This is a genomic window from Sporomusa termitida, assembly GCF_007641255.1.
GTDB lineage: Bacteria > Bacillota > Negativicutes > Sporomusales > Sporomusaceae > Sporomusa > Sporomusa termitida.
In genome coordinates, this window is sequence record NZ_CP036259.1 from 1,845,489 (window position 1) to 2,076,174 (window position 230,686).

Consider the following 230,686-nt stretch of genomic DNA (forward strand, 5'->3'; position numbering starts at 1 on the left):
CCTGGCTGGTGCCGCCGGACTGTCTGGCGGAGATCTTTGCCAGTACGGCGGCCGGTAATGATATTGCCGTTATCGAAGGCGTTATGGGGCTGTATGACGGCGGGCGCGCCGGTGTCAGCAGCACGGCGGCCATTGCTAAAATGCTGAATGCACCGGTGGTATTGGTTATTGATGCTAAATCAATGGGGGAAAGTGCTGCTGCTATTGCCTTAGGTTTTAAAATGTATGACCCGGAGGTTAATCTGGCTGGTGTGATTATTAACCGGCTGGGCTCGGAAACCCACCGGCTCATGGTCTGTGAGGCCCTTGGCAAAGTGGGCATTCCCGTCATTGGGGCCGTTTTTCGTAATAATGAACTGACCATGCCTGAGCGTCACCTGGGTCTTACACCGGTGACTGAACATGAGGCGGCTGCTGCTGTGGCGGAGATGGGCCGCCAGGTCGCCCGGCAAGTGGCGCTGGATGATCTGCTGGCCCTGGCTAATGCCACCGGCCCACTCCCGGTCCGCTCACTGCCACCGGTTAAACAGCCGGTAATTAAAGCCCGGATCGGTGTGGCCCGGGACAAGGTGTTTACCTTTTACTATCCCTCCAGTCTTGAAATCCTGGCGGCGTTTGGGGCAGAAATAATTCCCTTCAGCCCCCTTACAGACAGCCGCTTGCCGGCTGTGGACGGAATTGTGCTGGGGGGGGGATTTCCCGAAATGTTTGTCAAAGAATTGTCGGCCAACAGCCTGATGCGCAATGATATATTACAGGCGGCAGGGCGCGGCCTGCCTGTCTATGCCGAGTGCGGCGGCCTGATGTATCTGGCCCGGCAGATTATAGATTTTGACGGCCGCGCTTATGATATGGCCGGCGTGATTCCGGCCGTCTGCCAGATGCAGCCTAAGCTGGAAACAGTAGGCTATGTGGAAGCAACCGCCCTCAATAACAGTGTATTGTGTGAAACCGGGGAGACTTTGCGCGGCCACGAGTTTCATTTTTCCCGCATGCTGCCAGATAACGCTGCCGGGGAGTTTCCCTGGGCGTTTGCGTTTAAAAAAATGAGGACAGGGGCTGTCTATCATGGCGGCTATGCCGCCGATAACGTAGTAGCCTCCTATTTGCACATGCATTTTGCCGGCAACCGGCAGGCGGCCGAACGGTTTGTTGAACAGTGCTCGCGGTACCGCTTACGCAGTCAGGGAGGTAAGAAATATGGCCGGTAAAATTATTTTAGTGACCGGTGGCGCCCGCAGCGGCAAAAGCACCTTTGCCGAACGCTATGCTGCTCAAGGCAACCGGCAGGTGGCTTATATTGCCACTGCCCAGATCTATGATGAGGAAATGAAAGAACGGGTGGCTGTTCATCAACGCCGCCGTCCGGCAGGCTGGACGACATTTGAAGCACCATACAGGGCTGAATTGGCTATGGCCCAGGCTGTCCGGCAGGCGGACGCCGTATTGTTCGATTGTCTGACCCTCTACACAAGTAATCTGCTGCTGGCGCCGGCGGCGCCGGCTAACCGGGAAGAACGCTGCCAGTCTGTGCTGGGGGCGATTGACACCTTGCTGGCCAGTGCTAAGCAGGAGCACGCAGATGTCATTTTTGTCAGTAATGAAGTCGGGTTCGGGATTGTGCCTGATAATGCGCTGGCCCGTGAATACCGGGATGTGACCGGACTTGTCAATCAAAAAATTGCCGGCCAGGCCGACGAGGCTTATTTGGTAGTCAGCGGTCTGGCTGTTGAGTTAAAGAAGATAGCTGTTGGTCTGGGGGAGGTTGGGTTTAATGGCTAAAGCGATCATGTTGCAGGGCACCAGTTCTCATGTTGGCAAAAGTATTTTAGCAACGGCATTATGCCGGATATTTAAACAGGATGGTCAGCGGGTAACGCCATTTAAGTCGCAGAATATGGCCCTTAACTCTTATGTGACAAAAACGGGCGGCGAGATGGGCCGGGCGCAGGTGGCCCAGGCCGAGGCCGCAGGTTTGGAACCTAATGTGGATATGAACCCGGTATTATTAAAACCTACCGGTAACTCCTGTTCGCAGGTCATTGTCATGGGCAAGCCTGTCGGCAATATGTCGGCCCAGGAATATCATTCCGGCTACAGCCTTACGGCCCTGGGGGTTGTAAGCGAATGTCTGCAGCGGCTGCACCGCGACTTTGACGTTATCGTAATTGAAGGGGCCGGCGGGCCGGCAGAGGTTAACCTTAAAGCCAACGATATTGTCAATATGCGTATTGCCAAACTGGCGCAGGCGCCGGTGCTCCTGATTGCTGATATCGACAGGGGCGGGGCCCTGGCGTCAGTTGTCGGGACGCTGGAGTTATTAGACCCTGATGAGCGTGATCTGGTCAAGGGAATTATTATTAATAAATTCCGGGGCGATATTAATTTGCTGCAACCGGCACTGGATTTCCTGGAAAGCAAGACCGGTAAGCCGGTACTGGGCGTTATTCCCCATCTTGACCGGCTGGGTATTGATGATGAGGACTCGGTATCACTGGAGGATAAACAGCAGTCAGCTACAAGCGGTGAAATTGATATTGCCGTATTGCGTCTGCCGAAAATATCAAATTTTACCGATTTTGATGCCCTCGGGAATGAAAGTGATGCGCACGTCAGATATGTGCGTCAGGGAGAAGCGATTGGCAAGCCTGATCTTATCATCCTGCCGGGCAGCAAGAATACGACCGAGGATTTATTATATCTCCGGCACAATGGCTATGAACAGGAACTGGTCAGGCTGGTTAAAAGCGGTACCCCTGTTGTCGGCATCTGCGGCGGCTACCAGATGCTGGGGCGGGAGGTGCAGGACCCCGACCATACTGAATCAGATTTCGATACAGTTATGGGCCTGGGTCTTATTGACAGTATTACTGTTTTTGCGGCTGATAAGGTTACCCATCAGGTCAAGGCCGCGGCAGCCAATCACCGTTTCCTGGGCATTGGCTATACCGGTGACAATCTGACCGGCTATGAAATACATATGGGGCGGACCCAGTTTATGACCCCTGTTGACGCTGCTTTTACCATTGTTACCAGGTCGGGTGAGCAGGTCGCGATGCCTGATGGCGCCGTTTCGGCCGATGGCCTGGTTATGGGTACCTATATGCATGGCGTTTTTGATAATGATGCCTATCGCCGGGCTGTGCTTGATGCGCTGAGAGTCCGCAAAGGGCTGGCGCCGCTTGGAATTACGCAGAATACCGAGGCCCGCAAAGCTGCTGCCTACGACCGGCTGGCTGCTGTTGTCCGCCAGCATTTGAATATGGACCTAGTTCACCAAATTATGAACCAGCCAACCGGTAAGTAGGTATGACAGAGTACGTGGCGTTAGGGGCTGTGGTTATCGACCGTTTTGTTGGCGATCCGCGCACATCCCTGCATCCGGTAGTTCTGATCGGCAGCTTTATAGCCTGGCTGGAGGGCCGGCTACTGAATACCCGCCATTCGCCCGGCTGCAAGCGGCTGGCCGGTGCTGTCCTTGTCCTGGGGGTGCTGACCGTGGTCTACGCAATCGCCTGGCTGGCAATGGCTGCTTTAGCTTACCTCCATCCCTGGGCTGTTTATGCCGGCGGCGCTGTGCTCCTGTCTTTTGCCATAACGCCCCGCAGCCTGGCGGAAGCCGGTCGGGAAATAGCCGGTTATTTACACCACGGCGACATGGAACAGGCCCGCTTTAAGGTGGGCTGGATTGTGGGGCGGGATACCGGTGGACTGAATACCGCCGAGGTCACCCGCGCTACTGTAGAAACTGTGGCTGAGAATATTGTCGACGGTATTATATCACCGCTGTTTTATGCATTGATCGGCGGCGTCCCCCTGGCCTGCCTATACCGGGCAGTCAACACCATGGACTCCATGGTGGGCTATAAAAATGAAAAATACCGGGATTTTGGCATGACAGCGGCGCGGATTGATGATGTCTTTAATTACATACCGGCCAGGCTTACCGGCCTATTAATTGTGATCGCTGCCGCGCTGCTTAGATACGATGCCGGCGGTGCCTGGCAGGCGATTAAGCGGGATGCCGGCAAGCATCCCAGCCCTAACAGCGGTTTCGCCGAGGCCGCTGTGGCCGGAGCGCTGGGCGTCCGGCTGGGAGGACTCAACTATTATGGCGGGGCAGCCTCCTTGCGGGCTTATATGGGGGAAGCTAAACAAGAACTCCAGGCTGTACATATTGAGCAGACGATTCGCATTATGTATCTGGTGACAATGCTGTTTATTGCCGGGGCTATTGCCGTAAAGTCGGTTGTGGCTTAGCTAAGGCGGCCATCACTGTGGAGGAATTGCGCTTGAACGATTTTTTTACCGGATTACAATTTCTTACCCGCATCCGGGTGATAGAGCAGACCGACTGGTCGCCGGACAGCTTCGGCCGCAGTGTAAAGTATTTCACGCTGATTGGTGCGATTATCGGCTTGATTCTGGCTGTAATCAATTATGCCCTGAGTCAGTTTCTGCCGGCGCATGTATTGGCCGCCGTTATTATTTTGGCTGAGATTGTGCTGACAGGCGGTTTGCATTGTGATGGTTTTATGGATACTGCTGACGGTGTATTTTCAGGGCGGCCGCGGGAGCGAATGCTGGAAATAATGAAAGACAGCCGGGTTGGTGCCAATGGTGTGGTGGCCTTCGGCTTGTTGCTGCTGCTAAAATACTCGCTTATTGTTGATATGACTCCGGCCATGCTTACCTCGGCGCTGTTGGTTATGCCGGTAGCAGGGCGTTTGGCCATGGTGATCAGTATCACATCTTTCCCTTATGCGCGGCCCGACGGTATGGGGAAAGCCTTTGCCCAGTACGCTGGCCGCAGCACCTTACTTATTGCCGTAATTGCCGCGCTTGTGATTGTGCTGCCGCTGGGACTTACGGCAGCAGTCAGTGCCGGTGCGGGCGTACTGGCCGGTGTTTTGTCGGCCCGTTATTTTGCCGGTGTTTTAGGTGGCTTAACCGGGGATACCTATGGTGCTGTCACCTATCTGACCGAGTTGATGGCTTTGCTCGTATTTGTCATCTAGAAGAAGTAAGATTCAATCACTGAAAGGCAGACCTTTGTATGACAATTAAAGTTAAAGCGCCTGGCTCATGCGGTGAGCTGGTACAGGGCACAATAAACGGGGTTAATTTTTTGATTACCTGTCCGGTCGACTGGTATTCGGAGGTTACCACCGTTAGCGGCGGCAGTATGGCCGAGGTCCGGCCCAAGACTGCGGCAGCTGTATGCAAGACTTTGGAATATCTGAGAGTACCGGCAGCCATTGGTTTGAAGGTTGAATCTGATTTGCCGGTAGGCAAAGGCATGGCTTCCAGCAGTGCCGATATCAGTGCTGCCTGTCAGGCGGCGGCGCTGGCTGCGGCCGCAACAACGCTCACCTGTGATGAGATTGCCGATATTGCCTTAACCATAGAACCCACCGACGGTGTATTTTATCCCGGGATTATTATGTTTGATCATGTACAGGGACAGATCCGCCGCTGCCTGGGCCAGCCGCCCCCTATCCACATTGCCGTTTTTGATGCCGGTGGCCAGATTGACACCCTGGTTTTTAACCACCGCGCGGATTTGGCTGCTTTAAACAGGGCTAAAGAGCCGCAAGTAATGAAAGCCGTTGCGTTAGTGGCCCAGGGGTTAAAAACCGGTGATGCCCGGCTTATCGGCCAGGGAGCCACTTTGAGTGCTGTGGCTAACCAACAGATTTTGTATAAGCCCTGTCTGGAACCAATGATAACGGCCAGTAATCATTTCGGTGCTATCGGTGTCTGTGCCGCTCACAGCGGGACCGTGCTGGGGGTCATGTTTAGCGCTGACGCAATGTCGGGGCATGAAGCCTGTATCAAAGAAATATGTCAGCTTTGTCCGGAGGTTGCTTATTTAAAGACGGTTCGCCTGATTGCCGGCGGACTTATTATAACAGGAGATGATGGCAATGAGCGCTGACAACCAAGCCGCCTGTTTTGGTCATGGCGGTAATGTATACGCCTGGGCGCGGGAACATGGCCGTGAGCCGGCGGTTGTGCTGGATTATAGCGCTAATATAAATCCGCTGGGTTTAGCTCCTGGTGTTCGGGCCGCAATCAGCAAAGCTGTCGGTGAGGTTATTCATTATCCTGATGCCGGGGCGGTAATGCTTAAGGCCGCAATCAGCAGCTATTATCAGGTTAACGCCGAATGTATTACTGCCGGCAACGGTGCTGTTGAATTACTTTATGTGCTGACACATACCCTGCGTCCCCAAAGAGTGCTGATCCCGGCGCCTGCTTTCAGCGAATATGAACGGGCCGCCCGGGCCGCCGGGGCTGGGATTGAATACGCATATTTGTCGCCGGCGAATAACTTTACGCTGGATGTAGCTGGGCTCTCCCGGCGCTTAACAAGCATAGATATGGTGTTTATTGGCAATCCCAATAACCCCACAGGCACGCTGTTGACAGTCGGCCAACTGGAACAGATTTTATTTGCTGCCGCTCAGTCCGGTACAATCGTAGTTGTCGATGAGTCTTTTATGGACTTCATCCCGGGCGACCGGGAATATACCTGCCGGCCGTTGCTTAAACAATATGATAATCTGGTAATACTGCATTCCCTTACAAAATTTTATGCCATCCCTGGCCTGCGGCTGGGGTTTGCCCTTACCCAGCCGGCTTTGACGGCCAGGCTGCATGCTGCCAAAGATCCGTGGAATGTCAATTCCCTGGCGCAAGCCGCCGGTGTGGCAGCGTTATCAGACCAGGAATATCAGGGGAGAAGCAGGGAGATTGTACATTATGAAAAGGATGTTTTATATACAGGCCTGAAAGCTATACCGGGAACCACGCCTTTGCCGCCTGCCGTTAACTACATACTTATCCGGATACAGCAGACTGCTGCCAGGGTGTGCCAGGCTATGGCTGAAAGGAATATTCTGATTCGTGATTGCTCCAATTATCCCGGTCTTTCTCCGTATTATATACGGGTGGCTGTTAAACTCAGCGAACAGAATGAAAAACTGCTTACCCAGTTAGAACAGGTGTTGAGGTGAACCTATGACCAGACTGATAGTAGTGCGGCACGGTCAAACTGTATGGAATTTAGAGCGGAAATATCAGGGACACAGCGATATTGCCCTGACTGATACCGGGCTTAATCAGGCCCGGGCTGTGGCCGAGCGTCTGGCAGAAGAACCTGTTCATGCTGTTTATGCCAGTGATTTGTCCCGGGCTTTTAAGACCGCTGAATGTATTGCCGCGGCCCACAGCCTGACGGTAAAGCTCGTACCGGAATTGCGGGAGATAAAGTTTGGCGAGTGGGAAGGTCTTACCTATGAGCAAATAACTGAGCGCTGGCCGGGTCTGTTAGGCAAGCTATGGACAACGCCGGACGAACTGGAGATCCCGGGGGGAGAGACCTTCCGGCAGCTAAAAGAACGGTCAACTGCCGCCATCCGGCAGATATTAGCCGCCCATCCCGGCCAAACTGTGGCTGTCGTTGCTCATGGCGGCACGATTGGCACCATTTTATGTGCCATACTTGATATTCACCTTAATCATGTCTGGCGTATCAGACAGGATAATACAGCTGTAAATGTCATTGATTTTTATGAGGGCCGGCCTACCATTACCCTGCTCAACTGCGTCCGCCACTTAAAAGCAGAGAAAGCCGGCAATTTGCCGGAAGTCAAATGAATGATGGCGGTGTGCGCTGAAGTTCGCACCGGCAAATCACGGTGGGTTTCCTGTAGCAGTCAAAAACCCCAGTTTTTTGACTGATTTTCAACCTTGAACTAACAGTGTGAACATGATAAGATCATAGTGTTAAAAGTCACTGATGCCTGAGGTGCTCGTTACCTCTTATATGTTCAACCGACTCATTTACATGGGGAGTTTGATGTTATGCCGCTGGCAGGCCGCTTAGAGTGGAAGTCAAAAGCATAAATACAAAACGCCCACCTGCGCGAAGCGGGTATGAACATACAGGAGAACGGTATCATGGGCGTATATAGCAGTTATTAAAAACACTTTCTGTTTAGAAGGTGTTTTTTTTTTACTCCATCAGAATTTATAAAAACCCGGGGCCATAATTTAAGGGATAAGAAAAATATTTACCTAAAGGACTTGGCATAAGCCGAATTTTCTAAAAATTAATAGGGCGGAGATTCCAATTTTGCCAAAGTATGGCCAACTGTGTTATAATTAAAATAATTCTATTTAAGAGAGGGATATACTTTGAAAAAAGCAATTATTGAGATGGATAAAGGCAATGTGGTCATTGAGCTGTTTGACAAAGACGCGCCGCAGACTGTTGCTAACTTTGAAAAGCTGATTAATGAAGGTTTTTATAATGGTTTACAGTTTCACCGGGTTATTCAAGGTTTTGTGGCGCAGGGCGGCTGTCCAAACGGCACCGGCACCGGCGGTCCTGGCTACACGATTCCGTGTGAAACCAAAGGCAATCCCCATAAACATGAACGGGGCTCACTGTCAATGGCTCATCGCGGTCCCAACACCGGTGGCAGCCAGTTCTTTATTGTCTATGAACCTCAGCCCCATCTGGATGGATTACATACTGTATTTGGCAAGGTCATTGAGGGTATGGAGATTGTGGATCAAATTAATCAAGGCAACATAATGAATAAAGTAACTGTTGTTGAGGAATGATTTAACAGGTAACGTCGTACAATGACGTAAGGGGGTTGTTCTATGAGCAATACTAACGATACCGAAGCTATGCTCAAAAATAAACAATGGGCTGTTGTGGGAGCTACCGATAATAAGGAAAAGTTTGGCTATAAGATATTCAAGGCTTTGAAGGAAGCCGGCTATGATGTGTATCCGGTAAATCCCGGCGTTGATGAGATCCTCGGGGATAAATGCTACCCGGCGCTGAAGGATTTACCCTGTGTGCCTGAAGTCGTAAATGTTGTCGTTCCGCCGAAAGTTGGCGAGCAGATTGTGAATAATTGCTGTGAGCTTGGCATTAAAAATGTGTGGCTGCAGCCTGGAGCTAATGCTGCCAGTGTGGTGGAACAGGCTAAAAACCTTGATCTTAATGTGGTTGACCGGTGTTGTGTATTGGTTGAACTTCGCAACCACAAGTAGGATAGTGTATTCTTATTTTATTTAAGTAAAAAAGGGGGACTGTCTGATGGCAAATGTAGTCAATGCTAACGAAAATAATTTCCAGGAAGAAGTGCTTGACGCTACAAAGCCGGTGCTTGTAGATTTTTGGGCTCCGTGGTGTGGCTACTGCACCCGCCTGGCGCCGGTTATGGATGAACTGGCAGAAGAAATGAGCGACCAAATTAAGATTGCCAAAGTCAATGTTGATGAGAGCCGTTCACTGGCGCAAAAATATGGTGTTATGAGTTTGCCGACGATGGTTGTCTTTAAGAATGGTGAACAGGTTGAGAAACTGACCGGGTATATGCCGAAAGCGAATATTGCTGCTAAAGTGGAAAAACTGATATAAGTTAAAAGTTAATTCCCGGCCTTCTGAGGCCGGGAATTTTTTGTCCTGACAGACAGTCATGCCGTTACAACGGCACCATCAAAGAAATAAAAATGCTATTTTTCAGGATAGAGAGTATAACTTTCGCCTGGATAAAGGCAATATCGGCTTACGCTTCGCCCAAGCCTCGGCGCAAGCCGTGTCTTCTTTATGTATACGCATATCCCCGTACCTTTTAGCATAGGAAATACCATAGTATTTCGAACTAACGGAGGACACTCTGGTGCGGGCTCCAGTAATAAAAGTAGTACTTGTAGGCTCACCGAATGTCGGTAAAAGTGCCATATTTAATCATTTAACAGGCCGCTATGCGGCAGTATCGAATTATCCCGGCACTAGTGTTGATATTGCGGTTGGCCAGTTCAGCTGTAACGGTCACCGGTTCGAGGTTATGGATACACCGGGCTTGTATTCGCTGATTCCTCTGACCGAGGAAGAGCGGGTTACCAGGTTACTGCTGGCTAAACGCAGGCCTGATGTTATCGTCCATGTAGTTGATGCGAAGAATCTAAAGCGTATGCTGAATCTGACTATGCAGCTGCTTGATACCGGGATTCCTGTCATCCTTAACCTGAATATTATGGATGAAGCTCGACAGATTGGCATGATGATTGATATTGTGCGACTTGAACAATTGCTGGGAATTCCGGTTGTTGCCACTGCTGCTGTTAGCGGTACCGGAATGGGTGCTTTAACAAAGGCAATTAGTCAATATCAAGTGATAAAACCGGTTTTTATACCATTGAATGAACAGATTGAGCGGTCTGTGGCCGGCATAAGTGCGCTGTTAAGCCGAAACTACGGCTTTGACCAGCGCAGTGCCTCCCTCTTAATCCTGCAAGGGGACGAAAGCGCAGTGGCAGTTGCTCAAACCGAAGCTGCCTGGCCGGATATAGCTGCTGCCATTAAGCAGCTGCCGTTCCGGCCGGATCACAACCTTGGTGCTCTGGTAGCGGCGGCGCGGCAGGATATTATTGATAAGCTTATTGCCCAAACGGTGGTGTACGCGCCGCCGGGCTGCCGTGAACGGAAAGGGCTGGCCCCATGGCTGGGAAAGGTAACCAGAAAACCCTTAACAGGCATCCCTATTTTATGCATTGTTCTGTATTGCGGTCTATACCAGTTTGTGGGGAAATTCGGTGCCGGTTATCTTGTTGATTATATTAATAACTGCGTGTTTATACCAATCCTTATTCCCGTGGCCCAAGGCGCGGTTAATGCCTGGATTCCGTGGGAATGGCTGCGCTCGCTGCTGGTGGGGGACTATGGTGTCTTTACGATGGGCTTCCGCTATGCGGCAGCAATTATTCTGCCTATTGTCGGGACATTTTTCTTAGCTTTTGCCGTACTGGAGGATACCGGCTACCTGCCGCGGCTGGCTATGCTGGCCGATTCGGTGTTCCGGTATTTCGGACTGAATGGCCGGGCCGTTATTCCCTTGACACTGGGGCTGGGCTGCGGTACTATGGCAGTCATGGTGACACGCACCCTGGAAACGAAGCGGGAGCGGCTGTTAGCTACATTTTTATTATCTTTGACTATCCCTTGTTCGGCTCAGCTTGGCGTTGTGCTGGCGCTGCTTTCGCATAACCCGGCCGCAGTTATTCTCTGGAGTGGGTATTTACTTCTCATTTTTGCTGTTGCGGGCAGGTTAAGCACCAGGCTTGTGCCCGGGCACCGGAGTGCTTTCTATATGGAGCTGCCGCCATTAAGATTACCGCTTATCCGTAATGTCATAAAAAAAGCGTCCACGCGGATGACGTGGTATTTTAGGGAAATATTGCCGGTATTTGTTGCTGCCAGTGCTGTATTATGGGCTGGTGACCGCAGTGGCATTTTAGCTGCCCTGATTCAATATCTGCAGCCTGTTATGGGGCTGATCGGACTGCCGCCGGCCGCAGCGCAAGCTTTTTTGCTCGGTTTTTTCCGCCGTGATTATGGTGCCGCCGGGCTGTATGACCTGGCGGCTGCCGGCCGGCTGACAGATATGCAGTTAGTGGTTGCCGCCGTTGCCCTGACCCTGTTTGTTCCGTGTGTTGCCCAGTTTGCCGTGATGGTCAAGGAACGGGGGCCGATCACCGCCTGCATTATGGTGGCATTGATTATCATGATTACATTTATTGCGGCAACTTTCATTCACCAGTTGCTGCAGCTGGGCCTGGTTTTAGGCCTGGCGGGAGGGATAGTGTGAAACCGGTTATCATGCTCCGGGCTGGCGAAACGGCTAAAATTATCGCTGTACGCAGTCATGATGACCAGCATATGCGGAAGCTGACTGTGTTTGGCTTATTGCCCGGAGCGGACATAGAAGTGCTGCAGACCGCTCCGGTCTATGTCCTGCGTATTGATAATACTGAGCTGGCCCTAGACTATGAAACGGCCGCCGGGATTCTTGTTGCCACCACGCGGGCAGGCCGGTGAAGAAAAAAACGGCTGCGGTGTTGCTTCGAGGCAGCATAAAACTTTTGACTTGTGACAGGCAAAAAAAACAGGGCCGGCTAGGCCCTGCTTATTAACCCTATCAGGAGTTTAGCAAGTTCAAAACCTGATCTAGGGGATAAGAAAAATCTTTACCCTAAAGGGCACAGGTGGCTTCTGCCGGCTCCTGAGGACTTGGAACAAGCCAAATTTTTCTAAGGACTATTCGTTTACGGCTTTGTTTAGATCGGCCACCAGAGCGGTTGTATCTATGCCGTGAGCGGCCGCGCCTTGCTCAATGTTCTCAAAGCGGGCAGCAGCACAGCCAAGGCAACCCATGCCGTAGCTGCGGAATACTTGCACAGTCTGGGGATATTTTTGGACAACATCAACGATGCTCATTTCTTTAGTGATACTCATTGTAGCAGCCTCCTTAAGTTAAATATGGAATATGTTTACAAGCTAATTCATTATATCATACTTGATTAAAGCTTGTCATGATTTTATTATTATAATGGTTACCTTGGTAATTATACTAATACCTGTCCGACAATGAAAAAGTATGACCAAGCTTTCCGTCAACAGGCGATAGCGGAACCAGGACTTTAGTCTCCAAATTTTGGTTTTTTTTAAATCCTGCAGATTTCAGGCAGGATTTTTTTTATTTGCCCAGAATAGACTAAAAAGTGGTGTAAAGTGGTGTAAAGTGGTTGATTATTTAAAGTGGTGGTGACAGCCGTGTTCATGGGTGAATATTTACATGCCATCGACAATAAAGGGCGGCTGATTCTTCCCGCCAAATTCCGTGAAGAATTAGAAGACACATTTATTGCCACCAAAGGTCTTGATAACTGTTTGTTTGTATATACCCGCAGTGAGTGGGCCATCCTAGAAGAAAAATTAAAGAAACTGCCACTGGCTAAACCGGAAGCCCGGGCCTTCGTCCGTTTCTTCTTTTCCGGAGCAGCCGAACTTGAGTGTGATAAACAGGGGCGGGTGCTTGTGCCGCCTAACTTACGGGAGCACGCTAAGTTAGATAAGGACGTGGTTGTTATCGGTGTGTCAACCCGGATTGAAATTTGGGATAAAGCGGCCTGGGATGAATATAACCGGCAAATAAGCCCTACAGTTGCGGCGATTGCCGAAACTATGGCTGATTTAGGAATTTAATTATAGCTGAAACGAGTGATAAAAGTGCAGGAACATGGATTTGAACATACGAGTGTATTGCTGGCAGAGAGTGTCGCAGGCATTTTTTCCGATCCGGCAGGGATCTATGTAGATTGCACGTTAGGCGGCGGGGGCCATTCTGCTGCGTTAGCCGCACGCCTGGCGCCGGCCGGCTGGCTGATCGGCATTGATCAGGATCAGGCCGCGATTCAGGCCGGTAAACAGCGTCTGGCTGCGGCTGATTGCCGGATTGACATTGTGCAAAGTAATTTTCAGTGTCTGGGTTCAGTGCTTGCCGAGCTGAAAACAGGATTGGTTGACGGTATACTGTTTGACTTGGGGGTATCATCGCATCAGCTTGATGTTGCTGACCGGGGATTTTCTTATATGCAGGATGCCCCGCTGGATATGCGTATGAATACCAATGCGGATTTTTCCGCATATGATGTTGTGAATACTTACAGCGAGCAGCAATTGTCAGCCATGATTACTGATTATGGTGAAGAGCGCTGGGCTAAGCGGATTGCCCGCTTTATTGTGGAAAATAGGGCTGTGTCTGATATAAAAACGACAGGCCGGCTTGTCGATATTATTAAGAAAGCCATCCCGGCCGCCGCCCGCCGGGAGGGACCGCATCCGGCCAAAAGAACATTTCAGGCGATTAGGATTGAAGTCAATAATGAGCTGGCGATTTTGCGGGATACTTTTATCACCGCCGTTGAATGTCTGAAAGCCGGCGGCCGGATTGGTATAATCACATTTCATTCGCTGGAGGACCGGATAGCGAAACAGACCTTGCAGCACCTGGCCAAAACCTGCATCTGTCCGCCACAACTGCCAATCTGTGTTTGCCAGCATAAACCCCAAATAAAAGTTTTGGGAAAACCTGTGCTGCCATCGCCTGATGAGCTTGAGAAAAACCCTCGCGCTCGTAGTGCTAAGCTTCGTATCGCTGTTAAGTTATAGCGACAATTGTTCTAAATTAAGGGGAGGAACAATAGAAATGTTAGTACATAAAAAACAAGAAATACATGTGTATGAACAGGAAGCCGCTTCACCTGCGCCTAAGAAAATACGAAAAGCTGATAAGCAACTGCGCACTAAATGCCTGATACTTGTCGTTATTGCTATTGTAATGGCTGCTGTTACAACAATGCAGAGTGCTGCCATTGTACAGTCCGGCTATGATTTGGTAAAAATTAAGGGTCAAGTAGCAAAACTGGAGAAAGAAAATGAGCTTTTGCGTCTTGATATTGCCAAACTTAAATCACCGCAGCGAATTGAAGAAATTGCCGTAAAAGAGTTAGGGATGATTGTGCCGAAAAATGCCTATTATGCTTCAGCTGCAGCTGCAGACAGTCCGGCTCAGGCAGTACCGGCCAGAGATACCGGTGTTGCTGAGCAGCTACTGGGTGCTATTAAACTTAACAAGGCGGAGGCGAGCAAAGGGCGGTAATTTTTTAACGATGGGGGAGATAAATAAGTGGCATCTGTTTCGCATGTTACCATCAGGAAGAGGGTCGCTTGCCTGTTCTTGATCATATCGGTAATTATGATGGGGTTGATTGGTCGCTTACTGTATCTCCAGTTTTATAAGAGCGCCTGGTTATCGGAGAATGCTGTAGATCAGCGAATCCGCGAGATTCCGGTTGAGGCAAAGCGGGGCATTATTTTTGACCGACATGGCCGGGAACTTGCGGTTAGTGTCAGTACGGAGTCTGTATATGCTATACCTGCCGAAATACGGAATCAAGATGAAACAGCAGCCAGACTGGCTGCTATTTTGGCATTAGATGAAAACAACCTTAGGAACAAACTGAAAAAGCGGCAGGCATTCACCTGGATCAAACGAAAGATTGACCCGGAAACGGCCCGGCAGGTTCAAATGCTTAATTTGCCCGGTATTGGCCTGACGCAAGAGGGTCAGCGTTATTATCCCCATGATAATCTGGCGGCACATGTGCTTGGCTTTAATGGAATTGACAGCCAGGGACTGGATGGCGTGGAAATGACCTTTGACAGTTATCTCAAAGGCCGCTCAGGCAGCATCGTGATTGAATACGATGCCAGAGGGCAGGAGATACCTCAGGCCTCCCACCGGTTTGTGCCCCCGACGGAAGGGAATAATGTCTATCTTACTATTGATTTGATTATTCAACAGATTATTGAACGGGAATTGGACCGGGTAATGAAAGAAACCCAGGCGAAAGCCGCTACCATTATTGCCATTGATCCGCGTGATGGCGGCATTCTGGCGCTGGCTAACAGGCCTGACTATAATCCTAATAAATTTAGTGAGGTTTCGCCGAAACTTTGGCGGAATATAGCTGTTTCTAATGTTTATGAGCCGGGGTCAACTTTCAAAATCATTACGACCTCAGCCGTCATGTCCGAACATATTGTTAAAGCTGATGAAAGATTCTATGATCCCGGTGAGGTTGAGGTCCAGGGACGGCACATTCATTGCTGGAAGCATGGCGGCCATGGCAGTCAGACTTTTGCCGAGGTGGTTCAGAACTCCTGTAATGTGGGGTTTGTTAATGTCGGACTGCGTCTGGGCCGTGATCCATTTTACCGGTATATTGATGCGTTTGGCTTCGGACACGTTACCAATATTGATTTGCCGGGTGAAGCAAAGGGCATTATGATTGACCGGGCCAAAGCAACGCCGATCAATATTGCCACAATGTCAATTGGTCAGAGTATTGCCGTTTCCCCTGTGCAATTAGTGACTGCCGCTGCTGCTGTGGCCAACGATGGTCAGCTTCTCCGGCCCCAGATTGTCCGCGAGGTTAAGGATAAATCAGGGCAAATTGTCAGAGGCTATCAACCTGATGTAATCAGGCAGGTACTTGATCCGACAACCACGAAACAAGTTAAAGAGATCCTGGAATCGGTCGTAACCCAGGGATCAGGCCGGAATGCGTATATTGAAGGCTATAAGATTGCCGGTAAAACAGGTACTGCCCAGAAAGTTGGCGCCGGCGGCTATTTGCCGGATAAATATGTCGCCTCGTTTGTCGGCTTTGCTCCGGCTGATAATCCCCAGGTCGCGATGCTGGTTATTATTGACGAACCTGTTGGTCTCTATTATGGCGGGCAGATTGCAGCACCCGTATTTGGGGCGGTTATGAAAGATGTCCTGCAGTATCTCAAAGTCACCCCCCAGACTACCGTCAATCTGACTAAGCCCGCTGCGCCGGATACGCATATACTGATTCCGAGCGTAATAAACCTCAGTGTGCCTGAGGCTGTCAAAGAACTGGAAAAGGCAGGGCTGAAACCGCGTATAGAGGAGTCTGGTGACCGGATCGCCGATCAGATTCCCAAACCGGGGAGCCGCATTCCGACTGGCAGCGGGGTATTGCTGTATACAATGACACCACGTTATCAGGCCGGTGAGGTGACGGTGCCGGATTTAACCGGCCGGACACCACGCGAGGCATCAGATATGCTGGCTGAGCTGGGGTTTGTGATAAATCCCGTGGGCACGGACGGAACCGTGATCAAACAAGATCCATTGCCTGGCAGCAAAGTGTTATCAGGAACAAGTATTACTACCTATTTTGAGTAAATGGCGTTAAAATAAAAGATATTGGTAAAAATAGATAATAAGGGTATAACGTAATTATTGTAATTGGGGCAGGAGGATAATTATGATCAAAGGTTTAAAACAGCTGACCGACTTATTGCCAGCTGCAGCAATACAGGGGCGGCTTGAACGGGAAATCAGGGCCGTGGCCCATGATTCGCGGCAGGTTGTTCCCGGCACACTGTTTGTTTGTCTGTCCGGGGTTCATGCTGACGGACACGATTTTATCACTGCCGCTGTGCAGCAGGGGGCCGCGGCTGTACTGGTGGAGAAGGACGTACCGGCAGCGGGCTGTGAAGATATTACGATTATCAAAGTTGCTGATACCCGTAAGGCGATGCAGGTTATTGTCCCGTATTTTTTTGATTATCCGGGCCATAAACTGCGTATGATCGGTGTTACCGGCACCAACGGGAAGACAACGACAACCTATCTGATTAGAAGCATTTTGCGGCAGGCCGGCCATAAAGCGGGCTTGATCGGTACGATTCAGACCATGATTGGCGATCAGATACTCCCGGTAAAAAATACAACACCTGACGTTATTGAACTGCAAAGTATTCTCGCAGAAATGGTCGCCAATGGCATGGAATATGCAATTATGGAGGTTTCTTCCCACGCTTTGGCGTTAGGGCGGATAGCCGGTTGTGAATTTGACGTCGCCGTATTTACCAATATGACCCAGGACCATCTGGATTTCCATCAAACATTTGCAAATTATATAGAAACCAAAGCCGAATTGTTCCGGAGTTTAAATAGACCTGACAGTAAGAAACAGGGTAAAACGGCAATTATTAATTTTGATGATCCGGTCGGAAAAGCGATGGCAGCCCATGCCGGTTGTCCGGTGATCAGCTATGGGATCAACAGCACAGCCGTACTCACTGCCGACAGTCTGGCCGTGGCCGCGGCAGGCTCCAGTTTTAGTATCAAGGGGCCGTTTGGTGCTATGCCGCTTACCCTCAATATTACCGGCATGTTTAATGTCTATAACGTATTGGCGGCAGCCGGGGCCGCCTTAGCGGAAAAAATCGATCCGGCCATAATCAGGCAGGCGCTCGAAGGCTTTAGCAGTGTACCGGGCCGGTTTGAGCTTGTGCAGGCCGGACAACCGTTTACTGTCATCGTTGACTATGCCCACACGCCGGATGGACTGGAGAATGTCCTAAAAACAGCAAAACAGTTTGCCACCGCCAAAATTATTGTCGTGTTTGGCTGCGGCGGCGACCGTGACCGTACTAAGCGTCCCCTTATGGGTAAACTGGCCGCAGTCTATGGCGACATTGTGCTGGCTACTTCGGATAACCCCCGCAGTGAAGAGCCGGGAAAAATACTGGAAGATATTGAAGTGGGGCTTAAAGACGCTTTGGCAGCCGGCCATAGCGCCAAAAGCTATCAAATAATTATTGACCGCCGGCAGGCGATTACGCAGGCCATTCAACTGGCCGGGCCGCAGGATGTGGTGCTGATCGCCGGTAAGGGCCATGAGACCTATCAGATATTAAAAGACAGGACCATTGATTTTGATGATCGCCAGGTAGCGCGTGAGGTTATCAGGGAGATGAAAATAAATGCCTGATTTTAGCTTAAGTGAAGTATTAAAAGCTACTGGTGGCCGCTGGACTGGCAGCGGCGGCAAATTTTTTCGCGGCATTTCCACCGATACCCGGACCGTGCAGCCGGGCAATTTATTTATCGCTTTAGCGGGGGAACGCTTTGACGGTCATGAATTTGCTGCCCAGGCGGCCGCCAAGGGCGCTGCCGGGGTCGTTGTCTGCCGGCCGGTGGCTGTGGCCAATCCTGTAGCTGTGATTGAGGTACAGGATACTTTGAGTGCCTTTCAGGCCTTAGCCAGGCTGCACCGCAGCCGCTATCAGATTCCTGTAATCGGTGTGACCGGCTCTAATGGCAAGACGACGACCAAGGATATGCTGGCGGCTGTTTTAGCCAGCCGGTTTCATGTACTTAAAACCGAAGCCAACTTTAATAATGAGATTGGCCTGCCCTTAACCCTGCTGAAACTGGACGCAGACCATGAAGCCGCCGTTGTTGAAATGGGAATGCGGGCTTGTGGACAGATTCGGGAACTTGCTGAGATTGCCTTGCCCACCGTAGGGGTAGTAACCAATGTGGGCGAAACGCATATGGAAATCCTGGGTTCAATTGAAAATATTGCGGCCGCCAAGGCCGAATTAGTGGAAGCAATCGGGCCGGATGATGTAGTTGTGCTGAATGCAGATGATCCGCATGTCCGGGCTATGCAGCACAAAGCGCAAGGGCGGGTTGTCCTGTATGGCTTGGGTCCGGCAGCTACGGTGCGGGCTGAGAACATAGTGACAGGGAAAAACGGCGATTTAATTACTACCTTTGACTGCGCAGGCCCCCGTGGTTCTTTTCCTGTCATTTTGCATACTGTAGGCAGCCATAATGTGTATAATGCCCTGGCGGCTATTGCCGCCGGGTGGGAATTGGGGCTGTTGCCCGGTGATCTGGCTGCCGGGATCAGTAGTTTTGTTCCCGGGGCCATGCGGCTTGAGATCAGAAATTATGGCGAATATACGGTTATTAATGATGTGTATAATGCCAGCCCCTTATCAATGGCAGCTGCCCTTGACACCCTGGCCGCTATTGGCAAAGGCCGCAGGATCGCCGTGTTAGGGGATATGCTGGAGCTTGGCGATACCGCTGCCGGATCTCATCGGCGGATTGGCCAATTGGCTGCTGAACAAGGTCTGGACATTGTTCTTACAATAGGGCCTTTAGCCGAATACATTGCTGCTGCTGCTGCTGAACATGGTGTTAAAATTGTCCATGCTTTTACCTGCCACCAACAGGCGATTGAGATGCTGCAGTGTCTGCTGCAACCGGGGGACTATATTTTGCTAAAAGGCTCCCGCGGTATGAAAATGGAAACGATGCTGAAAGCATTTGATCATTTATCGCTGCGTTAGCGAGTCGATTCAGGAGGTTACGATGCAGGAATTGTTGTATGCTGCCGCGATGGCGTTTGCCATCGCTATCCTGGCAGGACCGCTGGTTATTCCTATGCTAAAGCGGCTAAAATTCGGGCAAAGCATTAGAGAAGAAGGACCTGAGCGGCATTATGCCAAAGCCGGCACACCGACTATGGGCGGGGTTTTGCTGTTAGTGGCGCTTACCATTCCCAGCCTGCTGTTTGCCGGTAATAATCAGGAAGTCCTGTTAGCTCTATTTGTTACATTAGGACATGGTTTAATCGGCTTTCTGGATGACTTTATTAAAGTTGTGTTAAAACGTTCGCTGGGGCTTAAAGCCCGGCAAAAGCTGCTGGGGCAAATCGTTATGGCGTTGGCACTCTCTTATATTGCCAGTATTTATTTTGGCCGCGGCACCGACATCTGGATACCTGTTTGGGGAGTTACTATTGATTTTGGGGCTTTATATTATCTGTTAATCTTCGTTGTCCTTGTGGGGACCACGAATGCGGTTAATCTTACTGACGGTCTTGATGGTTTAGCCGCCGGCACAACCACCGTTGCGGCCCTGGCTTATGCTGTCGTGGCCCTGTCTTTTGGCAAGCCTGATTTGGCCATTTTTTGTGTAGCTTTAGCCGGGGCCTGTCTGGGGTTTTTGCGGTATAATGCTCATCCGGCCAAAGTTTTTATGGGTGACACCGGTTCACTGGCGTTGGGCGGTGCGCTGGCGGCAGTGGCAGTAATGACCAAAACTGAATTCTTACTGGTTATTGTGGGCGGCGTATTTGTTGTTGAAGCGCTTTCCGTCATTATTCAGGTAATTTCTTTTAAGTCAACAGGTAAGCGGGTTTTTAAAATGAGTCCTATTCATCATCATTTTGAATTATCCGGTTGGTCTGAGACCAAAGTGGTGACCGTATTCTGGCTGGCTGGCGCAGTATTTGCCGCCGTTGCGTTGAGCTTACTGGCAGTTAGCCGGTCTGGGGGTATGTAATGATTAAGCAGACAGAGTTTTTTACTAAGAAAATTTTAGTACTCGGTGCCGGTGTTAGCGGTATTTCAGTTGCTGATATTTTGCAGCAGCTGGGGGCGCAGGTTACCTTAAGTGATGCGAAACCGGCCGCTAAAATTGATAAAGATCTTTCCCGGCTAAAAACAAACGGTGTCAGGCTGGCGCTGGGTAATCAGACAGAAACATTATTGGACGGTATCGATTATATAGTGCTGTCGCCAGGCATATCTATCTATATACCGCTGGTTGCTGCCGCGCAAATACGCGGTATTCCGGTAATGAGTGAAGTCGAGGTTGCCTATCGCCTGAGCAGCGCACCGATTATAGCAATTACCGGCACTAACGGTAAAACAACAACAACAACCCTGCTTGGGGAGATTCTAAAGACTACAGGCCGCCAGGTAGCTGTAGGCGGCAATATCGGCGCTGCTTTGTCTGAGCAGGCGCTTACGGTCGGGCCCGACAGTTTTGTTGTTGCCGAGATATCAAGCTTCCAGCTGGAGGGAGCAATAAACTTTAAACCTCACATTGCGGCGGTTTTAAATCTGACACCTGATCATCTTGACAGGCATCACACTATGGCTGCCTATCAGGAGATGAAGGAACGGATTTTTATCCGGCAGGATAAAAATGACTACATAATTCTTAATTATGATGATGTGACTGTACGGGGGATGGCGGCCCGGGCGCCCGGGAATATTATTTATTTCAGCCGCCGCCAGTGCCTTGCGCAGGGTTTTTATGTAGATAGCGGCAACATCACTCTGAACTGGGCGGGAAAAACCGGTGTTATCTGTGCAGTCAGTGATATGCAAATAAAAGGCGGCCATAATGTAGAAAATGCTCTGGCTGCCTGCGCAGTTGGTTATTTTGCCGGCGCCAGCCTGGAAAACATGGCTGCCGTTCTTAAAGCATTTCCGGGTGTGGAGCACCGGATTGAGCCTGTAAGGGAAATTGCCGGTGTAAGTTATTACAATGATTCTAAAGCTACTAACCCTGAATCGACGATAAAAGCGCTTGAGGCTTTTGCCGGTCATATTATTCTTATTGCCGGCGGCCGGGATAAGAATACAGATCTGACTGAATTTATGCAGTTGGCCAAAGAGCGGGTTGATCATTTGATTGTAATGGGTGAAGCCGGGCCGCGTTTTGCTGAAGCGGCAGCGCAACAGGGCGTAAGGAATATTCATTCTGTGCCTTCTTTCCCCGCGGCAGTTACCCTTGCCCATAAACTGGCACAGCCGCCGCAGGTGGTACTTTTGTCTCCAGCCTGTGCCAGCTATGATATGTTTAATAACTATGAGGAACGGGGGAAAATATTTAAAGATTTGGTATGCCGGTTAGGTTAAGGAGGGAGCGAGATTGGCGGTCAGACCTAAGTCGCCCGACTATGTCATCTTTTTTGCCATTATTGGTTTGTTGGGTTTTGGGATAGTAATGGTTTATAGTTCCAGTGCCGTTTCCGCCTATGTCAACTATAATGACAGCTACTACTTTCTAAAACGCCAGATGATTTGGGCCACCCTGGGATTGCTGGCCATGCTGTTCACAATGAATGTTGATTATCATGCATGGCGTACGCTGGCGAAGCCCGCAATGCTCGTTACACTTGTTTTATTAGTACTTGTCCTTATACCTGGTTTAGGTAAGGTTGTTAATGGTGCCAGACGCTGGTTAGGCTTCGGGTCCCTTTATTTGCAGCCATCAGAAATCGCCAAATTGGCGATGGTCCTGTTTACTGCCAACAGCCTGGCAAAATCTCAGGACAAAATCAGTAGCTTTACTAAGGGGGTTGTCCCCCAGCTGACGATGCTTTTAGTTGTGTTCGGGCTGATCTTAAAAGAGCCTGATCTGGGAACCGCGCTTGTTATTGGCGGTACAGTGTTTATCCTGCTATTTGCTGCCGGCGCTAAATTATCCCATTTAGGATCGCTGGGGGCACTGGGGGTTGCCGGCATTATTGGTGCTATCCTGGTGGAGCCCTATCGCCTTAAACGCCTGCTGGCATTCAGTGATCCCTGGGCAGATCCCTTAAACAGCGGTTACCACATCATTCAGTCGCTGTATGCCATTGGTTCCGGTGGTCTGTTTGGTGTTGGCCTGGGGCGCAGCCGGGAAAAGTTTTTGTATTTACCTGAACCGCATACGGATTTTATATTTGCTATTTTGGGGGAGGAACTGGGTTTTATCGGTACCGTTACTGTAATTATTTTGTTTTTTCTCCTGGCCTGGCGAGGTTATAAAATAGCAATTTCAGCTCCTGATATTTTTGGGAGTTTATTGGCAGGGGGAATAACAAGCATCATCGTTTTGCAGGCCCTGATGAATATTGCGGTGGTTACCGCATCCATGCCGGTAACGGGAATACCATTGCCTTTCATTAGCTTTGGCGGGTCGGCATTAATTTTTACCCTGGCAGGAGTCGGCATTCTCCTCAACATATCACGATATATTAATTTGAAATGAATTTAGGGGGCAAGCAATATGCGCCTGATTATATCTGGCGGGGGAACAGGCGGCCACATCTACCCCGCCGTTACTATCGCAAGAGAAGTTGCCAGATTAAGCGGCAATTGTGAAATCCTGTTTGTAGGCACTAAACATGGTCTGGAGTCCGACATTGTACCTAAAGAAGGCTTTGCTTTTGCAACAATCGAAGTACGGGGCCTGGAGCGCCGCCTTTCCTGGCAGAATATCCGGACTTTGTGCAATACAGCCGGCAGTGTTTGGAATTCCATAAAAATTATTAAGCGTTTTAAGCCTGATGTTGTTATCGGTACCGGCGGCTATGTGTGCGGTCCGGTACTTTTGGCTGCCAGCCTGCTGAAAGTTCCAACCATGATTCAGGAACAAAATGTCATACCAGGTATCACCAATAAAATATTGGCCCGGTTTGTTGATAAAATTGCCGTAGGGTACAAAGAAGCTGAGCAATATTTTACAAGGTACAAGCCTGACCAGCTTATATTTACCGGTAACCCCATCAGGCCTGAGGTTATGTCGGCAGGACGGGACGAGGGCCAAAGGGCTTTAGGGTTAGATCCTAATAAGCTTACCTTGCTGGTAGTTGGCGGCAGCCGTGGGGCGCGCAGCATAAATAACGCTATGTTTGAGGTGTACAAACATTTTAGCGGCAGTCCCCATATTCAAATATTGCATGTAACAGGACAAAACGAGTATAATAGCATAGTTAGCAATATTAAACAAGCTGGTATAGACATTTCCAGTGGTGGAAATATTATCATTGAACCTTATTTGTATAATATGCCGCTGGCATTGGCTGCTGCTGATTTAGGAATTTTCCGGGCCGGGGCTGTTGGCTTGGCAGAATTGACAGCCCGCGGTATTCCCTCAATCCTGATACCATATCCTTATGCCGCCGAAAACCATCAGGAATTCAATGCCAGGGCTCTGGAGAGACATGGTGCGGCAACAGTGATTGCAGATAAGGAGTTAACAGGCAGTAAGCTGATAGCTACAATTGAGAGCTTAGTGGAGAATCCAGCCATATTATCAACCATGGCTGAAAAAAGCAGAGAGTCGGGCCGGCCTCAGGCAGCAGAAGTAATTGCCCGGTTGGCCCTTTGCCTAATAAAGCTGCAAAGTAATAATAAAAGGTAACACCGGGTGTGGGCAGCGCATACTATGTGGTATGCCAGAGCGGCAGCCGGGTAGTTTCAGAGCAGCTCTTTCTGCCGGATGCGGGCGCCGGAGACGGGGTGCGCAAGAAAGGGGAGAAATACTGTTGTTAGATGATGTACAAAGAATTCATTTTATTGGTATCGGTGGCTCTGGTATGAGTGCCATTGCCAAAGTATTGCTTGAAATGGGGTATGCTGTTTCCGGTTCTGATGCCCAGAAATCGGCTGTTACCTCCAGACTTGAGCAGGCGGGGGCAAAGGTGCATATTGGTCACAATTATGAGAATATTAGCGGCACACAGGCTGTAGTTGTTTCAACGGCTATCCCCGAAACCAACCCGGAGATTAAAGCTGCCCGTGATAAGGAAATTGCAGTATATCACCGGGCTGATGTACTGGCATTCCTGATGCGCAAACGGCAGGGAATTGCTGTAGCCGGCGCTCATGGCAAGACCACAACTACCTCGATGATTGCCCTGATGCTTGAGAAGTCCGGGACGGACCCTACCATCATTATTGGCGGTGAACTGGAATCAATAGGCGGTAGTGCAAAGTTTGGGCATGGTCCTTATTTAGTGGCAGAGGCTGATGAAAGTGACGGCTCTTTTTTAAAACTTGCCCCGCATATTGCAGTTGTGACCAATATTGAGAACGATCACATGGACTACTACAAAACCATGGATAATATATTACGCACTTTTGATGAATTTTTACATAAGCTTCAGCCTGGGAGTGGATTAGCCGTTTTATGTTTCGACAATATTCATGTCAGGAATATTGCGACCAAACTTGAAACGCGTTATGTATCATATGCACTTGAACAGGCTGCTGATTATACGGCGCGTAATATTAAATCCGATGGTCCGGTGACAATTTTTGATGTGTATTATCGGGAAGAACTTTTAGGCACGGCCAGAATTTGTGTTCCAGGCGTGCATAATGTGGCAAATGCGCTGGCTGCTGTGGCCGTGGGGGTTGAAGCCGGGCTGAGTTTTTCGCAAATTGTCGAAGGCCTGAGCCAGTTTCAGGGGGCTAAACGCCGTTTTCAGTCCAAAGGGAGGGTAAACGGCGTTTGGGTAGTGGATGACTACGCTCATCACCCTACAGAAATTACCACAACGTTGCTAGGTGCGCGCCAAACAGATCCTAAACGGCTAATCTGCATTTTTCAGCCGCATAGGTATACCCGTACTCAGTTTTTGAGTAAGGAGTTCGGCCGTGCTTTTACTGCGGCTGATATATTGATTCTTACTGATATTTATTCAGCCGGAGAACAGCCTATTCCGGGAATAACCGGCGAGACACTTAAAATTGAGGTTGAACGGCAAACTAATCAGCGAGTTACTTATATACCGGAAAGAGATAAAATTGCCCGGTATCTGGCTGAGATTGTAGAGCCCGGAGATTTGGTGATGACCATGGGTGCCGGCAATATCTACCAAACGGGGGAAGAACTGGTAGAAAAGCTTACGCATCAGCAGTAATAGCCAGAAATTTTAGAGATTAGATATAAGAAATTAAAGGGTGATTGTACTTGTCTGGGAGGGAAGACGATGGAGAAATTTATCGTCAGAGGCGAAGTACAACTATGTGGTAATGTCCGGGTGAGCGGGGCTAAAAATGCTACATTGCCGATTATGGCGGCAACGCTTCTGTGTTCCGGCGTTAGTATTATCCATGATGTTCCCTATTTGCGCGATATTCAGGCCATGCAGGATATTTTAACACTCATAGGGGCTAAAATAATCAGGCAGGGCCATACCATGCTGATTGACACGACTAATGTCAGTAAGGCTGAAATTCCCGAGCATTTAATGCGGGAAATGCGGGCTTCGGTGTTCCTGATGGGGCCGCTGTTAGGGAGATTCCGCAAAGTCAGAATCTCCTATCCCGGTGGTTGTGCTATCGGGCCAAGGCCAATTAATCTACATATCAAAGCACTCGAAAGAATTGGCGCAAAAGTTGATGAAAGTTTTGGATTTATTGAGGCTGAGGCTGAAGAATTAACAGGCGGCGAGGTTAATTTTGACTTTCCCAGCGTGGGGGCGACTGAGAATGCAATGATGGCTGCCGCACTGGCCAAGGGTACAACAATTATCCGCAATGCGGCGCGTGAACCTGAAATCACGGACTTGCAAACCATCTTGAATAAAATGGGAGCAAGGATTAGTGGGGCGGGAACAGATACCATCAGAATTGACGGTGTGGCCAAACTTACCCCGACCGAGCACACGGTAATGTGTGACCGGATTGAAGCAGGCACCTTTCTAATGGCAAGCGCTATGACGCGTGGTGATGTTGTTGTTGAAAACATTATTCCGGAGCATTTATTCTCGGTTACTGATAAATTGCAGGATATTGGCGCCCAGATCGTAACCGGCAAGGATTATGTCCGGATAAAAGCCGGGGAGCTCAGGGGGGTTGATATTAAAACCCTGCCTTACCCGGGATTTCCCACCGACCTGCAGGCACCGATGCTGTCATTGGTTTCGATTGCCAAAGGTACCAGCATTATCACGGAAACTATTTTTGAGAACCGCTTTAAACATGTAGACGAACTTACCCGGATGGGGGCTAAAATAAAAGTGGAAGGCCGGACTGCTATTATTCGCGGTGTTGCAAGTTTGACCGGAGCCAATGTGGCGGCACCTGATTTACGGGCTGGCAGTGCCTTGGTGCTGGCGGCCCTTGCCGCTAAGGGAACCTCAGAGGTTGAGCAGGTTTATCATATTGACCGGGGTTATGAAAATATTGAGAAAAAATTGCAGGCTTTAGGTGCACAGATTGTACGGGTCCAGGTAGCTGAAGGAGGACATTAGCTTGAAGAATAAGAAAATTGCCGTTGTCATGGGCGGCCCTTCTGCTGAGCGTGAGGTATCATTAAACACCGGGGGCGCTATTTTAGGAGCACTGCAGGAAAAAGGGTATCAGGCCATCGGGATTGACCTAAACCCCCGTAATTTTGTCGAACAATTAAAAAACAATAAAATTGATGTGGTGTTTAATGCTGTCCATGGCCTCTATGGTGAAGACGGACTCCTGCAAGGAACACTGGACATGTTAGGGATACCCTATACCGGTTCGGGGGTGCTGGCCAGCGCTGCTGCCATGGATAAAGCAGTAACAAAACGATTGTTTGTGGCCGCCGGGATCCCCACGCCCCGCTCACGGCTTTACAGCAAGCAGGAGACCGGGGGGGATTTGCTTAGTGAGATTCAAGGCGAATTTGGCGTGCCGGTAGTTATTAAGTCAGCTGCGCAAGGTTCGAGTATTGGGGTTACCATTGTGGAAGACCCTGCCGATATTGATGATGCGATAACAGAAGCTTTTAAGTTTAGCGACCATATTGTTGTTGAGGAATTCATCAACGGCAAAGAATTGACTGTCGCAATCTTAGGAACCGACCGGCCGGAGGCACTCCCGGTCATAGAAATTGTACCAGAATCAGGCCGTTATGATTACAGGGCAAAATATACCAAAGGCGCTACCCAGTATATTGTTCCCGCCCGTCTGGCAGTGGAGACTACCGGCCGCGTTCAGCAAGTAGCGCTTGCAGCCTATAAGCTGTTAAACTGCCGCGGGATTGGTCGTGTTGATGTTATGCTTGATCAGTCTAACCATCCTTACGTACTGGAAATTAATACGATACCGGGCATGACAGCTACCAGCCTGGTACCTAAGGCTGCTGCGGCCGTTGGTATTCATTTTGCTGATTTATGTGAGCGGATTCTCCTGACAACCGTTGATTAGCAGTCTTGCGGGCAGTGTCGACAGATACTGCCCGCTTTTTACTAGAGCCCGGTTAGACAAGTTCCTTCCCGGCAAGTTTCGCTTTAGCCGATAGCTAAGCGCCACTAATGCCCCTGCTCCGGCAGCGGCATAAGTGTTGCTAAGCTCCTGGATTGGCTCAACTAAGCCTGGAAGTTCATTCCAATCCTTCCCGGCAAGTTTCGCTTTATCCGATAGCTAAGCGCCACTAATGCCCCTGCTCTGGCAGCGGCATAAGTGTTGCTAAGCTCCTGGATTGGCTCAACTAAGCCTGGAAGTTCATTCCAATCCTTCCCGGCAAGTTTCGCTTTATCCGATAGCTAAGCGCCACTAATGCCCCTGCTCTGGCAGCGGCATAAGTGTTGCTAAGCTCCTGGATTGGCTCAACTAAGCCTGGAAGTTCATTCTAATCCTTCCCGGCAAGTTTCGCTTTATCTAACGGCCGATCCGGTGTATAATTACTGCAGAAGATGTCTACAGGGGTGATAGCATGCAGACGGCAGAACGCTTAAAGGCAGCCAGGCAGCGGCGTAATTCGACATTTGCAGCCTTGTTGGCGGCTTTGGCATCGCTGATAGCATTTTTTTTATTTGTTAATTCGCCTTATTTTATTGTAGGGACAGTACTTGTTGAAGGTAATAAGTATATTACGGTTGAAGATGTTTTACAGGTTGCCGGTGTCCCTGAACAAGTAAATATTTTTAGATTAAAAACGGCAGATATAAAAGACCGTTTGCTGAGTGACCTGCGGGTAGCTGAGGTTAAGGTGGACAGACGTTTTCCGGCTACTATATCCATCCAGGTCACAGAACGCCAGCCGCTGGCTTTTGTGGCCAGCCAGTATGGTTTTGTCGAAATTGACCGGCAAGGCATGGTACTGGCTGCTTTTAAAAACCTTAAAGAGGTAAAAGTCCCTGTTATTACCGGGGTTCGTTTAGGCAATGTATATGTGGGCGACCAGGTAAACAATCCCGGTCTTGCCAGTGTCCTGACCTATCTTGCGGCCTTGGATGAATTAACTCTCAATCAACTGTCAGAGGTAAATATTAAGTCGCCGGACGAGCTTGTTGCCTATACAACACATTCCATAGGCATACGGGTTGGTGACAACCAGCGCCTGGCGGAAAAAGCTATGCTTACCGGTGAGATTTTACAGGAGATTGCAACCAAGAAACTGGCTGTCGAATATATAGATCTTAACTATAAATCACCGATTATTAAGCTGCGTGACAGATGAGGGAATTCGAAAGGAGACGATATTTTGCTACCTATCAAACAAGGGCAGTTTGCAATTGCCCTGGTCTGTGTTGTGCTGGGTGTTATGCTGGCGGTACAATTCCGTACTACCCAGGATATTAGATCAAGCATCCCCTATCAGCGGGTAGAGGATTTATCCCAGCGTTTAAGCCAGACCGAAAAAGAACGGGACGCGTTAATCAATCAGGTCCAGGAGCTTAAGCGCACTTCCGGGGCTGAGGCCGCGTCCAAGGAATTGGAAAGGGTGAGGATGGGAGCTGGCGTAATAGCTGTTGAAGGACCTGGTATTATTGTAACTATTGATGACAGCAAGCGTCCTTCCAAACCCGGTGAAAATCCTAATTTATACCTGATTCATGATGACGATATATTAAAGGTAATTAATGAATTGTGGGCTGCAGGGGCGGAGGCCATCTCTATTAATGAGCAGCGGCTTATCGCCAGCTCAGAGGTCCGGTGTGCCGGTCCGACCCTGTCGGTTAACAATTCACGCTATTCACCGCCGTATGAGGTCAGGGTTATCGGCGAGCCGACGACACTGGAAAATGCGCTTAAAATGCGCGGTGGTGTCATTGAGACCCTGCAGTTTTGGGGTATTCAGGTAACGATAAAAAAACAGGATGATGTAAAAGTCCCGGCGTATAAGGGCGCTTTCCGGTTTGAGTTTGCTAAGCCGCTTAAGGAAGGTGGTAACTAATATGGTTTTACCTATTACCGGTTTGATTATAGGTATAGTTATAGGTGTCGTTTTTCCTATTACGGTGCCGCTGGAATATGCAAAATTTATGTCGGTGGCGCTATTGGCATCATTAGACTCGGTTTTTGGCGGCCTGAGGGCCGGCATTGAGGAAAAATTCGATAATACAGTGTTTATAACCGGTTTTTTCACAAATGCATTATTAGCTGCCGGCTTAGTTTATATAGGCGACCGGCTGGGCATTGACTTATATTATGTTTCACTTTTAGCATTTGGCTTGAGAATATTCCAGAATCTAGCAATTATTCGTCGGTATTTTTTGAAAAAATAGTCGAAAAGCTTCAAAGCCTGTCGGAATATGCTAGGGCTTTGGAGCTTTTTTTATGAAGGGGTTTCAAAAAAAAAGAACGAATTTTCTCGTCTGAAAAAAAAGGGAAAATGCTACTTTTGTTGAAACTATTGGGAAGAAACATAATACTGTGCTGCGAGGGAGTTATGGATAAAAAAAATATATTAGCTATTGATGTTGGCACAGGTATGGTCAAAGTTTTGGCCGGCAGGCAAGAAGCAAATGGCCGGATACAACTTTTCGGCAGCGGTGCTGCTCCCACGGCGGGGTTTGCCAAAGGTGTGATCACTGACATCGATGCTTTGGCCCATTCTATCAGACAAGCGGTAGAATGTGTTGTTTTGGCAACTGACAGCCGGGCTGCCGGTTCTGTTTATTTAGGTCTTAGCGGCTCGGTGCTTGTTACGCAAACTAGTATAGGTACTGTGGCGGCGGCCACAGCCGGGGTTGTTACCGGCGCTGATGTGGAGCGGGCTTGCCAAGCCGCTGTGTTTTCGGTGGCTGATCATGAATATGAGGTGCTGCATGTTTTTCCGGCCAGGGAGGATGTCACCCAGGCGGGGGCAGCGCTGGCCGTGGAAACTCATATTATATCGGCTCCCAAAGCTACCTTGGCGGAGCTTAGCCGCGTTCTGAGCAGGAGCGGCATTCAACTGAATGGAATTGTTGCCAGCGGCATTATAGCGGCCGAGGGTATGAATACTGAATTACCAGGACAGCCTACTAACTTTATATTTATCGATATTGGGGCAGGAGTTGCCGATATTTCGCTGTATGTGAAAGGACGCCTGCGTTCATCAGCCGCATTACCGCTGGGTGGTGACTATATAACCAGTGATTTAATGCAGGGGTTGAGCGTGAACCGGGCCCATGCCGAGGAAATTAAACGCTATTACTCGCGACTTTCTCCTGATTTACGAAATCAGGGGGTGGTTTTGGATTGCAACGACTACGGGACGGTTGATAAACATATTCCTTTTGATTTTTTATATGATATTATTGAAAGCAGGGTAGAAGAAATTGTTACTTTAGTGTATGGTTATCTTAAACCACTGCAGGCCGAATATTTAACAAAACCGGGACAAACTTTCGAAACTGTTTACTTAACTGGTGGTTGCGGAGCGATGCCTAGTATGGGGGCTTGTGTGGCCAAGTTTTTTCAATTACCTACCACTACGGTAACACCGGAAGGTTTGTCTGCTGAATACGTGCACCCTGCTAATACCGTATGTTATGGAATTCTAAAGCACGGTGCCAGAATTACGGAAAATGAGCCGGTTGGCGGGCATAGTGCCTGGAACACATTGGTTCATAAAGCTAAAAAATTATTGAAATTTGATCGATATTAAGGGAGGAAAACTTACTAATGCTGGAATTTGATATGGATTTAGATCAATTTGCTTCGATAAAAGTCATTGGCGTAGGCGGTGGCGGCAATAATGCGGTAAACCGTATGATTGGGGCCGGCCTGCAGGGCGTTGAATTTATTACTATTAATACCGATGCCCAGGCCTTACTTGGCTCCGAGGCTGCCTATCGTATTCAAATTGGTGAAAAGCTGACCAAAGGTCTCGGGGCTGGGGCTAATCCCGAGATTGGTGAGAAAGCGGCGCAGGAGAGCAGGGAAGATATCATAAAAGTGCTTAAGGGTGCCGACATGGTATTTATCACAGCCGGTATGGGCGGCGGTACCGGTACAGGTGCTGCGCCGGTGGTGGCTGAATGTGCCAGGGAAGTAGGCGCACTTACGGTTGGCGTTGTCACCAAGCCGTTTACTTTTGAAGGGCGTAAGCGTCAGTTGCAGGCAGAACGCGGGACTGCCAAGCTTAAGGAAAAGGTAGATACGCTGATTACTATTCCTAATGACCGCTTGTTGCAGGTAGTTGATAAACGGACTTCGATTTTGGATGCATTCAAAATCGTTGACGATGTATTGCGCCAGGGTGTGCAGGGTATATCTGATCTTATTGCTGTGCCGGCGCTGATAAATCTTGATTTTGCTGACGTAAAGACCATTATGAGCGACGCCGGTTCAGCCCTGATGGGCATCGGTTTTGGCACCGGTGATAATCGTTCGATTGCAGCCGTTGAAGCCGCTATCAGAAGCCCGCTGCTGGAAATGTCAATTGATGGTGCCAAGGGGGTATTACTGAACTTTACCGGCGGCCCCAATACTACGTTATTTGAGGTTAATGAAGCAGCCGATATTATTGCCAAGGCTGCTGATCCGGAAGCAACCATTATTTTTGGGGCAACTATTGATGAGCGTTTTGAGGATCAGGTGCGGGTAACCGTTATTGCTACTGGTTTTGATCCTAAACCGTTAATAAAAACAAACGAGGGCCGGCATGAAAGTCCGGTGATCGAGCCTTTTAAAGGTCGTGATTTAGATATCCCGGCTTGGATGCGCCGTTAATAATCTGTTTTTAATAATCAACCCCGGCTCCGCTGAGCCGGGGTTTCTGTCTGTTTTTAGTCATATTCTCTGGCAAAAAATTACATTATTTTAAAATAAACCTTGATATAATTGGCATAGTGATTTTAGCAGTGGCATATATTGCTATGTATCGGTTCTTATTATGGTATAAAATCCCACGCCAGGAAAGGAAGACCAGTGTACATCTATGCTGATATGGTATTATTAATAAATTTTACGATGAATAGTGTTATTTTAGTGTTAACAGCTTATGCGGCAGGTATTTCATTCAGTTGGAAACGAATATTACCGGCAGCTTTCCTGGGCGGAATATATTCCCTGGTCGGGATTTTTCCGCAGATGTTTATGTTGTATACAATCCCGGGAAAGTTGTTGGCTTCAGTGCTCATTATCCTACTGGCTTTTGGTCGCAGGTCCTTAAAGCTAACACTAACACTTATCGGCATTTTTTTTGTCATCTCTTTTATTTTAGGCGGCGCGGTATTGGGCTGGCTTTACTTTGCCCAAACCGGAGCGACGCCCGGGGCCGGTCAGCTGATTACATTGTCCTGGCGTCATTTGCTAATAGGCACTGTCATCGCTGTAACCCTGATTGGGCTTATCGTTAAGCAAATGCTTGGCAGAATGTATCGCCGGCAGACTTTTTATCAGGCAAAAATCGAGTATGACGGGCGTTCGGCTGAAATCACCGGGATGCTGGATACCGGTAATGGGCTTTTTTCGTTGCTGGGGCATAAACCTGTTGTTCTGTTAAACCGGCAGGCGTCACTTTCCCTGCTTAGCTTGCAGGCAGCGGCATATTTAAACAATAATACTCCGGAGACGTGGCTGACTAATCTTGATCAATGCTTGGATACCGCCTGGCTGTCCCGGGTGGAGGTTATTCCTTATCAGTCTGTCGGCAGCCGGAGTGTATTACTGGGATTCAGACCGGACCATATCACCGTAATGACCGAGTGTGGCCCGGCTCGGACCGCTAATGTGCTTATCGGCGTTTATGGCGGTGTTTTTGCCGGCGGCAGCGACTGTCAGGCGCTTTTACACCCTGCGCTAATAACCGGGGTAAATACGACAAAGGAGGCAGGGATATGCGCATTACCTGGCCAATAGTCAGATTATACCTTAAGCTTAAGGTAATTTCATTTCTTCAACGTATAGGCTGGCTTAAGCCAGACGAGGTATTTTATGTAGGCAGTGCAGAGATTTTACCGCCGCCGTTATCCGGTGACGAAGAAATATTTTTGCTTAGCCGCTTGCAAAAAGGCGATAAGTCTGTCAAAAGTGTCTTTATTGAGCGTAACCTCCGGCTGGTTGTTTATATAGCACGTAAGTTTGAGAATACGGGGGTAAGTGTCGAAGATTTGGTCAGTATTGGTACAATCGGACTCATAAAAGCGGTAAATACCTTTGATCCTATTAAAAAGATTAAACTCGCTACCTATGCATCGCGTTGTATTGAGAATGAAATTTTAATGTATCTGCGCCGCAATAGTAAGACCCGGGCTGAGGTATCCTTTGATGAGCCGCTCAATATTGATTGGGATGGTAATGAGTTATTACTGTCTGATGTATTAGGAACAGAGAATGATATTATTTATAAGTCAGTCGAGGAAGAGGTTGATAAAACCTTATTATACACCGCCATGAGTAAGCTGTCAGGACGGGAACGGCGTATTATGGAGCTTAGGTTTGGTCTTAATGATGACGGCAACGAACGTACACAAAAAGAGGTTGCAGATTTGCTGGGGATATCCCAGTCGTACATCTCTCGCCTGGAAAAGAGAATAATTAAGCGTTTGCGCAAAGAAATCAGCCGTATGGAATAAGTCCTGCGGTTGTTTTTTTTTGCCTGTTTTTGGATTGTACAGGTTTATCGTGCCGGCAGCCGGAGTATAAAACGTCCAAGCCATGGCAATAATGCTTGTGTAGGGATAAGTGGTTTTAGTAGCCTGGAAAAACTGGGGAGGAATAACATGATAATCAATAAGGTAGAGATATGTGGTGTAAATACAGCAAAGCTCCCGGTGCTTTCTGCCACTAAAATGCGTGAGCTGTTTGAGGTAATGCAAGCCGGTGAGAGAGCGGCACGGGAACAGTTGATTTATAGCAACCTGCGTTTAGTTCTTAGTGTCATTCAGCGGTTTAACAACCGGGGCGAATATGTAGACGACTTATTTCAGGTTGGTTGTATTGGCCTAATGAAAGCAATAGACAATTTTGATTTATCCCAGAATGTTAAGTTCTCTACTTATGCAGTCCCCATGATTATCGGCGAAATCCGGCGTTACCTGCGAGATAACAATCCTATCAGGGTAAGCCGGTCAATGCGGGATATTGCTTATAAGGCCTTGCAGGTCCGGGATTCATTAGTAAGCCGGTTTTCACGGGAGCCATCGATCAATGAGATTGCCGACGAGCTCAAAGTCCCGCGGGAGGAAATCATCTTTGCCCTGGATGCGATTCAGGAGCCCATCTCGCTGTTTGAGCCGATTTATCATGATGGCGGGGATCCGATCTTTGTTATGGATCAGATTAGCGATGATAAACATCTTGACTTAAGCTGGCTTGAAGGAGTGGCGATTAAAGAAGCCCTGCGCAAGCTAAGCGAGCGGGAGAAGCATATCCTTACCCTCAGATTTTTTGAAGGCAAAACACAGATGGAGGTTGCCGAAGAGATCGGTATATCTCAGGCGCAGGTGTCCCGGCTGGAGAAAGCTGCTTTAGGACATATGCGCAAATATATATAAGCATTTACCGGCAACCCTTGGGAGGTTATTTAAAATGAGGAAAAATTTACCAGTTAAGCTGACGCTGCTGTTATTGATATTCTGTTTTGTCGCCGGTGGCTGGAGTTTGCTGCAGCAGCAGGAGGAACGTGGTACGGCTGTAATGTCCAGCCGCGGGGATTATGTTAGATTGCATATCCTGGCCAACAGTGACAGTATTAAGGATCAACGGCTTAAATTAAAAGTCCGCGATGCGGTTATCACCTATTTAACGCCATATGTTAAAGACGTAAGCGATGTCCGCGAGGCCAACACGATTATAGCAAACCATCAGGCTAATATAATTATGGTAGCTAAAAAAGTAGTGGGAGAAAACGGTGCCAATTATCCGGTTGCCGTGCAAATGGGCACTTTTGCGTTCCCTGTCCGTTCCTACGGAAGTTTAGTCCTGCCGGCCGGGGAATATCAGGCTGTCCGTATCCTGTTAGGGCAGGCAGCCGGGCAAAACTGGTGGTGTGTATTATTCCCACCGTTATGTTTTATTGATGGTGCTAACACGGCTTTGGCGCCGGTGAGTGAGGCAAAGGCAGCTGAACAGAAAGGTAATCCGGTTCCGCAAATTCGATGGAAACTAGCCGAATTATTTCAGTAATGATTTTAGGCTGCCAGTAATAATGTACAATTATGAATAGGAAGTCCGGAGAGTTGTCTCAATCATTTAGGGGGGCAATTCTCTTTTTTATTTCTAAAAATGGTAATAGTAGAAAAAAATTACTAACAGCGAAAGGGGTTTGAATTTATTTGCAGAATATGGTATTTATTACCAGAGATATGCGGTTATTATATAGGCATTATCGTTCATATTTAATATCGTAAAGATTCATACCCCAAAGGTTTATAAAGTAATAATCTGGCGAATGGGGTCGGCACAGCAAATCAAGGGTGTGCCGACTTGTTTTTGGCATTCACCGGCTAACCCTGCCGGGGTAAATAAAAAGATGATCCCAGGGATCATCTTCGCGGGCTGAATTCGATCCTTGATTACAGGTGATCCCGCTTAATTTCGCTAAAACTGCCAGCTTCCACTAAAATTACATCCATGCCGATTTTATTAATTTTATCCCAGGGAATTACTACATCTTCGTTGCGGCCAAAGAGTCCTAAAAATTTACCTATGCCCGGAACGACGATTGCGGTAAGCCGGCCACTCTCGACGTCAATTTCGATATCTGTGATATTACCCATACGTTTGCCATCAACCACATTAATTACTTCTTTTAATTTCAAATCGCTGGTTTTTAACATTTATCCCCCTCCTCTGCCCAGACTGCTTCCGATAAATATGTAGTATTTTGATTCTACAATAATTATATGAAGGACAAGGGCTAAATGTGTGTAAAATCATTTATTTATTAATGATCAGTCAGAATCCTTTTTTAAGGGCAAGCAACAGCCTGGATCAATGCTTACAGCATATAAAGGATAAATATAATTCACAGGCGCCTGGCAGGCAGCCTCAGTAATGCAAGTCAGGAGCGTAATTTTTTTGAATAAATTTTCCTGCAAGCAGGAAAAACACAAGATATGGCGTATATTAGTTATTTGGATACAAGATATAGTATGGATTCCTGCTGAGCTATAAACATTATAACATACTTGGCAGAGTAATCAAGGGAGTGGATAATTTGCGCTGTCCATTTTGCGGAGTTGCCGACAGCAAAGTGGTTGATTCCAGATCAGCCGACGAAGGAAATTCCATTAGGCGTCGCCGGGAATGCTTGTCCTGCGCCCGCCGCTTTACTACCTACGAGGTAGTGGAAGCGATACCGTTAATGGTTATTAAAAAAGATGGACGCCGGGAAATGTTTGACAAAGGCAAGCTGCTTGGCGGGATAGTCCGGGCCTGCGAAAAGCGGCCAGTGCCTGCTGAGATTATTGAAATTGCCGTGAGCAAGATTGAAAAAGAGATTCGTGATAAAATTGAGCGGGAGGTCTCAACCCGGCAAATTGGTGAAGCTGTAATGCAGCATTTAAAAGAAATTGATCAGGTGGCATATGTCCGGTTTGCTTCCGTTTACCGACAATTTGCCGATATAAATAACTTTATGCAGGAACTTGAGAGCCTGATGAAGGCCCAGCATAAAGAGTAAGCTGAATAGATGGGGGAAATTTTGATGTTTGTTAGGATAAAAAAACGTGATGGCCGGGAACTGGCGTTTGATGAGAGTAAGATAACCGAGGCGATTTACAAAGCGGCCAAAGCAGTCGGCGGGGCTGACCGGCAGCTGGCACTGGAACTTACGCTGGAAGTATTAAAGTTTTTAAAACAAAAATATAATGGCGGCCTGTTTAGTGTCGAAGATGTCCAGGATGCTGTCGAAAAGATTCTCATCGAAACAGGGCATGCTAAAACAGCCAAGGCTTATATTTTACACCGGGACAAGCGTACCCGTCTGCGGGAGGCTAAATCCGATCTTATGGATGCGGTCGGCGAAATATTGGTTGAAACCAGCCGTGAAAATGCAAATGTTTCCAATTCTCCTTCCGCCAAAATGCTGCAAATTGCCAGTGCTGCCAGCAAGTCCTTTTATTTAAACCGCCTTATTCCCGAGAAGTTTGCCCAAGCTCATGTAAAAGGTGACTATCATATCCATGACCTGGATTTTTACGGCAAGACCCTGACTTGTGTGCAGATCCCGCTGGGCAAATTATTACAAAGCGGTTTTAATAACGGGCATGGCTACATTCGGTCACCCAAACGGCCGGCCTCGGCGACTGCTCTGGCTGCTATTATTTTACAAAGCTCGCAAAATGATATGCACGGCGGCCAGTCCTTTGCTTTTTTTGACCGCGACATGGCAAATTTTATGGAGAATGCCAGTAATGAAGAAGTATATCAGGCTATGGAAGCGTTGATTTATAATTTAAACAGTATGCACTCACGCGCTGGCGCGCAGGTGCCTTTTTCCAGCCTTAATATCGGGACAGACACGTCCCCGGCCGGCCGGACTGTAATCAAGAACGTGCTACTGGCTTACGAAAAAGGGTTAGGACGGGGCGAAAACCCGATATTCCCCAATATAATTTTTCGACTTCAGGAAGATGTTAATTTCAATCCCGGTGATCCGAACTATGATCTGTTTAAGCTGGCAATCCGGGTGGCGGCGCAACGCCTTAATCCTACCTTTAGCTTTATGGATTCGTCATTTAATAAGGAATACGGGGATCAGGTCGGTTACATGGGGTGCCGCACCAGGGTGATGGCTAACCGCTGCGGTCCGGAAGTCACTGACGGGCGGGGAAACCTGAGTTTTACCACGATAAATTTACCGCGGCTGGCAATTAAGGCGGAACGTAACTTTATGAAGTTTTACCAGAGTTTGGCAGAATTTATTGATTTAACGTGTGAACAGCTTTTTCATCGCTACCAGGTTCAGGCTAAACTTAGAGTTCGCGACATGCCTTTTTTAATGGGACAGGGACTTTACTTAGATTCAGATAACCTGAAACCTAATGATTATATTGAGGATGTTATTAGACACGGCACACTTTCCGTTGGCTTTATTGGTTTGGCGGAGACCTTGACGGCGTTAACTGGTTATCACCATGGTGAAAATGAAGAGGCGCAGATCATGGGGGAAGAGATTATAGCTTTTATGCGGGATAAGCTCGACCGGGCAGCCGAACATTATGATCTGAATTATACACTGCTCGCTACCCCGGCCGAAGGCCTGTCAGGGCGATTTGTGAAAATGGATCGCCGTGAATACGGTATTATTCCTGGCGTTACCGATAAAGATTACTATACCAATTCATTTCATATTCCGGTTAATTATCCTGTAAGCGTTTATGATAAAATCCGTATTGAAGGTGTGTATCATAAGTATGCCAATGCCGGACATATCAGCTATGTTGAGTTTTCCGCCCCGCCTGTTAATAATCTGGGGGCTTTAGAAGAGATTATCCGTTATATGCGAAAATGCGATCTGGGGTATGCCGGTTTTAACTATCCTGTTGATTTTTGTGAAGGCTGCGGTCATCTGGGGGTAATTGACACTGAGGAATGCCCGTCGTGCGGGACTACCAGTGTGCGCCGTGTGCGGCGTATTACCGGTTACCTGAGTACTGTTGACCGGTTTAATGATGCAAAGTTAAATGAGTTAAATCAACGCGTAAGACATATTTAGGCAGGGAATTACTATGGAGATCAGGTTAGCTGGAATAACGGAAGAAAGTATTGTTGACGGACCAGGTTTAAGGCTGGTTGTGTTTGCGCAGGGATGCCCTCATCATTGTCAGGGTTGTCATAATCCTGACACCCATGATGTGAATAGTGGCTATACTATTACGTTGACAGATCTTTTTGGCTATATAGAACAACGTTTTGCCGGTAATAAAATATTGCGGGGAGTCACCTTTTCCGGTGGTGAGCCATTTCTTCAGGCCGAACCCTTGGGCTGTCTGGCCGAGCGTTTAAAAGCTCTGGGTCTTGATATTGTTTGTTATAGCGGCTTTACCTTTGAACAACTGGGGGCTATGGCGATCACCAATACCGGCGTTGGTCAATTGCTCAGGCAGACTGATATTTTAATAGACGGCTTATATCGGGCCAATGAACGTGACTTGGGTTTGGCATTTCGGGGTTCGCGGAATCAGCGGCTGATTGATATTGCCGCCACCCTGGCCACCGGGCAGATTACACTATGGGAAGATGCTTCGCAGAAGCGGTGGGCTTAGTACCGTACCAACCCTAATCCTGTGGATACTGACGGGATATTTTCTCGCCACTAGCCTGCAGTTTTAAGGCTGTCACAGAGGATCAGCTGCATTTTAAGTCAGTATCTGTATATACTATTGTAATGTTGCCAGTAACTGCGATTAACGGCAGACATTACAGGTGGATGTGATAACATGTCGTGGCAGCTGAAACAACAGTTGAAAAAAATTGTAGCTGCAGAACAAGGAACAGTAGTCTTTGCACCAGGCTCCCGCCAGCCGATGGCTCTTATTTACCCAAATACCTATCATGTAGGGATGTCGAATCTGGGCTTTCACATCATATATGAGCAAATAAACAACCGGGGAGATACTGCCTGCGAGCGCCTGTTTTTGCCGGATAAAAAAACATTAGCAGAGTATATCCGGACAAATACCCCGCTAATGAGTCTGGAGAATCAAACGCCATTATATGAGTTTCCTTTGATTGCCTTTGCAGTTTCCTTTGAGATGGATTATTTTAACCTTCTGGCCATATTAAAGACAGGCAAAGTCCCGGTATTAGCAACCGACCGGGCAGCAGGCGATCCCCTGGTGATTATTGGCGGCCCGTGCGCGACCTTTAATCCGGAGCCATTGGCTGATTTTGTTGATGTCTGTATAGTGGGTGAAGGCGAGGAAGTAATCCAGGATTTTTTAAACAGTTATTATGACAGTCGGCGGCGTGGTTTGTCAAGAGAAGAGCTTCTGCTCGGCCTGGCCCGGATTGAAGGCTTGTATGTCCCGCGGTTCTATCAGCCTGTATATGACAGTGCCGGTATTATTGCCGGTTATAAACGGCATGTAAAAGTGCCGGCCCAGGTAAAACGGCGCTTTGTCAAAGATCTGGGGCAATTTCCCGGACAAACTGTTATCGTTACGTCAGACACTGAATTTAAAGACATGTATCTAATAGAAGTAGCCAGAGGCTGTGGCCGCCATTGCCGGTTTTGTATGGCTGGCTACTGTTTCCGCAATCCCCGGGTACGGTCATTAGCACAAATCGCCGAGGGTGTGAAAAAAGCTAAGCTGCTGCAGGCTAAAGTCGGCCTGATGGGAGCAGCAATATCTGATTATCCGGAGATTGATAAGCTGTGCCAAATGATTTTAGAGCAGGGCGTTACCATGTCAGTCGCTTCGCTCAGGGCTGACTCGCTAACTCCCGCCCTGGTGGAAGCTTTGGCTGCCAGTGGTCATAAGACCGTCACCTTAGCGCCAGAAGCCGGCAGTGAGCGGATGCGAAGGGTAATCAATAAGCAGATCAGTGATGAGCATTTGTACCAGGCAGTAGCGGCAGCGGCTAAAGCCGGAATTCCCCATGTTAGATTATATATTATGATCGGCCTGCCGGGAGAAACAGAGCAGGATATTGAAGCCATTGTGGAAATGGCTCATAATTTAAAAAAATACATGGGCGCTCTGGGCAGCCGGGGGCTGTTGACGCTTAGTATTAATCCCTTTATTCCTAAACCCTTTACACCTTTTCAATGGCTGCCGATGGCCCCGGTGGCAGCAGTGACCGGCAAGCTGAAATATATTCAGCGGGCACTGAAATCACTAAAAGGAGTCGAAGTGCTGATTGAACAGCCCAGGGAGGCATATATTCAAAGTGTATTGGCAAGGGGTGACCGGCGGCTTGGGCCGGTACTGGACTCAGCTGTGGCTGCCGGTGGTGTAAAAGGCTGGAAGCAGGCGCTCAGAATGCATGCCGTTGATGAAGATTTTTATTTGTACCGATATCGAGACCCCGGCGAAGTCTTACCCTGGCATAATTTAAATATGGGGTTCAATTCCGACTATCTTTTGGCTGAATATCAGCAATCGCAGGCAGAAAAAAATACCCCGCCCTGTACTGCGGGGTGTAAGCGTTGCGGTATATGCCGATCATAGCAATCACGGTTTAAATGACAGTTATGATTTATAAGCTATCTTTTACTAGTAAGCGCTTTTATAGGTTTTTCCAGGACAAATAAATCTTCGATTTTTTGGCTCATCAGGAAATGTGTGTCTTTTATGGCTTGATTATAGATATGAGGGCCGATCATTTCCCAAATAAAATCCAACAGCAGGGTTGCGGACAAATCGGTTATAAGCTCATCCTTTTCAGTAAGAAAGTAGTGTTTAATAGCCTCAATACAGGCGGTCTGCTGTTCTTTGGTGAGTTTATTGTCTTTCATTTTACCTCCAATTACAAAAGCCAGAGCTCTGTTCGCTACAGTCACTCTGGCGGGAGTTGCGCACTCCGTTATTAGTATACCCGGCTTTGGCGTTTTGTATACAAACAAGGCGGGAATGACGGTCTGGACTCCTGCCTCTACAGGCGGTGTTGATCCAGGCGGAGTAGCCTTGCCATCTGAATCAACGCTGTTTCAGTTATGCGGAATACAAGTTTACTCTGCGGTCGCCGGCTGCGTCCCGGTGCCTGCGTCTGAAGCAGGAAGGGCAGCATCGCCGGTCAAAGGCGGATTCAAGCAAAAACCAATAGGACACCGGGGCTCTGCTGAAGGCTGGCGTTTGATTTTAATCAGCATAAAGCTTATTTGGCTAATATGCTGAATTAGTTCCACCGCGGACTTGTCGGCTAAATTACCCTGAAACCAAATCAAGTTTGGGTCGAGATAGCCGATCCGGGATACGCTGAATTCTGTTGATTTACCGAAACTTACGAGACGCACCCCGACCTCGTGTTCTTGATCCAGTTCAGCCTCAAAGGCCTGTACACGCTTAATCAGTTGGTTAAAGATGTGCTGGGCTGTATAGGGTTGGTTGAATTCCGCCAATTGCTGGCCAAATGATTTGAGCATGGGAATATCAGGTAAAGACCAGTTTTTAGGGTTTAAAGTCATGCTTGTCACTCCTTAGCAAGTTATATTCATAACAGGATTCGCTAGAAGTGACAAATTTCCTGTAATTTGGTTAAAGATTAAGGGCTGACGCACAAAATCTGGCCGGGTTATCGGGGGCAGCGCTATGGTTAGCGTCTAATGGGCTAATTTATGTTGGTTAATAATATGTAAACTTCTTTTCAGGGGTGGGAGGTTATGTCCTCTAAGTTCACTCTCAAGGAAGGTGTACAGTTGTTCCAGTGTGGAAATAGCCATATCAAGGCGGGAATTGTAATTTAATAAATTACGTGTGTCCTGTAGTTCCGGCAACATTTCAGCATATAAATAATATAAGCTTTGGTATTCAGAAGCAGGCATATATTTAGCCAGTTCATACTGTAAGGTTGTCCAGTTGTCAGTTTTAAAATTTACCTGGTAATTAACAAGTGCAGATCTGGCAATATGTAATTCGAGATAGTTGCGGCTGAGCTCTAAAGCGATAACTATTGCCATATTCCGGTAATGGCGGGCATTTTTTTGCCAGTCCCGGCCAGTAATTACCGATAGCACGATGATTGCGGTACATAGGCTTTGGAAGATGGGGTCGGATATAATGCCTACAACTTGTAGCTGCTGGAGAATGAAAAGAAAAAAGATAACGATAATGAGCAGACGGAGTAGCCGGTAGTGGAAAATCGCTGACAAATCTGCTTTCCATACCTGGACGCGGCTTGTGATAAACGGATGATAATTCGACATAAAATCCCTCCGATATTTTATTATTCCACAAAATACCATAAAATCCTTTATTTTCTTTGTCGGTTTATTTAAACGATGGATGAAGTTTTTCTTTCATCCATAATTAATTAAATGAAGGAATATTCTCCGGTTTACCGAAATTAGAAAAAAAGGAGGCGGATAGTTATGGCTGGAGCTTCGACTATTTGGGTAAATGGCGATATGAGTGAACAAATATCTGATTTTAACGGTGAATATGTATTAATAACAACTAGTAATATGCAAAGAATACCGCTTGGGCAAACGCTGGAAAGCGCAATCGAGAAACTAAAAGAGCTTGGCAGGTATGATATTGCCGCCCAGTTAAGATGAATGCAGCTGGCCAGCCCCGCAGGTATCCTCTCTGTGGGGCTGGAGCCCGGTCATGATTTTTTACAAGAAGGGGAATTAATATGAGTGTCAGTTTGCAACTGATTCAGCTAGCAGGAGAAAATATTGTAGAGGTTTCGGGTTTTAGCGAAATAAACGGCATCTATCTTGAAAACACTGATCTGGATATTTCCGTAGCCCCTGCAAGGAATAGCGAAGCTAAGGCAATACAATTATCAATTAAACCCGGCTGCAGGGGCGATGTGATGCCTCTTGCTTTTGAGATTGAAATGCTGGCCCAAAGAATAACATTATCTCAGCTTGTCAATGGCAGCAGCCTGTTTATTGTACCGCAGGCTATTGATATGAATTTAAGGGACGGCAAGGCTATAAAGGCATTTTTACAAAAAAGCGGGGGAATATGGCTGGACAGGCTTCCTCAAGAATGTATCAGGGAAATAGTAAACCATTGTTCATTTTGAGAAGAGCCGGGGCGCTGAATATTGTCAGCTGCCGGCGGGGTGCGGGGAACGCAGTTTTGCATAAAATTATAATATCCAGGCACCCTAAAATCAGGGGGTGATGACATATGCTAGATTATGGCGGTGGCTTTTTCCCATGGGGAATGCTATTTATGATTTTATATGTTATTGTTGTTGTGTATTTCCTTATGCAGCTTGCAGGCATCAATAAGGCCCTGCAGCGGATTGCGGGCATTTTAGAAAAAAATAAGGAATAGGCTGGCTATATTAACCCTCGGGCAACCGGGGTTTTTACTTTTACAGAGCTGATAAGCCGGCAGCGTTTACCTGTGGTTTTTTGCCACCGGCATGTTAAGCAGGCAACGGCAAGTAATGGCTTGACAATGAGGGCAGGATCATTTATAATTAGTTTGAACTTCAAACAGTTAGTTAATATTACTATTTGAAATATGAAATATAAGAATTACATACTAAAATTGCGGATGAACTGCCGCGGTTACGGCACAGATGCCGGCAGGACTGCCGGCGGCGGCAAGTGTGCAGCCCAGTGGGATTGAAAATAATGCTGAGGCGTTTATATAAAATAGGAGATAAGGGAGAGTGGCGTTTTAATGAATGGTGAGGCTGTGACAGCAATACGGGTTGACAAGCCGGTTAATGAGCTGTGGGAACGGCATGGTGCGGCGATGACAACTGCTGTTAGTGCGGTACTGACTTTTTTGGCATGGTCCGCAGGTGTGAATGGCTGGAGCGCACTAGAAATTGCTCTGTATGTGTTTGCTTATATCATTGGCGGTTACCGGAAAGCTTGGGAAGGCCTGCAAACTCTCATTAAGGAGCGCGATTTGGATGTTGACCTGCTCATGATTGTGGCCGCTGTTGGCGCGGCCAGTATTGGTTATTGGCAGGATGGCGCAATTTTAATTTTAATTTTTTCGCTAAGCGGTGCATTGGAAGGTTATACAATGGAGAAAACCAATCAGGACATCCGCTCTATTATGAAGCTGCGCCCGGAAACGGCCCTGGTATTACGAGGCAGTACCGAGTCGCGGATCAGAGTCGAGGAACTGCAGCCGGGTGACCTGGTGCTGGTTAAACCGGGAGAACGAATTCCGGCAGACGGGCTGGTCAGGCAAGGCTATTCTGCCGTTGACCAGGCCTCAATTACGGGAGAATCTATTCCTGTGGATAAAATTTGTGGGGCCGAGGTGTATGCCGGCACCATCAATGGGCAGGGTGCTTTGACAATTGAAGTGACCAAGCCGGCGGCGGCTACGCTGCTGGCCCGAATTATCCGCCTGGTTCAGGAAGCTCAGAGTGAAATGCCGCCGAGTCAGCTGTTTGTGGAAAAATTTGAGCGGATTTATGCCAGAATTGTTGTTGGGGCCGCACTGCTGCTATTGGTTATACCTCCCTATGCATTTGGCTGGAGCTGGGATAAGACGGTGTACCGGGCAATGATCTTTCTGGTGGTGGCGTCGCCGTGTGCGTTGGTTTCGTCTATTATGCCGGCTATTTTATCCGGAATTTCCAATGGTGCCCGCAAGGGAATTTTATTTAAGGGTGGAGTCCATCTGGAAAACATAGGAAATATAAAGCTGGTTGCTTTTGATAAGACGGGGACGTTGACGGAAGGTAAACCAAGAGTGACCGATATTATTTCGCTGTCTGCGCAAAGCCCGGATGAACTATTGCGGCTTACAGCGGCTTTGGAAATGTTATCGGAACATCCGATTGCCAAAGCCGTCGTCCAGGCCGCTCAGGAGAAACAGCTGGCATTGCCCAAGGCAGCTGAGTTGCAGGCCATACCCGGAGTGGGGGTTCATGGCCTGGTGCATCAGGACGAGTTTCGCATTGGCAATCTGGACTGCCTGCAAGCTGGTATTTTGTCGGCTGAACACAAGCAAATAGCGCAGCAGCTTGAGCAGGAAGGCAAAACGGTTATTTATGTACAGTCCCGCAACCAACTGCTGGGGCTGCTGGCCATCCAGGATACGCTGCGGCCGCAAGCACGCAATGCTGTACGGGCGTTACGCCGCATGGGAATTCAGGTGGCTATGCTGACCGGTGATAATGCTGCGACGGCCCAGGCTATCGGCAGGCAAGCCGATGTTGACTGGATTTATGACGGGCTGCTGCCTGAACAGAAAGTAGAGATTGTTAAAAAACTTACCACTAAGTTTGGCCAGGTCGCGATGGTAGGTGATGGGGTTAATGATGCGCCGGCTTTAGCCACCGCTGCGGTGGGGATTGCCATGGGGGCGGCCGGTACGGATGTAGCCTTGGAAACTGCCAATGTGGTTCTTATGGCTGATGATATTGAAAAAGTGGCTTATGCCATTGCCTTGGGGCGACGCACCAAAAAGGTGGTAAAACAAAATATTGTTTTTGCCCTGGGTGTTGTTTTGGTGCTGGTGGCGGGCACCTTTTTCGATCAGGTTAACCTGCCGGTTGGGGTGATTGGGCATGAAGGCAGCACGTTGCTGGTCATTGCCAGTGGGCTGCGCTTGTTACGGTAAGAATCGGCCTGCTGCCGGGCAAGTTTTTCTTGCCTTGGTTTGGCTGCCAAGGAGATAGACAGGCTTTGGCCATAAATGCAACAGATTATGTAACATATAGCGATGGACAGAATATAATAAACTAGGGCGGTAGTTATGGGTGTGGTTATATAGAGAGGCGGCGCTTGCTCCCGCCTCTACATAAAGAAAACACGGCTGGCGCCGAGCCTTTGGCGAAAGCGTAAGCCGATGTTGCCCCTAGCCAGGGAAAGATATACTCTCTGAGCACGTAAAAAATGGCGCCGCAGGGTAGCGGCGTCAAGGGAAACAAAAAATATGTATAAAAAGCTTGCAATAAGGTCGACAATTCTTGCCTTGCATCGAGTTATTCCTGCACATATATATAGGAAAGAACATAAAATATAAAAAACAGGCAACCCTCTTATTTATCAAAAATAAGAGGGTTACTTTTAAATGATTTATCCTATATGCTGTTGGTTTGTTTGCAAGCAGCCCTTAGAAGCTTACACGTAATATCTGGATGTTGTTAAGGCTTCGGGATGCCCTGAATTACAGACATAAACTGGTCGGGGCGACAGGATTCGAACCTGCGGCCTCTTGGTCCCGAACCAAGCGCGCTACCAAACTGCGCTACGCCCCGGCTCACATTTATAAAGTATACACATCCATAAACGCATTGTCAACAATAAAAATAAAGAGTGCCAACAGACTGCAAAAAATGCCGATATAGGTCAATGGCTTTGCAGGGAATTTACTGGGAATGTCGAAATGTCGAAATGGAGAAGAGCGCAAAATGGGGGAATGTGTTTGAAAATAATCCGCATAATTTTATTTACATTTATTTACATGTTTTTTTTGTTAAGCGCAAACAGCCAGGTGGTTTTTGCTGCCGAGCAAGATATGCCTCTACTCAGGCAGGGCGCGAAAAGTGCAGCTGTCCATGTTTTACAGGAGGAGCTAAAGCGACTTGGGTTTTATCAATATGAGGTGGACGGGAGCTTTGGTATTGGTACGAAAGCGTCTGTTATCAGGTTTCAGCAGACTGTCGGCCTTGTGGCTGACGGTATTGTTGGCGACGGAACCTGGCGGGCGCTTCGCACTTATACCGGTAATAGCGAATTAAGCCGGGCCAAAACGGATAGAAGGACCGGGCAGCAAATTGCCAGTTTTGCTCAGCGATATCTGGGTGTGCCATATGCCTGGGGCGGTGCAGGTGAGGGCGGATTCGACTGCTCGGGTTTTATCTACTATGTCTATAGGCAGTACAATGTTGCTTTGCCACGGGTAGCTGATGAACAATATAATATTGGCCGCAATATACGACTGGCTGATATTGAACCGGGAGATTTGGTTTTTTATAGCACGTACGCTCCCGGACCTTCCCATGTCGGCATCTATGTAGGGAACGGATACTTTATTCATGCCAGCTCTGGTGCCGGTCAGGTAACTTTAACAGCAATGGCTAAGCCTTATTATCAAGCAAGATTTTTGGGAGCACACCGTGTTGTCCGGTAATAAAGAAATGCGGCTGGCGCCGGGCCCTAGGCGAAAGCGGAAGCCGCTGTACCCTTAGCCGGCAGAAAGGCAATCTTTCTGTCAGGATAAAAATAACCGGCAGGCCGGTTATTTTTTGTTTGGGCAAGGATAAGACGGGAATAATAGAGCGAGAGATAATTTTTTTAAACAAAAAGTGCTACTGTTGTTCAAATGTGCTAAAATATTTATGTTAAACAGAATTTCGCCATCATTTGAGGTAGAGTATGCGGATTATAACCGGAATTGCCAAGGGCATCAGGCTAAAAACGCCCAAGGGTCTTAATGTGCGTCCCACTGCTGACCGGGTAAAAGAATCTATGTTCAGTATTCTGGCAAATTTAACATTACCGGCCGGCAGACAGGCACTAAGCGGGGCAAAAGTATTAGACCTGTTTGCCGGTACCGGCAATTTGGGATTAGAGGCGCTCAGCCGGGGGGCGGCATTCGCGCTGTTTATTGACCATAGTCAGACAAGTCTTGCAGTCACAGAACAAAATATTAGCAATGCCAGGTTGGGAGATCTGGCGAGAGTCCAACGTGGAGATTCAGTTAATGCTCTTGACAAGTTGGCTCAGTCAGGGCAAACGTTTACGCTTATATTCGTGGATCCTCCTTATAATCAGGGGCTGGTACAAACTGTATTGTTAAAGCTTGATACCAGCAGTGTTGTTGCCGAGGGGGGACTTGTTGTTGTTGAACACTCTAAACATGAGCTGTTAAACACGCAATGGCAAAATTTGCAGCTAATTCGAACCGAACGTTATGGAGAAACATTTGTGACTTTTTTTATGCGCTCCATCGGCGAGACTAATACTATGGCAACAGGAGGCAGTTAAGATGCGGATAGGGGTTTGCCCTGGCAGTTTTGATCCAGTTACCAATGGTCACCTGGATATATTTTCACGGGCCAGTAAGATGTTTGATGTGCTTATTGTGGCGGTGTTTCATAATCCTAACAAAAAGCCGTTGTTTACTATGGAAGAACGGGTTGAAATGTTAAATCTGGCAACATATGATATACCCAATATTAAAGTTGACAGTTTTTCCGGTTTGCTAAATGACTATGTGCGCCGGCAGAACAGCAGTTTTATTGTGCGCGGTTTGCGAGCATTAAGTGATTTTGAATATGAGTTTCAGCGAGCATTGCTGATTAAAAAAATTGATCCGGCGATAGAAACGATTTTCATGATGACCAGCAGCGAATATTCCTTTATCAGTTCGAGCGGTATTAAAGAGCTGGCCAAGTTTGGCGGGCCGATAACCGGATTAGTGCCTGTATGTCTGGAGGATAAAATAATACAGAGAATTAGCGAAAGCTAAACTATGTTTATGGGAGGGAGAAGGTCATGACTATTGAAAAATTATTAGATGATATGGAAACGATGCTGGTTGAAGCAGCACGTGTCCCGTTTACCAACAAGCGGGTTATTGAGGAAGATGATCTGGCCAGATTTCTTGACGAATTTCGGGAACGTCTGCCGCAAGAACTTGACGAAGCTAAACGGATTCTTGCCGACCGTCAGCGAATATTGGAGGAAGCGCAAAGAGAAGCACAAAATATTGTTGACCAAGCGAAATTGTATGTAGTGAAACTGACAGATGAGAATATTATTAATAAGCAGGCGCAGGAACAGGCGAATGAACTTATGGGCCAAGCCCGCAAAACAGCCAAAGAATTACAAATAGATGCTGTGGTATATGCTGATGAAGTGTTTAAGCATGTTACGTCCCATTTAGAGAAAACTCTGGATGTTGTCCGGCAGGGGCACCGTGATTTGCAGCAAAACAAAAGCAATCAGGGAACATAAGCAACGAATTTGGCTTGGGCCAAGTCCTGTAGGACGCCGGCGGAAGCCGCCTGTGCCCTTAGGAAATAGCCGTTCTTGACATTATCAAAAACTTGACATTATCAAAAAGAGGATACTTTCTGCTAATGTAAAAAAGGAGCTTAGCTCCTTATCTTTTTACATAGCTATAGATGCTTCTGCCCAAATGGACAGTGATTGACAGAGCGAACATAATACAGAGCAATAGCCCGATCTGGTAACTGACCTGTTCAATCCTGATCAGCCATAGTCCCCAGTTGTTAGTATGGGCTACGCTCATAGCTACCGGAACTACAAACAGTTGAGTAATTGCCTGACCGGGCCCCAGCAGGTGCACGGTAATGATGGCGGCAAGCACGGCATGCAGCAGACGGCCGATCATATATGGTGCCATGCGAATACCTGACTCGATGACAATACTGGCTACCTGCCCATGGACGGAAAGGCCGCTCCAGGCAATAATTGCACTGGCGATGGCAACCTTTTGCACAAGCGGTGCCTCGGCCTGGCTGGCGGCCAGCGTGCCCAGGTCGAGTTCGAATAACCCGCTCACCAGCGACGGGGCCAGATTGGTGCTATAGCCGATGACGCTCAGCAGGGAGGCAAATAAGCCGGCTAGGATATCGGTAACACCAACAACGGTCATGATCCGGATAAAAACTGAAAACACTATGATAAAACCGCCTATCAGCATAATGGTATTCATGGAGGTTTTGACCGCATCGCCCAGCAACTGGCCCGGTGCGCGTTTATCCTCCTGCCTGGCATTATACAGGGCTCTAAAAGCCCGAATAATGATATTGCCGTTGGCTGGCGGGGCATCCTGTGTACAACTGTCCCGATTCCGGCCATGGAACCGGAAAATGATTCCCACCAGGAAACTGGATAAGTAATGGGCTAAGGCAATCGTTGCCCCCAATTCAGGCATGCCGAACATACCTACAGCTACGGCTCCGAACATAAATAGCGGATCGGCAGTATTCGTGAACGACAGGAGGCGTTCAGCCTCTACTGGGGTACACAGCTGGTTTTTGCGGAACCTGCAGGTGATTACCGCATCCATCGGATAGCCGGAGGCAAGGCCCATCGACATGGCAAAGGCACCTACGCCGGGAACATTAAATATCGGCCGCATGAGTGGCTCCAGTAAAACGCCGATGAAATGAACGACGCCGCTTCCCATAAGAATCTCCGATAAAATAAAAAAAGGCAGCAGGGAGGGAAAAACAACATTCCACCATAAATTTAAACCCATAATGGCTGAATCAAAAGCTTCTTTGGGATATGTTACCATAGCAATAGTTATAAATACTGTACAAAACGCCATACAATATGCCAATAGCCGAGAACGATAGCGTCTGCCACTGCTCCAAATCCGCATATATTATCTCCTCCTCCAAGCCGTGCGGTTTGATAATATATATATTGGCAGGGCAGAGGTAATATAACTAAAATACGGTTCGAATGTAACCAGTTTATATTGGGGGGATAGCAGTTTGCAGCCTAAAATAGGTTTAGCTCTGGGGTCGGGTGGTTTGCGGGGGATTGCTCACATAGGGGTTCTCAAAGTATTGGAAAAGCACAATATCCCGGTGGATTATATTGCCGGGTGCAGCATTGGCAGTCTGGTCGGTGCCCTTTATGCTGCCGGGCTTGATGCTGAAACTATATTGAAATTGGCTAAAAATTTAAAAAAACGGCACTGGCTGGACTTTGTCATCCCCCAGATGGGCATTGTTTCCGGCGAGCGGGCCCTGGCAACCATTCGCCTGTTAACCAAACAAAAAATCTTTGAAGACCTTGTGCTGCCGCTGGCAGTGGTTGCTACAGAATTAAACAGCGGTCAGGAAGTCGTTTTTACCCAGGGTGATGTGGCTAAAGCCGTTCGGGCCAGTATTTCCGTGCCGGGCGTGTTTATTCCTTTTGCCATTGATGACAGGCTGTTTGTGGATGGTGCTGTTTTAAATCCCACACCGATTGACGTTGCCCGCAATATGGGGGCAGATATTGTTATTGCTGTTGATTTGGCGCATGCGAGTAGCGTAGGCAATATTAATAATATGTTTGATGTCATTATTCAGTCAATTGACATTATGGAAAGAGAATTATGCAAGCATCGCCAGCAGCAGTGTGATATCCTGATTCAACCTGATGTCGGCAGCATGTCTCCCAGTTCATTTGAAACAATGGACGAATGCGCTTTAGCCGGTGAACTGGCTGCAGAGGCAGTCATACCGGCGATTAAAGCCCTGTTGGCTAATTGGCAAGGTAATGAGGCGAAGTCTGATAATCCTGACCGCCTGCTCTCCATTGGCAGTTAGGCTGGCCTAATACATATATGTCTGTTGCTTTAATGTCATAGGCTAACATGTCCTGCAGCCGGGTCAGCTCATTATTTTGCTGCTGTTTACTGGTGAGAAACCGGGCTGTTTTGGTAATTACCGGTACGGTGCTATACCTGTCAATCACCCGCAATAACCTGCGGCCGTTTTGGTTAAAGGCCAGGATGCGGGCATACAAGGGACCGGCCTGGTCGAAGCCTGCAAGCGTGGTTTTTGTTGTTCCCAAGAGAGCGTGAATCATCATTCGCTGTAAGCGGGTTAAGGGGTAACGCTTACTTTTAATAAAGGATAACAGCTCTTGCAAGGTCGATGCTTTACGGGCGGAATCGCTTATTTTGTTGTGTAAGCCTTCGGTTACATCAGGCAAGGCGGCTAATTCGTTCAACTGCATCGTCCTGAGTTTTGCCAGGACAATATTGCTAAAAGCATCGAAGGTGACCGGGGCACGGCCTGTGGCAATTAGCGCATTAATTTGGGCCGCGGTGGCTGCCGGGAGGGATTGCCAGGCGGAACTGTCCGGGAGCAGTAAGCTGTTCTGGGCAATTGCTGCCCTGATGGCAGTAGCACTGGCGATGGTTGAAGTAATAACAGTATCGTGATAATTTGCTGCACAGCGCTCTATGACCAGGGGAATCAACTGGGGGGCGCAGGTAAAAATTGCCCGCAGGTATTCAATGGCCAGGATATTGTTAGGGGAATGAATTACCCCCGGATCAATTCCTGTGGTTTCGGCTAGCGTCAGGGCTAAGCTGGCGGCATAGGTCCGGCCTGTCTTCATTTTCTGGCGGATGGTGCTACCGGTAGTGCTGGCCGATAATGCCCTGGCTGCCGCTGTAAGTGCGGCTAAATCGGCAGATTCGGCACCAAAGCAAATATGGCTGACCATTCCCAGACGGCTGAGAAGCTGAATACCGCCGGTTGCAAAGTATTGGGCACTACGCACGGCAAAGACTGTAGGCAGCTCAATGACTAAATCAACGCCGGCTGTTACCGCCATAGCTGCCCGTGACCATTTGTCAACTATTGCCGGTTCGCCGCGCTGGAGAAAATTTCCACTCATTATGGCAATGGCAAATTCTGCACCGGCTATTCGTTTGGCCTCGGTCAGGTGCCATAAGTGGCCGTTATGAAAAGGATTGTATTCAACGATCAAGCCTACTGCTGTATGCATTAACAATCACCCCCTGCTTATTTTACAATAATTTTTCTATTTGTGAAATTTTTTATTAAATAATTTTGGTAGATGAAGGGAAAATAAGTCAGGTGTCGAAAAGATAGAACTTGTTGGAGAATAAACGTTGACGCTATTGGAGCCAGTGGTCTGTCCACTCTGAAATCATAATTACTTTCTTTTACGCTTTCAAAGTAGACAGACAGACCGCTAGTACCTCATCTCCCTTAAACCCAAGGATAGTTTGCGCATCTTTTCCCGCCCTGCGTCGTTGTCGTCGCCTTACATATGTCCGATATGTGCGGCCCGTGCAAGTAATAAGAGACCTATTACCTACCGGTCTCATTACAGCAGATCTTACTGAATCAGTTAGCGTCCTCCGCCTTGCATTGCGAAAAAATCTACGCAAACTATTCCATCGGTTTTAAGAAAGATGAGGTACTAGTGACCTGCCACACCAATACATATTAAAGAAACAGGGAGGATTTTGTTGTGAAAGTTTTAGTTGTTAACTGCGGAAGTTCCTCAATCAAGTACCAACTGGTCAATATGCTGGATGAGTCTGTGTTGGCAAAAGGTCTGGTTGAACGTATCGGCCTGGAGGGAGCCGTATTAACCCATCAGCCGGAAGGGAAGAATAAAGTAATTATTAATGCCGATATTACTAACCATAGTATTGGCATTAAGCTTGTTATTGAAGCTCTTACCGCTGCTGAACATGGCGTAATTGACAGCATGAAGGAGATTGCTGCCGTTGGCCACCGGGTTGTGCATGGCGGTGAAAAATTCGCCGACTCGGTATTAATTACGCCGGCGGTTATGACGGTCCTGGAAGAGTGTATCGAGATGGCGCCGCTGCATAACCCGCCTAATATTATGGGTATAAATGCCTGTGCTGAAATTATGCCGGGAATTCCTCAGGTAGCTGTTTTTGATACGGCATTTCATCAAACAATGCCCAAATATGCCTTTTTGTATGCGCTGCCGTATGAAGCCTACGAAAAATATGGCATCAGAAGGTATGGCTTCCACGGCACTTCCCACAAGTATGTTTCGCAGCAGGCGGCAGAGCTTATGGGCGAGCATGTGACCAACCTCCGCATCATTACCTGTCACCTGGGCAATGGCGCCAGCATTGCCGCCATTAAGCACGGTAAATGCATTGATACCAGCATGGGCTTTACCCCGCTTGAAGGTCTTGTCATGGGTACCCGTTCCGGTGGCATTGACCCTGCAATTATTCCGTTTTTAATGAAGAAAGAAAATATGACGACAGATCAGGTTGATAATTATTTGAACAAAAAATCCGGTGTACTTGGTGTTTCCGGTGTATCAAGCGATTTCAGGGACATTGAGGATGCCGCCAATTCCGGTAATGAGCGTTCTGAACTGGCCCTGGAGATGTTTGCCTACCGGGTGCGCAAATTTATCGGCTCTTACGTCGCCGCTATGGGCGGGGTTGATGCCATTGTGTTTACTGCCGGTCTTGGCGAAAATTCTATCAGTATGCGGGATAAAATCTCCAACGGCCTTGAATATCTTGGTACCCGTATTGACCCTGATAAAAATAATGTCCGCGGCAAAGCACAGGAAATCAGCGTGGAAGGAGCTAAGGTTAAAATCTTTGTCATTCCCACCAATGAAGAACTGGTTATTGCCCGCGATACAAGAGCAATTTGCAGCAATCTTGCATAACCCTTTTACGGTTTTCGCATGATAAGCAGGGACACTAGTACCTTGCGTCACCTAACTATTTGGATTAGATCTCAAATTTTAGGTGACGCAAGGTACAGTTCCCTGCTTTTCTTATTGCCTTGACAAACCTCCGGCGGGTAGCTATAATAGATGAAGGTTGGTGGAAAATGATGAAAATTAATGTATCCCAGTTAAAAAAAAATCCAGGGACCACGCAAGCATTTTCCTGTAAAACATCAGCCGGAGAGCTAGGTCTTGATCAGCCGGAAGTATGGACTGAGAATATGATGGTTGATGGCTGTGTTGTAAATAAAGGAATGATTTATGCGGTGAGCGGAGAAATCCGGACCACATTAAATCAATGCTGCAGTTGTTGTCTGGAAGACATGGTTACGTCACTTACGATTGCATTCAGTGAGGAATATAAAGAAGCTGGGCCGGCGTCAGGCGATGCTTTGGCGCTGGATATTAACTATTTTAACGGTGATGAAATTGATATCACAGATTTAGTCCGTGAGAATCTTTTGCTGGCTGAGCCGATTAAACCTGTCTGCAGTGCAAGCTGCCGGGGGTTATGCCCGGAGTGCGGAGTCAACTTAAACACCAATACCTGCGGCTGCAACCCGGTGAAAGTTGATCCACGTCTTGCCGTTTTAGAAAAACTCTTGGTTAAGGACTGAGAATGACAAGTGGTCAATGTTGTTAAGGAGGTGGAAATAGATGGCAGTACCTAAGCGCAAAATGTCTAAAGCCCGTCGTGACAAGCGTCGTGCTAATTGGAAACTTACAATCCCGGGTTTGGTCGAATGCCCCCAGTGTCATGAAAAGAAAATGCCTCACCGTGTGTGTCCTGATTGTGGTCATTATAATGGTAAAGTTGTGGTTGCAGCAGAATAAAAAAATAATGAGTGAGCAAGATAAAAGGCAATTAAAATTTTATCTTGCTCACTTTTTTACTTGCAATCCCGATAGTAACTAGCTATAATTAATGCTATCAATTGGTAATATAACTTACTGATAAAACTAGGTGATGTAATGGCGCGAGTTCAAAAGAAAATAAGACAGGAACAGTTAAAAGAGAAGCTAGTGACCACCCCGTTTTTTACGGACGAGGAACTGGCAGCTTATTTGCGTGTTAGTGTGCAGACAATTCGCCTTGACCGGCTGGAGCTTGGTATACCTGAACTCAGGGAGCGGACTAAGCAGATGGCCGAAGAGGCGCAAAATAAGCTGAAAACAATTGCCAGTACAGATGTTGTCGGCGAATTAATAGATCTGGAATTAGGTAAAACCGGGATATCTCTAATGACTGTAACCCCTGACATGGTATTTGAGAAGAACAAAGTAGCACGTGGACACTATATTTTTGCCCAGGCCAATTCTTTGGCGCTGGCAATTATTGATGCCCCGGTGGCTGTAACCGGGGTAGCCAATATAAAGTATAAGATTGCCGTCCATGAGGGGGATAAACTGGTCTCCAGGGCTGAGGTTGTTAAAAAACGAGGCAATAAATATTTTATTTGGGTAAAAACTAGGAATGATAGTCAGGAGGTTTTCCGGGCTAAGTTTATTATGGTGTCACTGGAGCCGGATTTGCATAAATAAGAGAAGCTGTAATTTAGATATAATTTAGATATATTATTGTATTTATGGTTTTGTGAAAGGAGATATTGAATGAAGGTTGCCGTTGATGCTATGGGCGGAGATTATGCACCTGATGAAATTGTCCTGGGTGCGTTACAAGCTGCCAAAGAGTACACCGAAGAAAACATTGAGATTGTTTTAGTCGGCGACCAAGCTCAAATTACCCAATCACTTGACCGCCTTGGTGATTGGCAAAATTTCAATATTAGGATACATCACGCCAGTGAAGTTATAGATACGCATGAGTCCCCCGGGGCTGCTGTCCGCAAGAAAAAGGATGCCTCCGTAGTTGTTGCCACCGGTTTGGTGAAACAGGGGCAGTGCGATGTGGCGATATGCGCCGGCAGTACCGGGGCGGCAGTAGCTGCCGCACTGCTTGGCCTGGGACGCATAAAGGGGATTGAACGCCCGGCGATAGCCACGCCGATGCCAAATCTCACCGGCACGACGGTGCTCGTGGATTCCGGGGCCCAGGTTGACAGCAAGCCGAAACATCTGGTGCAAAATGCGATTATGGGTGCCATTTATGCTGAGTATGTGCTGAATATTCCCAGGCCCAGGGTCGGCCTTTTAAATATCGGTGAAGAAGAAAGTAAAGGCAATGAGCAGGTACTTGCCACTTATCCGCTGTTGCAGCAACTAAGTACTGTGAACTTTATTGGCAATGTTGAAGGCCGGGATATCCCTAGAGGATCAGTGGATGTTGTTGTTTGCGATGGCTTTGTGGGGAATATTGTTTTAAAACTGGGTGAAGGAATGGCCGGGGCTATTTTGCAGTTAGTAAAAGACTCCATTAAGAGCAGCGGTTTTTGGACAAAAATGGCTTCTATGTTTGTATTGCCGGCTTTGCGGGGGCTGAAGAAAAAACTTGACTATGCTGAATATGGCGGAGCGCCGCTGTTAGGTGTAAATGGCGGTTTTATTATCTGCCATGGCAGTTCGCGGGCTAAGGCGATTAAAAATGCCATCAGGGTAGCTAAGGAGTTTACCGAACAGGATGTTGTTGCCCATATCCGTGAAAACATTGCTAAGGAGGGGGTTGTAACCAATGAATAATAAAGCAGTAGGCATTATTGGCATCGGCACATATGTTCCGGAAAAGATAATGACGAATAAAGATCTAGAGAGCATAGTAGAAACCTCTGACGAATGGATTGCTGAGAGGACTGGCATTCGGGAACGGCGAATAGCGGGTCCGAGTGAGGCAACCTCTGATTTAGCCAGCAGGGCAGCACAACAAGCACTGGCTGATGCCGGGGTAGCCGCCGAAGAACTTGATCTTATCATTGTCGCCACGGCGACACCGGATATGCTGTTTCCTTCGGTTGCCTGCCTTGTACAGGCCAATATTAAAGCAGTCAATGCGGCCGCGTTTGATTTGGCGGCAGGTTGTTCGGGGTTTGTTTATGGGATGGTAGCCGGCAGTCAGTTTATCAAGGCCGGTTTGTATAAGAAAGTACTGGTGGTCGGCGCCGAGGCACTTTCAAAAATACTCGATTGGAGCGATCGTAACACCTGCGTTTTATTTGGTGATGGTGCCGGGGCTGTGGTGCTGGCGGAAACAACGCCGGGCTGTGGTATTTTGGCAGCTCACCTGGGCGCCGACGGCGCCGGCGGCGATCTCCTGAAACTACCTGCCGGCGGTTCACGCAATCCGGCAACACCTGATACGATTGCCCAAAAAATGCACTTTATCCATATGAATGGTAATGAGGTATTTAAGTTTGCTGTTAAAGTTATGGGCGAGGCTGCCGCCAAGGCCTTGGCAGATGCCGGCCTGACTGCCGGTGACGTGGACTGCCTCATTCCCCACCAGGCCAACATCCGGATTATTCAGTCAGCGGCTAAGCGCCTCAAATTACCTTTAGACAAGGTTATGGTTAATGTTGATAAATACGGCAATACTTCGGCCGCGTCTATTCCCATTGCGCTTGATGAAGCTGTACACAGCGGTAAAATAAAACAGGGTGATGTTGTTGTCCTGGTGGGTTTTGGTGCTGGGTTAACCTGGGCCTCGGCTGTTATAAAATGGTGCAAGGAGGCCGAAACTATTGTTAAATAGCAAACTCTGCCAGCTTTTAAATATTAAATATCCTATTTTGCAGGGAGGTATGGCGTGGGTAGCTACGGCAGAATTAGCAGCCGCCGTCTCCAATGCAGGTGGTCTGGGCCTTATCGGTGCCGGCCATATGCCGCCTGCTGCACTCAAAGCAGAAATTATCAAGGCTAAGAGTTTGACAGACAAACCTTTTGGTGTCAATATTATGCTGATGTCACCCTTTGTTAAAGAGGTTATGCAGGTCGTCATTGACGAACGGGTAGCGGTGGTTACTACCGGTGCCGGCAATCCGGGGGAATATATTCCGGCGTTAAAAGCGATTGGTACCAAAGTGATTCCGGTAGTGGCCTCGGTCGCTCTGGCCAGACGCTTAGAGCGTGTCGGCATTGATGCCATTATTGCCGAAGGCATGGAAAGCGGCGGCCATGTCGGAGAAGTGACAACGATGACTTTGGTGCCCCTGGTGGCTGATGCTGTCCGGGTGCCGGTCATTGCCGCCGGTGGTATTGGCGATGCCCGTGGTGTGGTGGCGGCGCTGGCTTTAGGGGCTCAAGGGGTGCAAATCGGAACCCTGTTTGCCGCCTCGGTGGAGTGTACGGCGCATCCTAATTATAAGGCGGCCATTGTCAAAGCCAAAGAACGTTCTACTATTGTTAACGGTATTTCCACAGGGCACCCGGTCCGGGTTATTGCCAATAAACTCACCCGTGATTTTGCTGAATTAGAAAAAAACGGCGCCACAATTGAAGAACTGGACCAGCTGGGAGTCGGTAAGCTAAAAGCAGCTGTCCGTGACGGTGATGTGAATTATGGTTCAGTTATGGTTGGACAGATAGCCGGCATGATAACCGCCATTCGCCCGGTTGATGAAATCATGCAGGATATCGTACAAAATATTCCCCGGGTCTTTGGTGAACTTTCGCAGAAAATTTAATATTCAACAAATACATAAGGAGGGAAAGAAATGGGAAAACTTGCTTTTGTTTTTCCTGGACAGGGCTCTCAGGCCGTAGGTATGGGAAAAGATCTGTATGAAAAATATGATGTAGTCCAGGCTATTTTCAAGTCGGCTGATGAAGCGCTTGGTTTTTCAATTACCGATTTGTGTTTTAATGGTCCGGAGGAAGAGCTTAAAAAGACCTATAACACCCAGCCGGCTATCCTGACGGTTAGTGTGGCCTGTTATGAAGTTCTCAAACTTAATGGTATTAAGCCCGATATAGTTGCCGGTCATAGCCTGGGTGAGTATTCCGCGTTAGTTGCCGCCGGCTCGCTTGCTTTTAGCGATGCGGTTCAACTGGTAAGACAACGTGGCCAGTTTATGCAGGAGGCTGTGCCTTTGGGCGAGGGCAGTATGGCTGCCATTATCGGTCTTGAACGGGCTAAGGTTGTTGAAATCTGCCAACAGGTAGAAGCTGAGGTTGGGGCTGTACAGGCCGTAAATTTCAACTGCCCTGGTCAGATTGTTATTGCCGGTACTACTCAGGCTGTGGAACGGGCGAATGAACTGTTAAAGGCGGCAGGGGCAAAACGGGCAATTTTATTACCTGTAAGCGCTCCGTTTCACAGCACGCTGATGCGGCCGGCCGCGCAAAAACTGAGCACTGAACTGGATAAGGTGGATATTAAAGAGGCTAGCATTCCGGTAGTAGCAAATGTTGATGGGAAACCAGCGACTCAAGGTGGAGCTATCAAAGAATTACTGGTAAAGCAGGCTGCCAGTCCGGTACTATGGGAAGATTGCGTGGCCCAGATTACAGGGCAGGGCGTAACTACGTTTATCGAGGTCGGCCCGGGCAAGGTTCTCACCGGCTTTACCAAGAAAATAGCCAAAGAGATAACAACATTAAATATTGAAGATGCGGCTTCTTTAGAAAAAATCCTTGATTATTTTAAGGAGGTTCGCTAAAATGCATTTAGATGGACATGTGGCAATTGTTACCGGCGCATCCAGAGGCATTGGCCGGGCAATCGCCATTGCGCTGGCCAATGTTGGGGCCAAAGTGGTCATTAATTATGCCGGCAATGCGGCCGCGGCGGAAGAGGTGCGTAAAACCATCACTGATAAGGGCGGTGCTGCAATTACTGTCCAGGCGGACGTAGCCAATGCGGCAGCCGTGGATAGCCTGGTAAAGAAAACCGTCGAGGCTTATGGCAAGATTGATATCCTGGTCAACAATGCCGGCATAACCCGTGACACACTGTTGCTGCGTATGAAAGACGAAGATTGGGATGCTGTGATAAATACCAATCTAAAAGGGGTATTCTATTGTACTAAGGCAGTGTCTAAAATTATGATGAAGCAAAGAAGCGGTAAAATCATCAATATGACTTCAGTTGTCGGGCTGATGGGCAATGCGGGGCAGGCAAATTATGCGGCTGCCAAGGCCGGGGTCATTGGCTTTACTAAGTCTATGGCCAAAGAATTGGCCTCACGCGGTATAACAGTCAATGCTATTGCGCCAGGTTTTATTGCCACTGATATGACGCATAGTCTGTCTGAGCAGGTAAAAAGCGAATTGGCCACCAAAATTCCCCTTAGCCGTCTGGGGACGGCTGAAGACGTGGCCGCTGCCGCCGTATTTCTGGCAACAGAATCTGCAAATTATATTACCGGGCAGACTTTAAATGTTGACGGTGGTATGGTAATGTAATAGATGGTTGAAACTGCCTTGGAAGGAGGTGAACACCCATCATGACAACTTTTGACAAGGTTAAAGAAATCGTTGTTGAACAGCTCGGCGTTGATGAAGCAGACGTAGCTATGAATTCTACTTTCATTGACGATCTCGGCGCTGATTCGCTGGATATTGTTGAATTGATTATGGCCTTTGAAGAGGAATTCAGCATCGAAATTCCGGACGAAATAGCTGAAAAAATTAAAACAGTAAAAGACGCTGTGGAGTACATAGACAAGGAAAAACAGGCGTAATTTAACGTTTTACCGTCATCGGAGTGAGACATTGCCTTTGGTAGATGAAAGAAAGTCCCGTGGAAGCTTTTTCGCGGGACTTTCTTAAAGGTAATGATTTGTAGTAAGCTTATGGTAGGGTTATTGATTGGAGGAGTTGTTACTTGAAACTTCCGGAGCTTAAAATTGGCCAACTTGTTGCTAAGATTCCTATTATCCAGGGGGGCATGGCGATAAGACTCTCCACTGCCCGTTTGGCAGCAGCAGTGGCTGAAGCTGGCGGTATCGGACTTATTGCAGCATCGGGCATGGGTTTTGAGGAATTGCGTTACGAAATTCGCCTGGCCCGTAGCTTAACAAAGGGGATAGTTGGTATAAACATTATGGTGGCGGCCAGAGAGTTTGCCCGTTATGTTGACACTGCCATTGATGAAGGCATTGATTTGGTAGTGGCAGGAGCCGGGTTTTCTCGTGATGTATTTCCGATGGGAAAAAAGTCTGGTACTCCAATCGTGCCTATTGTGTCATCGGTTAAAGCCGCCAAAATTTCGCAAAAGCTGGGGGCCGCAGCCATCGTTGTCGAAGGTAAGGAAGCCGGGGGGCATTTAGGAACCGACCAGCCTTTGCGGGCCGTCTTACCAGATATTAAAAATGCTGTAAGCATTCCGGTGATTGGCGCCGGCGGGATTATGTTCGGCCGGGATATTGTTGAAGTTATGAAGCTTGGGGCCGATGGCGTACAAATGGGGACAAGATTTGCCGCCAGTGAGGAGTCTAATGCGGCTCCGGCTCTGAAAGAATTTTATCTTAAGGCTAAACATGAAGATGTGGTCTTAATTAAAAGTCCCGTAGGCTTACCGGGACAGGCCATAAAAAATCCTTTTGCTAAGAAAATTCTTGAGTGTACCACGGAAGGTCCTAAAAGCTGTGTTGCCTGCTTAAAACATTGTCAACAGAACTTTTGTATTATCAATGCGCTTATTCGGGCTCAGCAGGGGGATGTTGATACAGGGCTGATATTTACCGGTGAGTATATTCATAAAATAGATGAAATTTTACCTGTCAAAGAAATTTTTGCACGGCTTCTAAAAGAAGTTGAAGAAATAAACTAGTGAGGTGACCTTTTTTGAAAAAACGCGTTGTAATTACAGGGCTAGGGGCGATTACACCTGTCGGTATCGGCACAGAAAATTTTTGGCAGGCGTTGATTGCCGGTAAATCAGGCATTGACCGCATAAGCCGGTTTGATCCCAGTGAATATACGACCCAGATTGCCGGGGAAGTAAAAAACTTTGAACCGGCCCAATATATCGATAAAAAAGAAGCCAAGCGTATGGACCGCTGCACGCAGTTTGCCATTGCCGCCGCTAAAATGGCGTTCGAAGATTCCGGTATTGTATTAGAGCAGGAAGACCGCAGCCGGATCGGAACTGTAGTCGGCACCGGCATTGGTGGTATAGATACGCTGCATGACCAGTATAAAACTTTGTTTGACAAAGGGCCGGGCCGCATCAGTCCATTTTTTGTACCGATGATGATTGCTAATATGCCTGCCGGTCAAACCTCAATTACTTTTGGCCTGCAGGGACCCTGCAGCTGTGTGGTTACCGCCTGTGCCACCGGGACCAATGCGATTGGTGATGCCTTTAAGATCATCCAGCGCGGCGATGCCGAGGTTATGGTTGCCGGGGGGACGGAAGCAGCAATTTCGCCGGCGGCTGTAGCCGGATTCTGCGCAATGAAGGCAATGTCTACCCGTAATGACGAACCGCAAAAAGCTTCACGTCCTTTCGATAAGGACCGCAGTGGCTTTATTATGGGTGAAGGTGCCGGGGTTATTATTATGGAATCGCTGGAGCATGCCTTAGCCCGGGGGGCCAAAATTTATGCGGAGATTGTCGGCTATGGTTTTAATGCTGATGCCTATCATATTACAGCCCCGGCGCCAGAAGGTGCCCAGGCTGCAAAATGCATGGCGATGGCTCTTAACGATGGCGGCATTGAGCCGGCAGAAGTAGATTATATTAATGCTCATGGCACTTCAACGCCGTTAAACGACAAAAATGAGACCCTGGCAATCAAATCTTTGTTTGGTGAGCACGCTAAAAAACTTAAAATCAGTTCGATAAAATCGATGACCGGACACCTGTTAGGTGCGGCTGGCGGGATTGAAACCATTGCCACCGTACTTACGATAACCAATGGTATCATTCCGCCGACAATTAATCTGGAAAGCCAAGATCCTGAACTCGACCTGGATTACGTACCTAATAAAGCACAGGAGCATGTTGTGAATGTGGCCCTTTCGAACTCATTTGGCTTCGGCGGTCACAATGCAACCATCCTGGTGAAAAAGTACCAGGCGTAAACTGTTCGCTATGAAAGAAACTAAAGGGCTTCCGGATAGCACTCGCCTACAGGCATTAGCCGAGTTATGCCGCAGGTTGGGAGTGACATTTCATGATTATAAGCTGTTGCACCAGGCTCTTACCCATACTTCCTATGCTAATGAAACCAAAGGCGCTAATGTCCGGCACAACGAGCGCCTGGAGTTTTTAGGCGATGCAGTTCTAGATTTAATTATCAGTTCCTATTTATTCAGTCAGTGTCCCCATTTACCGGAAGGTGAGCTTACCAAAGCCCGGGCGCAGGTCGTGTGCGAACAAACCCTGGCTAAACGGGCGCTGGCCTTGGGTATTGGCGAATATCTGCTGCTGGGTAAAGGGGAGGCGCTGTCTGGCGGGCGGGAGCGCATATCCATTCTCGCCGATGCGTTTGAGTCAATTATTGGTGCCGTATATCTTGACGGAGGCTTTAAAAGTGCTGCCCGCTATGTGTTAAACCAATTGAAATCAGAACTGATTCTGGTTGAAGGCGGTGACTACTTTAAAGACTATAAAACCTGGCTGCAGGAAATTGTGCAAAAAAATAACGAGAGTAAAATTGCTTATGAAGTGATTAACGAACGCGGCCCTGATCATGACAAGTCTTTTGAAGTTGCAGTTATTATTAACAGTGAACGCATGGGAACCGGTTGGGGTAAAAGCAAGAAAGAAGCTGAACAGCAGGCGGCCAGACAGGCGCTGGTGAAGTTTGGCACAATAACCGAATAAGCTGAACAGGGCGGCCAGAGGGGCCGTCCTTTCTATACAAGGAGCATGATGAAACATTACATTATACCGATATTTATTCCCCATCTGGGGTGCCGGCATCAATGTATCTTTTGCAATCAGCAAAGTATAACCGGACGGCCAACACCTGTTACTGCCAGGCAGGTGAGGACAATGATTGCTGACCGGCTGGCGGCCTTCAAACAAAAACGGCAGGTTGAGGTAGCTTTTTACGGCGGCAGCTTTACTGCTCTGCCTGAGGCTATGCAAAATGAACTGCTGGCCCCGGCTACCGAAGCCCGTTTACAGGGTCATATTCAGGGGATTCGTCTGTCCACCAGACCTGATTGTATCAATGAACCTATTGTCAATAATTTGCTTGAGCGAGGAGTAACTGTCGTTGAGTTAGGTGTTCAATCGCTGGATGACACTGTGCTGGCTGCTGCGGCCCGGGGACATGACTGCAAGTCTGTCGCTCAGGCTGTTACCCTGTTAAAAAAGACTTCTTTACGCTGTGGGCTGCAGTTTATGCCCGGCCTGCCGGGTGAGGACTGGCTGAGTTTGCTTAAGACCGTGCAGCGTGCCCTTGCTCTTTCTCCTGATTTTGTCCGCATTTATCCGGCGGTGGTTATTCAGGGCACCCCCCTGGCCGGACTTTATCAACGGGGCGCTTACCAGCCTCTTTCCCTGCCGCAGGCGACGGTGCGTTCTGCCTATATGAAACTTGCTTTTGAGCGCCGGGGCATTGCTGTTATCCGGGTTGGTTTGCAGGCTTCAGCAGAGCTTGACCGCGAGGGTACTGTACTGGCCGGGCCTTACCATCCTGCCTTTGGCGAGCTTGTGGATGCCCATATATTTTACCTAATGCTGGCCGGTTTTGTTGAACAGGGTATTGCCGGCTGTCAGGAGCATTTGCTTATACGCCATCATCCGCAGGACTGTTCTAAAGTTAGAGGACACTATAATAACAATATCGCTGGATTGCAGCAGGCCTATAATATTGCGAAAATTACCCTGCAGGCAGAGGCGCTCGTCCCCCGGGCCACCCTTTTGTTTACCTGTGGTGGACAAGACTATCTGCTTAACAAAAATATGATAAATTCGATTTAAAAATCATGTAAAAGAAGGAATTTTTAGGAAATAAGCAGAATACCTTTATAGCATAGGCCCTGAATTCAAAGGAGGAGAGCGAAAAATGGAAGTGCTGAAAGTATCTGCACAATCAAATCCTAAATCCGTAGCAGGCGCTCTGGCGGCAGTTTTGCGCGAACGAGGCAGCGCAGAGGTGCAGGCAGTAGGTGCAGGGGCGGTTAATCAGGCTATCAAGGCGATTGCGATTTCACGTGGTTTTGTCGCTCCCAATGGCATTGATTTGATTACCATACCGGCATTTGCGGAGATTACTATTGACGGGGAAGAACGTACCGCCATTAGATTCATTGTTGAACCCCGTTAATGATCTGACCTGATGTGAAGAAGCCTGTTGGCAGATGCGGCAGGCTTTTTTATATTTACTTGAATACTGTACCAGCCCGTGGTAAAATTTTGATTGACCTAATTATACAGGTAAGGGTGATGCTTGTGTTGCTGCGCAGACTAGAGGCCTATGGCTTCAAATCATTTGCCGAAAGAACAGAATTAGAGTTTGGCCGGGGAATAACAGCGATTGTCGGTCCAAACGGCAGCGGTAAAAGCAATATTTCCGATGCCATTCGCTGGGCGCTTGGCGAGCAGAGCCTGCGGACCCTGCGGGGCACCAGGCTGGAAGATGTCATTTTTGTAGGCAGTGCTAACCGCAGGCCGCTGGGGGTAGCAGAGGTGTCATTGATCTTTGACAACACCGACGGGCGGCTGCCGTTAGACTTCAGTGAGGTGACCATTACCAGACGTGTATTTAGATCAGGCGACAGCGAATATTATATTAACAAAACGCCCTGCCGCCTTAAGGATATCCATGATATTCTGGCCGACACCGGGCTGGGCCGTGAGTCAATGACGGTGATCGGGCAGAACAAAGTTGATGAAATTTTGAGCAGCAAGCCGGAGGAACGGCGGCTCTTATTTGAAGAGGCAGCCGGTATAACTAAGTATAAACAACGTAAGCGGGAAGCCTTGCGTAAGCTGGATGATACCGAACAAAATCTCATCCGGGTCAGTGATATTACCTCAGAGCTGGAAAGCCAGCTGGAGCCGTTAAAGGAAAGCGCAGCCAGGACCGGCACTTTTAATAAGCTGAATGCTGAACTGATCGCCTGTCAGGCTACAGTACTGCTGGAACGCTTGAGCAAGGCAGAACGGCTGGTAGCAAGCGCCAACCTGGAGCAGACCCACTTAACCGACAGCAGCATTGCCGCCCAAACCCGGTTAACATCAACGGAAACCGCAAAGGAATCGCTGGTGCTGCAGGCGGCTCAAACCGATGCGCAAATTGCCCATACTGATAAAGAGATCAGTGAGGTCGCAACGGAAATAGAACGGCTTGATAGCCGGAGTGGAATATTGAGTGAACGAATTGAGCAGGGCTGTAAGGCTAAATTGCGTCTTAACGAGGCTGCCATACGGCTTGGGGCTGAACAGGAAGCGGCAGGGGAAAAGCTGGCTGAACTGCAGAACAGCCTGGCGATTAAACAGCAGCAGCAGCTTGCTGTTCAACAAGAGATAGCCGCTCAAAACACCCGTAATGATCAGCTTATTGCCAGTATCAGACAGATCGAGCAGCAATTAGCCGCCGGTCAGGAAGTGACATTTGACCATTTGCAGCAGTCTGTTAATGAACGTAACAACCTGCATGTACAGGAGCGTGACTTGGCGGCCTTATCCGTCCGGGGCAATAAGCTCCAGGAAGAATACGCCGGGTACCGGCAGCAACAGTGTGAGGTTAATACCAGGAAAACGGAGCTTCAGCAAGAATTGCATTGTCTTGTTACCGCCCAGCAGGCATTAAAAAGACAGGCGGCGGCCTTAAGGCAGGAGATAATTCCTCTGGAGAATCGTTTTAAAGTAGAGGCCGCAAAAGAACAGCAGTTGCTCGGAACAGTGCAGGAAACCTCTTCCCGGCTCAGCGTCCTGACAAGCATGCAATATGAATTAGAAGGATTCGGCCGGGCAATAAAAGGGATACTAAAAAGCCGCCATTCCTGGCGGGATGGCATTTGTGGCGCGGTTGCCCAGCTAATAACCGTTCCCGATAAATATGTCAATGCCATTGAGGTGGCACTCGGCGGGGCTCAGCAGCACCTTGTCGCTGATACGGAGCAAACCGCCAAGCAGGCTATTGCTTTTTTAAAAATGCAGAATCTGGGCCGGGCAACGTTTTTACCTTTAAATACAATCAGATTAACCAGACCCAGAGAGGCTGAGCTGCTGGCAGCCGGTCAGTCAGGCGCCCTTGGTTTTGCTGCTGATGTGGTTGCGGTTGATGAGCGGTTCCGGCCTGTAATCAATTATCTTTTAGGGCGGATCATTATTGCCGGCACCATTGATGATGCGCTTGGCATTGCCCGGAACGGCGGTTTTTCGTTCCGGATTGTTACGCTTGATGGGGAAATAGTTAATCCCGGGGGATCGCTGACAGGCGGCAGTGTGGCCAGAAAAGAAGCCAGCTTTATGGCCAGAACTAATGAAATTGGTGTACTTAAGCAGAAACTGGCGGTTTTGCAGAATAAAAGGCTGAGTTGTGAACAGGAAAAAGCAGCTTTAGAGAGTGCGATTACGGGGATTAATTCCCAAATTACCGGGCTTGAGTCCCAAGCCGGTGAGGCCGAGCTTCGCCAGGCCGAGTTGACTATTTATATAGATAAGGCTGGTTCTGATGCCGGCAGATATGAGCTGGCCCTCAAAACACTAAGTGCTGAAATTGCTGAGTGCCAGCAGGAAAGCAGCCAGTGCCGGCAAAAAATTGAAGATAGTAAGGCGGCGATTGCCTTACTGGCAAACCGGGACAGCAGTCATAAAACCCAGGTTGCTGACTGGCAAAGCGAGCTAAGGGCAGTTAAAGCTGAGCAGCAGTCTGTAGCCGAAGAGCTAACAGATGCCAAGATTAGAGTGAGCGTTACTACCCAGGACATAGCCGTTACCGGTTCAGCCTGTGAACAATATAAGCAGACCCTTGCTGCCCTGGCGGCTGACCTTGCCCGCCTGCGGGCAGAAGAAAACCAGCTTCAGGCTGAGATCGGACAAGCCCAGGCCGAACTTGTTGCCTTGGCGGGCCGCAAAGAAAATATGCAGGCGGCCAAAGGCCGGTTGGCGGAAGTACGCCAGGTGCATTATGCCGCAAAACTGGAATTGCTGGTAAATAGCCAGCGATTAGATAAAGAGATAAAAGAGCTGCGCCGGCAAAGCAACGATTTACAGGCCCGCCTGCATGAAACAGAGCTGCTCATCACTAAATACAGCTATGAAGCAGCCACGTGTAATGAGCAGATCACCGGGCAAATGGCCTTAACGGTTGAAGCAGCCAGGGCCTTGAAAAAATCAGAGTCTATTGAACAATTATTGCAAATGATAACTCATCTTGAACGTCAAATTGCTGCCCTTGGACCGATTAATCCGGCAGCTATTGATGAACATAAACGGGTTCAGGAACGGTATAATTTCTTGCAGGAGCAGTCGAATGATTTGCTGCAGGCCAAGGAATATTTGACATCAGTCCTTAAAGATATTGACTCCACTATGTCGCGCCAGTTTAACACCGCGTTTACATTGATAAGCCAATATTTCGGTGAGGTGTTTGTTCGCTTGTTTGGTGGCGGCCGGGCCGAGCTTGTCTTGCTTGAGCCAGGCAATATCCTGGAGACCGGAATCGATATTATTGTGCAGCCGCCGGGCAAGAAATTGCAGAACCTGGCCCTGTTATCAGGCGGCGAGAGGGCACTTACCGTAATTGCCCTCTTATTTGCCATATTAACATACCGGCCGGCCCCGTTTTGTGTAGTGGATGAAATCGACGCAGCGCTTGATGAAGCCAATGTCCAGCGCTTTAGTGAATTTTTACGGGACTACGCGCAAAGTACCCAGTTTATTGTCGTGACTCACCGTAAGGGGACTATGGAAGCTGCCGGTGTCCTCCATGGTGTCACCATGGAGGAGTCGGGAATATCCCGGCTGATTTCAGTAAAGTTTATGGATAAAGTCGGGTAATAAGAATCGGAAATGGTTGGAGGACTGAAGGATGGGTTTCTTTAATAAATTAAAGGCAGGCCTGGAAAAAACCAGAAAGAGTTTTACTGAGAAAATCGAGCAGTTGGTGATTGGTTATGCCACCATCGATGATGAATTTCTTGATGATGTTGAGGCCGTATTGCTGTCGGCTGATGTGGGCGTACCTACTACTGCCACCTTGATGGCAGAAATCCGCAATGGTATTAAGAGTAAAGAGATTAATTCGCCTGATGACCTAAAACCCTTTTTACAAACAAAAATCAGTGCCATGCTGCTGGACAAAGCCGTAGCTGAACCGATTTCCCATAAACCGCCGGTGGTAATGCTGATTGTTGGTGTAAATGGTGTGGGCAAAACCACTACCATTGGTAAACTAGCCAGTTATTATCAGGAAGAGGGAAAAAAAGTTCTTATTGCCGCTGCCGATACCTTCCGGGCGGCGGCTATCGACCAGCTTGAGGTCTGGGGGCAGCGTACCGGTACAGAAGTGATTAAGCATGCCGAAGGCTCTGATCCTGCGGCTGTGGCTTTTGATGCCGTCCAGGCCGCAAAAGCCCGAAAAGTGGATATCATTATTATTGATACCGCCGGCCGCCTGCATACTAAATCAAACCTGATGGAAGAACTAAAAAAGATAAACAGGGTAATTGCCAAAGAAATTCCGGAGGCACCGCATGAAACCTTATTGGTACTTGACGCTACTACCGGGCAAAATGCGATAAACCAGGCCAAGCTGTTTGGCGATGCGGTGACATTATCAGGGGTAGTACTTACGAAATTAGACGGGACGGCCAAAGGCGGGGTTGTCATTGCTATTAATAATGAACTTAGTTTGCCTGTTAAATGGATAGGGGTGGGGGAAGGCGTAAATGATCTCCGGCCCTTTGCTGCTGCCGAGTTTGCCGGTGCCCTATTTGCCGACAAGTAATTTTACTTGACATGCCATTTTGTTTTCGCTATAATCAATGGTGTAAAGGAATTTACCTTGTCACTTAAGCAGGTGAATGTATGGATCGCATGTTGAATAAAGTGCTACGGGTGGGGCAGCTTTACGATTTTTATAACGCACTGTTAACTGATAAACAGCGGGAATGCCTAAATATGCATTATCTGCAGGACCTATCACTGGCTGAAATAGCGGATGAGTTCGGTGTATCCCGTCAGGCTGTTCATGACATCTTGCGACGGGCTGAACGCACCTTAGAGGAATACGAAAAAAAACTTGGTCTGGCTGCCCGTTACAGCGAGGAACGCAGGCTAATTGCTGCCGTTGTCAGCAGCTTGGGACAGCTACCGCCTACAATACGGAATCTGCCTGAATTGAGTCAGGCCCTGAGGCAGTTACATTCATTGCTGGAAGACACCCGGGAGGTGTGACATAATCATGGTTTTTGAGAGCTTGGCCGATAAACTTCAGCAAACTTTTAAAAAGCTGCGGGGCAGAGGTAAATTGTCGGAAACTGATGTTACCGATGCCCTCAAAGAGGTGCGGATGGCCCTCTTGGAGGCTGATGTCAACTTTAAAGTAGTAAAAGATTTAGTGGCTAAAATTAAAGAACGGGCCATTGGGCAAGAGGTGCTTGACAGCCTGACGCCTGCCCAACACGTCATAAAAATTGTCAACGAGGAACTTACCAACCTGATGGGGGGGACGCAAAGCCGTATTGCCATTGCCTCGCGGCCGCCAACGGTTATTATGCTGGTCGGTTTGCAGGGGGCAGGCAAGACCACAACAGCCGGTAAGCTGGCCCATCTGTTAAAGCGCCAGGGCAAACGGCCGCTCATGGTAGCAGCCGATATCTATCGCCCGGCGGCGATAAAGCAGCTGGAGGTTTTAGGCGAGAAGCTTGAAGTTCCAGTATTTACGCTCGGGCAGGAGAATCCGGTTAACATTGCTAAAAAAGCAGTTGACCAGGCGCTGATGATGGCCCGTGATATCGTGATTATTGATACTGCCGGCCGGCTGCATATTAATGAAGAGCTGATGAATGAGCTCAAGTCGATCAAGCAGACGGTTAAGCCCCATGAAATCCTGCTGGTGGTTGACGCTATGACCGGTCAGGATGCAGTGAATGTTGCCGAGTCTTTTAATAATGAGCTTGGGCTGGATGGTATTATTCTGACTAAGCTTGACGGTGATGCCCGTGGTGGTGCTGCCTTGTCAATCAAGGCCGTTACCGGTCAGCCGATCAAGTTTGCCGGTATGGGCGAAAAACTTGATGCTCTGGAACCATTTCATCCGGACCGTATGGCTTCGCGCATTTTGGGAATGGGTGATGTTCTCAGTTTTATTGAAAAGGCTGAGTCGGCCATAAATCTGGAAAAAGCCCAGGAAATGCAGAAGAAACTGAGGAAAGAAGCGTTTACTCTGGATGATTTCCTGGAACAGATTGAACAGGTCCGAAACTTGGGACCCCTTGATCAGATTCTCGGCATGATTCCCGGTATGGGTAAGCTGAAACAGCTGCAGGGGATGGATATGGATGATAAAGAAATAAAGCATATTATTGCGATTATCCGTTCAATGACGGCGAAGGAGCGGCGGGACCCGGCGATTATTAACGGCAGCCGGCGCAAGCGTATCGCGCTGGGCAGCGGTACCCGCGTTCAGGATGTTAACAGACTGCTTAAGCAGTTTGGTGAAGCCAAAAAGATGATGAAACGCATCCAGGAAATGCAGAAAAGCGGCAAAAAGCCAAGCTTTAAACTTCCGTTTATGCGTTAATACATTTTACACATAATTGGGGATATTTTGAGAAGGAGGTGACTATAATGGCAGTTAAAATCCGTTTAAAACGCATGGGCGCTAAGAAACGTCCTTTCTATCGCATAGTAGTGGCTGATTCCCGTTCGCCGCGGGACGGACGCTTTATTGAGAATCTGGGACATTACGACTCTACAACCGAACCGGGTGTAATCAAGATTGATGAAGACAAAGCCCTGGAATGGTTGCAAAAAGGTGCTCAACCTACTGATACTGTGAAAAACCTGCTCAGCAAAGCAGGTGTCCTGAAAAAATGGGATGAAGTAAAACGTACTAAGAAAGAAGCGTAGAGAAACGAGGCGTGATAACTACATGAAGGAACTAGTCGAAGTTATCGCCAAAGCATTAGTGAAAAACCCGGAACAAGTCAATGTGAATGAGACAACCGATAATTCGGGTACAGTCTATGAACTGCATGTGGCCCCGGAAGATATGGGGAAAATAATTGGCAAACAAGGCCGTATCGCCAAAGCCATTCGCACTGTAGTTAAAGCTGCCGCCACCCGGGAAAACAAACGAGTAATGGTGGAAATATTATAAATAAGCTATTAATCTGAACCAAAGGGGTGGAATAAATGGCTGGCATTGAGAGCTTGACAATTAAGTGTCCGGTGACCATTAAAGCTAAAGTAACAGAAGACCTCAAGGCGCATCTGGCGGCTGAAATTCAGGAAGCCATAAAAAAAGCCGACATAGAACTCCAGCAAATTGAGTTTCATGCCAAGCGGATGATGACTGAGCAGGCGAAACAAGACGCGCAGGGGCTTGTTGGCTTGCGGCAGCAGATTGATGCTGAACGTCAAAAACGCTTTGAATTTAAAAATCATATGTTGGAAAAACTAAAAGAGACAGCACAACTGGAAATTGGTGCGGAAATCGTTCAGGGTACTATGGATCGTGTCGTTGCCATAAGTCTTGGTGATGACCTGCATAAACTGATGGCGACCGAAATTTTGCTGGAAGACGGCAAAATCATTGCTTTCCGTAGTTAGTATGCCTGAAACTGATCTGATAACCATCGGTAAGATTGTTGCCCCGCACGGTGTGCGGGGTGATGTTCGTATATTCCCGCTTACTGATTTCCCTGACCGTTTCCATGCGCTGAAGACAGTATATGTCGAAAATGTGGGGCAAATGCAACTGGAGTCGGCCCGGCCGCATAAAAAGTTTATTTTACTTAAGTTTGCCGGTATCAACACGATGAATGAGGCCGGGAATTTAAGCGGTAAGCTGTTAAAAATCGGGCGGGAGGATCTGGTTCAACTGCCGGCAGGCCAGTATTATATTTTTGATATTATTGGTCTCAATGTGTTCAATGAAGAAGGCGAACTACTGGGGATCATAACCGATGTCCTGCAGCCTGGCAGCAATGACGTCTATGTCATTGAGACACAAGACAAGCAGGAGCTGCTGGTGCCTGCAATTAAAGAGGTAGTCAAACAGATTGATATTGCCGGTAAAAAAATGCTGGTAAAACTTCAGGAAGAAATGGATTAACGAGGCGTTATGCGTATTGATTTTATTTCGTTATTTCCCGAGATGTTTACCGGACCGCTCGGTCATAGTATTTTAAAGCGGGCTCAGGCCGGCGGGCTTATCTCTGTACAGGTGACCAACCCCCGGGATTTTACTTACGATAAACATCGTATTGTTGATGATTATCCCTTTGGGGGGGGATCAGGTATGGTTATGAAGCCTGAACCAATATTTCGTGCTGTGGAAAGTGTAGTTAATGCCAATAATACTCTAAATAAACGGGTAATATTAATGTGTCCGGGCGGTCAGGTTTTTGATCAGGCTAAAGCCCGGGAGCTGGCCGGCTATGAGCAGCTTGTCTTTGTTTGCGGCCATTATGAAGGCATTGATGCCCGGATTCGCCGGCATGTAGTTGATGAAGCCATTTCCATTGGTGATTATGTGCTGACAGGCGGTGAACTCCCGGCCATGGTGATTGCTGATGCTGTAGCCCGGATGATACCGGGTGTGCTTGGGGCCAATGATGGTGCTCAGCATGATTCGTTTTATAATGGTCTGCTGGAATATCCTCAATATACACGCCCGCGCGAGTTTAACGGCTGGGCGGTTCCCGATATTCTGCTTTCAGGCGACCATGCCAAAATTGAGACCTGGCGGCGTAAGGAATCGTTGCGGGCAACGCTGGAACGGCGGCCGGATTTGTTGGTTAACGCCGAGTTAAGTCCGCTTGACCGTAAGCTTTTGCAGGAAATAAGATCTGAATAGATCGGAGGCTGAATAGATCGGAGGCTGAATATGGCGGCGCCTGTATATTTAGGCTTAGTGCATTATCCCATTTATAATAAAAATAATGAGATAATTACAACTGCGATTACTAATTTTGATATTCATGATATCGCCCGTACTGCGCGGACGTATGATCTGCTGAAATATTTCATTATCCATCCGCTTGACAGTCAGAAAGCTTTAGCTGAGGAAATTATCAACTATTGGCAGGACGGTTATGGTGGACAGTATAATCCTGACCGTAAAGAGGCATTAAGCATAGTGGAAGTGATTCCGGACATTGCGGCGGCAGTCGAGTATATCACGGCCAGAGATGGTGCAAAGCCACTGATTGTGACTACCGATGCCCGTAAGTATGCCAATACGGTTTCCTACGGCCGGCTTCGCCGGGAAATAACTGATACCGGCAGGCCATGCCTGCTCTTATTTGGTACTGGCTGGGGCATGGAGAATTCAGTAATGGAGCAGTTTGATTATATACTGGAACCTATTTATGGACCGGGAAGCTACAATCATTTGCCTGTACGCGCAGCGGCAGCCATCATTCTTGACCGCTTGCTTGGTGAAACCTGGTGGGAAAATGATTAAATTACAAGCATTTTAGTTTGAGTTACCGGGTAATATGTGGTATACTATTTTTTGTGTAATACAGGCGGTCCTCTGCCCAGGGGTATGAACGTCTGATATAAGGAGGACATAAAGTGAATATTATTCAGATTTTGGAACAGGAACAACTCCGGCAGGATATTCCGTCTTTTAAGGCCGGCGACACCGTGCGCGTGCATGTAAAGGTTGTTGAGGGAACCCGTGAACGTATTCAGGTTTTCGAAGGTGTGGTAATCAAGCGCCAGGGTACCGGTGTACGCGAAACCTTTACGGTAAGACGTGTTTCCTACAACGTTGGCGTAGAGCGTACCTTTCCGGTACATTCGCCGCGTATTGACAAGATTGAAGTTATGCGTCGCGGCATTGTTCGCAGAGCCAAGCTTTATTATCTGCGCAACCTTACCGGTAAAGCCGCCCGTATCCGGGAAAAACGCTAAATGCAAGAGCGTTCAGGGACTGATTTCAGTCCCTTTTCTTCATATCTATTAGATAAATTAAAGGCATGCCAATACCGAAAGGAGGCGGGCTGTGAGCAGTACCAACTTGGGTGAAGAAATAAAAGACTGGATCATCTCTATTCTCATCGCCATAGTTCTGGCTTTTTTTATCCGGTATTTTATTGTGGAGCTGTATATGGTCGAAGGACCGTCCATGCGGCCGACACTGGTAAATGGCGAACGGCTTATTGTTAATAAATTTATTTACCGGTTTAAAACCCCCGAACGGGGCGAAGTGCTGGTATTCCGTTATCCCCGTGACCCCAGCCGCGATTTTATTAAACGTGTAATCGCCGTAGCCGGGGATACTGTCGAGATAAAAGATGGCAGGGTGTTTGTTAACGGACAGCTTTTAAATGAGTCTTATATCTTGGAACGCACCCGTGGTTCCTACCCGGCGGCCACAGTGCCCGAAGGGCACGTCTATGTAATGGGCGATAACCGTAATAACTCTGAGGACAGCCGCTTTAAAGATGTCGGCTTTGTGTCCCTCGAATTAATTAAAGGCAAAGCAGTTATGGTTTTTTGGCCGATTGACCACATAAAAACATTACCGTAGCTGTACACTATAGTATCCGGTTGCTTAGGTAAGGAGTTGACTTAATGCACATTCACTGGTTTCCCGGTCATATGGCCAAAGCGCAGCGGATGATCCGTGAACAGTTAAGTCTTATTGATGTTGTCATTGAGCTGTTAGACGCACGTATTCCAGTAAGCAGTGCGAATCCGGTTATAACCGAGCTTGTTGGCACAAAACCCAGGGTGGTGGCGCTCAATAAGTCAGACCTGGCGGAGCCGGCGCGTACGGCTGAGTGGCTGCAGCATTTCCGCGGCCGGGGATTTACCACCGCCCTGTTAGATGCTGCCAGTGGCAAGGGGTCTAAGGAATTGGTAAACAGGGTTGAGGCCGAAGCCGGTGAGAAGCTGGCCAGGCTGATGGCCAAAGGGATTAAGGGCCGGGCTGTCCGGGCTATGATTCTGGGTATCCCGAATGTGGGAAAATCTTCGCTCATTAACCGGCTGCTTGGTACCGCAACGGCGAAAACCGGTGACAAACCCGGCGTAACACGGGGACAGCAATGGCTTAAGGTGGGTAAGAATCTTGAGTTATTAGATACTCCCGGCGTTTTATGGCCCAGAATGGATGATCAGGAGGTCGCCTTTAAATTAGCCGTTACAGGTGCGATTAAAGATGATATCTATGATATGGAAAAGGTTATCCTGAAACTTTTATGCATTCTCAGAGAACAGTATGCTAACCGTCTATGTGAGCGGTATAAACTGAGTGAAGCCGGATTGCCGGCGGAAGCCGGTGAACTCCTGACTTTGATAGGGACTAAACGGGGTTGTCTGAAGGTCGGCGGGATTGTTGATCACGACAAAGTCAGAAGAATCATTCTGACTGACTTTCGTGCAGGCAAGCTTGGCCAGTTTACACTTGATCATCCTGATCAGCTGACTGCAGATTAATTTGATAAGACCGGTAACTGAACGGCATTTGTGCCCCGGTTATCCAATGAACGGCTAGTGATTTGCGGCCGTTCTATTATTTTTTCACTTGCACTGAGGCCCGGCGAACGCCGTGTTTGCTTGCCCTAAGCCAAGTTTTCTAAACTGGCAGGCAGGATTAGTTGAATCTATAGAGAATAAGTAAAGCAGCTTTAGCGGGGAGGGCGTAGCGTGGATACAAGACAGATGACCGTGGCCCAGATTACGACATTATTGTCGCAGCCTGATCTTTCACTACATATAACAAACAGCCTTAAAACCGATGTCCGCCTTTCGGTACAACGCCTTGTGGACAGGTGGGAAGCCCGTTGTCTGGCTGAACAACGGGAACGGAAGCGGGTTCAGGCCTTATATAAATACGAACATCAACTGCAGGCAACAGGGTATTCCCTGCTTGCCGGGATTGATGAAGCTGGCAGGGGGCCGCTGGCAGGTCCAGTACTTATTGCTGCAGTTATTTTACCGTTGGACTGCTATTTGCCAGGCTTAAATGATTCAAAAAAACTTACAGCTGCGCAGCGGGAGAAATTGTATCAGAATATTAAAGATGTGGCTCTCGCTGTCAATTCCTGTATAGTCGGTGTGCAAACAATTGATGCGATTAATATATATCAGGCCACGGTAAGAGGTATGTACAGTGCTGTTGCCGGGCTGTCGCCGGCACCACAGGCGGTACTTGTCGATGCCGTCCCGTTACCCCGTCTTACGGTTCCCTATAAAGCAATTATCGGTGGCGATCAGGTAAGTGCCTCAATTGCGGCGGCATCCATTATTGCCAAGGTAGAACGTGATCAGCTTATGAATGAGCTTGACTGCCAATATCCAATGTACGGCTTTGGCCGTCATAAAGGCTATGGCACTCAGGAACACATGGAAGCCCTTAAAGAATACGGACCATGCCCGCAGCACCGGCGGAGCTTTGCCCCGGTCAGGGAGGCTGAAGCCGCCGGCAGATAATAAGAGCTTGTGTCAATCTTCCACTTGCCGGAAAATATCCCGTCAGTATCCACAGGTTGGCAAGACACTAGTTAATATAATCTGGATAGTACTTAGTAGATAGAACATGAAAACGGTGGCATATAGCCACCGTTTTGATTTGGAAAGTGTATTATCAGGACGTTTACCTGGCACTGCCCCACCCACAATTTTTTCCATTAAGGAGTTGCTTTTTAAGGCTATACTCTATAGTGAATTCAAGGTTTTTCCTATCCCTTTCATTGTGGTGTAGGTTGAGCTTCAGATATTCGTTGCTCATAATATCACCTCCAATGATTAGATTACCCCAATAAAATAAATTGATAACTGCATTTAAATATTAGACGCGGTCTGCCTTTTCCCGCTCATCCTGCAATTGCTTTAAGGTATCCAGATAGGCCCCGTCGGCGGGCTCCGTTGGCGGTACAACCGGCTGAACCGGGTTTTCCCGGGCAGCTTTCCGGCTTTTTTTATCCACTCGTTATCACCTCCGCTATTAGCTTCCCCAGGTTAGCGGCGGACATGCTGTGGCAAAATCTGGAGAACAGGCAGTCAGTTATTCTTTAATCTGAAATTGTTGTCCCGGGGATGCCAGCCTTTTTTGCCAATAAATATATCTTTGCCTGGCATCTCACGGTCGTCTCTATATAGATCAAATTTCACTGTTTTCCCTTTTCTTATATTAAAGTTGATTTCGTCAAGCCCGCGGCCGGTAAAGCGAAACCGGATTGTGTTATGATCCCGGTCGACTTTAACAAAATCACCATTCTCCAGCTCTTTCTCCTGAATATTATAAAAACGACCATCGGTTTGAATCACACCGGTAAATACATGCCGGCCACGCAAATTAGTTGATTTTACATGAAACACATCATTACGGTCATGCCAGATCGATAAACTGGCAGTATTCATTAATTGTCCCAATGTTTGTTCCGGACGACCTTCAGAACGGTCACTCCAAGCAAAGGCAGTGCCGGATAATGTGACCATAAGACAGGTAATCACACAGAGAATTAGTTTTTTCAAGGCGAATCATCTCTCCTACGCATTCATTGCTACCATTATGTAACAAAAGTTTGACAAAACTATGACAATGAAAACAGGAAAACTTCAGTGTTCAGAGACTCTGATACTGTCTCTTAAATATTTTAGTACCTGCAGGCCGTCTGCGGTTAACACAGTTCCGGTACCATTACAGACAGGACAAGCCTTGTTAGCGATTTTTCCGCACCCGTTACAGGTTGAACATTCTTTTTCCAGCTGGAGATTGTTATCCATTTTGCAGCCCCTTTGCTTGTATTCTTATGTTTTATCGACATATTATAACAATTTCTAAATATAATTTCGGAAAATAGTTCAATTCCTCTATGAGAAAAATTACATACTATAGACTATCCTTTACCAGAAGGATTCTACAAATATTTGCTTAATATTACAGTAAGGAGGCGATATTATGGTATATAGCCGAAATTGGCTTTATAAAAGGTCAAAGGCGGTAAAACCGTGGCCTTTATGGTTTAGATTGGTATTTTGGACGCTCGTAGTCGGTGTAATAGTCGATTGGATATTGTAGACAGGTAAGTCCCCGGGACAATAGCCGGGGATTTTTTTTACCCCATTAGAATTTATAAAAATTCAGAAGCATGAGCTAAGGGCTAAGAAAAATCTTTACCCTAAAGGGCACAGGCGGCTTCTGCCGTCAGCCCCAGGGACCTGGCGTAAGCCAAGTTTGTCTATTATTTAGCAATAAACTGCGGCATAATTAGCGGACAGATACTGTTATACTCCGGATTACTTTCCCAATAGGGCCGGTGCAACCAAAGCCTTACAGGCCAGCCCTTTGTATTTAAAGAGTAATTATCAGTCTGTCCTGGCAGGATAATGGCTATATAACCAAGAATATAATTCACATAAATTGGGGCACTGTTTGTTACAGAGGAGATGATTGAGTGACTGAGCAGGAGCGTGACAAAGTACGGAAGGCAGTTGCTCTCACTTATGATGAAGATGAAAGACTGGCACCGAGGGTTGTGGCCAAAGGAACCGGTGCTGTTGCCGGGAGAATTCTAAATGCGGCTCAGGAACATGGGATTCCTGTTTATCAGAATAAAACACTGGCAAGTATGCTGATGGCTGTTGAGCTGGACCGGGAAATACCACCAGAACTGTATCAGGCAGTGGCAGAGGTATTGGCCTATATTTACCGTTTGGACCAGCGCCTGGGCAGCAAGCCGAGATAATGGCTGTGTGGAGGCGACTATGAACCATATTAGCATTGGTGATAAAGGGGAACAGTCGGCTGTAGTCTATTTAAGTAAATTGGGTTATAAAATTATTGCAACCAAATACCGCACTAAAACGGGTGAGATCGATATCATCGCCCAGGATCAGGACTATGTAGTTTTTGTCGAAGTAAAGACCCGGCGCTCAACCAGCTATGGACTGCCGGCCGAGGCTGTGAATCTTAGAAAGCAGCAAAAAATAATAAAGACGGCCCTCTGGTATTTGCATTACCGTGGTCTTAACAATATAGTCTGTCGGTTTGATATTCTGGAAGTATATTTGTTAAAGGGTACAATTCGTTATAATCATATTATAAATGCGTTTGGCAGCTAATATTTCATCTTTCTTAAAACCCGATAAGGGGACTCGCTTGCACGGACCGCGCATACCGGGACTATGTAAGGCGACGACAACGAAGCAGTGCGGGAAAAGATGCGCAAACTATCCTTGGTTTTGCGGGCGATGAAGTATTGGGCCGTTGTGGGGGTAAGCCGTGTTTGCACAAACTTATGGCTCAACTACATTAGGGTTAAACGGTGTTTTAATAACAGTCGAGGTTGATATTGCCAACGGCATTCCCGGCTTTGATATAGTGGGTTTGCCTGATGCTGCGGTGCGTGAGTCGCGGGAACGGGTCAGAGCAGCCATTAAAAACAGTGGCTTTGAGTTTCCCGGCCGGCGAATTACCGTAAATTTGGCACCGGCTGATATTAAAAAAGACAGTTCTGGCCTTGATCTACCGATTGCAATCGGCATTTTGGCGGCAAGCGGCCATATTAACCCCGGGAGTTGCCGCTGTCAGGTCTATGCCGGTGAGCTTTCTTTGGAAGGCCGGCTGCGGGGCATAGCAGGGCTTTTGTCAATAGCGGCTAATTGCCGGGGGTATAACATAGCCGAATTGGTCGTGGCCAGGGAAAATGCCCAGGAGGCACTGCTGGCCGGGGATTTGACAGTCTATGCGCCGCCAACTCTGACGGAGCTTGTTGCCCATCTTAGCGGTGAGAAATTGCTGGTTCCAGTCACTCCGGAACAGCCCGGATACCAGGCAAATGACGGTCTGGAAGATTTTGCCGATGTGCAAGGGCAGCTTGTTGCCAAGCGGGCCCTGGAGATTGCTGCCGCCGGCTTTCACAATGTGATGATGATTGGACCGCCGGGGGCGGGCAAAACCATGCTCGCTAGGCGCATTCCCTCGATTTTGCCGGCTATGACGCCGCAGGAGGCGCTGGAAGTAACAAAGATTTATAGTGTCGCCGGATTACTAAAAAATAATATGGGGTTAATCACCAACAGGCCATTCCGTAGTCCCCATCATACGGTGTCAACGGCCGGGCTGATCGGCGGTGGCAGTATGCCCAGGCCGGGGGAAGTTACACTAAGTCATAATGGCGTCCTGTTTTTGGATGAGTTGGCTGAGTTTCCGCGGGCCATACTGGAAGTTCTCCGGCAGCCGCTCGAAGATGGCGAGGTTACTATTGCCCGGGTTAATGCCACTTTGTCCTTTCCTGCCAAGCTGATGCTGATTACAGCATTAAACCCATGTCCGTGCGGCTTTAGCTCAGATCCAGCCCGGGATTGCTCGTGCACACCGGGAGATATACGCCGTTACCAGAAAAAAATATCGGGACCGCTTTTAGACCGGATTGATATATCCATTCATGTGCCACGCCTTGAGTATAATGATTTAGTAAAAGATATACCTCAGGAATCGTCGGCTGCGATTCGCCGGCGGGTAGCGGCGGCGAGGCTGATACAACATCAGCGTCTGCAACACTTTGGCTTCTATGCTAACGCGCAAATGCAGCATAAACATATAAAAAAAATATGTCACCTGACAGCAGAAGCGGCGAATTTGCTTAAACAGGCTTTTAGCCGGATGAATCTCAGTGCCCGTGGTTATGACCGGATTATTAAAGTGGCCCAGACAATCGCTGATTTGGATGAGGCTGGACAAATTGAAGCAAGACACATTGGGGAGGCCATTCAATTCCGCAATGAATTTAAAACTATTGCCAGTAAATAACCTGTAAACTCTTTTATGAGCGGCAAACTCGTTTGCCCAGCTTCTTTCCGGGCCTTAATAAAATAAGTGCCAGTTAAAGTATAATAATAGCCATAAGCAGGATGCAGGGTTGCATGTAGATTTGCAATTGGGGCAGATCATTCAATCATCTCCTTTCCGGATTGTCTGACCGGCCTACCAAATAATCCAGGCTGGCATTAAAGTAGTCAGCTAGGGCAACAGCCAGTTCAATACTAGGAGATTTCTTTCCACATTCTAAATTACTCAAACTGGCCTTGTGAATTTCAAAAGCATCGGCTACTTGCTGGGCTGGGATTTCCTGTAATTTCCTGAGTTCTCGAAGCCTAGAGCCAAATAGAGTTTTATCAAACATTTTTATAAAAACTCCTTTCAGTAAGCATTTTTATCTAGTGAATTTTCGCGAAAGGAAATGTAAATTCCTGTATTGCGCGGTGAATTTAGGTGGATTTTGGAAAAAGAATTCATTCGCTCTGACAGAAACTTGGTAAATCCCAAAAGCAAATTGAGCTCGAAACCGGTATTCCACAGAGGACTTTAACTAACTGGGAAAATGATAATCTGAGCCGGGAATATCTATGGCTATTAAACTCGCTACTTAAAAAGTTTGCCGTAGCTTTGTTTGGTGTGGCGGCATTGGAAGCTATCTAAATGGCGACAAATTGGCGACACTTTTTTGACTTTGGCTGTGATAAAATAGTAGCATGAGATATGAACGCAAGGAAGCCGCTCCGGCAAAGGGCGGCTTTGAGTATGCAAAGGAGCTGACAGCGGTTAAGGCTGTTTTTTTATAGGTTTTTTCTTAGCATGTAAACCGAGATGGTCTTTTAACGCAGACTGCAGTACTTTGGAGAAATTCACATTTTGTTTTTCTGCTATATCATTGAGATAGCGAGGAATAGTAAGGGTTTTCTTGACAGCACGATTGTCAAGCTCAGCCCGAATCGGCAGCATCCAGACTTCAATTAGGCCGATTACTTCGCCGCCTGCTAATTCGATGCTATCAATGGAGGACGGTGCGGGAATATCATCACCGTCGCGCTCCATTCCCCAGAGATGAAGTCCTAATGCTTCTTTAGCCATTTCATGAGCATGCTGGAGATTATCGCCTATTGATATACAACCGGGGAGATCGGGAAAAGAAACGCCGTATTTACCTTGTAGCGATTTCTCAAAGATTGCCGGATAAATATAAGAATCACGCACTACATAAACCTCCTTTGCAAGCAGTGCTATTAAATAAGCCCTGCTTGTTTTAGTATTGATTTTTCCGTTCTAGGCGTCAGGTCATCGTTTTTGCCATGAACAGGCACCGTAACCTTGCCTTTTTTAACAGGATGCTTAAACTGCCGATGTGAGCCTTCCTGTTCTACTTCATACCAGCCATCTTGTTTTAAGAGTTTAAGTATTTCTCTGACTTTCATCGGCATGACACGAATCCCCTCCTGCTAGTTTGAGTATATCATACGTGTTTAATACGTGTCAAAGCTGGATTGCACTAAAATAGGGATCTTGGAGTTGAACCATGCCGACAGTAAGATGTGAGGGCCATTGTCGGGGCCGAAAAAGCGCCAACTGCTTGATTGTGCCAGGAATGCCGATTTCATATATTGTCGGATGGCGGCCGGCCAGGATGGATTGCACCGGTCGGTGTGCGATTTGGGAGATTACGGGCTGGTGCCCGGCGGAGAATAAGATTGTTGGGCTGACTATAAGAATTTGCATAATAAGGAATTGTGGATTTTAGTTTTAGAGAGGGCTAAAACCCCCCGTTTTCCGTGGTAATCGAGCACGGTGTTAAATACGGGGTAAAATATTGAAAATATTTCCAGGAAATAGTATTAACTTTATTAATGTCCCGCTATTAAAAAAAAAGAGAAGTGGCTCAACCACTTCTCTTTAGCTATGCTTTATCGGTCCCGATTGGGAATGTCTTGTTGATTCTCGAATTGGGAATTCATTTGTTTCTTTTCATCGTGCTTTTTAGGTGATACAGGTTTTTTATTCTGGCTATCTTTAGGAGGAACCGGTTTTTTATCACCTGTATTGCATGGTTCATTGATTGGATGGTTTTTCTTACAATTTGGTTTGTGCTGATTGGGGTGGGGGTGATTATTTTGGTCCTGGGCTTGAACAAGCGGCGGTCTTTCCTGCAACTGCTCATTCGGGGAGGCAAAGGCGGACATGGTGCCAGCACTATACACCATCGCTAATCCTAATGCAAGAGACATAACAGTTTTATTTTTAGTAAACATATCTTCAACCTCTTTCTGAATGTTTTTTAGTACCTTGTTTGGTACGACTTTATCTTAGCAATTATTTCTTAAATTTTTCTTAAGTTTGAACCTTTATTTATTTTCCAATGATGTTACAAAATGGCAAGAGGCAGAATACCTTCTGCTGAATACTGGAATGATTGGCCGGCCCGGCTTCTGCAACGAATTGCGGCCCTGTGCGGTCCTTCGGGGTGGCGAGGCTTTTTTATGTTTTATGCCTCAAATGACAATTTATGACATAGAAATTACCTATAATTTATTTATAGTTTGTCCGAAGGGTAGTATTTTGCAGAACGAGGAGGTAAGAGTGTAGTGCGGAAAAGAGTACTGGTCTTATTAGCAGTAGCATTTTTGCTTGTTTCTATCATGGTAGGGGGTTGTGGCGAGGTAGAACAGGCAGCAATGCCTGTTTCACATGAAAAATATCCTGAGAGGCCTGTTAGCATGATTGTTCCCTTCAGTCCTGGTGGTGGTTTGGATCTGACGATACGTTCATTAGAAAAATTATGCTTTCAACCATTTAGGTCAGCCTTTAGTCATTCTTAATAGACCAGGGGCCTCTGGCGCTCTGGGCTGGAACGAACTGGCAGTAGCACCTGCCGATGGCTATACTGCAGGTGCTACTGCGGGTGAAACGCTATTATTGTCCCTTTACGGTTCAGGCCAATATAATTACATAACTGCGTTAAGCCCGATTGCGCAAATAGCATCAGTGCCTATGCTGCTGGCAGTCCAGGCAGACCAACCATATCAAACACTGAATGACTTAGTTGAGTATGCCAAGAAACACCCGGAACAATTAAAGTTCGGAAATGCAGGCACGGGTTCATTTTCGCATGTACTGTGTGAGATGCTAAATCATGATGCCGGCATTAAAATTGAGCAAGTTCCTTTTTCAGGCGGGGGTGAGACAATATCTGCATTATTAGGGGGGCATGTTCAGATTATATTTATTAACCCTGTATCCATTAAGGAGCATGTAAAAAAAGGTACAGTAAAAATCCTGGCCGTAACGAGTGCACACCGCCTGACTGATCCGGTATTTGCCCATGTACCAACCTTTAAAGAGCTCGGCATTGACATCACTATAGACAATTGGCATGGAATCGCAGTTCCCAAGGAAACGCCGGCTGCGGTTAAAAATAAGCTGGCAGAAAGGTTTAAGGCTATCATAAATGACCCTGCATTTAAGGAGAATATGGAGAGGGTCGGCAATCAGGTAGAATATTTGGGTCCCCAAGAATCAACAGACAAATGGATTGCTGATAGCCAAAAGCTACAGAAAACACTGCAAGAAAGCGGTATATTGGAGCAGATTAAAGCTCAGAAAAAATAATAACTTATCGATAATAATCGAATGCGCCGCTTCATCCTCCGGGGTGGGGCGGCTTTTTCGTTTTGTAAAAAAATGAAAATTATATTCCGGCATATTTGTTTGATTTTCTGTCGGGGCAAAAATAGAGCCTGATCATATTTCAGACTTTATTTCCAAAGCCTCAAATATTTTTTTAGTCACTAGACCAGTGGCCTCAAGTCCTTTATCGGCTTGAAATTGCTTTACCGCTTTATCTGTATTGGCTCCAAACAAACCATCAGCCCGGTCAGTTAAATAGCCTAGCTCTTTTAGCCTAAGTTGAAGGAGAACCACATCCTGGCCTGCCATATTCTGCTTAAGTGTCCGCGCAAATTTAATCTTGGAACCCTCAATTTTTACCGCTGTATTGATGGGAACCCATTCAAACAACTCCTCAACATCTTTATTGCGCATACGAATGCAGCCATGACTGGCAAAAGAGCCGATTGACCAGGGCTTATTGGTCCCATGAATACCATAAGTACCCCAAGGGACATTTAAGCCCAGCCAGCGTGAACCAAATCCTGTTCCCCAGTTATAATCTTTCCAGACAATAGTCCATTCACCGATGGGAGTCGGGGTCTCTTTTTTGCCCACAGCTATTCGGTACACCTTATACACAGAACCATCATTATATAATTCCAGCATACGGGATGCTACATTAATTTTCAAGCTGACATTGCCATTAGGAGGTATTGTTGGCTGATTAGGTAGTGCAGCCAGATCCACCTCATCCATATAGTCAACCACCCAAAAACTGACCAGCAAAGCTACAAAGATCAGTGAACTAACTCCCAGGTAAAAGTGTTTTTTTCGTAGAAATAAAAAAATATTCCACACACAACCACCCCCCTAGTAATTAATTGAGATATTTTAACTATATGGTAGCAAGTATCAAAACATGTCTATAATGTCGCTGCCGGGCTATAATTGACCCATAGCGTCCCTGGCGTGTGCCGGGATTTTTGCTGGATAACATTATCAGCGAAACCTCATTGGCAGGTCTAAAAAAAGCCCGCAAAAATAAATCTCAATCAAGGGGCGTAGCGTATAGGGAAATCTAAAAAAGCCGTGGCTAGCGATGATTGCCGGGGTCGCTAGCGGATACTTTGAGACAGAAGAAGAGGCTGCGGCGGCATATAACCGGGCAGCCCAGAAAGGTATGGAGATTGTTGAGTTAAAGGGCTAGTTAGCCGTAGGCTTGCGCAAAGCTTCGTAACTTATGGTTTATCTGTGGGCTCTTCATGTAGGGGTTTGCTGGCAGCAGGTTGCAAATCTGGTGCAATTTTGACGGCCGCATCGCTTTCCTGCCATATTTGATAAGCATAAAGAGCAAAAGCAATAATGGTGGACAAAAATAACATTTCTAGTCCGGAAATGTAAATATCAACAATACCTCGCTGAATAAACCATCGTAGTATAACAAAAGACAGAACCGTATCTATTATTAAATTAGTGGCAAGATATTTTAGAAAGTTTCTATAAGTAAACTTGAAAATCCAAATAATACCTATCAAATAAGTGCTATAAGAGAGCGGTGGTATATTTATTAGCGGAAATATATTTTCTTGCGGTACCCACCATCCTAAAGTTATTCCAACCTCCATGAAAATTATTGTAATAAGACTGCCCAATAATGCGACTGGCATATAACGTTGCAAATCCTCTTTTTTAAGAAATACAATAGATAGCCAAGGTAATATAATACTTGCCCATAACAATGTCTGGTTGTTCAAAGTTAATCATCTCCAATACTCATTTGCTATAAGTGTTTCTGTATTTTTAGTATTTAATGCATAGCGCCGGAAAATGACATGAAAGCCATAGTAGTTATTTTGCGCCTGGCCGCTAGTCAACATGTGCGCAAACTAGAGAACGGTGCCGCCGGATGCGAAAACAGTTTAATGGCTACTGACTGCTCTGGCGCTAAACTATTGCTGGCGGTAGACGCTGCGGGACAAGGACAGACGGAACCTGCGGAATACATAAGAAAAACTTGGTTGCTGCCGGCGTCCTAAAAGACTTGGCACAAGCCAAGTTTTTTTTGTTATCCATTTTTATGGGTTTATGTACGGATAAAGAAAGGGAGGGATTATTCGTATTTGTAAAGCATTAACTGATGCTTATAAATTCGCCATTGCCGAACAACATCTGCAAATACGCCAACCCAGAACATTACCTTTAATAAATGTATGATTCAGGACTGAAGGGCTGTTTTTTTATTGGCTTTTTGTGCTGATAGTGTTATAATAATATCCAAATTATGGAAATTAAAAGGACGGAGTTGTGATATTATGACTAGCGATAGGAAAGAATCATTAATAAGTAAATTAACGGCCCGCATACAAGAACAGCTGGTTATGAACGGGATTACCGATTTCCAGATTGCTGACGGTAACTTTCATTTTGCGAATGTTGATGATAAATCCAGAGCAAATGCAATTATCCGTGATTATTTAACTTATTTGCTTGATCATGAGGCAGAGTGTTTATTGTAGGATGCCGCCTGGCGGGGATGCTCAGGGGCCGCTTAATTCGTTTTATCATTACATAAAACGAATTAAATTGCCGAAGATTTACTTATAATGTTATTCATAATAGGTGCCGAAAAGCCATTTGAAATTCTGCTCAGGGCTCAATTGATTGCTTTGATGCATGCGTAAGCCCCGGCGTTATGCCGGGGCTTTGGTGTCCTGTAAGAAAGTACAACTTACCGCCTGGATAAAGGCAACATCGACGTCCGCCTGCGCTAAGGCACGGCGCAAGCCATGTTTTCTTTAGTCTACCAGAATTTATAAATAAATTCTGCGGACATAAGAACGACTATACCCTAAAGGGCACAGGCGGCTTCTGCCATCGTCCTAAAGGACTTGGCACAAGCCAAGTCTTTTCTTATCAGCAGTCTTTTTAATAATCATTTTTTTCCTTGGACAGGGGTTTTATTATTTGCGAAACTGTCTCAATCACCAGGAGCAGAACGCCAACGACTGAATAGGCCAGAAAAAATATTACTACTTTTAAGGGAAAGGAAGACATTACATTGAATTGGCCGTTGGCAGCTATGTAGGTGGAACAAATATACAAGGCAATAATAAGCATGAACGTTATGGCCAGCAGCGCGAGTGAAAACCTAAATCTAAGCGAATTTACGTTTTGAAGAATTTGCAGCAAAATTGAATTAGAGTTGACTGATACGGTAATAGATAAAGCAGCGAAAATAACCGCAAGCAGGCCGCCACTAACCTGGCCAAGAAAGTTTAGCGTCTCTTTAACATAACCGGCATAAACCGTTGCCGGTAGATACTGATTGAAGTAGAGCATAATTACGGCAAAGAGGAACTCGGCCGAAAGAAAAATACTGCGACAATACTCCCCCACAAGATATTTAAGTTGTTTAGCGCCTTTTTGGTTAATGATAATTTTCATGCATATGTACTCCCATAAGCTTTTACAGGAGTATTGACAAACAAGAACAGGATTATACGTCCAATTACAAATAGAAAATTAGCAATATGCACGGTGACAGAAAGGCCTGTTGTGCCGGCGGTCCTTACGGCAGGGAAGACTGCGGAGAATGGTAAGGTTATTTATTATATGTAATTTTGACTGTTGCCAACGCAGCGGGACGGTAGTAGTGGCTTGTAATAAAGACATTACCACCGTCCCGTGTCTTGTAGCCGGAAAACAGCAGTAACAAGAAGCCTGGATAAAAAATATATTAACAATAAGAGGAGGAAATAACTATGAATCAATATTTTTATGACCTGGCGAAGCAGGCTGCCGCAGTAGCCAATGAAGGCTTTGGTGACATTATCAAACCGGAATGGATTTATTGTCAATGGTGCCACGAGACAGGCGGCTTTACCTCCACATTGGCCAGTGAGTACTATAATCTCGGCGGTTTAACCCAGGTTACGCCCAATGACGCACCGCAACCGGATGGTCAGTACTACTATAAACAGTTTGCCAGCTATGAAGCCTATGCCGAGTATTTTGGCAAATATCTCCGGTACTACGAAGAAGATGGCCTGTACGCTGCTGCCAGCCTTGAGGACTATATTGCCGCCCTTAAGCATGGCGGTTATTTTGGGGATACGCTGGCAAACTATTTAGCCAGTGTTAAGGGGATTTATGCGGCAAATTTTGCTAGCTTCGACGTCCAGGCTGATTCGGCTGAACGGTGATAAGAAAGAAAAAAGACGCCGTCCAGCGATGGGCGGCGTTTTAATGGGAGAGGAGACAATACATGTTTAGTTTAACCAGGATAAAGGAGATGATTCTCAATGATAAAAAGACTATTATTAGCGGTGCTGTTTGCCTGCTTGCTGGTTTCGGTATCGGCTGGTACCTGTTCGGCCCAGTACAGCATGACCGAACAGGAATTGATCAGGTTAGAACAGATATTTCAGCAGCTGGACGAGAACAACAGGCAGCTGTTGAGCGAGTTGGACGAGTCGAAGACGGACTTGCAGACAGCGCGACTGAAGCTGGGAGAGTATCAGAAGGACTTGGCGGCGTTGCAGAATCAGTTGCAGGTATTGAGAGCCGAATTGACAGCAGCCAAACAAAACTTACTGACAGCGCAGGACTTATTAACGAAGGCCAACGAATCCTTGCAGACATACGAGCGCGAGGTACAATCAGAGATTAGGGGATTGAAGCTGCAGCGCGGGATACTGGTAGTGGGGCTAGGGTATGTAATGTTCCGGTAGTAAGGTAGAATTTTTCCTGGTAGTGATGATATAATAACATATATAATAATCTTGTCGTTAATGGGGTGCATTAATTATGATGGATTTTTTGTGGTGGGCCTGTAATACTGCAATTGGTATTGGTGCAGGATTTTATGTTCTTGATCTGCAGGGAGCTTTGTTTATGGCAATGGTAGGCGGGCTTGGCGGGATTTTTTTGTGGTTCGAGCGAGTGACTCACCGCTAGGCCGGCACATCTTTGCTGCCGCTTCATCTTCGGGATGGGGCGGCTTTTTTATTTTGTTCCGTCAGACTTCCTCAAGTGTAAAGCCAGGTCTAAGGGCTAAGTGAAGGCACAGGCGGTTTTTGCCGGCGCCCCCCAGGACTTGCCGGCAGTACTGGTTGGCGCGGATTTTTCTCGGGCGGGAAGCATTGCGCACAGCCGGTACTTTTTAGTTAGCGTTTTTGTACTGCTCTTAGTAAAAATGCAATATAACGATAAAGAGGTGGTGAAGATGCGGAGGGGCGTGATGCTGCGCGGTGCCTGGAGAATTGCCAGGACTTACTGGTTTTCGGAAGAGAAATGGTCGGCCTGGCTGCTACTGTCCAGCGTGATTGTGCTGAATCTGGTACTAGTGTACATTACAGTCCAGCTTAATCTCTGGCAAGGATCGTTTTATGATGCAATCCAGAATTTCAATTATGCCGGCTTTCTGAAAATAATGGAGCAATATGCTTTATTAGGGGTTTTATTCATTGTTGTCAAAGGGTATCAGATCTATGTACGGATGCTCCTGCACCTGCGTTGGCGGCGCTGGCTTACAGAACGGTACCTGTCAGCTTGGCTCAAAAAAAAATCGTACTACCGGCTGCAGTTAATGGCCAGGAATGCTACCGACAACCCTGACCAGCGGATTAGTGAAGACGTTGAATTGTTTGTCATGCTAACACTAAGATTATCGGTAGACTTTTTGCAGGATGTGGTGACAGTTTTTTCATTTGTTATCATATTGTGGAATTTATCAGGGGTTTTTTATCTACCGGTTGGCGGTCAGCAAATACCGATATACGGATATTTGGTATGGTTGGCGTTAGCATATGCCATTGTGGGTACCTACTGGACTCTCAAAGTAGGCCGCCCGCTCGTCCGGCTGGAATATGACCAGCAGCGGTATGAGGCTGATTTTCGGTTCAGCCTGGTCCGCGTGCGGGAGCATGCTGAAAGCATCGCTTTGTACGGTGGCGAAAATAATGAAAAGAAAAATTGTATGAACCGCTTTAATCAGATTGTAGTCAATTTTATGAAGATTATTGACGTCCGGAAAAAGCTGATGTGGCTAACAACCGGTTATTCAAAGATTTCAGTCATTTTTGCTGCCTTGATTGCATCACCACTCTATTTTCGCGGTCAGATCCATTTCGGTCAGATGTTTCAGATTATTGACGCCTATAACCATGTACAAGTCGGATTTTCCTTCATCATCGACAGCTTTACCCAGTTAGCTCAATGGCGGGCGGTTATTAACCGGCTAAATAATTTCCTTACCTTTCTGGAGGCCGTCCAAACCGAGGAAAGATCACACCCAGAAGTTGTTTCCCGGCAGCATCATACCGATTTTGGCTTAGAGGGGGTCAATGTTTTTCAGCCAAACGGCCAAAAACTGGTTCAGGATTTAACGCTAAAGCTTCCTGTCGGTCAGAGCCTGCTGATAACCGGCCCCTCCGGCTGCGGCAAGAGTACATTGCTCCGGACTTTGGCCGGGATATGGCCTTACGCCAGCGGCCGCATCCGGCTTCCTCGCAAGGCCAGGCTTATGTTTATACCACAGAAAGCCTATATGCCCATCAACACTTTGCGAGAGGTCCTGTTGTACCCTGGGCCGGCCCGGTCGTTAAATGACGCTGATCTGCAGGCCGTTCTAACCGCCTGCCGGCTCAGCCATTTAACCGGCAGGCTTGATGAGTGGATGGATTGGGGGCAGGCGCTGTCTTTGGGTGAGCAGCAGAGAATGGCTTTTGTGCGGGCGCTCCTGCAGAAGCCTGATTGGCTGTTTCTGGATGAGGCCACATCAGCGCTAGATGAAATTACCGAACAGACAGTGTACCGGCTGGCAGTTAAAGCACTGACAAAAACGACGATCATAAGCGTGGGCCATCGGCGTACACTCGTGAGTTATCACCAGAATCGCCTGCTTTTGGGCGGAGACGGCAGCTGGGAGCTTAGGACTGCTTCCCTGCGCAGCTAAGATTCCAGGCCGACTATTATTTAGACAAGACGCGGGCTGGTGGTACTGCTTATCGAAAGCCAGTACCACCAGCCCGCGTCTTTGTGAAGAGAAAGCAATAACGGCCAAGCACCGGCAGTTGGCTGGCATAGCGGCCACAGCCGGGTGCTTGTTATTTCAAGAGGAGTCCTGCATTTTGCTGGTTGGGGGTAAATATTAGGCAATCAGCTGGTGCCCGCTGGCGTATTATCTTTATATTAGTTAAGCATACTAGTGGCGGAGGTGTTTTTGCAAATGATAGGAAGTACAATTTGGTTTTTGATTATCGGGGCTGTGGCTGGCTGGGCCGCTGGAAAAATAATGCGTGGTCATGGTTTTGGAATATGGGTTGATGTTATTGTCGGCGTTGCCGGCGCGTTTATTGGTGGCTTTGCATTATCTTTATTAGGGTTTAACACTTATGGGATTATTGGGCAACTTATCACCAGCATAATCGGAGCGGTTATTCTTCTCTGGTTTATCCGTTTATTTAGCGGTAATCAGGCTAATACCTAAGCGGTAAAATTATCATAAAATATTGCTTACCGGCCGCTTCATCCTTCCTGATGAAGCGGATTTTTTACATGAGCAGATTTTATTACAGTAACAGATTTCCCTTGGGGAACATAGGCTATAATATACATCACGCCGCTATACATATACATAAGTTGTCTGCCCTTTGGTGGACTGTTTTTTATGTGTTTTTACTTTTTGCCGGATGTTAGAAAAAGTAATCAAGGGGGGATATTATTATGAAAGCCCGTTTATATGCTCGGGTTAGTAAAGAAAGGCAAGGTGCGTTCAGTATCGAAACCCAGCTCCAAAAATGTCGGAAGAAGGCTGATGAGCTGGGGATAGCCGATAGCGAAACATATATTGACAACGGATTTACTGTAGATGTTGACAGGCCCGGATTTAACAGAATGATTGCAGACTATCAGGATGGCGATATTATTATTGCCCTTAGTTCAGACCGCTTATGCGGCAGCTTCAGCCAAACCATGGATTTTAGAAGCCAATACAAACTTCAGCTCGTCCTTACCGAGGACGACGAATTAAGGCCGACAAATAATATTGTTCATGCCTATGCGGCAACCGAACCCACTACCGCCTCTGCAGCCAGCAAACAAAGTAATGAGGTTCGGCAAAAGTTTTTGGCTCACATTGCCGGATTAATCGATTTCTGGGATCAGGAGCCTAAATCAAGCCGGGCAAAGCTACAAGGCTTAGCGGTTTCAATATTGAGCGTTTTTGATGGCTGGGCCGGGGATTTACCGGGGTTTATCTTTGACCCGGAACCTGATAAGGAAAACTGCTCTGAGAATACGCCTGACAGTGCGGGCAGTCTGCATGATAAATAATTACTGCTAACCCTTGCTATGACGGAATGCCTAGTACCTTGGCACAGTTAGATGTTAGTTTTAGACAACGTAGATTTTTTCGCACTGCAAGGCGGAGGAACCGCGCAGATCGGCAATCTGTAAGGTGACGACAACGAAGCAGTGCGGGAAAAGATGCGTTGTATAACCTAATATTTGACTTTGTCAAGGTACTAGGTTGTCCACTGCGCTAGTACCGTGCAGCACAGCCCCTTTATATTATAAGAAAAGCGTCCTTGACCGGGCGCTTTTCTTATGCCCGGAAACATGAGAGTTGATCGGGCGTTGGCTAAACAAGTTACTCCTGAACGTATTGTAGTGGCCGCCGGTCTTTGCTGACGCTGCTATAGAAATGCCTTTTAAAGCAGCTTTCTTTTAACAAGATTCCCGAAAATAGTTAAGTGCATATAATAAAGTAACATAATATCTGGAGGTGTGGAAATGGCGAAAATAATTAAGTTAATCCGGGCTGATAAATCCGGGGTATATGCGCTGCCGGAGGGATGCGGATGGACCTTTGCTGTTGTGCAGTCTATTTCAGTTGACGGCAAACCGGTTAAAGAAGGCCGCTATGCTGTTGACGCTGATAATACGGCCGTTGATATTTATGATGCTAAGGATAATTCGGTTGTTACCGTGATTTTAAAATAAAAAAAACGCCGGCCAGTGATGGGCGGCGTCTTTAAATGGGAGGGGAATACTTGTGTTTAATATATACAAATGCCAGGCCCTTTATGCATTTGGCATAGTGTTACCGGCGGCTGTGGCCGGCTATTCAGCCTGGCAGCATTTCCACCAGCCGGAGCCGGTTACCCCTCAGCAGCGTGTCAATCCTAATCCTGTGGATACTGACGGGAGATTTTCCGTAACCCTGCGTTGTCGTCAAGCGGCATACGTCCGGTATTCCTCATGCCTCCGCCTGGTTTTACGAACAATCTCCGCGCCATTAGCCTACAGTTTTAAGGCTGATACGCTACTAAAAAAATAAGCCACCGGCACGCTTGTAAAAAACTGTGCCGGTGGCAATTACTCCTGTAAGGGAAGCATTAAGAGCCTCGTATAAATATAGTCTCGAGAGCCAGGCCGGGGCCTGCCGGAATCCTCATAAAGCAGACCACCTTTCTTTGGGATTGCATAATCTTATTATATATTTTCCCAATTAGAGAACAATACCCATAGATTGACACGCACTGCCGAATAAGTAACTCCCCCAAAAGCCCCAGCGGGAGTTTGACCTGAGCTAGAAAACCAGGCCGATTTTTTGCCTCTGACTTTTTAATGAAACATATAACACTGCCGGTACACCAATTGCATTAGCCGGCAAATCCGGCAGGGTACTATACCCTGCTGGAAGGTGCTCTGCATTGCGGCTGTCACGGGTTCTGAAATTCAGTGGAAAAAAACCCAGCAGTAGCTGCGGCGGGTCGCCGCTTGTAAGAGGTCTGCCTTGCTTTGGGCCGGCTTTATCCAGCGGGGTGGGGCAGATTTTTATTACGGTTCCCGGTAAAATTGATATTATGTATTAACAAATAATCAAAATTAAAGTATAATTAAAGTATAGAGAGGGGGTGCAAAGTGGACGTATAACTGGTTAACGTTCACGATCAATCATGACAAAATGGGGTAAACTGGTATTGCTATCTACGGCCATCTTGGCAGCAGGAATGGTGCTGCGCATGGCGTGGAATCTTGATAACATTCTTATCCTTCTGACAGGCATTTCCATTGGCGTCTGCTTTGCCGGGGCAGTGGTGTGGTGGAGGGATCGGAATTGGTAACGAAAAAACAAGGTGGTGCGCGTCCTGGCGCTGGCCGGCCTGTTAAGCAGCCAGGTGAAATAGTTCAGCGTAAACAACGGCAGCTTCGAGCCTTTGATGATGAATGGGCGATTATAAACCGGTTTGCGGACTTAGTAAAGCACTGGGATAAGGAAAAATGCAAATTGGCATTGGCTAAGCTGGTGAGTGACAGTACCAAGGGTAAGCCGTCCGGATAGGGTCGGCTTATCCTTTTATTACCACTTTACTGATAGTGTGCAACGGTGTGCCATGCTGCTTGACCGGCAGTTAACCGGGTTCAATCCTAAAGATGAGCATGTTATCTTTCCCGTCTCTTTTTTTTAAGTAGCAGGGGATGCAGATAATAATTTACTAGTAAAATTTGTCGAAACAGTGTATAATAATTATCATTAGCTGCGAGGTTGCACACCTGTGATCTCGCATTTATCTATTTTAGATTAGCGAGGTGCATATAGCATGGATAATGCCAAAAGACCAGACACAGGTTTAACAGAAGAAGAATTGCAGCAATTGCTGGCTGATCTGCCCAATATTATTAAAAAACTGGAAATCTGGCAATATGAGGCTAAGCACCTAAAACACTCCACCTGATTGATGACCCCATTATTTTTTTAGTTTGATGACGGCCGAAATGGCCAATGGCGGCGTCAGCCCCTCCTAGCAGACCCCTGTCAGTAGGCGTCGTCGGTGTTTCCTTGCCCTTTGCCATTTTGTCTCGCCCTAAAACTAAATTTAACATGGCCAAGGCACTCAATTATGATGATTTTTAAATAAGTTAAGCCCCCGGCGCCGGCCGGGGGCAGCTCTATTTCCTGCGATAAAAGGATATAATATTAATTCACAAATTACGGCGAACCTGTGTTTCTGGCAAACAGTTAAGTTTCCTTCCATTAAATTACTCCATTAAATTACTCCATATTTTTCTTAGTAATTACAAAGCATTATTACGTAAGGCAGGGAAACTTTAACAGGATGGAGAATGATTTAAAATAGCAGGATAGGATAATAAAGCTGAGTATTCAAGGAGGTGCCTAGTGTCTTGACCCCATTATCTTTTTAGTTTGATGACGGCCAAAATGGCCAATGGCGGCGTCAGCCCCTCCTAGCAGACCCCTGTCAGTAGGCGTCGTCGGTGCTTCCTTGCCCTTTACCACTTTGTCTCGCCCTAAAACTAAAATATAACAGGGCCAAGACACTAAGTGTGGTAAGCATGTTTTTAAGTAGGTTGTGTAGTGTTCGCTCACACCGATGTCTCGTTTGGCTTTTGCTCCAGCCGGCGTGATACGGGGTGATTACGTTGCTGCTAGAAAATTTAACAATATTTCCAGCAAATCACCGGCTATTATTTGTTGTTATATTCAAGCCGGTTAGAGATAATAAACAGTAGTATTTTTATTAAACAGGGAGGGTTTTTATATGAATAAAACAATATGGGTCATTATCGTGATCGTTGGCGCATTATTGGTAAGTGCTGTTTTCAATTATAATACATTGGTTAGTATTAACGAGAATGTTAATGGTAAATGGAGTCAAATTGAAAATCAGCTGCAGCGGCGGGCTGATTTAATACCGAACTTAGTTACTACAGTAAAGGGCTATGCTGCCCATGAACAGCAGGCAATCCAGGCCGTTGCTGATGCGCGGGCCAAGCTGGCCGGGGCCGAGGGACCGGCAGGCAAGGCCCAGGCAGACAATGAGTTGAACTCGGCCCTTAGCAGACTGCTGGTGGTGGTGGAAAACTATCCTAATCTTAAGGCCGATCAAAATTTCCGGGCGCTTATGGACGAACTTAGCGGCACAGAGAACCGGATTGCCGTAGCCCGTAAAGATTACAATGATGCCGTGCAGGGCTATAATGTTAAAATACGCTCGCTGCCGACCAGTTTGTTTGCCGGCATGATGGGCTTTGGGCCCAAGGAATATTTTCAAGCCGCCGCAGGCGCGGAACAAGTTCCCCAAGTAAATTTCTAATGGCCGAACAGGGGGTAATTTATGAATAAAAGGTTGGCCTGGCTTGTTTTAGTAGTATACCTATTACTAATTTCCCTGGCTGCGGCCCAACCCCTGATCCCGCCGGCGCCGACGCACAGTATTTATGTCCAGGACCATGCCGGCGTATTGAATTCAGATACTAAAAATAAAATTAACACTTTGGGCGGCCAACTGGCAGATAGAACTAAGGCGCAAATTGTCGTGCTGACAGTTAAAAGCCTGGAGGGAGCAGCAGTAGAGGAATATGCGCTGGAGGTTCTGCGCCGGTGGGGTATTGGGGATAAACAATTAAATAACGGGGTACTGGTGCTTGTGGCTGTCGATGACCGGCAAGCGCGAATTGAAGTGGGGTACGGCCTGGAAGGAGTGTTAAACGACGCCAAAACCGGGGCGGTGCAGGATGACTATATGCTTCCTTATTTCGCCGCCAATGATTATAATCAGGGGATTTGGAATGGTTATCAGGCCTTGGTCAGCATCGCAGCCCAAGAGTATCAACTTGATATCAATACTGACGCTGAAGCCGCTAAAGTACGTTCGGCAGCAGCCAATCCGTCCTGGTGGGATACCCTGCCCTGGTGGGGGCAGCTGGCGGTAGGAGCAGGGGTAATGGCCCTGTTTGTTTTTGACTGGCTGTTTCTCGGCGGCAGTATTACTTACCTCATTCTTTCACTGTTAAGGTTCCGCGGCGGTGGCGGCGGTGGCGGCTACGGCGGCGGCTCGGGCGGCGGCGGCGGTTCCAGCCGTAAATGGTAAGGGTAAGGCAATTGCGGGCGTAAAGGAAGGGATTTAGATGGCAGAGGTTTCCCTATTGAACTGTTTTACGATGGTTGCAAAGTATATTCCCCAGTTAGTTAACGGCAAAGTTGGCATGGTGGTGAGTGACCGGGAAAAATGGTTGGTATCTTACTCGATTCCTGAACTCGAAGGCCAGGTGGTTGTTGGCGAAGCACTCAAACCGGGCTCGGCTGCCTACCAGGCAATGCAGCAGCGGCAACGGGTAGTTGTGGCCGTGAGCAGTGAGGTTTACGGTATTCCTTATATTGCCGTCAGCCTGCCGGTAATTAACGAGCAAGGGGAAGTCATTGGCGCTGTTGCTGTTCACGAATCAATGGAACGTCAAGACCTGCTGGCAACGGCGGCCAGGCAGTTGTCCAGTTCAGCTACCCAGATGGCCTCTTCCATCCAGTCTATCCTGGCGCAGGCTGAAGAACTGGCAGCCAGCGGTCGCATTCTTAAAGATATGTCAGTGGCTGCCAATAAAGAGGTGGCCGCTACGGATTCTGTTGTGGGTTTTATTAAAAATGTTGCCAGCCAAACTAATCTTTTAGGCCTGAATGCTGCCATTGAGGCCGCCAGGGTGGGGGAAATGGGCCGGGGGTTTGGCGTCGTAGCGGAAGAAGTCCGTAAGCTGGCCACCAATAGTGCCGGTTCGGCAACCCAGATTACCACAATCCTGAATAATATTAAAAACTCAATTGCGAAAATTGGCATTGAAATAAATCAGATTGATGCAGTTACCGAGCATCAGGCCAATACTATTCAAGACCTTACGGCTCACAGCCAGACGCTTATGGCCATGTCGGAGCAGCTGGCCAGTCTGGCCGCCAACATAAATAATGAACAAAAAGGGGCGTCGCGCTAAGCGGGCCCCAAAGAAACCAGGCGACGGCCGCCGGCCGTCGCCGGGGGCGTCGCTCTGGTAAAAAGCAGGCAATACCTGTCTGCGGGAAACCTTCAGCCCTGCTGCTGCAGGCAGGCAATAAACTGCCGGCGGATATGGCGGCTGTCCCGCAACCCCTGTTTATAGGCAATTTCCGCCGCCTGTCCGGACTCCAGCGCCGTGAGCGCCTCGAAATCCATGACCAAACCGGTCATCGCCGGCTGCTCGGCTTTCAGGGCCCGGGCCAGTACCAGCAGCCGGTCCAGGGCGGCGCTGACCTCCGCGGCCGTTTTACTGTAGCCGGCGTCGGTAGTGCCGGCCAGGTTGAGGATATGGTCCACCCTGGTAAACACGTACTGGTCAAAGGCCTGGGTTAACATCCTGTTCAGCATAACCCCCGCCTCCTGGCCGGCCCCGGGCCGGCGTCTGGCGCCTGCGGCCCGGCCGGTCCAGCGGCGGCAGCCGGCAGCGGTGTCACGGCAGTTGGCAATATGGCCTGTTGGCAGGAGCCGGGTCTCTTTTTTGTCAATCAATTTTATCCCCCCATACTTAGGCCGGGGCAGAGGCTGCAGGCCCTGCCGCCAGCTGTTTGCAGGGGGAAATTAAAAAGCATGCGCAGGTTGTTACCCTACACATGCGTTGTGCTTCGATGCTTGCTAATCCTCAATCCCAATAAGCCGGACATACCCGGCCTGGACAGCAGGCGGTCAAACCGGCAAGTCACTGGTTGCCCGGCTGCTGACGATTGGTTAGTTGAGGGAGGCTGAATGGTTTGCTGCGTCCAGTCGCACTCACAGCCCGGCGCCGGCGGCAACATCCCTTATACCCGCGTTCCCTTTCCCACCGCTTGTCGGCGGCGGAAGCCCGGTGTATAATAGAAATGTCGTCGTGGACAGCTTGCTGTTACGTGTAGGTGTTCGTGCACCTTGCGCGGGCCTGGAAGTGCTGGTTACACTTTCAGGTCACGGCGACTTTTTAATTCCCACCTATTTCTAATTATAGCTTGTTTCCGGAGAATTGCAAGTAAAGTTGTGCTTTTCTCCCGGTTCTTTGCGGTAAAAGGCGGGTCGCTGGGTGTGTTTTCAAAAAACGGCATTGGCGCAACCGGATTAGGAAAAATCCGGCGCTAAGCGTTGTTTGCTATAAAAGCCGCCCTGGATATTGCCGAGATAAATGCTGAATTTCTAAAATTTGCATAATAATCTTTATTCTACATAATTTTATGATACAATAAAATTATATTTTGTCGCAATAGGGGAGGGCGCTAATGCAATACAATATGCGGGTAATTGAGATAAAAAATCAAGACCAGGCGAAGGCCGAGCTGTACAAGATTCAATGTGATCCTGGCGGTGCGGCTATTATGTCTAATAAGGCCGTATATAAGACGATTAAAGTGGAAAAAGTGTTAAGTAAAGCTGCGCTTATTCTAAAACAGACATTTCTTTCTAAAGGCGGCGAGGCCTCAGTCTCCAGGGGCGCGGCCGATTTTAGCGATCAATACACAGATGTACTCTTAAGCGGGAGTTTAAAACACTATAAACAATGTATCCCCCAGCTTAAGGTTCAGCCCTGGGGGCTGAAAAAACTGGCCCAGGAGCTGGAGGCTGTCATTGCCGCCAGCGAAGCCTTCCCGCGGCGCGACTATCAGCTTGGCCAGCACAGGCTGGCGATTACGCCGGAGAAAACACTGGTTATGGGAATTTTAAATTTTACACCAGATTCTTTTTCGGACGGAGGGCAGTTTAATACTATTGATGCCGCCCTGAAGCATGCCGAACAAATGGTTAAAGACGGGGCCGATATTATCGACATCGGTGCTGAATCTACCAGACCCTACGGATCAGAGAAAATATCGGCGCAGGCAGAGCTGGACCGGTTAATGCCTGTCCTGGAAAAGGTACTGGCTGTTGCCGGTGTGCCTGTGTCTATTGATACTTATAAAGCCAGTGTGGCCCGGGAGGCCCTTAGAGCCGGCGCCCATATGATCAATGATATCTGGGGTCTGCAGTCTGACCCCGAAATGGCTAAGGTGATTGCGGCAGCCGGGGTGCCGGTGGTAGTTATGCATAATCAGGAAGGGACAGTGTATCAGCGGGATATTATGGCCCATATTCTTGAATTTTTGCGGCACAGTGTTGAAATCGGCCAGGCTGCAGGTATCAGCGCTGAACAATTTATTATCGATCCGGGCATTGGGTTTGGCAAAACGCCGGCGGCTAATTTAGTGGTAATGGCGCGCCTGGAGGAGCTAAAATCGATGGGATGCCCTATATTGTTAGGCACTTCCCGCAAACGATTCATTGGCGATATTTTAAAGGCGCTGCCTGATGACCGGGTAGAAGGAACAGGCGCTACTGTCGCTTGGGGAATTACCAAAGGGGCCAATATTGTCCGGGTACATGATGTAAAGGCGATAGCCCGCATTGCCCGGATGACAGATGTGATAACAAATGCTAAATATCAGTAGGGGGTAGCTAGCGGTGAGCCATAGAGTTACTTTAAAAAATATGGTGTTTTACGGTTTTCACGGGGTGTATGAATTTGAACGGGAATTAGGGCAGCGCTTTTATGTTGATCTGGACATGAAAGCCGATTTAAGCCAGGCCGGTAAAAGCGACCGGCTGGAAGAGACTGTAGATTATGTTACAATTTATAATCAAACCAGAGAAATCGTAGAGAATCAGAGGTTTCAACTGCTGGAAGCCCTGTCTTACCGGATTGCCGGGGAGGTTTTACGGCTGCATCCATTAGTAGAGGAAGTAATTGTACGGATTCGCAAACCCTCGGTACCCATTGCTGCCGCCCTGGAGTATGTTGAAGTTGAAGCTGTGCGGAGACAGGGTGAATGATTATTTTAGGATTGGGCTCTAATATCAGCGTTGGCAATATTACCAGAGAAGAAAACATTGCTACTGCCATCAGGCTCCTGCAGGCTCATCCGGGCATTGGGCTTGAACGGGTATCTTCATTGTATGAGACGGAACCGGTCGGGCTTAAGGAGCAGCCCAATTTTCTCAATGCGGTTATTGCCATTACCACTGATTTGCCGCCGGTGGAACTGCTGGCGGTCTGCCTTGACACTGAACGGCAGATGGGCCGGGTGCGGGCGGTGCGGTGGGGGCCGCGAAATATTGACATTGATCTTCTGCTGTATCATAATGTAGAAATGGCTACTGACACTCTGGCGTTACCTCATCCCCGGCTGCCTGACAGGAAATTTGTGTTAATTCCTTTGGCCGAGATTGCCGGGGACTGTGCAGTATATAAAGGAAAAACAGTACAGGCCTTGCTGGCGGCAACCGGCGATGACAGCCAGGTTAACCGTTATGGTACAATAAAAACTTCTTGGCAGGCGAATGCGATTGGTTAAACCGCGGGTTTTATTTATGAGTGCCCCGATTGGGGCCGGGCATTTTAAAGCAGCCCAGTCTGTGAGTCAGCTGCTTAGGTTACACCATTCGTGCCATACGGAACTGTGCAGTATATTTGATTTCTGTCATCCGTTTATCGGCCGGACAGTACTTAAGGGTTATTTACAAATACTTGCTACTTTTCCTCAAGCCTATGGCGCAATGTATGGCTGGGGCAATCAGAGCCGGCTGGCATTGCTGGGCCGGGAGCTGGTCAGCCAGCTGTTTGCCCGGCGTATGGTGGCTTATATTAAACAGTTTCAACCCTCAGTCATCGTCTGTACCCATGCCACTCCGGCCGGCCTTGTCGCCTGGCTCAAAAAGAAAGGCCTGATTACGGTACCGGCGGCGGCAATTATTACTGACTTTGTGGCCCACCGGCTCTGGGTCTATCCGGAATTTGAGCATTATTTTGTGGCTCACCCGGCTATGGCCGACTATTTAAGTCAGCAGGGAATCCTCCCCCAGTCGATCGTTGTAACAGGCATACCTGTCAGTGAATGTTTCAGCCAGCCAGGTAACAAAGAGCAAATACTGGCTGAGCTTAAACTTAGTCCGGGCCGCAAAACAATCCTGATTATGGGGGGCGGGGCCGGGGTGCTGCCAATGGCTGAAATCCTTGCAGTATGCGACCAACTTGACAGGCCTGTGCAGATTATTGCGGTAGCAGGCAAAAATCAGTTGTTATACCGGCGCCTGGCGCAAATGCAAGCAACGAGCAGGCAGCCGGTCAGGGTCTTCGGCTTTGTGGATAATGTACACGAACTGATGCGTGCCGCCGATGTATTGATCTCTAAACCCGGGGGCATGAGTTCGGCCGAGGCTCTTACCATGGGGGTACCCCTTGTTATTTATCGCCCTATACCTGGTCAGGAAGAAGCAAATACCCGGTATTTGCTTAATCACCGGGCCGCACTCAGGGCCGATTCTTTGACCGCACTGGCAACGATACTGACTAGATTATTTACCACTGACGATGATTTTATCACTTTGCGCCGGCGGGCAGTTTTACTTGGCCGGCCTTATGCAGCTAAAAATATTGCCGATTTTATTGCCGAATGCCACTTAAAAGGTTAAAAATATAAAAATATTGTTAAAAAATGCTTTTATAGGACTCTAGGCTCTTGACCTATGGATTTTATCCCAGGTATAATTGCTAGTAATTATGATTTACCAAGTACAGGGTCTTTAATAGGAGCTGAAAGTGGAGGAACTGAATATGGAGCAGTATTACTTGGCTGCCTTACAGAAGGTTCCGGGTATTGGCAGTTCACGCATTAAGGCCTTGGTTGATTATTTTGGTAGCGCCCGGCAGGCTTGGTTGGCTGACCAGGGCGATTTATTTTTATCAAGGTGTGTGGATAACACCGTTTGTAATAATTTACTCGCCCACCGGGACAAGCTAGATGTACATAACCTGGCCGAGCTATTATTCAAAAAAAGAATATTCCTCTGCAGCTTAACAAATGACAACTATCCGGTTTTATTGCGTAACACCTTTAATCCGCCCTATGTTCTGTATTATCGGGGGATTTTACCTAACCATGATAAGCTTGTGGCTATTGTCGGCGCGCGCAAAGCTTCGCCCTATGGCAGGAATGCCGCCGGCATGCTGGCGGCGGCGCTGGCAACCGCCCAGGTTGGAATTGTCAGCGGCGCCGCCAGAGGTATTGACACAACTGCTCACCAGGGAGCACTGGAGCAAGGGTATACAATTGCCGTGCTTGGCTGTGGGGTGGATATTTCTTATCCACCGGAAAACGCCAGACTGCTGGCACGTATTGCTGAGACCGGTGCCATAATTTCCGAGTATGCCCCGGGTGTTATGGCCCAGGCCCGGCATTTTCCTGCCCGCAACCGTATTATCAGCGGGTTGTCCCGGGGCGTTATTGTCGTGGAAGCCGCTGAGAGGAGTGGGGCCCTTATCACCGCTGATTTTGCGTTAGAAGAAGGACGGGATGTATTTGCTGTGCCTGGCAGTATTTTTGCCGGCGGCAGCAAAGGGACTAACAGACTTATCAAACAGGGAGCCAAGCTGGTAGACGGGGCTGGTGATGTTCTGGAGGAATATGGCTGGGAAGCAGACCCGCTTAAGCCGGCCGGCGTGATATTAGCCAAGGATGAACAGGCTGTGTATAGTTTACTGAATTATGAGGAGCCTATAGGAATTGAAGAAATTGTTACAAAACTGAATGTACTGCCGGCAACGGCTGCATATATATTATTGCAACTCACATTACGGGGTTTGACGGTCGAACATAGCGGTCAATGCTATACTTGTGCCGCCAGGGAGGGAAATAAGTGAGCAAAGCTCTAGTTGTGGTAGAATCCCCGGCCAAAGCCAAAACAATAGAAAAGTTTTTAGGTAAAAACTATACAGTCAAAGCTTCTATGGGACACTTGCGTGATTTGCCTAAAAGCCAGTTTGGTGTTAATATTGAGCAGGGCTTTGAGCCTAAATACATTAACATCAGAGGCAAGGGCGATCTTATTAAAAGCCTGAAAGAAGCAGCAAAAAATGCCGATACAGTATATCTGGCGACAGACCCTGACCGTGAAGGGGAAGCCATTGCCTGGCATTTAGCGCACATCCTTAATATTCCGGAGCATAGTACCTGCCGGATTGAATTTAATGAAATTACCAAACCGGCCATTCAGCAGGCTGTTAAAAAGCCGCGCCCCATCAACCTGCCCCGGGTTTATGCGCAACAGACCAGGCGGATACTTGACAGAATTGTGGGTTACAAGCTGAGTCCCCTTTTATGGCGCAAAGTCCGCAAAGGCCTTAGTGCCGGCCGGGTTCAGTCGGTTGCTGTCAGGCTAATTTGCGACAGGGAGAAAGAGATTCAGGCCTTTGTGCCGGAAGAGTATTGGACGATAACCGCTAAACTCAAAGAAAAGAATAATGCCAAAGGTTTTGATGCTGAACTAGTTGCCGTTGACGGTACCAAGCCGTCGGTTACTAATGAGCTGCAGGCGGCTGGTATTGTCGATGATTTAAAAAAAGCTGAATATGTGGTCAGTGATGTTAAAAAGCGGGAAAGAAAGCGTAATCCCTATCCGCCGTTTACCACCAGCACCCTCCAGCAGGAGGCGGCCCGCAAACTGGGCTTTACATCCCGGAAAACGATGATGGTTGCTCAGCAATTATATGAAGGCCTGGATATTGGCCGTGCCGGTCAAGTCGGTCTTATTACTTATATGCGGACTGATTCAACCCGGGTAGCCGACACCGCTCAGCAAGAGGCAAGAACCTATGTTGAGCAGAAATTTGGTTTGGATTATCTGCCGGCCAAAGCGCCGGTGTATGCCAATAAAAAATCCCAGGATGCCCATGAGGCGGTCAGGCCCACTACCCTGGAGCTGGCTCCGGCTGCGATTGATAAAAATCTCAGCAAAGATCAACTAAAATTGTATACGCTTATTTGGGAAAGATTTATTGCCAGCCAGATGACTGCCGCCGTCTATGACACTCTGACCATAGAGATTACTGCCGGCCGGTATAAGCTGAAAGCTACGGGTTCGCAGCTTAAGTTCCCCGGTTTTTTAGCAGCGTTCAGCGGGATGATTGGTAAGGGCAAGGAAATAGAACAAACAGCCGACAGCGATCTGGATCATGAGACTACTTTGCCTGTTCTCACCCCGGGGCAGATCGTTAAATTAAGTAAAATTGACCCCAAGCAGCATTTTACCGAACCGCCGCCCCGCTATACCGAGGCATCACTGGTTAAAATGCTGGAGGAAAAAGGGATTGGCCGGCCTAGTACGTACGCTCCGACAATAGAGACGATTGTTGACCGGGGGTATGTGGAGCGGGTTGAGAAAAGATTTTTTCCCACCGAGCTGGGTTTTGTAGTACTTGATCTGTTGAAGCAGTATTTTGATAAAATTGTTGATGCTGAATTTACGGCCGGTATGGAAGATAAATTAGATGATATTGCTGAAGGCGATGCATCCTGGTTAAGTGTTTTAGAACAATTTTATGGCCCTTTTGCCAAAGATCTAAGTTTTGCCGAAGAAGCAATCGGGCAGGTTGAACTGCCTGTTGAAGTATCTGATATTCCCTGTGAGAATTGTGGGCGGATGATGGTTGTTAAGCAGGGACGGTATGGGAATTTCCTGGCCTGCCCGGGTTTTCCAGCCTGCCGCAACACTAAACCTATTTTAAAAGACACCGGCGTAAAGTGCCCGAAATGCAAGGGGGCTATTGTTGAACGCCGGACCAAACGGCGCCGGGTTTTTTATGGTTGTGAAAACTATCCGGAATGCGATTTTAATACCTGGGATATGCCGTTAAAGGAGAATTGCCAGGTGTGCGGCGCCTTTATGGTGCGGCACAGATATAAGAATGGCGGTGTTGCCGCCGTGTGCAGCAACGAAGCCTGCTCAACCCGGCAATCACCTGAGCATAAAGCGGTGCCTGAAAAAACAGGCGATGATGAGAAACAGGCCAAAGCCAAGAAGCCTGCTGCTAACCGGAGGAAAAAAAGTGGCTAAAGTTACAGTAATCGGCGCTGGCCTGGCCGGCAGTGAAACTACCTGGCAGCTGGCTGAAGCCGGTATTGATGTGGATTTATACGAAATGCGTCCCCAGGTTATGACCCCGGCCCATCATACCGGACAGTTTGCTGAATTGGTCTGCAGCAACTCCCTGCGCGCGGCGGCGATAGAAAACGCGGTTGGCCTGCTGAAAGAAGAAATGAGAAGGCTTAACTCCCTGGTTATGCGGGCTGCCGATACGAATCGTGTGCCGGCCGGGGGGGCACTGGCTGTTGATCGCAGTGGTTTCAGTCAGATGATTACCGAGACCCTTGCCAATCATCCCCGGGTTACGGTTATCCACGCTGAACTGACACAAATTCCGGCGGCCCGGCCGGTGGTTATTGCTACCGGGCCGTTGACAGCACCGGTTTTGGCCAGTGAGATTGGCCGCCTGACCGGCAGTGATTATTTGTATTTTTACGATGCGGCGGCGCCGATTGTAACCGCCGATTCGCTGGATAGGGCTATTATTTACCGTGCTTCCCGCTATGGTAAAGGGGATGATGATTATCTGAACTGCCCGCTGACTAAGGCGCAATATGAACGCTTTTGGCAGGAGCTGACCCGGGCCGGGGTTGCGCCTGGCCGGGAGTTTGAAAAGATGGTTGTCTTCGAAGGCTGTATGCCCATAGAAGCTATGGCTGCCAGGGGCATTGACACGATGCGGTTTGGGCCGATGAAGCCTGTCGGTTTGCGACAGCCTGAGACCGGAGAAATGCCTTATGCTGTCGTGCAGCTCCGTCAGGATAATTTTGCCGCATCGTTATATAATATTGTTGGTTTTCAGACACATCTTACATGGCCGGAACAAAACCGGGTATTCCGTCTTATTCCCGGCCTGGAAAATGCTGAATTTGTCCGGTACGGGGTGATGCACCGGAATACATTTATTAATTCACCAATCATCCTGGAACCGACCTTGCAGATGAAGGCGGACCGGCACATATTATTTGCCGGTCAGATTACCGGTGTTGAGGGCTATGTGGAATCAGCCGCCAGCGGCCTGGTTGCAGGGGTAAATGCCGCCAGGATAGTGCGTGGCCTTGAGCCGCTGGTGTTTCCGCCCGCAACAGCTCATGGCGCCCTGTGCCGTTATATTACGCAGGCCGAGCCGGCTGGTTTTCAGCCTATGAATATAAATTTTGGTCTGTTGCCGCCGCTGGGGCATAAGATTAAAGATAAGAAGCTGAAAAATAAAGCCATTGCTGAAAGAGCATTGCAGGTTATGGAGAACTTATTTGAATAATTTGACAATAATCTTGCGGAATTGCTGCAGGTATGTTAGTATAATAGTAATTTCCGCAAGACCAGAGTTAGGTAACAGGCGAAAGATTGAGTGACAGACATGTTTAAAAGTGAAGAATTGGACTACATATACCAACTGCTGGACCAGTTTATGCTTTACCTAAAAATTGAAAAAAACGCATCCCGGCACACTATTCACAATTACCGGCGTGATATTTTGCAGTTTATGGATTTTGTGTCTAGACAAGAGGCTGAGGAGGCTCTGCTTATTAAGATTACTCCGGTTTTAATTCGTAGTTATTTGGCTTATCTAAAATCTGAGCAGTATGCCAAAGCGACCATTATGCGACGAATTGCGGCGCTTAGGTCGTTTTTCCGGTTTTTATGCCGGGAAAATATTTTATCTGAAAATGTCTTTACTACTGTCAGAACACCTAAGCTGGAAAAAAAACTGCCGGTTTTTCTTGACCCTAAGGAAATCAACGAATTGCTTTCCTTGCCGGACAACAGCCTCTTGGGTCTTAGGGACAGAGCCGTATTGGAAGTTCTCTACGCAACCGGGGCCCGGGTTAGTGAACTTGCCGGGATTAACCTGCCGGATATTGATTTTGCCGGCCGCACAATCATTGTTGCCGGTAAGGGGGCCAAGGAAAGGCTGGTCCTTATGGGCCGGAGTGCGGCCCGGATTCTGGAAAGTTATCTGATCAGTTCGCGCAGCAAACTGTGTGCTAAGCCTGGTGAATATGGCCGGCAACAAGAGAAAACCCATCAGCGCCTGTTTGTCAATAACCGGGGTGGGCCCCTCACCGACAGGAGTATACGACGCATTGTTGAGCGATATGTTGAGGCGTTGGCAATTGCGAAAAATGTTACTCCTCACAGTATTCGGCATACTTTTGCCACTCATCTTTTAAATAATGGTGCTGACCTGCGGTCAGTACAAGAGCTGTTAGGGCATGTTAATTTATCCACAACTCAGCTTTATACCCATGTAAGTACCGAAAGGCTCAAAGCGAGTTATAAAAAATCTCATCCACGGGCCTAAATTTCCTCGGAGGTGATACTTATGTTCCATGCTACAACGATTGTTGCGGTTCGCTATCAGGGGAAAACTGCCATAGCCGGTGACGGGCAGGTAACTTTTGGTCAAAACACGGTAATGAAGCATAATGCTAAAAAAGTCCGCCGGCTTTACCATGGTAAAGTATTAGCCGGGTTTGCCGGCTCGGTAGCTGATGCCTTTACTTTATTTGAGAAGTTTGAAGGCAAGCTGGAAGAGTATAATGGCAATATGATGAGAGCAGCGGTTGAACTTGCTAAAGAATGGCGTTCTGACCGGGTTTTAAGGCGGCTGGAAGCGCTTTTGATTGTGGTTGATGCTGCTCACCTGCTTATTATTTCCGGCAATGGTGAGGTTATTGAACCAGATGATGGTGTCACTGCTATTGGCTCCGGGGGCCCTTACGCCCTGGCCGCTGCCAGAGCACTGGTGCAGCATTCTGCTTTGCCGGCCGAGGCTATTGCCCGGACTGCCCTGGAGATTGCCGCTAATATTTGTGTATACACAAATGATCATATTACAGTAGAAGAGTTATAGTTACAAGGGGGGATGATTTTGCTGGAACTTACACCCAAAGAGGTAGTTAATGAATTAAACAAGTATATTATCGGTCAGCACCAAGCGAAAAAATCAGTGGCCGTGGCTTTGAGAAATCGTTGGCGCAGCAAGAGATTGCCAGCAGAGCTTCAGGAAGAGATTATCCCTAAGAATATTCTAATGATTGGCCCTACCGGTGTCGGCAAAACAGAAATTGCCAGACGTCTGGCCAAACTTGTGCATGCTCCTTTTGTTAAAGTCGAAGCAACTAAATTTACTGAAGTAGGTTATGTTGGGCGTGATGTCGAATCGATGGTGCGTGATCTGGTGGAAACATCCATCCGGATAGTTAAACAACATAAGATAATTGAAGTAAATGATAAGGCAAAGGTGCTGGCGGATGAGCGTATCCTTGATCATTTTGTGCCGCCGGCAAAAAAAGAATCTGCCCGTAATCCCTTTGAAATGCTGTTTGCCGGCGGCATGGGCACCAACCAGGATAAACCGCCGGAACCGGAAGAGTCGCCGGCCTTTAATACCGGCCGTGAATGGTGGCGGAAACGCCTCAGCAGCGGCGAGCTGGAAGACGAACTCATAGAGATTACGGTCGAAGATGCTGCGCCGCCGGCAATGGGTATGTTTGCCGGCACCGGGATCGAGGAAATGGGCATGAATATCCAGGATATGCTTGGTAATCTGCTGCCCAAGAAACAAAAGAAACGTAAAGTAACGATTGCCAGCGCCCGTAAAATTTTTATCCAGGAAGAAGCGCAAAAGCTGATTGACATGGATGAGGTTACGGCCAGTGCAGTTAGTCTTGCTGAGGATTCCGGCATTATTTTTCTCGATGAGATTGATAAGATTGCCGGCCGGGGGCAAAGCTCCGGTCCTGATGTTTCGCGGGAAGGGGTTCAGCGTGATATATTGCCGATTGTGGAAGGTTCGACTGTTGTAACTAAATACGGACCCGTAAAAACAGATCATATCTTATTTATTGCTGCCGGTGCTTTCCATGTTTCCAAACCATCTGATTTAATACCTGAATTGCAGGGACGCTTCCCAATTCGGGTTGAACTGACTAGTTTGTCAAAAGAAGATTTGCGTCAAATATTGACTGAGCCGGCGAATGCATTAATCAAGCAATATATCAGTCTCCTGGAGACTGAAGGTATAAAAATCGAGTTTACAGAGGACGCTATTGATGAACTGGCAGACATCGCTTGCAAGGTAAATATCCAGACAGAAAACATCGGCGCCCGCCGGTTACATACTATCCTGGAGAAGTTGTTGGAGGATCTGGCTTTTGATGCTCCTGACACCGTTGAAAAGCTGATTATTATTAACCGTGAGTATGTAAAAGCGAAACTAGACCATATCGTTGTTAATCAGGATCTTAGTCACTATATTTTATAGTTATTTGTCTTATTATGAAAGGTAGGGGAATATCATGTCGTCATTGTTGGAACGCACACGAACAATCAATAAATTGCTTCAGAAATCGGAAAATGTTGAATATAGCGAGGTCGCCACAGTCCTCAGCACAGTTATGGCTGCTAATGTTTATATTGTCAATAAAGATGGCTCGGTGTTGGGATTTGCTTTGATTGATGATTTTGAGTGTGATCTTATGCGGGATAAAGTACTGCAAATGGGTAAATTTCCTGAACGCTATGTAAACTGGCTGCTGAAGATTGATCTGACATCGCCGAATCTTAGATTAGAAGGCGGCTTGTGCACTTTTAGTGATGGCACAAGTTGTATGTTTAACGACAAATTTACAACTATTGTCCCCATTCATGGGGTGGGTGACCGCATTGGCACCCTGATTGTTGCCAAATTCAGTGCTGAGTTTACTGATGATGATTTAGTACTGGCGGAATATGGCGCTACGGTTGTCGGTATGGAAATGCTCAGAGACCGCAGCGAAAAAATTGAAGAGGAAGCCAGAAAAAAGGCGACTGTGCAAGTTGCATTAGGCACTTTATCCTACTCCGAACTGGAAGCGGTAATGCACATTTTAAGTGAGCTTGAAGGGAATGAAGGGCTGCTGGTGGCCAGTAAAATCGCTGACCGGGTCGGCATTACCCGCTCTGTTATTGTCAATGCCCTGCGAAAGTTTGAAAGTGCCGGGGTCATTGAATCCAAGTCGCTTGGCATGAAAGGGACTTACATCAAGGTGCTGAATGAGCGGTTATTGGAAGAATTGAAAAAATTAAAGAAATAATCTGTATGTTTATCCAGCTGTATTCAATACAGCTGGATTTTTTTTGCTGAATTCAGGCGGGCCTAGAGTTTATAGTTCCGAGTACCTAAACCCTGTATGCCCCCTAGGACTTTTGGCCCTATTTACAAAAACTTAAGGAGATTTTTAGAGGATTTCTACGTATTATGTAGAAATATGCAGTAAGATCAAAGTGCACAAATATTGTTTAGTAAAAAGTGGGATGGATGTAAAATTAACAGGAGGGCGAGCAATGCTTAACTCACTTTTAAAATCAACTCAGGTTTCGGTACTGGAAAAAGCGTTGGATGCAGCCTCACTTCGCCATAAAGTAATCAGTAACAATATTGCGAATGTAAATACCCCGAAATTCAAAAAAAGCGAAGTGAGCTTTGAAGATCAGCTGGCATTGGCACTGAAGCCTCATAATACGTCAATTGCCCGGACTCACGAACGTCATCTGCCTCTAAGGTCAGGGCTAAAAAACGTTGAACCGACTGTTAACACAATTACGACAACTACGCTTCGCAGTGACGGCAATAATGTGGATATTGACAGTGAGATGGCCAGCCTGTCGAAAAACTCCATTTATTACGATGCCGTTGCGCAACAACTGAATAAATATTTTTCAGGCATTAAGTCTGCGATTAATGAAGGGAGACGCTGATTATGGGAATGTTCCGGGCTATTGATGCGGCTGCTTCAGGCATGACGGCGGAACGGCTGCGCATGGATGTTATCTCTAATAATATAGCCAATGCCAACACGACCCGTACGGCGGAAGGCGGTGCCTACCACCGGCAAATGGTGGTGTTTGAACCCCGGTCCGGCCAGGCTTCGTTTGGCCAGATCCTTTCCCGTCAAATCGATGCCGGCAACGGTGTGCGGGTAACCGGCATTATTAAAGACAATGCTCCGCTTAAGCTTATGTATGAGCCCAATCATCCGGATGCTAACCCTGAGGGCTATGTCGAGATGCCTAATGTGAATATTGTCACGGAAATGGTCGATATGATTACCGCGTCGAGAGCTTATGAGGCGAACGTAGCTGCAGTCAATGCCGCTAAAAGCATGGCTGCCAAGGCTTTGGATATCGGAAGGTAGGAGAATAACATGCAAATTGAAGCTTTGAAATTAATGCCTGTGAAAGGTACACTGCCGGCAATAAAGGCGCCAGACAGCCCCCAACAGCCGGAAAAAGCTTTCGGTGAATATCTGCAAGAGGCGTTAACCAGCGTTAATGAACTGCAGGGTGAAGCCCGGCAGGCGCGGGTGAACCTTGCTGCCGGCAAGATTCAGGATGTGGCCGAGGTTACGATTGCTGCTGAAAAGGCATCAATTGCCTTACAGCTTACAATGCAAGTACGCAATAAAATTGTCGACGCCTATCAGGAAGTAATGAGGATGCAGGTGTAATGCCGAACTGAAAAAAATCAGCATTACCAAGAGTACCTTTTATAATAATTTAGTTAAATATTGACTTTTCCTTAACTGAAAGGGTGGAGACATGGCGGACTTGAAAGAACAGTCTCTGCGCCTTTGGCAAAATATGAATAATAAACACAGGTACATTATTCTTGGTACAGCCGCGTGCTTATTTTTAGCTATTCTGTCTTGGAGCTACTGGTGGGGCGGCCGCCCTGATAATGTGCCTTTATTTACTACTCTTGAGGCCGAAGATGCAGGTAAAGTTACTGCGAAGTTAAAAGAAATGAAAGTTCCTTATGAAGTTCAGACAGGCAGTAATGGCACTGTGGTTTTAGTGCCATCCAAAGATGTACATACGCTCCGGCTTGATTTGGCCAGTCAGGGTTTGCCGAGAGGGAACAAAGGCTTTGAACTATTTGAACAGAATAAGTTTGGGACCACGGAGTTCCAGAATAAGGTTCAGTTATTGCAAGCCATCCAGGGCGAGCTTACCCGGACGATTGAACAAATGGAAGAAGTGGAAAAAGCCAGAGTCCATATTGTGATGTCGGAAGACAGCCTGTATAAGAAAAGCGAGAAGCCGGCCACAGCTTCCATTATGCTTAAGCTTAAACCCTCGACCCAGTTGTCGCCGCAACAGATTAAAGGTATTGTCAACCTGGTGGGGCACAGTGTGCAGGGGCTGAAACCGGAGAATATTACAGTTGTCGATCATCTGGCCCGGGTGTTAAATGAACAGTCCGAAGAAGCGCATATGGCTGGCACGACGACTCTGACCCAATTTGAAATGACCAAGAAAGTACAGGACGATTTGCAAAAAAACGTGCAATCCCTGCTTGACCAAACCTTAGGTGTTGGGAAAGCGGCGGCCAGGGTCAATGTTGAGCTTAATTTTGACCAGCGTACGTTAGACAGGCAGATATTTGAACCGGTTGTTGATGATAAAGGCATAATCCGCAGCTCCCAGGAAATGAGCGAAAATTATACCGGCAGCGCCGGGGGTCCGGGCGGTGTGCCTGGCACAACATCCAATATTCCCGGCTATGTAACCAGCAATAACTCTCAATCTGATTATGAGAAAAAAGAGGTAATCCGTAATTTCGAGATCAATGAAACCAAAGAAAAAGTGGTTAGTACACCAGGCTCTATTAAACGGCTAACGGTGGCTGTACTCGTGGATGCCGCTGTGCCCAGAGACCAGCAGGACAGTCTGAGCAAAACAGTAGCCAGTGCCATCGGTATTAATCCGGCCCGCGGCGACAGCATCGCTGTGGAAAGCATTCAATTTAGCACCGAACTGGCGGATAAACAGCGGCAAGATGAAGAAGCACTTGCCAGACAACAGCAACAGGCACTTATGCTTAAAGTAGGACTGCTCATTATTGCCATTATTGCTATACTTTATTTGTTGCGCAGGTATACTCAGCGGCGTCAGCAAGAAGAATTTGTCGAGGCGCTTGATGTTCAGCCTCAGCCTATTGCTGATGCCGAAGAACAGGCAGCTGTAAAAGAGTTGACTGCCCAGGAAAAAGAACGGGCAGAACAGCGCAGTACTGTTGAAAAATATGCCAAATCGCGGCCTGAAGATGTTGCTCAGCTGATCAAGACCTGGTTGGCGGAAGAATAGTGGGAGGGGTCAAGGACATGTACCAGTCAAATGAATTGACAGGCAAACAAAAAGCAGCAATCTTACTAATCGCTTTAGGTCCTGACATCTCAGCCCAGGTATTAAAACACATGCGTGAAGATGAGATCGAAAAATTAACGCTGGAAATTGCCAATCAACGCAAATTGTCGCAGGAACAAAAAGATAAAGTGCTGACTGAATTTCATCAGATGTGTTTAGCTAAGGAATACATTAGCAATGGTGGTTTGGATTATGCCCGTGAAGTACTGGAAAAGGCATTGGGCGCAGAAAAAGCGGTATCAATCATAAACCGGCTGACCACTAGCCTGCAGATACGCCCTTTCGATTTTGCCCGCAAAACAGACCCCAGCCAGCTGCTTAACTTCATCCAAAATGAACACCCGCAAACCATTGCCTTAATTATGGCCTATCTTCAGCCTGAACAATCAGCAGCGATTGTGTCGGCCCTCGCGCCGGAACGGCAGGTGGATGTTGCCAGACGTATTGCGACCATGGACCGTACATCGCCGGATGTTATCCGCGATGTGGAAAGAATCCTGGAACGCAAGCTGTCGTCGCTGGTGACGCAGGACTTTACCGCTGCCGGTGGTGTGGATTCAATTGTGGAGATTCTTAACCGGGTTGACAGGACTACGGAACGTACCATCATTGAGAATATGGAAGTGCAGAATCCCGAGCTGGCCGAGGAAATCAAAAAACGGATGTTCGTATTCGAAGATATTGTGCTGCTTGACGACAGATCCCTTCAGCTTGTACTCCGGGAGATTGATAACAAAGACCTGGCCTTGGCTCTCAAAGCCACCTCCGGCGAAGTAGCCAATAAAATTTATAAAAACATTTCCAAGCGGGCGGCGGAGATGCTCCGGGAAGAAATTGAGTATATGGGGCCGGTGCGCATAAGAGATGTTGAGGAAGCTCAGCAAAAGATTGTTAATAATATTCGTCGTCTTGAAGAATCGGGTGAAATTGTGGTTTCCCGTGGCAAAGGAGACGAGATCATTGTCTAGAATATTAAAAAGTGTATTCTTTGAAAGAACGGCGCCGGTAATTATCAAATACCGGCCGCCGGTACCCGAACCGGTGTGCGAGGTGGAGGCGGAGCCGGAACCTGTAATCCCGGAAATCTGCCTGGAGGAGGTGCAGGCCGCCGCTGACAATATCCTCGCTCAGGCGCAGGCTGCAGCGGCCCGGTGTCTGGCTGATGCTCAGACCCAGGCCCGGGAACTGGCCTGTGCGGCCCGGGAAGAAGGTCATGCTCAGGGCTACCAGGCCGGTTTGGCGGAAGGGCAGCAGGCGGCGCTGGCGGAAATGCAGCAAACCTTGCAACAGGCCGTGGAAAAAGCCGACCGAACTGTAAAGCTGGCTGAGCAGGAAGCACAGCATATGATTATTGATGCCGAGCGGCAAATTGTTGAGCTTGCCCTGGCTGTAGCCGGCAAAGTAATCGCCCGGGAGCTTGCAGAAAACCCGGCAACGATACTGCCGATAGTAAAAGAGGCTCTGGCTAAGGTCCGCGATCAGGACCACATTGTTATCCGCGTTAACCCTGGCGACTATGAGATGGTATTAATGGCTAAACATGATTTGCAGCTTATGGTAGGCAGGGAACATGCGGTTAGCGTCAGCGCCGACCAGATAGTCGCGGCCGGCGGCTGTGTTATTGATACCGCTCAGGGCACTGTTGATGCGAAGCTGGATACAAAACTGGAAATGGTATTTAAAGCCATTCAGGAAACACTGCCATGAGCACCGTGTTTGATCCTGCCAGATATCTGTCGGCTATACATAACGCTGATACTATGAAACTCAATGGTAAGATTACGCAAATTATAGGCTTGGTTATTGAGTCGCAGGGGCCTAATGCCAACCTGGGAGAATTGTGCTATATTCATCCGCGCAATCAGGGGGAGCCGATTCCGGCCGAGGTTGTGGGGTTTAGAGAAAACCGGGTCCTCCTGATGCCTGTCGGTGAGCTGCAGGGGATTGGGCCTGGGTGCGAAGTAGTATCTGCACACCGGCTGCTCAGGGTCAATGTTGGCCGGCAGCTTTTGGGCCGCGTGCTTGACGGTCTCGGTAATCCGATTGACGGTAAGGGACCGCTGATTAGCAGTACCCAGTACCCGCTGCACGCTATGCCGCCACCGCCATTAAACCGCCGGCGGATTATGGACAAGCTGGCGGTGGGTGTGCGTTCGATTGACAGTGTTTTAACCCTGGGGCGTGGGCAGCGGGTAGGTATAATGGCCGGCAGCGGTGTTGGCAAAAGCACTTTGCTGGGGATGATCGCCCGCAACACAGAAGCGGATATTAGTGTCATTGCCCTTATTGGCGAACGGGGCCGGGAAGTGCGGGAGTTTATTGAGCGTGATTTAGGCGAAGAGGGGTTAAAACGGGCGGTTGTTGTTGTGGCTACCTCTGATCAGCCGGCGCTGGTCAGGCTCAAAGGGGCGATGACCGCAACGGCAATCGCTGAATATTTCCGGGATCAGGGTATGGATGTCATGCTGATGATGGATTCAGTAACCCGGTTTGCTATGGCTCAGCGGGAAATCGGTCTGACAGTGGGTGAGCCGCCGGCTACCAGGGGGTACACACCGTCGGTGTTTGCCATGTTGCCTAAACTGCTGGAACGCTCAGGGACAGGGGACCGGGGATCAATAACCGGAATCTATACAGTGCTTGTTGACGGGGATGATATGAATGAACCGATTGCCGATGCTGTTCGCAGCATCTTAGACGGACACATCGTTTTATCCAGGAACCTGGCGGCACAAAACCATTATCCCGCGATTGATGTGTTAAGCAGTGTCAGCCGGGTTATGCTGGAGATTGCCGAGCGCGAGCATGTGCAGTGCGCCCAGCGGCTGCGAAGCCTGCTGGCCACCTATCGTGAGGCCGAGGATCTGATCAACATTGGGGCCTATGCCCGCGGCAGCAATGCCAATATTGATAAAGCAATCGAGGTTATTGCCGGTATAACAGGTTTCCTCCAGCAGGATGTGCATGAAAATACACCGGTGGCGGAAACCATTGAACGACTCAAGAAACTTGTTGCGTAAATTCGTTAAGGTGGCCGGACATGAAAAAATTCCGCTTCCGTCTTGAGACGTTGCTGAAATTCAGGCAGATGCAAGAAGATCAGGCTCAGGTCAGGCTGGCTGAGGCTACGGAGTCCTGGCAGCAGGAGCAGGCACAGTTAGCTGGGCTGCACGATAATCTTGCGGCTAATCTTGCGTTATTTAGCCAGCAACAATCGACCGGCAGCTTGCCGGTCGAGACTCTTAAGATATTTAGTGATTATACCGATAAAATTAACAGGATGATCAGTGATCAGCAAATACAGGTAGCGAAAGCAGCCAGCCGGCGGCAGGAATGCCTGTCAGTACTGGAACGGGCAATTCAGCAGCGGCAGCTGGTGAGCAACCTGCGCGAGAAATGCCTAGACCGATATAAGGAAGAATTACTGCAAGACGAGCAAAAGATTCTCGACGAGCTGGGAACACAGGCATTTGGGCGTAACCGGGGGAGGGGAATACAGTGATACAAGGGGTAAATCAGGTGCGGCAGCGGATCATAGAGCTTGAGCGGCGTTTTTTACCGGCAGGTCTGGAAAACAGCGCCGCCGGTGATTTTGCCGGCGCCCTGGCCACCGCTGCTGCCGGCCAGCTGCAAGACCGGCCGGCAGCTGGCCCGGGTGTAAATCAGGGTGATGTTGCCAGGATGATTCAGCTTGCCGCTGCTAAATATGGTGTTGATCCTAAATTGGCCATGGCTGTAGCCGAGGCTGAATCAGGATTAGCCACTGAGGCTGTTTCCCCTGCCGGTGCCACCGGGGTGATGCAGCTAATGCCGGCTACGGCCCGTTCGCTGGGGGTTCGTAATATTAACGACCCCCGTGAGAATATTGACGGTGGTGTCCGCTATCTCAAACAGATGCTGACTATGTTTGCCGGTGATGTTACCAAGGCAGTCGCTGCTTACAATGCCGGACCACAGGCAGTAAAGAACTATAATGGTGTTCCTCCGTACAGTGAGACACGCGACTATGTGACCAGGGTATTATCGCTGGCTAAGTAGAGGAGCCTTGACTAATTATGGCTGAAAAACAAAAAAAAACTGTTGTAGATCCGAAACAACCGCAGCCGGCTGGTTCAGGCCTAGGGCTTAAAGTGCTGGTTATTCTCGTAACCTTGTTAATTTTAGTCACACTCGCTTTTGCTGCCGGTGTTTACTTAAAGCTTATTGATGTTGAAAAACTGGCCAGGGATATGAAGCTGGACCAATACCCGGTGATTGGCAATTATTTGCCAAAAACCAATTTTGAAGCGGTGGAGCTTGCGGAAGAGGATATACCTGTTCAGCAGGAGGAGGTCCCGGTTAACCCTGAGCAGAGCCAGCAACCGGCCAGTCTTTTCCCGGTGCCTCAGGTCATTAACCCCAACCTGATTACGCCGGAAGATCTGGAAAAGCAGGATAAGCTCAGGCAGCAGGAAGAAAACAAGCGCATCGCCAGGCTCTCCCGGCTGTATGGCAGTATGAAACCGGATGAAGCCACTGCGATTATGCAGGAACTTGATGATGCTACTGTCCTGGCGATTTTCAGTAAAATGGAGGAAGATCAGGTAGCCAAAATACTGGCCCGCTTTGATTCTAAACGCGCTGCCAGTCTTACGCAGGACATGCTTAGAGGCAAGGCCCAGCTGTCTAACCTTTAACCTAAAGAAAAGCTGTGAAAGGAGGTGAAAAAATGAATACAGCGCAGAATATGCTGCCTGTCCAGCCGTCGGCAACGCCGGCCGCATCAGGCAAAAACACTGCCGCCAGATCCGGCAGTCAGCAAAAGTCTTTTAGTGATACCCTTAGCGGGTCGGTCGCTAAATCAGACAAAGCGCCGGCCGCGGCCCGGGATCAGGCAACCGCCAATGAGGCTAAGCAGGCCGGCAACTCTATGCTGCCTGGCGGCATACCAAACCCTGCTAAAAAAGCCGGCAATACAGCTAACAGCCAAACGCCGGCAAAACCTGCCGGGGAGCCGGCCGACCGCGAGCAGGCTGACCTGACGCAGCTTGGCCAGAGTGCGGTGGCTGTAGACAATACCGGTCTGCTTTCCCAGATCCTCTTAGCCGCTGTTGGCGCCTATCAGCTGCCTGCAGCCGGTGCCGAGCCTGCGCTCGCGCCAGAAGCGGCAGACGCCGCCGCCGGTGCAGCCGGCGTCGGTCAGGAAACGGCTGCAGAGCCGTCGGTTCCGGAATTGCCGGCACAACCGGCCAGGCAAGCAATGGTGACTGCCGCTGCCGCAGAAGCTGAGGGGGCGGGGGTTAACTTAAGCAAGCAGAGCCTGGACTCCAGGCCGGCCGGCGCGCAGTCCGGCCAGGCACAGCTCCCGGTTAACCCGGATATTGCAGGACCGGCCCCAGGACCGGCAACAGCGGCCGCGACAGACCGGGCACAGACCGCAGGGCTGCAGACCGCATTCGCCGTCCACGGTAAAGAGGCAGTGAGGGCAACAGAGCAACCAGCTGCAGAGGTAGTTACCGACGCGGAGCAACAACCGGCGCTGCCCGTTGCCGCAGCGGCTTCACCGGCGAGAAGTTCCCGGCAGAATGCCGGTGAGGGACAACAAGAAGACCTGACCGATTCCGCTTTGTTTGAACAGGCGCTCGCCACAAAAAATGCTAATGCCAATCTGAAGGAAGCCACGCCCTCTATTTTCCTGCAGGGGCTGGAAACCGCCTTGCTGTCTAAAAATGATGCCCTGGCCGGCAAGGTTGCTGATGGTAAACTGCCAACCGGCCCGGCGACAGATATGTATCAGGTTGTCGACCAGATTGTTGAGCAATCCCGGGTTGTTGCCAAGCTGCAAAATACAGCCATGGTCATAAAACTGAAACCGGAGCATCTGGGTGAGCTTACCCTGAAAGTAGTTGTCGAGAACGGGGCGATTAATGCCAGTTTCCATTCCAACAACCCCGAAGTGCGCAGCATTATTGAGGCATCCCTGCCCCAGCTTAAACAGGAGCTGGTCAATAACGGCCTTAAAGTGGAAAACGTGGGTGTTTATGCCGGCTTAAGCCAGTTTTTGCCCAATCATGACCAGGAGCGCAATTCGCGCCAGCAATTTGCTAAGCTTACTAACAAAAAAAATGCCGGCGAGTTTGTCGAGGCGATTGTGGCGGAGACGGAAGCCGGAAAAATGAATGGCACCGGTGGCCTGGCCGGTGTTGATTACCGTATTTAAAGGAGGTTTCTTACATGGATGTATATGGTGTTGGCAGCAAAACCACAACCAACAGTGCCGATGCTACCCGCAAGAAAAACGACGATCTTGGCAAAAATGATTTTCTGAAGCTGCTGACCGTGCAGCTTAGGTATCAGGACCCGATGAACCCCATGGAGGATAAGGAGTTCATCGCCCAGATGGCCCAGTTTTCCAGCCTGGAGCAGATGCAAAATATGAATTCCTCAATGGCTATGTCGCAGGCCAGCGGGTTAATCGGCATGCAGGTAAACTGGCTTGACGGCAATGCGGAGGAGTGGACGGGGATCGTTCAGTCTGTGCGGTTGATTGAAGGGCAGCCTAAGCTGATTATCGGCGATATGGCTCTGGACCTGAGTCAGGTAGTCTCTGTGCAAGTACCTAAAAGTGCCGCCGAATAATGGCCGACAACCGAATTTATAACCCTTATCAGCCGCTCAATCCCGCAGCTTCACCCAGTAACACCGTCGCATCACCCGGTGGAAAAACCCAAAACAAAATAACTGCCGGCCCTAGTTTCAACCAGATTCTGGAACAGGAAATCGCCGGTGTGAAATTCTCCCAGCATGCTCTGCAGCGTTTGCACAGCCGCAAGATACAGCTTGACGGCAGTCAGCTTAGCAAGCTCAGCCAGGCGGTGGATAAAGCAGCGCAAAAAGGCGCGAAAGAGTCTTTGATTCTCATGAGTGATAATCTGGCGTTTGTTGTCAGTGTCAAGAACAAAACGGTGATTACCGCGATTGACGGCGCCAGCATTAAGGACAACGTATTTACCAATATTGACAGTGCCGTAATTATTTGAGGGCTGGACCTCTTAAGGAAGCCCGCCGGCTGCCGACTGATTGAAGCAGCCTTGGCCATATTACTATTTGGGAGGTTATGTTTACTATGATGCGTTCGTTATTTGCCGGGGTATCCGGTCTGAAAAACCATCAGACCCGTATGGATGTAATCGGCAACAATATTGCCAACGTTAATACCGTCGGTTTTAAAGCCAGCCGGGTAACATTTCAGGATATGTTAAGCCAGACGATCAAGGGGGCTTCGTCGGCCACCGCCAATAAGGGCGGCACCAACCCGATGCAGATTGGGATGGGCATGAGCCTGGCCAGTATTGATACTATCTTTACCGACGGCAGCCCGCAGCCGACCGGCAAGCAGACCGACTTGTCCATTTCCGGTCAGGGGTTTTTCGTGTTGAGTGACGGCCAGAACCAGGTATATACCCGGGCCGGCGCCTTTGATTTTGACACGGCCGGCAATTTTATCGTACCCGGCAGCGGCTATAAGGTCATGGGCTGGAAAGCCGATGCCAGCGGGGTCATTGACAGCAAGCAGGATGCCGCCGCCATCCAGATCCCGGTGGGTGCTTCCATGCCCGCCCAGGTCTCCAGCAAGATCATCTATACAAACAACTTGATGGCTGGTGCCAAAGCGATTGGCACACCGGCTGAGCAGGCGGCTGCCGATGCGGCCAAAGTGGCTGCTGATGCTGCTAAAGTTATCGCCGATAATAATAAAGTTGCCGCTGATGCCGCTAAAACTGCTGCTGATAATGAAAAAACCATTGCTGATGCGGCCAAAACCGCTATCGATGTGGCTAAAACCGCTATGACGGCTGCGAAAGAGGCGGCCGATGCTTTAGCTGCAGGGACAGGAAGCGAAGCAGCAGTTGTTGCGGCCGTAACCACCGCTGTCAGCGCTGCCCAGGCCGCAGTAACGGCGGCGTCGCCGGCAACATTAAGTTTGGCAACAATGGCAAAAGATGATGCCGATGCACTAAAAGCTGCAACAGATGCGCTGGTCGCAGGCGACGCAACGGCAGATGAGGTGGCTGATGCTGCCGGGACTGCCAACGCATCTATAATCACAGCGGCTAACCTTGCGGCAAGTGAAGCGAGTACCGCTGACATTAACGCCACTACTGTCGCCACTGCCGCCACCGCCGCTGCCGCTACTGCCGCCGCTGCGGCCACTGCCGCGACTGAGGCCGCACAGGCTGTTTTAGACGCATATGGCACTTCTTCGTCAGTGCCAACATCAATTACGGTATATGACGTACAGGGAAATCCCTACAGTGTAAAAGGTACTTTTATGAAGACCGGTGAGAATACCTGGAGCTTTACCCCTAACGGCACCGTTGTTAATGATTCCGGGGTAATTGTCGCCAATGTTACGACTACACCCTCCACGATCACATTTAAGGCCGACGGCACCTATGATCAGACAAGCACCGTCAACACAATGACCATTGATCCTGCCGGCGGACCCTATGCCGGGGCCGGGGCTTTCACGATAACCCCCGATTTTTCCGCCCTGACCCAGTATGGCGCGGAAGAATCGACAGCCAAGGCCACCGGCCGGGACGGGTATGCCGCGGGCACCCTGACGTCGGTGACGGTTGATCAGACCGGCGTTATTATCGGCAACTTTACCAATGGTGAGACCCAGACGCTCGCCCAGGTGGCGCTGGCGGTATTTAATAATCCCGCCGGCCTCAATAAAGTGGGCGACAGTATGTTTTCCCAGTCCAACAACTCCGGCGAGCCCCAGATTGGCTCCAGTGAAACCGGCGGCCGGGGCAAATTTACCCCCGGATCATTAGAGATGTCTAATGTTGACCTGGCCCAGGAGTTCAGTGAGATGATTGTTACCCAGCGTGGTTTCCAGGCCAATTCCAAGATTATTACTACCTCTGATGAAATGCTGCAGGAATTAGCCAACCTCAAGCGTTAAAGTAATGTAAGGCAGCGGGGGGGAGCACCTCCCCTCTGCTGCCTGTTTTTTCCTGATAATTAGTAGTTAGGGGGGGACAGGTGTGATAAAGGTAACCAAATTAAAATCTCAGGGCTGTGATTTTGTGGTCAATGCCGAACTGATTGAAACGATTGAAGAAACCCCGGATACAATGATAACCCTGACCAGCGGCAAAAAGCTGATTGTGGAAGAGTCAATGGATGAAATTGTCCGTAAGGTAATGGAGTATCGCCGCTCCTTATTCAGAAACACGCGCTAGTCAGGGCAAGGTCGATTTAAAGATGAATACCCTGCTGCGATTAATAAATACGCTGTAATGGAGGTGTGCCAGTGGCTGAAGAGGAAAAACCAAAAAAAATGTCGATGATGGTTATTATCATACTCATTGTGGTTGGCTTAATTTTAGCCGGTGGTATTTCGTACTTGATTGCTACCAGAGTTGTGGCCGACAAAACAACAGACAAAATTACTCAGCGTGAGCCTGGACAGTTTATCAAACTCGGCGATGCCAAAGAAGGCCTGATTCTTAATATTGGCGGGGTCAATAGTGGCCGCTACCTTAAAATTGGGCTGATTGTCGAGTTAAGACCTGATAAGAATGCGGCTTCCCAGGAAGGGAAATTGCCTTCTCCGGAAGAGATTAGGATATTGGATACGGCTGTTTATGTCCTAAGAACGCAAAAAATTGAAGATTTCGATCCGCTTAAACAAGATCAGTTAAAAGAGATGTTGAAAAATGAAATTAACAAGACCCTTGGTGAAGACCGCGTTTATGATATCTATATAACCAATTTTGTTTTGCAGTAGATTCATAACAATAATTTTAGTATAATAAAAATGCCTATCAGGTAAACTATATTCCTTTTTGATGCGAAAGGAGGGAAGCGATTGGCAGGGCCAGATGTTTTATCGCAAGCCGAGATTGATGAATTACTGTCAGCTTTGTCTACCGGTGTTGTAACGGCAGAGGAAATAAAAACCGAGCAAAAGCAGCGTAAAATTAAAACTTACGATTTTAAGCGCCCGGATAAGTTCTCTAAGGATCAAATACGCACGATCTATATGTTGCATGAAAACTTTGCCCGGCTGATTAATACCTATCTTTCGGCCCATCTGCGGACACTGATTCACATTGATGTTGCTTCTGTAGACCAGCTGACATATGAAGAATTTATCCGTTCCATGCCGAATCCCAGCGTGATCAGTATCTTTCAGATGCGTCCGCTTAAGGGAAATGCAATTTTAGAGATAAATCCCAATATCGTGCTGGCCATTATCGACAGATTGTTTGGCGGACCAGGCCTGCCGCCGGCCAAGTCGCGATCTTTGACAGATATTGAAGAAGCGATTATCCGACGGGTAATTAATAAGGCGATGGAGAGTATGCAGGAAGCCTGGAAACAGGTAGTTGCCGTTGAACCCCGGATGGAGGCGCTGGAGACTAATCCCCAGTTTACTCAGATTGTGCCGCCTAATGATATGGTGGTGCTCATCACTCTTCAGGCCAAAATCGGTCAGGCCGAAGGGTTAATGAATATCTGCATCCCCTATCTGGTGCTGGAACCAATCATGTCTAAGCTGACTACCAGCTTTTGGGTCTCTGCCTCGGCCGCCAGGCAGGCGTCGCCGGAATCGATCAGTGTTTTGCAGCGGAAGCTGGAAAAAACCCTGATCCCGGCGATTGTTGAACTGGGGCGGGCTACGGTTACTGTTCACGAATTATTGGATTTAGGTGTTGGCGATGTGCTGCAGCTGGAAACAAAAGCAGAGAACGAACTAAGTGTAATTATTGGCAACCGGGAGAAGTTCAAATGCAAGCCCGGGATCGTTGGTCATAAAAATGCGGTGCAAATTACGCAAGTAATTTCCCAAGGAGATGATAATGATGAGTGACGGATTTCTGTCCCAGGAAGAAATAGACGCATTGCTACGAGGCGAACCAGTCGCAGCCTCGCCATCTCCGGCTGGGTCTGACTTGTCAGATATTGAAAAAGACGCGTTAGGTGAGATTGGCAATATATCCATGGGCACTGCCGCAACCACGCTGTCGGTGCTGTTAGGCAGACGGGTGTCAATTACTACGCCCAAGGTATCCATTTCGAATCTTAATGAAATAAAACGTCAGTATCCGCTGCCGTATCTGGTGATTGAGGTTGGCTATACCCATGGCCTGTTAGGGACTAATATCCTGGCCATGCGTGAGCAGGATGCCCTGATCATTGCTGATTTAATGATGGGTGGAGACGGCTCTAACCCGCCGTCTGAGCTGAATGAACTGTATATGAGTGCTGTCAGTGAAGCGATGAATCAAATGATGGGCTCAACGGCAACCTCCATATCCACTATCTTTAAAAAGAAAGTCGATATAGCGCCACCCAAGGTTAATTTGCTGGATTTTGCCTTAGACCCCAATGTTACTAGCATTATTTCCGGTGATGAAGCGCTGGTGCGGGTGTCATTCCGGATGGAAGTGGAGGATCTGATCGACAGTGAGCTTATGCAGATCATGCCGCTTAATGTTGCCAAGGAAATGGTGGAAAATCTGATGAGTGCTGTGCAGGCCGCCGCGACCCCGCCGCCACCGCCGGCAGCGCCGCCCCAACCTGCAGCTCCCACACCGGCGGCGCCGGCTTACGCTCAGCCGGCCCCGCCGCCCCAACCGCAGCCTGTTCAGAATGTTGCTGTGCAGCCGGTCCAGTTTGCCCCTTTGAAACCGGCCGGGATGTCTGGTACTGACACGAATATTAATCTTATTATGGATGTACCACTGCAGATTACTGTTGAACTGGGACGAACCCGCAAACTGATCCGCGACATCCTGGAATTGACGCCAGGTTCGGTTGTCGAGCTTGACAAACTTGCCGGTGAGCCTGTGGATATTCTGGTTAATGGTAAACTAATTGCCAAAGGCGAAGTTGTCGTTATTGATGAAAACTTTGGCGTCCGGATCACCGATATTGTCAGTCCGATAGAGCGGGCGCATAATCTTCAATAACAACCCTGAATTTATTTGAGATAGGAGAGGTAAGTGAACATGGCGATTAGAGTTTTAATTGTGGATGATGCTGCATTTATGAGGATGATGATTAAAGACATCTTATCGAAAAACGGTTACGATATAGTAGGGGAAGCCGAGAACGGGCTTAAAGCCGTGGAGAAATATCAGGAACTTAAACCTGATTTGACTACTATGGACATAACGATGCCCGAAATGGATGGAATCACAGCCGTAAAAGAGATTAAAAAGGTTGACCCGGCAGCAAAGGTTATTATGTGCAGCGCGATGGGGCAACAGGCCATGGTGATTGAAGCCATTCAATCCGGGGCGCGTGACTTTATCGTGAAACCATTCCAGCCTGACCGTGTTCTTGAAGCTGTACGCAAGGCAGTTGGTTAGCAGTTTTTTAATGTGTACATATCGGCGTTACATCAGGTGTATCCTTATCATTTGCGGCATTGTAATATTTTGTGCGAATTATGGGCTGGCCGCTGGAGAACCGTCTGAGTATCTTAAGTATCAGGAGCCGCCGCCGCCAGCATCTTCTTGGTTTACCGCCAGTGGTTATGTTTTTTCCCTATTGCTGACTTTTCTCTTAGTGCTTGGCCTCGCCTATTTCACATCCCGTTTCTTAGGGCAAAAAATGAATGGATCTGCCGGGTTCAACAACCAGGGGACAATTCATTCGACCCTTGTTTTAGGCCCCAATCGTGCTGTTTATGTGGTGGAGACAGCAGGTAAGTTTATGGTATTAGGCGTTACTGAACAGAGTATTTCCCTGCTCCGGGAGATTACTGACCCGGAGGATATTGAACAGCTTAAAGCCCGGGCAGCCCTCGCTGTACCGTCTGAGCAGTTCGCAGATGTTTTTCAGCGCCAGCTGCTGGCCCTTAAACAAATAAATAAGAAATTTCCCGCTGTTTTTGGTTTAGACACTCAGGAAATAAACGAGAAGGAGCATGAGAACGTTAGAGGAAGAGGTAAATAGAGTGTCAAATTATAGTAACTATTTTAAGGTCTGGAGCAAGTATATTTGCCTGCTGGCTATTGTGTACCCCGTTTTTTTACCGGCAATAGCCGTGGCAGCACCCTTGATTCCTATTCCCAATTTTACGTTTGGGGTGGAACAAGCGACTACTCCCCAGGAGACGGCTCTCAGCCTGCAGATTCTGCTGACATTAACAGTGCTGGCCCTTGCACCTTCTATCCTGGTCATGATGACCTCCTTCACCAGAATCATTGTTGTTTTGTCTTTTTTACGCAGCGCCATGGGCACGCAGCAAATGCCGCCGAATCAAGTCCTGGTTGGCCTCGCCTTATTCTTAACTTTTTTTACCATGTCACCCTATTTTGCGCAGGTAAACACAAGTGCCTTGCAGCCTATGCTGGCCGGCACGATTGATCAGGAAACCGCTCTGGATGAGGCAATTAAGCCGATGCGGGAATTTATGTTTAAACAAACCCGCGAGAATGATCTGGCCTTATTTGTTAATTTATCAGAAATGCCGCGGCCTAATTCACCGGAGGATGTTCCGACCTCAGTCGTCATTCCGGCTTTTATTATTAGTGAACTTAAGACTGCCTTTCAAATTGGCTTTTTAATCTATATTCCTTTTATTGTCATTGATATGGTTGTGGCCAGCACCCTGATGGCCATGGGCATGATGATGGTGCCGCCGGTTATGATATCACTGCCGTTTAAAGTTTTATTGTTCATACTGGTCGATGGCTGGCATTTAATTGTCCGGTCACTGGTTACCAGTTTTAGCTGAAGGAGGGGGCGCTTATGTCGGGCGATATGGCCATCCAGATTGGGCGCGATGCGTTATCTATGGTTATGCTGGTTGCAGCCCCCATGCTGGGTCTAGGTCTGCTAGTTGGTATTCTGGTCAGTGTTTTTCAGGCGACGACCCAAATCCAGGAACAGTCACTGGCCTTTATTCCTAAAATCATTGCTGTTTTTGTTGCCATTTTGGTTTTTGGACCGTGGATGCTTAGCTTGGTAGTCGGGTATGCGCGGGAGGTATTTTTAAGTATTCCCAATATAATACGTTAGCTACAAAGGAGGCCGGAATCCTATAGATAGGTGGTCGAAAACATTTGGATTTGTTTGGATTATTGCAAGACCGGCTAGGGCTGTTTCTCCTGATTTTCGCCCGTATTAGCGGCATATTTTCCTCAGCGCCAATATTTGGCGCCCGCAATGTGCCGCTTATAGCCAAAGCAGGGTTGGCGTTAGTGATCGCTTATATTTTACTGCCATTGTTAATTCGACCGGAGTTTACTGCTCCCGAGGCTTTTTTGCTCTATGTGGGGTTGGTTACTGGTGAGTTTCTGATTGGCTTAATGCTGGGGTTTGCCTGTTCTTTTATTTTCTACGGCATACAAATGGCCGGCGCGCTGTTAGATACTCAGATTGGATTTGGGATGGTTAATGTTATAGACCCTCAGTTTGGACAACAGGTACCCCTTATTGGCAATTTCAAGTATATTTTAGCTTTGCTGGTATTCTTAGCGACGAATGGACATCATCTTTTTCTGGCTGCCTTATTTCAAAGTTTCCGGCTGATACCGGTGAGTTTTGGGGTTTTCCGGCCGGAATTGGCTGATATTGCCGTCGACATGGTGGCCGGGGCTTTTATCATCGCTCTTAAAATCAGTTTACCTGTGCTGGTATCGTTGCTGCTGACCGATGTTGCCCTGGGAATTCTCGCCCGTACTATGCCGCAAATGAATATTTTCGTTGTTGGTGTGCCGGGCAAAATTATTGTCGGCATTTTTGTACTATCTTTGGCATTACCCTTTTATATTGGCTTTCTGGAGGTCGTTTTTAATGGCACTTTCCGTGATATTTACCGCCTCCTGGCTGTCTTTGCGCCAGCTTAGCCCGCCCCGGTATAAACTGGCCACTTTTGATTTACAGTTGTTTAATGGCGAAAAAACTGAGGAAGCTACCCCGAAGCGGAAAGAAGAGTCTAAAAAGAAGGGGCAGGTAGCGAAAAGCAGCGATATGAGCGCGGTGTTTGTCATGATGGCTGCTTTCTATGCGATGAATTTGCTGGGAACCGGTATTTATGCCGAGTTAGCCGGCTGCATGACCGGGATTTTTTCTAGTTTGACATCAACAGATTTTACGATTAATTCTGTTCATATATTATTTCTGGGTCTTAGCCTTGTTTTTCTAAAAACGGTTGTACCGATCCTCTTAGTCATTTTAATCATATCAATCGCTGTTAACTATATGCAGGTCGGTTTCATTTTCTCAACTGAGGTTTTAATGCCCAACTTCAGTAAAATTAATCCGTTATCCGGTTTAAAGCGCCTGTTTTCTAAGCGGTCGCTGGTAGAACTGCTGAAAGCCCTCTTCAAGGTGGCCATCATCGGTTATTTTATTTACCGGTTTGCTGTTCTCCAGACAGCAGATATCCCGAAATTGATTAATATGGAGTTAATTGACTCTCTTAAACTTGCCGGATCACTGATCATTAACTTAGCCTTTCAGATCATTGGCGTTATGTTGATATTAGCAGCTTTTGATTATTTTTATCAATGGTGGGAGCATAACCAAAACCTGAAAATGTCAAAGCAGGAAATCAAAGAGGAATTCAAGCAAACTGAGGGAAATCCCCAAATTAAAGGCAAAATCAAAGAAAAACAACGGGCGATAGCGATGCGGCGAATGATGCAGGAAATACCTAAGGCCGACGTTGTGGTCACTAATCCCACCCACTTGGCTATTGCCTTAAAGTATGATAAAAACATGGCGGCCCCGGTAGTTGTTGCCAAAGGTCAGGATTTTCTGGCTGAACGCATTAAGCAGATAGCGCGGGACAATAAAGTTGCCGTAGTGGAAAACAAACCATTAGCCCGGGCGCTTTATCCTGTTGTCGAAGTTGGTAATGTAATCCCGCCGGAGTTATATCAGGCAGTTGCTGAAGTGTTAGCTTATGTATATCGGTTAAAAAAACGCCTTTCCTAATATAAGGAGCGATTGATAATGGCTGCTCAACAATCCACGCTGTTTGCGGGTCTGGAAAAATACAGTGATATTATGGTATCGGTAGCTATCATTACCATTGTGGTCATGATGATTATTCCCCTGCCGACACTGCTGCTTGACCTGCTTTTAACACTGAATATCACCTTAGCCTTAATCATTGTCATGGTGGCTATCTACAATGTAGAGCCACTGGAGTTTTCCGTATTTCCCTCACTCCTGTTAATTACAACCCTGTTCCGGCTGGCACTTAATGTATCTTCAACCCGTCTTATTTTGCTGGATGGTCATGCCGGCGAGGTGATTGCCGCTTTTGGTAACTTTGTAGTGGGTGGCAACCCAGTCGTCGGTTTTATCGTCTTCGTAATTTTGATTATCATTCAGTTTATTGTTATCACTAAGGGCGCTGAGCGGGTCGCCGAGGTTGCGGCCCGGTTTACCCTTGATGCCATGCCCGGCAAACAAATGAGTATAGACGCGGACCTTAACGCCGGACTTATCAGTGACAAGGAGGCCCGCGACCGCCGTAAAAATATTCAGCGGGAAGCGGATTTTTACGGGGCCATGGACGGGGCCAGCAAATTTGTTAAAGGGGATGCCATTGCCGCCATTATTATTATTATCATTAATATTGTCGGTGGGTTCATTATTGGCATGGTCCAGCGGGATATGGATGTTTTGCATGCACTGCAGACCTATACTTTATTAACCGTTGGTGAGGGCCTGGTTAACCAGATCCCGGCCCTGTTAATATCCACTGCCACCGGCATTGTTGTAACCCGGGCCGCTTCGGAGGCTAATCTGGGTAAGGACCTGACCAGGCAAATTATCAATAATCCCCGGGTGTTTTTTATCGCCGCCGGTGTTTTGGGATTATTGGGCATTATTCCCGGCCTGCCGGGAATTCCGTTCTTTGCGCTGAGTCTTATTACCGGCAGCATTGGCTATGCCCTTATCAGGACCCAGCAGACTGAAGTGCAAAAGGAAATATCCCAGCAGGAAGCGAAAGAAAAAGAGGAAGTAAGAAAACCGGAAAACATTATTTCTTTGCTGCAGGTTGACCCGATGGAGCTGGAAATTGGCTATAGCCTGATTCCGTTAGTGGATGTCAGTCAAGGCGGTGATTTGCTGGACCGGGTAGTCATGATTCGCCGCCAGTGTGCTTTGGAGCTGGGCCTGATTGTGCCAACTATTCGCATACGTGACAATATTCAGCTCAAACCGAATATCTATGTGATAAAATTAAAAGGGATTGAGATTGCCAGGGGGGAGTTAATGCTTGATCATTTCCTGGCGATGGATTCAGGGGCAGCTTTTGAGCCGGTCCCGGGCATTGAAACTGTTGAACCTGCTTTTGGCTTACCGGCCCTCTGGATTCAGGAAGCCTACCGCGAGCAGGCGGAACTGGCCGGTTATACTGTCGTTGATCCGGTTTCCGTACTGGCAACACATCTTACTGAAATTATCAAATCCTATGCAGCCGAAATTTTGGGCCGCCAGGAAGTACAAACATTAATTGAATCAGTGAAACAAAACAATACGGCTGTTGTTGAAGAATTGACGCCAAATCTCTTATCCCTGGGCGAGATTCAAAAAGTACTTGCCAACTTATTACGCGAGAAAGTTTCTATCCGGGATTTGGTAACGATTTTTGAAACCCTGGCCGATTATGCGCAATTATCGAAAGACACAGAGATGCTGACTGAATATGTCCGGCATGGCCTGGCCCGGCAAATATCCAAGCAATATGTAAACAATAATGTGTTAACCTGCCTGACGGTCGATCCCCAGCTGGAAAATATGATCATTAACTCTGTGCAGCGTACCGAGCAGGGCTCCTATGTGGCCCTGGAACCACAAACAACGCAAGCCCTCATTACGGCCCTTACGAATGAACTGCCGAAGCTTACCAATATGGGCTATCAACCGGTGGTACTTACAAGTCCGGGGGCTAGATTATATTTGCGGAAATTAACAGAACGTGTGGCACCCAATCTAACGATTTTATCCTATGCCGAATTAAATGCGAAAATCGAGGTGCAGGCGCTGGGGATGGTGAGGTTGTAGTTTGAAGGTTAAATTATTTACAGCACACAATATGGCGGAAGCCATGGTTCAAGTCAAGCAGGACCTGGGCAGGGATGCGGTGATTCTGCATACCCGCCGTTTTCGGAAAGGTGGAATTCTGGGTTTTTTCGGTAAAGAAATGGTAGAAGTAATGGCGGCATTAGATTCGCCGGCAGCAGCCCCTGTTCCGGGAAAAAGAATCCCGATCGCTGCGCCGCCGGCTGCCGATGACACGCAGGTAACTGCTTTGCAGCTGGAAATGTCCACGCTGAGAAAGATGATGGAACAAATGTTATGCCAGTTACCAAGAACAGGGAACAGCTCATCGCCATTGCTGGACTTATTAATAAAAAATGATATTGAACCGCTTATTGCTGCCAATCTGGTAAAAGGTTTACCTGATGATCAATCGATTGCCGGCAGTGAGCAGGATATTGTCCGTAAACTGTTAATTGATCGAATTATCAATTGCCTGCAAAAAACAGATGGTATTAAAGTCTCGTCGACAGGCTGCAAAACAGTGGCTTTGATTGGTCCGACCGGTGTTGGCAAAACGACGACAGTTGCAAAGCTGGCGGCAAATTTTGCCTTAAAGGAAGGGTATAAGGTCGCGTTAATCACAGCCGACACTTACCGTATTGCCGCCGTTGAGCAACTGAAAATTTATGGTGATATTATCGGTATTCCGATCGACATTGTCTATTCACCGGATGAGCTTAAAGCCGCCCTCTACCGGCACAGCGACAAGAATCTTGTTTTAATTGATACCGCCGGCCGCAGTCCCAGCAATCACTATCAGCTGGCCGAGCTGCAAGCCTTGTTAGCCGTTGATCCGTATATTGAGACACACCTTGTGATCAGCACCTCCACTAAGTATAAAGATGCATTAGAGATAGTAAATAAGTTTTCCGTTTGCTCCCCGCAGAAGTTTTTATTTACCAAAGTCGATGAAGCCAGTAATATTGGTACAATCCTTAATTTGTTGTACCATTTCCCCACCACAGTATCTTATATGACTACCGGACAGAGTGTTCCTGATGATATTGAGCTGGCTAGTTCTACTAAATTAGCAAATATGATTTTGAGGGATTAAAATGAGTGATCAAGCCGAAAGATTACGTCAAATGACACAAAACTCTTCGATCCCGAAAAGTCCTATTATCAAGCAAGGACCGAAGAGCCGGGTAATTACAGTTACCAGCGGCAAAGGTGGTGTGGGCAAAACCAACTTTACCGTAAATTTAGCCCTGGCTTTAGCGGCGTTTGGGCAAAAGGTCCTGGTGATTGATGCTGATTTTGGGATGGCTAATGTGGAGGTTGTCCTGGGATGCTCTTCTTCTTATAATGTTCTCAATTTATTGGAAGACGGACTCAGTCTTACTGATGTTGTCACAGAAGGGCCACGGGGCATAAAATTTATGGCCGGCGGCTCAGGGATGTACCATTTAGCTAATATGAGTGATATTCATTTACAGCATATTGTGTCACAAATATCTTTATTTGACAATTGGGCCGATATCGTCCTGATTGACACCGGCGCCGGCCTTAGCCGGAATGTCTTAAATTTTGTCATCGCTGCCGATGAGGTTATTATCATTACGACCCCGGAGCCAACGGCAATTACCGATGCCTATGCGATGATGAAAGCCTACGGGGCGCAGCAGGGCATTGCACCGCTGCGGTTAGTTGTTAATCGTATTCTGGATCTTGATGAAGGTCAGATGGTTGTTGATAAATTAATGCGCGTATCGCAGAGATTTCTGCAGGTATCGGTCAATAACCTCGGCTATGTGTATGAGGACCGCAATATGGTTAAAGCTGTTAAAAACCAAGTGCCGCTGTTGCTTACCTTTCCAGATTCCATCTCATCCCGGTGTATTGCCAATATTGCCCAGCGCCTGCTTTCTGTTTCTGGTGAAGCCCCTCAACGCCCGCGGGGCATGAAAGGATTTTTCCGTAAATTTTTAGAATTTATAGGGTAGTTCCTCAAAAGTGAGGAGGAGGTTCCAATTAGTATTAAAACTGAAGAGCTTTTTAAAATTAATCAGCGTATTGAAGTTTTCATACCCGGCCGCAGCGGGCTTGTCGAGCAATATCGCAGCCGAATAGAGGATATTACTGAAGATCATCTGGTGATTGCGATGCCAATGACTAAAAGTATGCCAGTTATGCTGCCGCGCGGTGAAGTGTTTTTTGGCCGCGTGGTGGCGAATTTTGCCGCTTTTGAATTTACCAGTTCACTTCTTGCCAGACAAATACAGCCTCTGCCTGTGTGGGTTATTGCTGTTCCCTACAATATTAAAAAGATACAGCAAAGAGCCTTTGTCAGGGTTGATGCGGCTTTACCTGTACAGATTACCGAGCTGGTTGAGGGTGAAGAAATCGCAGACACAAAAGTCAGTGCCGTTACCAAAGATATTAGCGGCGGCGGCCTGCAAATAGCTACCAGTCATCTTTGGCCTATTGGTACTGAATTAATGGTAAATGTCGATTTCCCCGGCGCCGGGCCGGTTTTGCTAAGAAGCAAGGTGATGAGAATCCAGCAGCCGCAGCCTGACCGGACAATATTCTGGATAGGGATCAAATTCCTGGAAATTAATGAAAAAGACCGGGGCAATATTATTAAATTTATCTTTAAGAAGCAGCTTGAGCAACGCCGCAAAGGCTTAGAGTGACTTTAGGTAGGTGGTGAGGTTTATTGATAAAGGTACTGGTTGTTGACGATTCAGTATTTATGCGCAAGCTGTTGAGTGATTTATTTGCCGGCGAACCGGATTTCATCGTTGTCGATACTGCCCGCAACGGTAAAGATGCGCTTGAGAAAGTCAAGCGCCTTAAACCTGACTTAATTACCATGGATGTCGAGATGCCGGTTATGGACGGCATTACGGCATTACAGTCTGTTATGAAAGAGTGTCCGACACCGGTGGTTATGATTAGCAGTCTGACTAAAACCGGTGCTGAAGCTACCCTGCAGGCCCTGGAGTTAGGTGCGGTCGAGTTTGTAGCCAAAACTGCCGGCCCCATTTCCAATATCACAGGCATCAGGGCTGAGATATTGAGCAAATGCCGGGCAGCGGTGAAGGTTAATATGGCTCGACTCACAAAACTGCCGCTGCTGACGGCCGGTGTGTTCTCTAAGGTTCCCCTGACTACCGGCGGAGCCGGTGATGAACACATTGTTGCGATTGGCACATCCACAGGCGGACCGCGGGCTTTACAGGAAGTGATCACCAAACTGCCCGGCAATATTCCCTGCGGCGTTGTTATTGTTCAGCATATGCCGCCGGGCTTTACCCGGTCATTGGCTGAACGCCTGAATTCATTGTCGGCTGTTACTGTTAAAGAGGCCGAGCAAAATGATATGATTCGTCCGGGACTGGTGTTGATTGCACCGGGCGATTATCATATGCTGGTAGAACGAGAAGGGGGGAAGGCTGTTGTTAAACTCAATCAAAACCCCCCGCTTGGCGGGCACCGGCCGGCAGTAGACCCGCTGATGGAATCAGTGGCCCGTATTTTTGGCAGCAAGGCAATTGGTGTTATTTTGACCGGTATGGGGCATGACGGCGCTAAAGGCATCCAGGCGATCAAGCGTCAGAACGGTCAGACTATTGCTGAAGATCAATCAACGGCAGTTGTATTTGGCATGCCGAAGTCGGCGATTGAAATGGGCGTAGTTGACAAAATAACGCCTATCACTGGTGTAACCGCTGAAATTCTTAAAGCTTTAACCAAGTAATTTTTACATAATGAAATACGGGGGTGTAATAGATGGACATCAGTCAATATATGGGTATGTTTTTAGAAGAGTCGCGTGAGCACCTGCAGACACTAAATAATTGCTTGCTTGATCTCGAAAACGATCCGGGAAGCTTGGCGGTGCTTGACGAAATCTTTAGAAGTGCCCATACCATAAAAGGTATGTCGGCCACGATGGGCTTTACAACGATTGCCGAACTTACACATGAGATGGAGAATGTTCTTGATTTGCTGCGCAAAGGAACAGTACCGGCCAATGACGATGTTACTGATACTCTGTTCAAATGCGTAGACACACTGGAACAGTTGGTCGAGAATGTCGCTTCAAACTCAGATAAACCAATTGAAATCAAACCACTTACCGCTAAGCTGGCCGCCATCGCCAGAGGTGATTTTTCCGCAGCTCCCAATAAACAGGCAGCCCCGTCTATGACCGGCTTGTCAGAAGCAGAGGCTGTATCAGCAGAGCCTATTAAATTTGATGCTACCGAAATACATGTTGTTAAAGCGGCCAAGCAACAGGGCATGGAGTGCTATGATGTTCAGATAGAACTGCGGGAAGGCTGCCTGCTTAAATCTGCCCGGGCTTATATGGTCATGAATGCTTTAGAGGAGCTGGGGGAAGTCATCAAAAGCATTCCGGCGGTTGAGGATTTGGAAAGAGAGAACTTTGATTACAGTTTTCAGGTTGTTATTGTAACCGGGGTGGATTCTGAAAGAATCGAGCAGGCAGTAACCAGTATTTCAGAGGTTGAAAAGGTTTGCGTTGCTTCATCGGTCATTGCGGCTAACCAGGAAATGGCACCGCATGCTGTTGCCCAGCCGGAACGCACGCTAACAAACAAAAATGATAAGCAGCCGCTTAAAGACCGGGGAGAAAAGCCGGCAGTTAATGATGCCAATAGTAATGTGGCTGATAAAAAACTCAAAAGCGGCCAGTCTGTCCGGGTGGATATTGATAAGCTGGATAGTTTGCTCAATCTTGTAGGTGAGCTGGTTATAAATAAAACCAGGCTGGAGCAAATTGGCATAACCCACCGTCTGGCTGAGTTGGTTGAGACTATTGAACAAATGGATAGGGTGACCACCGACCTGCAAGCGGTAGTAATGAAGGTCAGGATGGTTCCGGTTGGCCAGGTTTTCAACCGTTTTCCCCGGATGGTCCGGGATTTGTCGCGTGAACTGAACAAAGAAGTTAATCTCATCATTCAAGGTGAAGAAACTGAACTTGACCGTACCGTTATTGATGAAATCGGCGATCCTTTGGTCCATCTGTTACGCAACTCCATTGATCATGGCATTGAGCAGCCTGCGGAAAGACAGGCTAAAGGCAAAAACCCTATCGGTGAAATCAGGCTGATTGCCCGGCATGAAGGCAATAATGTTATTATTATGGTCGAGGATGACGGCAAAGGCATTAATGCTGATATTATTAAACAGAAAGCGCTGGAAAAGAATCTTATTACTCAGGCTGAAGCCGATAAAATGGAACAGTCGGAGGCAATCCGGCTGGTGTTCTTACCGGGGTTCTCCACCGCTGACGCCGTTACCGATGTTTCGGGACGGGGTGTCGGGATGGATGCCGTTAAAACCAAGATTGAATCGCTGGGCGGTATGGTGGATGTTGAGACCAAAATTAATGAAGGCAGTAAGTTTAAGATTCGTTTGCCATTGACTCTGGCCATTATTCAGGCGTTATTGGTTAAAGTGTGTGATGAAATTTATGCGATTCCCCTTGGTTCCATTGACAGCACGATTAACATTACGCCGGAGAACATAAAAACGATTCAGAGTCAGGAGGTTATCCTGCTCAGAGGGCAGATTATTCCGATCGTGCGGCTGTCTAAAGTGCTTAACTCGCCTGACACCTGTGTTCATAATCAGGATGAATTATTTGTTGTAATCGTCCATATGGGCGAGAATCGTGCCGGCATTATTGTGGATACACTGATCGGCCAGCAGGAAATAGTCATCAAATCGATGGGGAAATTGCTGGCTGGCATTAAAGTGATTGCCGGTGCTACGATTTTAGGCAATGGTCAGGTAGCACTTATCCTGGATGTCGGTGCTTTAAAGCAATAGCGGGAGGGAAAAAAGATGTCTGAAGTAACATATTCCGGCAATGAGGTACAGCTGGTTGTATTTAAACTGGGGCGCGAAGAGTACGGCGTCAGCATTCTGCAAGTCCAGGAAATTAAGCGGATGACCGACATAACCCGGGTGCCCCATTCACCTGAGTATATAAAAGGCGTAATTAATTTGCGCGGCAGTGTATTGCCGGTTATTGACCTCAAGAAGAGGTTAAATCTGCCGCCTATGGACTACACCGATGATACCCGCATTATTATTGTAAAGGTTGAGGATATCATCATTGGCATGATTGTCGATGCCGTATCAGAAGTAACGACGATTGATCAAATGAGCATTGAACCGCCGCAAACAGTAGTAGGCGGCATTGCTGCCGACTATTTAACCGGGGTCGGCAAAATGGAAGACCGGCTGTTAATATTGTTAAATGTTGAGGCAATTATCGGCATTGGCCAGGAAGTTAAGGCTGGTTAATATTTAGTTACTGATGTTAAAGGGGTGGAGAGATTGTCTGAAGATATACTGAAACTTTCACCATTGCAGTTAGATGCACTGCGGGAGATTGGTAATGTCGGCGCCGGCAATGCAGCAACAGCCTTATCTCAGCTCATTAATCAAAAAATTGATATGACAGTGCCTGAGGTGTCAATTTTACCTTTGGGTGAAGTGCCTGAGGTTGTGGGCGGTCCTGATGCAATGGTTGCCGGTGTTTATCTTAGGGTTTTTGGTCCGGCGCCCGGAAGTATTTTATTTCTCCTTCCCCGCGAAAGTGCTTTTTACCTGGTTGACATGCTGATGGGACGCAATCAGGGGGAGACTCAGCTTCTTAACTCCATGGATGAATCGGCTTTAATGGAGATTGGCAATATTTTGGCAGGCGCCTATCTGAACGCTTTGTCCTATTTTACCAAGCTGACCTTACTGCCTTCGATTCCGGCCTTAGCTATTGATATGGCTGGCGCCATCTTAAGCGTCATTTTGATTCAGCTGGGACAAATGGGCGACCATGCGTTAGTCATCGAGACTGAGTTCACTACCGATAATGATGGTGTGAAAGGTCACTTTTTCCTTATTCCTGACCCAGGCTCCCTCAATACAATTTTGACGGCAATCGGGGTGAAGGAATAATGGCTGAACTGATAAAAGTTGGCATGGCTGATTATAAGGTCGGGCGGAACCCTGACAGTTTAATCAGCTATGGCTTAGGGTCCTGTGTGGGTATTGCTTTATTTGATCCTACCGCCAAGGTTGGTGGTTTGGCACATATTATGCTGCCTGACAGCACGCAAGCCCGCTCGGCCGATAACCTGGCAAAATTTGCCGACACGGCGTTGCCGGTAATGCTTAATGAGATTATTAAACTGGGCGGTCTCAAATCACGTATTACCGCCAAAATTGCCGGCGGTTCCCAAATGTTTACCTTTACTAATACCACTGATATCATGAGAGTCGGCGAGCGCAATGCCGATGCAGTTCGGGCCGTGCTTAAAAAGCTGGAAATCAGGGTTATAGCCGAAGATACTGGAGGAAACTATGGACGCACTGTCGAATTAAGATTAGACAACGGTGTCTTTCGGGTTAAAACAATTGACAAAGGTGAGAAACAATTATAGTTTTGGAGGAAGGACTTATGCCGCTAAATATACGGATTGGCTTATATATGGCGCTGATTACCGGTATGTTAACCATATTGGTTGGTGCTATGAGTGGTGTTACGCCAGTGGTTATTTTATACCGGACATTAGTTTCTTTAGTCCTTTTTGCCGTATTAGGATATAGTTCGGTTCAATTTGCCGAGCGTTATTTCCGGGATAAACTCAATGAAACAGGAACGAAAGGCAAGCACCTTGATGTAGTAAGTCCTGATGAGCATGGGGACAAGATACCGGCGCCTGAATTTAAGCCCCTGAATCCTGAACAGCTGGAAAATATTACACTAACGCAAAAGTAGGATGGAGAGGTAAGCGCTAATGCCAGGTAATGACGCTGAACAGAAGGCTGCCAGCATACTCAAGCTTTGGCGGGACTATCATACTAACCGGAATCCGGAGAGCAGAGAAAAGCTGATTGAAAATTATCTGCCGCTGGTTAAACTGGTGGCGGGGCGGGTTGCAGTCAGTTTACCCCAGCATGTAGATAAGGATGATCTAATTAGCAACGGTTTTTTCGGACTTATGGAATCGATTGAGCGTTTTGATCCTGACCGTGGGGTTAAATTCGAGACGTATGCCGTGGTACGTGTCCGGGGGGCCATTTTGGATTCTCTCCGGGCCCAGGACTGGATACCGGCGACAATCCGGCAAAAAGCCAGGCAATATGAACAAACTGTGGCGAAACTGGAGCATGGGCTCGGTCGTTCCGCCCACGATGAAGAAATTGCGGCGGCAATGAAGATTTCCCTTAGTGAACTTTATACGCTCATCAATCATTTGAATATCAGCACACTTATTCCGTTGGAAGAGTTTGCCAGAACAGAGACAGCTTCCCAGCATATCCCCAATCCTTCCCAGCAGCTAGAGGAAGAGGAAGTACGGTTTATGCTGGCTAAAAGTATAGATAAATTGCCGGAAAAAGAACGTTTAGTTGTCAGTTTGTATTATTATAACGGCCTGACATTAAAAGAAATCAGCCTAATATTAAAATTATCCGAAGCGCGTATTTCGCAGCTTCATACTAAAGCTATTTTCAGGCTGCGTGGCGCTTTATCAAGATTAAAGTCAAGCCTTTTGTGAGCTTAATGGTTTAATCAGATGACAGTAATTCAGATGGGGGGGTATGTATGAGTTCAGATGAACACTTTTTAGAGCAGCTAGAGGCTAACATGAGTTCACTTGACGGATATTTTAATATTACGGAAGATGAGCAGGGTGTCCATTTATCTGTTTATCCCCCGCAAGGTGCAGGCCAGCCGGTAAAAGTTCCACAAATTGTTGAGAATTTTAGAGGGCGCGGGATTAGTAAAATCGATAACGCCTTGCTGATACGTGTTGTCAAAGAAGCCCTGGGAACCCCTGTAAAGATTGCAGACAAGCCGGTTGAGGTCGAAGCTGATATACAAACTCTGGTGGCCCGTGATCGAATGGAAGCTCAGTTACAGGTAACCCTGCCCAAAGGGTGCCGGCCGGTGACCCCTGAGGATATTATGAATAGGATTAAGACGGCCGGCATCGTTTACGGCATTGATCCTGAGGCGATCAATGCAGCTCTGGCCCGCCCCGGCAGCACTGTGGTATGTGCAAAAGGGTTGCGGCCTGTTGATGGGGCTAATGCCTATATTACATACCATGTCGACCTGGAAAGCAAAGGACGGCCTGTTGAACTGGAAGACGGCCGGGTGGATTTTAAAAATTTAAATATGTTTACTACTGTTCCCAAAGATGAGTTGCTGGCAGAAAAAATTCCGCCTACACCAGGGGCTGCCGGTAGGGATATCTTAGGGAATGAAGTTCCGGCTAAACCAGGCAGAGACGTGCTGTTGCCAATCGGGAAAAACGTGTATGCGGTCGACGGTCTGAAAGTACATGCCGGCCAAGCCGGCCAACTTGTTGTTATTAATAACAAAATAAATGTAATACCGGTTATAGAGGTCAAGGGTGATGTTGACTTATCTACAGGCAATATTGAATTTGTCGGCAATGTTATTATCCAAGGTTCGGTTCAAACCGGCTTTTCTGTGAAGGCTGAAGGTAATGTCGAGATTGCCGGCAATGTCAGCGGCGGGATTATTGAAGGAAAAAATATTATTGTCCGGATGGGAATTCAGGGCATGCACCGGGGTTATATAAAAGCTACGGAAAATATCGTGGCCAAGTATATTGAGAATGCCATAGTGTCTGCAGGCAAAGATGTTATTGTCAGCGATGTTGTCTTACATAGCAAGGTAAGTGCTGCCAAGCGGGTTGTCGTCGAAGAACGCCGTGGTCTGATCGTTGGCGGACAGATAGTGGCCGGTGAGGAAATCAGAGCAAAAACGGTGGGTACCGGTTCAGCGACCAATACGGATATTGAGGTCGGTGTAAACCCGCAAATGCGGGAAGAATACCAACAGATCCGCAAAGAAGTCAGAAAAGTCGAATTTAATCTTGAACAGACGCAGAAGGCCCTTACTATTCTGAAAGCCATGAATCAAAATTCACTGCCGCCGGATAAGCGGGAAATGCTGCTGAAACTGACTAAAGCCCAGTTCCATTTAATTGGGCAACTGGAGGCTATGCGCAATAGAACTGCGGCAATAGAACTTGTATTCGAAGAGATGCGCTACGGCCACATAAAAGTTGCCGATACTGTTTATCCGGGGGTAAAACTGGTTGTCGGCACATTGGTAAAACCGGTGCGGGATCCCATTAAATTTGCTACCTTTTATGCGGAAGACGGCGAAATAAAAACAGGTTCCTATAAGTAGCGCAAATCTACCAATCAAAGTAGATTTATGATTGGATGGTGATGGCAGTGAGCATTAGATCGATTGATATGCAGGTGCTTATTCCAAGAGCAACAGAAGTCCAAAAACACCAGAATACAATTGCTCAACAAGGTACATTACAGCAACAGCAGATGGCTGAACAAATGCAAAAAACGGCAGAAGTAAGGCAGCATCAGGTTCAGGATATAGAAAAAAGCCAGAGCGGCCGAGTGAACCGTGATGAGACAAAGGACGAGCGTTCCTCGAGTAGCTATCCGCGCCAGGAACCTGCTGCGAATCAAGTGGAAACAGACGAAAAAGAGAATCCGGTTAGTGGTCAAGATCCTGTCCTTGGTCATATTATTGATATAAAAACGTAACTGCGAGGTGCTATTTTGCTTACTGGCGTGATTATTTCCCTGCTTGCCCTGGTACTTTTAGCTTTTTTCCTGATCTATAAAAAGCAAATGCTTATAAAAATGTTTACTTTTAACATATCTGCTCATGCCAATGAGTTTTCTCAGCAACTCGAGCAAACGGCCGACATAGCCGTTAAGCGGCTGGAGGATGAGGCGATGCAGCTTGAATTGTTGTTGGAGGAAGCCGAAGCTAAAATGGCCATGCTTAACAGGCAGGTTGAAGAAGCCAACAAAACCATTCAGCAATTAAACGGATTAGGCCGTAAACAGGTCCCGGCTGCCATCGAACAGAATCAGATTATTCCCGCTGCCGGTATTAATGGTATAACGGGGACGGCTGAGCAGCCGGAAACAGTCAGTGCTTTTGCTAAGACAGTGACAGCTGATAGCAAGCCAATGCCCCCCGAGCCGGTGAATCATGAACGGCACCGGATTATTATGGCAATGGCCGATCAGGGTTATAATGTAACCGAGATTGCAAAGGCTACCGGTAGCGGGAAAGGCGAAATAATGCTGTTGTTGCAGTTGCATAAAAAATAAGCATTATGGGCAACATATCCTAGCAAATAAAGATTTTTTACAGGCAGGCTGTCAGCCTGCCTGCCGCTTAGCCTGAGGTCCAGAGAGCAGTCAAACAAATATTTTTAGAATATATGACTTGTTATCAGCAATTAGGTATGCTATACTAATTTTTGGTGTTATCACACACGCAATCTAATTTTGCTACTGTGCCAAATCTGGTGAAAGCAAAAAATGCGGATTGCGGCGGTAAATTAACAGGAGGTGCAAGTTTATGTCAGTAATCTCTATGAAGCAGCTTTTGGAAGCCGGTGTTCATTTCGGACATCAAACCAGAAGGTGGAACCCTAAAATGGCCCCGTACATATTTACGGAGCGCAATGGTATTTACATTATTGACCTGCAGAAAACAGTAAAAAAGGTAGAGGAAGCGTATAATTTTGTCCGTGATCTGGCTGCCCAGGGACAAACTATGCTGTTTGTTGGTACTAAGAAACAAGCTCAGGAAGCGGTAAAAGAAGAAGCTATCAGATGTGAAATGTTTTATGTGAATGAAAGATGGCTTGGTGGTATGCTGACTAATTTCCAGACTATTCAAAAACGCATCAACAGATTGCGTGAACTTGAAGATATGGAAGCAAAAGGCATGTTCGAAGTATTGCCCAAGAAAGAAGTCATTACTTTGCGCCATGAGATGGAACGGCTGCAAAAATTTCTTGGCGGCATAAAAAACATGCACAAACTTCCCGGTGCTCTCTTTATTATTGATCCCCGGAAAGAGCGGATCGCTGTGGCTGAGGCCCGCAATCTGGGAATTCCTATCGTCGGTATTGTCGATACCAATTGTGACCCTGATGAAATTGATTATATTATTCCAGGCAATGATGATGCCATCCGGGCTGTCAAGCTACTTACCGCAAAAGTTGCCGATGCCATATTAGAAGGCCGCCAAGGCGAGCAGATGGCAGAGTAATTATTATTTGCAGATTAAAGGTAAGGGGATTTTGCCCTCTTACCTTTAATAATCGTTAGGAGGATTAAAATGATAACGGCTGAAATGGTTAAAGAATTACGGGAACGGACTGGCGCCGGTATGATGGATTGTAAAAAAGCGCTGACTGAAACGAATGGTGATATGGAAAAGGCTGTTGATTTTTTGCGTGAAAAGGGATTAGCTGCTGCTGCCAAAAAAGCCAGCCGGGTTGCCTCCGAAGGGCTTGTTGAAGCTTATATACACGGAGCAGGACGTATTGGTGTTTTGCTTGAAGTTAACTGTGAGACGGATTTTGTGGCTAAGACTGATGGCTTTAAAGCATTAGTACGGGATATTGCTATGCAAATAGCAGCTGCTAACCCCACTTATGTTACCCGTCAGGAAGTACCGGAAGAAATACTCAACCATGAACGGGAAATCCTGCGGGCTCAGGCTCTTAATGAGGGTAAACCGGCGCATATTGTGGAAAAAATGATTGAAGGCCGTCTGGAGAAATTCTATAAAGATGCCTGCTTGCTGGAACAGCCGTTCATCAAGGATCCGGACAAAACGATAACTCAGCTGATCACTGCCAGCGTGGCTAAAATTGGCGAGAATATTTCAGTTCGCCGCTTTACCAGATATCATCTGGGTGAGGGGATTGAGAAAAAAGCCAATGACTTTGCAGCGGAGGTAATGGCTGCGGTTAAGAAATAAAGAGAACACTTAGTGTTCTCTTTTTTCTAAAGAAAATACGCCCTGCCCCGGGTAAATTTTCTGATAGAAGAAAAAAATATTGTTCCAAATAAAGGATTTATTCTCTATTTGTAGAAATGTTATTAAAGGAGGTCCCTCTATTGGCTGCAGGTAAATATAAACGCATTGTCTTAAAATTAAGTGGTGAGGCCCTGGCCGGGAATCAAGGCTATGGGATAGATCCGGTTGTGGTTGATGCTATTGCCAGAGAGATCAAAGAAGTTAAAGCAAGTCAGCTGGATGTGGCTGTTGTTGTTGGCGGTGGGAATATTTGGCGTGGTCTTGCCGGCAGTGCCAAAGGCATGGACCGGGCCACTGCCGATTATATGGGTATGCTGGCTACGGTTATGAACGCGCTGGCTTTGCAGGATGCACTTGAACATTGTGGTGTAGATTCCAGAGTACAAAGTGCCATTAACATGCAGCAGGTAGCTGAACCATATATCCGGCGCCGGGCGATACGCCATATGGAAAAAGGACGCGTAGTTATTTTTGCTGCCGGTACGGGTAACCCTTATTTTTCTACCGATACGACTGCTGCCCTCAGAGCAGCGGAAATTGAAGCAGATGTCATTTTAATGGCCAAAAAGAATGCCGACGGGGTATACGATTCTGATCCCCGGCATAATCCTAATGCTAAAAAGTTTAAAGAGCTTGAATATATTGAGGTGTTGCAGCGCGGTTTAGGTGTTATGGACTCGACGGCTACCTCACTCTGTATGGATAATAAAATACCGATTGTAGTATTTAGTATCGATAAACCAGGCAATATATTAACAGCGGCATTAGGCAAAGATATTGGAACTATCGTTGGGGGAGAAAAGAAATGATAGTCAAAGAGATTTATGCTGCCCATGAAGATAAAATGAAAAAAGCGTTGGAAAATCTGCGGCGGGAATATGGTAGCCTGCGGGCCGGGAGAGCAACACCGTCCCTATTGGAAAAGGTGCTGGTTGACTATTATGGTACACCGACACCTGTAAACCAGGTAGCAAATATTTCGGTGCCTGAACCCCGCATGATTATTATTCAGCCATGGGAAAAAACGATGATTAATGCGATTGATAAGGCGATCCAAAAGTCAGATTTGGGGTTGATGCCTAATAGTGATGGTGTAGTTATCAGGTTGTCTATTCCCCAGCTTACGCAGGAGCGGCGGACAGAGATCGTTAAGGTAATTCATAAAAAAGCGGAAGAAGCCCGAGTCGCTATTCGTAATCTCCGGCGTGATGCCAATGAAGGTATTAAAAAATCTGAAAAAGACAAGAGCGTTTCGGAAGACGAAGTCAAGAAGGCTCAGGATGATATTCAGAAGCTGACAGATAAATATATTAAAGAAGTAGAGCTGATTATGTCCGCAAAAGAAAAAGAAATAATGGAAGTGTAACAGTGTGGATACAGTTGCGCAACCGCTAATTAAGGTTATCGAAAAACTGGAACAAGCTAAACTTTCCTATACCGTTACCGTTACTAAACCGGCACGCACGACGTTCCAGCTGCAAGATGATCTTTTTGTTATTAGGCAGCAATTAGATGATACTGGTATTTATAAGTTAACGGTTGCTGCAAAAATGGGAAAGGAGGTGTTTTAAAGAATGGCCTACAAAATTACAGATGAATGCGTTGCATGTGGTTCCTGTGCTGCAACTTGTCCGGTTGAAGCCATCAAAGAGGGTGAGCCGGTTTACACCATCACTGATGAATGTGTTGAGTGTGGCGCTTGTGCAGCAGTTTGCCCAACTGGTGCAATTATAGCTCCGGAATAATTTAAATCCCCCTCGGAAGAGGGGGTTTAAATTTGGTATTCGTTGGCTAGATTTACTAGATTTCGGGGATAATTCTGATATTGATTACAGTTAATAGTTTGGCGGAGGGGCTTAGCGTGTGGAAGAAATGGTTTAGTCGAAGTGAGCCCGGGGAACATAATAATTATGATAAAATTAATCATGAGAAACTCCCCCGGCATATAGCAATCATTATGGATGGCAATGGACGATGGGCGCAAAGAAAAGGACTTCCCCGTGCTTTGGGTCACCGGGCCGGGGCTGAAGCCCTGCGGGGAATTGTCAAGGCAGCTGCCGAAATGGGGATACAGGCCCTTACGGCGTATGCATTTTCCACCGAAAACTGGCGCCGTCCGGCTGATGAAGTACAGTTGCTCATGAGCCTGCTGGCAGATTACCTTGATAATGAAATTAATGAACTTCACCAGAATAATGTACAAATTCGCTTTATCGGCAACATTGACGGACTGGCACCAGGCCTGCAGAAGAAAATAGAAAAAGCTCAGGCGCAAACTGCTCACAATACCGGCTTAATTTTAAATCTTGCCGTAAACTACGGCGCACGGGCGGAGCTCTTGCGGGCTGTTAAAATAATTGCTGAAAAAGCAGTACATAAAGAACTGGCCTTACAAGATATCAATGAATCAATTATTGAAGAAAATTTATATACTGCCGGCCTGCCGGCACCGGATTTATTAATCAGGCCCAGTGGTGATTATCGTATTAGCAATTTTTTATTATGGCAAATGGCGTACACTGAATTTTGGTTTACCGATATTAACTGGCCGGACTTCAAACCAGTTCACTTAGTACAGGCTGTATATGAATTTCAGCAGCGGGAACGCCGGTTTGGCGGCATTAAAAATACAAAAAAACGGTAGGTGCCTACATTGCTTGGTAAGCGTATTGTAACAGCAGTTATTGGAATTCCAATAACTGTATATATTATTAATTACGGGACATGGATATTTGCTGCCGCGGCAGCATTACTGGCACTGGTTGCCTGGCATGAGTTCTTTAAAATGATGGCGGTTAAGAATATAAAGGTTCACTATCTTACTGGATTTCTGGGTGTGCTTTTAGTTTTAGGCTGTGCCTGGCTTGGCAATGCCCAGGAGTTCATTATGGTAATTTTGCTGCTTGTCTTAGTGCCAATGGTCAAAACTGTATTATGCCATAAAAATTATGGGCTTGTCGAAGCTGCTGTTACCCTGCTGGGGACGTTATATGTAAGCTTGCCATTTTCGCATTTGCTATTGCTGCGGTTTACTGAGCCCAATCAATACATACCCACAGCATTAGGCAGCTTAGCGGCGGGAGCAGCTTATCTATGGTTAGCCTTTGTCGGGACATGGGCCAGTGATACACTGGCTTATTTTGTCGGTTCTACCCTGGGACGCCATAAATTATGTCCGGCCATCAGTCCGGGGAAGACTTATGAAGGGGCAGCCGGGGGTTTAGTTGGCAGTATTATGGGAATAACTGCCATGGGAATGCTGTTTGGCTTGCCTGCTATACATACTTTTGTATTAGGCCTGCTAGTAGGTATTGCCGCTCCGCTGGGGGACCTTACGGAATCTGCCTTGAAACGCTTTGCCGGCGTTAAGGATTCAGGCCGGCTTTTGCCAGGCCACGGGGGCGTTCTTGATCGTTTTGATGCCATTATGTTTGCTACACCGGTAGTATATTATTATGTTAAGGTTTTTATTATCGTTTAGAATTACAGACAGGAGATCTTCTTTATGCTACATGTCGCAGTTTTAGGAAGTACCGGGTCAATAGGGACCCAGACACTGGATGTTATTGCCGCTAATCCGGATAAATATAAAGTTACGGTGCTGGCTGCTTATAAAAGTAATAAGTTACTGGCTGAACAAATAGAATATTTTAAACCGCAAGTGGCCGTTTTGATTGATAAGCAGGCGGCCGACCGGCTGGCTGCCGGTTATCACGGGCCAACAAAAATTTTAACCGGTGAAGAAGGCCTGCTGGAAGCAGCTACTTTTCCGCACACAGATACGGTGCTGACAGCGCTTGTAGGTTTTGCCGGCCTGGGACCAACGATAGCCGCAATCAAAGCCGGAAAAAATATTGCCTTGGCCAACAAGGAGACCTTAGTTGCTGCCGGCGAAATTGTTATGCCGCTGGCTAAGCAGTACAATGTCAGTGTTTATCCTGTGGATAGTGAACATAGTGCCGTCTTTCAATGCCTGCAGGGTGAGAATAAAAGCCAGGTCTCCCGTCTTATTCTGACGGCATCAGGCGGACCGTTCCGGGGGCGGACTGTCCCGGAAATGGAAAATGTGACTGTAGCTGACTGTTTACACCACCCCAACTGGTCTATGGGGCGCAAGATTACTGTTGATTCAGCCACATTAGCCAATAAAGGCCTGGAAGTTATTGAAGCAAAATGGTTATTTGATGTAGCGTATAACCAGATTGAGGTTTGCGTTCATCCGCAAAGTATCATTCATTCGATGGTTGAGTTTGTTGATGGCAGTGTCCTGGCCCAAATGGGTATGCCTGATATGCGGCTGCCAATCCAGTATGCATTATCCTATCCGGAGCGTATGCCGTCAAGTTATCCGCGCCTGGACTTTACAGCCCTGTCGGCCTTGACGTTTGAGAAGCCGGATATTATTAATTTTCCGGCCTTGGCGTTAGCCTATAACGCCGGCAAAAGCGGGGGGACAGTGCCCTGTGTTTTCAATGCCGCCAATGAAGTGGCTGTAGTTGCTTTCTTAAATGGCGAAATTAGTTTTCTTGATATCCCCAAGGTTATAGGCTATACTATTGAAAGCCATATAAATGTCCTTAATATCGATTTGAACCAGATTTATCTGGCAGATACCTGGGCCCGCGTCCGTGCGCAGGAGGTAGTGGCAGACCTCAGAAAACGGTAACATATTTGAAGGGTTGGTGAAAGTTTGTCTACACTGGTAGCGACTATTTTCGTTTTTGGTTTACTGATTTTATTTCACGAGCTGGGTCACTTTATTACCGCTAAAAGTGTTGGTATGAGAGTTGATGAGTTTGCTATTGGCTTTGGACCAAAGCTGATAAGCCGGAAAATCGGCGAAACAGTCTACTCCATACGTATTATACCCCTTGGGGGCTTTAACAAAATTGCCGGTATGGATCCTGATGAAGAGCAGGATGAGCGCTCCTTCAGCGCTAAACCGATTTGGGCCAGGATGCTGGTCATTGTGGCCGGTTCAGCCATGAATTTTGTGCTGCCTATTATTTTGTTGTTTATTGTATTTGTGAGTGCCGGCGTTGATACTCCATCGAATCAGCCCTTAATCGGTGCTATTTTTCCGGAAAAACCGGCAGCCATGGCCGGCTTGCAGCCAGGTGACCGGGTAACTGCCGTTAATGGGGCCCCGATAGATTCGTGGCGTCAATTTGTCAGCGTTATCCAGGGTAGTGCCGGAGCGAAGCTTACCATTACTTATGCACGCGGTTCTGAGACAGGAAAAACTGCCATACTCACGCCGGAATATGATGAAAAGGGGAAACGGGGCATCATTGGCGTGACGCCGCATATTGATAAATACCAGCCCGGACTTGCAGAATCGGCAGGCCTGGCGGCTAAACAAACCTTCGTCGTTGCGCAGGCTATGCTTATCGGCATTGGCGAAATGGTTACAGGCAAGACTGCCGCCGATGTTGCCGGTCCGATTGGTGTTGCCCAAATGGCTGGCGAGGTGGCGCAGCTTGGGGTTATCCCGTTATTGCAATTTGCCGCTTTTTTAAGCATCAATTTGGGGTTAATTAATCTTCTGCCTGTGCCGGTATTGGACGGCGGGCATGTGGTAACCCTGGCGGTGGAAGGCGTGCGCGGCAAACCTCTTAATAGAAATCAAATGCAGTTTATTCAAATGATTGGTTTTGCTTTACTGATACTGCTGTTCGTTGTGGCAACTTTTAAGGATATATCGCGATTAAAATTGTTTTAAGCTGGTGAGAGTGTATGCAACGCAACCAAACACGTTCTCTGCAATTGGGCAGAGTTGTTATCGGCGGTTCTGCCCCGATTACGGTACAATCCATGACCAATACCCGTACCGACAATGTAACCGGCACTGTTGCCCAGATTAGGCGGCTGCTTGATGCCGGCTGCGATATCGTGCGGGTGGCCGTGCCCGATATGGCCGCGGCCCTGGCAATAGAGCAAATAAAACTGGCTGTTGATGTCCCGCTTGTTGCCGATATTCACTTTGATTACCGTCTGGCGCTTGCCGCGATTGAACGGGGGGTTGATGCGCTGCGCTTAAATCCTGGTAATATTGGCAATCCCGAGCATATAGCAATGGTTGTCGAGGCAGCTAAAAAACAGCGTATTCCCATCCGTGTCGGCGTTAATGCCGGTTCTCTCAGCAAAGAAATGCTGGCCAAATATGGCGGGCGGCCAACGGCTCAGGCCATGGTGGAGAGTGCTCTCAGCCATATACATATTTTGGAGAAGCATGACTTTTTTGCTATTAAAATATCGTTGAAAGCTCATGCTGTGCCACTTACACTCAGCGCTTATCAGCTTATGTCAGAGACTACAGATTACCCCCTGCACTTAGGTATAACGGAAGCAGGAACAGTGCGTTCCGGTGCGGTAAAGTCGGCCGTGGGGATCGGGGCGTTGCTGGCCCAGGGGATTGGTGATACAATCCGGGTGTCCCTTACCGGCGACCCGGTGGAAGAAGTCCGGGTAGCTAATGAAATTCTAAAATCGCTGGGTCTTAAACAGGCGGGCCCCACCCTGGTATCCTGCCCAACCTGTGGCCGGTGCCAGCTTGATCTTATACCTATTGCTGAAATCGTGGAAGATAAGCTTAAATTTGTAACTAAGCCGATTACAGTCGCTGTAATGGGCTGTATTGTCAACGGTCCGGGTGAAGCCAAGGAGGCTGATGTTGGCATTGCCGGCGGCAAAGGCGAAGGATTGTTGTTCAGTAAAGGTAAAATCATCCGCAAGATACCGGAAGCTGAACTTGTAAGTGCATTGTTTGCTGAGATTGATAAGCTTATTAAGGAGGAGATTTAGTCTATGCGTGTTTCCCGACTATTTGCACCAACTTTAAGAGAAACCCCGGCGGAAGCCGAAATTATAAGTCATCAGCTGATGCTGCGGGCCGGTTTTATTCGTAAGGCAGCCGGTGGTATTTATTCCTATTTGCCGCTGGCCTGGCGGGTACTTAAGAAAATTGAGACAATTGTGCGCGAAGAAATGGATGCCAAAGGTGGTCAGGAACTGGCGATGCCGGTCATTCAGCCGGCTGAAATGTGGCAGGAAACTGGCCGCTGGAGCGTTTATGGTGAGGAAATGTTTCGCCTCAAAGACCGGCATAACCGTAACTTCTGCTTAGGACCAACCCATGAAGAAATGATTACAACTCTGGTGCGGGGTGAGGTCCGCTCTTACCGTCAGCTGCCCCTGCTGCTGTATCAGATTCAAAATAAGTATCGGGACGAGATCAGACCCCGGTTTGGCCTGATGCGCGGCCGTGAGTTCATCATGAAAGATTTGTACTCCTTTGACCGCGATGAAGCAGGCCTTGACCAAAGCTATAAGAAAATGTACGATGCCTATACCCGGATATTTACCCGTTGCGGCCTGACATTCCGGGCGGTAGAAGCCGATTCAGGCGCTATCGGCGGCAGCGGTTCCCATGAATTTATGGTGCTGGCTGAATCCGGAGAAGCGGCTATTAGCTACTGTGGCAGTTGTGATTATGCTGCTAATGTCGAAAAAGCAGAACTCCAGCCGGTACAGGCTCAGGCTGAAGAATGCCTGCCCCTGACCGAAAAAGCTACACCAGGCACTAAGTCCATTGCTGATGTTAGCCAATACCTGGGCGTTGGCCCGGAAAGAACGATAAAGACGCTGGCTTACCGTACCGATACCGGCAGTGTTGTTCTGGCGCTGGTCCGGGGAGATCATGAGGTTAATGAAATTAAACTGCTGAACCAGGTTGGCTGTCTACAGCTTGATATGGCCAACGATGAGGCGATAGCCGGTATTTTACAGAGCCACGCCGGTTATATAGGACCGGTAGGTCTTGACGGCAGCGAGAATGTCATTATTGTTGCCGATGCCACAGTTATGAATATGTACAATGCTGTATGCGGTGCCAACAAACGTGATCTGCATTATAGTAATGTGAACCCCAGCCGTGATTTTAAGCCGGCAATTATTGCCGATATCCGCCTGATTCAGGCCAATGATCCCTGTCCGCGTTGCGGTGAGCCGGTAAAAACAGCGCGGGGGATTGAGGTTGGGCAGGTATTCAAATTGTTTACTAAATACAGTACCGCCCTGCAAGCGACCTTTATCGGTGAAGATGGTAAAGAACGGCCTATCGTTATGGGGTGTTATGGGGTGGGCGTCAGCCGGACCATGGCAGCTGCTGTTGAACAAAATTATGATCAGCATGGAATTATCTGGCCGGTACCGATTGCTCCTTATCAGGCAGTGGTTATTCCTGTCAGTAGTAAGGATGAAGCCCAGACGGCCTGGGCGGAAAAAATATATGGCGAGTTGTGCGCTCAAGGTGTGGAAGCTTTGCTTGACGACCGTAACGAACGGCCTGGTGTTAAGTTCAAGGATGCAGATCTTATTGGCTATCCACTGAAAGTTACAATTGGTCCCAAAACCATCAGTGAAAATCTAATTGAGGTTAAAGTGCGGCGTACAGGTGAGACACTTTATTTTAGCCCGGAGGATTATCTTGAGGGGATCAGGGAATTGCTTGCCAAACTGTAACTGGATGCAGCTTTACACTCGAAAGCGTGATGCCTGGCTATCACGCTTTTTGAGTCTACCAGAATTTATAAATAAATTCTGTGGACATAAGAACGACTAAGGCTTCTGCCGTCGTCTTAAAGGACTTGGCACAAGCCAAGTCTTTTCTTAATTATCTATTTGCCTCTAAGCGTGAATTTGTAACCTGCTTTTGCTTTATTCCATCATCTTGGACTGCGGTTAGCCCGTAAATGCGTACAGGAAGGGTGATGATATGGCTCCTATTAGTGAAATCGATATTGTTTTACGGTTAGGTATCTCCTGTATTCTAGGCGGCTTGATCGGACTTGAGCGGGAAAGCCTGGAGCGTCCTGCCGGCTTACGTACACATATTTTAGTATGTATCGGCTCAGCCTTAATGATGATTGTATCTATCTATGGCTTTGCCGGTTATGAGTCTGTCAACAAAGATCCTGGCCGGATTGCCGCCCAGGTTGTCAGCGGTATTGGTTTTTTGGGGGCCGGTACCATTCTGCGGGAAGGAGTAACAGTTACAGGCCTTACTACGGCTGCCAGTTTATGGGTAGTTGCCGGCATCGGCTTAGCAATTGGCTGCGGGCAGTTTTTTGCCGGTATTGCAGGCACGGGGCTGGTATTTCTGACACTGGTGTTATTTCGTCAGATGGAGCGGCGCCATTGGAGCAATAAATACTGTGACCGGGTTAAGCTGGTGATCCGCGACCAGCCCGGGCAACTTGGCCGGGTAGGTATGTTTTTTGGCAAACACGGTATCGGCATAAAAAATATAACGATGCAGCATGTTCCTGAACAAAAAATAATAAATTTAGAGTTTGTCCTAAAAATCCCGTCAGAGGCCGATATGCTGCAAATATTCGCCGAACTGGCCGAAATTGACGGCGTGCTTTCCCTTAATAAATCATGTTAAAATGAGAGTGACCAGTTCGTGATAGGAGAGGTTTTGATGCCGAGTTATTGTATTATACCAGAAAATTGTCAGAGCTTTTTCCTGTTTGTCGACCAATTACCGGTTGATCCGGTAAGCCGGGAATTATTAAAAGCAGCGCAGGTAAATAAGGTTGAAATCAATCCTGCCACCGGGGCCTGGACGATAGATATAACTGTTGTCACAGGGATTTCAACGCAAATTCTGGATATTGCCGCAGCACATTTATGTCAGAAATGCGGCTTAAGCAAAGTCCTGTTTAATCAACAGGTTAAAGACCTAAGACAGTATTTAACGCAAAATTGGTCCCAGTTTGCCGGACAGGTTGTGCAGGGACAGCAGGCAGTAAAACCTTTATTGTTAAACGCTTCCTGGGTCCTTGATGAAGAAACACTGACAATCGAGACTGCCGGTGAACTGGCCACCGCCATCTTAACAGACCGCGGTATTGAACAGGCTGTTAAAGCCTTTATTTGGCAGGAGTTTGGCCGCCGGTGTGAAGTCCGGTTCATCAATTCAGTTTCAGAAGAGCCGGCCGCTCCGGGCGATGATGCATTCCTGACGCCGGAGTATAAAGAAGCCCTCAGTGAAGCTGCTGCACCCCAGGCTAAGGCTAAGGCCAATGATAATCCGGTTATATTTGGCCGCAATATCAGAGGGGCCGCCGATTCGCTGCAGCCGATCAGTGCTATCCAGGAAGAAGCGCGCAATGTTACCCTTACCGGCCAGGTTATTAACCACGAGCTAAAAGAATTAAAGTCAGGCCGGTTTTTACTTACCTTTGACCTTGTTGATCAAACCGACGGTATCAGTGGCAAGGTATTTTTTGATAACCAGGAGCAGTACAATAAAACAGCCGGTGTGATTAACAATGGCATGCAGGTCATTGTTAAAGGCATGGTTCAGTACGATAGATTTGCCAATGAACTGATATTATTTGCCGACAGTATGTGCAGAGTGGAAAAAAAGGCCGCCCGCCAGGATACTGCGCCTGTCCGCCGGGTTGAATTACATGCCCATACCCGTATGAGTGCCATGGATGCAGTTGTGTCAGCCAAAAACTTAATAAAGACAGCTGCCAGCTGGGGGCATCCGGCAGTTGCCATTACCGACCACGGGGTAGTACAGGCATTTCCCGAAGCCTATGAGGAAGCGAGCAATGCCGGTATTAAAGTCATTTATGGGATGGAAGGGTATTTGTTTGATGAGGATATCAACCAATCCCGGCATATTATCATTTTAGCGCAAAACAACATTGGTTTGCGCAACCTTTATCGGCTGGTGTCAATTTCACATCTCAGATACCTGCACCGTAAACCGCGTATACCCCGAAAAATCCTTGACGGCTATCGTGACGGCTTATTACTGGGCTCGGCCTGCGAAGCGGGGGAACTCATTCAGGCGATGATCAACGGGAGTAATGAAGAAGAATTAATCAGTATTGCCCGGTACTATGACTATCTTGAAATTCAACCAACCGCCAATAATGAATTCCTGCTGCGCAAAGGCAAAGTGGCTGATGAACAGGGGTTACGCGATATTAATATACGGATTTGCGGCCTTGGGCAAAAACTAGGCATGCCGGTTGTTGCCACTTGTGATGTCCATTTTCTAAACCCGGAAGACGAGATATATCGTCGTATCCTTATGGCCGGGCAGGGCTATGATGATGCTGATCAGCAGCCACCGCTTTTTTTCCGGACAACGGAGGAGATGCTGGCTGAATTCAGCTATCTCGGGCCTGACAAAGCGTATGAGGTGGTAATAGAAACCCCGCGGCAGATTAATGATCTGATTGAAGTGATTAAACCGATTCCGGAAGAGCTATACTCGCCGCAAATCCCCGGCGCTGAAGAAGAAATAAAAGACATGTCCTATAAAAAGGCCGAATTGCTGTATGGAACACCATTGCCGGAACTGGTGTCCGACCGTCTCAAATATGAACTGAATTCCATTATTAACAACGGGTTTGCAGTTTTATATCTAATTGCCCATAAACTTGTTAAAAAGTCGATGGACGACGGTTACCTGGTAGGTTCAAGAGGTTCGGTAGGGTCTTCTTTTGTCGCCACGATGACAGGGATAACGGAGGTTAATCCCCTGCCGCCGCATTGGCGCTGCCCGGCCTGTAAGTATAGTGAATTTATTACTGACGGCAGTTACGGCGGCGGCTTTGATCTGCCTGACAAGGATTGCCCGCACTGCCGGCTGCGAATGGAGAAAAACGGGCATGATATACCCTTTGCCGTGTTTATGGGTTTTCATGGCGACAAGGTCCCCGATATTGATCTCAACTTTTCCGGCGATTATCAGCCTGTGGCTCATAAATACACAGAAGAGTTATTTGGCCGCGACAATGTATTCCGGGCCGGGACAATTGCGACAATTGCTGAAAAAACAGCGTATGGATTTGTTAAGAATTATCTAAGCGAAAAAGGCTCTGCGGCCCGCAATGCCCACATAAACAGGCTGCTGGGCGGCTGCACCGGTGTTAAGCGGACCACCGGACAGCATCCGGGTGGTATTATGGTTATACCGCGCGATATGGATGTACATCATTTTACGCCCATTCAATATCCTGCAGACGACAAAAATTCAGCAACGATCACAACTCATTTTGATTATCACTCCATCAGCAGCCGGCTGGTTAAGCTTGATATTCTGGGGCATGACGACCCGACTGTAATTAAAATGCTGGAAGATTTGACCGGGATTGATGCCAAAACAATTCCTTTTGATGACGCGGTAACGATGAGCCTGTTTTCATCAACCAGGGCGCTAAAACTAACCCCTGATGACCTTAACAGCACGGTTGCCACCTTTGGCATACCTGAATTTGGCACTAAATTCGTCCGGCAAATGCTGGAAGACACCAAGCCCAAGACCTTTAGTGAACTAGTGCGGATCAGCGGTTTTTCCCATGGCACCGACGTATGGCTGAACAATGCGCAGGATCTGATTAGAAATGGTACGGCCAAACTGTCGGAAGCTATTTCAGCCCGGGATGATATTATGGTTTATCTTATCCATAGGGGCGTAGATCCTCAGGTTGCGTTCAAAGTTATGGAAAGTGTACGGAAAGGCAAGGGCGTGAAGTCTGACGATGTGGAGAAGCTGCGGGCGAAAAATGTGCCGGCGTGGTATGTTGAATCCTGTCAAAAGATAAAATACATGTTTCCCAAAGCCCATGCTGTCGCCTATGTCATGATGGCCTTTCGCATCGCGTATTGTAAAGTGCATCATCCGCTGGCCTTTTATGCCGCTTATTTCACGGTCAGGGCTAACGATTTTGATGCTGATCTGATTATCAGGGGGGAAAAGGCCCTGAAAGCTGAGCTGGTGATTCTGGAGGAAAAAGGGAATACACTCTCCGTGAAAGAGAAAAGCATCCAGACAATACTGGAGATGGCCCATGAAATGTACTTGCGCGGGTTCGTATTCCACCGTGTGGATTTATATAAATCGGATGCCACAAAATTCCAGATTGTTGATAACGGTCTTTTGCCGCCCCTTGGTTCATTACAGGGACTCGGTGAATCAGCCGCGCATAATATTGTAGCAGCCCGCCAAAATAAACCGTTTTCATCCATTGAAGATATCCGCTCACGCAGCCGGGTTTCAAAAACGGTTATTGATATTCTGAAAAACCACGGCTGCCTGGCCGGCCTTGATGATACTGATCAGATCATGCTTTTTGCCTGACTTAATAATTTGACTAAAGCCGGTTGTAAGATTACCATTTTAATGGTATAATAATTGCAGTATAAAAGTATTTGACTTCTTCAAGAGTGGGTACCGGGCACCCACTCTTTCATCTTATTCCGGCGTTAATGTTCTTACCATAATTAGGTATGAGGGGTTCGATATCAGGAAACAATACAAAATAAGAGACAGTCACGGCTGCTAGTACTTTCTCTTTCTTAAAACCGATGGAATAGTTTGCGTAGATTTTTTCGCAATGCAAGGCGGAGGAACCGCGCATATCGGACATATGTAAGGCGACGACAACGAAGCAGTGCGGGAAAAGATGCGCAAAATATCCTTGGTTTTGAGGAAGATGAAGTACTAAAGCCGTTAAGCGGAGGTGTTGACAAGGCATGTCGACAGAAAGAATAGAAGCAGTTGTGGAAAAGCTTGTTGCTGACATTATCGCCGAAAGTGATCTTGAACTGGTAGATGTCGAATACGTTAAAGAACGCGACTGGTATCTAAGGGTATTTTTAGATAAAGAGTCCGGCATTGAAATTGATGATTGCCAATGGGTTAGCGAACAGATTGAAAGTAAATTAGATGAGACCGATTTAATAAAAGATCATTATTATCTTGAAGTTTCTTCACCAGGTCTGGACCGTCCGCTCAAAAAAGAACGGGACTTCATCCGCCACGCTGGTGACAAAGTGGAAATAAAGACATATGAGCCCATCGCTGGTCAAAAGTTATTCACTGGTAATTTAATTGGTCTGGCAGACGGTAATATTCAGATTGAGGTTGACGGGCAGGCTATGAGTATTCCGCAAACTAAGGTTGCCCTCATCAGGCTGTATATTGAGTTTTAAGAACGAAAATTGAATAGGGGGAATAGTTAATGAATGCAGAATTTATGCAAGCATTTGAGCAATTAGGCAAAGAAAAAGGAATTGCACCTGAGATACTGTTTGATGCAATTGAGGCTGCCCTGATTTCAGCATATAAACGTAATTTTGGTTCGGCGCAAAATGTTCGCGTATCATTAGACCGGACCAGCGGTGAGATACATGTATATGCACGAAAAAATGTAATTCAGGAGGTTAGTGATGCCCGCCTTGAATTATCGCTGAGTGAAGCCAAGGCAATTGATCCGCGTTATGAACTGGACGATGTGGTCGAACTGGAAGTAACGCCGAAAAATTTCGGCCGGATTGCCGCGCAAACAGCCAAACAGGTGGTAGTGCAGAGAATCAGAGAAGCTGAACGGGGCATGATTTATGAAGAGTTTTCCAATCGGGAAAGCGATATTGTAACAGGGATTGTTCAGCGGCTGGAACAGAAGAATGTATTTATTGATCTGGGTAAAGCGGAAGCGATTTTAGCCCCATCTGAACAGATTCCGGATGAGATGTATAAACATGGCGACCGGCTGAAAAGTTACATTGTTGAGGTGAAAAAAACCACTAAAGGACCGCAAATCCTGGTATCCCGAACCCATCCGGGGCTTTTGAAGCGGTTGTTTGAACTGGAAGTTCCGGAGATTCACGATGGTATTGTCGAGATAAAGTCAGTAGCCCGTGAACCTGGCTTGCGTTCTAAAATTGCTGTTTATTCCCGTGATGAAGCCATTGATCCGGTCGGGTCCTGTGTGGGCCATAAGGGGATGCGGGTGCAAACGATTGTCAACGAGTTAAAAGGGGAAAAAATTGATATCGTCAAATGGAACGCCGATCCGGCAAAATATATAGCCAATGCCTTAAGCCCGGCCAAAGTAGTTTCCGTCGAAGTCCAGGAAACAGAAAAGATGTCACGGGTGGTCGTGCCTGACTACCAACTGTCACTGGCGATTGGCAAGGAAGGACAAAATGCCCGTCTGGCCGCTAAGCTTACCGGCTGGAAGATCGATATCAAGAGTGAATCACAGGCTGCCCAAGCGCCCGCATTCGCTTCAAGCCCCGTGCTGGAGGAATTGGTGTGAAACCCAAAAAAATTCCGCTCAGAATGTGTGTTGGCTGTCAGGAAATGAAAGCCAAGAAGGAACTGCTGAGAGTTGTCAGGTCGCCGGAAGGGGAGATTGTGCTTGATCCAACCGGAAAAAAAGCCGGCCGGGGTGCATATATGTGCCGGAGTCAACCGTGTTTGGCCAAAGCATTTAAGGAAAAAAGACTGGAAAGAGCGCTTAAGCAACAGATTTCTGCCGATGTTTATAATGCTCTCCGGGCTGGCATCATAGAATGAATGAACAAAAGCTTATGTCAATTTTGGGCTTGGCCCAAAAAGCAGGCAAAGTAGTTTCTGGTGATTTTGCCGTTCAGGGTGCTCTTAAATCAGGTAAAGCCAGGCTGCTGATTATTGCCGGCGATGCCTCGGCCAGTACAAAAAAAGAGTATCAATATCAGGCCCAATCCCGGAATATTGCTGTCTATTGCACTTTATCCAAAGAACAGCTAGGCAGTTCTATCGGTAAAGCATTACGGGCCGCTGTGGTAATAACCGATGAAGGTTTTGTAAAGTCAGTAGTCAAGACTCTCGAAGAGTAAACGTTATGTTGCCGTGGGAGAGAAAGAAAGTGGGGGTGGATCAATGTCCAAATACAGAGTATATGAATTAGCCAAGGAATATAATACGACCAGCAAAGTAATTATAGATATTTTAGGACGGCATAGTATAGTTGCCAAAAACCATATGAGTAGTGTGGATGACGATGCCAAGGTGGCAGTGGAAAGGACTTTTGCCCGGAAAACAGGAGTATCTGAACAGACACCGGCGCCTGTACGTGCCGTGCAGCCTGCCAGGAACGAACAAAAAAGTCCACAGCCTGCAAAAGAGGTACATACAAATGGTCCGGAGCCACAGAACCGTCCGGGTTATAATAACCAGCAGCCGCAGCCGAACCGCGCCAATTACAATAATCAGCAACGCCAGCCGAACCGTCCGGGCTATAACAATAATCAGCCGCAGCAAAACCGTCCGGGCTATAACAATAACCAGCCGCAGCAAAACCGTCCGGGCTATAACAATAATCAGCCGCAGCAAAACCGTCCGGGCTACAACAATAATCAGCCGCAGCAAAACCGTCCGGGGTACAACAATAATCAGCCGCAGCAAAACCGTCCGGGCTATAACAATAATCAGCCGCAGCAAAACCGTCCGGGCTACAACAATAATCAGCCGCAGCAAAACCGTCCGGGCTATAACAATAATCAGCCGCAGCAAAACCGTCCGGGGTATAACAATAATCAGCCGCAGCAAAACCGTCCGGGCTATAACAATAATCAGCCGCAGCAAAACCGTCCGGGCTACAATAATAATCAGCCGCAGCAAAACCGGCCTGGTACTAACAGTAACCAGCCGCAGCCGAACCGGCCAAACTACAGCAATAACCAGCAGCGGCCCGGCGCAGGGTCTGAGAACAGGCCGGGACAACCAAATTCGCAATTTCAGAACAATAACCGCCGGGCCGCCAATTCCCGGAATACCGGTAGTTCGGGCCCGGGTAAACGTCCCAGCCAAAACAGGCATCAGTCTGCCAGAAATCAGGCAGCACCCCATGTTAAAGCTGAGATGCCAAAACCTAAGAGCATTAAAATCGGGGAATCGATTACCGTTAAAGACCTTGCCGGTAAAATGGGACGCGAAGCCGGGGAAATAATCAAAAAACTGATGATGCTGGGGACAATGGTTAACATCAATCAGGAAGTTGATTTTGATACTGCCAGTATTTTAGGCGGTGAATTTGGGGTGGCAGTAGAGGCAATTCCACCGGAAGAAGATCCGACAGAAATTCCTGAGATTGAAGATGATGAGCAAGACCTGGTCTACCGGCCGCCGGTTGTTACTGTTATGGGGCATGTTGACCATGGCAAAACTTCACTCCTGGACTCTATCAGGCAGACTCATGTTACTTCGCAGGAAGCAGGCGGCATAACCCAGCATATCGGTGCTTATCAGGTAATGTGCCAGGGGAAGAAAATTGTCTTTTTGGATACCCCGGGGCATGAAGCTTTTACGGCCATGCGTGCTCGCGGTGCCCAGGTGACTGATATTGCCATATTGGTCGTAGCTGCGGATGACGGTGTTATGCCGCAGACGATTGAAGCGATCAATCACGCTAAATCGGCCAAAGTACCAATTATTGTTGCCATTAATAAAATGGACCGCCCGGGTGCCAATCCGGACCGGGTTAAACAACAGTTAGCCGAACATCAGTTAATACCTGAAGACTGGGGCGGCGATACGATTATGGCGCCAGTGTCTGCTCATCAGAAAACGGGTATTAACGAACTGCTGGAAATGATCTTATTAGTGGCGGAGATGCTGGATCTTAAAGCAAACCCCAATCGTCTTGCTTATGGTACAATTGTTGAAGCCAAACTGGATAAAGGCCGGGGCCCGGTATCCACAGTCCTGGTGCAAAAAGGCACGCTGCGCATTGGTGATACAATTATTGCCGGTACAGCCTATGGTAAGGTGCGGGCGATGGTAAATGACCGGGGCGAAAAAGTGAAAAAGGCTGAACCTTCTACCCCGGTGGAAGTACTTGGCTTGGCTGATGTCCCGCAGGCCGGCGACACACTGGTAGCTGTAGATGAACGGACCGCCCGGGTTATTGCCGAAAAGCGCATTGCCAAAAAACGTACTGAGGAAATCAAGCAGTCACAAAAGGTTTCTTTAGATGATTTATTTAAACAGATTCAGGAAGGCAGCCTTAAGGATCTTAACATCGTTGTTAAGGCCGATGTTCAGGGCTCGATCGAGGCTCTCCGCCAGTCGCTGCTCAACATTAAAAACAAAGAAGTCAGGGTCAATATTGTTCACGCCGGCGTCGGGGCTATCAACGAATCCGATGTCATGCTGGCGGCGGCATCCAATGCGCTGATTGTTGGCTTTAACGTCCGCCCTGACGGCAATGCCCGCAAGGCTGCGGATAATGAAAAAATAGACATTCGGCTCTACCGGGTTATTTATGATGCAATTAATGACGTGGAAGCGGCAATTACAGGCATGCTGGCGCCCGAGTTCAAGGAAGTCACGTTGGGCCGGGCCGAGGTACGTCAGGTAATCTCTGTTCCTAAAGCGGTTGTTGCCGGCTCCTATGTACTTGAAGGGAAAATAACCAGTAACTCCCAGGTGCGGCTTATCCGGAACGGAATTGTTGTTCATGAAGGCAAGCTGGAGTCGCTGCGGCGTTTCAAAGATGATGTTAAAGAGGTTGCCCAGAATTTTGAATGCGGCATAACGATTGAAAAGTTCCGCGATGTCAAAGAAGGCGACATCATTGAAGCCTTTGCCATGGAAGAAGTTGCCCCTAAGGGATAAGTGTATTATGTAGCGGAGGAATTATTATGGGACAATTGCGGGTAGAAAAGGTTCAGGAATTTATCAAGCAGGAAATCAGTAAGCTGATTCTGACTGAACTTAAAGACCCTCGGATTGGTTTCGTAACTGTAACCAGAGTGGAAGCCACTGGCGATTTACGCAGTGCCAAGGTATATGTCAGCCTTATGGGCAGCGATGATCAAAAAGCAGAGACCTGGACCGGACTTACGAAATCATTAGGCTATATGCGGGCTGAAATAGGGAAACGTATTCGCATGAGATTTGCTCCCGAATTATCGTTGCACCTTGATGAAACACTGGAATATAGTGCGCGAATTCAGGAACTTATTTTAAAAATTAAGCAGGAAGAAGGCAATCAATAACAGTGGAAGTATCTATTGCACACAGTGCTGAGCTGTTACACCGGGCCAATCATATTATACTAACGGCTCATATTCATCCTGATGGCGATGCTTTGGGATCACTGCTGGCGCTGAATGCCTACCTTTCAGCCCAGGGCAAACAGGTCAGGATGCTGCTTGATGATGAAGTCCCCCGCACCTTTAAATTCCTAGCTGACTGGGAAAAAATAGAAAAACCCGACAGTTCCGAAATTGAAGCCGATCTGTTGGTCGTGCTTGATGCCAGCGACTTAGAGCGGGTGGGTAAAGTCCGGAATGCGGTAAAAGCCCCGATATTAAACCTGGACCATCATATCTCTAACCTGAAGTTTGCCGATTACTGGTATGTGGATAGCCAGGCTGCCGCTACCGGCGAAATAATCTTCAAAATACTTAACGCAGTGCAGGCGACGGTTACAGCCGATATGGCGACCGCGTTGTTTACGGCCATCGCGACTGACTGCGGTTTCTTCCGGTTTGCCAATACCTCCACCGAAACGCTGAGATTCGCTTCTGAGCTGGTGGCCCTGGGGGCTAAGCCTCATATTATTTCTGAATATCTGGATACGAAGCCGCTGGCTGTTATCGCGGCCTTGCCTAAAGTGCTGGAAACCCTGGAGATAGTAGACTGTGGTCAGGGCAGACAGATTGCGGCCCTGACACTAAGGCAGGAAATATTGGCTGATCTTAGAGAAGATACGGAGGGCTTCATTAACTATCCCCGCAATATTGAGGGGGTCGAAATTGCCGTCATGTTTAAGGAGACCGATAATAGTGTGCGAGTAAGCCTGCGCTCCAAAACGGTTGACGTCAGCAAGATTGCCCTGGGCTTTGGCGGCGGCGGCCATGCCCGGGCAGCCGGCTGCACTGTTGCCGAACCGCTTAGCAAGGCCAAGCGGCTGATCATGGAGGCTGCAAAAAAACAGTTAGCTAAAGGCGTGAGCATCAAATGATGCAAAGTGGTTTAATTAATGTCCTTAAACCGCCAGGCATGACATCCCATGATGTGGTTGCCTATATTCGGCGATTATATGGATTAAAACGTGTCGGCCATGCCGGGACGTTGGACCCGGCGGCGGCCGGGGTTTTACCGGTATTTGTCGGTAACGCCACCAGGCTTGTTGAATATTTGGCTGATGCTGATAAAAGTTATCGGGCTGAGCTCACTTTTGGTTTTGAAACAGACACCGGCGATGATACCGGACAGATTATTCAGAGCCGTCCGTACAACCGGCCGCAGTTGAGTCAAATTGAGGCAGCGTTAGCTTCATTTATTGGTGTATCTGAGCAAATTCCGCCTATGTACTCAGCGGTCAAAATCGCTGGGAAAAAGTTATATGAACTGGCCCGTGCCGGCCAGGTTGTGGAACGAAAAGCGCGTACAATTGTCATCGAGAAGCTTGTGCTTGTAACCGAAGCGGAATCTGGCCTTGTTTTTGATGTAAAATGTTCCAAGGGCACTTATATCCGTACACTGTGTGCTGATATTGCCCGCCGACTAGACTGCCTGGCGGTCATGAGTTTTTTGGTCAGGACGCGGGTAGGCAGTTTCTGCTTGGAACAATCATTAACACTGGAAGAGATTACCGCGAATAAGGAACAGGCGCTGCAAGCTGCCGATACTGCTCTTACTCATATACCGGCTGTTATCTTGTCAGAGCAGGAAGCACAGGCAGTAAAGAACGGCCGTTCCATCTGCTGCCGGCAAAGCGGTGCTGATTTAGTAAGAATGTATGACCGCCAGCAGAATTTCCTTGGCATTGGCCGGGAAACAGGTCAGAGTGAAGAGCGGACAATGTTGATTCCAGTGAAAATTTTAAGTCCGGACCGATAATGGCGGCCCAACACCGGGTTGACGTTTTCGCTCAAGTCCGCCACGAGCAGCAATGAGGAGAAACAGATCAGTATGAAAGTTTTTACCCGGATAGAAAACATACGTCATCAGGCGCCTGTTTTTATCGCCTTAGGAACTTTTGACGGTATTCATATTGGCCATCAGGCTATCATCACGCGCGCTGTTAACCAGGCGAAAGAGAGAGGCTGCGCCAGCGCGGTATTCACCTTTAGCAATCATCCGCTGATTGTGATCGATCCTGATCGTTGTCCGCCGCTGATTGTGACAAATCAGGAGAAGATTGATCTTATTGCCGGTTTAGGTGTGGACATGTTGTTTAATGTTCCCTTCACCGCCGAATTTTTGCGGCTAAGCCCGCTCCAGTTCCTGGATAAGCTGGCCAGCAGCATGCGCCTCAGGCACGTTACCGTCGGCGCAAACTTCACCTATGGCCACCGCGGGGCAGGAACACCAGCCCTGCTGAAAAAATTTGGTACAAGACATGGCTTTACTGTCGATGTGGTAGGCATGGTCGATGTGGACGGGGTTATTGTCAGCAGTACGATCATCAGACAGCTGGTTGCAGACGGGGCGGTTAAGCAGGCAGCAAGTTTACTGGGACGGCGAGTGAGTATAACCGGCCGGACTATTGAGGGGGATAAGCGGGGCCGGAAGTTGGGTTTTCCCACGGCCAATCTGGCGATTCCCCAAGGCCTGTTAGTACCTGCCGACGGGGTTTATGCTGTTTATGTACAGGACGAACAGGGGATGAAATTCAACGGGGTTGCCAATATTGGCAATAATCCTACTTTTACCAGGCAAACCCGGCGCATAGAGGTACATATTCTAAATTTTGACCGTATTATTTATGGGCAGCAGTTAAAAATACATTTTATCGACAGGATCAGAGACGAGATTGCTTTTAATGGTGTTGATCAACTCAAACAGCAAATGACGGCAGATGTTGAATTTGCTCAAAAAAAATATTTTATCCTGTGACTATCCTGCCGATGGCGTTAAAACCCACCTACCGCTAAGTTTTCTTTATAATCAAAAACAAGGTTTACAGGCTATAATTTTTATGGTAAAATAATCTTTAGTGATTTAATCACTGTTCTTAACCATAGCGAGGATAATCGAGTCTCCGGCGATGTCTTGGCTAATGGGGCTAGTAAGCAAAAGGAGGTGAACCATCGTGTTGACACCGGAAAACAAACAAAAGCTGATTGAAAAATACCGGGTACATGTAAATGATACCGGATCGCCAGAAGTGCAGATTGCAATCCTTACTGAACGGATCAATTATCTGACTGAACATTTGCGCGAACACAAAAAAGACCATCATTCCCGGCGTGGTTTATTGAAAATGGTAGGTCAGCGCAGAGGTCTCTTGAACTATCTGCGTGAAAGTGAGATTGAGCGTTACCGGACCATTCTCCAAAAGCTTAATTTAAGAAAATAATCAAAAAAAGCGGATTATCCGCTTTTTTTTGTTACCTGCCGGCAGTACCGCTTTTTTTATTTTTTTCCAGGTTAAAGAAAAATAAAAAAGGGAATAATAAGAAAAATGTCGAACAATTAATCTTTGCTAAAAGAAAAGGGGTTTATCAGAGGAGGAAAATAAAATATGGAAAAATTCCAATTGGAATTAGGCGGCCGGACCCTGATCATCGAATCAGGGAAGATGGCTAAGCAAGCAAGTGGTGCTGTGCTGGTGCGCTATGGCGACACTGCCGTACTGGTAGCTGCCACCCAATCGGCTGAACCGCGGCAAGGTATTGACTTTTTTCCCTTAACAGTTGATTATGAAGAGCGTTTGTATTCAGTGGGGAAAATTCCTGGTGGTTTTATTAAACGGGAAGGTCGCCCGAGTGAAGCGGCTATTTTAGCTGGTCGTTTAATTGACCGGCCTATTCGGCCGCTGTTTGCCGATGGCCTGCGCAATGATGTTCATGTAGTAGCTACAGTAATGTCGGTAGATCAGGATAATCCTCCCGATATTGCCGCCATGATTGGTGCATCCTGCGCCCTGGGTGTTTCTGATATAGTTTTTAACGGACCGATTGGCGGTGTACGGGTTGGGTTATTAGACAACAAGTTTATTCTGAACCCTACAGTAGCGCAGCAGGAGCTGAGTGACCTTAATTTAGTTGTTGCCGGCACCAAGGAGGCTATTCTGATGGTTGAAGCAGGCGCCAGGGAACTATCGGAAGAGACAATGCTTGAGGCTATTTTATTTGGTCATGCCGCAATTAAAGAAATTGTTGCTTTTCAGGAAGCTATTATTGCCAAAATTGGCAAACCCAAAAAAGAGAAACCCCTGTATGAAGTTCCGGCTGAAATTGATGCAGCTATGCGGGAATATGTGACAGCTGACTTAAAAACAGCGGTAGCTAATAAAGACAAGCTCCAGCGGGAAGAGAATATTAAACAGGTTAAAACTGACACGGTTGCCCATTTCCTTGCCCTTTATCCTGAGAAGGATAAAGATATTAACTATATGTTTCAAAAGATACTCAAAGAGATTGTCCGGAAAATGATTACCGTCGATAAGATTCGTCCTGACGGCCGCCAGATTGAAGAGGTACGACCGATTACCTGTGAGGTTGGACTGTTGGCCCGTACGCATGGCTCCGGCTTGTTTACCCGCGGACAAACTCAGGTTTTTACAATTACCACGCTCGGTGCCATTGGCGACGAGCAGATTCTTGACGGCCTTGGCGTTGAGGAATCCAAACGCTATATGCACCATTATAACTTTCCCTCATTTAGTGTAGGCGAGACCAGGCCGTCACGTGGTCCGGGGCGCCGTGAAATCGGCCATGGCGCCTTGGCTGAACGGGCACTGTTGCCTGTCATTCCTTCTGAGATTGAGTTTCCCTATACGATCCGGCTGGTATCGGAAGTCATAGAATCCAATGGTTCAACCTCGATGGGCAGTGTTTGCGGCAGCACCTTATCGCTTATGGATGCAGGGGTTCCAATTAAATCGCCGGTGTCCGGGGTTGCTATGGGGTTAGTCAAAGAGGGTGATCACCATACCATCCTGACAGATATTCAAGGCATGGAAGATGCGCTGGGCGATATGGACTTTAAGGTTGCGGGCACTGCTCAGGGTGTGACAGCGATGCAGATGGATATGAAAATATCCGGTATTACCAAAGAGATTTTTGTAGATGCACTGGCCCAGGCCAAACGAGGCCGTCAGCATATCATGGGTAAAATGCTTGAGGTCATCAGCGAGCCCCGCACAGAATTGTCACCTTTTGCCCCCCGCATCATAACCATGGAGATTGACCCCGATAAAATCCGGGATGTCATTGGACCAGGCGGGAAAACGATTAAGAAGATTATTGAAGAAACCGGTGTTACGATTGATATTGAGGATGACGGCAAAGTATTTATCGCTGCTGTTGATGTTGCTGCCGGCCAGAAAGCAGTACATATCATTGAAACGCTGGTCCGGAGTGTGGAAGTGGGTACTACCTACACCGGCAAGGTTACCCGATTAATGAATTTTGGGGCCTTTGTTGAGATCCTTCCCGGCAAAGAGGGGCTTGTTCACATCTCACAGCTGGCCCGTGAACGGGTGGCCAAAGTTGAGGATGTTGTCAAAGTAGGCGATGAAATAACGGTTAAAGTAACTGAAATTGACCGGCAGGGCCGTATTAACCTATCCCGGAAAGAACTGTTAAAAGCAGAACCGCGGGAAGCTGCTCCGCAAGGAACAGCTCAGTAATCGTACACAAACGGGGACTTGGCACAAGCCAAGTCTTTTTTACCCCCTTCTGAATTTATAAAATTCAATACTGATGCCTAATGGATAAGAAAATTCTTTACCCTAAAGGGCACAGACGGCTGCTACCGGCGCCCTGAAGGACTTGGCATAAGGCCAAGTTTTTCTTGTTTTGAGAGAAAGTATAACTTTCTCTGGATAAGGGCAACATCGGCTTAACGCTTTCACCAAAGGCGCGGCGCAAGCCGTGTTTTCTTTATTTTGCTCATAAATTCCTGCCAACGTTAATACACTGTACTATGCTCAACTAGGTGTGGCAGGGAGTTGATGGTATGCAGTGTAAGATAGTACTGGTAGGAAAAATTCGCTATTGGTATGTGTATTTTGCTGTTGGTGTCTTTATGACTGTGGCGATGTTATCAGGCAATCTCCAGCCGCTGGTAGCTACCAACGAGCTCCCGGCAGTGCCGCCGCCTGTTTTTCAGGGTAATTCGTCTCAGCCCCGGGTTGCCTTTGCCTGCAATGTGTTCTGGGGGGAGGAGTATCTGCCGGCTATGCTTAAAACCTTTGATGAAAATAATATCCATATTACTTTCTTTATCGGCGGCAGCTGGGCCAACAGATATCCTCAGGTCCTTAAAGACATTGCCAATAAAGGGCATGAACTGGGGAACCATACCTACAGCCACCCTCATCCCAACAATTTGAGCAAAGAAAAAAATAAAGAACAGATTATAAAGGCTGAAGAGCTTGTCAGCAGTATTACAGGCCTAAAAACCAACCTGTATGCTCCGCCCTATGGTGAATATAATAATACCGTGCTGCAGGCCGCCCAGGAGCTGAATTATACTACTATCATGTGGAGTATTGACACCGTTGACTGGAAACGGCCGCCACCTGATATTCTGCAAGAACGGGTATTGAAAAAACTGCATAATGGCGCTATTATCCTCATGCATCCAACAGCGCCTACCGCTCAGGCTTTACCCGGTCTTATCAGTGAGATTAAAAAACGTGGATATACGATTACTACGGTAACTGATATATTAAAATAACAGAAATAGGCAGGATAAAACCTGCTTTTTTTATTGCTTAAATAGGATAAATGTGATAGTATATGTTTACATAAAAAGATAACATGAGGTTATCATGTTCATCTGCTGGAATGGAGGCTGATCTATGAGCAAGCTCAAAAAAATGATATCCTGGCTGGTCATGATGGTGTTCATGCTAACCGTCATGGTACCTGTTACGCCGGCATACGCTTTTTCAATAGCTGATCTGTTAGGACAAGCCAATGGTTCCAGTGAAGCAAGCGCTGCCGCTGGCGGAAGTACAGGCAAAGGTATGGTGGATATTTTACTGGGACTGCTTATGGGCAGGTTTCTGGGCAATACCTTAAGCACGCCGGCCGGGGATACCGGCCAGGGCAGTTCTGCCAGTGGCTCAGTCAATGCTGCGCCGAAAGAACTGGTCGGTTTTTATGCCGAATGGTGGGGTGCAGATACTTCTTCTTACAACTCGATGATGAAAAATGCTGATGTAATTAACACGATTGCCCCCTTCTGGGCAACTTTGCAGGCTGACGGCACGGTAACTGACCGGGGCGGCAATGATCATGCGTCTGTGGTTAAAAGTGCCGGTCAGAACGATATAGCAGTATTGCTGCTGGTAAATAACGCTAAACAGGCGGGCAACACCGTGCCCATTCATACGGTGTTGTCAAATCCTGAGCTCAGGACTAAAGCCATTCAAAATTTTGAGGCTTATATTAAGAAATATGACCTGGATGGTATCAATATTGACTTTGAAATGGTGCCGGCCGCCGACCGGGACAACCTGACTGCGTTCATGCGTGAGCTTTATACCCGCCTGAAACCGCAGGGGTATATTGTGTCAATTGACGTTTTCCCGAAACAGGATGAAAACAATGATGTGGCAGTTGCTTATGATTATGCGGCGCTTAGCAAGTATGCCGATAAAATTATGATTATGACTTATGACAATCACGGGGTCTGGAGTGGGCCGGGACCCATTGCCGATATCCGCTGGGTGGAAAAAAGTTTAAACTATGCACTGAAGTTTATTCCCAAGGACAAGCTGTTTCTTGGCATTGCCGCTTACGGGTATGACTGGTCAGCCCAAGGCACTCAGTCTTTAGAGCATAAGGCGATCATGGACCTGGCTAAGCAGCATGGCCAAGAGGTGCAATGGGATGACACTTCCAAATCTCCGTATTTTAGCTATACCGCAGCTGATGGCACTGCGCATACAGTCTGGTTTGAGAACAGTGAGAGTTTGAAATATAAACTGGCGCTGCTCACCAAGTATGATATTGCCGGTGCTGCCATGTGGAAACTTGGCGAGGAGGACCCGGCTGTCTGGCCGGTACTGCGGGACAAGTTCCGCAATTAGTAAAAATATCGATGCAGGAGGTATGCTGTGTATAGCAAAAAAATATTAACACTTATATTGCTTTTTGTTTTGGTTATTAATGTGGCGGGACCGGTACAAGTCGGTCATGCCGCCGCTTTAGATAATATAATTGGTGCTTTGGCATCTTCCAGTGTCCCGGCAACCGACGGAGGCGGGAGCAATGTGTTTGACAAGCTGTTTAGCTTATTGTTCGATAAAATACTTGGTCCGATTTTTAATATCTTTGGTGGTGATAAGACAACCACTTCGCCGAATAATCCGGTAAAAGTAACGCCACTGCCAGCTGGCGGCGGCAATACCGGCAGTGGCGGCCTGCGGGGAAAAACTATTGTTGTTGACCCCGGCCACGGCGGCGGCAATCCCGGGGCTGTGGCTAATGGCACCAGGGAAACTGATAATAACCTGGCAGTCAGCTTAAAACTGCGGGACAAGCTGCTCAGCGCCGGCGCCAACGTAGTAATGACCAGGGAAACTGACCGTTCAGTAGCGTCTGCCGGCAGTTCATTAGGTCAGGAGCTGGCGGCCCGGGTAAATATTGCTCAAGCCAAGAATGCCGATATGTTTATCAGCGTTCACTCCAACTCCAATCCTAATCCCGCCATTTTCGGTGCTATGACATTCTATCCGGCCGGCAAGTCGTCCAAACTGGCGCAGACAGTACAGGATAATATCATTAGAGAAACCGGTGCTGTGGACAAAGGCACCTCCTCGGCAACTTTCTATGTTCTGCGCAATACGACAATGCCCAGCATTTTAGTGGAGATGGGTTTTGTTAGTAATGCCGGGGAAGCCCGTAAGCTGCAGGAGGATAGCTACCGGAATCAAATGGCCCAGGGTATTTTTAACGGAGCGGTCCAATACTTCAATAATTAAACCGCTTACACTTATTAAACAGAGACAAACGTTAATTCGAAATCTCTGTTTTTTTCTTCGGCAATATTAGGTATAATAGGGAGTATAATTATCGCGGCAAGTTATTTTTAGCTGGCAAGCTTACTGTATTGATGGCCTCTCTATTTGCGTATGAAAAGGAGATTTTAATGTATCAAAAGTCAGTATTACCTAATGGGATTCGTGTAGTTTCCGAAACAATTCCGTATGTTAAATCAGTAACAATGGGGGTATGGATTGGCACAGGCTCAAGATGGGAAGAAGAATATAATCATGGGATTTCCCATTTTATTGAGCACCTGATGTTTAAAGGTACGGCCAGACGCTCGGCCAAAGACATCGCTGAAACGGTTGATGCCGTCGGCGGTCAGCTTAATGCTTTTACAGCGAAGGAATATACCTGTTATTACTTAAAAGTCCTCGATTCCCAGGCGGATTTAGCGATGGATGTTCTCAGTGATATGCTGTTGGCATCGAAGTTTGCCGAAGATGATATTGACCGGGAACGCCAGGTAGTACTTGAAGAGGTGCACATGTATGAGGATTCACCAGATGAACTGGTGCATGATATTCATCTTGGCACCACTTGGACCGGGCACCCTCTGGGCCGGAATATTCTCGGTACCACCGATTCCATCGGCCGGTTCAGCCGTAAGCTGGTAACCGAGTATTACCAGGACTTTTATACCGCCGACAACGTTGTTATTGCCGCCTCAGGCAATGTGACCCATGCTGAATTGGTGAATTTGGCAACACGTTACTTTGCCATTATGGCCGGGACCAAGAGAAATCCGGTCATAACGGCACCGGTGCTCACACCGGCCAGAACGGTGATCAGCAAAGATATTGAACAGGTGCATATCTGCTTAGGTACAGTGAGCGTCCCTCAGAATCATCCGGAAATTTATCCGGTGTATATCATGAATAATATTTTGGGCGGCGGCATCAGTTCCCGGTTATTCCAGGCGATCCGGGAAGAGCGCGGGCTGGCTTACTCGGTATACTCTTATCAGAATAACTATAAGGATGCCGGGTTGCTGACCATTTATGCCGGGACCCGTCCCAGCAATGTTAATGAGGTATTAGCGCTTATCATGGCTAACCTGAACGCAATGAAGCAGCAGGGCATCAGCCGGCAGGAACTGACAAAGTCAAAAGAACAGATAAAAGGGAATCTGCTGCTGGGCCTGGAAAGCTCAAGCAGCCGGATGTCACGCATTGGTAAGATGGAGATTACCTTAGGGAAATATGTTGCGCTGGAAGAGGTTGTTAATAAAATAGATAAAGTATCATTGCAAGATATTAACCAAATGATTGAGCATATGTTTACAACCGAAAATCTGTGCTTTACTGCCCTTGGACCTGTTGAGGCCAAGGATATCAATGCAAATATCAGTTTTTAAAGGGGGGGATAGTATGGTTAGAGGCTTTGAAATAGTTAGTCAGTATCTGGACAGCGGCATCAGCCTGCCTGTTCGTAAAACGGCAGCAAGTGCCGGCTATGATATGGCCGCCGCCCAGGACAGAACATTGTTGCCGGGCAAGGTTACCTTAGTGCCTACAGGTCTCAAAGCCTATATGGCGGGCGATGAATATCTGGGTATTCATATCCGTTCCGGGCTGGCCGTAAAACAGGGCTTAAGCCTGATTAACGGCCAGGGAATTATCGATGCCGATTACTACAATAATCCGGCTAATGAGGGGCATATCATGATCGCCGTTTTTAACCATAGCGACCAGCCGGTGTTGATCACAAAAGGGACCCGGCTGGCGCAGGGAATTTTCTATAAATATTTACTTGCTGATCATGACTGTCCGGGCGGAGACCGGCTGGGCGGTTTGGGCAGCACCGGCTGAAAAACTTCAAGGAGTTTTCCTTGTCCTACCAGAATTGCGAGGCTGAAAGTCCTTATAAAATAAGGGGACCAAGGTCAATGCCCAGCTTGAGCAGAGACGGTGCCCCCGCACCCCCGGTAACCCCCCGGCCCTTTGCCGGAAAAAGCGTTCCGTAGGAGAAAAGCCGGGCGGTATTCCGTTAAGAAATCCGCACTGTTTGAGCGCGTAGCGAGTTTGCGGATTTTAGGAATATCGCCCGGCTTTTCAGCTTTTGGAGGCTCTGGGCCAAGACTTTTTGCTTACTTTTGTGGCAATGACAAAAGTAAGGCACTGCCCTTGCATTCCAGATCAACTGACGTGTGCAAAGCCAAAGGACCGCGATAGCGGTTTTTCTTAATTTTTTTCATATTCTCTTGTAAGCTGCATATACATTGGTAGAAGCAGCTTAAGGGGTGGTTCTTTGTATACGTGGGCAATTTTAGTAGTGATTATCCTGGCTATTATGTGGTCAATCTGGCTGCGGGTCTGCCACTGCCGCCTGGCATTAGACAACCTGCCGCAGGTTGAGCCGCGGCCATCGCCGTTTTCCATTGCTGTGCAGGAATTGGTAGCTACTGCCGGCGGTGTTTATCTGTCGATGGTTATGATTGTTTCCTTTTTAAAACTTGAAATGCCGGAACGGATTACAGTAAGCATATTGTCTTTTGACCCACTGGCAATGACGGCGATTGGGATAGCAGTGATTCAGCCGGCTATTAGTAAATTATTTCAAAAGAAGTAGGTGGCTAGATGCGAATCAGTGAAATGACGGGTAAAGAAGTGATAAATTTAGGCGATGGTACCCGTTTGGGTACGATTAGTGAATGTGACCTGGCTTTTGACAGTCGTACCGGCGCAATCAGCGGCTTGATACTGCCAAAGCATAAAACCGTTTTTCAGTTTTTAAGCGATAATCAAATCACAACAATTCCCTGGCATGCGATCAGGCGTATTGGCGACGAGGTTGTTATTGTTGATCTAAATAATGCCTATGATCGTATGTATTCAAGATTTGACCGGGAATAAAAAATCCAGTGCTGGTTAAACCTAACAGTAGGCTGAATATCAGACTATTGTTAGGAGGTTTTACAATGACGACAACCAGTAATAACAATCAGGACAATACGGTGAATCAGACAATGGCGCAAACTGAAGGTCAGGCAGGCAACGCCTTGGTTAATAACTATTCCAATGCCCAGCCTCAGGCAGCAAGTGCAAGTACTGCGTCTAATACTCAACAGGCAACCATGCAATCCGGTGGACAAGGCATTAAAAGCGTAATTGGCGTATTTAATTCCCGCGCTGATGCGGAAAAAGGTGTTAGTGCCCTGAGAGCCCAGGGGTTTACAACAGAAGAAATCAATATTGTTTCCAAAGACAAAAAAAGCAAGCAAAACCAGCAGGGGAGCGAATATTTTGAGGATGATATTACCGACGGGGCGCTGACGGGCGGGACTTTAGGCGGTATTGGCGGCTTGCTGTTAGGTGCAGGTGCGCTGGCTATTCCCGGTGTGGGACCAATCCTGGCAGCCGGCCCGATTGCCGCGGCCTTAAGCGGCGCTGTCGCCGGCGGTATTGCCGGTGGTTTGATTGACTGGGGCATTCCGGCCGAAGCGGGCAAACGCTATGAGCAGCAGGTTGCCCAAGGCGGAATTCTCGCCATCATCCGCTCTGACGCGGCTAAGGTTAATCAGGCGGCTCAGATCCTCCGCCAAAACGGGGCTAAGGATGTGGAAACCCACGCCTTAAAATAATCAGACTGGTTCTCTGTTGTCTGAAAGGAGTGCAGCTTTCAATATTTATTGACAATACTGGAACCTTTATTATAAAATGTGTATAAAATGAATAAGCAACATCCTGTACAGGATGAAGTAGAGGTGCGGGAGTTAAGAGTACTTTCAGTAAGAGTGGCATCATTGACCTGAAAGGAAAGGGGCGACCGCCGAAGTAAGATAGACTGCCGGGTCTACTTATTGGTCTTATATCAAACAGGTTTAAGACTGTCACCATTACTTGGTGGAGTGCTATCTCATCTGATTAGGGAGGATATATTATATTTTCCTATTGTCAGAAAACGTTGCCATATGGCAGCCGGCGAGAAGCGCTCACCGGCTGCTTTTCTTATTAACAGGAGGTGGATAGCGCTTGATTAGGGTAATGGTTTGTGGCGCTTACGGTAAAATGGGCCGGGAGGTCCTGCGGGCCGTATATCAGGATGAGCACTTGCGTTTAGTGGGGGCAGTGGATATACATTCTGATTTTGCCGATGCGGGGGAGCTCATGGGGGCCGGCAAGACCGGGGTGACTGTCGGCAAGGACCTGGCAACAGTTATTAGTGAAACGAATCCCCAGGTAATGGTGGATTTTACCAACCCCCAATCGGTCATGAACAATATCAGAGTCGCAATAAAACACGGGGTATGTCCTGTCGTCGGCACTACCGGCCTGGCGGCGGCTGATTTAGATGAGGCCCGCCGGCTGTGTGCGGCAGCCAAGGTTAATGCAATTATTGCCCCTAATTTTGCCATTGGCGCTATTTTGATGATGAAATTATCGCAGCAGGCAGCAAAATACCTGCCCCATGTTGAGATCATTGAAAGGCATCATGACCAGAAACTGGATGCTCCTTCCGGTACGGCCCTTAAAACTGCTGAACTTATTACCAAGGTCAGGGGGGAACTGCGCCAGGGTCATCCGGCGGAGATCGAAAAGCTGACAGGAGCCCGGGGCGGCGATCTGGCCGGGATCAGGCTGCATAGTGTCCGCCTGCCGGGCTATGTGGCGCATCAGGAGGTTATTTTCGGCGGCCTGGGTCAAACGCTCACGATTCGTCATGACTCAATATCACGGGAGTCATTTATGCCGGGTGTGATACTGGCCTGTAAAAAAGTGCTTACTGTTGACGGGCTGACTTATGGCCTTGAGGATATAGTGGGGTAAAGGTGCGCATGATAACGCCAAACATATGGGGGAGTTGTTGAAATGAAAAAATATAATGTAGCAATTTTAGGAGCAACAGGGGCTGTTGGCCAGGAATTTCTGAAGCTGATCGAAGAGCGGAATTTTCCGTTTAATGAATTAAAGCTGCTGGCCTCGGAGCGCTCGGCCGGCAAGGTCATTCATTTTATGGGCAAGGATTACATAGTTGAAGCAGCTAAGCCCGAGTCTTTTAAAGATGTGCAAATTGCCCTGTTTGCCGGTGGTTCGACCAGCAAGGCCTTAGCACCGGCGGCAGTCAAACACGGTGCCGTTGTTATTGATAACTCCAGTGCCTTCCGGATGGACCCGGAAGTCCCGCTGGTAGTGCCTGAGGTTAATCCTGAGGCGATCAGGCAGCATAAAGGCATTATTGCTAATCCAAACTGTTCCACAATTATTATGGTAATGGCGCTGAAGCCAATCTATAATGCTGTCAAAATCAAGCGCATAGTTGTTTCCACCTATCAGGCCGTTTCCGGGGCCGGCAAAGAAGCCATCGACGAACTGACAAATCAGGTAACCGCACTTTTGGCGGACCGGCCGGTTGAGGCCAATATTCTGCCCGGTGCCAGCCTGCCTAAGCACTACCAGATTGCCTTTAACCTGCTGCCGCAGATTGACGTATTTGTCGATGACGATTACACCAAAGAAGAAATGAAAATGGTCCATGAAACCCATAAAATTTTGAATGACTATACCATCGGCATCACGGCTACGACGGTACGGGTGCCGGTATACCGCAGTCATGCGGAATCAGTGAACATAGAGCTTGACGGACCGCTGTCGCCTAAAGAAGCTAAACAATTACTGGCCGGTTTCCCCGGGGTGATAGTCCAGGATGATCCGGCAGAAATGGTATATCCGATGCCTTTATACACTTCAGATAAAAATGAAGTGTTTGTGGGCCGGATCCGGGCCGACAAAACTGTGCCTCACGGATTAAATATGTGGGTAGTAGGCGATCAAATCCGAAAAGGTGCGGCCTTAAACGCTGTGCAGATTGCTGAGTACATGGCTGAGCATAATTTAATTTGAGGTGTAAAAAAATGCGGATAATCGTCCAGAAGTTCGGGGGGACATCGGTTGCGTCACCCGAAGTACGGGAACTGGTTTTGCATAAAGTTAAGCGCGCCCGCGAGCAAGGCTTCAGTCCGGTGGTAGTCGTATCGGCCATGGGACGCAAGGGTGCCCCCTATGCAACAGACACCTTGATCGGCATTGCTCAATCAGCCTTTAAACAGATTGCGGCCCGTGAGCTTGATCAGATTATGTACTGCGGCGAGATGATTTCAGCGGTCGTCATGGCTGGAACCCTGCAGGCCGCCGGCCTGGAGGCCGTTATGCTGACAGGCGGGAATGCAGGTATTGTGACTGATGCAAACTTTAATAATGCCAGGATTCTAAAAAGTGATCCGGCCCGTATCATTTGCCTCTTGCGGCAGGGTAAAGTTCCTGTTGTCTGCGGTTTTCAGGGCATGACCAATGAAGGCGAATTTACCACCCTGGGGCGGGGCGGCAGTGACACGACCGCTTCCGTTCTGGGCGCAGCGCTCAATGCCGAGCTTGTGGAAATATATACAGATGTTGACGGCATTATGACGGCCGACCCGAGAATTGTTGATAATGCCAGGATTCTTGACTGTATAAGCTATGCCGAGGTATGTCAGCTGGCCCATCAGGGGGCTAAGGTCATTCATCCCCGGGCGGTGGAGATTGCTATGCAGAAGAATATCCCGCTTGTGGTAAAATCGACTTTTTCTGATGCACCGGGTACGTTAATTACCAATATTGCCAAAGAGGATATCAGTAATGCGGTTGTGATCGACCGGGTGGCAACAGGAGTAACCTATCTGACGAATCTGGTTCAGATAAAGGTGCAGCTAGCGGGAACGACGGCCAGTGATGCCAGTTACAAAGTATTTAAAACGCTTGCTGACAGTGATATCAGTGTTGATCTGATTAACGTCCATCCCGGACAAATTATGTTTACCATTAATGCCGACCATACGGATAAGGCGGCAGAGAAACTGAAACAGCAAGGCTATCAGATTGAAGTCCTGGCGAACTGTGCCAAAGTATCGGTAGTTGGCGGCGGCATGCGTGAGGTTCCCGGTGTGATGGCAAATTTTATCGAAGCATTATCAAATAACACAATCGCTATTCTTCAGACCGTAGACTCTCATACCTCCATCTCGGCACTTGTCCCGCAAAATGATGTTGGTGCGGCGGTTAAATCACTTCATGAGAAGTTTGGTTTATCAAATTAAGAAGGAGAGAGTTTGATGAGGCATTTCGGGCGGATTTTAACTGCTATGGTAACCCCGTTTAACAATGATGGCAGTGTTAATTATGGTGAAGCTGTTAAATTGGCTCAATACCTTGTAAACAATGGTTCAGACGGTCTTGTTGTCACCGGCAGTACCGGTGAAGCGGCAACCCTGACTAAAGATGAGAAAATTAAACTTTATACGGCTGTACTTGAGGCTGTGGGCGACAGGGCCACAATCATTGCCGGTACAGGTACCAATGATACCAGAGACTCTGTTGAACTGACTAAATTTGCCGAGCAAACCGGCGTCCATGGCGCCATGGTCGTTGCTCCCTATTACAACAAACCGCCCCAGGAGGGGTTATTCCAGCATTTCCGGGCGATAGCCGAGTCCACAACCTTACCACTGATTGTGTATAATGTACCGGGACGCACGAGTTCCAATATCTTGCCGGACACGATCGCCCGCCTGGCTGAACTGGAGAATATTGCTGCTGTAAAAGAAGCCAGCGGCAGTTTGGAGCAAATTTCTGAAATCATTCGTATTACCCCTGAGGACTTTTTAGTATATAGCGGTGATGATACCCTGACTCTGCCGGTGCTGGCGGTGGGCGGCCAGGGGGTTATCAGTGTGGCCGCTCATATTGTCGGCAGCCGTATGCAGGCCATGGTAAACGCTTTTTACGCCGGGGATATGGCCAAGGCTAAGGACCTGCATCTGGAACTCCTGCCTTTCTTCCGGGTGATATTTGTTACCACCAATCCCATTCCGATCAAAGAGGCGGTTAACCTGATCGGTATCAAAGCCGGCCCGGTAAGACTGCCGTTAGTACCGCCCACTGCCGGTGAAACGGCGCAGCTTACAAAGGTCATGCAAGCATTAGGCGTGTTATAATTATTTAACGGTTACCGGTAGCGCGAGCTACCGGTTTTTTTTGTATGTGGAGGCAGGTTTTGCATATAATATTTAAGAGCGAGTAGACCACTTGTTGTCAGCGAATACTAAATAGGTTATAATTATTCACAAGTGGACAGGACGGCCGGTTTCTAGTGATGTGCTTAAATGAACGGGCAGTTACAACTTAATTGACTAATATTTTTGGAGGTGTATGTTTTTTTGGCTCGACAACCAGGCAAGGTACAGATTATCCCTCTGGGCGGGATGGGGGAGATCGGCAAGAATATGACGGTAATCCGTTATGGTGATGAGATCATTGTAGTTGATGCAGGGTTAATGTTTCCGGAAGATGACATGCTGGGCATTGATCTGGTAATTCCCGATATCAGCTATCTGTTGGACAACCGTGAGTTAGTCAAGGCTATTGTCTTAACCCATGGGCATGAAGACCATATTGGTGCTTTGCCATATGTGTTAAAACAGCTTAGCGTTCCCGTATACGGAACTCGCTTGACGCTGGGGATCTTAGAGGGACGCCTGAAGGAAAACAATGTTTCAGCCAGCAACCTGCATGCTGTTAAGTCAGGGGATCAGATTCAAATCGGCCATTTTTCCATTGGCTTTATCCGGGTAAGCCATAGCATCGCCGATTCGGTGGCTTTATCAATTAAAACGCCTGTAGGTGTCATTGTCCATACAGGAGATTTTAAACTTGATCAAACACCGGTTGACGGTAAAGTCACTGATTTTCACAAATTTGCCGAATTAGGCGACCAGGGGGTGCTGGTGCTGCTGGCAGACAGTACGAACGCCGAGCGGCCCGGCTATACGCCAAGTGAGAAATCAGTGGGCGTTACCTTTGATGATGCCTTTCGCAATGCCCGGGAACGAATTATTATTGCCTCATTCTCATCCAATATTCACCGGATTCAACAGGCAATTGACACTGCCTGCAAATACCGGCGCCGGGTGGCCATCCTGGGCCGGAGTATGGTGAATGTTGTTACGATCGCCTTAGAACTTGGCTATTTAAATATTCCCGAGGGCGTTATTGTTGATATTGACGAAATTAACAATTATCCCTCATCAGGCATCGTTATTTTAACAACAGGCAGCCAAGGTGAACCCATGTCGGCACTCACTCGGATGGCTATGTCGGATCATAAAAAAGTTGAGATTATTCCGGGGGACACCGTAATTATCTCGGCCACGCCGATACCCGGCAACGAGAAGCTGGTATCACGGACGATTGACTTTCTTTTCCGGCAGGGCGCCGAGGTTGTTTATGAATCCACCTCCGGCATCCACGTATCCGGGCATGCCAGCCAGGAAGAGCTTAAGCTGATGCACAATCTGCTGCGGCCGAAGTTCTTTATCCCCGTACATGGCGAATACCGGCATTTGATTAAGCATTCTAAACTGGCCCAGTCCTTAGGTATGGCCAAGGAAAATATTTTTGTTGCCGAAAATGGCCAGGTTCTGGAATTTACTGCCGACAAGGGCGCTGTAACCGGCAAGGTAACCTCAGGCAATGTCCTGGTGGATGGCCTGGGGGTTGGCGATGTGGGGAATATCGTCCTGCGGGACCGCCGGCAGCTGTCGCAGGACGGCATCCTTATTATTGTGGTCACGATGGATAAGCAGCGCGGTCAGGTAGCTGCCGGTCCGGACATTGTATCCCGCGGTTTTGTTTATGTCCGTGAGTCTGAGCAGCTGATGGAGGATGCCAAGGAGCGGGTTAAACAGGCCCTGGAAAAATGCGAGCTCAATAATATTACCGAATGGGCAGCAATTAAGTCCAATGTCCGTGATACCCTGGGCAAATATTTATATGAACGCACACGCCGGCGGCCGATGATTCTGCCTATCATTATGGAAGTTTAACTAGAAAAACTTGACTTCTGCCAAGTCATTTAGACGCCGGCAGAAGCCGCAGTCGTTCCTGACATAATCAGAAAGCAGATTCCTTTCTGATTATGGTATAAAAGCCCTGGCGTAGTCAGCTTGCCGCTAAATACGCCAGGGCTTGCGTATGTTTTGGCCAGGCACCCACTTCTCAGAAGACCGCAGCGGTTAAATAAACCAGAAAAAGAGTAAGGCCAGCAACAGCACCCAAAAATGGGATACCAGAAAAAATACGATTGCGGCAAAAACCAACCAGAATAGCATAAATAGTCCCACCTCTGCTTGTTATTTATTACATATTATGTTTGGTAAAAAAATATGTTACCGGAATAATGTGTCATGGGGACGGTTCTCTTGACACAGGTTGCCTATAAATAGTAAAGGGGCAGTTTCAAATTCCCCTGTGATTCTGCCTGCCAGGAGCAGCGTGGCGGCCGGCTGGCGGCCGCCTCTGCGGTGATCTGTGCGGTAGCGGCCAACCGGAAAACTCATTCATTAAGGAACGAAAAACTGCCAGGGAAAGAACCAACCAGCCCTTAATGGCGAAAAACACCAAAATACTGGTTTGAGTAAAAACACCAAAAACCGTAAAATGTAGATAGAACGCGGGTTCAGAAGCGCGTTTTTATCGGACACATTGAGGGGGAGGATTTACGATGAGCCAGTTAATGGAAATTGTACACGCTGATGGGGAATGGGCAGTTTTAGACAGGGTATCATCTGAGGAACAAGCTGAATAACCAATATAAAATACCCTATGAAAGCAATGCCAAATGGACGAAAAGAAAAGACCTTAAAGCAGAGACTTTTGGTATGAAGGGGTAATTACTGCTGTAGTAACTAAACCAGTTTATATGGGTATTCAGGTATGGGGCGGGGAATGGTACGACTGTCCTGCCATTGATGCTATATTCACTAAAGAAGAATGGGAAGAAGGCAACAATGTTTATCTGGCAAAGCAGGGCAAGAAAATACCTCAATTTCTTTAACGAATAATATCATCAATCCCTTATTTAGGGTATTTACAGAAGGATTCCTTTGAAGTATACTTGCAATACAAAAGTGTTATCATCTAATATTCACAATATAATGTATACAAGAAAATCTGTATATTGACAAAATTACCCACTGCTGTTATATTTTAATCAAAGAAAAAACAAAGGAATCCTTATAAAAAAATAGAATATAATATATTTTTGGTGCAGGTGCTCGGAAGAGCCTAACAGAAAAGCCGGTTAAATGCCGGCGCGGACCCGCCACTGTAATGGGGAGCAAAACCATGTATGCCACTGGGAGCAAAGGTTCCTGGGAAGGTTTGGTGGAGCAATGATCCAGAGCCAGGAGAACTGCCTGCATAACAATCACCGTTTTAACCTGCGATGGACCGGGAAGGGGATTGCTAGTGCAATGTTGCATTTTGTGCCGACAGCTTTGTCGGCTTACAAGAGGCCTTTCTGGATGCTATCATCTCAGGGAGGCTTCTTTTATTTTGCATAATGGTGGACAAACAGAAACGAAACTTTTATCAAGCTGCTAAGTGGATGCTTCTCACGAGGTACAATCTTCAGTAGCTGTTGTAACATAAACATAGCGGGAAACGGACCCACAAACATAAACGAATAATCATGGTACAGGTGCCTTTTTAGAAGGCTTAATAGGGAAGTCCGGTTAAAGACCGGCGCGGTCCCGCCACTGTAACAGAGAGTCAGCCCTACAATGCCACTGGAAGAGATAAACATTCCGGGAAGGCTGGGCAGGTGATGAACTGGAGCCAGGAGAACTGCCTGTACGGAAAATCTTCGCTTAACCTGCGATGAACAGGGAGAAGATTAGGCTGCAGCTTGTGTGAGCTTTATCCTTGCACAAGGCAAATCGTTACCGAAAAAGGAGGGAAAAAGACTAAAGCCTGCAAAACAGCAGGTGCGAATCGAATAATTACTGTCGACAGTATAGGGGTAGATTAGATTGACAAAACAGGAACAGATCAACCGGTTAACACAGAAGCTTTTGGATTGCGGCTATCGTTCGAGTCAGGTCAAGCAAATCATCAGTGAAGCTTCAGAAAATACTACAACGGCAGCCAGCAGTTCGCAGCAGGAAGAGTTGATTATTGAAGCTCTGCAAAGCTATGTGGAATTTGGTATCAAGTGTAAGAAGAAAGGAGCCCGCGATTAATAAGCGATATCGCTTATTGAGCCGGACACGCAAACATCACAGAAATTTTCGCTGGATGAACGGAATAAAGCCAGTAAAAAAAATGTGGTCAAAAGAGTACTATTATCCTGAAAGCACACATAAGATGAATAGGAAAACAACAACATAACGTTGGGATAGGTGCCCTTCGGGGCTTAATAGGGAAGTCCGGTTAAATGCCGGCGCGGTCCCGCCACTGTAACGGGGAGCAATCTCGCATATATGCCACTGAAGCTACTGCTTTGGGAAGGCGCGGGATGGTTATGAACCGGAGTCAGGAGAACTGCCTTATCCAGCAATCACCGTTTTTACCCACGAGGTATGGGGAGGAGATTACGTGAAAACCAAGGCCGGATTCCGGTCGGTTAGCGTAAACACTCCCAACAAGGGAGTTTTTTTATTTGGTATTATTTATGGTATGCATATTTCATCATCGTAGCATAATCGGAAAGAGAGAGGTTTTATATTGAAGCAACGCAGGTTAAAGAAAAAAGTTCTGGCGGTTAGTATCGCCTGTGCGCTGGCGCTAAGCACCACGCCAACATTTTATAGCTTTGTCTATGCGGCCGGCAGCGAACAATCGCAGGAGACAAACGAAACAGCAACCGCGCCTGACGGCAAGCAGGCGCAGGAAACCGGGGAAGTTGCGCCGGCAACTGACAGCGAGCGATTGCGGGAAATTAATGAAGAAGCAAACCGCGACAAACCCTGGCAAAAGGAATACGCATTGGAAGCGGTAACGGTGGAAGCACCACGCCCCGACTGGGAGTCCAAGCTCTCGCCCGGCACCGTAACCGTCATTGAACCCGATAAATACAAAGGCGAGCAAAAAACGTTGCCTGAACTTCTGAAAGACGTACCCGGCGTCCATATCCGGGAAGTTATGGGCAAGGGACAGTACACCACTGTCAGCGTCCGGGGCAGCACGGCGGCCCAGGTCGGTGTGTTCGTTGACGGCGTACTGGTCAATCTCGGCGGCGACGCGGCTGTCGATTTGTCCACCATTCCGGTGAAAAATGTAGCCCGCATTGAGGTCTACCGGGGCTATGTCCCGGCCCGTTTCGGCGGCACTTATATGGGCGGCGTCATCAACGTTGTCACCAAAAAGCCGGAAAAGGCAAATGTATCCGCCTCCTTCGGCCAGCGCTCCTATGGCGGCTACAGCGGCAGCCTGGAGCTTGACATGCCGCTGGGCAAAGGCAGCCTGCTGGTCGGCATCAACCGCGACCAGAGCGACGGGAATTTCAAATATACAAATTTTGAGGCCCAAAAATTGGCGGCCGGAGCACAGGCCCAGTACGATCGGTCTATGGCTCAATTTGAGGAATCAATTCAACCAGTTTATGAAATGTATGCCCCCATCTTTGGTTGGACTTCCATCCAAGATATGTTAAATGATCCCGATATGGGACCTATGTTTGCAAAGTTTCCCGCCCACAATTATTGGGAGGTCTTTGAAAGCCAACCCACCCAGGATGCCACCCGGGTCCGCCAGAACAACGATTACAAAAATACCGACGTCCTGATCAAATGGCAGGATGACCACTGGCTGATCAAGGGTAGCTGGAAGAACATCGACCGAGGGCTGCCGGATGCCGTAAAGAGTATTTGGCAGGATCTTCCCTCGCACTTTATCGCTCCCCCTGACCCCTTAGTGGATCAGACAGAGAATGACTATGTCCGGAGGATGAAAGACGCCTATCAGATAAATCAAGGGCGGCGGCAGAACCAAACCGACAAGGCGCTGCAGGTAGGCCGGAGGGATAATGCGGGCAACATGGAATGGGGCTGGCGGCTGGATTATCAGGATGAGGACAAAGACTACCATTCGGATATTCGCCGTATTCAGGAATTAGTCAATCCGGGCAACGGCCACTTCATCGGCCCCCTGCGCGAATGGAGCAGCTACAATTCCGGCCGTTTCGGCGGGGCGCTGGATGGCAGCTACAAGGCCGGGTCCAACCATCTGCTGGAATTCATGGCCAACTACTCCCATGAAACCCTGCGCATTGACGGCAATGGCATGGATAATATTAATTATGCCGCTCACTACCGGTATCGATATAAATATGAGCAAGATATGTTCAATATCCAGCTCCAGGACACGATTACCCTGAACAAAGCCGGCGATTTCTGGTTCACGCCCAGCGTTCGTTATAATTATTCCCAGGTTACCGGCTATTCGCGGTATGCCAACCCGGAACATCCCTGGACACATAGCCAAGATGAGCAGTCTAATGGCAAGGCTACCTGGCAGGCTGCCCTCAAAAAGCAGCTCGACGATCACTGGACGCTGCGTTCGACCTTCGGCACCTACTACCGGCTCTTAAACCTTTATGAGATTGCCGGGGACGGGGCCGGCATCCTGCCTAAGCCGGATTCGGACCGCACCGACGCGATGTTTCCGTTGCCCGAGGAAGGCACGCAATGGGACTTTAGCGTACTGTATCAGGGGAATATGCTTAATGCCAAATCCAATTTTGCCTTAACCTATTTTGGCCGTGATTCGGACAATATGCTGCAGCTCCGGCGTGATGGTTATGACTATTGGTGCTATAGCAATGCGGCCAAAGGCAAAGCTAATGGCGTGGAACTACAGAGCAGCCTCAAATGGGACAAGTGGGACCTCGATCTGTCGGCTACCTATCTGAATACCAAGGCCCAGACTAAATACGGGAACCGTCCCGATTCGCCTGATTCTTACTGGCAGGACATTGTCCAGCCCTATACGCCTGATTGGGAAGGTTCACTGCGTCTGACCTATCGTCCCGACACCCGGACGGCGCTCTTCGCCGAGGTGAAATATGTGGATGAAATGTATGTCAGAGAGAGCGTAAGCAAGTGGCAGACTGCGCTGACCACTGTTGGCCTGGGCGTGAAGCACAAACTGAATAAAGATTTGCAGTTCACTGTTGGCGTTAACGACCTGTTCAATAAAGGACCGGAAATTGAAGAGCGGGCTATAATAACGAACCCAACCAATCCGGACTACCCTGTCCAGATAACACAAGCCGCTTATCCGATGCAAGGCCGGACCTATTACGCCACGATGCAGTATAATTTCTGATTTATAATAGGACGATTAAGGAGGTGATGCCGATGAGTATTGCCAAGTGACGGGTTGTTTATGGAGGTGATGAACACAGGTAAGTAAAGTGTAAGTAAGGCAAGTAGAATGCAAGAATAATATGGGAGGGATTTCAATGGCTATATCTTTACTGGGTTATACCATCGTCGATTCCACATATTCGGCAGGAACTGCCGGCGCGATTGGGGCCAACAGCAGAACAGACGCCCCCGCGTCATTTACCGCTTACCCTGCTCAGGTTCCTAGTTTAAACGGTGATCCGAGCATTTACAATTACCGGACTGTCTTAGGTCAGACTAGGGTAGTTATTGGACAATATGACTTTGTTACATTACCACTTCCTTATCAGGTGTGGGACCCGGCTACTGTGCCGCCTTGGAGCAATATAGCCACAAACCGGTCTTGGCCGGCAATCAAAAACCTGTACAGCGTGGCTACGCGCGGCTATTGGCTCTATCCTATTGATTACGACTGGGCCAATATTGCTGTTGTTAATATGCTGACTGCTGCCTATCCGCAAACAACCAGCTACACTTTCCCGGCACATTTTGATGCGATTGAGGCGGCTGCCGGGCGTGGTCCGATTGTACCGGCCGGAAACCAGAATAATGGTGTGGCCATTGTCGCCAACGGTACTTCTATATATGCTCTCTTCACCACCGTGGACGACCCTTGGGCAACACCTCCGGTATACCAGGAAAGCACCATTGTGCGGATGAGTGTTAACCTGCTGACAGGAGCACTGACTTACACAGCCGGCGATTATGTCAAAGTTGGCAAAAATGCCAGCACGCTGGAATTGAGCAACGGCAATTTGTATGTCTGCGCTATCGGCGGCGGGCAGCAGCCAAGTTCGGCTAACGCCGAAACCCGCATCGACATCGTTGATCTCAGCACCTTCCCGGCGGTCAGTTCGGTGACAACAGCGGTCACGCCGGCCAGCTCGGGGATTACGGGCGACTACCGGGATATCTCGATCATTAATAGCAATAACGCTTTTGTTCTTGCCGGCCACTTTATAAATAATTTTGGCGGATTTACCGGTGGTGTCTATAGGGCAACGCTGGCTAATATCGCCGCCGGCAACCTGGGAACCAAAGTGGTTGATATCGTCAATGCTCCGGATTATTTCTGGGCTATCGCTGCCGAAGATGTTCCTACCGGCGGCAATGACCGGCTCTGGTTTGTCCGGGGTAATCCGGTTGAAATCTATTCCCCGCTGCCGGTCAGCACTGCGGCTACGCCGGCCAGAACCTTCGCTCCGGCTGCTCTTGGCACCGGTACAGTTAATGTAAATATCAATTCCATTACGCTCATTCAGCCGTCGTTGTTTAGCGCTCTCGGCGAACGGGAAGGCCAGTCACCTAAGACCTTCGTGCCACACGCTATTCTGGCCAAACAGGCCCGCAGCGCCGCCAAAGCGCTGGGCGTTATTCTTCCGGAAGAAGAAAAGAAATAACCCGGAAAAAAGCGAAAAAAACATAATTTTCTTCAATAAGCAGGTGAATTTGGACTGGCGGGTAATATGCTTGCCAGTCCAAATTTTATCTTCCATGTTTTAATCTAGTAGGGGGTTGATAGTATGGTAAGTGTACCGAAACTTGATTTTGCCTGCCTGGATACGGCGACCCCGGAGGAACGAAATGACGCCGATCAGAAGATCGCGCAATGGACGGCTGAGATTCTGGCAGACCTGGAAAAAAAGCTGGCCGGGTATAACGAAAAAGAATTAAACCGGTATTTGCAGGTGGTGGCAAAATTCAGTCCGTTTTTGCCTAATGCCCCAAAGCCGCTCCACTTTAATCAGTATTTTCCCTTAATTGTCTGGTATACTTTAGGCAATTCCTTGCATTTTGACCAACAGCGGGGGCGGCGCATAGCCTTTAGCGCCAACGACATCAACGCCTTTTTTAGCCTGTTTTTCCATGATTATTTTACAGACAGCCCTCATCCTGATTATTTTAGACCGGTCCGAAATCTTTACGACACCAAGCCGTTTACCGATCAGTTTAGCGGCCAAAGCACAGAGAGAAGAAAGAAAGAGGATTATTATGCGCTCGTCAAATATCTGAATGAGAAAAGAATCATTAAATTGACACAGAAAACCCAGAGCATAAAACTGCATCCCTGGATAGGTACCACCATTCTTTATGAGCTTTGCCAGTTTATTCAGGAATGCAGCAAAATGACCGGTGCGGAAACAGAATGGCCGCCGTCACTTAGATGCATGATATTGTATGAACTTTCGCTGCTGCAAAGTCAGCAAAGCCAAAATAAGGAATAAAACTAACCTTTACTGCATTTGAATGACTAGGAACTTGTTGCAAAACTTGCATAAAACACTCACAATATATAGTGTGAATCAGTAATCAGCATACGATTGGTTAGGGCATCTCTTCATATAATGATGACAAGTAGGTGCACTCTTGGAAGAAAACAAAGCAATGTTGTTAGAATTAACTCCGTTTATTGCGAAAGCGATGGCCAGCCGCTTTGAAATTCGTCAGGAATTAAATAAAATTTTTGCCGAGGGTTTGGTTTTAGTCAATATATTCGGCAAAACCATGGCGGGAAAACGGTATTGACGGCGACATTTACAGCTTTTCGCCTACTAGAGTGCTGGTGACGGCAGAAAAGAAACAGGGCCTTACCGGGAGGCCTTTTTTAATTCTGGTAATATTTACTTTTCGCTTTAAACTTGAATTAAAATTGAATCAGGGTATAAGATATGAAATTATGAATGTTCCATTATGTGGAAGGTGTGTGATAATATACAAACTGTATACGATATGAAAACCACAGGAGATAAGGTCAGATTTCTTAGAGCAAAAAGACCCTACAGCGCCTAAAAGGAGTGACAGGCCGCAAAGGGTGAGATCTTATTGAAAAACAGGGCAGACTAATGGTATACTATGAGTAGAAAGTCTAAGGGTGGTGTTATTCATGACTATTGCTAAAGTAAAAGCAACTGCTAAGCCATATAAATCTGAAGAAGATCGCTGTTACCGCCAAGTCATGGCTGAATTTGATAAGATATTCCAAGAAGGCAGGAAAGAGGCTGCCCAGAGTGATGGCATTTCCTTACGGGATTATATGAAAGAGACAAGGACGCGATTAGGTGCAAGCGAATAAATACGATATACGGCTTATGTCAAGAGCCAAGGCCGACTTGAGGGAAATCGAAGCCTATTACCTACGAGAAGGCGGCAGAGAGTTGGCGGGAAAAATTCTTGATCGGGTTTTCGAGGAAATCCTAATTTTTGAAGATTGCCCACGGGCGGGGCGGCCTTACAAACGCCAAGAGCAACGCTTATTTCCGATTTATGCCGGGAGATATGTCGTTGCTTATCTCATTGATGAAGGTAATTGGCGTAAAAATGGAGCTGAATAAAAAAGAAGCCTGGCAGGAGCGAATTTCCAAGTCTGGCATGACAGGCGCTGACTACCCGGACACGTTGGCTATGGTATACGATATGTCACAGAGCCGGGAAACGCTGGCTAATGATAAGGAATTGAAACTCATTGAAACTCATTGAAACCCATTTGGCGCGAATCAATGAAATTACCATTAGCATGGCCAAAGCCAGGCGTGATGAAACTGATACGGCAGCAACTACTATTACTGATCTCCGCGAGCAGCTTAAAGCCGCCAAGGCAGAGATGGTTGACATACAGGAAGCTTCAAAGAAAGAAGCATTTAGAACTCAATGGCCAAATTAATCTATTGCATGAAGAAATGCGTCAGATTCGCCATGAAACAGATAACGAAGTGATCGAGGCTAGTACCTTGTTACGACTATATATTATTGAAGTGTATATATGGAATTCTATTACAAACACTAATAGAGGCCTTCTAGACCAGAAGCCTAAAGGAGATTAAACCAATGAACAAAAAAAGGAAAATTCAATATCACCTGGGAACGGTGCAATGGGCAGAGGGAAATAATCCAATGGCGGTGAAATTATATGAGCAACTTATAGTCCAAGCCAGCATCCAAAAACTGAAGAAAATGAAATACTGCGATAGCGGGCGTTTTTGTGTTATTTGCCAGAGAGGGCCAGGTGGGCGCCGGGTATAATAGTTTTTGCTAACGCGACCCGAAAAATAAAAATACTGCGGCAGAGAAAAAGGATTGCCGCTGATCATAGCAATGAATGGGTGGCTTCAGCGGGCTGGAAATTTTATATTGAATGTTTCATAACAAGAACCGGCGTTTAAGCCGGCTTCTTTTTTTTACAGCAGCTTTTCCTTTTCCCGGCGAGGTTTTACGCTAAGGCTACTGCAGACCTGGGGGAGGGCTAAAAGGTACACCGGCCAGCAAAAGGAGGCGTACCTTTACTTTAGCGCTTATTGTCTAATAAATTTAAAAAACCGACTCTGTAAAGTCGGTTATGTATCCGGTGCATATCTTTAAAACGGGTATATAGTATCCCCCTGTAAAGTCCAAATATTACTGAATATCATTTTTCATTCGCTCTAGAAACAATTGCAAAGCCTCTCTCTGGCCGGGGGTCAGGGTTTTAGCAATAGTTACTAATTGCTTAATATCTATTGGTATTTCAGTTTCCTCATCGGAAAAGAAGTCACTTAAACTTATTCCTAAGCCAGCACATATTTTACTCATAGAATCAACAGTAGGCTGCTTTTCGCCTAATTCTATCTGCCTTACAAAACCTTGTGACAATCCTGCAATAGCTGCGAGTTTATTTGTACTATACCCTTTTAATTCACGTAATTCAATAATGCGTTTTGTGATATCCATTTTTAACCACCTTAAAAATAATTCTATAGTAATAATAGCATAAATCGCTATTGAAAAAATAATATCATAGTATTGACTAGTTATTGCTATAGAATTAGAATGTTAAACATAAGACGTAATAAAAAAGGAGGATTGAGAAAGATGACGCTTGAAAAATTGCGGAATAGCAAAAATATGTCACAGCAAAAGCTGGCAAAGGCAACAGGCTTAACTCAGGGATATATTTCCGAACTTGAGCGTGGTGCCAAGAAAAATCCCGGCCAGGTAGTAATAAAAAAGTTAGCAGTTGCTCTTAACGTATCAACTGATATGATTTTAGGATTGTTTCCTGATACATTGCCTGATACCAAAGAAAACTAAAAACCGACCAAACCGGCCGGTTACTTATGTAACTATTTTTTTATATAAGGACTACTTATTTCGATTGGATTAAAGAAAGCCGCCACGTCGATTTCTAAACCCTCCGCGATTAGGAATAACATATCTATAGAAAATGCGGAATTGGCCTGCGGAGCTTCAATTTTAGATATATGGCTTACACTGACTTCAATTTTTTCCGCTAAGGCTTCTTGGCTTAATCCGCGTATATTCCGGTAAAAAGCTACCTTTCTGCCAATCTCTCTATATTTTTCAACATATCTTTTCGGTTTCCGCAATACTTATCTCCCCCCCTGCGTCCATTATACTGGGGATGGAAATGCAATTGCACTTCACAAATAATATAATAATATTGCATTATTTGTGAAATAAATGGTATTATATGGTGAAATAGATAGTGATCTTGCAGCTGTTTTAACATCTACGGCATATCTTCGCTATAGTCTTCCCTGAATCCTGTTTAACGACAAATGCCTTTTCAAGTTATGGGAAAAGTCCGCCAACAAGTAGAAATTATTTTTACCATACAGCTTGACCATAAGCACAGAACTGGTTGCATTAAAATCAGATCAGGACTTAAAAGATCTTCTGAAAAAGCCGATAAGACTCTCTATTAGCAAACAGAGAGTCTTTGGATACTAAACTAGAGGAGCTATTGAGGGATGCTTAAAAGGAAAAAAAGATTAACAGTAAACAAAAGACAGGAATATGATGATTTATGTGATAAAATCCGGGAATTGAGCCTGGAATATGATCTTTTAGACAAAGAGAAAAAAGATATAACCGAAATAAATAAGCGGCTCGGTATGCTGTTAGATAAGTGTTTTGCCTTTGTGCGAAGAGAATATTACAATAAAAACTGAACCTGATGCTGTTACCGCGGCCGCAGAAAATTTTGTGCAAATAAAAATGAAAATCTTCCATCTGACTAAAAATAACGAACAACCTTGGCTAACTGTTTTCCCGGTTAGACACCCCTGGGGGCTGGCGTGTTGGTGCATGGCAGTCCTTTGCTTATATTTATACCCGGAACTTGAAAATATGGATCACCGGGGAACTGCGGCGTGGAGAAGACGCGAAGTTTCCGGTATGAAACTCGAATCCAGGTCCATACTAGTAATGATAATACTAGTTGGAGGGAAATTATGTTAAATAATGATAACCCTGTTATAGCACCTCCTGGAACAAATCCGGAAAACCCGCAGGAACCGGTGCTGCCGGCAGAAGTCCCTAAAAAACAACGTTCTGTTTCAGCCAAAAAGGGGGCGGCAGCCGGGAATATTCAGGAATTAGGCAGTGCTGAAATTCCGGTCGCCAAATCTAATGTTCACGTAATGACGATCATTGGTCAGATTGAAGGTCATATGGTGCTGCCCCCCAATTCAAAAACGACCAAGTACGAACATATTATGCCGCAATTGGTAGCCATAGAGCAAAGCCCGGAGATTGAGGGGCTTATGCTGCTTTTAAATACGGTTGGCGGTGATGTCGAAGCCGGTCTGGCCATTGCCGAAATGATCGCCAGTATGTCTAAACCATCTGTTTCCATTGTCCTGGGAGGCGGTCATAGTATTGGTGTACCTGTGGCAGTATCGGCTACGCATTCGTTTATTGTTGAAAGTGCTACAATGACAATTCACCCGATCCGCTTGACCGGCCTGGTAATTGGAGCGCAAAGTTCCTTTGATTATCTGGAAAAGATGCAGGAACGTGTTAATAACTTTGTTACCTCACACTCGACTATATCTGAGAAGAAATGGAAAGAACTGCTGTTTAAAACCGGTGAATTGTCGCGGGATATCGGTACCTCTGTCGTAGGCCGGGATGCAGTGCGATATGGCCTTATTGACGAAATTGGCGGTGTTGCCTCGGCAATGAATAAACTGCAGGAGATTATCCGCGCCCAAAAAGAGACTAAGGGGTTGAAGCAATAATGGTACTGTGGACCATTATGCCGGATGAAGCTATCTTCGCCCAGGACTATAGTCCTGTTTTTGAAGATGTTGAATTCGCAGGCACAAGAATGCTGGTTGAGAAAACCGCTGATGATGAATATCGGGTCGTACGCCTATTATCAACTGATCCGCAGGATTATCTAAGGTACGATATTCAGCCGGGCACAGTCTTTCGCAATGATTATTTTCGCTAGCTGACTTAAAGCGCTCTCATAATGGGAGCGCTTTTCTTTCGCCCCATCAGAATTTTTATAAAAATTAAGGCTATGATCTAAGGGATAAGAAAAATCTTTGGCTTCTGCCGGCATCCTGCAGGACTTGGTATAAGCCAAGTTTTTCTAATAAAATAAAGGATTTTTCTCCATTATGTAGAATGCAATACTGTTAGAGGTGGTATGTTTTGCCTAAATGGTTAGCCCATTTAACTCCTGAATTAAGACATGAACTATTTGGCATCACAATGGTGACCGGAGGGCTGCTGGCGCTGGTCAGCCTGCTTGGTTTAAATGTTGGTCCCCTTGGTCTGTTTGTTGCCAAAATCCTTAGGTATACTTTTGGGCTTGGCGCCGTGGCTGTGCCGCTAGTCTTGCTGATTATAGGCTTAAAGTATATTATGGTAAAAAGTTCAATTGCATACACTGTGAAATTCTGGGGTCTATTGCTTTTATATTTTATGGCTTTAGCCATTTATCATCATATCAAAATTCCCGTCGGTCAGGAGATATTGCCTGACAGTCTGGTATCAGGCGGCGGTTTTGCCGGTGGGATGATGCTTTTTTCACTACGCAAATTATTAGGTGTCCATGGTTCGATCATTGTTTTATCGGCATTATTGCTTTGTTCATTGCTGATGGCAACAACGTGGTCGCTGGCAGAAACATTAGTAAGTGCTAAAGAGAAAGCTGTAGAAAGCCTGGTTTCTGCCCGGGAAGCGATTGCTGCCTCCACAGAGACCATATTTCAGGACGCAGAGGAAGACGCGGCCGAGCGTCACCCGGTATTTTATGACCAGCAGCGTGACGGCAAGGCGGAGTTTTCGGCTGCTCCTGTCAGGGAAAGCAGCTCAGATTTCATTAAAGCCGAATATTCATCCCCGGCTGAATTGCCCGCGGCCTCGCCGCTGGCTATGGTTAAACCGGCAGCGGCCGGTATTAATCCTGCCTATGGGCTGCCGCCGGTATCGCTGTTAAAGAAACCAAACCGGATACGGTTGACCCGGGTCCCCAAAGAAGTTGCCGACAATGCCCGCATCTTAGAACAGACGCTGGATAGTTTTGGGGTCAGTGCAAAAGTCATAAATACCTGTCAGGGACCGACTGTCACCCGTTATGAACTTGAACCGGCCCCGGGCGTAAAGGTAAGTAAAATAGTTAATTTGGCCGATGATTTATCGCTTAAGCTTGCCTCATCAGGGGTTCGCATTGAAGCCCCCATCCCGGGCAAAGCCGCTATTGGCATTGAAGTGCCGAATAAGGAATTGTCAGGCGTTGCCCTGCGGGAAGTGTTGGAGAGTGATGAATTCCAGCGGTCTTCATCGGGACTGACTGTTGCTTTAGGCAAGGATATTGCCGGCCAGCCGATTGTTACCGATCTGGCTAAAATGCCCCATTTGCTGGTAGCTGGAGCAACCGGTTCCGGTAAGAGTGTTTGTATAAACACGCTGATAACCAGTGTATTGTTTAAAGCCCGGCCGGATGAAGTTAAGCTCGTACTCATTGATCCTAAGATGGTGGAGTTGTCCAATTATAATGGTATACCGCATTTATTAACTCCGGTGGTGACTGATGCCAAAAAAGCGGCGTCAGCTCTAAACTGGGCTGTACAGGAGATGGAGCGCCGGTATGAGGTTTTTGCGACAGCCGGAGTTCGTGATATTTCCCGCTATAATGAGCTGCATCCTGAAAGCAGGCTGCCCCTGATCCTCATCATAATCGATGAGCTGGCTGACTTAATGATGGTGGCTCCTGTTGATGTTGAGGATGCCATATGCCGTCTGGCCCAGAAGGCCAGGGCCGCCGGTTTGCATTTAGTGCTGGCCACCCAGCGTCCGTCTGTTGATGTTATTACCGGTACAATAAAAGCGAATGTGCCTTCGCGGATTTCGTTTGCTGTTTCTTCCCAGGTTGATTCGCGCACCATTTTGGATATGGCCGGAGCAGAAAAGCTCCTGGGCAAGGGCGATATGCTGTTTTACCCGGTCGGAGCTGCTAAACCGCTCCGCGTGCAGGGAGCCTTTATTGGGGATACTGAAGTTGAAGATCTGGTCGCCTATATTAAAGCCCAGGCAGAACCTGAATATACTGAGGGAATAACGACTGTGGAGGCCGGGAGTGCAGATAAAGAGGAAGCAGCGCATTATGAGGATGAGCTTTTGGAAGAAGCTGTCCGGATGGTACTGGAAACAGGGCAAGCCTCGGTGTCGATGCTGCAGAGAAAATTCCGGATCGGGTATACCCGTGCGGCCCGGCTGATTGATACTATGGAAGAAATGAAAATTGTCGGGCCTAATATCGGCAGTAAAGCCCGGGAAATTATTATGAATTCGGAGCAGGTTTATTCACGGTACTTCAAAAAATAAGTTGTTGTGGTGCTGACCGCATTGCCAGGGCAGACTAGTAGCGGATGACCGATACGTGGTTATGAAAAAAACGACCCTTCTGCTTATGATACTTGGTGAAGGCTGATGATGCGGTGCAGGTCACAGTGGATACAATCGACTATTTACAAAAGTTAGGAGGTAGTTGCATTGCAAACAGTAGGGGAGATTTTACGTGCCGAACGTGTAAAAAAAGGCCTGACAATAAAAGATATTGAAAATGCCATAAGTATCAGGGCTCTTTATATTGAAGCGATAGAGGAAGGGAATTATGGCATTATCCCCGGCGAAGTGTACTTGAAAGGTTTTATCCGCAATTATGCAACGTTTTTAGGGCTTGATTCGCAGCAAATCATGGAGGTCTACCGGCAGAATAAAGAGCTGGCAGATGCGAAGGCTCCGGCTGCTCAGCCGGAGGAAACAGCCGCCGCCCCCCCGGCAGCGGCTGGCGGCGGCTTAACAAAATGGCTGGCAATTGCCATTGTGGCAGCCGGTGTGGTGGCGGGAATCGCCTGGTGGTCGGCTGGCAGCAAAAATGCTGAACCGTCCCAAAAACAACGAGAACAAGCCGCTCAGCAGCAGCTGCCTGCACCGCCGGCAGCACCTCTTCAGGCTGCCCAGACGGCAAAACCGGCCAGTAAAGTTGTGATAACAGCTACCTATAATGGGCAGTGCTGGACCCAGATCATAGCCGATGGCAAAGAGATCTATGAAGGGATTCCCAAAAAAGGCGAGTCATTTACCTGGGAAGCCGCCAACAGGCTTACTGCCAAATTTGGCAATGCCGGTGCTGTCGACCTGGTATATAATGGCAGTGTTGTGGGGAAAATTGGAGAGAATGGCGAGGTAGTTGCCAAAACGTTCACCTTGAGTGATATTACACAGTAAAAAGTGAGGGTATTATAGCAATTATGACTGATTTTTTGCCAATGACCCGGGAAGATATGGCGAAACGGGGCTGGCAACAACTGGATTTTCTCTTCATTAGTGGTGATGCCTATGTTGATCACCCTAGTTTTGGACCGGCGATTATCTCACGCCTGCTGGAAAAATACGGCTATAAGGTTGGCCTGATTGCCCAGCCGGACTGGCGTTCAACCACTGATTTTAAAAAATTAGGCAAACCGCGGCTCGGGGTATTGGTTTCCGCAGGCAATCTTGATTCCATGCTGAATAAATATACAGCGGCAAAGAAATATCGCAGCACTGACAACTATTCGCCCGGGGGCCAGGCAGGATGCAGGCCTGAACGGGCGACAATTGTTTATTGCAACCGGATACGAGAGCTGTGGAAAAATACCCCGCTTGTTATCGGGGGGATTGAGGCCAGTTTACGGCGTTTTGCCCATTACGACTACTGGTCAGACAGTGTGCGCCGTTCGATCTTGATCGACAGTCGGGCTGACCTGCTGATTTACGGCATGGGTGAAAAACAGATAAAAGAATTAGCAGCCCAGTTGTCGGCCGGGATTAGTGTGGATAATATCCGGGATATTCCGGGAACCTGCTATCGCACCGAATCCCTGGAACACCTCTGGCAGTACACTGAGACCCCTGGTTTTGAACAGGTGACCAACAATAAAAAGGATTTTGCCGAGGCTTTTAAAACCCAGTATTTGGAGCAAGACCCGATCAGGGGCAAGATTATCGTGCAAAATCATGGCGAACAGTATGTTGTGCAAAATCCGCCGTCGATGCCGCTTTCCACGCCGGAAATGGATGAGATTTATGATTTGCCTTATCAACGTACCTATCACCCCTCTTATATACCGGCTGGCGGCATTCCGGCCATCCAGGAAGTGAAGTTTAGTATTGTCAGTCATCGTGGCTGTTATGGCAGCTGCTCATTTTGTGCGTTGTATGCCCATCAGGGGCGGATCATACAAAGCCGCAGCCAGGAATCGATACTGCAGGAAGCTGAGCAAATTACGAAATTACCTGATTTCAAAGGGTATATTCATGATGTCGGCGGCCCTACCGCAAATTTTCGCCAGCCAGCCTGTGACCATCAGGCCGACCGGGGAACCTGCCGGGGTAAGCAATGTCTGTTTCCTGCCGCCTGTAAAAGCCTGAATACCAGTCACAATGAATATTTAGAGCTGCTCCGAGCCATCAGAAAGCTCCCGGGCATCAAAAAAGTGTTTGTCCGGTCCGGTTTACGCTATGACTATTTATTAGCTGCCAATGATATGGCATTCCTGAAGGAGCTATGCGAACACCATGTGAGTGGTCAGCTTAAGGTTGCTCCTGAACATATTTCACCCAAGGTCACTAAGTTGATGGGGAAAGCAGGCCGGGAAACATACCTGAAGTTTAAAAAAGCTTACGAGCAGGCGAATAAAGAGTTAGGGAAAGAGCAGTATCTGGTACCGTACTATATGTCCAGCCACCCTGGCGCCGGGCTTAAGGAAGCCGTGGAACTCGCGGAATTTTTGCGGGACACCGGTTATAACCCGGAACAAGTGCAGGACTTTATTCCTACTCCCGGCAGTCTGTCCACCTGCATGTATTATACAGGCCTGCACCCACTTACCGGGGAAAAGGTTTATGTGGCTAAAACGGCTCATGATAAAAGGCTGCAGCGGGCTTTGCTGCAATACCGCAATCCCAAAAATCACGCGCTGGTGTATGAAGCATTGACTGCAGCAGGACGGCAGGATTTAATCGGTTATGAACCTAAATGCCTCATCCGGCCTTTAAAACAAGGACACTATCCTGCCGGTGTGAAACCGGGGGGGAAACCGGATAAACACCGGTCTTTGCAGGTCACCAGGAACAAAAAAACTAAAAAGCAGACTAGCAGGTCCTAGTGCCTTGCCCCCCATTATCTTTTTTGTTTAATGACGGTGCTTCCTTGCGTTTTACAAAATCTAACATGGTCAAGCTTTACTTATAAGCCCAAATGCGCGCCGGCAGTCATCAGATAAAAGATACATACCAATCAATCCGTGCGGGACTATTATCATGACGCCCATCGTCATGTTATAGCCAAACATCACGATGAAGCCAATAATTACAAAAATAAAAGACAGGATCAGCTCAACTATGCGGGCCCAGCGCTTGAGTTTAAGTAACCCAATGGCGGGGACAGCGTATAAGAGCAGGGCTACGGATGCATTAAAAGCAGCCGGCAGGTTGCCTTGGGCTGCGCCATCATACACGCCGAACGCATAGCCGATGGCAACAACCAGTAAAAAACCAATGACAAGAAGCAGGCGAGCAGTTAGATCAGGATGAAGGAAAGACCACCATCTGGGTCTTTCTAGCATAATAACAACTCCTTTCATGATACTCTAATTTTACCATACTATCCTGTCTTTTAGAATAAGCCGAACTATGCGTCCCGGTCATTTTTGGCCTGAATTAACCCGAGACTTGCATAAACCTTAAAAAAAGGGTATAGTATATATGTTTGCCTTAATTATTGGGCCTATCTATCTACTATCAACAATGGAGGGGTAACTTATGAAGCGTTATCTGCCATTATTACTAATCTCGTTTTTTTTAATCATACTAGCGGTAGCAGGCACGACCTATTTGGCCGGCTATGCCGGTAAAGAAAATAAAGACACTCTGCCAACCATCACGGTGTATACTACGCTGCCGGTTGAGTCGGTCTCGGTATTGGCACAGGAGTACGAGAAGATTGCTAGAGTCAGAGTAAGTATTGCGCCCCTTACCGAGAAAGAACTGTTCACTAAATTAATCCAGGAATCCTCAAATCCGCAGGCCGATTTGATACTTGCCAACCGTAAAACGCTCAAACAGGCGAAAAGCAGCGTCCTGCTGATCCCTTATCAATCTGAATACACGGATATCATACCCGCCAGATTCCAAGACCCTGACGGCTATTGGACCGGTGTCTGGTATGATCCGGTTATTTTTGCCGCGAACCAGGATTATTTGCGCAAGACTGCTGAAAAACCGGCAAAATGGTCTGAATTACCGTTAGAGTCTAAGGTCAGGTTCGGTATGACTGATTTTCTGGCAGCGGATGCGGCGGCGAATCTGTTATATACCCTGGTGGCGGCCAATGGCGAAGAACAGACTTTGAGTTTTCTTAAAAAGCTGCATCCGCAAATTGTTCAGTATGCTAAGTTCCTGGTAACCCCGGCCAGAATGGCGAGTATGGGCGAGGTTGATATTGCCATTGTTGTTCATAGTGAAGCCATGCGGTATGTGCGGGACGGTTTTCCCATCGAAATCATCTATCCTGAGGATGGAACAGCCTATCTGCTGACCGGCGCCGGGTTAATCAGAGGCGCACCCCATGGTTCTGAAGCAAAGCAATTTATTGACTGGCTGACCCAGGCCGGGGCCCTTGCGGCTATGGCTCAGCATAAGTTTTATTTTGTGCCGACAAATCCGGAGTTTCGTATGTACAAGGAGTACATGACCAAAGAACTGCTGCTGCTTGACCACCATGACATGTATCTGCCTGAGCAACAGCGCAAGCTATTAAATAAATGGGTACAGGCCGTGCGCCTGGGAATCCAGTAGGAGGGCCGTATTATGCTTACAGCAGGATTTGTTAGTTTAGGCTGTGCCAAAAATCTTGTTGATACTGAGATCATGTTAGGGATTCTGGCTGATAATAATATACACATTACCGACGACCCTCATGTTGCCGATATTTTGATTGTTAATACCTGTGGTTTTATTGATTCTGCCAAAGAAGAATCAATTTCAACAATTATTCAAATGGCTGATTTTAAGAAGGCTGGGAAATGCAAGGGTGTGATTGTCGCCGGCTGCTTAGGACAGCGCTATCAGCAAGAATTACTGGATGAGCTGGCGGAGGTATCGGCAATTGTTGGTACTGGTGCCTGGCATCGCATTATGGAAGCGGTTGAGGCTGTCCTGGCCGATGAGCGTGTGCTGCTTATTGGCGAAACAGATACAATTTATGATGAAACAATGCGACGGATCATCACTACGCCGGTCTACAGCGCTTATGTGAAGATTGCCGAGGGCTGCAGCAACTGTTGTTCGTATTGTGTAATCCCCCTGGTGCGGGGCAGTTACCGGAGCCGGCCGGCAGAGTCAGTGGTCAGGGAGGTGCGAAAGCTTGCCGACCGGGGCGTCAAGGAGATAAATCTTATTGCCCAGGACACGACAAGTTACGGCCGTGACCGTAATGGCCAGCCGCAATTGGCAGCATTGCTTAAGCAATTAGTAAAAATTGAGGGTGTTGTCTGGATTCGCTTATTATATTGCTATCCTAAATATTTTAATGATGAACTTATTGAGCTTATTGCCCGCGAGCCTAAGATTTGCAAATACATCGACCTGCCGCTCCAGCATGCAGATGATGAGATTCTGACAGCTATGAACCGCCGCGATAGACGGGCAGAGATTGAAAGCCTGCTGAAAAAAATCCGTACGGCGATTCCCGGGGTTGTGATCCGTACTTCTTTTATCGTCGGGTTTCCCGGTGAGACTGACAGTCATTTTGAATCACTGAAACAATTTGTAGCTGAGCAAAGGTTTGAACGGCTGGGGGTTTTTACCTACTCCCAGGAAGAGGATACACCGGCCGCTGTTTTGGAACAACAGGTACCGGAGACGGTTAAAGAGGAACGCTATCATGAACTGATGGCGTTACAGTGCCAGATATCCGAAGACGTAAACCGTGGCCTGGAAGGACAGGTACTCTCTGTATTGCTTGAAGGGTATAACCCGGAGCAGCCGGAGGTGGCGTTTGGCCGGTCCTACAGAGAGGCCCCTGACGTCGATGGCCGCATTTACGTCGAAAATGCCGGCCATCTGACGCCGGGTGAGGTCGTGCAAGCGGAGATTGTACAGGGATTTACTTATGATTTGCTGGCTGAAAGAAAGTGATATTGCTGTATAATAATATAATGCAGGCTTAAAATAGTAGAGACTGCCAAGCTCTGCTATTTTTTGCATGATCAGAATTCCTGATCATAAGTAAGAACACCTATACCCTAAGGGCACCGGCGGCTTCTGCCGCTATATTATTATTTTTGTCGCAGATTATATTAATTAAAAGGAATTATTAACTAGGCCGCGAATGCATTATTGTCAGGGGGGAAAGCAATGATCGTAGAACTGGTGAGTACCGGCACAGAGTTACTTTTGGGTCAGATTACTAACACGAATGCCCCTTTTTTGGCAGCCCGCCTGAATGAACTGGGGTTTAGTGTACTATATCAGACAACTGTTGGCGATAACCGGGAGCGGATGAAGCGGGTGTTGCAAACCGCTTTAGAACGGGCTGACATTGTGATAACAAGCGGAGGGCTAGGCCCCACGCAGGGGGATATAACGAAAGAAGTAACCGCTGCGGTGTTGTCCAGACCGATGTGCTTCCATGCCGACTGTGCAGAGCGGATAAAACGCTATTTTGCTGACCGCCGGCTATGCATGGCCGATAATAATCTGCGGCAGGCGATGATGCCGGCAGGGGCAAAAATTGTGGAAAACAATTGTGGCACAGCCCCGGGAGTCATTGTGGAAGACAACACAGCCGGAAAAATAATTATTAATTTGCCAGGACCGCCGCATGAACTGGCCGCTATGTTTGAAGCCTCAATTATTCCGTATCTTAAGGAGCATTATGGCTTGCAGGGGGCTATTGTATCCAGGGTATTGCGTACATATGGTTTGGGTGAATCGGCCCTGGAAGAAAAAATTAAGGATTTTATCTTGTCTCAATCTAATCCAACCCTGGCCTTACTGGTGAGGAATGGTGTAATAAATATACGCATTACTGCCAGCGCTGTTAATGAAACCGCCGCTTTGCAGCTGATTACAGGGCTTGAGGACCAAATCCGGCCATTGATAAGCGAATATATTTTTGGCATTGATGATGACACCCTGGAGCAGGCTGTGGGCAGGTTATTGCTGGCCAAAGATTTAAAAATAGCGTTGGCAGAATCCTGTACCGGCGGTCTTGTCACCAGCCGGCTTACAGATGTTCCCGGCAGCTCACGTTATGTAACCGGATCTGTGGTTTGTTACAGCAACGAAATCAAGGTGGCCCAGGTTGGCGTGCCGGCTGCTGTCCTTGCGGCCGAAGGCGCTGTAAGTCAAAAAACGGCTGCAAGCATGGCCCAAGGCATTAAAGCAAGGTACTCGCCTGATATCGGTCTCGGCATAACCGGCATTGCCGGTCCCGGCGGCGCCACGGCCGGCAAACCTGTCGGCCTTGTCTATATTGCCATTGACGGCCCGGCAGGAACGGCAGGTTATCAACATTATTTTAATGGCAGTCGCACAGACGTTAAGCACCGGACGGCTCTTGCCGCCCTTAATCACTTGCGTCGATATCTGCTTACACTATAGGAGGTTTTTTTATAATGAAAGACGCAGTAACTTTATTTGGTGATATAGCTTTAAGCAAGAAAACAGCAGCGGCAATCACGGCCATGGGCTTTGAAGAACCGTCGCCAATTCAGAGCCAGACCATTCCGCTCGTATTAGCCGGGAATGATGTTCTCGGTCAGGCGCAGACCGGTACGGGTAAAACAGCAGCTTTCGGCATTCCCATTATGGAGCGGATTACGGAAGCCAAGCAGATTCAGGCGCTGGTGCTTACTCCGACCCGGGAACTGGCGATTCAGGTGTCGGAAGAACTGGCTAAAATAGGGAAATTTAAACGGATAAAGACTTTGCCCATCTATGGGGGGCAGGCAATCGAACGTCAAATCAGATCCCTTAAATTAGGTGTGCAGGTAATCGTAGGCACCCCCGGCCGTCTGCTTGATCATATCCGCCGGCATACAATTAAGCTTGATAATGTTAGAATCCTGGTCATTGATGAAGCGGATGAAATGCTTGATATGGGTTTTATTGATGATATTCAAAGCATTCTTCAACATGTTCCTTCAGAACGGCAAACCCTGCTATTTTCCGCCACAATGCCTTCGGAAATCATGGCTTTGGCTAATAAATACATGAAAGACCGGGTAACGGTAACGATCAGTAAGGAACAGTTAACAGTACCCCTGATTGATCAGATCTATTATGAAACCCGTGATAAACTTGACGGTTTATGCCGGGTACTTGACTCAGAGACAGTTGGCCTGGTCATTATCTTCTGTCGTACCAAAAAAGGGGTTGATGATCTGGTTGCGTCATTATCCACGCGGGGCTACATCTCCGATGGCTTGCACGGGGACCTAAGTCAGGCCCAGCGTGACCGGGTTATGAAAAAATTCCGGGATGGCAAGCTGGATATTCTGATTGCCACTGATGTTGCGGCCCGTGGGCTGGATATTGAGCATATTACCCATGTTATCAACTATGATATCCCCCAGGACCCGGAGTCCTATGTTCATCGCATCGGCCGGACAGGCCGCGCCGGTAAAAAGGGGGTAGCGATGACTTTTATCCAGCCGCGCGAATACAGGCAGTTAAAACTGATTGAAAAAGAAATACGGACCCGTATCCTGCGGCGGCAATTACCATCCCCGGCTGATATCCTGGAACGGCAGAGTGAGATTATAAAAAATCAGCTGACCCAGACGATTACACGCGGCGGTCTGGATGCCTACAGCAGCATCGTTGCCGATCTGGCCACCGACTATGATCCGATTGACCTGGCGGCAGCGGCGCTGAAACTCTTCCAGGAGGGGTATAAGGAACAGGCCGTGATTGAGAAACAGGAGCTGCAATTTGGCAATACCGGCGCCGAACCGGGCATGGTGCGGCTATTTATTAATGCCGGCCGGGCCCAGAGAATTCAGCCTCAGGATATCGTCCGTACAATTGCTGAAGAGGCTGATATTCAGGGCAGTATCATCGGGTTGATCAATATTTATGAAAAGTTTACTTTTGTCGAGGTCCCGGAAGGTGTTGCCGAACGGGTTCTGTCAGTTATGAATAAGAATACGATCAAAGGCCATCGGGTTAATATTGAGCCGGCGAAAGGGCGTTAGCAGAAAAAATGATAACCTGAACCGGGAATGTTATCATTGACAAAACGAACAAATGTTTGTAAAATGGTGATATAGTTGCGGGGGAGGTCTCATTTAATGGATAAGACAAAAGATTTTGAGAAGAACCGGGAAATGGATAAATTCAAAGCCCTTGAGAATGCGATGCGCCAGATAGAAAAAGATTTTGGCAAAGGTGCGATTATGAAGCTGGGCGAAGTTGCTGCCAAAATGAATCTGGAGGTTATTCCCACCGGATCGTTACCCCTTGACGTTGCGCTGGGGGTAGGCGGAGTACCGCGCGGCCGGGTTGTAGAGATTTTCGGCCCGGAATCATCAGGTAAAACGACCGTATCCTTACATATTATCGCCGAGGCGCAAAAACTGGATGGGATTGCCGCTTTTATTGATGCCGAACATGCCCTTGATCCGGTTTATGCGAAAAAGCTGGGTGTTGATATTGACAATCTGCTCATTTCCCAGCCTGATAACGGTGAACAGGCGCTGGAGATTGCCGAGGCGCTGGTGCGCAGTGCGGCGGTTGACATTATTGTTATTGACTCGGTAGCGGCTTTAGTGCCTAAAAATGAAATCGATGGTGATATGGGCGACTCCCATGTTGGCCTGCATGCCCGGTTAATGTCTCAGGCCTTGCGTAAACTTACCGGTATTATCAGTAAATCACGCACTACCGTTATTTTTATCAATCAAATCAGGGAAAAGGTCGGGGTCATGTTTGGCAATCCGGAAACAACTACCGGTGGGCGGGCGTTAAAGTTTTATGCCTCCATCCGTTTGGATGTCCGGAAATCGGAGAGTTTAAAACAAGGTAATGATATTGTCGGCAACCGTACTAAAGTAAAAGTTGTTAAAAATAAAGTGGCGCCTCCCTTTAAACAGGCAGAATTTGACATTATGTATGGCGAGGGCATTTCGCGGGAAGGCAGCCTGGTTGATATTGGGGTTAAGCTGGAAATTATCAATAAAAGCGGCGCCTGGTTTTCCTATAAAGATCAGCGGCTGGGTCAGGGCCGGGAAAACGTAAAAGAGTTTTTAAAGGACAATTGTCAGATTGCTGATGAGATTGACCGTAAAATTCGGGAAATGCTGTTGGCCGGCGGCGATGCCCAGATTGATCATGCCCTAAATGATGAACTGTTACCCAACACTGAGGATGAAGAGAAAGACGATGTTTTTGAGGCTTAATCGATATGAATATAGTTGAAGCTGCCGTTAGAATATTAAGGGTTAGGGCCCATAGCCGGTATGAACTTGAACAAAAGCTTCTGAACCAGGGTTATGATGAGCTGGCGGTAAACCAGGCTGTCCAATATGTTACTGAGCGCGGCTATCTTAATGATGCCGCGCTTTGTGATGTGCTGTTAGACCAATATGCACAAATGAATAAATATAGTCTGCGGGAAACCTGCTTGAAGTTAAGACGCAGAGGTTTGCCGGCAGATTTAATTACAGCAAAGCTGGCAGAACGGGACGGGGAGTTTGAATATCAGGCTGCTTTCAGGCTGGCTGCCAGGTATTTTTGTGCAGAAAACGGGGCGGATATGAACAAGTTAATACGCCGTCTGGCAGCCAAAGGATTTAAGACCGGGACGGTTCGTAAAGTTTTAGAGCGCCTTAGGGATATGGCGCCTTGACACTCATTTGAAAAACATTTAAAATGAAATTATCCAATCGTGAAACACAGCAAATCTGTTAGGTACTTTTAGGAGAGCTTGAATGCTGATAAGGCAATTGAAAAGCTACTTTTAAGAGCCGAGTTAAGACTCGGCTTTACCCTTAATACCAGATTGTTAGTAAGGAGGTGGAACTTATAGTAGAGGTTATTATTACTGCAATTATAGTCGGGCTGCTGGGTGCCGGTGCTGGTTACTGGGTACGAAAGAGTATAGCTGAGGCTAAAATTGCTTCTGCTGAGACTGAAGCAAGAAAGATTGTCGAAGATGCTGAAAAATCTGGTGAATCCAAGAAAAAAGAAGCGTTAATAGAAGCCAAAGAAGAAATTCATAAATTAAGAAATGAACTTGAACGTGAAATTAAGGACCGACGTACAGAACTTCAGCGCTTAGAACGACGCCTGGTGCAAAAAGAAGAAAACCTCGACCGAAAAATTGATTCCCTCGAAAAGAAGGAAGAAATTCTCAGTCGTAAAGAAACTGAGATTGATAAAAGCCAGGAAAAAGTTAACGAACTTTATAGTAAGCAACAAACCGAACTCGAAAGGCTGTCCGGCTTAACCTCGGAAGAGGCCCGCAGTTTACTGCTGGCCAATGTTGAAGAAGAAATTAAGCATGAGACGGCCATGTTAATCAAAGACCTGGAACAACAGGCCAAAGAAGATGCGGATAAGAAAGCCAGAGAGATTATATCGTTAGCTATTCAGCGCTGTGCCGCCGATCATGTTGCCGAGACGACCGTATCTGTGGTTGCTTTGCCTAATGATGAAATGAAAGGCCGGATAATCGGGCGCGAAGGCCGCAATATTCGTACCCTGGAAACGCTTACCGGGATTGATTTGATTATTGATGATACACCTGAGGCTGTTATTTTATCCGGGTTTGACCCTGTCCGTCGGGAAGTTGCCAGGATTGCCCTGGAAAAACTGATTGTGGACGGTCGGATTCACCCTGCCCGTATCGAAGAGATGGTTGAGAAAGCACAAAAAGAAGTTGAACAGAAAATTAAGGAAGCAGGCGAACAGGCCACATTCGAAACCGGTGTTCACGGCCTGCATCCAGAACTGATAAAACTTCTCGGAAGGTTAAAATTCCGTACCAGTTATGGTCAGAATGTACTTAAACACTCAATCGAAGTAGCACATTTGGCAGGCGTTATGGCAGCTGAACTTGGTGTAGATGTCATGTTGGCAAAACGTGCTGGTTTACTGCACGATATTGGCAAGGCTGTAGACCATGAAGTTGAAGGCCCTCATGTAACAATTGGCGCTGATCTGGCCAAAAAGTATCGTGAGTCGGCCGAAGTTATCAATGCTATCGCTGCTCACCATGGAGATGAAGAGCCTAAGACTATCCAGGCTGTGCTTGTCGCAGCTGCTGATGCAGTCTCGGCCGCTCGGCCAGGGGCTCGCAGAGAGACTCTAGAAAGCTATCTTAAGCGATTAACACGATTGGAAGAAATTGCTGAATCATTTGATGGCGTAGAGAAATCTTTTGCGATTCAAGCGGGTCGCGAAATTCGTATTATGGTTAAGCCTGATAAGATTGACGATTTAACAGCTGTCCGTTTAGTGCGGGATATTGTCAAGAAGATTGAAGGCGAGCTTGAATACCCGGGTCAGATTAAAGTGACAGTGATTCGGGAAACACGGGCTGTTGATTATGCTAAATAGAGATTAAACGACTATGTAAAACGGCTTTACCATCAGGTAAAAGCCGTTTTTTAGCTTTTTTCCCAAAAATTTAAAGCAGGATTTATATATCTTCTAGAGAATAGTTACAACAGAACTTTACAAGCAATTATTCCTATATACAAACATTGGACGGTGAAAACAAATGCCTGAACTTTGCCAAAGTAACCAACAGGTTTCCGATGGAGCGAACCTTCTTATATCCATGCTGGTACGATATCCTGAAATAGGTACAATTAATTTTGATCCTGAGGTTAACTCACTTAAACTTACCTTTATGATTGCCGGCATTCCCACCACTAAAGAGTTTGAAACCGCCAAACACCTTCTCATTAATAGTATTGCGGCCTACCATTTGCTGGAGGGCGTTACCGACAGCCGTATTGATGTTGAATTAAGCTCATATGAACAGGTGGCTATTTTAACGGTGCTGCGGGACGTACATACTATGTCGCGCGGGGAAATCGGACTGACTGTTAAACTTCTGCGGGAATGGTTTGCCGACCGGTTGGTTGCCGACCGCAATGATGTAATGCTGGAGGAAGATCTGCTGCTGCAGGAAGAAGTAATTGAAGATATGCTGGAAAACATGCGTAAACAAGACAATGATGACCACAGCCTGATCGGGATTCGTGAGGACGGACGTGTTTTTGTGTTTAATAAATAACAGCTATCGACAAAATGGCTGCCGAAGATTAAGAGATAAAAACGATTAAAATGTGTATTTGTTGTAATTATTAGATTTTTTTGTATATGGATAAAGGAATTTTTTCCCGTACAACGAATATATCTATTTTATAGGACTAATAACGTTTTTTTTTAATCAAAGGAGGGCACATAAAAACATGGATGTCTTGAAAGTATCAGCAAAATCCAATCCTAATTCTGTAGCAGGAGCCTTGGCCGGAGTGCTGAGAGAACGGGGCGGTGCCGAAATTCAGGCGATCGGCGCGGGCGCACTCAACCAGGCTGTAAAAGCAGTTGCTATCGCCAGAGGGTTTGTTGCGCCGCATGGTGTTGACTTAATTTGCATCCCCGCTTTCACGGATATTCTTATTGATGGTGAAGAACGTACGGCCATTAAATTAATAGTTGAGCCCCGCTAAATTTTACAGAATACTCAAAACCTGTTCTAATCGAACAGGTTTTACTGTTTTAGTACAGAATTTTATGGCATAATATAATAATGCTTGGTGCTATCAACTACGAGGAGTGGAAAAATGAAGATTGAAGTAATTAATGGGGCTCTCATCGAAACCTTATGTGACACCTTAATCATTACCCTGTTTGAAGGCGATAAGGGTCTGCCTGCCGGCAGTACGGCCAGCCTTGCTGACAGGGCTCTGAATGGTCATATAAATAGAATTATTCAGGGTCTGCCTGCCGCCGGTAAGTATGGCGAAACCACTGTTATCTACACATTAGGTATGATCAGCGCTGAGCGCATTATTCTTCTTGGCGCCGGGAAGAAGGCCGATTTCACCTTGGAAAAAGCCCGGGCCCTGATGGCGATTGCCCTGCGGAAGGCCAACAAGCTGCGGGCCAAACGGGTAGCTGCCAGTATAAGTGATATTGTCGGCAGCGGCGTGGCAGACTCCCGGGCTATGGCGCAAGGGGTGGTCGAAGGTGCAATTATGGGTTTATATCAGTTTAAGTGCTATAAGTCCGGTAATAACGATGTGCACAATATTGAACAGCTGTTGATTGTGGAAGCAGGTGCCGGCAATATAACTGCTATCAACAAGGGGGCTGAGCTTGGCAAAATAGTGGCGGCAAGCGTAAATTATGCCCGTGACCTGATCAATCATCCGGCCCAGTACATGACTCCGGCCAAGATGGCCAGACAGGCTGAAAAACTTGCCAGACAATATGGCTTAGAGATTAGCCTGTTGGAGCAAGAAGACATGCAGCAGCAGGGGATGGGGGCCTTGCTGGCGGTTGCCCGGGGCAGTTCCGAACCGCCCAAGCTTATTGTTTTAAAATATATGGGCGACCCGGCCAGCCAGGAAATCATTGCTTATGTAGGTAAAGGCATTACTTTTGATAGTGGCGGTATATCAATAAAACCCAGCCAAAATATGGACGAAATGAAGCGGGACATGGCTGGCGGCGGCGCTGTAATCGGGGCGATGATGGCTATTGGTCAGTTAAAGCCCAAGGTGAATATCGTGGCCGTAGTCCCCTGCACTGAGAATATGCCTTCAGGCAGTGCCTACAGGCCTGGCGATATTATTACCTCCATGAGCGGGAAAACAATTGAAGTACTAAATACTGATGCGGAAGGCCGTTTAATCCTGGCAGATGCTGTTAGCTATGCCAAAAAAATTGGTGCCACTAAAATTATTGATCTGGCAACATTAACCGGCGCCTGCGTAGTTGGGCTGGGCACGGTCTATTCCGGCGTCATTACCAATGACAGTGAATGGTGCCGGCGTATTATGGCGGCAGCCCGGCAAGCCGGCGAGAAAATGTGGGAGCTGCCTAATGATGAAGAATATCTTGAACAAATAAAAAGCTCCATTGCCGATCTGAAAAATAGTGGCGGCCGGGCAGCAGGCACTATTACTGCCGGCTTATTCATCGGCCAGTTTGCTGATCCGACACCCTGGGTTCACATTGATATTGCCGGCACCTCGGATGCAGACAAAACCAAAGGTTATAACCTCAAAGGGGGGACGGGAGCCGGCGTCCGGACCTTGATTCAGTTAGCTACTCATCTCGGCGGCTTATGACTGCTGATTTGCATATTCACTCTACCGCATCTGACGGCCGGTTATCGCCCGGGGAGATTGTACGGCAGGCTGCGGCGGCCGGTTTAAGTCATATCGCCATTACCGATCACGATACAGTTGCGGCTCATCTGGAACTTAGGGAAGCCGCCAGCACTGAAAACAGTGCAGCCAAACTGACCATTATTCCGGGAATTGAGTTTAGTACCGATTGTCCACGGCATGAAATACATATTTTAGGCTATTTTATTGATATTGATAATAGCAGGCTAAAAGACCAGTTGGGCATTATCTTAGCTGACCGTTTGCAGCGGGCAAAAAAAATGGTCAAAAAGCTTAATCAATTAGGCTATTTAATCGATTATGATAAGGTAGCAGAGTTTGCCGGCCAGGCGATGGCTATCGGCAGGCCCCATGTGGCTGCGGCCCTGGTAGCCGGCAATTACTTTAACACGGCAACAGAGGCCTTTGCTGTGCTGTTAGCGAATAACGGGCCGGCGTATGTCCCCCATTATAAGCTGCCCCCTGAGCAGGTCATAAAGCTTATAGAACAGGCAGGCGGAATCGCCGTATTGGCCCACCCGGGCTTAATTGGTAATGATAACTTAGTTCTTAACATAATTAAGGCCGGTGTGGGCGGACTGGAAGCTTTTCATCCTGAGCATGATCAGGCAATGACTGATAAATATATAGATATTGCCAATAAATATAATCTAAAAATAACAGGTGGCTCTGACTTTCATGGTATACCCGGCCGGTATCCCGCGAAGATTGGTGAATTTACCATTTCAACTGTTCTGGCCGATACCCTTTCTAGGTAATGTTAGTTTTACTTGACAACACCTGCAAAGGTGTTTATTTTTATGTTATATGCTATTTATACTTTTATCAGGAGGCTGCCTATGGATACCTTCGCTTTGGTGGGGTCAAGCGGAACAGGCAAAAGCCATCGGGCCTTAATTGTGGCACATGAGCACAATGTCGATACAATTATTGACGACGGCTTACTTATTAAAGACAGCAAGATTATTGCCGGTCATTCAGCGAAAAAGGAACCCAGCAAGATTAGAGCTGTAAAACGTGCTATCTTTATGGAACCTGATCATGCGGCTGAGGTTAAAGCGGCGATTGCCAGGGTAAGGCCTGAACGTATGTTAATTTTGGGTACATCGGAAAATATGGTAGAAAAAATAGTTGATGTTCTCAATCTGCCGCCGATCAGCAAAATAATCCGCATTGAGGACATTGCCACCAAAAATGAAATTGCCAAAGCGCGGGAGAGTCGCTTAAAAGAAGGCAAACATATTATTCCGGTACCCACGATTGAGCTTAAACCCCATTTTTCCGGTTATTTGATTGACCCGCTTGATATATTTTTTAAAAAGCCACGCTCCAGACAACGGCGTAAGCTTGGTGAAAAATCTATTGTCAGGCCAACTTTCAGTTATTACGGCAAGCTGCTGATTTCCGATGCTGCCATTGCGTCACTTGTGGATTATGTGGCGACAAGTGATGACAGCATTACTAAGGCCGGCCAGATTACGATAAAGAACTCTCATGACCGGGAAAAAGGCATCTCCATATCACTGGACGTAACAATAAAATATGGTCAATCTATCTGGCATGTTGTCCATGAGGCCCAAAAGCGGATTAAGCAAATCGTGGAGTATATGACAGGGATGATAGTCAGGGAAGTTAATATCGCAGTTAAACGTCTGAGTATTGAATAATTTAGAAGATAAGGGCGGGAAAAGCGTGGAAAAAACTCAAAGTAAGCAGATTCTTTTTTCCGGTTATGCCAAATTGCCTACCGGGATTACTGCCAGTGAAATCTATAAAGTAATTGGTGTAGTACTTCTTGTTAATGAAGATACCGGCGAGATTATCCAGGCTGATTGTACGCTGGCAACAGCGGTGGCGCGGAATCATGTCTCGTCAATTCTCGTGGGCAAACCAATTGCCAATCCCGATTATCTGGTCCGGATTGTGGATACAACCTATCAGGGAAGTGCTAAAAAAGCTATTATTACGGCCCTGCGCATCATTTATGACAAATACCGCAGTTATAAGGAGGGTTTGGCCCCCAGTGCGATTGATTGATGGGGGGGAAGGTATGTCTGAGAGGGTAAAGCTTTCCGGTGTGGGATTTTTCGTGGGTATTCTCAGTGGTTTGCTGGGCGTTGGCGGCGGAATTTTTATTGTGCCGCTTCTGGTAACCTACTTTAGTATTAGTCAGCATATAGCGCAGGCGACGTCGATGGCGATTGTTGTGCCTACCGGGTTGGTCAGCAGTCTGATTTATGGTGTTCATGGCAATATAGATATGCCTCTGGCCTTAAATCTGATAGTGGGCAGTATCTGCGGCGCCAGTATCGGTGCCCGGGTAATGAAAAAGATACCAGCCGTTCGCTTAAAGCAGCTGTTTGGTATTTTGCTGATGCTGGTCGGACTGAGGATGGTGCTGGCATGATGCACGTACTTGCAGTTTTTTTAATAGGGCTTGGGGCCGGTATTCTCAGTGGCATGCTGGGGGTTGGCGGCGGTGTAGTGCTGGTACCGATGATGGTCTTTATATTGGGAATAACCCAGCATACGGCGCAGGGAATTTCGATGCTTGTTATTATTCCCACGGCCATTGTCAGTGTCTGGCATTTTCACAAAGCTCAGCTTATTAATTATCAGGCCGTGCCGTACATCGCCGCCGGGGCCGTGGCCGGAGCCTTAATCGGTGCTAATTTTGTTCAGGATGTACCGGCAGCTGAGCTTAAACGAATTTTTGGGGTGTTTGCTATTTATTCAGGTCTGAAAATGTTTTTAAGCACACGTAAAAAATAAGGGCCGGGCACGGGAATTTATGCCGAGCAAAGTAATGAGGCTGACGTACATAATAGCTGCTCTGTGCACAGAGCAGCTATTATGTTTGAGTTAACGGGCCGGCCGCTGGATAATATGTTTGCGTGACCGGCGTTGCAGGCAGAATTTGTACAAGTCCAGCATTTAGGCTATAATTAATTTTACAATACCGCAATTGGAGCTGAGACAGATGGAAGCGAACGATTACCAGCAAAAACAGGAGCCTAAACTCTTTTATACCGAAACGTACGGCTGCCAGATGAATATAAATGATTCTGAGCGTCTTGCCGGTCAATTAAAAACAATCGGCTATGAGGAAACGGAGAATGTTGACAAGGCAGACTTAATTTTACTAAATACCTGTTGTGTCCGCGAAAGTGCCGAGAAGAAAATCCATGGCCGCATTGGTGAGATGAAACGGCGCAAGCTTGTGAACCCCAATCTCATTATCGGCGTTGTCGGCTGCCTGGCACAAAAGGATAAAGAAAAAATACTGACTAAATTTCCTCATGTAAATTTGGTAATGGGTACACATAACACCCATCGCCTTCTTGAGGTTATTGCTCAGGCTGAACAAAGCCGTGAGCCTGTACTGGCGGTATGGGATCAGGCGGAGCGTTTGGCACCTGATGTCCCTACCGTGCGGAAGGGACAAATATCCGCCTGGGTGCCGATTATGTATGGCTGCAATAATTTCTGTACCTATTGCATTGTCCCTTATGTCCGGGGCCGTGAACGGAGCCGTCCCCTGGCGGATATCGTGGCGGAAATCCGCCAACTGGGGGCAGAGGGCTTTAAAGAGGTAACCCTGCTGGGGCAAAATGTCAACTCCTATGGCAAAGACAGCGGATCCTCGACTGATTTTGCCGAGCTGCTGCAGGCTGTAGATCAGATTGAGCCAATTGCCCGTATTCGCTATATGACATCCCATCCGCGTGATATGAACGATAAAGTGATTGAGACGATCAAAAACAGCAAAAAAATCTGCGAACATTTCCACCTGCCTGTCCAGTCCGGCAATAATGACATCCTGGGACGGATGAACCGCGGCTATACCACCGAATATTACCACCGGCTGGTTGAGCATATTCGCCAGCTGATTCCCGGCGCCAGCGTAACCACTGATTTAATAGTAGGATTTCCCGGTGAAAGTGAAGAACATATTATAGAGACCCTGAATTTTATCAAAACGATCAGGTATGATGCAGCCTATACTTTCCTCTATTCACAGCGTTCCGGGACCCCGGCCGCCGACTATCCCGACCAGGTGCCAGTAGCTGAGAAAAAAGCAAGACTGAATCAATTGATGGAAATTCAGAATGAAATTAGTCTTCAAATCAATAAACAGCTTGTTGGTACCAGCGTAGAAGTACTGGTTGAAGGTCCCAGTAAAAACGATGAAACTAAACTAATGGGCCGGACCCGTACCAATAAGATCGTATTGTGGGCGAAAGCCGGGGCGGAGAAGCCCGGCGACTTGGTTAATGTCCAAATTGCCACTGCTCAAACCTGGGTTTTAAAAGGCTGTTTGGTTTAACTTCCAGCGGGAGAGGAGAATTTACAGCATGACTATAAGCTACACCCCGATGTTAGAACAATACCGGGAAGTAAAAAGCAGGCACAGCAATGAAATATTGTTTTTCCGGCTAGGTGATTTCTATGAAATGTTTTTTGAAGATGCCGAGGTAGCGGCCCGCGAACTGGAGATTACCCTGACCTCGCGGGAAGGCGGACAGAATACCCGGGTACCTATGTGCGGCGTACCCTATCATGCTGCTGACAACTATATCGCTAAATTAATCAACAAAGGCTTTAAAGTGGCTATTTGTGAACAGGTTGAGGACCCAAAACAGGCCAAGGGTATTGTCAGGCGGGAAGTTGTCAAAATTGTTACCCCCGGTACGGTTCTGGCCGAGAATTCGCTGCCTGACAAGGCTAATAATTATCTGGCGCTGCTCTATGAGGAAGCCGATGAATTATGTTTGACATCAGCCGATATATCAACAGGAGAGTTCGTATGGGCTGTTTTTGCCGGCAGTTCCCGGGCTAATCTTGTTTGCGATCAGTTGTATCGCCTGCTGCCGGCAGAATTAGTCCTGGCAGGCAAGCTTGAGGGCCTTGCCGTCATTAGCAGTTTCCTGGCCCAAAGAGTGCCTGCTTGTGCGATGACCACCCTGACTAACGCTGATCTTACGGTGGTATCAGCACTGCCCGGCCACCATTTCGGCGACGAGGCACTCCCTGCCAGCCCGGCAGCACAAACCGCTATCAGTTATTTGCTGTATTATTTGCACTATACCCTAAAGAGCGACCTTTCTCATATTAACAAACTGGCAGCGATCAATGCTCAGGATTATTTGTTATTAGATGCATCTACCCTGCGTAATTTAGAAATTACCCGCAATATGCGTGACGGCGGGCGCAAAGGTACTTTGCTGGCGGTACTGGATTTTACCAAAACCGCAATGGGCAGCCGACTGCTTAAGAAATGGCTGGAGTTTCCCCTGTTAAATCCTGTTGCTATCGCTAAACGCCAGGATGCAATCAGCGATTTGCTTGATAAGCGGGCAGTTCTTGATGAGTTAAAAGAGCTGCTTAGTGATATCTATGATTTTGAACGCATTTTAACCAGAATTGAGGTCGGCAGTGCCAATGCGCGGGATTTAACGGCGCTGAGAACCTCGCTGGCCGTGCTGCCGGCGATAAAGCTAACATTGCAGCAGTGTCAGTCCGACCTGGTAACCGGTATTGGCGGTGAGGTTAGAAGCCATGTGGATGTGGCCAGCATGATTGCCACGGCGATTGTCGATAATCCGCCGTTTGGTGTCCGGGACGGGGGCATTATCAGAACCGGTTACGACCTGGAGCTGGATGAGCTTAGGGCTATTGCCCGAGACAGTAAACAATGGATTCAGGATTTGGAATTGCGGGAACGGGAAACAACAGGAATCAAATCGCTTAAAATAGGCTATAACAAGGTTTTTGGCTATTATATTGAAGTAACCCATGCCAATACCGGCGCTGTACCGGCTTATTATATCCGCAAGCAGACCCTTGTTAATGCTGAACGCTACATAATGCCGGAACTAAAAGACTTTGAGACTAAAGTGCTTGGCGCCCAGGAGAAAATTGTAAATATTGAATACCAGCTGTTTGCCGGTATCAGGGACTATATAAAGGAACGCATCAGTGAAATTCAACAGACAGCAAGACAAATTGCCCAATTAGATGTAATTATGTCCTTGAGCGAGGTTGCTGCCCGCTATGGTTATACCCGGCCTGATCTGAATCATAAGAAGGAACTTATAATTAAAGATGGCCGCCACCCGGTGGTGGAGCGGCTGTTAACCGGCGAGATGTTTGTACCTAATGATACCGGCTTAAACCACCATGACAGTGAAATCATGATTATTACCGGACCTAATATGGCTGGCAAGTCAACCTATATGCGACAGGTAGCGCTGTTGACCATTATGGCTCAGACCGGCAGCTTTATTCCGGCGCGGGCAGCCTCAATCGGACCGGTTGACCGGATCTTTACCCGGGTTGGTGCCAGTGATGACCTGGCAACAGGTCAAAGCACCTTCATGGTTGAAATGACGGAGGCTGCCCAAATCATAAAATTTGCCACTGCCAACAGCCTGATTATTTTAGATGAAATCGGCCGGGGGACCAGTACTTTTGATGGCATGAGTATTGCCAGGGCTGTTGTCGAATATATAAAAGACAAGGTTAAGGCGAAAACTTTATTTGCCACTCATTATCATGAGCTTACCGAGCTGGCTGAATACAGCAAAGTAATTAAAAATTATTCGGTAGCGGTTAAAGAACGGGGCAATGATATTGTATTTTTGCGGCGGATCGTACCGGGCGGGGCAGATAAAAGCTATGGTATTCATGTTGCCCAGCTGGCCGGACTGCCTAAACGTATTATTGAGCGGGCGCAACAGGTTTTACTGGAACTGGAGCAATGCAAAGGCCAGGGCGGGACTGACCGGACTCCTCTGCCCGCGCCACTGCCGGCCGGCCGGCAGCAGCCGGCAGCCACGATATCCCTGTTCAACTCAAGTATTGCTGATGAAATACTGGCAATTGATGTGATGACTCTTACCCCGCTGGAGGCCCTCAATACCCTGTATAAATTACAAAATAAAGCCAGAGAGGAAAACGGCAGCTTATGAGCGAGCAGGTAATCCGTGTATTAGATGAAAATACGGCTAATAAGATTGCTGCCGGTGAAGTTGTTGAACGGCCGGCCGCAGTGATTAAAGAGCTTGTAGAAAACTCAATTGATGCCGGCGGCAGGAATATTGAGATTGAAATCGTCGATGGCGGAACGAATTTTATCCGTGTTACCGATGATGGCAAAGGGATGAGCTATGAAGATGCCCAACTGGCTGTAAAACGTCATGCCACCAGTAAAATTCGCACGGCCGAGGATTTAACAGCAATATATTCCCTGGGGTTTCGCGGCGAGGCTTTACCCAGTATTGCCGCCGTGTCAAAATTTACCCTGACTACCCGTTTGCTTGATGAACCCCTGGCAAGTTATGTTGAGATTCATGGCGGCATTCCTGTAGATGTCCGCGAGGCGGGGGCGGGCTGTGGTACAACTGTGATTATCACCGATTTGTTTTTTAATACCCCGGCCCGCCGCAAATTTCTGAAATCACCGGCGGCTGAAAGTGGTCATATCAGCGACATTGTCACCAAGCTGTCCCTGTCACATCCGCAGATTGCTTTCAAATTAATCAGCAATCAGCGCCTGATTCTGTCTACAGGCGGCAATGGGCGGCTGGCAGACACCATTGCCGATATTTACGGGCACAAGGTTGTGCCGGAGCTAATACCGGTAGAATATAGCCATGACGGCATTGCTGTGTCCGGCTATGTAGCCAAACCGGCCATGCTGAAAAGCACCCGTCAGTGGCAGACATTTATGGTTAACAAGCGGGTAGTAAACAGCCGCATGCTGGGGAAGGCACTGGATAATGCGTATTTTTCTTTATTGCCGAAAAATGGCTATCCGCTGGCCGTACTTGATATTCATATCCCCGTAGACGCCATTGATGTCAATGTGCATCCGCAAAAAAAAGAAGTTAAGTTCAGTGATGATCAGAAGATATACAGGGCAGTATATAAAGCAGTCTCATCAAGTCTGACCCTGCCTGCCTCCCATAGTCAGGCGGCTGCAGCTGCTCAGTTTAGTCCGCCCCCGGCTTTTACTTTTAACCCGCAAACAGGGGCCGGCGGTGTTGCTGAGCCATATCGCGGCTACAGTCAGACCAGCGGGCAGGAACCTGCCGCTATAGCCGGAACCTCCCGCCAATGGACACCTGCTTTATGGCAGGAGAGTGCCTCTTTTGCCGATGTCAGACAGGCGATCAGACAAGAGGAACAGCTAATCGTAAGTGATGAGGCTGCTGACGGGCAGCAGCCAGCCTGCCCGCTGTACCCTTTGGGACAGATTGAGTCCTGCTATATTGTGGCCCAGGGACCGGACGGCCTGTATATTGTTGATCAGCATGCCGCGCACGAGCGCATACTCTATGACCGTATGAGCCGGGCCAAAGGCCGGGTGCCTGTGCAGCAGCTGTTAGTAACCCCCTTTCTGGAATTTACCGCCGGCGATTGTGATAGCATGACCGAAAACCGGGAAATCTTTTATCAGCTGGGGTTTACGCTGGAACAGGCCGGCGCGGATACAATGCGGCTAAGTGAGATGCCTGTAGATATTCCCCTGGCTGACGCCGAGCCGGTAATCCGGCAAATTTTAAAGCTGATAGCCGAACTGCATCAGCCCACTGCCCAGGAGCTGCGCCATGCTTATTTGCAGATGGCAGCCTGCCGCAGCGCCATCAAGGCAGGGGATACGCTTAATATGCGGCAGATCCAGGCCTTAATCAGCGAGCTGTACACAACTGATTTGCCCTACACCTGTCCGCATGGCCGGCCGACGATTGTAAGATTTGGGCCGGAGGAGCTGGCGAAAATGTTTAAACGGACATAAGGGGATTCTATGAGTTTAATTGTCACAACTGCCCACAAGCCAGCAACGGCTGTTACACAGCTGGCCCGTGATATAGCCGCCCGGCTGGGCGTGCCTTTTGTCCCCCGGGACCGGTCACTGGCTGCTATTAAGGAAAAATACGCGGACTGTGATTTAATTGTGGCTGCCGCTAATGGACCGGTCATCCATACCGCCGCCGGTGAGTACTTTTTTCATCTAAGTATGGCTGAGTTGCGCATAAAAAACTTAATAAATGGAAAACATGACCATATGGTGAATGCAATGGGGCTTAGGGCCGGGATGTCCGTGCTTGACTGTACCTTAGGCCTGGCGACAGATGCCATTGTCGCCAGTTTTGTGGCCGGGGCACAGGGGGCTGTGACCGGACTGGAAAGCTCGCCGGCGATTGCATTAATAACCGGGTACGGCCTGCAGCAGGTTACGGTTGATTCTGATGTGGATATTACAGGCTCTTTGCGCCGGATACAGGTGGAAAACACTGCCTATGATCAATACCTTACAACGCTGGCTGATAATAGTTTCGACATTGTTTACTTTGATCCCATGTTTCGTAATCCCCTCTACAAGAGCTCTAACGTAAACCCGATCAGGACACTCGCCAATATGAACCCGCTCACGCCGGCGGCGGTTCAACAGGCTTGCCGGGTTGCCAGGCACAAAGTGGTGGTTAAAGAGGCTGCCGGCAGTGCTGAGTTTGTCCGGCTGGGGTTATTAACAGTGTTAGGCGGCAAGTACAGCCGGGTACAATACGGGGTGATTGACTGCCGGTCAAAGATGGGCAACGGAGGCCAGCCATGGAGCGTTTAATTGTCATTACAGGCCCCACGGCTGTGGGAAAAACGCAAATAAGCATTGATCTGGCCAAGCGGCTGAAGACACAAATCATCTCCGGTGATTCAATGCTTGTATACCGCGGGCTGGATGTCGGTACCGCCAAACCTGACCGCGGCGAGCGCAGCGGGGTTGTGCATCATCTGATTGATATCCTTGACCCCTGGGAAGAGTTTAATGTTGTTGATTTTCAGCACTATGCGCAAACGCTGATTACCCAACTCAATAATGACGGAATTATTCCGATTCTAGCCGGCGGTACCGGACTGTATGTCAGGGCCTTGCTGGAGGGCTATCAGTTTAATCAGGCGCCAAGCGACGAAGGGCTGCGGCAAAAACTGCTTGGCCTGGCGGCCCAGTTCGGCAATCAGCATCTGCATACTTTGCTGGCGCAGGTACAGCCGGACACTGCCGCCAGGCTGCATCCTAATGATCAGCGACGGATAATCAGGGCGCTGGAGGTGCATGCCCTGAGTGGTGAGACTGTCTCGCAGGCTAAGGCCGCACCAAATCAGCTCCTGTATGATGCGGTTGTTATTGGCCTTACTATGGAGCGCGCCGCCTTATACGAGCGGATTAATCAACGGGTTGATACTATGATCCAGCAGGGACTGACCGAAGAGGTAGGGAAACTCCTGCGCCAGGGAATTGCCGCCAACTGTCAAGCCATGCAGGGGATCGGCTACAAAGAAATTGTTGAGCACCTGGCGGAGGGCGAGGGCGGGGATTGGCTGCACGCTGTCAATAAGGTGAAAAAGGCTACCCGCAATTTTGCCAAACGTCAAATGACTTTTTATCGGCGAATGCCTTATATAGCCTGGTTTGACGTTGGAAACCGCAATAATTATGATAAAACGTTGGAAACAATTTACAATCATGTTGCAGGAACGTTTGGTCTAAGGTAAAATAGATGTGAGTAAGTAGAAACATGAATACGGAGGGGTTTCATTTGACTAATAAAGTCATTAATCTGCAAGACAGTTTTTTAAATCAAGTACGAAAAGAAAATGTGCCGGTAATTATATATCTGGTTAACGGGTTTCAACTGCGGGGAGCCGTAAGGGGTTTTGATAATTTCACCGTAATTATTGAAAACGACGGTAAACAGCAGTTGGTATATAAACACGCCATCTCGACAGTAACCCCCTTTCGTCCCTTGGCCGCAAATCTGCACGAGAAGAAGGAAGAAGCGGCTAAAGCTGATAAATAAAAAATGTCTTGCAGTACTCCAGGTGAAATGCCTGGGGTACTTTTTCATATACTCCTTACTTCCGCATTTTATAAAATGAAAGTAAAACCTCTTTGATTTACCATTCATTATTAAAGCTTACGCTCTGCTTAGCGATCCGGTGTGCAGGGTTTAGTTCCCGGAATTATTCCGACGCTGGATCAATTTAATTAAATACGGAAAAATCGGCTAAGCCTTTTAGGCAAGCCGATTTTTGTCGTGCTGGAAAGTATAACTTTCCCTATAATTATTTAAGCACCATCATCTCGGTGGCTTTAACCAATGCTGTAACCTTGTCCCCCGGAGCCAGCTTTAAATCCTCCACCGAGTCTACCGTAATTGCTGCTACCAGTTCACTGCCTTTACAATCCATGACAACTTTGGCCATAACGGCACCCTTTACCACTTCTTTTACGGTTGCTTCCAGTTTGTTTCTGCCACTGATTTTCATAGCTCTGTCACTCCTTTATTTGGTAATTTGCTTAGTTACAATATAGCATATTATATAATAAAAATCAATAAATACTGATATATTTCGTCAAATTCATCCGAAATATAAATATATCTAGCTATACTGCAATATATCTCTTGAATACGATGAATATCTAACAATATGATAACAATAAGTTGAGTTTGGTTAGTTTATGTTGTCGGGTATAATGCTTTATACAGGTCAAGGCGCTGATCAAGGCGGGGATCAGACTTGGCATTTAAACATAACCTAACCCTAAACAACTGCGGTTGATTATAGCAGGCATAATAAAAAAACTACCCAATCAGGTAGTTTCTTTATTATGCCCTTAAATTTATAATTCAACCGCACAGCCGATCGCGCTGTATTCAAGGGTATTGCTGTCAGGGGCAGGAGGGCCGGCGGCATTTGCCATTTGCCGGATTGTCAGGGGAATATTTGTTTTAGACAGGAATACCAATTGTTTTTCATGCTGGCGGACCAGCTTGATCATCTTATAGAAGCAACCGTGACTAAATTTACAGCGCACATTGGCAAAAACAATATCGGCATGAAGAAGCAGGGCTTCATCAAAACCGGCGGCATCGCCGGCCAGATAGGTAAAATGAGGCAGCTTGGCTTTCAATTTTGCCTGCCAGCTATCGGCACCGCCGATAACCAGTGCCTGCACAGTGGCCAGCAGTTTTATAGCAGACTCTGAGTCAGGGAGCTGCTCGGATATTGCTGTAAGGTTGCCGGCTGGCATTGCCCTGACATTGCTGACTTGGCCGTTAAGTACATTCTGTTGAGGCTGACAGCTGGTTTGCGGCAGCTTTTTCTCCGTGAACATTGAATTAAGGACAAATTCTTGCTTGACAGCCAGGTCGTTAATTTCTTCTTCTTTGGCTGCCAATAATTTGTTTTTGGCTGTTAAATCTGTTTTTAGCCGCCGGATTTCCAGTTCGTAATCACTTAGCTGTTTTTTTAGATTATCCACTTCCGGGTACAGATAAGCAGCATTATGTTCAAAATAATACTTTTTAGCTTTTTTATACTCTCTTACAAAGTCAAGCAGATTTAAACCCAACATGACGAATTCAGCACAATCTAATTCCATTTCTTCTTTCGTTTTCTTTACCTGACCGGCGCGGAAGGTTTCGGCAGCCATTTTTACAATATACAGGCGGCAGAGGAGTTCAACGTCCCGCTCCTTGATCTGGGCAATCAAGGTCGGCGAAAGCAGCGAAATACCCTCTTCGGCCGAGAGATAAGCATTACAGTGGGCAAACCCTTCCAGGAGGCGGTCATCCTGCCAGGGGTCGAGATAATTTTGAAATATCTTTTGATAAATGACATTTTTTAGATAGCGGGCCATTTTTTTGACTGCTGATTTATTTAACCTGCTTTTTAATAAACTGATTTCCCGGGTATTGTCTAAGGCACTGCTGATTGTTTGAATGACTGAAAGAAGTTCCGGATCTGATACAATGACCGGCCGGCCCACAGCGCAGGCCATAAACAGCGAAAACTTCAAAGTGGCTTGCAGCGGCAGGTCAATGGAAGGGTATAAGGTGATAAAAGACCGGATGTAGCGGGTGGCTGCCCCTGTCAGCAGATTGTGCTTATAGCTGTCCTTTACCGGTTTGGAGTAATAGTGGGGTTTAATCACCTTGGCTAAATCAAAGGTTTCACAATCCCTGATGTGGCAATACAATACATGCCAGCGTTTGGTCATAATGGTGATCGCTTTTTTAAATAAGGGCGAGTTTTGGCCCGCTTCTATTGCGGCAAGCATGATCCCCAAATATTTGGCAGCATAAATCTGCCGGTCGATGCCGCCGGTCGTAAATAAGGCATGATTAGCATAAGAGGAGCGGGCGGCGGCGCTTTGAAAGCCGGTCTTATCTGTTTCATAGAGCAGATCGATTTCCTTATAAACCGAAGCCGTATCGGCAGCAAGTTGAATGAAAAGCGGGAGTGTATCCACTGCGATGTCGTCAATTATTAACGTAAAAGCTGAAGTTCCCATATATGCCTCACCCTACCTTTTGCATAGAATAATTTCCAATCTTCCCTGGAGAAGGCCTGGCAATTATTTTTGGCGGGGTTTGTTTTAACACAAAATAGACGCAGAGATTGCGCCGCCTCAAAAAAATGCATCCTTTCCAAAGAAACGGGAAGCATAGCAGTTTCCCGCTATACCGGTCGGCCGAGCGCCATGCCATAAAAGGGTTAGGCAATTCGGCTAAGGAGCAATGTATTATTTACATTTTTGTGATTGCTATTAGAGGATTAAGAAACTGGATTTAACAATACGGCCACTGGTGGCAGGTCTAACAGAATTGATTTACCCGCAGAATTGAGTTATTATAAAACATAAACTGATTTTCAGAACCCCATAAACAAAAATGAATATAAACAAACATAAACAAGGTTAATATAAATATATAGTTTGTTTATGTTGGGAATAGTATTATTATATTGCAAAAAAAAAAATAATGCAAATACTGATTATTTACATATTGACTTAATTGTAGTTATTTTTGCGAGTTTGTGTTAAATTTGAGTTATAAAACATTTGCCGGAGCAGAGATGCGGCAGTTATATTATTGATAGGAGATTGGGAATATTATGCAGCTAATCACAGTGGCCGGGCCGCCTTCGGCCGGCAAAACATCAGTAATTCTTAACATTATTAAAGCCTTACAGGGGGACGGTGTAAAAACCGGCGTGATCAAATTTGACTGTCTCTCAACCCAGGATCAGAAACTATATGAAAAAAACAATGTCCTTGTCAAGACCGGACTATCGGGCAACTTATGCCCTGATCATTTTTTTGTGACAAATATCCAGGACTGTCTGGAGTGGGGGATCAAACAGAACCTGGATCTTTTAATTACTGAAAGTGCCGGTCTGTGCAATCGCTGCTCGCCCCATATTCGCGGCGTAATGGCTGTGTGTATTATCGATAATCTTAGCGGTGTAAATACACCCCGCAAAATTGGTCCGATGCTGAAACTGGCTGATATTATCGTAATCACCAAAGGGGATATTGTTTCGCAGGCGGAACGGGAGGTATTTGCCTTTCGCGTCAAGCAGGCCAATCCCGGGGCGGTCATTGTTTATGTTAATGGCATTACCGGCCAGGGCGCTCAGGAAGTGAGCCGTTTATTTAAAACGGCAGCTCCGTGGGATTCGTTAGGTGGCTGCAGTCTGCGTTTTTCTATGCCTGCTGCCGTTTGCTCCTACTGTTTGGGACAAACGCGAGTGGGTGTGGATTTTCAAATGGGCAATGTGCGCAAGATGGATTTGCTATAAAACAATGCTCAGAAAGGCGGATGGTTATGTGGGAAGTATTAGCGGCGTTGTCTTTGCGGCAGTTATTTATTGATTATCCCCATGCGCTTGATTTTTTTTCGTCTTTGCCGGCGGGCAACCGGAATGACGGTCAGACGGTGCAGCTGTACTTTGAGACCCTTACTGAAGACCAGCTGCAGG

248 protein-coding genes, 1 tRNA gene, 1 other RNA gene, 2 pseudogenes and 5 riboswitches (2 of these 257 only partly in view) are annotated in these 230,686 nt (G+C 47.6%); of the genes and pseudogenes, 226 read left to right on the forward strand and 26 right to left on the reverse strand.

Annotated features, from left to right (window positions below; genetic code table 11):
• The 14 genes from SPTER_RS08325 to SPTER_RS08390 all read left to right on the forward strand — a co-directional run.
• Positions 1-1,211, forward strand: the 3' portion of a protein-coding gene (locus SPTER_RS08325) for a cobyrinic acid a,c-diamide synthase CobB (protein WP_144349980.1). The gene continues 196 nt to the left of window position 1, outside the view; 1,211 of the gene's 1,407 nt are visible here — the last part of the coding sequence; the start codon falls outside the window, past its left edge; it ends in the stop codon at positions 1,209-1,211.
• Positions 1,201-1,782 carry a bifunctional adenosylcobinamide kinase/adenosylcobinamide-phosphate guanylyltransferase gene (cobU, locus tag SPTER_RS08330; protein ID WP_144349981.1) on the forward strand — a complete coding sequence of 194 codons (582 nt, stop codon included), beginning with the start codon at positions 1,201-1,203 and terminating at the stop codon, positions 1,780-1,782. Before SPTER_RS08325 ends, cobU begins: the two co-directional genes overlap by 11 nt.
• On the forward strand, positions 1,775-3,307 hold the full coding sequence (locus SPTER_RS08335; protein ID WP_144349982.1) for a cobyric acid synthase: 1,533 nt from the start codon (positions 1,775-1,777) through the stop codon (positions 3,305-3,307). Before cobU ends, SPTER_RS08335 begins: the two co-directional genes overlap by 8 nt.
• A gap of 2 nt (positions 3,308-3,309) precedes the next feature.
• The gene (gene cbiB, locus SPTER_RS08340) at positions 3,310-4,260 is read left to right on the forward strand and encodes an adenosylcobinamide-phosphate synthase CbiB (protein WP_144349983.1); all 951 of its coding nucleotides are present in this window, start codon (positions 3,310-3,312) and stop codon (positions 4,258-4,260) included.
• Between the two features lie 32 nt (positions 4,261-4,292).
• Positions 4,293-5,018 carry an adenosylcobinamide-GDP ribazoletransferase gene (cobS, locus tag SPTER_RS08345; RefSeq protein ID WP_144349984.1) on the forward strand — a complete coding sequence of 242 codons (726 nt, stop codon included), beginning with the start codon at positions 4,293-4,295 and terminating at the stop codon, positions 5,016-5,018.
• A 38-nt stretch (positions 5,019-5,056) separates the two neighbouring features.
• Positions 5,057-5,938, forward strand: a complete 882-nt coding sequence (locus tag SPTER_RS08350; RefSeq protein WP_144349985.1) for a GHMP family kinase ATP-binding protein — start codon at positions 5,057-5,059, stop codon at positions 5,936-5,938.
• Positions 5,928-7,019, forward strand: a complete 1,092-nt coding sequence (gene cobD / locus SPTER_RS08355; protein WP_144349986.1) for a threonine-phosphate decarboxylase CobD — start codon at positions 5,928-5,930, stop codon at positions 7,017-7,019. Before SPTER_RS08350 ends, cobD begins: the two co-directional genes overlap by 11 nt.
• A 4-nt stretch (positions 7,020-7,023) precedes the next feature.
• The gene (gene cobC / locus SPTER_RS08360) at positions 7,024-7,662 is read left to right on the forward strand and encodes an alpha-ribazole phosphatase (RefSeq protein ID WP_144349987.1); all 639 of its coding nucleotides are present in this window, start codon (positions 7,024-7,026) and stop codon (positions 7,660-7,662) included.
• A gap of 140 nt (positions 7,663-7,802) precedes the next feature.
• A non-coding RNA gene (ssrS, locus tag SPTER_RS08365) (6S RNA) lies at positions 7,803-7,976 on the forward strand.
• Positions 7,977-8,202: 226 nt separating this feature from the next.
• Positions 8,203-8,634, forward strand: coding sequence for a peptidylprolyl isomerase (locus SPTER_RS08370; RefSeq protein WP_144349988.1), 432 nt, complete (start codon positions 8,203-8,205; stop codon positions 8,632-8,634).
• A gap of 42 nt (positions 8,635-8,676) precedes the next feature.
• On the forward strand, positions 8,677-9,075 hold the full coding sequence (locus tag SPTER_RS08375) for a CoA-binding protein (protein WP_144349989.1): 399 nt from the start codon (positions 8,677-8,679) through the stop codon (positions 9,073-9,075).
• Positions 9,076-9,121: 46 nt separating this feature from the next.
• The gene (gene trxA / locus SPTER_RS08380) at positions 9,122-9,445 is read left to right on the forward strand and encodes a thioredoxin (RefSeq protein ID WP_144349990.1); all 324 of its coding nucleotides are present in this window, start codon (positions 9,122-9,124) and stop codon (positions 9,443-9,445) included.
• Positions 9,446-9,707: 262 nt separating this feature from the next.
• Complete coding sequence (feoB, locus tag SPTER_RS08385) at positions 9,708-11,675, forward strand: ferrous iron transport protein B (protein WP_144349991.1); 1,968 nt, start codon at positions 9,708-9,710, stop codon at positions 11,673-11,675.
• Positions 11,672-11,905: a FeoA family protein gene (locus tag SPTER_RS08390; protein ID WP_246105533.1), complete on the forward strand. Its 234-nt coding sequence runs from the start codon at positions 11,672-11,674 to the stop codon at positions 11,903-11,905. The genes feoB and SPTER_RS08390 overlap by 4 nt, the downstream gene beginning before the upstream one ends.
• A 219-nt stretch (positions 11,906-12,124) precedes the next feature.
• Here the strand turns inward: SPTER_RS08390 and SPTER_RS08395 are convergent, their stop codons facing one another.
• Positions 12,125-12,322, reverse strand: coding sequence for a DUF1858 domain-containing protein (locus tag SPTER_RS08395; protein ID WP_144349992.1), 198 nt, complete (start codon positions 12,320-12,322; stop codon positions 12,125-12,127).
• A 318-nt stretch (positions 12,323-12,640) separates the two neighbouring features.
• On the opposite strand from SPTER_RS08395, the gene mraZ reads away from it, so the two are divergent.
• The 22 genes from mraZ (at position 12,641) to spoIIR (ending at position 36,157) form a co-directional block, all read left to right on the forward strand.
• On the forward strand, positions 12,641-13,072 hold the full coding sequence (mraZ, locus tag SPTER_RS08400; RefSeq protein WP_144349993.1) for a division/cell wall cluster transcriptional repressor MraZ: 432 nt from the start codon (positions 12,641-12,643) through the stop codon (positions 13,070-13,072).
• Positions 13,073-13,096: 24 nt separating this feature from the next.
• Positions 13,097-14,038 (forward strand): 16S rRNA (cytosine(1402)-N(4))-methyltransferase RsmH, encoded by a 942-nt coding sequence (gene rsmH, locus SPTER_RS08405; protein ID WP_246105534.1) that lies wholly within the window; start codon positions 13,097-13,099, stop codon positions 14,036-14,038.
• Between the two features lie 37 nt (positions 14,039-14,075).
• The gene (ftsL, locus tag SPTER_RS08410) at positions 14,076-14,528 is read left to right on the forward strand and encodes a cell division protein FtsL (RefSeq protein ID WP_144349995.1); all 453 of its coding nucleotides are present in this window, start codon (positions 14,076-14,078) and stop codon (positions 14,526-14,528) included.
• A gap of 27 nt (positions 14,529-14,555) precedes the next feature.
• Positions 14,556-16,646 (forward strand): stage V sporulation protein D, encoded by a 2,091-nt coding sequence (locus SPTER_RS08415; protein WP_144349996.1) that lies wholly within the window; start codon positions 14,556-14,558, stop codon positions 16,644-16,646.
• An 82-nt stretch (positions 16,647-16,728) separates the two neighbouring features.
• Positions 16,729-18,243 (forward strand): UDP-N-acetylmuramoyl-L-alanyl-D-glutamate--2,6-diaminopimelate ligase, encoded by a 1,515-nt coding sequence (locus tag SPTER_RS08420; RefSeq protein ID WP_144349997.1) that lies wholly within the window; start codon positions 16,729-16,731, stop codon positions 18,241-18,243.
• Complete coding sequence (locus SPTER_RS08425) at positions 18,236-19,615, forward strand: UDP-N-acetylmuramoyl-tripeptide--D-alanyl-D-alanine ligase (protein ID WP_144349998.1); 1,380 nt, start codon at positions 18,236-18,238, stop codon at positions 19,613-19,615. The genes SPTER_RS08420 and SPTER_RS08425 overlap by 8 nt, the downstream gene beginning before the upstream one ends.
• Positions 19,616-19,637: 22 nt before the next feature.
• The gene (gene mraY, locus SPTER_RS08430) at positions 19,638-20,612 is read left to right on the forward strand and encodes a phospho-N-acetylmuramoyl-pentapeptide-transferase (protein WP_144349999.1); all 975 of its coding nucleotides are present in this window, start codon (positions 19,638-19,640) and stop codon (positions 20,610-20,612) included.
• Positions 20,612-21,979, forward strand: a complete 1,368-nt coding sequence (gene murD, locus SPTER_RS08435; RefSeq protein ID WP_144350000.1) for a UDP-N-acetylmuramoyl-L-alanine--D-glutamate ligase — start codon at positions 20,612-20,614, stop codon at positions 21,977-21,979. Before mraY ends, murD begins: the two co-directional genes overlap by 1 nt.
• A gap of 13 nt (positions 21,980-21,992) precedes the next feature.
• Positions 21,993-23,096 carry a stage V sporulation protein E gene (gene spoVE / locus SPTER_RS08440; protein ID WP_144350001.1) on the forward strand — a complete coding sequence of 368 codons (1,104 nt, stop codon included), beginning with the start codon at positions 21,993-21,995 and terminating at the stop codon, positions 23,094-23,096.
• Between the two features lie 18 nt (positions 23,097-23,114).
• The gene (gene murG / locus SPTER_RS08445; RefSeq protein WP_144350002.1) at positions 23,115-24,251 is read left to right on the forward strand and encodes an undecaprenyldiphospho-muramoylpentapeptide beta-N-acetylglucosaminyltransferase; all 1,137 of its coding nucleotides are present in this window, start codon (positions 23,115-23,117) and stop codon (positions 24,249-24,251) included.
• Positions 24,252-24,375: 124 nt separating this feature from the next.
• Positions 24,376-25,755 carry a UDP-N-acetylmuramate--L-alanine ligase gene (gene murC, locus SPTER_RS08450; RefSeq protein WP_144350003.1) on the forward strand — a complete coding sequence of 460 codons (1,380 nt, stop codon included), beginning with the start codon at positions 24,376-24,378 and terminating at the stop codon, positions 25,753-25,755.
• 69 nt (positions 25,756-25,824) lie between these two features.
• Positions 25,825-27,090, forward strand: coding sequence for a UDP-N-acetylglucosamine 1-carboxyvinyltransferase (gene murA / locus SPTER_RS08455; RefSeq protein WP_144350004.1), 1,266 nt, complete (start codon positions 25,825-25,827; stop codon positions 27,088-27,090).
• A gap of 1 nt (position 27,091) precedes the next feature.
• Entirely contained in the window at positions 27,092-28,021 is a 930-nt protein-coding gene (locus SPTER_RS08460; protein WP_144350005.1) for a D-alanine--D-alanine ligase family protein, read from the forward strand.
• 508 nt (positions 28,022-28,529) lie between these two features.
• The gene (locus SPTER_RS08465) at positions 28,530-29,276 is read left to right on the forward strand and encodes a cell division protein FtsQ/DivIB (RefSeq protein ID WP_144350006.1); all 747 of its coding nucleotides are present in this window, start codon (positions 28,530-28,532) and stop codon (positions 29,274-29,276) included.
• A gap of 24 nt (positions 29,277-29,300) precedes the next feature.
• The gene (locus SPTER_RS08470; RefSeq protein WP_144350007.1) at positions 29,301-29,993 is read left to right on the forward strand and encodes a DUF881 domain-containing protein; all 693 of its coding nucleotides are present in this window, start codon (positions 29,301-29,303) and stop codon (positions 29,991-29,993) included.
• Between the two features lies 1 nt (position 29,994).
• A complete protein-coding gene (locus SPTER_RS08475) occupies positions 29,995-30,324 on the forward strand; it encodes a small basic family protein (protein WP_144350008.1) in 330 nt (109 codons plus the stop codon).
• A gap of 164 nt (positions 30,325-30,488) precedes the next feature.
• Positions 30,489-31,691, forward strand: a complete 1,203-nt coding sequence (ftsA, locus tag SPTER_RS08480; RefSeq protein WP_170233212.1) for a cell division protein FtsA — start codon at positions 30,489-30,491, stop codon at positions 31,689-31,691.
• A 17-nt stretch (positions 31,692-31,708) separates the two neighbouring features.
• The gene (ftsZ, locus tag SPTER_RS08485; RefSeq protein WP_144350010.1) at positions 31,709-32,758 is read left to right on the forward strand and encodes a cell division protein FtsZ; all 1,050 of its coding nucleotides are present in this window, start codon (positions 31,709-31,711) and stop codon (positions 32,756-32,758) included.
• A gap of 240 nt (positions 32,759-32,998) precedes the next feature.
• On the forward strand, positions 32,999-33,889 hold the full coding sequence (locus SPTER_RS08490; protein WP_170233213.1) for a sigma-E processing peptidase SpoIIGA: 891 nt from the start codon (positions 32,999-33,001) through the stop codon (positions 33,887-33,889).
• Positions 33,868-34,605, forward strand: coding sequence for an RNA polymerase sporulation sigma factor SigE (gene sigE, locus SPTER_RS08495; protein ID WP_144350012.1), 738 nt, complete (start codon positions 33,868-33,870; stop codon positions 34,603-34,605). Before SPTER_RS08490 ends, sigE begins: the two co-directional genes overlap by 22 nt.
• Before the next feature lie 147 nt (positions 34,606-34,752).
• Positions 34,753-35,526, forward strand: a complete 774-nt coding sequence (gene sigG / locus SPTER_RS08500) for an RNA polymerase sporulation sigma factor SigG (protein ID WP_144350013.1) — start codon at positions 34,753-34,755, stop codon at positions 35,524-35,526.
• Positions 35,527-35,560: 34 nt separating this feature from the next.
• Positions 35,561-36,157, forward strand: a complete 597-nt coding sequence (gene spoIIR, locus SPTER_RS08505) for a stage II sporulation protein R (RefSeq protein ID WP_144350014.1) — start codon at positions 35,561-35,563, stop codon at positions 36,155-36,157.
• 389 nt (positions 36,158-36,546) lie between these two features.
• On the opposite strand, the gene SPTER_RS08510 is transcribed toward spoIIR, so the two are convergent.
• The gene (locus SPTER_RS08510; RefSeq protein ID WP_144350015.1) at positions 36,547-36,810 is read right to left on the reverse strand and encodes a YlmC/YmxH family sporulation protein; all 264 of its coding nucleotides are present in this window, start codon (positions 36,808-36,810) and stop codon (positions 36,547-36,549) included.
• A 380-nt stretch (positions 36,811-37,190) separates the two neighbouring features.
• On the opposite strand from SPTER_RS08510, the gene nrdR reads away from it, so the two are divergent.
• The 4 genes from nrdR (at position 37,191) to SPTER_RS08530 (ending at position 42,150) form a co-directional block, all read left to right on the forward strand.
• Entirely contained in the window at positions 37,191-37,655 is a 465-nt protein-coding gene (nrdR, locus tag SPTER_RS08515) for a transcriptional regulator NrdR (RefSeq protein ID WP_144350016.1), read from the forward strand.
• Between the two features lie 24 nt (positions 37,656-37,679).
• Positions 37,680-39,692, forward strand: a complete 2,013-nt coding sequence (nrdD, locus tag SPTER_RS08520) for an anaerobic ribonucleoside-triphosphate reductase (protein WP_144350017.1) — start codon at positions 37,680-37,682, stop codon at positions 39,690-39,692.
• 13 nt (positions 39,693-39,705) lie between these two features.
• Positions 39,706-40,242: an anaerobic ribonucleoside-triphosphate reductase activating protein gene (gene nrdG / locus SPTER_RS08525; protein WP_144350018.1), complete on the forward strand. Its 537-nt coding sequence runs from the start codon at positions 39,706-39,708 to the stop codon at positions 40,240-40,242.
• Positions 40,243-40,416: 174 nt separating this feature from the next.
• Positions 40,417-42,150 carry a TIGR03960 family B12-binding radical SAM protein gene (locus SPTER_RS08530; protein WP_144350019.1) on the forward strand — a complete coding sequence of 578 codons (1,734 nt, stop codon included), beginning with the start codon at positions 40,417-40,419 and terminating at the stop codon, positions 42,148-42,150.
• A 35-nt stretch (positions 42,151-42,185) separates the two neighbouring features.
• Here SPTER_RS08530 and SPTER_RS08535 read toward each other — a convergent pair whose 3' ends face one another.
• The 3 genes from SPTER_RS08535 to SPTER_RS24675 form a co-directional block, all read right to left on the reverse strand.
• A complete protein-coding gene (locus SPTER_RS08535) occupies positions 42,186-42,437 on the reverse strand; it encodes a DUF2164 domain-containing protein (protein WP_144350020.1) in 252 nt (83 codons plus the stop codon).
• Positions 42,438-42,650: 213 nt separating this feature from the next.
• Complete coding sequence (locus tag SPTER_RS08540) at positions 42,651-43,106, reverse strand: DUF6173 family protein (protein WP_144350021.1); 456 nt, start codon at positions 43,104-43,106, stop codon at positions 42,651-42,653.
• Between the two features lie 135 nt (positions 43,107-43,241).
• Positions 43,242-43,883, reverse strand: a complete 642-nt coding sequence (locus SPTER_RS24675; protein ID WP_170233214.1) for a hypothetical protein — start codon at positions 43,881-43,883, stop codon at positions 43,242-43,244.
• Positions 43,884-44,009: 126 nt separating this feature from the next.
• Between SPTER_RS24675 and SPTER_RS08550 the strand changes: the two genes are divergently transcribed.
• The 4 genes from SPTER_RS08550 (at position 44,010) to SPTER_RS08560 (ending at position 47,193) form a co-directional block, all read left to right on the forward strand.
• Complete coding sequence (locus tag SPTER_RS08550; protein ID WP_144350023.1) at positions 44,010-44,195, forward strand: hypothetical protein; 186 nt, start codon at positions 44,010-44,012, stop codon at positions 44,193-44,195.
• Between the two features lie 92 nt (positions 44,196-44,287).
• The gene (locus tag SPTER_RS08555) at positions 44,288-44,674 is read left to right on the forward strand and encodes a hypothetical protein (protein WP_144350024.1); all 387 of its coding nucleotides are present in this window, start codon (positions 44,288-44,290) and stop codon (positions 44,672-44,674) included.
• Positions 44,675-44,781: 107 nt separating this feature from the next.
• Positions 44,782-44,931, forward strand: coding sequence for a hypothetical protein (locus SPTER_RS24680; RefSeq protein WP_170233215.1), 150 nt, complete (start codon positions 44,782-44,784; stop codon positions 44,929-44,931).
• Between the two features lie 354 nt (positions 44,932-45,285).
• Positions 45,286-47,193, forward strand: a complete 1,908-nt coding sequence (locus SPTER_RS08560; RefSeq protein ID WP_144350025.1) for a heavy metal translocating P-type ATPase — start codon at positions 45,286-45,288, stop codon at positions 47,191-47,193.
• Between the two features lie 563 nt (positions 47,194-47,756).
• Here SPTER_RS08560 and SPTER_RS08565 read toward each other — a convergent pair.
• Positions 47,757-47,833: transfer RNA gene (locus SPTER_RS08565), tRNA-Pro, on the reverse strand.
• A 206-nt stretch (positions 47,834-48,039) separates the two neighbouring features.
• Between SPTER_RS08565 and SPTER_RS08570 the strand changes: the two genes are divergently transcribed.
• The 4 genes from SPTER_RS08570 (at position 48,040) to SPTER_RS08585 (ending at position 50,537) form a co-directional block, all read left to right on the forward strand.
• Positions 48,040-48,708, forward strand: a complete 669-nt coding sequence (locus tag SPTER_RS08570) for a C40 family peptidase (protein ID WP_170233216.1) — start codon at positions 48,040-48,042, stop codon at positions 48,706-48,708.
• A 245-nt stretch (positions 48,709-48,953) separates the two neighbouring features.
• Positions 48,954-49,565, forward strand: coding sequence for a 16S rRNA (guanine(966)-N(2))-methyltransferase RsmD (rsmD, locus tag SPTER_RS08575; RefSeq protein WP_144350027.1), 612 nt, complete (start codon positions 48,954-48,956; stop codon positions 49,563-49,565).
• A gap of 1 nt (position 49,566) precedes the next feature.
• Positions 49,567-50,049, forward strand: a complete 483-nt coding sequence (coaD, locus tag SPTER_RS08580; RefSeq protein ID WP_144350028.1) for a pantetheine-phosphate adenylyltransferase — start codon at positions 49,567-49,569, stop codon at positions 50,047-50,049.
• 26 nt (positions 50,050-50,075) lie between these two features.
• On the forward strand, positions 50,076-50,537 hold the full coding sequence (locus SPTER_RS08585; RefSeq protein ID WP_144350029.1) for an ATP synthase subunit B family protein: 462 nt from the start codon (positions 50,076-50,078) through the stop codon (positions 50,535-50,537).
• A gap of 148 nt (positions 50,538-50,685) precedes the next feature.
• Here the strand turns inward: SPTER_RS08585 and ylbJ are convergent, their stop codons facing one another.
• Positions 50,686-51,882: a sporulation integral membrane protein YlbJ gene (gene ylbJ / locus SPTER_RS08590; RefSeq protein WP_246105535.1), complete on the reverse strand. Its 1,197-nt coding sequence runs from the start codon at positions 51,880-51,882 to the stop codon at positions 50,686-50,688.
• 169 nt (positions 51,883-52,051) lie between these two features.
• On the opposite strand from ylbJ, the gene SPTER_RS08595 reads away from it, so the two are divergent.
• Positions 52,052-52,876 carry a patatin-like phospholipase family protein gene (locus tag SPTER_RS08595; protein WP_144350031.1) on the forward strand — a complete coding sequence of 275 codons (825 nt, stop codon included), beginning with the start codon at positions 52,052-52,054 and terminating at the stop codon, positions 52,874-52,876.
• Here the strand turns inward: SPTER_RS08595 and SPTER_RS08600 are convergent.
• Positions 52,812-54,068: a nucleotidyltransferase gene (locus tag SPTER_RS08600; protein ID WP_144350032.1), complete on the reverse strand. Its 1,257-nt coding sequence runs from the start codon at positions 54,066-54,068 to the stop codon at positions 52,812-52,814. The two genes, SPTER_RS08595 and SPTER_RS08600, sit on opposite strands and share 65 nt — an antisense overlap.
• Positions 54,069-54,560: 492 nt before the next feature.
• Between SPTER_RS08600 and SPTER_RS08605 the strand changes: the two genes are divergently transcribed.
• From SPTER_RS08605 to SPTER_RS08745, 29 genes are all read left to right on the forward strand, one after another.
• On the forward strand, positions 54,561-55,763 hold the full coding sequence (locus tag SPTER_RS08605) for an acetate/propionate family kinase (RefSeq protein ID WP_144350033.1): 1,203 nt from the start codon (positions 54,561-54,563) through the stop codon (positions 55,761-55,763).
• Positions 55,764-55,930: 167 nt separating this feature from the next.
• Positions 55,931-56,443 carry a YceD family protein gene (locus tag SPTER_RS08610; RefSeq protein WP_246105536.1) on the forward strand — a complete coding sequence of 171 codons (513 nt, stop codon included), beginning with the start codon at positions 55,931-55,933 and terminating at the stop codon, positions 56,441-56,443.
• A gap of 40 nt (positions 56,444-56,483) precedes the next feature.
• A complete protein-coding gene (gene rpmF, locus SPTER_RS08615; protein WP_084575475.1) occupies positions 56,484-56,660 on the forward strand; it encodes a 50S ribosomal protein L32 in 177 nt (58 codons plus the stop codon).
• Positions 56,661-56,798: 138 nt separating this feature from the next.
• Entirely contained in the window at positions 56,799-57,368 is a 570-nt protein-coding gene (gene fapR, locus SPTER_RS08620) for a transcription factor FapR (protein ID WP_144350034.1), read from the forward strand.
• Positions 57,369-57,437: 69 nt separating this feature from the next.
• Complete coding sequence (gene plsX, locus SPTER_RS08625; RefSeq protein ID WP_144350035.1) at positions 57,438-58,463, forward strand: phosphate acyltransferase PlsX; 1,026 nt, start codon at positions 57,438-57,440, stop codon at positions 58,461-58,463.
• Positions 58,456-59,469, forward strand: a complete 1,014-nt coding sequence (locus SPTER_RS08630; RefSeq protein WP_144350036.1) for a beta-ketoacyl-ACP synthase III — start codon at positions 58,456-58,458, stop codon at positions 59,467-59,469. The genes plsX and SPTER_RS08630 overlap by 8 nt, the downstream gene beginning before the upstream one ends.
• A 49-nt stretch (positions 59,470-59,518) precedes the next feature.
• Complete coding sequence (locus SPTER_RS08635) at positions 59,519-60,400, forward strand: DUF561 domain-containing protein (protein ID WP_246105610.1); 882 nt, start codon at positions 59,519-59,521, stop codon at positions 60,398-60,400.
• 30 nt (positions 60,401-60,430) lie between these two features.
• On the forward strand, positions 60,431-61,375 hold the full coding sequence (fabD, locus tag SPTER_RS08640; RefSeq protein ID WP_144350038.1) for an ACP S-malonyltransferase: 945 nt from the start codon (positions 60,431-60,433) through the stop codon (positions 61,373-61,375).
• Between the two features lies 1 nt (position 61,376).
• Positions 61,377-62,120, forward strand: coding sequence for a 3-oxoacyl-[acyl-carrier-protein] reductase (gene fabG / locus SPTER_RS08645; RefSeq protein ID WP_144350039.1), 744 nt, complete (start codon positions 61,377-61,379; stop codon positions 62,118-62,120).
• Positions 62,121-62,161: 41 nt separating this feature from the next.
• Positions 62,162-62,398: an acyl carrier protein gene (locus SPTER_RS08650; protein ID WP_084575468.1), complete on the forward strand. Its 237-nt coding sequence runs from the start codon at positions 62,162-62,164 to the stop codon at positions 62,396-62,398.
• Between the two features lie 143 nt (positions 62,399-62,541).
• Entirely contained in the window at positions 62,542-63,489 is a 948-nt protein-coding gene (locus SPTER_RS08655) for an NAD(P)H-dependent flavin oxidoreductase (protein WP_144350040.1), read from the forward strand.
• Between the two features lie 14 nt (positions 63,490-63,503).
• Positions 63,504-64,745 (forward strand): beta-ketoacyl-ACP synthase II, encoded by a 1,242-nt coding sequence (gene fabF, locus SPTER_RS08660; protein WP_144350041.1) that lies wholly within the window; start codon positions 63,504-63,506, stop codon positions 64,743-64,745.
• A 10-nt stretch (positions 64,746-64,755) separates the two neighbouring features.
• The gene (rnc, locus tag SPTER_RS08665) at positions 64,756-65,490 is read left to right on the forward strand and encodes a ribonuclease III (RefSeq protein WP_144350042.1); all 735 of its coding nucleotides are present in this window, start codon (positions 64,756-64,758) and stop codon (positions 65,488-65,490) included.
• Between the two features lie 45 nt (positions 65,491-65,535).
• The gene (locus SPTER_RS08670; RefSeq protein ID WP_144350043.1) at positions 65,536-66,597 is read left to right on the forward strand and encodes an elongator complex protein 3; all 1,062 of its coding nucleotides are present in this window, start codon (positions 65,536-65,538) and stop codon (positions 66,595-66,597) included.
• An 85-nt stretch (positions 66,598-66,682) separates the two neighbouring features.
• Positions 66,683-66,943 carry a stage V sporulation protein S gene (locus SPTER_RS08675; RefSeq protein WP_144350044.1) on the forward strand — a complete coding sequence of 87 codons (261 nt, stop codon included), beginning with the start codon at positions 66,683-66,685 and terminating at the stop codon, positions 66,941-66,943.
• A gap of 125 nt (positions 66,944-67,068) precedes the next feature.
• On the forward strand, positions 67,069-70,626 hold the full coding sequence (smc, locus tag SPTER_RS08680; RefSeq protein ID WP_144352816.1) for a chromosome segregation protein SMC: 3,558 nt from the start codon (positions 67,069-67,071) through the stop codon (positions 70,624-70,626).
• 31 nt (positions 70,627-70,657) lie between these two features.
• Positions 70,658-71,575, forward strand: coding sequence for a signal recognition particle-docking protein FtsY (gene ftsY / locus SPTER_RS08685; RefSeq protein WP_144350045.1), 918 nt, complete (start codon positions 70,658-70,660; stop codon positions 71,573-71,575).
• Positions 71,576-71,655: 80 nt separating this feature from the next.
• Positions 71,656-72,024 (forward strand): YlxM family DNA-binding protein, encoded by a 369-nt coding sequence (ylxM, locus tag SPTER_RS08690; protein WP_246105538.1) that lies wholly within the window; start codon positions 71,656-71,658, stop codon positions 72,022-72,024.
• 7 nt (positions 72,025-72,031) lie between these two features.
• Positions 72,032-73,372 (forward strand): signal recognition particle protein, encoded by a 1,341-nt coding sequence (gene ffh, locus SPTER_RS08695; RefSeq protein WP_144350046.1) that lies wholly within the window; start codon positions 72,032-72,034, stop codon positions 73,370-73,372.
• Between the two features lie 47 nt (positions 73,373-73,419).
• Positions 73,420-73,701 (forward strand): 30S ribosomal protein S16, encoded by a 282-nt coding sequence (gene rpsP, locus SPTER_RS08700; protein ID WP_144350047.1) that lies wholly within the window; start codon positions 73,420-73,422, stop codon positions 73,699-73,701.
• A gap of 22 nt (positions 73,702-73,723) precedes the next feature.
• Positions 73,724-73,951, forward strand: coding sequence for a KH domain-containing protein (locus tag SPTER_RS08705; protein ID WP_144350048.1), 228 nt, complete (start codon positions 73,724-73,726; stop codon positions 73,949-73,951).
• A 35-nt stretch (positions 73,952-73,986) separates the two neighbouring features.
• On the forward strand, positions 73,987-74,403 hold the full coding sequence (locus tag SPTER_RS08710; protein WP_246105539.1) for a YlqD family protein: 417 nt from the start codon (positions 73,987-73,989) through the stop codon (positions 74,401-74,403).
• A gap of 1 nt (position 74,404) precedes the next feature.
• Complete coding sequence (gene rimM, locus SPTER_RS08715) at positions 74,405-74,908, forward strand: ribosome maturation factor RimM (protein ID WP_144350049.1); 504 nt, start codon at positions 74,405-74,407, stop codon at positions 74,906-74,908.
• Between the two features lie 9 nt (positions 74,909-74,917).
• Positions 74,918-75,652 (forward strand): tRNA (guanosine(37)-N1)-methyltransferase TrmD, encoded by a 735-nt coding sequence (gene trmD / locus SPTER_RS08720; RefSeq protein WP_144350050.1) that lies wholly within the window; start codon positions 74,918-74,920, stop codon positions 75,650-75,652.
• A gap of 30 nt (positions 75,653-75,682) precedes the next feature.
• Positions 75,683-76,261 (forward strand): RNA methyltransferase, encoded by a 579-nt coding sequence (locus SPTER_RS08725; RefSeq protein ID WP_144350051.1) that lies wholly within the window; start codon positions 75,683-75,685, stop codon positions 76,259-76,261.
• 113 nt (positions 76,262-76,374) lie between these two features.
• Entirely contained in the window at positions 76,375-76,716 is a 342-nt protein-coding gene (gene rplS / locus SPTER_RS08730; RefSeq protein ID WP_144350052.1) for a 50S ribosomal protein L19, read from the forward strand.
• Positions 76,717-76,807: 91 nt separating this feature from the next.
• Positions 76,808-77,335 (forward strand): signal peptidase I, encoded by a 528-nt coding sequence (gene lepB, locus SPTER_RS08735; protein WP_144350053.1) that lies wholly within the window; start codon positions 76,808-76,810, stop codon positions 77,333-77,335.
• Between the two features lie 44 nt (positions 77,336-77,379).
• A complete protein-coding gene (gene ylqF, locus SPTER_RS08740) occupies positions 77,380-78,246 on the forward strand; it encodes a ribosome biogenesis GTPase YlqF (RefSeq protein ID WP_144350054.1) in 867 nt (288 codons plus the stop codon).
• A gap of 210 nt (positions 78,247-78,456) precedes the next feature.
• On the forward strand, positions 78,457-79,242 hold the full coding sequence (locus SPTER_RS08745) for a ribonuclease HII (protein ID WP_144350055.1): 786 nt from the start codon (positions 78,457-78,459) through the stop codon (positions 79,240-79,242).
• A 358-nt stretch (positions 79,243-79,600) separates the two neighbouring features.
• Here SPTER_RS08745 and SPTER_RS24685 read toward each other — a convergent pair whose 3' ends face one another.
• The 3 genes from SPTER_RS24685 to SPTER_RS25880 form a co-directional block, all read right to left on the reverse strand.
• Positions 79,601-79,738, reverse strand: coding sequence for a hypothetical protein (locus tag SPTER_RS24685; RefSeq protein WP_170233217.1), 138 nt, complete (start codon positions 79,736-79,738; stop codon positions 79,601-79,603).
• Between the two features lie 74 nt (positions 79,739-79,812).
• Positions 79,813-80,286: a hypothetical protein gene (locus SPTER_RS08750; RefSeq protein WP_144350056.1), complete on the reverse strand. Its 474-nt coding sequence runs from the start codon at positions 80,284-80,286 to the stop codon at positions 79,813-79,815.
• Between the two features lie 84 nt (positions 80,287-80,370).
• Positions 80,371-80,538, reverse strand: coding sequence for a tryptophan RNA-binding attenuation protein (locus SPTER_RS25880; protein ID WP_144350057.1), 168 nt, complete (start codon positions 80,536-80,538; stop codon positions 80,371-80,373).
• A gap of 671 nt (positions 80,539-81,209) precedes the next feature.
• On the opposite strand from SPTER_RS25880, the gene SPTER_RS08760 reads away from it, so the two are divergent.
• The 3 genes from SPTER_RS08760 to SPTER_RS08770 all read left to right on the forward strand — a co-directional run bounded on the left by SPTER_RS08760 (position 81,210) and on the right by SPTER_RS08770 (position 83,566).
• Positions 81,210-81,500 (forward strand): EscU/YscU/HrcU family type III secretion system export apparatus switch protein, encoded by a 291-nt coding sequence (locus tag SPTER_RS08760; RefSeq protein WP_144350058.1) that lies wholly within the window; start codon positions 81,210-81,212, stop codon positions 81,498-81,500.
• A gap of 19 nt (positions 81,501-81,519) precedes the next feature.
• Complete coding sequence (locus tag SPTER_RS08765) at positions 81,520-81,876, forward strand: YraN family protein (protein WP_144350059.1); 357 nt, start codon at positions 81,520-81,522, stop codon at positions 81,874-81,876.
• 160 nt (positions 81,877-82,036) lie between these two features.
• A complete protein-coding gene (locus SPTER_RS08770; RefSeq protein ID WP_144350060.1) occupies positions 82,037-83,566 on the forward strand; it encodes a YifB family Mg chelatase-like AAA ATPase in 1,530 nt (509 codons plus the stop codon).
• Between the two features lie 145 nt (positions 83,567-83,711).
• Here the strand turns inward: SPTER_RS08770 and SPTER_RS08775 are convergent, their stop codons facing one another.
• Complete coding sequence (locus SPTER_RS08775) at positions 83,712-83,939, reverse strand: helix-turn-helix domain-containing protein (RefSeq protein WP_144350061.1); 228 nt, start codon at positions 83,937-83,939, stop codon at positions 83,712-83,714.
• 167 nt (positions 83,940-84,106) lie between these two features.
• On the opposite strand from SPTER_RS08775, the gene SPTER_RS25885 reads away from it, so the two are divergent.
• Positions 84,107-84,235: a hypothetical protein gene (locus SPTER_RS25885; RefSeq protein WP_425474362.1), complete on the forward strand. Its 129-nt coding sequence runs from the start codon at positions 84,107-84,109 to the stop codon at positions 84,233-84,235.
• Between the two features lie 123 nt (positions 84,236-84,358).
• Here SPTER_RS25885 and SPTER_RS08785 read toward each other — a convergent pair whose 3' ends face one another.
• The 3 genes from SPTER_RS08785 to SPTER_RS08795 all read right to left on the reverse strand — a co-directional run bounded on the left by SPTER_RS08785 (position 84,359) and on the right by SPTER_RS08795 (position 85,839).
• Positions 84,359-84,790, reverse strand: a complete 432-nt coding sequence (locus tag SPTER_RS08785; protein WP_144350062.1) for a type II toxin-antitoxin system HicB family antitoxin — start codon at positions 84,788-84,790, stop codon at positions 84,359-84,361.
• Positions 84,791-84,819: 29 nt separating this feature from the next.
• On the reverse strand, positions 84,820-85,014 hold the full coding sequence (locus SPTER_RS08790; protein WP_342787125.1) for a type II toxin-antitoxin system HicA family toxin: 195 nt from the start codon (positions 85,012-85,014) through the stop codon (positions 84,820-84,822).
• 480 nt (positions 85,015-85,494) lie between these two features.
• Positions 85,495-85,839: a hypothetical protein gene (locus SPTER_RS08795; protein WP_144350063.1), complete on the reverse strand. Its 345-nt coding sequence runs from the start codon at positions 85,837-85,839 to the stop codon at positions 85,495-85,497.
• 387 nt (positions 85,840-86,226) lie between these two features.
• Between SPTER_RS08795 and SPTER_RS08800 the strand changes: the two are divergent.
• Positions 86,227-87,196, forward strand: a pseudogene (locus SPTER_RS08800) (Bug family tripartite tricarboxylate transporter substrate binding protein).
• A gap of 132 nt (positions 87,197-87,328) precedes the next feature.
• Here the strand turns inward: SPTER_RS08800 and SPTER_RS08805 are convergent.
• On the reverse strand, positions 87,329-88,054 hold the full coding sequence (locus SPTER_RS08805) for a L,D-transpeptidase family protein (protein WP_246105540.1): 726 nt from the start codon (positions 88,052-88,054) through the stop codon (positions 87,329-87,331).
• A gap of 380 nt (positions 88,055-88,434) precedes the next feature.
• Positions 88,435-88,950, reverse strand: a complete 516-nt coding sequence (locus tag SPTER_RS08810) for a hypothetical protein (RefSeq protein ID WP_144350064.1) — start codon at positions 88,948-88,950, stop codon at positions 88,435-88,437.
• Positions 88,951-89,508: 558 nt separating this feature from the next.
• On the opposite strand from SPTER_RS08810, the gene SPTER_RS08815 reads away from it, so the two are divergent.
• The gene (locus SPTER_RS08815; RefSeq protein ID WP_144350065.1) at positions 89,509-89,712 is read left to right on the forward strand and encodes a hypothetical protein; all 204 of its coding nucleotides are present in this window, start codon (positions 89,509-89,511) and stop codon (positions 89,710-89,712) included.
• A gap of 409 nt (positions 89,713-90,121) precedes the next feature.
• Here SPTER_RS08815 and SPTER_RS08820 read toward each other — a convergent pair whose 3' ends face one another.
• A complete protein-coding gene (locus SPTER_RS08820; RefSeq protein WP_144350066.1) occupies positions 90,122-90,640 on the reverse strand; it encodes a hypothetical protein in 519 nt (172 codons plus the stop codon).
• A 317-nt stretch (positions 90,641-90,957) separates the two neighbouring features.
• On the opposite strand from SPTER_RS08820, the gene SPTER_RS08825 reads away from it, so the two are divergent.
• The 13 genes from SPTER_RS08825 (at position 90,958) to SPTER_RS25615 (ending at position 100,984) form a co-directional block, all read left to right on the forward strand.
• Entirely contained in the window at positions 90,958-91,398 is a 441-nt protein-coding gene (locus SPTER_RS08825) for a glucosaminidase domain-containing protein (protein WP_144350067.1), read from the forward strand.
• Between the two features lie 99 nt (positions 91,399-91,497).
• Positions 91,498-91,926: a hypothetical protein gene (locus tag SPTER_RS08830; RefSeq protein WP_144350068.1), complete on the forward strand. Its 429-nt coding sequence runs from the start codon at positions 91,498-91,500 to the stop codon at positions 91,924-91,926.
• Positions 91,927-92,002: 76 nt separating this feature from the next.
• A complete protein-coding gene (locus tag SPTER_RS24690) occupies positions 92,003-92,152 on the forward strand; it encodes a hypothetical protein (protein WP_170233218.1) in 150 nt (49 codons plus the stop codon).
• Between the two features lie 268 nt (positions 92,153-92,420).
• Positions 92,421-94,151, forward strand: coding sequence for an ABC transporter ATP-binding protein/permease (locus SPTER_RS08835; RefSeq protein ID WP_144352822.1), 1,731 nt, complete (start codon positions 92,421-92,423; stop codon positions 94,149-94,151).
• Positions 94,152-94,424: 273 nt separating this feature from the next.
• The gene (locus SPTER_RS08840) at positions 94,425-94,685 is read left to right on the forward strand and encodes a GlsB/YeaQ/YmgE family stress response membrane protein (RefSeq protein WP_144352823.1); all 261 of its coding nucleotides are present in this window, start codon (positions 94,425-94,427) and stop codon (positions 94,683-94,685) included.
• A gap of 236 nt (positions 94,686-94,921) precedes the next feature.
• Positions 94,922-95,530, forward strand: coding sequence for a recombinase family protein (locus SPTER_RS08845; protein ID WP_144350069.1), 609 nt, complete (start codon positions 94,922-94,924; stop codon positions 95,528-95,530).
• A gap of 459 nt (positions 95,531-95,989) precedes the next feature.
• Positions 95,990-96,199 (forward strand): hypothetical protein, encoded by a 210-nt coding sequence (locus tag SPTER_RS08850; RefSeq protein WP_144350070.1) that lies wholly within the window; start codon positions 95,990-95,992, stop codon positions 96,197-96,199.
• A gap of 52 nt (positions 96,200-96,251) precedes the next feature.
• Entirely contained in the window at positions 96,252-96,536 is a 285-nt protein-coding gene (locus SPTER_RS08855) for a hypothetical protein (protein ID WP_144350071.1), read from the forward strand.
• A 783-nt stretch (positions 96,537-97,319) separates the two neighbouring features.
• Positions 97,320-97,544, forward strand: a complete 225-nt coding sequence (locus SPTER_RS08860) for a hypothetical protein (protein ID WP_144350072.1) — start codon at positions 97,320-97,322, stop codon at positions 97,542-97,544.
• Positions 97,545-97,803: 259 nt separating this feature from the next.
• Positions 97,804-97,938, forward strand: a complete 135-nt coding sequence (locus SPTER_RS25610; RefSeq protein ID WP_281289511.1) for a hypothetical protein — start codon at positions 97,804-97,806, stop codon at positions 97,936-97,938.
• An 825-nt stretch (positions 97,939-98,763) separates the two neighbouring features.
• Positions 98,764-99,318, forward strand: a complete 555-nt coding sequence (locus SPTER_RS08865) for a LemA family protein (protein ID WP_144350073.1) — start codon at positions 98,764-98,766, stop codon at positions 99,316-99,318.
• A gap of 21 nt (positions 99,319-99,339) precedes the next feature.
• Positions 99,340-100,095, forward strand: coding sequence for a TPM domain-containing protein (locus SPTER_RS08870; protein ID WP_144350074.1), 756 nt, complete (start codon positions 99,340-99,342; stop codon positions 100,093-100,095).
• A 37-nt stretch (positions 100,096-100,132) separates the two neighbouring features.
• On the forward strand, positions 100,133-100,984 hold the full coding sequence (locus SPTER_RS25615) for a methyl-accepting chemotaxis protein (RefSeq protein ID WP_144350075.1): 852 nt from the start codon (positions 100,133-100,135) through the stop codon (positions 100,982-100,984).
• Positions 100,985-101,076: 92 nt separating this feature from the next.
• Here the strand turns inward: SPTER_RS25615 and SPTER_RS08880 are convergent, their stop codons facing one another.
• On the reverse strand, positions 101,077-101,535 hold the full coding sequence (locus tag SPTER_RS08880) for a hypothetical protein (RefSeq protein ID WP_144350076.1): 459 nt from the start codon (positions 101,533-101,535) through the stop codon (positions 101,077-101,079).
• Between the two features lie 734 nt (positions 101,536-102,269).
• Here SPTER_RS08880 and folP point away from each other — a divergent pair.
• The 68 genes and pseudogenes from folP to SPTER_RS25890 form a co-directional block, all read left to right on the forward strand.
• Complete coding sequence (folP, locus tag SPTER_RS08885) at positions 102,270-103,472, forward strand: dihydropteroate synthase (protein WP_144350077.1); 1,203 nt, start codon at positions 102,270-102,272, stop codon at positions 103,470-103,472.
• A 13-nt stretch (positions 103,473-103,485) separates the two neighbouring features.
• Entirely contained in the window at positions 103,486-103,854 is a 369-nt protein-coding gene (gene folB, locus SPTER_RS08890) for a dihydroneopterin aldolase (RefSeq protein WP_144350078.1), read from the forward strand.
• Positions 103,851-104,375, forward strand: coding sequence for a 2-amino-4-hydroxy-6-hydroxymethyldihydropteridine diphosphokinase (folK, locus tag SPTER_RS08895; protein ID WP_144350079.1), 525 nt, complete (start codon positions 103,851-103,853; stop codon positions 104,373-104,375). Before folB ends, folK begins: the two co-directional genes overlap by 4 nt.
• A complete protein-coding gene (locus tag SPTER_RS08900) occupies positions 104,362-105,492 on the forward strand; it encodes an MGDG synthase family glycosyltransferase (RefSeq protein WP_144350080.1) in 1,131 nt (376 codons plus the stop codon). The genes folK and SPTER_RS08900 overlap by 14 nt, the downstream gene beginning before the upstream one ends.
• A gap of 142 nt (positions 105,493-105,634) precedes the next feature.
• Positions 105,635-106,720, forward strand: a complete 1,086-nt coding sequence (gene dprA / locus SPTER_RS08905) for a DNA-processing protein DprA (RefSeq protein ID WP_144350081.1) — start codon at positions 105,635-105,637, stop codon at positions 106,718-106,720.
• Positions 106,717-108,912 carry a type I DNA topoisomerase gene (gene topA / locus SPTER_RS08910; RefSeq protein ID WP_144350082.1) on the forward strand — a complete coding sequence of 732 codons (2,196 nt, stop codon included), beginning with the start codon at positions 106,717-106,719 and terminating at the stop codon, positions 108,910-108,912. The genes dprA and topA overlap by 4 nt, the downstream gene beginning before the upstream one ends.
• Positions 108,905-110,203, forward strand: coding sequence for a methylenetetrahydrofolate--tRNA-(uracil(54)-C(5))-methyltransferase (FADH(2)-oxidizing) TrmFO (trmFO, locus tag SPTER_RS08915; protein WP_144350083.1), 1,299 nt, complete (start codon positions 108,905-108,907; stop codon positions 110,201-110,203). Before topA ends, trmFO begins: the two co-directional genes overlap by 8 nt.
• Positions 110,204-110,302: 99 nt before the next feature.
• Positions 110,303-111,247, forward strand: coding sequence for a tyrosine recombinase XerC (gene xerC / locus SPTER_RS08920; RefSeq protein WP_144352824.1), 945 nt, complete (start codon positions 110,303-110,305; stop codon positions 111,245-111,247).
• Positions 111,248-111,268: 21 nt separating this feature from the next.
• Complete coding sequence (gene hslV / locus SPTER_RS08925; protein ID WP_144350084.1) at positions 111,269-111,799, forward strand: ATP-dependent protease subunit HslV; 531 nt, start codon at positions 111,269-111,271, stop codon at positions 111,797-111,799.
• Positions 111,800-111,811: 12 nt separating this feature from the next.
• Complete coding sequence (gene hslU / locus SPTER_RS08930; protein ID WP_170233219.1) at positions 111,812-113,212, forward strand: ATP-dependent protease ATPase subunit HslU; 1,401 nt, start codon at positions 111,812-111,814, stop codon at positions 113,210-113,212.
• Positions 113,213-113,246: 34 nt separating this feature from the next.
• Entirely contained in the window at positions 113,247-114,023 is a 777-nt protein-coding gene (gene codY, locus SPTER_RS08935) for a GTP-sensing pleiotropic transcriptional regulator CodY (RefSeq protein ID WP_144350086.1), read from the forward strand.
• A 250-nt stretch (positions 114,024-114,273) separates the two neighbouring features.
• Positions 114,274-114,687 carry a flagellar basal body rod protein FlgB gene (gene flgB, locus SPTER_RS08940; RefSeq protein ID WP_144350087.1) on the forward strand — a complete coding sequence of 138 codons (414 nt, stop codon included), beginning with the start codon at positions 114,274-114,276 and terminating at the stop codon, positions 114,685-114,687.
• A 2-nt stretch (positions 114,688-114,689) separates the two neighbouring features.
• Complete coding sequence (gene flgC / locus SPTER_RS08945) at positions 114,690-115,124, forward strand: flagellar basal body rod protein FlgC (RefSeq protein WP_144350088.1); 435 nt, start codon at positions 114,690-114,692, stop codon at positions 115,122-115,124.
• Positions 115,125-115,133: 9 nt separating this feature from the next.
• On the forward strand, positions 115,134-115,436 hold the full coding sequence (fliE, locus tag SPTER_RS08950; protein WP_144350089.1) for a flagellar hook-basal body complex protein FliE: 303 nt from the start codon (positions 115,134-115,136) through the stop codon (positions 115,434-115,436).
• Positions 115,437-115,527: 91 nt separating this feature from the next.
• Positions 115,528-117,075: a flagellar basal-body MS-ring/collar protein FliF gene (gene fliF / locus SPTER_RS08955; protein ID WP_144350090.1), complete on the forward strand. Its 1,548-nt coding sequence runs from the start codon at positions 115,528-115,530 to the stop codon at positions 117,073-117,075.
• Between the two features lie 17 nt (positions 117,076-117,092).
• Entirely contained in the window at positions 117,093-118,103 is a 1,011-nt protein-coding gene (gene fliG / locus SPTER_RS08960) for a flagellar motor switch protein FliG (RefSeq protein WP_144350091.1), read from the forward strand.
• The gene (locus tag SPTER_RS08965; protein WP_170233220.1) at positions 118,096-118,842 is read left to right on the forward strand and encodes a FliH/SctL family protein; all 747 of its coding nucleotides are present in this window, start codon (positions 118,096-118,098) and stop codon (positions 118,840-118,842) included. The genes fliG and SPTER_RS08965 overlap by 8 nt, the downstream gene beginning before the upstream one ends.
• Entirely contained in the window at positions 118,839-120,155 is a 1,317-nt protein-coding gene (fliI, locus tag SPTER_RS08970) for a flagellar protein export ATPase FliI (protein ID WP_144350093.1), read from the forward strand. Before SPTER_RS08965 ends, fliI begins: the two co-directional genes overlap by 4 nt.
• A gap of 20 nt (positions 120,156-120,175) precedes the next feature.
• Positions 120,176-120,637: a flagellar export protein FliJ gene (gene fliJ, locus SPTER_RS08975; protein WP_144350094.1), complete on the forward strand. Its 462-nt coding sequence runs from the start codon at positions 120,176-120,178 to the stop codon at positions 120,635-120,637.
• Positions 120,637-121,173: a lytic transglycosylase domain-containing protein gene (locus SPTER_RS08980; RefSeq protein ID WP_144352825.1), complete on the forward strand. Its 537-nt coding sequence runs from the start codon at positions 120,637-120,639 to the stop codon at positions 121,171-121,173. Before fliJ ends, SPTER_RS08980 begins: the two co-directional genes overlap by 1 nt.
• A 17-nt stretch (positions 121,174-121,190) precedes the next feature.
• Positions 121,191-121,811 (forward strand): MotE family protein, encoded by a 621-nt coding sequence (locus SPTER_RS08985; protein ID WP_144350095.1) that lies wholly within the window; start codon positions 121,191-121,193, stop codon positions 121,809-121,811.
• A gap of 32 nt (positions 121,812-121,843) precedes the next feature.
• A complete protein-coding gene (locus SPTER_RS08990) occupies positions 121,844-123,334 on the forward strand; it encodes a flagellar hook-length control protein FliK (protein ID WP_144350096.1) in 1,491 nt (496 codons plus the stop codon).
• 14 nt (positions 123,335-123,348) lie between these two features.
• Positions 123,349-123,753 carry a flagellar hook capping FlgD N-terminal domain-containing protein gene (locus SPTER_RS08995; protein WP_144350097.1) on the forward strand — a complete coding sequence of 135 codons (405 nt, stop codon included), beginning with the start codon at positions 123,349-123,351 and terminating at the stop codon, positions 123,751-123,753.
• Positions 123,753-124,154, forward strand: coding sequence for a TIGR02530 family flagellar biosynthesis protein (locus tag SPTER_RS09000; protein ID WP_144350098.1), 402 nt, complete (start codon positions 123,753-123,755; stop codon positions 124,152-124,154). Before SPTER_RS08995 ends, SPTER_RS09000 begins: the two co-directional genes overlap by 1 nt.
• An 86-nt stretch (positions 124,155-124,240) precedes the next feature.
• Positions 124,241-126,088, forward strand: coding sequence for a flagellar hook protein FlgE (locus SPTER_RS09005; protein WP_144350099.1), 1,848 nt, complete (start codon positions 124,241-124,243; stop codon positions 126,086-126,088).
• Between the two features lie 82 nt (positions 126,089-126,170).
• Positions 126,171-126,368 carry a flagellar FlbD family protein gene (locus tag SPTER_RS09010; protein WP_144350100.1) on the forward strand — a complete coding sequence of 66 codons (198 nt, stop codon included), beginning with the start codon at positions 126,171-126,173 and terminating at the stop codon, positions 126,366-126,368.
• Positions 126,369-126,439: 71 nt separating this feature from the next.
• Positions 126,440-126,916, forward strand: a complete 477-nt coding sequence (locus SPTER_RS09015; RefSeq protein WP_246105541.1) for a flagellar basal body-associated FliL family protein — start codon at positions 126,440-126,442, stop codon at positions 126,914-126,916.
• Positions 126,917-126,997: 81 nt separating this feature from the next.
• The gene (gene fliM, locus SPTER_RS09020; protein ID WP_144350101.1) at positions 126,998-128,002 is read left to right on the forward strand and encodes a flagellar motor switch protein FliM; all 1,005 of its coding nucleotides are present in this window, start codon (positions 126,998-127,000) and stop codon (positions 128,000-128,002) included.
• Positions 127,995-129,104: a flagellar motor switch phosphatase FliY gene (fliY, locus tag SPTER_RS09025; protein WP_144352827.1), complete on the forward strand. Its 1,110-nt coding sequence runs from the start codon at positions 127,995-127,997 to the stop codon at positions 129,102-129,104. Before fliM ends, fliY begins: the two co-directional genes overlap by 8 nt.
• Before the next feature lie 39 nt (positions 129,105-129,143).
• A complete protein-coding gene (locus tag SPTER_RS09030) occupies positions 129,144-129,506 on the forward strand; it encodes a response regulator (RefSeq protein WP_144350102.1) in 363 nt (120 codons plus the stop codon).
• 10 nt (positions 129,507-129,516) lie between these two features.
• On the forward strand, positions 129,517-130,095 hold the full coding sequence (locus SPTER_RS09035) for a FliO/MopB family protein (RefSeq protein WP_144350103.1): 579 nt from the start codon (positions 129,517-129,519) through the stop codon (positions 130,093-130,095).
• A 43-nt stretch (positions 130,096-130,138) separates the two neighbouring features.
• Entirely contained in the window at positions 130,139-130,879 is a 741-nt protein-coding gene (fliP, locus tag SPTER_RS09040) for a flagellar type III secretion system pore protein FliP (protein WP_246105612.1), read from the forward strand.
• A gap of 14 nt (positions 130,880-130,893) precedes the next feature.
• Entirely contained in the window at positions 130,894-131,163 is a 270-nt protein-coding gene (gene fliQ, locus SPTER_RS09045; protein ID WP_144350105.1) for a flagellar biosynthesis protein FliQ, read from the forward strand.
• 44 nt (positions 131,164-131,207) lie between these two features.
• Positions 131,208-131,993 (forward strand): flagellar biosynthetic protein FliR, encoded by a 786-nt coding sequence (fliR, locus tag SPTER_RS09050; RefSeq protein ID WP_144350106.1) that lies wholly within the window; start codon positions 131,208-131,210, stop codon positions 131,991-131,993.
• Positions 131,941-133,086, forward strand: a complete 1,146-nt coding sequence (gene flhB / locus SPTER_RS09055) for a flagellar biosynthesis protein FlhB (protein WP_144350107.1) — start codon at positions 131,941-131,943, stop codon at positions 133,084-133,086. Before fliR ends, flhB begins: the two co-directional genes overlap by 53 nt.
• Positions 133,087-133,104: 18 nt before the next feature.
• On the forward strand, positions 133,105-135,171 hold the full coding sequence (flhA, locus tag SPTER_RS09060) for a flagellar biosynthesis protein FlhA (protein ID WP_144350108.1): 2,067 nt from the start codon (positions 133,105-133,107) through the stop codon (positions 135,169-135,171).
• A gap of 1 nt (position 135,172) precedes the next feature.
• A complete protein-coding gene (flhF, locus tag SPTER_RS09065; RefSeq protein ID WP_144350109.1) occupies positions 135,173-136,264 on the forward strand; it encodes a flagellar biosynthesis GTPase FlhF in 1,092 nt (363 codons plus the stop codon).
• Between the two features lies 1 nt (position 136,265).
• The gene (locus SPTER_RS09070) at positions 136,266-137,153 is read left to right on the forward strand and encodes a MinD/ParA family protein (RefSeq protein WP_144350110.1); all 888 of its coding nucleotides are present in this window, start codon (positions 136,266-136,268) and stop codon (positions 137,151-137,153) included.
• Between the two features lie 81 nt (positions 137,154-137,234).
• Positions 137,235-137,846 carry a flagellar brake protein gene (locus SPTER_RS09075; protein ID WP_246105613.1) on the forward strand — a complete coding sequence of 204 codons (612 nt, stop codon included), beginning with the start codon at positions 137,235-137,237 and terminating at the stop codon, positions 137,844-137,846.
• A 23-nt stretch (positions 137,847-137,869) separates the two neighbouring features.
• Positions 137,870-138,913: a protein-glutamate methylesterase/protein-glutamine glutaminase gene (locus tag SPTER_RS09080; RefSeq protein WP_144350112.1), complete on the forward strand. Its 1,044-nt coding sequence runs from the start codon at positions 137,870-137,872 to the stop codon at positions 138,911-138,913.
• 32 nt (positions 138,914-138,945) lie between these two features.
• On the forward strand, positions 138,946-141,015 hold the full coding sequence (locus tag SPTER_RS09085; protein WP_144350113.1) for a chemotaxis protein CheA: 2,070 nt from the start codon (positions 138,946-138,948) through the stop codon (positions 141,013-141,015).
• A 15-nt stretch (positions 141,016-141,030) separates the two neighbouring features.
• On the forward strand, positions 141,031-141,495 hold the full coding sequence (locus SPTER_RS09090) for a chemotaxis protein CheW (RefSeq protein WP_144350114.1): 465 nt from the start codon (positions 141,031-141,033) through the stop codon (positions 141,493-141,495).
• A gap of 33 nt (positions 141,496-141,528) precedes the next feature.
• Complete coding sequence (locus SPTER_RS09095) at positions 141,529-142,149, forward strand: chemotaxis protein CheC (RefSeq protein WP_144350115.1); 621 nt, start codon at positions 141,529-141,531, stop codon at positions 142,147-142,149.
• Positions 142,149-142,634 (forward strand): chemotaxis protein CheD, encoded by a 486-nt coding sequence (locus SPTER_RS09100; protein ID WP_144350116.1) that lies wholly within the window; start codon positions 142,149-142,151, stop codon positions 142,632-142,634. The genes SPTER_RS09095 and SPTER_RS09100 overlap by 1 nt, the downstream gene beginning before the upstream one ends.
• A 17-nt stretch (positions 142,635-142,651) precedes the next feature.
• Positions 142,652-142,972: a hypothetical protein gene (locus SPTER_RS09105; protein WP_144350117.1), complete on the forward strand. Its 321-nt coding sequence runs from the start codon at positions 142,652-142,654 to the stop codon at positions 142,970-142,972.
• Between the two features lie 19 nt (positions 142,973-142,991).
• Positions 142,992-143,753 carry a FliA/WhiG family RNA polymerase sigma factor gene (locus SPTER_RS09110; protein ID WP_144350118.1) on the forward strand — a complete coding sequence of 254 codons (762 nt, stop codon included), beginning with the start codon at positions 142,992-142,994 and terminating at the stop codon, positions 143,751-143,753.
• Between the two features lie 47 nt (positions 143,754-143,800).
• A complete protein-coding gene (locus SPTER_RS09115) occupies positions 143,801-145,423 on the forward strand; it encodes a flagellar assembly protein A (protein ID WP_144350119.1) in 1,623 nt (540 codons plus the stop codon).
• Positions 145,424-145,458: 35 nt separating this feature from the next.
• Positions 145,459-145,803 (forward strand): hypothetical protein, encoded by a 345-nt coding sequence (locus tag SPTER_RS09120; protein ID WP_144350120.1) that lies wholly within the window; start codon positions 145,459-145,461, stop codon positions 145,801-145,803.
• Positions 145,804-145,890: 87 nt separating this feature from the next.
• Positions 145,891-146,382: a DUF6115 domain-containing protein gene (locus SPTER_RS09125; RefSeq protein ID WP_170233221.1), complete on the forward strand. Its 492-nt coding sequence runs from the start codon at positions 145,891-145,893 to the stop codon at positions 146,380-146,382.
• Between the two features lie 253 nt (positions 146,383-146,635).
• On the forward strand, positions 146,636-147,334 hold the full coding sequence (rpsB, locus tag SPTER_RS09130; RefSeq protein ID WP_144350122.1) for a 30S ribosomal protein S2: 699 nt from the start codon (positions 146,636-146,638) through the stop codon (positions 147,332-147,334).
• Between the two features lie 69 nt (positions 147,335-147,403).
• On the forward strand, positions 147,404-148,051 hold the full coding sequence (tsf, locus tag SPTER_RS09135) for a translation elongation factor Ts (RefSeq protein ID WP_211367527.1): 648 nt from the start codon (positions 147,404-147,406) through the stop codon (positions 148,049-148,051).
• A gap of 140 nt (positions 148,052-148,191) precedes the next feature.
• Positions 148,192-148,920: a UMP kinase gene (gene pyrH, locus SPTER_RS09140; RefSeq protein ID WP_144350124.1), complete on the forward strand. Its 729-nt coding sequence runs from the start codon at positions 148,192-148,194 to the stop codon at positions 148,918-148,920.
• Complete coding sequence (gene frr, locus SPTER_RS09145; protein WP_144350125.1) at positions 148,917-149,477, forward strand: ribosome recycling factor; 561 nt, start codon at positions 148,917-148,919, stop codon at positions 149,475-149,477. Before pyrH ends, frr begins: the two co-directional genes overlap by 4 nt.
• A gap of 4 nt (positions 149,478-149,481) precedes the next feature.
• A complete protein-coding gene (locus SPTER_RS09150; RefSeq protein WP_144350126.1) occupies positions 149,482-149,682 on the forward strand; it encodes a hypothetical protein in 201 nt (66 codons plus the stop codon).
• A gap of 3 nt (positions 149,683-149,685) precedes the next feature.
• On the forward strand, positions 149,686-149,856 hold the full coding sequence (locus SPTER_RS09155; RefSeq protein ID WP_144350127.1) for a DUF362 domain-containing protein: 171 nt from the start codon (positions 149,686-149,688) through the stop codon (positions 149,854-149,856).
• Positions 149,857-149,972: 116 nt separating this feature from the next.
• Positions 149,973-150,755 (forward strand): undecaprenyl pyrophosphate synthase, encoded by a 783-nt coding sequence (locus SPTER_RS09160; protein ID WP_144350128.1) that lies wholly within the window; start codon positions 149,973-149,975, stop codon positions 150,753-150,755.
• Positions 150,756-151,592: a phosphatidate cytidylyltransferase gene (locus SPTER_RS09165; RefSeq protein WP_246105542.1), complete on the forward strand. Its 837-nt coding sequence runs from the start codon at positions 150,756-150,758 to the stop codon at positions 151,590-151,592.
• Positions 151,593-151,616: 24 nt separating this feature from the next.
• Positions 151,617-152,777 (forward strand): 1-deoxy-D-xylulose-5-phosphate reductoisomerase, encoded by a 1,161-nt coding sequence (locus tag SPTER_RS09170; RefSeq protein WP_144350129.1) that lies wholly within the window; start codon positions 151,617-151,619, stop codon positions 152,775-152,777.
• Positions 152,778-152,801: 24 nt separating this feature from the next.
• Positions 152,802-153,833 (forward strand): RIP metalloprotease RseP, encoded by a 1,032-nt coding sequence (rseP, locus tag SPTER_RS09175; protein WP_144350130.1) that lies wholly within the window; start codon positions 152,802-152,804, stop codon positions 153,831-153,833.
• A gap of 14 nt (positions 153,834-153,847) precedes the next feature.
• Complete coding sequence (gene ispG, locus SPTER_RS09180; RefSeq protein ID WP_144350131.1) at positions 153,848-154,915, forward strand: flavodoxin-dependent (E)-4-hydroxy-3-methylbut-2-enyl-diphosphate synthase; 1,068 nt, start codon at positions 153,848-153,850, stop codon at positions 154,913-154,915.
• Between the two features lie 3 nt (positions 154,916-154,918).
• A complete protein-coding gene (locus SPTER_RS09185) occupies positions 154,919-156,634 on the forward strand; it encodes a proline--tRNA ligase (RefSeq protein WP_144350132.1) in 1,716 nt (571 codons plus the stop codon).
• Positions 156,635-156,887: 253 nt separating this feature from the next.
• Positions 156,888-157,559: an MgtC/SapB family protein gene (locus SPTER_RS09190; protein ID WP_144350133.1), complete on the forward strand. Its 672-nt coding sequence runs from the start codon at positions 156,888-156,890 to the stop codon at positions 157,557-157,559.
• Positions 157,560-157,595: 36 nt separating this feature from the next.
• Positions 157,596-161,279 carry a PolC-type DNA polymerase III gene (locus SPTER_RS09195; protein ID WP_144350134.1) on the forward strand — a complete coding sequence of 1,228 codons (3,684 nt, stop codon included), beginning with the start codon at positions 157,596-157,598 and terminating at the stop codon, positions 161,277-161,279.
• A gap of 395 nt (positions 161,280-161,674) precedes the next feature.
• Positions 161,675-162,133: a ribosome maturation factor RimP gene (locus SPTER_RS09200; protein WP_144350135.1), complete on the forward strand. Its 459-nt coding sequence runs from the start codon at positions 161,675-161,677 to the stop codon at positions 162,131-162,133.
• A 29-nt stretch (positions 162,134-162,162) separates the two neighbouring features.
• The gene (gene nusA / locus SPTER_RS09205) at positions 162,163-163,242 is read left to right on the forward strand and encodes a transcription termination factor NusA (RefSeq protein WP_144350136.1); all 1,080 of its coding nucleotides are present in this window, start codon (positions 162,163-162,165) and stop codon (positions 163,240-163,242) included.
• A gap of 23 nt (positions 163,243-163,265) precedes the next feature.
• A complete protein-coding gene (gene rnpM, locus SPTER_RS09210) occupies positions 163,266-163,502 on the forward strand; it encodes an RNase P modulator RnpM (protein WP_144352829.1) in 237 nt (78 codons plus the stop codon).
• A complete protein-coding gene (locus tag SPTER_RS09215; RefSeq protein ID WP_144350137.1) occupies positions 163,499-163,804 on the forward strand; it encodes a L7Ae/L30e/S12e/Gadd45 family ribosomal protein in 306 nt (101 codons plus the stop codon). Before rnpM ends, SPTER_RS09215 begins: the two co-directional genes overlap by 4 nt.
• Before the next feature lie 43 nt (positions 163,805-163,847).
• Positions 163,848-163,916: pseudogene (locus SPTER_RS25890) on the forward strand (translation initiation factor IF-2 N-terminal domain-containing protein); the annotation flags it as partial.
• On the opposite strand, the gene SPTER_RS25295 reads toward SPTER_RS25890, so the two are convergent.
• Positions 163,917-164,786, reverse strand: a complete 870-nt coding sequence (locus tag SPTER_RS25295; protein ID WP_246105543.1) for a hypothetical protein — start codon at positions 164,784-164,786, stop codon at positions 163,917-163,919.
• A 42-nt stretch (positions 164,787-164,828) separates the two neighbouring features.
• On the opposite strand from SPTER_RS25295, the gene infB reads away from it, so the two are divergent.
• The 20 genes from infB to SPTER_RS09315 all read left to right on the forward strand — a co-directional run bounded on the left by infB (position 164,829) and on the right by SPTER_RS09315 (position 185,786).
• Positions 164,829-166,583 carry a translation initiation factor IF-2 gene (gene infB / locus SPTER_RS25300; RefSeq protein WP_281289512.1) on the forward strand — a complete coding sequence of 585 codons (1,755 nt, stop codon included), beginning with the start codon at positions 164,829-164,831 and terminating at the stop codon, positions 166,581-166,583.
• A 26-nt stretch (positions 166,584-166,609) separates the two neighbouring features.
• Positions 166,610-166,966 (forward strand): 30S ribosome-binding factor RbfA, encoded by a 357-nt coding sequence (gene rbfA / locus SPTER_RS09225; protein WP_144350139.1) that lies wholly within the window; start codon positions 166,610-166,612, stop codon positions 166,964-166,966.
• Positions 166,967-166,968: 2 nt separating this feature from the next.
• On the forward strand, positions 166,969-167,937 hold the full coding sequence (locus SPTER_RS09230; RefSeq protein ID WP_144350140.1) for a DHH family phosphoesterase: 969 nt from the start codon (positions 166,969-166,971) through the stop codon (positions 167,935-167,937).
• Entirely contained in the window at positions 167,934-168,818 is an 885-nt protein-coding gene (gene truB / locus SPTER_RS09235; RefSeq protein WP_246105544.1) for a tRNA pseudouridine(55) synthase TruB, read from the forward strand. Before SPTER_RS09230 ends, truB begins: the two co-directional genes overlap by 4 nt.
• Before the next feature lie 72 nt (positions 168,819-168,890).
• Entirely contained in the window at positions 168,891-169,817 is a 927-nt protein-coding gene (locus SPTER_RS09240; protein WP_144350141.1) for a bifunctional riboflavin kinase/FAD synthetase, read from the forward strand.
• Positions 169,818-170,013: 196 nt separating this feature from the next.
• Complete coding sequence (gene rpsO / locus SPTER_RS09245; RefSeq protein WP_144350142.1) at positions 170,014-170,280, forward strand: 30S ribosomal protein S15; 267 nt, start codon at positions 170,014-170,016, stop codon at positions 170,278-170,280.
• A gap of 165 nt (positions 170,281-170,445) precedes the next feature.
• Positions 170,446-172,557: a polyribonucleotide nucleotidyltransferase gene (locus tag SPTER_RS09250; RefSeq protein WP_144350143.1), complete on the forward strand. Its 2,112-nt coding sequence runs from the start codon at positions 170,446-170,448 to the stop codon at positions 172,555-172,557.
• 329 nt (positions 172,558-172,886) lie between these two features.
• Entirely contained in the window at positions 172,887-173,609 is a 723-nt protein-coding gene (locus tag SPTER_RS09255; protein ID WP_144350144.1) for a polysaccharide deacetylase family protein, read from the forward strand.
• A 124-nt stretch (positions 173,610-173,733) separates the two neighbouring features.
• A complete protein-coding gene (locus tag SPTER_RS09260; RefSeq protein ID WP_144350145.1) occupies positions 173,734-174,969 on the forward strand; it encodes a glycosyl hydrolase family 18 protein in 1,236 nt (411 codons plus the stop codon).
• Positions 174,970-174,996: 27 nt separating this feature from the next.
• A complete protein-coding gene (locus SPTER_RS09265) occupies positions 174,997-175,863 on the forward strand; it encodes an N-acetylmuramoyl-L-alanine amidase family protein (protein ID WP_144350146.1) in 867 nt (288 codons plus the stop codon).
• A 167-nt stretch (positions 175,864-176,030) separates the two neighbouring features.
• Positions 176,031-177,284: a M16 family metallopeptidase gene (locus SPTER_RS09270; RefSeq protein WP_144350147.1), complete on the forward strand. Its 1,254-nt coding sequence runs from the start codon at positions 176,031-176,033 to the stop codon at positions 177,282-177,284.
• Positions 177,285-177,297: 13 nt separating this feature from the next.
• Entirely contained in the window at positions 177,298-177,738 is a 441-nt protein-coding gene (locus SPTER_RS09275; RefSeq protein WP_144350148.1) for a dCTP deaminase/dUTPase family protein, read from the forward strand.
• 439 nt (positions 177,739-178,177) lie between these two features.
• Entirely contained in the window at positions 178,178-178,498 is a 321-nt protein-coding gene (locus SPTER_RS09280; RefSeq protein WP_144350149.1) for a hypothetical protein, read from the forward strand.
• An 8-nt stretch (positions 178,499-178,506) separates the two neighbouring features.
• Positions 178,507-178,782: a YlmC/YmxH family sporulation protein gene (locus SPTER_RS09285; protein ID WP_144350150.1), complete on the forward strand. Its 276-nt coding sequence runs from the start codon at positions 178,507-178,509 to the stop codon at positions 178,780-178,782.
• 65 nt (positions 178,783-178,847) lie between these two features.
• Positions 178,848-179,510 carry a general stress protein gene (locus SPTER_RS09290; protein WP_246105545.1) on the forward strand — a complete coding sequence of 221 codons (663 nt, stop codon included), beginning with the start codon at positions 178,848-178,850 and terminating at the stop codon, positions 179,508-179,510.
• 110 nt (positions 179,511-179,620) lie between these two features.
• Positions 179,621-179,791, forward strand: a riboswitch (Lysine riboswitch).
• 110 nt (positions 179,792-179,901) lie between these two features.
• A complete protein-coding gene (dapB, locus tag SPTER_RS09295) occupies positions 179,902-180,696 on the forward strand; it encodes a 4-hydroxy-tetrahydrodipicolinate reductase (protein ID WP_144350151.1) in 795 nt (264 codons plus the stop codon).
• A 42-nt stretch (positions 180,697-180,738) separates the two neighbouring features.
• Entirely contained in the window at positions 180,739-181,770 is a 1,032-nt protein-coding gene (locus SPTER_RS09300) for an aspartate-semialdehyde dehydrogenase (protein WP_144350152.1), read from the forward strand.
• 11 nt (positions 181,771-181,781) lie between these two features.
• On the forward strand, positions 181,782-183,002 hold the full coding sequence (gene dapG, locus SPTER_RS09305) for an aspartate kinase (protein ID WP_144350153.1): 1,221 nt from the start codon (positions 181,782-181,784) through the stop codon (positions 183,000-183,002).
• A 15-nt stretch (positions 183,003-183,017) separates the two neighbouring features.
• Positions 183,018-183,899: a 4-hydroxy-tetrahydrodipicolinate synthase gene (gene dapA / locus SPTER_RS09310; RefSeq protein WP_144350154.1), complete on the forward strand. Its 882-nt coding sequence runs from the start codon at positions 183,018-183,020 to the stop codon at positions 183,897-183,899.
• Positions 183,900-184,166: 267 nt separating this feature from the next.
• Positions 184,167-185,786, forward strand: coding sequence for a ribonuclease J (locus tag SPTER_RS09315; protein ID WP_246105614.1), 1,620 nt, complete (start codon positions 184,167-184,169; stop codon positions 185,784-185,786).
• A 342-nt stretch (positions 185,787-186,128) separates the two neighbouring features.
• Here SPTER_RS09315 and SPTER_RS24695 read toward each other — a convergent pair whose 3' ends face one another.
• Positions 186,129-186,299: a hypothetical protein gene (locus SPTER_RS24695; protein ID WP_170233222.1), complete on the reverse strand. Its 171-nt coding sequence runs from the start codon at positions 186,297-186,299 to the stop codon at positions 186,129-186,131.
• Between the two features lie 362 nt (positions 186,300-186,661).
• On the opposite strand from SPTER_RS24695, the gene SPTER_RS25620 reads away from it, so the two are divergent.
• From SPTER_RS25620 to SPTER_RS09355, 11 genes are all read left to right on the forward strand, one after another.
• Positions 186,662-186,796 (forward strand): hypothetical protein, encoded by a 135-nt coding sequence (locus tag SPTER_RS25620; RefSeq protein ID WP_281289514.1) that lies wholly within the window; start codon positions 186,662-186,664, stop codon positions 186,794-186,796.
• Between the two features lie 197 nt (positions 186,797-186,993).
• A riboswitch (cobalamin riboswitch) is annotated at positions 186,994-187,175 on the forward strand.
• 247 nt (positions 187,176-187,422) lie between these two features.
• A riboswitch (cobalamin riboswitch) is annotated at positions 187,423-187,609 on the forward strand.
• A 163-nt stretch (positions 187,610-187,772) separates the two neighbouring features.
• Positions 187,773-187,982, forward strand: a complete 210-nt coding sequence (locus tag SPTER_RS09320; RefSeq protein WP_144350156.1) for a hypothetical protein — start codon at positions 187,773-187,775, stop codon at positions 187,980-187,982.
• Between the two features lie 140 nt (positions 187,983-188,122).
• Positions 188,123-188,305: riboswitch (cobalamin riboswitch) on the forward strand.
• Positions 188,306-188,679: 374 nt separating this feature from the next.
• The gene (locus tag SPTER_RS09325) at positions 188,680-191,067 is read left to right on the forward strand and encodes a TonB-dependent receptor (RefSeq protein WP_425474363.1); all 2,388 of its coding nucleotides are present in this window, start codon (positions 188,680-188,682) and stop codon (positions 191,065-191,067) included.
• A 136-nt stretch (positions 191,068-191,203) separates the two neighbouring features.
• Entirely contained in the window at positions 191,204-192,547 is a 1,344-nt protein-coding gene (locus tag SPTER_RS09330) for a hypothetical protein (RefSeq protein ID WP_144350157.1), read from the forward strand.
• Positions 192,548-192,670: 123 nt separating this feature from the next.
• The gene (locus SPTER_RS09335; RefSeq protein ID WP_144350158.1) at positions 192,671-193,372 is read left to right on the forward strand and encodes a hypothetical protein; all 702 of its coding nucleotides are present in this window, start codon (positions 192,671-192,673) and stop codon (positions 193,370-193,372) included.
• A 142-nt stretch (positions 193,373-193,514) separates the two neighbouring features.
• Positions 193,515-193,673, forward strand: coding sequence for a hypothetical protein (locus tag SPTER_RS24700; protein WP_170233224.1), 159 nt, complete (start codon positions 193,515-193,517; stop codon positions 193,671-193,673).
• Positions 193,674-194,031: 358 nt separating this feature from the next.
• Positions 194,032-194,220: a hypothetical protein gene (locus SPTER_RS09340; RefSeq protein ID WP_144350159.1), complete on the forward strand. Its 189-nt coding sequence runs from the start codon at positions 194,032-194,034 to the stop codon at positions 194,218-194,220.
• Complete coding sequence (locus SPTER_RS09345; RefSeq protein ID WP_144350160.1) at positions 194,207-194,479, forward strand: type II toxin-antitoxin system RelE/ParE family toxin; 273 nt, start codon at positions 194,207-194,209, stop codon at positions 194,477-194,479. The genes SPTER_RS09340 and SPTER_RS09345 overlap by 14 nt, the downstream gene beginning before the upstream one ends.
• A complete protein-coding gene (locus SPTER_RS24705) occupies positions 194,466-194,624 on the forward strand; it encodes a hypothetical protein (RefSeq protein WP_170233225.1) in 159 nt (52 codons plus the stop codon). Before SPTER_RS09345 ends, SPTER_RS24705 begins: the two co-directional genes overlap by 14 nt.
• 7 nt (positions 194,625-194,631) lie before the next feature.
• Complete coding sequence (locus SPTER_RS09350) at positions 194,632-194,808, forward strand: hypothetical protein (protein ID WP_170233226.1); 177 nt, start codon at positions 194,632-194,634, stop codon at positions 194,806-194,808.
• 164 nt (positions 194,809-194,972) lie between these two features.
• Positions 194,973-195,167 carry a hypothetical protein gene (locus SPTER_RS09355; RefSeq protein ID WP_144350162.1) on the forward strand — a complete coding sequence of 65 codons (195 nt, stop codon included), beginning with the start codon at positions 194,973-194,975 and terminating at the stop codon, positions 195,165-195,167.
• 372 nt (positions 195,168-195,539) lie between these two features.
• Here SPTER_RS09355 and SPTER_RS09360 read toward each other — a convergent pair whose 3' ends face one another.
• A complete protein-coding gene (locus SPTER_RS09360) occupies positions 195,540-195,851 on the reverse strand; it encodes a helix-turn-helix domain-containing protein (protein WP_144350163.1) in 312 nt (103 codons plus the stop codon).
• A gap of 141 nt (positions 195,852-195,992) precedes the next feature.
• Between SPTER_RS09360 and SPTER_RS09365 the strand changes: the two genes are divergently transcribed.
• Positions 195,993-196,211, forward strand: a complete 219-nt coding sequence (locus tag SPTER_RS09365) for a helix-turn-helix domain-containing protein (RefSeq protein WP_144350164.1) — start codon at positions 195,993-195,995, stop codon at positions 196,209-196,211.
• Between the two features lie 32 nt (positions 196,212-196,243).
• On the opposite strand, the gene SPTER_RS09370 is transcribed toward SPTER_RS09365, so the two are convergent.
• Entirely contained in the window at positions 196,244-196,507 is a 264-nt protein-coding gene (locus tag SPTER_RS09370; RefSeq protein ID WP_144350165.1) for a helix-turn-helix domain-containing protein, read from the reverse strand.
• A 384-nt stretch (positions 196,508-196,891) separates the two neighbouring features.
• Between SPTER_RS09370 and SPTER_RS09375 the strand changes: the two genes are divergently transcribed.
• The 6 genes from SPTER_RS09375 (at position 196,892) to SPTER_RS09400 (ending at position 203,590) form a co-directional block, all read left to right on the forward strand.
• Positions 196,892-197,092: a hypothetical protein gene (locus tag SPTER_RS09375; RefSeq protein ID WP_144350166.1), complete on the forward strand. Its 201-nt coding sequence runs from the start codon at positions 196,892-196,894 to the stop codon at positions 197,090-197,092.
• 282 nt (positions 197,093-197,374) lie between these two features.
• Positions 197,375-198,163: a ClpP family protease gene (locus SPTER_RS09380; RefSeq protein WP_144350167.1), complete on the forward strand. Its 789-nt coding sequence runs from the start codon at positions 197,375-197,377 to the stop codon at positions 198,161-198,163.
• Positions 198,163-198,378 (forward strand): YlzJ-like family protein, encoded by a 216-nt coding sequence (locus SPTER_RS09385; protein ID WP_144350168.1) that lies wholly within the window; start codon positions 198,163-198,165, stop codon positions 198,376-198,378. Before SPTER_RS09380 ends, SPTER_RS09385 begins: the two co-directional genes overlap by 1 nt.
• Positions 198,379-198,644: 266 nt before the next feature.
• Complete coding sequence (locus tag SPTER_RS09390; RefSeq protein ID WP_144352833.1) at positions 198,645-200,762, forward strand: FtsK/SpoIIIE family DNA translocase; 2,118 nt, start codon at positions 198,645-198,647, stop codon at positions 200,760-200,762.
• 168 nt (positions 200,763-200,930) lie between these two features.
• Entirely contained in the window at positions 200,931-201,668 is a 738-nt protein-coding gene (locus SPTER_RS09395; protein WP_144350169.1) for a helix-turn-helix domain-containing protein, read from the forward strand.
• 23 nt (positions 201,669-201,691) lie between these two features.
• The gene (locus SPTER_RS09400; RefSeq protein ID WP_246105546.1) at positions 201,692-203,590 is read left to right on the forward strand and encodes a YgiQ family radical SAM protein; all 1,899 of its coding nucleotides are present in this window, start codon (positions 201,692-201,694) and stop codon (positions 203,588-203,590) included.
• A 69-nt stretch (positions 203,591-203,659) separates the two neighbouring features.
• On the opposite strand, the gene SPTER_RS09405 is transcribed toward SPTER_RS09400, so the two are convergent.
• Positions 203,660-204,049, reverse strand: a complete 390-nt coding sequence (locus SPTER_RS09405) for a hypothetical protein (RefSeq protein WP_144350171.1) — start codon at positions 204,047-204,049, stop codon at positions 203,660-203,662.
• Positions 204,050-204,245: 196 nt separating this feature from the next.
• Between SPTER_RS09405 and SPTER_RS09410 the strand changes: the two genes are divergently transcribed.
• The 21 genes from SPTER_RS09410 to hfq all read left to right on the forward strand — a co-directional run bounded on the left by SPTER_RS09410 (position 204,246) and on the right by hfq (position 226,719).
• Complete coding sequence (locus SPTER_RS09410; RefSeq protein ID WP_144350172.1) at positions 204,246-205,280, forward strand: ABC transporter substrate-binding protein; 1,035 nt, start codon at positions 204,246-204,248, stop codon at positions 205,278-205,280.
• A 12-nt stretch (positions 205,281-205,292) separates the two neighbouring features.
• The gene (gene rimO, locus SPTER_RS09415; protein ID WP_144350173.1) at positions 205,293-206,621 is read left to right on the forward strand and encodes a 30S ribosomal protein S12 methylthiotransferase RimO; all 1,329 of its coding nucleotides are present in this window, start codon (positions 205,293-205,295) and stop codon (positions 206,619-206,621) included.
• 219 nt (positions 206,622-206,840) lie between these two features.
• Positions 206,841-208,088, forward strand: a complete 1,248-nt coding sequence (locus tag SPTER_RS09420) for a competence/damage-inducible protein A (RefSeq protein ID WP_144350174.1) — start codon at positions 206,841-206,843, stop codon at positions 208,086-208,088.
• A gap of 14 nt (positions 208,089-208,102) precedes the next feature.
• Entirely contained in the window at positions 208,103-209,683 is a 1,581-nt protein-coding gene (locus SPTER_RS09425; protein WP_144350175.1) for a DEAD/DEAH box helicase, read from the forward strand.
• Between the two features lie 132 nt (positions 209,684-209,815).
• On the forward strand, positions 209,816-210,886 hold the full coding sequence (gene recA, locus SPTER_RS09430; RefSeq protein ID WP_144352834.1) for a recombinase RecA: 1,071 nt from the start codon (positions 209,816-209,818) through the stop codon (positions 210,884-210,886).
• 5 nt (positions 210,887-210,891) lie between these two features.
• The gene (locus SPTER_RS09435) at positions 210,892-211,335 is read left to right on the forward strand and encodes a regulatory protein RecX (protein ID WP_144350176.1); all 444 of its coding nucleotides are present in this window, start codon (positions 210,892-210,894) and stop codon (positions 211,333-211,335) included.
• Positions 211,336-211,502: 167 nt separating this feature from the next.
• Positions 211,503-213,047, forward strand: coding sequence for a ribonuclease Y (rny, locus tag SPTER_RS09440; protein WP_144350177.1), 1,545 nt, complete (start codon positions 211,503-211,505; stop codon positions 213,045-213,047).
• A gap of 163 nt (positions 213,048-213,210) precedes the next feature.
• Positions 213,211-213,732 (forward strand): hypothetical protein, encoded by a 522-nt coding sequence (locus SPTER_RS09445; RefSeq protein WP_144350178.1) that lies wholly within the window; start codon positions 213,211-213,213, stop codon positions 213,730-213,732.
• A gap of 178 nt (positions 213,733-213,910) precedes the next feature.
• Complete coding sequence (locus SPTER_RS09450; RefSeq protein WP_075755210.1) at positions 213,911-214,171, forward strand: stage V sporulation protein S; 261 nt, start codon at positions 213,911-213,913, stop codon at positions 214,169-214,171.
• A 114-nt stretch (positions 214,172-214,285) separates the two neighbouring features.
• Entirely contained in the window at positions 214,286-215,797 is a 1,512-nt protein-coding gene (locus tag SPTER_RS09455; RefSeq protein ID WP_144350179.1) for a leucyl aminopeptidase, read from the forward strand.
• Positions 215,794-216,615: a PHP domain-containing protein gene (locus SPTER_RS09460; protein WP_144350180.1), complete on the forward strand. Its 822-nt coding sequence runs from the start codon at positions 215,794-215,796 to the stop codon at positions 216,613-216,615. The genes SPTER_RS09455 and SPTER_RS09460 overlap by 4 nt, the downstream gene beginning before the upstream one ends.
• Before the next feature lie 81 nt (positions 216,616-216,696).
• Positions 216,697-217,524: an Asp23/Gls24 family envelope stress response protein gene (locus tag SPTER_RS09465; RefSeq protein ID WP_144350181.1), complete on the forward strand. Its 828-nt coding sequence runs from the start codon at positions 216,697-216,699 to the stop codon at positions 217,522-217,524.
• Positions 217,525-217,549: 25 nt separating this feature from the next.
• Complete coding sequence (locus tag SPTER_RS09470) at positions 217,550-217,894, forward strand: DUF3870 domain-containing protein (protein WP_144350182.1); 345 nt, start codon at positions 217,550-217,552, stop codon at positions 217,892-217,894.
• Positions 217,842-218,264: a TSUP family transporter gene (locus tag SPTER_RS09475; RefSeq protein WP_144350183.1), complete on the forward strand. Its 423-nt coding sequence runs from the start codon at positions 217,842-217,844 to the stop codon at positions 218,262-218,264. The genes SPTER_RS09470 and SPTER_RS09475 overlap by 53 nt, the downstream gene beginning before the upstream one ends.
• Positions 218,261-218,629, forward strand: a complete 369-nt coding sequence (locus tag SPTER_RS09480) for a sulfite exporter TauE/SafE family protein (RefSeq protein ID WP_246105548.1) — start codon at positions 218,261-218,263, stop codon at positions 218,627-218,629. The genes SPTER_RS09475 and SPTER_RS09480 overlap by 4 nt, the downstream gene beginning before the upstream one ends.
• A gap of 208 nt (positions 218,630-218,837) precedes the next feature.
• Positions 218,838-220,184, forward strand: a complete 1,347-nt coding sequence (gene miaB / locus SPTER_RS09485; protein ID WP_144350185.1) for a tRNA (N6-isopentenyl adenosine(37)-C2)-methylthiotransferase MiaB — start codon at positions 218,838-218,840, stop codon at positions 220,182-220,184.
• Positions 220,185-220,212: 28 nt separating this feature from the next.
• Complete coding sequence (mutS, locus tag SPTER_RS09490) at positions 220,213-222,828, forward strand: DNA mismatch repair protein MutS (protein ID WP_144350186.1); 2,616 nt, start codon at positions 220,213-220,215, stop codon at positions 222,826-222,828.
• Complete coding sequence (gene mutL, locus SPTER_RS09495) at positions 222,825-224,657, forward strand: DNA mismatch repair endonuclease MutL (protein WP_144350187.1); 1,833 nt, start codon at positions 222,825-222,827, stop codon at positions 224,655-224,657. Before mutS ends, mutL begins: the two co-directional genes overlap by 4 nt.
• 9 nt (positions 224,658-224,666) lie before the next feature.
• Entirely contained in the window at positions 224,667-225,485 is an 819-nt protein-coding gene (locus tag SPTER_RS09500; protein WP_144350188.1) for a class I SAM-dependent methyltransferase, read from the forward strand.
• Positions 225,473-226,414 (forward strand): tRNA (adenosine(37)-N6)-dimethylallyltransferase MiaA, encoded by a 942-nt coding sequence (miaA, locus tag SPTER_RS09505; RefSeq protein WP_144350189.1) that lies wholly within the window; start codon positions 225,473-225,475, stop codon positions 226,412-226,414. The genes SPTER_RS09500 and miaA overlap by 13 nt, the downstream gene beginning before the upstream one ends.
• Positions 226,415-226,458: 44 nt before the next feature.
• The gene (hfq, locus tag SPTER_RS09510) at positions 226,459-226,719 is read left to right on the forward strand and encodes an RNA chaperone Hfq (protein WP_144350190.1); all 261 of its coding nucleotides are present in this window, start codon (positions 226,459-226,461) and stop codon (positions 226,717-226,719) included.
• A gap of 265 nt (positions 226,720-226,984) precedes the next feature.
• Here hfq and SPTER_RS09515 read toward each other — a convergent pair whose 3' ends face one another.
• The gene (locus SPTER_RS09515; protein WP_144350191.1) at positions 226,985-227,188 is read right to left on the reverse strand and encodes a TOBE domain-containing protein; all 204 of its coding nucleotides are present in this window, start codon (positions 227,186-227,188) and stop codon (positions 226,985-226,987) included.
• 355 nt (positions 227,189-227,543) lie between these two features.
• Complete coding sequence (locus tag SPTER_RS09520; protein WP_144350192.1) at positions 227,544-229,217, reverse strand: hypothetical protein; 1,674 nt, start codon at positions 229,215-229,217, stop codon at positions 227,544-227,546.
• Positions 229,218-229,330: 113 nt separating this feature from the next.
• Positions 229,331-229,452, reverse strand: a riboswitch (molybdenum cofactor riboswitch).
• A 367-nt stretch (positions 229,453-229,819) separates the two neighbouring features.
• On the opposite strand from SPTER_RS09520, the gene SPTER_RS09525 reads away from it, so the two are divergent.
• Both SPTER_RS09525 and SPTER_RS09530 read left to right on the forward strand, forming a co-directional pair.
• Positions 229,820-230,506, forward strand: coding sequence for a GTP-binding protein (locus SPTER_RS09525; protein ID WP_144350193.1), 687 nt, complete (start codon positions 229,820-229,822; stop codon positions 230,504-230,506).
• Between the two features lie 26 nt (positions 230,507-230,532).
• Positions 230,533-230,686: the start of an ATP-binding cassette domain-containing protein gene (locus SPTER_RS09530; protein ID WP_144350194.1), read on the forward strand. 857 nt of this gene lie beyond the right edge of the window; the window shows 154 of its 1,011 coding nt (coding positions 1-154); the start codon lies at positions 230,533-230,535; its stop codon lies beyond the right edge, outside the window.

Bases quoted from the DNA above. Each gene is read 5' to 3' on its own strand.
- spoIIR (WP_144350014.1), top strand. From the start codon at position 35,561: ATGAGGAAAAATTTACCAGTTAAGCTGACGCTGCTGTTATTGATATTC.
- SPTER_RS08350 (WP_144349985.1), top strand. From the start codon at position 5,057: ATGACAATTAAAGTTAAAGCGCCTGGCTCATGCGGTGAGCTGGTACAG.
- SPTER_RS25295 (WP_246105543.1), bottom strand. From the start codon at position 164,786: ATGCCTGTTTTGGCTGGGACGTTTACCCGGGCCCGAACTACCGGTATT.
- murD (WP_144350000.1), top strand. From the start codon at position 20,612: ATGATTAAGCAGACAGAGTTTTTTACTAAGAAAATTTTAGTACTCGGT.
- SPTER_RS08990 (WP_144350096.1), top strand. From the start codon at position 121,844: ATGAATACAGCGCAGAATATGCTGCCTGTCCAGCCGTCGGCAACGCCG.
- mutL (WP_144350187.1), top strand. From the start codon at position 222,825: ATGAGCGAGCAGGTAATCCGTGTATTAGATGAAAATACGGCTAATAAG.
- dapA (WP_144350154.1), top strand. From the start codon at position 183,018: ATGAGGCATTTCGGGCGGATTTTAACTGCTATGGTAACCCCGTTTAAC.
- SPTER_RS08535 (WP_144350020.1), bottom strand. From the start codon at position 42,437: ATGAAAGACAATAAACTCACCAAAGAACAGCAGACCGCCTGTATTGAG.
- SPTER_RS09360 (WP_144350163.1), bottom strand. From the start codon at position 195,851: ATGGATATCACAAAACGCATTATTGAATTACGTGAATTAAAAGGGTAT.
- trmD (WP_144350050.1), top strand. From the start codon at position 74,918: ATGCGTATTGATTTTATTTCGTTATTTCCCGAGATGTTTACCGGACCG.
- ylqF (WP_144350054.1), top strand. From the start codon at position 77,380: ATGCACATTCACTGGTTTCCCGGTCATATGGCCAAAGCGCAGCGGATG.
- SPTER_RS08725 (WP_144350051.1), top strand. From the start codon at position 75,683: ATGGCGGCGCCTGTATATTTAGGCTTAGTGCATTATCCCATTTATAAT.
- fliF (WP_144350090.1), top strand. From the start codon at position 115,528: ATGGCGGACTTGAAAGAACAGTCTCTGCGCCTTTGGCAAAATATGAAT.
- SPTER_RS09155 (WP_144350127.1), top strand. From the start codon at position 149,686: ATGGCCTACAAAATTACAGATGAATGCGTTGCATGTGGTTCCTGTGCT.
- SPTER_RS09000 (WP_144350098.1), top strand. From the start codon at position 123,753: ATGGCCGACAACCGAATTTATAACCCTTATCAGCCGCTCAATCCCGCA.
- SPTER_RS09285 (WP_144350150.1), top strand. From the start codon at position 178,507: ATGCGAATCAGTGAAATGACGGGTAAAGAAGTGATAAATTTAGGCGAT.
- flhB (WP_144350107.1), top strand. From the start codon at position 131,941: ATGGCACTTTCCGTGATATTTACCGCCTCCTGGCTGTCTTTGCGCCAG.
- SPTER_RS09375 (WP_144350166.1), top strand. From the start codon at position 196,892: ATGCTTAAAAGGAAAAAAAGATTAACAGTAAACAAAAGACAGGAATAT.
- SPTER_RS09500 (WP_144350188.1), top strand. From the start codon at position 224,667: ATGAGTTTAATTGTCACAACTGCCCACAAGCCAGCAACGGCTGTTACA.
- SPTER_RS09290 (WP_246105545.1), top strand. From the start codon at position 178,848: ATGACGACAACCAGTAATAACAATCAGGACAATACGGTGAATCAGACA.
- SPTER_RS09260 (WP_144350145.1), top strand. From the start codon at position 173,734: ATGAGCAAGCTCAAAAAAATGATATCCTGGCTGGTCATGATGGTGTTC.
- SPTER_RS08540 (WP_144350021.1), bottom strand. From the start codon at position 43,106: ATGACTTTAAACCCTAAAAACTGGTCTTTACCTGATATTCCCATGCTC.
- SPTER_RS09090 (WP_144350114.1), top strand. From the start codon at position 141,031: ATGTCTGAAGTAACATATTCCGGCAATGAGGTACAGCTGGTTGTATTT.
- SPTER_RS09515 (WP_144350191.1), bottom strand. From the start codon at position 227,188: ATGAAAATCAGTGGCAGAAACAAACTGGAAGCAACCGTAAAAGAAGTG.
- ispG (WP_144350131.1), top strand. From the start codon at position 153,848: ATGCAACGCAACCAAACACGTTCTCTGCAATTGGGCAGAGTTGTTATC.
- SPTER_RS08790 (WP_342787125.1), bottom strand. From the start codon at position 85,014: ATGCCGATGAAAGTCAGAGAAATACTTAAACTCTTAAAACAAGATGGC.
- SPTER_RS09475 (WP_144350183.1), top strand. From the start codon at position 217,842: ATGACAAATACCGCAGTTATAAGGAGGGTTTGGCCCCCAGTGCGATTG.
- SPTER_RS08900 (WP_144350080.1), top strand. From the start codon at position 104,362: ATGCGATTGGTTAAACCGCGGGTTTTATTTATGAGTGCCCCGATTGGG.
- mutS (WP_144350186.1), top strand. From the start codon at position 220,213: ATGACTATAAGCTACACCCCGATGTTAGAACAATACCGGGAAGTAAAA.
- SPTER_RS09355 (WP_144350162.1), top strand. From the start codon at position 194,973: ATGAACAAAAAAAGGAAAATTCAATATCACCTGGGAACGGTGCAATGG.
- SPTER_RS09335 (WP_144350158.1), top strand. From the start codon at position 192,671: ATGGTAAGTGTACCGAAACTTGATTTTGCCTGCCTGGATACGGCGACC.
- fliE (WP_144350089.1), top strand. From the start codon at position 115,134: ATGCAAATTGAAGCTTTGAAATTAATGCCTGTGAAAGGTACACTGCCG.
- cbiB (WP_144349983.1), top strand. From the start codon at position 3,310: ATGACAGAGTACGTGGCGTTAGGGGCTGTGGTTATCGACCGTTTTGTT.
- rnpM (WP_144352829.1), top strand. From the start codon at position 163,266: ATGTGTGTTGGCTGTCAGGAAATGAAAGCCAAGAAGGAACTGCTGAGA.
- SPTER_RS08335 (WP_144349982.1), top strand. From the start codon at position 1,775: ATGGCTAAAGCGATCATGTTGCAGGGCACCAGTTCTCATGTTGGCAAA.
- SPTER_RS08650 (WP_084575468.1), top strand. From the start codon at position 62,162: ATGACAACTTTTGACAAGGTTAAAGAAATCGTTGTTGAACAGCTCGGC.
- SPTER_RS08475 (WP_144350008.1), top strand. From the start codon at position 29,995: ATGGTTTTACCTATTACCGGTTTGATTATAGGTATAGTTATAGGTGTC.
- rbfA (WP_144350139.1), top strand. From the start codon at position 166,610: ATGGGACAATTGCGGGTAGAAAAGGTTCAGGAATTTATCAAGCAGGAA.
- SPTER_RS08630 (WP_144350036.1), top strand. From the start codon at position 58,456: ATGAATAATAAAGCAGTAGGCATTATTGGCATCGGCACATATGTTCCG.
- murG (WP_144350002.1), top strand. From the start codon at position 23,115: ATGCGCCTGATTATATCTGGCGGGGGAACAGGCGGCCACATCTACCCC.
- coaD (WP_144350028.1), top strand. From the start codon at position 49,567: ATGCGGATAGGGGTTTGCCCTGGCAGTTTTGATCCAGTTACCAATGGT.
- hslU (WP_170233219.1), top strand. From the start codon at position 111,812: ATGATTTTGCTGGAACTTACACCCAAAGAGGTAGTTAATGAATTAAAC.
- SPTER_RS09275 (WP_144350148.1), top strand. From the start codon at position 177,298: ATGGTTAGAGGCTTTGAAATAGTTAGTCAGTATCTGGACAGCGGCATC.
- SPTER_RS08765 (WP_144350059.1), top strand. From the start codon at position 81,520: ATGAACCATATTAGCATTGGTGATAAAGGGGAACAGTCGGCTGTAGTC.
- SPTER_RS08820 (WP_144350066.1), bottom strand. From the start codon at position 90,640: ATGAAAATTATCATTAACCAAAAAGGCGCTAAACAACTTAAATATCTT.
- folP (WP_144350077.1), top strand. From the start codon at position 102,270: ATGCAATACAATATGCGGGTAATTGAGATAAAAAATCAAGACCAGGCG.
- SPTER_RS09460 (WP_144350180.1), top strand. From the start codon at position 215,794: ATGACTGCTGATTTGCATATTCACTCTACCGCATCTGACGGCCGGTTA.
- SPTER_RS08795 (WP_144350063.1), bottom strand. From the start codon at position 85,839: ATGTTTACTAAAAATAAAACTGTTATGTCTCTTGCATTAGGATTAGCG.
- SPTER_RS08585 (WP_144350029.1), top strand. From the start codon at position 50,076: ATGACTATTGAAAAATTATTAGATGATATGGAAACGATGCTGGTTGAA.
- rnc (WP_144350042.1), top strand. From the start codon at position 64,756: ATGAAAGAAACTAAAGGGCTTCCGGATAGCACTCGCCTACAGGCATTA.
- SPTER_RS25880 (WP_144350057.1), bottom strand. From the start codon at position 80,538: ATGGATAACAATCTCCAGCTGGAAAAAGAATGTTCAACCTGTAACGGG.
- ftsZ (WP_144350010.1), top strand. From the start codon at position 31,709: ATGCTGGAATTTGATATGGATTTAGATCAATTTGCTTCGATAAAAGTC.
- SPTER_RS09110 (WP_144350118.1), top strand. From the start codon at position 142,992: ATGCCAGGTAATGACGCTGAACAGAAGGCTGCCAGCATACTCAAGCTT.
- SPTER_RS09170 (WP_144350129.1), top strand. From the start codon at position 151,617: ATGCTACATGTCGCAGTTTTAGGAAGTACCGGGTCAATAGGGACCCAG.
- cobU (WP_144349981.1), top strand. From the start codon at position 1,201: ATGGCCGGTAAAATTATTTTAGTGACCGGTGGCGCCCGCAGCGGCAAA.
- SPTER_RS09200 (WP_144350135.1), top strand. From the start codon at position 161,675: ATGTCGACAGAAAGAATAGAAGCAGTTGTGGAAAAGCTTGTTGCTGAC.
- SPTER_RS09315 (WP_246105614.1), top strand. From the start codon at position 184,167: ATGGGGGAGATCGGCAAGAATATGACGGTAATCCGTTATGGTGATGAG.
- hslV (WP_144350084.1), top strand. From the start codon at position 111,269: ATGTTCCATGCTACAACGATTGTTGCGGTTCGCTATCAGGGGAAAACT.
- ftsL (WP_144349995.1), top strand. From the start codon at position 14,076: ATGTTAGTACATAAAAAACAAGAAATACATGTGTATGAACAGGAAGCC.
- rpsB (WP_144350122.1), top strand. From the start codon at position 146,636: ATGTCAGTAATCTCTATGAAGCAGCTTTTGGAAGCCGGTGTTCATTTC.
- fliI (WP_144350093.1), top strand. From the start codon at position 118,839: ATGAGCACCGTGTTTGATCCTGCCAGATATCTGTCGGCTATACATAAC.
- sigG (WP_144350013.1), top strand. From the start codon at position 34,753: ATGATAATCAATAAGGTAGAGATATGTGGTGTAAATACAGCAAAGCTC.
- SPTER_RS09240 (WP_144350141.1), top strand. From the start codon at position 168,891: ATGAAAGTTTTTACCCGGATAGAAAACATACGTCATCAGGCGCCTGTT.
- plsX (WP_144350035.1), top strand. From the start codon at position 57,438: ATGAAGGTTGCCGTTGATGCTATGGGCGGAGATTATGCACCTGATGAA.
- rpsP (WP_144350047.1), top strand. From the start codon at position 73,420: ATGGCAGTTAAAATCCGTTTAAAACGCATGGGCGCTAAGAAACGTCCT.
- truB (WP_246105544.1), top strand. From the start codon at position 167,934: ATGATGCAAAGTGGTTTAATTAATGTCCTTAAACCGCCAGGCATGACA.
- SPTER_RS08985 (WP_144350095.1), top strand. From the start codon at position 121,191: ATGGCTGAAAAACAAAAAAAAACTGTTGTAGATCCGAAACAACCGCAG.
- SPTER_RS09215 (WP_144350137.1), top strand. From the start codon at position 163,499: ATGAATGAACAAAAGCTTATGTCAATTTTGGGCTTGGCCCAAAAAGCA.
- recA (WP_144352834.1), top strand. From the start codon at position 209,816: ATGGATAAATTCAAAGCCCTTGAGAATGCGATGCGCCAGATAGAAAAA.
- SPTER_RS09385 (WP_144350168.1), top strand. From the start codon at position 198,163: ATGGTACTGTGGACCATTATGCCGGATGAAGCTATCTTCGCCCAGGAC.
- fliQ (WP_144350105.1), top strand. From the start codon at position 130,894: ATGTCGGGCGATATGGCCATCCAGATTGGGCGCGATGCGTTATCTATG.
- SPTER_RS08425 (WP_144349998.1), top strand. From the start codon at position 18,236: ATGCCTGATTTTAGCTTAAGTGAAGTATTAAAAGCTACTGGTGGCCGC.
- rpmF (WP_084575475.1), top strand. From the start codon at position 56,484: ATGGCAGTACCTAAGCGCAAAATGTCTAAAGCCCGTCGTGACAAGCGT.
- cobC (WP_144349987.1), top strand. From the start codon at position 7,024: ATGACCAGACTGATAGTAGTGCGGCACGGTCAAACTGTATGGAATTTA.
- SPTER_RS09420 (WP_144350174.1), top strand. From the start codon at position 206,841: ATGATCGTAGAACTGGTGAGTACCGGCACAGAGTTACTTTTGGGTCAG.
- SPTER_RS08835 (WP_144352822.1), top strand. From the start codon at position 92,421: ATGCGGAGGGGCGTGATGCTGCGCGGTGCCTGGAGAATTGCCAGGACT.
- infB (WP_281289512.1), top strand. From the start codon at position 164,829: ATGCCAAAACCTAAGAGCATTAAAATCGGGGAATCGATTACCGTTAAA.
- xerC (WP_144352824.1), top strand. From the start codon at position 110,303: ATGTTTAAAAGTGAAGAATTGGACTACATATACCAACTGCTGGACCAG.
- SPTER_RS09525 (WP_144350193.1), top strand. From the start codon at position 229,820: ATGCAGCTAATCACAGTGGCCGGGCCGCCTTCGGCCGGCAAAACATCA.
- rsmD (WP_144350027.1), top strand. From the start codon at position 48,954: ATGCGGATTATAACCGGAATTGCCAAGGGCATCAGGCTAAAAACGCCC.
- tsf (WP_211367527.1), top strand. From the start codon at position 147,404: ATGATAACGGCTGAAATGGTTAAAGAATTACGGGAACGGACTGGCGCC.
- SPTER_RS08635 (WP_246105610.1), top strand. From the start codon at position 59,519: ATGGCGTGGGTAGCTACGGCAGAATTAGCAGCCGCCGTCTCCAATGCA.
- cobD (WP_144349986.1), top strand. From the start codon at position 5,928: ATGAGCGCTGACAACCAAGCCGCCTGTTTTGGTCATGGCGGTAATGTA.
- ffh (WP_144350046.1), top strand. From the start codon at position 72,032: ATGGTTTTTGAGAGCTTGGCCGATAAACTTCAGCAAACTTTTAAAAAG.
- SPTER_RS08570 (WP_170233216.1), top strand. From the start codon at position 48,040: ATGTTTTTTTTGTTAAGCGCAAACAGCCAGGTGGTTTTTGCTGCCGAG.
- dapG (WP_144350153.1), top strand. From the start codon at position 181,782: ATGCGGATAATCGTCCAGAAGTTCGGGGGGACATCGGTTGCGTCACCC.
- SPTER_RS08675 (WP_144350044.1), top strand. From the start codon at position 66,683: ATGGAAGTGCTGAAAGTATCTGCACAATCAAATCCTAAATCCGTAGCA.
- SPTER_RS09410 (WP_144350172.1), top strand. From the start codon at position 204,246: ATGAAGCGTTATCTGCCATTATTACTAATCTCGTTTTTTTTAATCATA.
- SPTER_RS09120 (WP_144350120.1), top strand. From the start codon at position 145,459: ATGGTGATGGCAGTGAGCATTAGATCGATTGATATGCAGGTGCTTATT.
- SPTER_RS09300 (WP_144350152.1), top strand. From the start codon at position 180,739: ATGAAAAAATATAATGTAGCAATTTTAGGAGCAACAGGGGCTGTTGGC.
- SPTER_RS24690 (WP_170233218.1), top strand. From the start codon at position 92,003: ATGATGGATTTTTTGTGGTGGGCCTGTAATACTGCAATTGGTATTGGT.
- SPTER_RS08610 (WP_246105536.1), top strand. From the start codon at position 55,931: ATGATGAAAATTAATGTATCCCAGTTAAAAAAAAATCCAGGGACCACG.
- nusA (WP_144350136.1), top strand. From the start codon at position 162,163: ATGAATGCAGAATTTATGCAAGCATTTGAGCAATTAGGCAAAGAAAAA.
- SPTER_RS09250 (WP_144350143.1), top strand. From the start codon at position 170,446: ATGGAAAAATTCCAATTGGAATTAGGCGGCCGGACCCTGATCATCGAA.
- SPTER_RS08825 (WP_144350067.1), top strand. From the start codon at position 90,958: ATGAATCAATATTTTTATGACCTGGCGAAGCAGGCTGCCGCAGTAGCC.
- SPTER_RS09365 (WP_144350164.1), top strand. From the start codon at position 195,993: ATGACGCTTGAAAAATTGCGGAATAGCAAAAATATGTCACAGCAAAAG.
- SPTER_RS09070 (WP_144350110.1), top strand. From the start codon at position 136,266: ATGAGTGATCAAGCCGAAAGATTACGTCAAATGACACAAAACTCTTCG.
- SPTER_RS09115 (WP_144350119.1), top strand. From the start codon at position 143,801: ATGAGTTCAGATGAACACTTTTTAGAGCAGCTAGAGGCTAACATGAGT.
- SPTER_RS09085 (WP_144350113.1), top strand. From the start codon at position 138,946: ATGGACATCAGTCAATATATGGGTATGTTTTTAGAAGAGTCGCGTGAG.
- codY (WP_144350086.1), top strand. From the start codon at position 113,247: ATGTCGTCATTGTTGGAACGCACACGAACAATCAATAAATTGCTTCAG.
- SPTER_RS08870 (WP_144350074.1), top strand. From the start codon at position 99,340: ATGAATAAAAGGTTGGCCTGGCTTGTTTTAGTAGTATACCTATTACTA.
- SPTER_RS08560 (WP_144350025.1), top strand. From the start codon at position 45,286: ATGAATGGTGAGGCTGTGACAGCAATACGGGTTGACAAGCCGGTTAAT.
- SPTER_RS08865 (WP_144350073.1), top strand. From the start codon at position 98,764: ATGAATAAAACAATATGGGTCATTATCGTGATCGTTGGCGCATTATTG.
- SPTER_RS08845 (WP_144350069.1), top strand. From the start codon at position 94,922: ATGAAAGCCCGTTTATATGCTCGGGTTAGTAAAGAAAGGCAAGGTGCG.
- SPTER_RS09195 (WP_144350134.1), top strand. From the start codon at position 157,596: ATGCCGAGTTATTGTATTATACCAGAAAATTGTCAGAGCTTTTTCCTG.
- ftsA (WP_170233212.1), top strand. From the start codon at position 30,489: ATGGATAAAAAAAATATATTAGCTATTGATGTTGGCACAGGTATGGTC.
- dprA (WP_144350081.1), top strand. From the start codon at position 105,635: ATGGAGCAGTATTACTTGGCTGCCTTACAGAAGGTTCCGGGTATTGGC.
- SPTER_RS09185 (WP_144350132.1), top strand. From the start codon at position 154,919: ATGCGTGTTTCCCGACTATTTGCACCAACTTTAAGAGAAACCCCGGCG.
- rimM (WP_144350049.1), top strand. From the start codon at position 74,405: ATGCCTGAAACTGATCTGATAACCATCGGTAAGATTGTTGCCCCGCAC.
- fliG (WP_144350091.1), top strand. From the start codon at position 117,093: ATGTACCAGTCAAATGAATTGACAGGCAAACAAAAAGCAGCAATCTTA.
- SPTER_RS09480 (WP_246105548.1), top strand. From the start codon at position 218,261: ATGATGCACGTACTTGCAGTTTTTTTAATAGGGCTTGGGGCCGGTATT.
- SPTER_RS09465 (WP_144350181.1), top strand. From the start codon at position 216,697: ATGGATACCTTCGCTTTGGTGGGGTCAAGCGGAACAGGCAAAAGCCAT.
- SPTER_RS09450 (WP_075755210.1), top strand. From the start codon at position 213,911: ATGGATGTCTTGAAAGTATCAGCAAAATCCAATCCTAATTCTGTAGCA.
- SPTER_RS09330 (WP_144350157.1), top strand. From the start codon at position 191,204: ATGGCTATATCTTTACTGGGTTATACCATCGTCGATTCCACATATTCG.
- SPTER_RS09340 (WP_144350159.1), top strand. From the start codon at position 194,032: ATGACTATTGCTAAAGTAAAAGCAACTGCTAAGCCATATAAATCTGAA.
- SPTER_RS08995 (WP_144350097.1), top strand. From the start codon at position 123,349: ATGGATGTATATGGTGTTGGCAGCAAAACCACAACCAACAGTGCCGAT.
- fapR (WP_144350034.1), top strand. From the start codon at position 56,799: ATGGCGCGAGTTCAAAAGAAAATAAGACAGGAACAGTTAAAAGAGAAG.
- SPTER_RS09520 (WP_144350192.1), bottom strand. From the start codon at position 229,217: ATGGGAACTTCAGCTTTTACGTTAATAATTGACGACATCGCAGTGGAT.
- fabD (WP_144350038.1), top strand. From the start codon at position 60,431: ATGGGAAAACTTGCTTTTGTTTTTCCTGGACAGGGCTCTCAGGCCGTA.
- SPTER_RS09455 (WP_144350179.1), top strand. From the start codon at position 214,286: ATGAAGATTGAAGTAATTAATGGGGCTCTCATCGAAACCTTATGTGAC.
- SPTER_RS09125 (WP_170233221.1), top strand. From the start codon at position 145,891: ATGCTTATAAAAATGTTTACTTTTAACATATCTGCTCATGCCAATGAG.
- sigE (WP_144350012.1), top strand. From the start codon at position 33,868: ATGCGCATTACCTGGCCAATAGTCAGATTATACCTTAAGCTTAAGGTA.
- SPTER_RS08775 (WP_144350061.1), bottom strand. From the start codon at position 83,939: ATGTTTGATAAAACTCTATTTGGCTCTAGGCTTCGAGAACTCAGGAAA.
- SPTER_RS24680 (WP_170233215.1), top strand. From the start codon at position 44,782: ATGCTAGATTATGGCGGTGGCTTTTTCCCATGGGGAATGCTATTTATG.
- SPTER_RS09435 (WP_144350176.1), top strand. From the start codon at position 210,892: ATGAATATAGTTGAAGCTGCCGTTAGAATATTAAGGGTTAGGGCCCAT.
- SPTER_RS08710 (WP_246105539.1), top strand. From the start codon at position 73,987: ATGGCTGGCATTGAGAGCTTGACAATTAAGTGTCCGGTGACCATTAAA.
- SPTER_RS08600 (WP_144350032.1), bottom strand. From the start codon at position 54,068: ATGCATACAGCAGTAGGCTTGATCGTTGAATACAATCCTTTTCATAAC.
- SPTER_RS09405 (WP_144350171.1), bottom strand. From the start codon at position 204,049: ATGCTAGAAAGACCCAGATGGTGGTCTTTCCTTCATCCTGATCTAACT.
- SPTER_RS08510 (WP_144350015.1), bottom strand. From the start codon at position 36,810: ATGTTAAAAACCAGCGATTTGAAATTAAAAGAAGTAATTAATGTGGTT.
- ylbJ (WP_246105535.1), bottom strand. From the start codon at position 51,882: ATGGCGTTTTGTACAGTATTTATAACTATTGCTATGGTAACATATCCC.
- SPTER_RS09035 (WP_144350103.1), top strand. From the start codon at position 129,517: ATGTGTACATATCGGCGTTACATCAGGTGTATCCTTATCATTTGCGGC.
- SPTER_RS08465 (WP_144350006.1), top strand. From the start codon at position 28,530: ATGCAGACGGCAGAACGCTTAAAGGCAGCCAGGCAGCGGCGTAATTCG.
- miaA (WP_144350189.1), top strand. From the start codon at position 225,473: ATGGAGCGTTTAATTGTCATTACAGGCCCCACGGCTGTGGGAAAAACG.
- SPTER_RS08850 (WP_144350070.1), top strand. From the start codon at position 95,990: ATGGCGAAAATAATTAAGTTAATCCGGGCTGATAAATCCGGGGTATAT.
- SPTER_RS08375 (WP_144349989.1), top strand. From the start codon at position 8,677: ATGAGCAATACTAACGATACCGAAGCTATGCTCAAAAATAAACAATGG.
- SPTER_RS08670 (WP_144350043.1), top strand. From the start codon at position 65,536: ATGATGAAACATTACATTATACCGATATTTATTCCCCATCTGGGGTGC.
- SPTER_RS09190 (WP_144350133.1), top strand. From the start codon at position 156,888: ATGGCTCCTATTAGTGAAATCGATATTGTTTTACGGTTAGGTATCTCC.
- SPTER_RS09425 (WP_144350175.1), top strand. From the start codon at position 208,103: ATGAAAGACGCAGTAACTTTATTTGGTGATATAGCTTTAAGCAAGAAA.
- SPTER_RS08395 (WP_144349992.1), bottom strand. From the start codon at position 12,322: ATGAGTATCACTAAAGAAATGAGCATCGTTGATGTTGTCCAAAAATAT.
- SPTER_RS09445 (WP_144350178.1), top strand. From the start codon at position 213,211: ATGCCTGAACTTTGCCAAAGTAACCAACAGGTTTCCGATGGAGCGAAC.
- SPTER_RS09400 (WP_246105546.1), top strand. From the start codon at position 201,692: ATGACTGATTTTTTGCCAATGACCCGGGAAGATATGGCGAAACGGGGC.
- fliJ (WP_144350094.1), top strand. From the start codon at position 120,176: ATGAAAAAATTCCGCTTCCGTCTTGAGACGTTGCTGAAATTCAGGCAG.
- flgB (WP_144350087.1), top strand. From the start codon at position 114,274: ATGCTTAACTCACTTTTAAAATCAACTCAGGTTTCGGTACTGGAAAAA.
- SPTER_RS09030 (WP_144350102.1), top strand. From the start codon at position 129,144: ATGGCGATTAGAGTTTTAATTGTGGATGATGCTGCATTTATGAGGATG.
- ylxM (WP_246105538.1), top strand. From the start codon at position 71,656: ATGGATCGCATGTTGAATAAAGTGCTACGGGTGGGGCAGCTTTACGAT.
- SPTER_RS09105 (WP_144350117.1), top strand. From the start codon at position 142,652: ATGCCGCTAAATATACGGATTGGCTTATATATGGCGCTGATTACCGGT.
- fabG (WP_144350039.1), top strand. From the start codon at position 61,377: ATGCATTTAGATGGACATGTGGCAATTGTTACCGGCGCATCCAGAGGC.
- SPTER_RS09100 (WP_144350116.1), top strand. From the start codon at position 142,149: ATGGCTGAACTGATAAAAGTTGGCATGGCTGATTATAAGGTCGGGCGG.
- frr (WP_144350125.1), top strand. From the start codon at position 148,917: ATGATAGTCAAAGAGATTTATGCTGCCCATGAAGATAAAATGAAAAAA.
- SPTER_RS25610 (WP_281289511.1), top strand. From the start codon at position 97,804: ATGGATAATGCCAAAAGACCAGACACAGGTTTAACAGAAGAAGAATTG.
- SPTER_RS08550 (WP_144350023.1), top strand. From the start codon at position 44,010: ATGGCTGGAGCTTCGACTATTTGGGTAAATGGCGATATGAGTGAACAA.
- SPTER_RS24675 (WP_170233214.1), bottom strand. From the start codon at position 43,883: ATGGTATTTTGTGGAATAATAAAATATCGGAGGGATTTTATGTCGAAT.
- nrdD (WP_144350017.1), top strand. From the start codon at position 37,680: ATGTTTGTTAGGATAAAAAAACGTGATGGCCGGGAACTGGCGTTTGAT.
- SPTER_RS08490 (WP_170233213.1), top strand. From the start codon at position 32,999: ATGAATAGTGTTATTTTAGTGTTAACAGCTTATGCGGCAGGTATTTCA.
- SPTER_RS25615 (WP_144350075.1), top strand. From the start codon at position 100,133: ATGGCAGAGGTTTCCCTATTGAACTGTTTTACGATGGTTGCAAAGTAT.
- SPTER_RS09270 (WP_144350147.1), top strand. From the start codon at position 176,031: ATGTATCAAAAGTCAGTATTACCTAATGGGATTCGTGTAGTTTCCGAA.
- fliY (WP_144352827.1), top strand. From the start codon at position 127,995: ATGAGTGACGGATTTCTGTCCCAGGAAGAAATAGACGCATTGCTACGA.
- SPTER_RS09255 (WP_144350144.1), top strand. From the start codon at position 172,887: ATGCAGTGTAAGATAGTACTGGTAGGAAAAATTCGCTATTGGTATGTG.
- SPTER_RS08830 (WP_144350068.1), top strand. From the start codon at position 91,498: ATGATAAAAAGACTATTATTAGCGGTGCTGTTTGCCTGCTTGCTGGTT.
- folK (WP_144350079.1), top strand. From the start codon at position 103,851: ATGATTATTTTAGGATTGGGCTCTAATATCAGCGTTGGCAATATTACC.
- SPTER_RS09390 (WP_144352833.1), top strand. From the start codon at position 198,645: ATGGTGACCGGAGGGCTGCTGGCGCTGGTCAGCCTGCTTGGTTTAAAT.
- murA (WP_144350004.1), top strand. From the start codon at position 25,825: ATGGAGAAATTTATCGTCAGAGGCGAAGTACAACTATGTGGTAATGTC.
- miaB (WP_144350185.1), top strand. From the start codon at position 218,838: ATGGAAGCGAACGATTACCAGCAAAAACAGGAGCCTAAACTCTTTTAT.
- SPTER_RS08815 (WP_144350065.1), top strand. From the start codon at position 89,509: ATGACTAGCGATAGGAAAGAATCATTAATAAGTAAATTAACGGCCCGC.
- SPTER_RS25620 (WP_281289514.1), top strand. From the start codon at position 186,662: ATGGGTATTCAGGTATGGGGCGGGGAATGGTACGACTGTCCTGCCATT.
- flgC (WP_144350088.1), top strand. From the start codon at position 114,690: ATGGGAATGTTCCGGGCTATTGATGCGGCTGCTTCAGGCATGACGGCG.
- SPTER_RS09380 (WP_144350167.1), top strand. From the start codon at position 197,375: ATGTTAAATAATGATAACCCTGTTATAGCACCTCCTGGAACAAATCCG.
- flhA (WP_144350108.1), top strand. From the start codon at position 133,105: ATGGCTGCTCAACAATCCACGCTGTTTGCGGGTCTGGAAAAATACAGT.
- SPTER_RS08530 (WP_144350019.1), top strand. From the start codon at position 40,417: ATGTCGTGGCAGCTGAAACAACAGTTGAAAAAAATTGTAGCTGCAGAA.
- mraY (WP_144349999.1), top strand. From the start codon at position 19,638: ATGCAGGAATTGTTGTATGCTGCCGCGATGGCGTTTGCCATCGCTATC.
- SPTER_RS24695 (WP_170233222.1), bottom strand. From the start codon at position 186,299: ATGAGTTTTCCGGTTGGCCGCTACCGCACAGATCACCGCAGAGGCGGC.
- rimO (WP_144350173.1), top strand. From the start codon at position 205,293: ATGCTTACAGCAGGATTTGTTAGTTTAGGCTGTGCCAAAAATCTTGTT.
- SPTER_RS09005 (WP_144350099.1), top strand. From the start codon at position 124,241: ATGATGCGTTCGTTATTTGCCGGGGTATCCGGTCTGAAAAACCATCAG.
- trxA (WP_144349990.1), top strand. From the start codon at position 9,122: ATGGCAAATGTAGTCAATGCTAACGAAAATAATTTCCAGGAAGAAGTG.
- SPTER_RS08840 (WP_144352823.1), top strand. From the start codon at position 94,425: ATGATAGGAAGTACAATTTGGTTTTTGATTATCGGGGCTGTGGCTGGC.
- ftsY (WP_144350045.1), top strand. From the start codon at position 70,658: ATGGGTTTCTTTAATAAATTAAAGGCAGGCCTGGAAAAAACCAGAAAG.
- nrdG (WP_144350018.1), top strand. From the start codon at position 39,706: ATGGAGATCAGGTTAGCTGGAATAACGGAAGAAAGTATTGTTGACGGA.
- SPTER_RS08420 (WP_144349997.1), top strand. From the start codon at position 16,729: ATGATCAAAGGTTTAAAACAGCTGACCGACTTATTGCCAGCTGCAGCA.
- SPTER_RS24705 (WP_170233225.1), top strand. From the start codon at position 194,466: ATGGAGCTGAATAAAAAAGAAGCCTGGCAGGAGCGAATTTCCAAGTCT.
- SPTER_RS08705 (WP_144350048.1), top strand. From the start codon at position 73,724: ATGAAGGAACTAGTCGAAGTTATCGCCAAAGCATTAGTGAAAAACCCG.